This window comes from Paraburkholderia sp. 40, assembly GCF_050434105.1.
Taxonomy (GTDB): Bacteria; Pseudomonadota; Gammaproteobacteria; order Burkholderiales; family Burkholderiaceae; genus Paraburkholderia; species Paraburkholderia tuberum.
On the sequence record NZ_JBNPVY010000004.1, the window covers coordinates 3,317,920 to 3,547,436 of the forward strand.

The 229,517-nt window shown below is 64.3% G+C and carries 207 protein-coding genes, 1 tRNA gene, 5 pseudogenes and 1 riboswitch; of the genes and pseudogenes, 96 read left to right on the forward strand and 117 right to left on the reverse strand.

What is annotated here, in order from left to right:
- Positions 1-63: 63 nt before the first annotated feature.
- The 13 genes and pseudogenes from OKW28_RS37355 to OKW28_RS37415 all read right to left on the reverse strand — a co-directional run bounded on the left by OKW28_RS37355 (position 64) and on the right by OKW28_RS37415 (position 14,749).
- Positions 64-1,197: a glycosyltransferase gene (locus OKW28_RS37355; RefSeq protein WP_429452890.1), complete on the reverse strand. Its 1,134-nt coding sequence runs from the start codon at positions 1,195-1,197 to the stop codon at positions 64-66.
- The gene (locus OKW28_RS37360; protein WP_429452891.1) at positions 1,194-2,447 is read right to left on the reverse strand and encodes a glycosyltransferase; all 1,254 of its coding nucleotides are present in this window, start codon (positions 2,445-2,447) and stop codon (positions 1,194-1,196) included. Before OKW28_RS37360 ends, OKW28_RS37355 begins: the two co-directional genes overlap by 4 nt.
- Positions 2,440-3,560, reverse strand: a pseudogene (wecB, locus tag OKW28_RS37365) (non-hydrolyzing UDP-N-acetylglucosamine 2-epimerase). The gene OKW28_RS37360 and the pseudogene wecB overlap by 8 nt, the downstream one beginning before the upstream one ends.
- Positions 3,557-5,134, reverse strand: coding sequence for a polysaccharide deacetylase (locus OKW28_RS37370; RefSeq protein ID WP_429452893.1), 1,578 nt, complete (start codon positions 5,132-5,134; stop codon positions 3,557-3,559). Before OKW28_RS37370 ends, wecB begins: the two are co-directional and overlap by 4 nt.
- Positions 5,131-6,513: a phenylacetate--CoA ligase family protein gene (locus tag OKW28_RS37375; RefSeq protein WP_429452894.1), complete on the reverse strand. Its 1,383-nt coding sequence runs from the start codon at positions 6,511-6,513 to the stop codon at positions 5,131-5,133. The genes OKW28_RS37370 and OKW28_RS37375 overlap by 4 nt, the downstream gene beginning before the upstream one ends.
- A 190-nt stretch (positions 6,514-6,703) precedes the next feature.
- Positions 6,704-7,480 (reverse strand): ABC transporter ATP-binding protein, encoded by a 777-nt coding sequence (locus OKW28_RS37380; protein ID WP_429452896.1) that lies wholly within the window; start codon positions 7,478-7,480, stop codon positions 6,704-6,706.
- A gap of 4 nt (positions 7,481-7,484) precedes the next feature.
- Complete coding sequence (locus tag OKW28_RS37385; protein ID WP_429452898.1) at positions 7,485-8,303, reverse strand: ABC transporter permease; 819 nt, start codon at positions 8,301-8,303, stop codon at positions 7,485-7,487.
- Position 8,304: 1 nt separating this feature from the next.
- Positions 8,305-9,720, reverse strand: coding sequence for a mannose-1-phosphate guanylyltransferase/mannose-6-phosphate isomerase (locus tag OKW28_RS37390; RefSeq protein ID WP_429452900.1), 1,416 nt, complete (start codon positions 9,718-9,720; stop codon positions 8,305-8,307).
- A 286-nt stretch (positions 9,721-10,006) separates the two neighbouring features.
- Positions 10,007-10,933 carry a dTDP-4-dehydrorhamnose reductase gene (gene rfbD, locus OKW28_RS37395; RefSeq protein WP_429452902.1) on the reverse strand — a complete coding sequence of 309 codons (927 nt, stop codon included), beginning with the start codon at positions 10,931-10,933 and terminating at the stop codon, positions 10,007-10,009.
- Positions 10,934-10,942: 9 nt separating this feature from the next.
- A complete protein-coding gene (gene rfbC / locus OKW28_RS37400; protein WP_429335841.1) occupies positions 10,943-11,494 on the reverse strand; it encodes a dTDP-4-dehydrorhamnose 3,5-epimerase in 552 nt (183 codons plus the stop codon).
- A complete protein-coding gene (rfbA, locus tag OKW28_RS37405) occupies positions 11,479-12,372 on the reverse strand; it encodes a glucose-1-phosphate thymidylyltransferase RfbA (protein ID WP_184065112.1) in 894 nt (297 codons plus the stop codon). Before rfbA ends, rfbC begins: the two co-directional genes overlap by 16 nt.
- Before the next feature lie 10 nt (positions 12,373-12,382).
- Positions 12,383-13,444 carry a dTDP-glucose 4,6-dehydratase gene (gene rfbB / locus OKW28_RS37410; RefSeq protein ID WP_429452904.1) on the reverse strand — a complete coding sequence of 354 codons (1,062 nt, stop codon included), beginning with the start codon at positions 13,442-13,444 and terminating at the stop codon, positions 12,383-12,385.
- 393 nt (positions 13,445-13,837) lie between these two features.
- Positions 13,838-14,749: a GDP-mannose 4,6-dehydratase gene (locus OKW28_RS37415; protein ID WP_429452906.1), complete on the reverse strand. Its 912-nt coding sequence runs from the start codon at positions 14,747-14,749 to the stop codon at positions 13,838-13,840.
- A gap of 229 nt (positions 14,750-14,978) precedes the next feature.
- Here OKW28_RS37415 and OKW28_RS37420 point away from each other — a divergent pair, with 229 nt between their 5' ends.
- The gene (locus OKW28_RS37420) at positions 14,979-15,851 is read left to right on the forward strand and encodes a symmetrical bis(5'-nucleosyl)-tetraphosphatase (protein ID WP_429452908.1); all 873 of its coding nucleotides are present in this window, start codon (positions 14,979-14,981) and stop codon (positions 15,849-15,851) included.
- A gap of 36 nt (positions 15,852-15,887) precedes the next feature.
- On the opposite strand, the gene OKW28_RS37425 is transcribed toward OKW28_RS37420, so the two are convergent.
- The 9 genes from OKW28_RS37425 to OKW28_RS37465 form a co-directional block, all read right to left on the reverse strand.
- Entirely contained in the window at positions 15,888-16,745 is an 858-nt protein-coding gene (locus tag OKW28_RS37425) for a lysophospholipid acyltransferase family protein (RefSeq protein ID WP_429452910.1), read from the reverse strand.
- 38 nt (positions 16,746-16,783) lie between these two features.
- The gene (locus OKW28_RS37430; protein ID WP_429452912.1) at positions 16,784-18,064 is read right to left on the reverse strand and encodes a dihydroorotase; all 1,281 of its coding nucleotides are present in this window, start codon (positions 18,062-18,064) and stop codon (positions 16,784-16,786) included.
- Between the two features lie 60 nt (positions 18,065-18,124).
- A complete protein-coding gene (locus OKW28_RS37435) occupies positions 18,125-19,150 on the reverse strand; it encodes an aspartate carbamoyltransferase catalytic subunit (protein ID WP_429452913.1) in 1,026 nt (341 codons plus the stop codon).
- Between the two features lie 68 nt (positions 19,151-19,218).
- Positions 19,219-19,758: a bifunctional pyr operon transcriptional regulator/uracil phosphoribosyltransferase PyrR gene (gene pyrR / locus OKW28_RS37440; protein WP_429452914.1), complete on the reverse strand. Its 540-nt coding sequence runs from the start codon at positions 19,756-19,758 to the stop codon at positions 19,219-19,221.
- On the reverse strand, positions 19,745-20,185 hold the full coding sequence (gene ruvX, locus OKW28_RS37445) for a Holliday junction resolvase RuvX (RefSeq protein WP_429452916.1): 441 nt from the start codon (positions 20,183-20,185) through the stop codon (positions 19,745-19,747). The genes pyrR and ruvX overlap by 14 nt, the downstream gene beginning before the upstream one ends.
- Before the next feature lie 10 nt (positions 20,186-20,195).
- Positions 20,196-20,774, reverse strand: a complete 579-nt coding sequence (locus OKW28_RS37450) for a YqgE/AlgH family protein (RefSeq protein ID WP_090803272.1) — start codon at positions 20,772-20,774, stop codon at positions 20,196-20,198.
- Positions 20,775-20,886: 112 nt separating this feature from the next.
- A complete protein-coding gene (locus OKW28_RS37455) occupies positions 20,887-21,069 on the reverse strand; it encodes a hypothetical protein (protein WP_429452918.1) in 183 nt (60 codons plus the stop codon).
- Positions 21,070-21,082: 13 nt separating this feature from the next.
- A complete protein-coding gene (locus OKW28_RS37460; protein WP_429452919.1) occupies positions 21,083-22,489 on the reverse strand; it encodes a hypothetical protein in 1,407 nt (468 codons plus the stop codon).
- A gap of 375 nt (positions 22,490-22,864) precedes the next feature.
- On the reverse strand, positions 22,865-23,035 hold the full coding sequence (locus tag OKW28_RS37465) for a rubredoxin (RefSeq protein ID WP_006047743.1): 171 nt from the start codon (positions 23,033-23,035) through the stop codon (positions 22,865-22,867).
- A gap of 383 nt (positions 23,036-23,418) precedes the next feature.
- Here OKW28_RS37465 and OKW28_RS37470 point away from each other — a divergent pair, with 383 nt between their 5' ends.
- Positions 23,419-24,282: a hydroxymethylpyrimidine/phosphomethylpyrimidine kinase gene (locus OKW28_RS37470; RefSeq protein WP_429452921.1), complete on the forward strand. Its 864-nt coding sequence runs from the start codon at positions 23,419-23,421 to the stop codon at positions 24,280-24,282.
- A gap of 288 nt (positions 24,283-24,570) precedes the next feature.
- On the opposite strand, the gene OKW28_RS37475 is transcribed toward OKW28_RS37470, so the two are convergent.
- Positions 24,571-24,792, reverse strand: a complete 222-nt coding sequence (locus tag OKW28_RS37475) for a hypothetical protein (protein ID WP_429452922.1) — start codon at positions 24,790-24,792, stop codon at positions 24,571-24,573.
- Between OKW28_RS37475 and OKW28_RS37480 the strand changes: the two genes are divergently transcribed.
- Both OKW28_RS37480 and cysC read left to right on the forward strand, forming a co-directional pair.
- Complete coding sequence (locus tag OKW28_RS37480; protein ID WP_429452924.1) at positions 24,781-25,800, forward strand: chondroitin 4-O-sulfotransferase; 1,020 nt, start codon at positions 24,781-24,783, stop codon at positions 25,798-25,800. The two genes, OKW28_RS37475 and OKW28_RS37480, sit on opposite strands and share 12 nt — an antisense overlap.
- Before the next feature lie 26 nt (positions 25,801-25,826).
- Entirely contained in the window at positions 25,827-26,465 is a 639-nt protein-coding gene (gene cysC, locus OKW28_RS37485) for an adenylyl-sulfate kinase (protein ID WP_429452926.1), read from the forward strand.
- 204 nt (positions 26,466-26,669) lie between these two features.
- On the opposite strand, the gene groL is transcribed toward cysC, so the two are convergent.
- Both groL and groES read right to left on the reverse strand, forming a co-directional pair.
- On the reverse strand, positions 26,670-28,310 hold the full coding sequence (gene groL, locus OKW28_RS37490) for a chaperonin GroEL (protein ID WP_018419577.1): 1,641 nt from the start codon (positions 28,308-28,310) through the stop codon (positions 26,670-26,672).
- A 53-nt stretch (positions 28,311-28,363) separates the two neighbouring features.
- Positions 28,364-28,654 (reverse strand): co-chaperone GroES, encoded by a 291-nt coding sequence (groES, locus tag OKW28_RS37495; protein WP_008923887.1) that lies wholly within the window; start codon positions 28,652-28,654, stop codon positions 28,364-28,366.
- A gap of 628 nt (positions 28,655-29,282) precedes the next feature.
- On the opposite strand from groES, the gene OKW28_RS37500 reads away from it, so the two are divergent.
- From OKW28_RS37500 to OKW28_RS37515, 4 genes and pseudogenes are all read left to right on the forward strand, one after another.
- On the forward strand, positions 29,283-30,713 hold the full coding sequence (locus OKW28_RS37500) for an IS1182 family transposase (RefSeq protein ID WP_429449375.1): 1,431 nt from the start codon (positions 29,283-29,285) through the stop codon (positions 30,711-30,713).
- 263 nt (positions 30,714-30,976) lie between these two features.
- Positions 30,977-31,539: pseudogene (locus OKW28_RS37505) on the forward strand (RNA polymerase sigma factor).
- Between the two features lie 12 nt (positions 31,540-31,551).
- A complete protein-coding gene (locus OKW28_RS37510; protein WP_429452928.1) occupies positions 31,552-31,866 on the forward strand; it encodes a hypothetical protein in 315 nt (104 codons plus the stop codon).
- A 106-nt stretch (positions 31,867-31,972) separates the two neighbouring features.
- Entirely contained in the window at positions 31,973-32,233 is a 261-nt protein-coding gene (locus tag OKW28_RS37515) for a 4Fe-4S binding protein (protein ID WP_429454589.1), read from the forward strand.
- 55 nt (positions 32,234-32,288) lie between these two features.
- Here OKW28_RS37515 and OKW28_RS37520 read toward each other — a convergent pair whose 3' ends face one another.
- Positions 32,289-33,035, reverse strand: a complete 747-nt coding sequence (locus OKW28_RS37520) for a response regulator (protein ID WP_429452930.1) — start codon at positions 33,033-33,035, stop codon at positions 32,289-32,291.
- A gap of 88 nt (positions 33,036-33,123) precedes the next feature.
- Complete coding sequence (locus OKW28_RS37525) at positions 33,124-33,303, reverse strand: hypothetical protein (RefSeq protein WP_429452932.1); 180 nt, start codon at positions 33,301-33,303, stop codon at positions 33,124-33,126.
- A gap of 493 nt (positions 33,304-33,796) precedes the next feature.
- On the opposite strand from OKW28_RS37525, the gene OKW28_RS37530 reads away from it, so the two are divergent.
- Complete coding sequence (locus OKW28_RS37530; protein WP_429452934.1) at positions 33,797-34,543, forward strand: response regulator; 747 nt, start codon at positions 33,797-33,799, stop codon at positions 34,541-34,543.
- 870 nt (positions 34,544-35,413) lie between these two features.
- On the opposite strand, the gene OKW28_RS37535 is transcribed toward OKW28_RS37530, so the two are convergent.
- The 12 genes from OKW28_RS37535 to OKW28_RS37590 all read right to left on the reverse strand — a co-directional run bounded on the left by OKW28_RS37535 (position 35,414) and on the right by OKW28_RS37590 (position 50,760).
- On the reverse strand, positions 35,414-35,665 hold the full coding sequence (locus OKW28_RS37535) for an EF-hand domain-containing protein (protein WP_128595501.1): 252 nt from the start codon (positions 35,663-35,665) through the stop codon (positions 35,414-35,416).
- Positions 35,666-35,785: 120 nt separating this feature from the next.
- Entirely contained in the window at positions 35,786-36,340 is a 555-nt protein-coding gene (locus OKW28_RS37540) for a glycine zipper domain-containing protein (protein WP_429452936.1), read from the reverse strand.
- A gap of 39 nt (positions 36,341-36,379) precedes the next feature.
- Positions 36,380-37,180 (reverse strand): MipA/OmpV family protein, encoded by an 801-nt coding sequence (locus tag OKW28_RS37545; RefSeq protein WP_429452938.1) that lies wholly within the window; start codon positions 37,178-37,180, stop codon positions 36,380-36,382.
- 2 nt (positions 37,181-37,182) lie between these two features.
- Positions 37,183-37,323, reverse strand: coding sequence for a hypothetical protein (locus OKW28_RS37550; RefSeq protein WP_429292674.1), 141 nt, complete (start codon positions 37,321-37,323; stop codon positions 37,183-37,185).
- Positions 37,324-37,587: 264 nt separating this feature from the next.
- Positions 37,588-39,021 (reverse strand): efflux transporter outer membrane subunit, encoded by a 1,434-nt coding sequence (locus OKW28_RS37555; RefSeq protein WP_429452940.1) that lies wholly within the window; start codon positions 39,019-39,021, stop codon positions 37,588-37,590.
- Entirely contained in the window at positions 39,018-42,170 is a 3,153-nt protein-coding gene (locus OKW28_RS37560; protein ID WP_429452942.1) for an efflux RND transporter permease subunit, read from the reverse strand. Before OKW28_RS37560 ends, OKW28_RS37555 begins: the two co-directional genes overlap by 4 nt.
- The gene (locus OKW28_RS37565) at positions 42,167-45,241 is read right to left on the reverse strand and encodes an efflux RND transporter permease subunit (protein ID WP_429452944.1); all 3,075 of its coding nucleotides are present in this window, start codon (positions 45,239-45,241) and stop codon (positions 42,167-42,169) included. The genes OKW28_RS37560 and OKW28_RS37565 overlap by 4 nt, the downstream gene beginning before the upstream one ends.
- A gap of 13 nt (positions 45,242-45,254) precedes the next feature.
- Complete coding sequence (locus OKW28_RS37570; RefSeq protein ID WP_429452946.1) at positions 45,255-46,253, reverse strand: efflux RND transporter periplasmic adaptor subunit; 999 nt, start codon at positions 46,251-46,253, stop codon at positions 45,255-45,257.
- 265 nt (positions 46,254-46,518) lie between these two features.
- Positions 46,519-47,805 (reverse strand): ATP-binding protein, encoded by a 1,287-nt coding sequence (locus tag OKW28_RS37575; RefSeq protein ID WP_429452948.1) that lies wholly within the window; start codon positions 47,803-47,805, stop codon positions 46,519-46,521.
- 490 nt (positions 47,806-48,295) lie between these two features.
- Positions 48,296-48,643 (reverse strand): hypothetical protein, encoded by a 348-nt coding sequence (locus tag OKW28_RS37580; RefSeq protein WP_429452950.1) that lies wholly within the window; start codon positions 48,641-48,643, stop codon positions 48,296-48,298.
- Between the two features lie 603 nt (positions 48,644-49,246).
- Complete coding sequence (locus OKW28_RS37585; RefSeq protein ID WP_429452952.1) at positions 49,247-49,957, reverse strand: FkbM family methyltransferase; 711 nt, start codon at positions 49,955-49,957, stop codon at positions 49,247-49,249.
- A gap of 413 nt (positions 49,958-50,370) precedes the next feature.
- Positions 50,371-50,760: a hypothetical protein gene (locus OKW28_RS37590; RefSeq protein WP_429452954.1), complete on the reverse strand. Its 390-nt coding sequence runs from the start codon at positions 50,758-50,760 to the stop codon at positions 50,371-50,373.
- A 351-nt stretch (positions 50,761-51,111) separates the two neighbouring features.
- Between OKW28_RS37590 and OKW28_RS37595 the strand changes: the two genes are divergently transcribed.
- Together OKW28_RS37595 and OKW28_RS37600 are read left to right on the forward strand one after the other, a co-directional pair.
- Positions 51,112-51,735, forward strand: coding sequence for a hypothetical protein (locus OKW28_RS37595; RefSeq protein WP_429452956.1), 624 nt, complete (start codon positions 51,112-51,114; stop codon positions 51,733-51,735).
- A gap of 83 nt (positions 51,736-51,818) precedes the next feature.
- A complete protein-coding gene (locus tag OKW28_RS37600; protein ID WP_429452958.1) occupies positions 51,819-53,372 on the forward strand; it encodes a hypothetical protein in 1,554 nt (517 codons plus the stop codon).
- 96 nt (positions 53,373-53,468) lie between these two features.
- On the opposite strand, the gene OKW28_RS37605 is transcribed toward OKW28_RS37600, so the two are convergent.
- From OKW28_RS37605 to OKW28_RS37625, 5 genes are all read right to left on the reverse strand, one after another.
- Complete coding sequence (locus OKW28_RS37605) at positions 53,469-55,712, reverse strand: polysaccharide biosynthesis tyrosine autokinase (RefSeq protein WP_429452960.1); 2,244 nt, start codon at positions 55,710-55,712, stop codon at positions 53,469-53,471.
- A gap of 49 nt (positions 55,713-55,761) precedes the next feature.
- Positions 55,762-56,901 (reverse strand): polysaccharide biosynthesis/export family protein, encoded by a 1,140-nt coding sequence (locus OKW28_RS37610; RefSeq protein WP_429452962.1) that lies wholly within the window; start codon positions 56,899-56,901, stop codon positions 55,762-55,764.
- A 40-nt stretch (positions 56,902-56,941) separates the two neighbouring features.
- The gene (locus tag OKW28_RS37615) at positions 56,942-58,327 is read right to left on the reverse strand and encodes an undecaprenyl-phosphate glucose phosphotransferase (protein WP_429452963.1); all 1,386 of its coding nucleotides are present in this window, start codon (positions 58,325-58,327) and stop codon (positions 56,942-56,944) included.
- Between the two features lie 55 nt (positions 58,328-58,382).
- Positions 58,383-59,984 (reverse strand): sugar phosphate nucleotidyltransferase, encoded by a 1,602-nt coding sequence (locus OKW28_RS37620; RefSeq protein ID WP_429452965.1) that lies wholly within the window; start codon positions 59,982-59,984, stop codon positions 58,383-58,385.
- Positions 59,985-60,074: 90 nt separating this feature from the next.
- Entirely contained in the window at positions 60,075-61,070 is a 996-nt protein-coding gene (locus tag OKW28_RS37625) for a helix-turn-helix domain-containing protein (RefSeq protein ID WP_429454590.1), read from the reverse strand.
- An 878-nt stretch (positions 61,071-61,948) separates the two neighbouring features.
- Here OKW28_RS37625 and OKW28_RS37630 point away from each other — a divergent pair.
- Both OKW28_RS37630 and OKW28_RS37635 read left to right on the forward strand, forming a co-directional pair.
- A complete protein-coding gene (locus OKW28_RS37630; protein WP_176109418.1) occupies positions 61,949-62,098 on the forward strand; it encodes a hypothetical protein in 150 nt (49 codons plus the stop codon).
- A 59-nt stretch (positions 62,099-62,157) separates the two neighbouring features.
- Positions 62,158-62,924, forward strand: a protein-coding gene (locus OKW28_RS37635; RefSeq protein WP_429448108.1) for an IS5 family transposase whose coding sequence is annotated in 2 segments (ribosomal slippage) — positions 62,158-62,476 and positions 62,476-62,924 — 768 coding nt in all. Because the reading frame shifts where the segments join, the coding sequence is not laid out codon by codon here.
- A 29-nt stretch (positions 62,925-62,953) separates the two neighbouring features.
- Here OKW28_RS37635 and OKW28_RS37640 read toward each other — a convergent pair.
- The 9 genes from OKW28_RS37640 to OKW28_RS37680 form a co-directional block, all read right to left on the reverse strand.
- A complete protein-coding gene (locus OKW28_RS37640; RefSeq protein ID WP_429452967.1) occupies positions 62,954-64,456 on the reverse strand; it encodes an MFS transporter in 1,503 nt (500 codons plus the stop codon).
- A 61-nt stretch (positions 64,457-64,517) separates the two neighbouring features.
- Positions 64,518-65,765: a CaiB/BaiF CoA transferase family protein gene (locus tag OKW28_RS37645; protein WP_429452969.1), complete on the reverse strand. Its 1,248-nt coding sequence runs from the start codon at positions 65,763-65,765 to the stop codon at positions 64,518-64,520.
- Positions 65,762-66,778: a hydroxymethylglutaryl-CoA lyase gene (locus tag OKW28_RS37650; RefSeq protein ID WP_429452971.1), complete on the reverse strand. Its 1,017-nt coding sequence runs from the start codon at positions 66,776-66,778 to the stop codon at positions 65,762-65,764. The genes OKW28_RS37645 and OKW28_RS37650 overlap by 4 nt, the downstream gene beginning before the upstream one ends.
- Before the next feature lie 244 nt (positions 66,779-67,022).
- A complete protein-coding gene (locus OKW28_RS37655) occupies positions 67,023-67,916 on the reverse strand; it encodes a LysR family transcriptional regulator (protein WP_429452973.1) in 894 nt (297 codons plus the stop codon).
- A gap of 761 nt (positions 67,917-68,677) precedes the next feature.
- On the reverse strand, positions 68,678-69,160 hold the full coding sequence (locus OKW28_RS37660; RefSeq protein WP_187627369.1) for a hypothetical protein: 483 nt from the start codon (positions 69,158-69,160) through the stop codon (positions 68,678-68,680).
- Positions 69,161-69,397: a 3D domain-containing protein gene (locus tag OKW28_RS37665; RefSeq protein WP_429454592.1), complete on the reverse strand. Its 237-nt coding sequence runs from the start codon at positions 69,395-69,397 to the stop codon at positions 69,161-69,163. It abuts the gene before it with no gap.
- A 38-nt stretch (positions 69,398-69,435) separates the two neighbouring features.
- Entirely contained in the window at positions 69,436-69,657 is a 222-nt protein-coding gene (locus OKW28_RS37670) for a hypothetical protein (RefSeq protein ID WP_429454651.1), read from the reverse strand.
- Between the two features lie 455 nt (positions 69,658-70,112).
- Entirely contained in the window at positions 70,113-70,544 is a 432-nt protein-coding gene (locus tag OKW28_RS37675; protein WP_429452975.1) for a hypothetical protein, read from the reverse strand.
- Positions 70,545-70,589: 45 nt separating this feature from the next.
- Positions 70,590-70,847, reverse strand: coding sequence for a hypothetical protein (locus tag OKW28_RS37680; protein WP_429452977.1), 258 nt, complete (start codon positions 70,845-70,847; stop codon positions 70,590-70,592).
- Between the two features lie 121 nt (positions 70,848-70,968).
- Here OKW28_RS37680 and OKW28_RS37685 point away from each other — a divergent pair, with 121 nt between their 5' ends.
- The gene (locus OKW28_RS37685; RefSeq protein ID WP_184055495.1) at positions 70,969-71,628 is read left to right on the forward strand and encodes a LysE family translocator; all 660 of its coding nucleotides are present in this window, start codon (positions 70,969-70,971) and stop codon (positions 71,626-71,628) included.
- 255 nt (positions 71,629-71,883) lie between these two features.
- Positions 71,884-72,672 carry a sulfite exporter TauE/SafE family protein gene (locus OKW28_RS37690; RefSeq protein WP_429452979.1) on the forward strand — a complete coding sequence of 263 codons (789 nt, stop codon included), beginning with the start codon at positions 71,884-71,886 and terminating at the stop codon, positions 72,670-72,672.
- Between the two features lie 41 nt (positions 72,673-72,713).
- Here OKW28_RS37690 and OKW28_RS37695 read toward each other — a convergent pair whose 3' ends face one another.
- Together OKW28_RS37695 and OKW28_RS37700 are read right to left on the reverse strand one after the other, a co-directional pair.
- Positions 72,714-72,962: a hypothetical protein gene (locus OKW28_RS37695; RefSeq protein WP_184041125.1), complete on the reverse strand. Its 249-nt coding sequence runs from the start codon at positions 72,960-72,962 to the stop codon at positions 72,714-72,716.
- A 340-nt stretch (positions 72,963-73,302) separates the two neighbouring features.
- Positions 73,303-73,647, reverse strand: a complete 345-nt coding sequence (locus OKW28_RS37700; RefSeq protein ID WP_429452981.1) for a BON domain-containing protein — start codon at positions 73,645-73,647, stop codon at positions 73,303-73,305.
- Positions 73,648-74,032: 385 nt separating this feature from the next.
- Here OKW28_RS37700 and OKW28_RS37705 point away from each other — a divergent pair, with 385 nt between their 5' ends.
- The 4 genes from OKW28_RS37705 (at position 74,033) to OKW28_RS37720 (ending at position 77,589) form a co-directional block, all read left to right on the forward strand.
- Entirely contained in the window at positions 74,033-74,221 is a 189-nt protein-coding gene (locus tag OKW28_RS37705) for a hypothetical protein (RefSeq protein ID WP_429452983.1), read from the forward strand.
- Positions 74,218-75,621: a TAXI family TRAP transporter solute-binding subunit gene (locus OKW28_RS37710; RefSeq protein ID WP_429452984.1), complete on the forward strand. Its 1,404-nt coding sequence runs from the start codon at positions 74,218-74,220 to the stop codon at positions 75,619-75,621. Before OKW28_RS37705 ends, OKW28_RS37710 begins: the two co-directional genes overlap by 4 nt.
- Before the next feature lie 162 nt (positions 75,622-75,783).
- A complete protein-coding gene (locus OKW28_RS37715) occupies positions 75,784-76,440 on the forward strand; it encodes a 2-hydroxychromene-2-carboxylate isomerase (RefSeq protein WP_429452986.1) in 657 nt (218 codons plus the stop codon).
- Between the two features lie 198 nt (positions 76,441-76,638).
- Positions 76,639-77,589, forward strand: coding sequence for a LysR family transcriptional regulator (locus tag OKW28_RS37720; RefSeq protein WP_429452988.1), 951 nt, complete (start codon positions 76,639-76,641; stop codon positions 77,587-77,589).
- Here OKW28_RS37720 and xdhC read toward each other — a convergent pair.
- From xdhC to xdhA, 3 genes are read right to left on the reverse strand one after another with little or no spacing between them, the layout of a single operon-like run.
- Complete coding sequence (gene xdhC / locus OKW28_RS37725) at positions 77,586-78,176, reverse strand: xanthine dehydrogenase accessory protein XdhC (protein WP_429452990.1); 591 nt, start codon at positions 78,174-78,176, stop codon at positions 77,586-77,588. The two genes, OKW28_RS37720 and xdhC, sit on opposite strands and share 4 nt — an antisense overlap.
- 31 nt (positions 78,177-78,207) lie before the next feature.
- Entirely contained in the window at positions 78,208-80,577 is a 2,370-nt protein-coding gene (gene xdhB, locus OKW28_RS37730) for a xanthine dehydrogenase molybdopterin binding subunit (RefSeq protein WP_429452992.1), read from the reverse strand.
- A gap of 34 nt (positions 80,578-80,611) precedes the next feature.
- Positions 80,612-82,129, reverse strand: a complete 1,518-nt coding sequence (gene xdhA / locus OKW28_RS37735) for a xanthine dehydrogenase small subunit (RefSeq protein WP_429452993.1) — start codon at positions 82,127-82,129, stop codon at positions 80,612-80,614.
- A gap of 389 nt (positions 82,130-82,518) precedes the next feature.
- Between xdhA and OKW28_RS37740 the strand changes: the two genes are divergently transcribed.
- A complete protein-coding gene (locus tag OKW28_RS37740) occupies positions 82,519-83,730 on the forward strand; it encodes an MFS transporter (RefSeq protein WP_429452995.1) in 1,212 nt (403 codons plus the stop codon).
- A 115-nt stretch (positions 83,731-83,845) separates the two neighbouring features.
- Here the strand turns inward: OKW28_RS37740 and OKW28_RS37745 are convergent, their stop codons facing one another.
- From OKW28_RS37745 to OKW28_RS37770, 6 genes are all read right to left on the reverse strand, one after another.
- The gene (locus tag OKW28_RS37745) at positions 83,846-85,135 is read right to left on the reverse strand and encodes an oligosaccharide flippase family protein (protein ID WP_429452997.1); all 1,290 of its coding nucleotides are present in this window, start codon (positions 85,133-85,135) and stop codon (positions 83,846-83,848) included.
- A gap of 31 nt (positions 85,136-85,166) precedes the next feature.
- Positions 85,167-86,903, reverse strand: a complete 1,737-nt coding sequence (locus OKW28_RS37750) for a hypothetical protein (RefSeq protein WP_429452999.1) — start codon at positions 86,901-86,903, stop codon at positions 85,167-85,169.
- Positions 86,904-86,961: 58 nt separating this feature from the next.
- Positions 86,962-87,873, reverse strand: coding sequence for a glycosyltransferase family 2 protein (locus OKW28_RS37755; protein WP_429453001.1), 912 nt, complete (start codon positions 87,871-87,873; stop codon positions 86,962-86,964).
- Positions 87,874-88,030: 157 nt separating this feature from the next.
- Complete coding sequence (locus OKW28_RS37760; RefSeq protein WP_429453003.1) at positions 88,031-89,236, reverse strand: hypothetical protein; 1,206 nt, start codon at positions 89,234-89,236, stop codon at positions 88,031-88,033.
- Between the two features lie 4 nt (positions 89,237-89,240).
- Complete coding sequence (locus tag OKW28_RS37765) at positions 89,241-90,341, reverse strand: glycosyltransferase (RefSeq protein ID WP_429453005.1); 1,101 nt, start codon at positions 90,339-90,341, stop codon at positions 89,241-89,243.
- A 142-nt stretch (positions 90,342-90,483) separates the two neighbouring features.
- Positions 90,484-92,703, reverse strand: a complete 2,220-nt coding sequence (locus OKW28_RS37770) for a GNVR domain-containing protein (protein ID WP_429453007.1) — start codon at positions 92,701-92,703, stop codon at positions 90,484-90,486.
- Positions 92,704-92,923: 220 nt separating this feature from the next.
- On the opposite strand from OKW28_RS37770, the gene OKW28_RS37775 reads away from it, so the two are divergent.
- Positions 92,924-93,307, forward strand: coding sequence for a hypothetical protein (locus OKW28_RS37775; RefSeq protein ID WP_429453009.1), 384 nt, complete (start codon positions 92,924-92,926; stop codon positions 93,305-93,307).
- A gap of 464 nt (positions 93,308-93,771) precedes the next feature.
- Here the strand turns inward: OKW28_RS37775 and OKW28_RS37780 are convergent, their stop codons facing one another.
- From OKW28_RS37780 to OKW28_RS37800, 5 genes are all read right to left on the reverse strand, one after another.
- Entirely contained in the window at positions 93,772-95,016 is a 1,245-nt protein-coding gene (locus OKW28_RS37780) for a glycosyltransferase (protein WP_429453011.1), read from the reverse strand.
- A 92-nt stretch (positions 95,017-95,108) separates the two neighbouring features.
- On the reverse strand, positions 95,109-95,993 hold the full coding sequence (locus OKW28_RS37785; RefSeq protein ID WP_429454593.1) for a polysaccharide deacetylase family protein: 885 nt from the start codon (positions 95,991-95,993) through the stop codon (positions 95,109-95,111).
- A gap of 61 nt (positions 95,994-96,054) precedes the next feature.
- On the reverse strand, positions 96,055-97,308 hold the full coding sequence (locus tag OKW28_RS37790) for an NAD(P)-binding domain-containing protein (protein WP_429453013.1): 1,254 nt from the start codon (positions 97,306-97,308) through the stop codon (positions 96,055-96,057).
- Positions 97,309-97,345: 37 nt separating this feature from the next.
- On the reverse strand, positions 97,346-98,335 hold the full coding sequence (locus tag OKW28_RS37795) for a carboxylate--amine ligase (RefSeq protein ID WP_429453014.1): 990 nt from the start codon (positions 98,333-98,335) through the stop codon (positions 97,346-97,348).
- Positions 98,336-99,053: 718 nt separating this feature from the next.
- Positions 99,054-100,277, reverse strand: coding sequence for a pyridoxal-phosphate-dependent aminotransferase family protein (locus OKW28_RS37800; protein ID WP_429453016.1), 1,224 nt, complete (start codon positions 100,275-100,277; stop codon positions 99,054-99,056).
- A gap of 223 nt (positions 100,278-100,500) precedes the next feature.
- Between OKW28_RS37800 and OKW28_RS37805 the strand changes: the two genes are divergently transcribed.
- Positions 100,501-101,496 (forward strand): 2-hydroxyacid dehydrogenase, encoded by a 996-nt coding sequence (locus OKW28_RS37805; RefSeq protein WP_429453018.1) that lies wholly within the window; start codon positions 100,501-100,503, stop codon positions 101,494-101,496.
- 44 nt (positions 101,497-101,540) lie between these two features.
- On the opposite strand, the gene OKW28_RS37810 is transcribed toward OKW28_RS37805, so the two are convergent.
- On the reverse strand, positions 101,541-102,164 hold the full coding sequence (locus OKW28_RS37810) for a plasmid fertility inhibition factor family protein (RefSeq protein WP_429453020.1): 624 nt from the start codon (positions 102,162-102,164) through the stop codon (positions 101,541-101,543).
- Positions 102,165-102,264: 100 nt separating this feature from the next.
- On the opposite strand from OKW28_RS37810, the gene OKW28_RS37815 reads away from it, so the two are divergent.
- From OKW28_RS37815 to OKW28_RS37835, 5 genes and pseudogenes are all read left to right on the forward strand, one after another.
- Positions 102,265-103,083, forward strand: a complete 819-nt coding sequence (locus OKW28_RS37815; RefSeq protein ID WP_429453022.1) for a crotonase/enoyl-CoA hydratase family protein — start codon at positions 102,265-102,267, stop codon at positions 103,081-103,083.
- 99 nt (positions 103,084-103,182) lie between these two features.
- Positions 103,183-103,575: an SRPBCC family protein gene (locus OKW28_RS37820; protein WP_090803201.1), complete on the forward strand. Its 393-nt coding sequence runs from the start codon at positions 103,183-103,185 to the stop codon at positions 103,573-103,575.
- A 198-nt stretch (positions 103,576-103,773) separates the two neighbouring features.
- Entirely contained in the window at positions 103,774-104,931 is a 1,158-nt protein-coding gene (locus tag OKW28_RS37825) for an MFS transporter (protein WP_429453023.1), read from the forward strand.
- A 289-nt stretch (positions 104,932-105,220) separates the two neighbouring features.
- Positions 105,221-105,487: pseudogene (locus OKW28_RS37830) on the forward strand (MFS transporter); the annotation flags it as partial.
- Between the two features lie 126 nt (positions 105,488-105,613).
- Entirely contained in the window at positions 105,614-107,389 is a 1,776-nt protein-coding gene (locus OKW28_RS37835) for a PQQ-binding-like beta-propeller repeat protein (RefSeq protein ID WP_429453025.1), read from the forward strand.
- 106 nt (positions 107,390-107,495) lie between these two features.
- On the opposite strand, the gene fahA is transcribed toward OKW28_RS37835, so the two are convergent.
- The 3 genes from fahA to OKW28_RS37850 form a co-directional block, all read right to left on the reverse strand.
- The gene (gene fahA / locus OKW28_RS37840) at positions 107,496-108,794 is read right to left on the reverse strand and encodes a fumarylacetoacetase (RefSeq protein ID WP_429453027.1); all 1,299 of its coding nucleotides are present in this window, start codon (positions 108,792-108,794) and stop codon (positions 107,496-107,498) included.
- Positions 108,791-110,137 (reverse strand): homogentisate 1,2-dioxygenase, encoded by a 1,347-nt coding sequence (gene hmgA, locus OKW28_RS37845; RefSeq protein ID WP_429453029.1) that lies wholly within the window; start codon positions 110,135-110,137, stop codon positions 108,791-108,793. The genes fahA and hmgA overlap by 4 nt, the downstream gene beginning before the upstream one ends.
- 62 nt (positions 110,138-110,199) lie before the next feature.
- Complete coding sequence (locus tag OKW28_RS37850; RefSeq protein WP_429453031.1) at positions 110,200-111,555, reverse strand: MFS transporter; 1,356 nt, start codon at positions 111,553-111,555, stop codon at positions 110,200-110,202.
- 261 nt (positions 111,556-111,816) lie between these two features.
- Here OKW28_RS37850 and OKW28_RS37855 point away from each other — a divergent pair, with 261 nt between their 5' ends.
- On the forward strand, positions 111,817-112,650 hold the full coding sequence (locus OKW28_RS37855) for an EAL domain-containing protein (RefSeq protein ID WP_429453032.1): 834 nt from the start codon (positions 111,817-111,819) through the stop codon (positions 112,648-112,650).
- 41 nt (positions 112,651-112,691) lie between these two features.
- On the opposite strand, the gene OKW28_RS37860 is transcribed toward OKW28_RS37855, so the two are convergent.
- The gene (locus tag OKW28_RS37860; RefSeq protein ID WP_429453034.1) at positions 112,692-113,477 is read right to left on the reverse strand and encodes an IclR family transcriptional regulator; all 786 of its coding nucleotides are present in this window, start codon (positions 113,475-113,477) and stop codon (positions 112,692-112,694) included.
- Positions 113,478-113,571: 94 nt separating this feature from the next.
- Between OKW28_RS37860 and OKW28_RS37865 the strand changes: the two genes are divergently transcribed.
- On the forward strand, positions 113,572-114,762 hold the full coding sequence (locus OKW28_RS37865; protein ID WP_429453035.1) for an acyl-CoA dehydrogenase: 1,191 nt from the start codon (positions 113,572-113,574) through the stop codon (positions 114,760-114,762).
- A gap of 74 nt (positions 114,763-114,836) precedes the next feature.
- Here the strand turns inward: OKW28_RS37865 and OKW28_RS37870 are convergent, their stop codons facing one another.
- Complete coding sequence (locus OKW28_RS37870; RefSeq protein WP_429453037.1) at positions 114,837-115,475, reverse strand: peroxiredoxin; 639 nt, start codon at positions 115,473-115,475, stop codon at positions 114,837-114,839.
- A 347-nt stretch (positions 115,476-115,822) separates the two neighbouring features.
- Here OKW28_RS37870 and OKW28_RS37875 point away from each other — a divergent pair, with 347 nt between their 5' ends.
- The 3 genes from OKW28_RS37875 (at position 115,823) to OKW28_RS37885 (ending at position 117,219) form a co-directional block, all read left to right on the forward strand.
- Complete coding sequence (locus OKW28_RS37875; RefSeq protein WP_026225611.1) at positions 115,823-116,125, forward strand: DUF883 family protein; 303 nt, start codon at positions 115,823-115,825, stop codon at positions 116,123-116,125.
- 131 nt (positions 116,126-116,256) lie between these two features.
- Positions 116,257-116,646 (forward strand): phage holin family protein, encoded by a 390-nt coding sequence (locus OKW28_RS37880; RefSeq protein WP_429453039.1) that lies wholly within the window; start codon positions 116,257-116,259, stop codon positions 116,644-116,646.
- 57 nt (positions 116,647-116,703) lie between these two features.
- Positions 116,704-117,219, forward strand: coding sequence for a DUF3318 domain-containing protein (locus tag OKW28_RS37885; RefSeq protein WP_429453041.1), 516 nt, complete (start codon positions 116,704-116,706; stop codon positions 117,217-117,219).
- A gap of 79 nt (positions 117,220-117,298) precedes the next feature.
- Here the strand turns inward: OKW28_RS37885 and OKW28_RS37890 are convergent, their stop codons facing one another.
- The 7 genes from OKW28_RS37890 to glyA all read right to left on the reverse strand — a co-directional run bounded on the left by OKW28_RS37890 (position 117,299) and on the right by glyA (position 122,114).
- Positions 117,299-117,730, reverse strand: a complete 432-nt coding sequence (locus tag OKW28_RS37890; RefSeq protein ID WP_429453042.1) for a type IV pilin protein — start codon at positions 117,728-117,730, stop codon at positions 117,299-117,301.
- Positions 117,731-117,752: 22 nt separating this feature from the next.
- Positions 117,753-118,352 carry a pilus assembly PilX family protein gene (locus OKW28_RS37895; protein WP_429453044.1) on the reverse strand — a complete coding sequence of 200 codons (600 nt, stop codon included), beginning with the start codon at positions 118,350-118,352 and terminating at the stop codon, positions 117,753-117,755.
- The gene (locus OKW28_RS37900) at positions 118,352-119,158 is read right to left on the reverse strand and encodes a PilW family protein (RefSeq protein ID WP_429453046.1); all 807 of its coding nucleotides are present in this window, start codon (positions 119,156-119,158) and stop codon (positions 118,352-118,354) included. The genes OKW28_RS37895 and OKW28_RS37900 overlap by 1 nt, the downstream gene beginning before the upstream one ends.
- Positions 119,155-119,604 carry a type IV pilus modification PilV family protein gene (locus OKW28_RS37905; RefSeq protein WP_429453048.1) on the reverse strand — a complete coding sequence of 150 codons (450 nt, stop codon included), beginning with the start codon at positions 119,602-119,604 and terminating at the stop codon, positions 119,155-119,157. The genes OKW28_RS37900 and OKW28_RS37905 overlap by 4 nt, the downstream gene beginning before the upstream one ends.
- Positions 119,601-120,161 (reverse strand): GspH/FimT family pseudopilin, encoded by a 561-nt coding sequence (locus OKW28_RS37910; protein ID WP_429453049.1) that lies wholly within the window; start codon positions 120,159-120,161, stop codon positions 119,601-119,603. Before OKW28_RS37910 ends, OKW28_RS37905 begins: the two co-directional genes overlap by 4 nt.
- A gap of 219 nt (positions 120,162-120,380) precedes the next feature.
- Positions 120,381-120,863 (reverse strand): transcriptional regulator NrdR, encoded by a 483-nt coding sequence (nrdR, locus tag OKW28_RS37915; protein WP_008919734.1) that lies wholly within the window; start codon positions 120,861-120,863, stop codon positions 120,381-120,383.
- Between the two features lie 3 nt (positions 120,864-120,866).
- A complete protein-coding gene (gene glyA / locus OKW28_RS37920; protein ID WP_429453051.1) occupies positions 120,867-122,114 on the reverse strand; it encodes a serine hydroxymethyltransferase in 1,248 nt (415 codons plus the stop codon).
- Between the two features lie 178 nt (positions 122,115-122,292).
- Positions 122,293-122,419: riboswitch (ZMP/ZTP riboswitch) on the reverse strand.
- 247 nt (positions 122,420-122,666) lie between these two features.
- Between glyA and ydfG the strand changes: the two genes are divergently transcribed.
- The 11 genes from ydfG to OKW28_RS37975 all read left to right on the forward strand — a co-directional run bounded on the left by ydfG (position 122,667) and on the right by OKW28_RS37975 (position 131,502).
- Entirely contained in the window at positions 122,667-123,413 is a 747-nt protein-coding gene (ydfG, locus tag OKW28_RS37925; RefSeq protein ID WP_090803174.1) for a bifunctional NADP-dependent 3-hydroxy acid dehydrogenase/3-hydroxypropionate dehydrogenase YdfG, read from the forward strand.
- A gap of 199 nt (positions 123,414-123,612) precedes the next feature.
- The gene (gene ybgC, locus OKW28_RS37930; RefSeq protein WP_429453053.1) at positions 123,613-124,077 is read left to right on the forward strand and encodes a tol-pal system-associated acyl-CoA thioesterase; all 465 of its coding nucleotides are present in this window, start codon (positions 123,613-123,615) and stop codon (positions 124,075-124,077) included.
- Between the two features lie 187 nt (positions 124,078-124,264).
- Positions 124,265-124,942 carry a protein TolQ gene (tolQ, locus tag OKW28_RS37935; RefSeq protein ID WP_090803171.1) on the forward strand — a complete coding sequence of 226 codons (678 nt, stop codon included), beginning with the start codon at positions 124,265-124,267 and terminating at the stop codon, positions 124,940-124,942.
- Between the two features lie 10 nt (positions 124,943-124,952).
- Positions 124,953-125,399: a protein TolR gene (gene tolR, locus OKW28_RS37940; protein ID WP_090803169.1), complete on the forward strand. Its 447-nt coding sequence runs from the start codon at positions 124,953-124,955 to the stop codon at positions 125,397-125,399.
- The gene (gene tolA, locus OKW28_RS37945; protein WP_429453055.1) at positions 125,396-126,433 is read left to right on the forward strand and encodes a cell envelope integrity protein TolA; all 1,038 of its coding nucleotides are present in this window, start codon (positions 125,396-125,398) and stop codon (positions 126,431-126,433) included. Before tolR ends, tolA begins: the two co-directional genes overlap by 4 nt.
- Positions 126,434-126,571: 138 nt before the next feature.
- Positions 126,572-127,864: a Tol-Pal system beta propeller repeat protein TolB gene (gene tolB, locus OKW28_RS37950; RefSeq protein WP_184034369.1), complete on the forward strand. Its 1,293-nt coding sequence runs from the start codon at positions 126,572-126,574 to the stop codon at positions 127,862-127,864.
- A 32-nt stretch (positions 127,865-127,896) separates the two neighbouring features.
- A complete protein-coding gene (gene pal, locus OKW28_RS37955) occupies positions 127,897-128,403 on the forward strand; it encodes a peptidoglycan-associated lipoprotein Pal (RefSeq protein WP_018419502.1) in 507 nt (168 codons plus the stop codon).
- A 20-nt stretch (positions 128,404-128,423) separates the two neighbouring features.
- Entirely contained in the window at positions 128,424-129,173 is a 750-nt protein-coding gene (gene ybgF / locus OKW28_RS37960) for a tol-pal system protein YbgF (protein ID WP_184034372.1), read from the forward strand.
- A 183-nt stretch (positions 129,174-129,356) separates the two neighbouring features.
- Positions 129,357-129,432, forward strand: a tRNA-Lys gene (locus OKW28_RS37965).
- 326 nt (positions 129,433-129,758) lie between these two features.
- Complete coding sequence (locus OKW28_RS37970; protein WP_429453057.1) at positions 129,759-130,994, forward strand: hypothetical protein; 1,236 nt, start codon at positions 129,759-129,761, stop codon at positions 130,992-130,994.
- Complete coding sequence (locus OKW28_RS37975) at positions 130,930-131,502, forward strand: hypothetical protein (protein ID WP_429453059.1); 573 nt, start codon at positions 130,930-130,932, stop codon at positions 131,500-131,502. The genes OKW28_RS37970 and OKW28_RS37975 overlap by 65 nt, the downstream gene beginning before the upstream one ends.
- Positions 131,503-131,601: 99 nt before the next feature.
- On the opposite strand, the gene OKW28_RS37980 is transcribed toward OKW28_RS37975, so the two are convergent.
- From OKW28_RS37980 to OKW28_RS37990, 3 genes are all read right to left on the reverse strand, one after another.
- On the reverse strand, positions 131,602-132,984 hold the full coding sequence (locus OKW28_RS37980; protein WP_429453061.1) for a sensor histidine kinase: 1,383 nt from the start codon (positions 132,982-132,984) through the stop codon (positions 131,602-131,604).
- Complete coding sequence (locus tag OKW28_RS37985; RefSeq protein ID WP_429453063.1) at positions 132,962-133,684, reverse strand: response regulator transcription factor; 723 nt, start codon at positions 133,682-133,684, stop codon at positions 132,962-132,964. The genes OKW28_RS37980 and OKW28_RS37985 overlap by 23 nt, the downstream gene beginning before the upstream one ends.
- 148 nt (positions 133,685-133,832) lie before the next feature.
- Complete coding sequence (locus OKW28_RS37990) at positions 133,833-134,549, reverse strand: acid phosphatase (RefSeq protein ID WP_429453065.1); 717 nt, start codon at positions 134,547-134,549, stop codon at positions 133,833-133,835.
- 309 nt (positions 134,550-134,858) lie between these two features.
- On the opposite strand from OKW28_RS37990, the gene OKW28_RS37995 reads away from it, so the two are divergent.
- The 5 genes from OKW28_RS37995 to OKW28_RS38015 all read left to right on the forward strand — a co-directional run bounded on the left by OKW28_RS37995 (position 134,859) and on the right by OKW28_RS38015 (position 140,030).
- Positions 134,859-137,030 carry a TonB-dependent receptor gene (locus tag OKW28_RS37995; protein ID WP_429453067.1) on the forward strand — a complete coding sequence of 724 codons (2,172 nt, stop codon included), beginning with the start codon at positions 134,859-134,861 and terminating at the stop codon, positions 137,028-137,030.
- A gap of 14 nt (positions 137,031-137,044) precedes the next feature.
- Positions 137,045-137,734 carry a MotA/TolQ/ExbB proton channel family protein gene (locus OKW28_RS38000; RefSeq protein ID WP_187611102.1) on the forward strand — a complete coding sequence of 230 codons (690 nt, stop codon included), beginning with the start codon at positions 137,045-137,047 and terminating at the stop codon, positions 137,732-137,734.
- 2 nt (positions 137,735-137,736) lie between these two features.
- Positions 137,737-138,135, forward strand: a complete 399-nt coding sequence (locus tag OKW28_RS38005) for an ExbD/TolR family protein (RefSeq protein ID WP_090803146.1) — start codon at positions 137,737-137,739, stop codon at positions 138,133-138,135.
- A gap of 1 nt (position 138,136) precedes the next feature.
- Entirely contained in the window at positions 138,137-138,865 is a 729-nt protein-coding gene (locus OKW28_RS38010; RefSeq protein WP_429453069.1) for a TonB family protein, read from the forward strand.
- An 85-nt stretch (positions 138,866-138,950) separates the two neighbouring features.
- Positions 138,951-140,030 carry a hypothetical protein gene (locus tag OKW28_RS38015; RefSeq protein WP_429453071.1) on the forward strand — a complete coding sequence of 360 codons (1,080 nt, stop codon included), beginning with the start codon at positions 138,951-138,953 and terminating at the stop codon, positions 140,028-140,030.
- A 60-nt stretch (positions 140,031-140,090) separates the two neighbouring features.
- Here the strand turns inward: OKW28_RS38015 and OKW28_RS38020 are convergent, their stop codons facing one another.
- Entirely contained in the window at positions 140,091-140,414 is a 324-nt protein-coding gene (locus OKW28_RS38020) for a hypothetical protein (protein ID WP_429453072.1), read from the reverse strand.
- Positions 140,415-140,435: 21 nt separating this feature from the next.
- Positions 140,436-140,717 (reverse strand): hypothetical protein, encoded by a 282-nt coding sequence (locus tag OKW28_RS38025; protein ID WP_429453074.1) that lies wholly within the window; start codon positions 140,715-140,717, stop codon positions 140,436-140,438.
- A 452-nt stretch (positions 140,718-141,169) separates the two neighbouring features.
- Here OKW28_RS38025 and OKW28_RS38030 point away from each other — a divergent pair, with 452 nt between their 5' ends.
- From OKW28_RS38030 to OKW28_RS38040, 3 genes are all read left to right on the forward strand, one after another.
- The gene (locus OKW28_RS38030; protein WP_429453076.1) at positions 141,170-141,829 is read left to right on the forward strand and encodes a hypothetical protein; all 660 of its coding nucleotides are present in this window, start codon (positions 141,170-141,172) and stop codon (positions 141,827-141,829) included.
- A 235-nt stretch (positions 141,830-142,064) separates the two neighbouring features.
- Positions 142,065-142,439, forward strand: coding sequence for a hypothetical protein (locus OKW28_RS38035; RefSeq protein WP_429453078.1), 375 nt, complete (start codon positions 142,065-142,067; stop codon positions 142,437-142,439).
- Positions 142,440-142,632: 193 nt separating this feature from the next.
- Positions 142,633-143,451, forward strand: coding sequence for a mechanosensitive ion channel family protein (locus OKW28_RS38040; RefSeq protein WP_429453080.1), 819 nt, complete (start codon positions 142,633-142,635; stop codon positions 143,449-143,451).
- A gap of 91 nt (positions 143,452-143,542) precedes the next feature.
- On the opposite strand, the gene OKW28_RS38045 is transcribed toward OKW28_RS38040, so the two are convergent.
- Positions 143,543-144,247 carry a VTT domain-containing protein gene (locus OKW28_RS38045; protein WP_429453082.1) on the reverse strand — a complete coding sequence of 235 codons (705 nt, stop codon included), beginning with the start codon at positions 144,245-144,247 and terminating at the stop codon, positions 143,543-143,545.
- Between the two features lie 194 nt (positions 144,248-144,441).
- Between OKW28_RS38045 and mutL the strand changes: the two genes are divergently transcribed.
- Together mutL and miaA are read left to right on the forward strand one after the other, a co-directional pair.
- Entirely contained in the window at positions 144,442-146,556 is a 2,115-nt protein-coding gene (gene mutL / locus OKW28_RS38050; RefSeq protein ID WP_429453084.1) for a DNA mismatch repair endonuclease MutL, read from the forward strand.
- A 47-nt stretch (positions 146,557-146,603) separates the two neighbouring features.
- Positions 146,604-147,545 carry a tRNA (adenosine(37)-N6)-dimethylallyltransferase MiaA gene (gene miaA, locus OKW28_RS38055; protein WP_429453086.1) on the forward strand — a complete coding sequence of 314 codons (942 nt, stop codon included), beginning with the start codon at positions 146,604-146,606 and terminating at the stop codon, positions 147,543-147,545.
- Positions 147,546-147,666: 121 nt separating this feature from the next.
- Here miaA and purM read toward each other — a convergent pair whose 3' ends face one another.
- Positions 147,667-148,734, reverse strand: coding sequence for a phosphoribosylformylglycinamidine cyclo-ligase (gene purM / locus OKW28_RS38060; protein WP_429453088.1), 1,068 nt, complete (start codon positions 148,732-148,734; stop codon positions 147,667-147,669).
- A gap of 40 nt (positions 148,735-148,774) precedes the next feature.
- Between purM and OKW28_RS38065 the strand changes: the two genes are divergently transcribed.
- From OKW28_RS38065 to panB, 7 genes are all read left to right on the forward strand, one after another.
- Positions 148,775-148,936, forward strand: coding sequence for a hypothetical protein (locus OKW28_RS38065; RefSeq protein ID WP_429453089.1), 162 nt, complete (start codon positions 148,775-148,777; stop codon positions 148,934-148,936).
- 74 nt (positions 148,937-149,010) lie between these two features.
- Positions 149,011-149,763 carry a DnaA regulatory inactivator Hda gene (hda, locus tag OKW28_RS38070; RefSeq protein WP_429453091.1) on the forward strand — a complete coding sequence of 251 codons (753 nt, stop codon included), beginning with the start codon at positions 149,011-149,013 and terminating at the stop codon, positions 149,761-149,763.
- Positions 149,756-150,442 (forward strand): HAD family hydrolase, encoded by a 687-nt coding sequence (locus tag OKW28_RS38075; RefSeq protein ID WP_429453093.1) that lies wholly within the window; start codon positions 149,756-149,758, stop codon positions 150,440-150,442. Before hda ends, OKW28_RS38075 begins: the two co-directional genes overlap by 8 nt.
- The gene (gene pcnB, locus OKW28_RS38080; RefSeq protein WP_429453095.1) at positions 150,439-152,055 is read left to right on the forward strand and encodes a polynucleotide adenylyltransferase PcnB; all 1,617 of its coding nucleotides are present in this window, start codon (positions 150,439-150,441) and stop codon (positions 152,053-152,055) included. Before OKW28_RS38075 ends, pcnB begins: the two co-directional genes overlap by 4 nt.
- A 51-nt stretch (positions 152,056-152,106) precedes the next feature.
- Positions 152,107-152,649: a 2-amino-4-hydroxy-6-hydroxymethyldihydropteridine diphosphokinase gene (gene folK, locus OKW28_RS38085; RefSeq protein ID WP_090803125.1), complete on the forward strand. Its 543-nt coding sequence runs from the start codon at positions 152,107-152,109 to the stop codon at positions 152,647-152,649.
- Positions 152,646-153,326 (forward strand): deoxynucleoside kinase, encoded by a 681-nt coding sequence (locus tag OKW28_RS38090; RefSeq protein WP_090803123.1) that lies wholly within the window; start codon positions 152,646-152,648, stop codon positions 153,324-153,326. Before folK ends, OKW28_RS38090 begins: the two co-directional genes overlap by 4 nt.
- A 37-nt stretch (positions 153,327-153,363) precedes the next feature.
- Positions 153,364-154,179: a 3-methyl-2-oxobutanoate hydroxymethyltransferase gene (gene panB / locus OKW28_RS38095; RefSeq protein WP_184034424.1), complete on the forward strand. Its 816-nt coding sequence runs from the start codon at positions 153,364-153,366 to the stop codon at positions 154,177-154,179.
- 48 nt (positions 154,180-154,227) lie between these two features.
- On the opposite strand, the gene pabB is transcribed toward panB, so the two are convergent.
- The 4 genes from pabB to grpE form a co-directional block, all read right to left on the reverse strand.
- Positions 154,228-156,114: an aminodeoxychorismate synthase component I gene (pabB, locus tag OKW28_RS38100; RefSeq protein ID WP_429453097.1), complete on the reverse strand. Its 1,887-nt coding sequence runs from the start codon at positions 156,112-156,114 to the stop codon at positions 154,228-154,230.
- A gap of 18 nt (positions 156,115-156,132) precedes the next feature.
- Positions 156,133-157,272: a molecular chaperone DnaJ gene (gene dnaJ, locus OKW28_RS38105; protein WP_429453099.1), complete on the reverse strand. Its 1,140-nt coding sequence runs from the start codon at positions 157,270-157,272 to the stop codon at positions 156,133-156,135.
- Between the two features lie 269 nt (positions 157,273-157,541).
- The gene (gene dnaK, locus OKW28_RS38110; RefSeq protein WP_429453101.1) at positions 157,542-159,491 is read right to left on the reverse strand and encodes a molecular chaperone DnaK; all 1,950 of its coding nucleotides are present in this window, start codon (positions 159,489-159,491) and stop codon (positions 157,542-157,544) included.
- Between the two features lie 332 nt (positions 159,492-159,823).
- Positions 159,824-160,411 carry a nucleotide exchange factor GrpE gene (grpE, locus tag OKW28_RS38115; protein WP_429453103.1) on the reverse strand — a complete coding sequence of 196 codons (588 nt, stop codon included), beginning with the start codon at positions 160,409-160,411 and terminating at the stop codon, positions 159,824-159,826.
- Positions 160,412-160,777: 366 nt separating this feature from the next.
- Between grpE and OKW28_RS38120 the strand changes: the two genes are divergently transcribed.
- Entirely contained in the window at positions 160,778-160,939 is a 162-nt protein-coding gene (locus OKW28_RS38120) for a hypothetical protein (RefSeq protein ID WP_184002309.1), read from the forward strand.
- On the opposite strand, the gene OKW28_RS38125 is transcribed toward OKW28_RS38120, so the two are convergent.
- From OKW28_RS38125 to hrcA, 3 genes are all read right to left on the reverse strand, one after another.
- Positions 160,911-161,318 (reverse strand): RNA-binding S4 domain-containing protein, encoded by a 408-nt coding sequence (locus OKW28_RS38125; RefSeq protein WP_018419480.1) that lies wholly within the window; start codon positions 161,316-161,318, stop codon positions 160,911-160,913. The genes OKW28_RS38120 and OKW28_RS38125 overlap by 29 nt on opposite strands.
- A gap of 8 nt (positions 161,319-161,326) precedes the next feature.
- A complete protein-coding gene (gene hemH / locus OKW28_RS38130; RefSeq protein WP_429453106.1) occupies positions 161,327-162,397 on the reverse strand; it encodes a ferrochelatase in 1,071 nt (356 codons plus the stop codon).
- 181 nt (positions 162,398-162,578) lie between these two features.
- Positions 162,579-163,598, reverse strand: coding sequence for a heat-inducible transcriptional repressor HrcA (gene hrcA, locus OKW28_RS38135; protein WP_090803113.1), 1,020 nt, complete (start codon positions 163,596-163,598; stop codon positions 162,579-162,581).
- Positions 163,599-163,808: 210 nt separating this feature from the next.
- Between hrcA and OKW28_RS38140 the strand changes: the two genes are divergently transcribed.
- Together OKW28_RS38140 and recN are read left to right on the forward strand one after the other, a co-directional pair.
- Positions 163,809-164,711, forward strand: a complete 903-nt coding sequence (locus tag OKW28_RS38140; protein ID WP_184055543.1) for an NAD kinase — start codon at positions 163,809-163,811, stop codon at positions 164,709-164,711.
- A gap of 66 nt (positions 164,712-164,777) precedes the next feature.
- Positions 164,778-166,445, forward strand: coding sequence for a DNA repair protein RecN (gene recN, locus OKW28_RS38145; RefSeq protein WP_429453108.1), 1,668 nt, complete (start codon positions 164,778-164,780; stop codon positions 166,443-166,445).
- A 105-nt stretch (positions 166,446-166,550) separates the two neighbouring features.
- Here recN and glnE read toward each other — a convergent pair whose 3' ends face one another.
- On the reverse strand, positions 166,551-169,346 hold the full coding sequence (glnE, locus tag OKW28_RS38150) for a bifunctional [glutamate--ammonia ligase]-adenylyl-L-tyrosine phosphorylase/[glutamate--ammonia-ligase] adenylyltransferase (protein ID WP_429453110.1): 2,796 nt from the start codon (positions 169,344-169,346) through the stop codon (positions 166,551-166,553).
- Positions 169,347-169,610: 264 nt separating this feature from the next.
- Between glnE and OKW28_RS38155 the strand changes: the two genes are divergently transcribed.
- The 3 genes from OKW28_RS38155 to tldD all read left to right on the forward strand — a co-directional run bounded on the left by OKW28_RS38155 (position 169,611) and on the right by tldD (position 176,432).
- Complete coding sequence (locus tag OKW28_RS38155; protein ID WP_429453112.1) at positions 169,611-173,861, forward strand: YhdP family protein; 4,251 nt, start codon at positions 169,611-169,613, stop codon at positions 173,859-173,861.
- Positions 173,862-174,014: 153 nt separating this feature from the next.
- On the forward strand, positions 174,015-174,878 hold the full coding sequence (locus OKW28_RS38160; RefSeq protein WP_429453114.1) for a carbon-nitrogen hydrolase family protein: 864 nt from the start codon (positions 174,015-174,017) through the stop codon (positions 174,876-174,878).
- A gap of 87 nt (positions 174,879-174,965) precedes the next feature.
- Positions 174,966-176,432 (forward strand): metalloprotease TldD, encoded by a 1,467-nt coding sequence (tldD, locus tag OKW28_RS38165; RefSeq protein WP_429453115.1) that lies wholly within the window; start codon positions 174,966-174,968, stop codon positions 176,430-176,432.
- 106 nt (positions 176,433-176,538) lie between these two features.
- Here the strand turns inward: tldD and OKW28_RS38170 are convergent, their stop codons facing one another.
- Positions 176,539-176,790 (reverse strand): hypothetical protein, encoded by a 252-nt coding sequence (locus tag OKW28_RS38170; protein WP_221311849.1) that lies wholly within the window; start codon positions 176,788-176,790, stop codon positions 176,539-176,541.
- A 58-nt stretch (positions 176,791-176,848) separates the two neighbouring features.
- Between OKW28_RS38170 and aroG the strand changes: the two genes are divergently transcribed.
- The 3 genes from aroG to OKW28_RS38185 all read left to right on the forward strand — a co-directional run bounded on the left by aroG (position 176,849) and on the right by OKW28_RS38185 (position 178,800).
- A complete protein-coding gene (aroG, locus tag OKW28_RS38175) occupies positions 176,849-177,922 on the forward strand; it encodes a 3-deoxy-7-phosphoheptulonate synthase AroG (protein ID WP_429453116.1) in 1,074 nt (357 codons plus the stop codon).
- A 204-nt stretch (positions 177,923-178,126) separates the two neighbouring features.
- Positions 178,127-178,471 carry a type II toxin-antitoxin system RelE/ParE family toxin gene (locus OKW28_RS38180; RefSeq protein ID WP_429453118.1) on the forward strand — a complete coding sequence of 115 codons (345 nt, stop codon included), beginning with the start codon at positions 178,127-178,129 and terminating at the stop codon, positions 178,469-178,471.
- Positions 178,468-178,800: a helix-turn-helix domain-containing protein gene (locus tag OKW28_RS38185; RefSeq protein WP_429453120.1), complete on the forward strand. Its 333-nt coding sequence runs from the start codon at positions 178,468-178,470 to the stop codon at positions 178,798-178,800. Before OKW28_RS38180 ends, OKW28_RS38185 begins: the two co-directional genes overlap by 4 nt.
- A gap of 54 nt (positions 178,801-178,854) precedes the next feature.
- Here the strand turns inward: OKW28_RS38185 and OKW28_RS38190 are convergent, their stop codons facing one another.
- The gene (locus OKW28_RS38190; protein ID WP_429453122.1) at positions 178,855-179,409 is read right to left on the reverse strand and encodes a cob(I)yrinic acid a,c-diamide adenosyltransferase; all 555 of its coding nucleotides are present in this window, start codon (positions 179,407-179,409) and stop codon (positions 178,855-178,857) included.
- 271 nt (positions 179,410-179,680) lie between these two features.
- Here OKW28_RS38190 and OKW28_RS38195 point away from each other — a divergent pair, with 271 nt between their 5' ends.
- From OKW28_RS38195 to proC, 6 genes are all read left to right on the forward strand, one after another.
- On the forward strand, positions 179,681-181,099 hold the full coding sequence (locus OKW28_RS38195) for an FAD-linked oxidase C-terminal domain-containing protein (protein WP_429453124.1): 1,419 nt from the start codon (positions 179,681-179,683) through the stop codon (positions 181,097-181,099).
- Between the two features lie 153 nt (positions 181,100-181,252).
- Positions 181,253-182,746, forward strand: a complete 1,494-nt coding sequence (locus tag OKW28_RS38200) for an FAD-linked oxidase C-terminal domain-containing protein (RefSeq protein ID WP_429453126.1) — start codon at positions 181,253-181,255, stop codon at positions 182,744-182,746.
- A gap of 182 nt (positions 182,747-182,928) precedes the next feature.
- Positions 182,929-184,017, forward strand: a complete 1,089-nt coding sequence (gene glcE, locus OKW28_RS38205) for a glycolate oxidase subunit GlcE (protein WP_429453128.1) — start codon at positions 182,929-182,931, stop codon at positions 184,015-184,017.
- A gap of 8 nt (positions 184,018-184,025) precedes the next feature.
- Positions 184,026-185,252, forward strand: coding sequence for a glycolate oxidase subunit GlcF (glcF, locus tag OKW28_RS38210; protein ID WP_429453130.1), 1,227 nt, complete (start codon positions 184,026-184,028; stop codon positions 185,250-185,252).
- A 36-nt stretch (positions 185,253-185,288) separates the two neighbouring features.
- On the forward strand, positions 185,289-185,987 hold the full coding sequence (locus OKW28_RS38215) for a YggS family pyridoxal phosphate-dependent enzyme (protein WP_429453132.1): 699 nt from the start codon (positions 185,289-185,291) through the stop codon (positions 185,985-185,987).
- A 76-nt stretch (positions 185,988-186,063) separates the two neighbouring features.
- Positions 186,064-186,879, forward strand: coding sequence for a pyrroline-5-carboxylate reductase (proC, locus tag OKW28_RS38220; RefSeq protein ID WP_429453134.1), 816 nt, complete (start codon positions 186,064-186,066; stop codon positions 186,877-186,879).
- 131 nt (positions 186,880-187,010) lie between these two features.
- Here proC and ubiA read toward each other — a convergent pair whose 3' ends face one another.
- The 6 genes and pseudogenes from ubiA to recG form a co-directional block, all read right to left on the reverse strand.
- On the reverse strand, positions 187,011-187,874 hold the full coding sequence (gene ubiA, locus OKW28_RS38225) for a 4-hydroxybenzoate octaprenyltransferase (RefSeq protein ID WP_429453135.1): 864 nt from the start codon (positions 187,872-187,874) through the stop codon (positions 187,011-187,013).
- A gap of 234 nt (positions 187,875-188,108) precedes the next feature.
- Positions 188,109-188,606: a Dps family protein gene (locus OKW28_RS38230; protein WP_429453137.1), complete on the reverse strand. Its 498-nt coding sequence runs from the start codon at positions 188,604-188,606 to the stop codon at positions 188,109-188,111.
- A 153-nt stretch (positions 188,607-188,759) separates the two neighbouring features.
- Entirely contained in the window at positions 188,760-188,924 is a 165-nt protein-coding gene (locus OKW28_RS38235) for a hypothetical protein (RefSeq protein ID WP_429453139.1), read from the reverse strand.
- Between the two features lie 96 nt (positions 188,925-189,020).
- Positions 189,021-190,475, reverse strand: coding sequence for a catalase (locus OKW28_RS38240; protein WP_429453141.1), 1,455 nt, complete (start codon positions 190,473-190,475; stop codon positions 189,021-189,023).
- Positions 190,476-190,886: 411 nt separating this feature from the next.
- Positions 190,887-191,847: pseudogene (locus OKW28_RS38245) on the reverse strand (LysR substrate-binding domain-containing protein).
- Positions 191,848-191,949: 102 nt separating this feature from the next.
- Positions 191,950-194,286: an ATP-dependent DNA helicase RecG gene (recG, locus tag OKW28_RS38250; protein ID WP_429453142.1), complete on the reverse strand. Its 2,337-nt coding sequence runs from the start codon at positions 194,284-194,286 to the stop codon at positions 191,950-191,952.
- A gap of 189 nt (positions 194,287-194,475) precedes the next feature.
- On the opposite strand from recG, the gene queA reads away from it, so the two are divergent.
- The 5 genes and pseudogenes from queA (at position 194,476) to secF (ending at position 200,545) form a co-directional block, all read left to right on the forward strand.
- Positions 194,476-195,534, forward strand: coding sequence for a tRNA preQ1(34) S-adenosylmethionine ribosyltransferase-isomerase QueA (queA, locus tag OKW28_RS38255; RefSeq protein ID WP_429453144.1), 1,059 nt, complete (start codon positions 194,476-194,478; stop codon positions 195,532-195,534).
- Between the two features lie 114 nt (positions 195,535-195,648).
- Positions 195,649-196,840, forward strand: a pseudogene (gene tgt, locus OKW28_RS38260) (tRNA guanosine(34) transglycosylase Tgt).
- Positions 196,841-197,034: 194 nt separating this feature from the next.
- Positions 197,035-197,364, forward strand: a complete 330-nt coding sequence (yajC, locus tag OKW28_RS38265; protein ID WP_018419452.1) for a preprotein translocase subunit YajC — start codon at positions 197,035-197,037, stop codon at positions 197,362-197,364.
- A 116-nt stretch (positions 197,365-197,480) separates the two neighbouring features.
- Positions 197,481-199,577 carry a protein translocase subunit SecD gene (gene secD / locus OKW28_RS38270; protein WP_429453147.1) on the forward strand — a complete coding sequence of 699 codons (2,097 nt, stop codon included), beginning with the start codon at positions 197,481-197,483 and terminating at the stop codon, positions 199,575-199,577.
- Between the two features lie 17 nt (positions 199,578-199,594).
- Positions 199,595-200,545 carry a protein translocase subunit SecF gene (gene secF / locus OKW28_RS38275; protein ID WP_429453149.1) on the forward strand — a complete coding sequence of 317 codons (951 nt, stop codon included), beginning with the start codon at positions 199,595-199,597 and terminating at the stop codon, positions 200,543-200,545.
- A gap of 96 nt (positions 200,546-200,641) precedes the next feature.
- Here the strand turns inward: secF and OKW28_RS38280 are convergent, their stop codons facing one another.
- From OKW28_RS38280 to OKW28_RS38295, 4 genes are all read right to left on the reverse strand, one after another.
- On the reverse strand, positions 200,642-201,919 hold the full coding sequence (locus OKW28_RS38280) for an MFS transporter (protein ID WP_429453151.1): 1,278 nt from the start codon (positions 201,917-201,919) through the stop codon (positions 200,642-200,644).
- A gap of 296 nt (positions 201,920-202,215) precedes the next feature.
- A complete protein-coding gene (locus tag OKW28_RS38285; RefSeq protein WP_026225605.1) occupies positions 202,216-202,785 on the reverse strand; it encodes a YceI family protein in 570 nt (189 codons plus the stop codon).
- A gap of 111 nt (positions 202,786-202,896) precedes the next feature.
- Positions 202,897-203,460 carry a YceI family protein gene (locus OKW28_RS38290; protein ID WP_429453153.1) on the reverse strand — a complete coding sequence of 188 codons (564 nt, stop codon included), beginning with the start codon at positions 203,458-203,460 and terminating at the stop codon, positions 202,897-202,899.
- An 8-nt stretch (positions 203,461-203,468) separates the two neighbouring features.
- Positions 203,469-204,029 carry a cytochrome b gene (locus tag OKW28_RS38295; protein WP_429453155.1) on the reverse strand — a complete coding sequence of 187 codons (561 nt, stop codon included), beginning with the start codon at positions 204,027-204,029 and terminating at the stop codon, positions 203,469-203,471.
- A gap of 451 nt (positions 204,030-204,480) precedes the next feature.
- Between OKW28_RS38295 and OKW28_RS38300 the strand changes: the two genes are divergently transcribed.
- From OKW28_RS38300 to OKW28_RS38335, 8 genes are all read left to right on the forward strand, one after another.
- Positions 204,481-205,272, forward strand: a complete 792-nt coding sequence (locus OKW28_RS38300; protein WP_429453157.1) for a paraquat-inducible protein A — start codon at positions 204,481-204,483, stop codon at positions 205,270-205,272.
- A gap of 7 nt (positions 205,273-205,279) precedes the next feature.
- Entirely contained in the window at positions 205,280-205,930 is a 651-nt protein-coding gene (locus OKW28_RS38305) for a paraquat-inducible protein A (RefSeq protein ID WP_429453159.1), read from the forward strand.
- Entirely contained in the window at positions 205,923-207,584 is a 1,662-nt protein-coding gene (locus tag OKW28_RS38310) for an intermembrane transport protein PqiB (RefSeq protein ID WP_429453161.1), read from the forward strand. The genes OKW28_RS38305 and OKW28_RS38310 overlap by 8 nt, the downstream gene beginning before the upstream one ends.
- Complete coding sequence (locus tag OKW28_RS38315; RefSeq protein ID WP_429453163.1) at positions 207,581-208,354, forward strand: PqiC family protein; 774 nt, start codon at positions 207,581-207,583, stop codon at positions 208,352-208,354. Before OKW28_RS38310 ends, OKW28_RS38315 begins: the two co-directional genes overlap by 4 nt.
- Positions 208,355-208,537: 183 nt before the next feature.
- Entirely contained in the window at positions 208,538-209,821 is a 1,284-nt protein-coding gene (locus tag OKW28_RS38320; RefSeq protein ID WP_429453165.1) for a THUMP domain-containing class I SAM-dependent RNA methyltransferase, read from the forward strand.
- Between the two features lie 339 nt (positions 209,822-210,160).
- Positions 210,161-211,711 carry a methyl-accepting chemotaxis protein gene (locus tag OKW28_RS38325; RefSeq protein WP_429453167.1) on the forward strand — a complete coding sequence of 517 codons (1,551 nt, stop codon included), beginning with the start codon at positions 210,161-210,163 and terminating at the stop codon, positions 211,709-211,711.
- 113 nt (positions 211,712-211,824) lie between these two features.
- Positions 211,825-212,208 (forward strand): VOC family protein, encoded by a 384-nt coding sequence (locus OKW28_RS38330; protein WP_184034560.1) that lies wholly within the window; start codon positions 211,825-211,827, stop codon positions 212,206-212,208.
- 40 nt (positions 212,209-212,248) lie between these two features.
- Entirely contained in the window at positions 212,249-212,992 is a 744-nt protein-coding gene (locus tag OKW28_RS38335) for a helix-turn-helix transcriptional regulator (RefSeq protein WP_429453170.1), read from the forward strand.
- Between the two features lie 65 nt (positions 212,993-213,057).
- On the opposite strand, the gene OKW28_RS38340 is transcribed toward OKW28_RS38335, so the two are convergent.
- From OKW28_RS38340 to OKW28_RS38350, 3 genes are read right to left on the reverse strand one after another with little or no spacing between them, the layout of a single operon-like run.
- Positions 213,058-214,509, reverse strand: coding sequence for an NAD(P)(+) transhydrogenase (Re/Si-specific) subunit beta (locus OKW28_RS38340; protein WP_429453172.1), 1,452 nt, complete (start codon positions 214,507-214,509; stop codon positions 213,058-213,060).
- Entirely contained in the window at positions 214,510-214,836 is a 327-nt protein-coding gene (locus OKW28_RS38345) for an NAD(P) transhydrogenase subunit alpha (RefSeq protein WP_018419437.1), read from the reverse strand.
- Positions 214,837-214,846: 10 nt separating this feature from the next.
- Positions 214,847-215,989 (reverse strand): Re/Si-specific NAD(P)(+) transhydrogenase subunit alpha, encoded by a 1,143-nt coding sequence (locus OKW28_RS38350; RefSeq protein WP_429453174.1) that lies wholly within the window; start codon positions 215,987-215,989, stop codon positions 214,847-214,849.
- A gap of 284 nt (positions 215,990-216,273) precedes the next feature.
- Here OKW28_RS38350 and OKW28_RS38355 point away from each other — a divergent pair, with 284 nt between their 5' ends.
- The 8 genes from OKW28_RS38355 (at position 216,274) to OKW28_RS38390 (ending at position 225,546) form a co-directional block, all read left to right on the forward strand.
- A complete protein-coding gene (locus OKW28_RS38355; protein ID WP_429453176.1) occupies positions 216,274-216,753 on the forward strand; it encodes an NUDIX hydrolase in 480 nt (159 codons plus the stop codon).
- Positions 216,754-216,811: 58 nt separating this feature from the next.
- Complete coding sequence (mnmA, locus tag OKW28_RS38360) at positions 216,812-218,065, forward strand: tRNA 2-thiouridine(34) synthase MnmA (protein WP_429453178.1); 1,254 nt, start codon at positions 216,812-216,814, stop codon at positions 218,063-218,065.
- A 262-nt stretch (positions 218,066-218,327) separates the two neighbouring features.
- Entirely contained in the window at positions 218,328-219,938 is a 1,611-nt protein-coding gene (locus tag OKW28_RS38365) for an FMN-binding glutamate synthase family protein (protein WP_429453180.1), read from the forward strand.
- Positions 219,939-220,118: 180 nt separating this feature from the next.
- A complete protein-coding gene (gene glyQ / locus OKW28_RS38370; protein WP_008921090.1) occupies positions 220,119-221,126 on the forward strand; it encodes a glycine--tRNA ligase subunit alpha in 1,008 nt (335 codons plus the stop codon).
- Between the two features lie 15 nt (positions 221,127-221,141).
- Positions 221,142-223,241: a glycine--tRNA ligase subunit beta gene (glyS, locus tag OKW28_RS38375; protein ID WP_429453182.1), complete on the forward strand. Its 2,100-nt coding sequence runs from the start codon at positions 221,142-221,144 to the stop codon at positions 223,239-223,241.
- Positions 223,242-223,251: 10 nt separating this feature from the next.
- Entirely contained in the window at positions 223,252-223,806 is a 555-nt protein-coding gene (gene gmhB, locus OKW28_RS38380; RefSeq protein WP_429294495.1) for a D-glycero-beta-D-manno-heptose 1,7-bisphosphate 7-phosphatase, read from the forward strand.
- A 39-nt stretch (positions 223,807-223,845) separates the two neighbouring features.
- The gene (locus OKW28_RS38385) at positions 223,846-224,604 is read left to right on the forward strand and encodes a lysophospholipid acyltransferase family protein (RefSeq protein WP_429453184.1); all 759 of its coding nucleotides are present in this window, start codon (positions 223,846-223,848) and stop codon (positions 224,602-224,604) included.
- Between the two features lie 48 nt (positions 224,605-224,652).
- The gene (locus OKW28_RS38390) at positions 224,653-225,546 is read left to right on the forward strand and encodes a M48 family metallopeptidase (RefSeq protein WP_429453186.1); all 894 of its coding nucleotides are present in this window, start codon (positions 224,653-224,655) and stop codon (positions 225,544-225,546) included.
- 9 nt (positions 225,547-225,555) lie between these two features.
- Here the strand turns inward: OKW28_RS38390 and OKW28_RS38395 are convergent, their stop codons facing one another.
- The 5 genes from OKW28_RS38395 to OKW28_RS38415 all read right to left on the reverse strand — a co-directional run bounded on the left by OKW28_RS38395 (position 225,556) and on the right by OKW28_RS38415 (position 229,425).
- Entirely contained in the window at positions 225,556-226,305 is a 750-nt protein-coding gene (locus OKW28_RS38395) for an IclR family transcriptional regulator (protein ID WP_184067183.1), read from the reverse strand.
- Between the two features lie 100 nt (positions 226,306-226,405).
- On the reverse strand, positions 226,406-227,158 hold the full coding sequence (locus tag OKW28_RS38400; protein WP_429453188.1) for an amino acid ABC transporter ATP-binding protein: 753 nt from the start codon (positions 227,156-227,158) through the stop codon (positions 226,406-226,408).
- Positions 227,155-227,799: an amino acid ABC transporter permease gene (locus tag OKW28_RS38405; RefSeq protein ID WP_187618948.1), complete on the reverse strand. Its 645-nt coding sequence runs from the start codon at positions 227,797-227,799 to the stop codon at positions 227,155-227,157. Before OKW28_RS38405 ends, OKW28_RS38400 begins: the two co-directional genes overlap by 4 nt.
- 21 nt (positions 227,800-227,820) lie before the next feature.
- On the reverse strand, positions 227,821-228,537 hold the full coding sequence (locus tag OKW28_RS38410; RefSeq protein WP_429453190.1) for an amino acid ABC transporter permease: 717 nt from the start codon (positions 228,535-228,537) through the stop codon (positions 227,821-227,823).
- 51 nt (positions 228,538-228,588) lie between these two features.
- Positions 228,589-229,425, reverse strand: coding sequence for a transporter substrate-binding domain-containing protein (locus OKW28_RS38415; RefSeq protein WP_429453192.1), 837 nt, complete (start codon positions 229,423-229,425; stop codon positions 228,589-228,591).
- Positions 229,426-229,517 lie beyond the last annotated feature (92 nt).

Sequence of the window (229,517 nt, forward strand, 5' to 3'; positions counted from 1 at the left end):
AACAAAGGTGAATTAAACACTTTCGCAAGCTTTTCGGCGATATAGAGAGAAAGAAATAACGACTCAGGAAAACAATACGTGTTCATACAGCGATTTATATGCGTTTCCCAACGCTGCCCCAGAAAATAGCCGCTCATATCGCTGCCGCGCCGCCGCTCCCATGCCGCGCGCCAGTGCTTCATCCAGCGTCAGCCGGTTAATCGCGGCGATCAGCGGTTCGGGCGCCTCGGGCGGCACGACAAACCCCGTCACCCCATCCTCGTTGACGAACGACGTCCCGGACCCCACCTCGCAGCACACCATCGGTTTGCCGAACATCGCGGCTTCGACCAGCACCATCCCGAACGCTTCGGAGCGCAAATGCGAGGGCAGCACCATCGCGCGACAGCCCTCGAGCAGCGCAACCTTTTCCTCATGCGTGACCTGCCCGGCAAACACGACGTTGGTCGCGCCATGCTGCCGCGCCAAGGCGGCGAGCCGCTCGCGCTCCGGCCCCGAGCCAGCGATGACGATTTTCGCCTGCACATGCCGGGCGGCCTCGACGAGCGTATGCAGTCCCTTGTAGTAGCGCAACACGCCGAGCGCCAGAAAATACGGTTCGCCCGGCGCCAGGCCGAGCCGGCTCTCGAGCTTGCGCCGCGCGTCGAGCGGCTGCGGCTCGTCGCGATAGTCGATGATGCCGAGCGGAATCGTCTTCAAACGCTCCTTCGACACGCACGCGGCAAGCGTCTCACTGGTCCGCGCATAGGCCGCCGACGTCGCGACCACCGCGGACATGCTGCGCAGCGTGCGCCGCATCAGCGGCCCATAGACGGCGCCGAGCAGCTTCTGCCGCACGATGTCGGAGTGGTAAGTCATCACCGTCGGTTTGCTGGTGCGTCCGAGCAGATGCAATACGTCGGCGAACGGCCACGGAAAGTGGAAATGCACGACGTCGGCCCAGTCGGCCAGCTCGCGATACCTGATCACCGAGCACGGCCCGCCGAGATCGCACGATGCCGGCGCCGCCCACGATTTCTCGCGGATCACCTGCCCTTCCGGGCGTTCGACGACGGTCGGCGTCGGGCTCGGCGACAGCGTCAGAATGCGCGGTTCGACGCCGCGCTCGCGCGTCGATAGCGCAATCTGGCGGATCGCTTCCTGCAGGCCGCCGGGCGGGTCCGGAAAGTACGTGCGGTACACATGAACGACCCTCACGTGCGCACCTCCGCGCCGTGTGGCCGCGCGCTGCTGCCGCCCGCCTGCGGGAAGTGGAAGGTGATCGCCAGCATCTTGTCCAGCCGCGCTTCCCACGTGTTCTCGCAAACCGTCGCGCGCGCTTCCTCCGCGCTCAGCTTGCCGCGTGCAAGCTGCTTCTCGATCGCCGCGATGAACGCGTCGGCATCGCCGCCCACTTCGAGCCCCGCGCGCGGTTCCTTCGCGAAATCGAGCGGCGTCGATACGACCGGCAGACCGGCCGCGAGATATTCGTAGAACTTCATCGGAAACATCGAGTGCGTGTATTCGTTGATCAGCGTCGGCAACACACCGACCCGCATGCCGCGCAAATACTGCGGCAGCACGCGATACGGCCGGTAGCCGAGCAGATGCACGTTCGGCAGACGCTTGAGCTGCGCGAGCAGGTCGCTGCGCTGCCCTTCGCGCTCCTCGCCGATGATCACCCATTGCCACTGCGGCCGCGCCTGCGCGGTTTGCAGCAGCAACGGCAGATCGACCTTGAAGTCCGACAGCACGCCGTGATACACGAGCCGCGGCTCGTCGATCGCGGCGAGCTCGGCGGGCAGCGGGCCGTCCGCGCGCGCCGCGCCGAAGTGCGCTTCATCGACGACGTTGCCGAAGAAATGCGTATTGCGGTTAAACGGCAGGCACACGTCCTTGAGCGACTGCGCAGTCGTGAATACCGCCTCGCAGCGCCCGAGCAGGTCCTGCTGGGCATTGCGGAACGCGTCGACGTCGACGCCCGGAATCGCCGCGATATCGTCGACGCAGTGGTAGACCAGAGGCCCGCGCGGCAGCGTCGCGATCGCATCGAGCATGTACGGGTGGTACGTCCACACGACCGGCTTGACGTAGCGATGCGACCTCGCGAAGCGGTTCACCGAAAAACGCAGCATCGCCTGATTCAGCGAGCGCACGAACGGCAGATGATGCCCGGCCGGCACCATCAGCGGCGACAGCACCCAGATGTTGTCGGCGCGGCGCGGCGGGCCGAGCACGAGCGACTGCACGCCGCGCCACAGGCGTCGCCACAGGCGCGACCAGTCGCGGCCGCTGGCCACTTTCGGCGAGCGGAAGCCAACGCTTTCCACATACAGAATCCGCCAGCCGCGCGCGGCGAGGATGCTCGCCGTGTGCTGCTTGTTGGTCCAGTACGGCTCGTCCCAGTCGGCGGTCGAAAACAGCACGCAGTCTTGCGGGGCAAGCACGGGGTTCTTGCCGTCAGCCAACGAACACCTCGACCGGTCGGCCGCGCAGGCTGTCGACGATGCGTCGTGAGGCCAGTCCGTCGCCGTACGGATTCGCGCGATCGCGCAGCGCCGCGCGCCGCGCGGGATCGTCGAGCCAGCCGATCACCGCGCTTTCGATGCTCGCCGCGCTCTGGCCCGCGAGCGTCGCGAAACCGGCGTCGACGCCTTCGCGGCGCTCGGTGTGATTGCGCATCACGACGACCGGCACGCCGAAGGTCGGCGCTTCTTCCTGGATGCCGCCCGAATCGCTGACCACGACGGCGCTGCCGCTGATCAGATAAAGGCTCGTCGGATAGTCGACCGGCTCGATCAGCGCGAGGTTCGGGATGCCATCGAGCTCGCGATGCACGGGCTCGCGCACGGCCGGGTTCAGATGCACGGGGAACACCCAGCGGTAATCGCTATAGCGCTGACACAGATCGCGCAGCACGCGGCAGATGTCCTGCAGCACGTCACCGAAGTTCTCGCGCCGATGGCACGTGACGAGCACGTGCTGTTGCGCGCCGTGCCATGCGGGCAGCGGGCTCGCCGGCGGCGTGACGCTCCAGCTCGCGCGCACTTCGTCGATCGCATCGACGACCGTGTTGCCGGTCACGACGATCTTCTCTGGCGCGACGCCTTCGCTGAGCAGGCTGTCGCGCGCGCGCGCGAGGTCGGCGCGAAATGCAGCGTCGCGATGCGGCCGAGCAGGTTGCGGTTCGCTTCCTCGGGAAACGGACTCGCCAGATCGCCGGTGCGCAGCCCCGCCTCGACGTGACCGACGCGGATGCCGCGCTGGAACGCCGCGAAGCCCGCGCAGAACGCGGTCGTCGTGTCGCCCTGCACGATCACCCAATCGGGACGTGTTTCGTCGAGCGCGCGATCGAGCGCGGCGATCAGGCGCGACGCGAGCGCGTTCAGCGATTGACCCGGGTGCATCGTTTCGAGCGTGATGTCCGGTTCGATGCCGAAGAATTCGAGCGCCTGCGCGGCCATGTCCCTGTGCTGCCCGCTCGCGCAGACGATCGTGTCGAACTCGCTGCGCAGCGCTCGCACGAGCGGTGCGAGCTTGATGACCTCGGGCCGCGTGCCCATCACCACCATGACTTTCATTGCAGTGCTTTCCCCGCCTCGACCTTGGTATGAGCGCCCCGGAACTCGACGCCGAGCGCGAGCGGCGTCGTGTCGGTGAAGGGCGTGACGACGCGAAAGATGCCGTCTTGTTCGACGATCTGCGCGAGCGAGCGCAAGCGCAGGAAATCGAGCGCGGCTTCCTCGTGCAGGAACAGCGGCCGTTGGGCCTTGCCGCGCATGTAGGCGATCAACTGCTCGTGCGCGTCGATGCGCGCCGCCTCGTCGGTCCAGCCGTACGCGTAGCGCTCGGAGAACGGATGGTCGAGATAGCCGAACAGCGTGTTGGTCGCGTACGCGGTGTCGAAGGCCTGCTTGAAGATCGCGAGCGGATCGCCCTCTTTCAGCATGCAGTCGCCGTGCAGCATGCACTGTTGGCTGTGACCGACGAAGCCCGCCGGCAAACCGGCCAACGCGCCGCCGCGTGCGCTCAGAAACTCCGGATCGTTGCGGATGATGCCGCCGATGCAGCCCGCGTAGCCCGCGTCGATCAGGCCGCGCATCGCGTACGGCGGCGACTGGTGAAACGGCGACACCGCGTAGCGCACCGGCACGCCGGTCGCGCGTTCGAGCAGTTCGGCCGATTGCACGCCTTCCGCGATCGCGGTGTCGTAGCTGCCGCCCCAGTTCGGCGAGTGCGTCGCCGTGTGCGACAGCACCGCGCCCTGCTGCCGGTCGGCAAGCAGTTCGCGCAGGATGTCGTGCTGGCCGCCGCGTTGCAGGTTCTGCGTATGCACGGCGAGCGTGAACGGCACGCCGAGACGCCGGTACGCGTGCCACAACGGGCGCGCCGATTCGACGTCCTCGTCGCAATCGAGCCGCGACGTGATCGCCGCGTCGTAACCCCACGGGAGTTCGCTCAGCACCGGCTGACACGGCAGCGCATCGGCCCGGTAGCCCGACAGAAACTGCTCGACGAGGCGCCATTCGAACGAATCGCACGGGCCGACCGGCCGGTTGAACCACAGCACGGCCGATGCACCCGCATCCCACAGCGCCGCGTACGCGAACTGTCGCTCGCCGTTCACGACGACCGCGGCCAGCTCCGCTTCGGCCGCAACTTCGGGCGCCTCCGCGAGCGCCCAGATCGAGCCGTCGGCGCGAATCGCGCCGTAGCCGAGGTTGTTCCATTCGTCGGTGAAATCGAAGCGCTCGAACGGGCGATGCCATGGCGCGCCGCCGAGTGTCTGCGCGAGCGCGCCGTAGCGCACCGCCGCCGCGCTTTCGCGCGACTCGCCCGAAGGCGCCGTTGCACTGCGGCTCGCTTGCGAGAGGTCGGCGGGTAACGCCGCGGGCCGATAACGCAGATAGTCCGCGAGCGCGATCGGCATATGGCCGAACACGATCAGCTTGCGCGGCCACGCCTGCACGAACGCGATCAGGTCGGCGCTCCACGCATCGGGCGCGTCGACCGCGACCACGACGTCGGGCGCGATCTCGCGCAGCATGTTGCGCGCGATCGCCTGGGCCTGGGTCGCGCTGACCGAGCGCCGCAGCGCCGCCAGCACGTATTGGCCGGCGTCGGCGCGCGCATCGGGATACGCGACGCCGATCATGCGCTCACCACGTGTCGGAATTTGGCGCGACTGCCCACGCGCACGAAATCGTCGTGACCGACGTAGGCGATCGTGAACGCGTCCTGCCAGAAGTGGCGCAGCTTCGCAGTGGTGTCCTCCGCGTTCGCGTGCGGTTCGAGCACGATACGCAAAGTGGGCGGCGTCGTGCGCAGATCGATCTGGAATTCCTGGATGCCGCCGACGCGGTGATCGAGCATGTCCTGGATGTGGTGCGTCGGATGCGCGACGCCGTTGATCGGCACGACGTCGTGAATCCGGCCGACCACGTCGGTCAGGAAGAAGCCCTTCTCCGTCTCCTGCACGCGCGCGAGGTCGCCGGTCGTGTAGCGGATCAACGGCATCAGCCGGTTGCGGAACCCGGTGAACACGAGCTCGTGCGCGCCGTCGGGGTTGTCCGGCTCGACGCGGCTTTCCGGCCAGCCTTCCGATTCGAGGATCTGGAAGCCGCCTTCGTGACCGTCGAGCTCATAGGCCATCACACCGAGCTCGGCGAGGCCGTAGCGGTCGATCACGCGGCAGCGCAACGCCTTCGCGATCATCTCGCGCGCATGCGGCTCGAGCAGCTCGCCGCTCGACTCGAACACCTGGAACGCGTTGCCGCCGCCGTACTTGCGCTCGACATAGCAGGCGAGCGCGTACATCGTCGACGGATGCGAGTGCGCGAGATACGGGCGGCGGCGCTTCAGCGTGCGCCACATTTCCTCGAGGCCGTGATCGTCGATGCGGTCGAAGAAGACATTGCTGCGATTCATTGCGAAGCATTTGAAGTCTTCGCGCGACGGCCACTCGGGCACGACCTGATCCGGGAAACGGCAGGCGAAGTGCAACTCCGAGCGATGGCGCAGCTTGCCGATCCGCTCGCGGCAATAGTTGGTGACCGCCGACGAATAATCGGCGCCTTCCTGGTCGTAGTAAATCGTCGTGGAGAGGCCGGTCGAGCCGCCGGTCTTGCACGCGTGGTGCTTGCCAGCCTCGAGCGGTCCCGACAGGAGACCCGGACCCTGCTCGCGGATGATGTCCTTGGTCAGATACGGCAGTTCTTCGAGGTAGCGCGGGTCGTTCCTGACCTTGGCGGGATCGAACTGCTTCGCCTGGAACAGGTCGCGATAGTAAGGCACCTTCGCGCCGGCGAATTCGAGCGTGGCGACGAGCCGTTCGAGCGCGATGCGGCGGCGATGCGGCATCGGCAGCGAATAGTGCTCGCGCAGCTCGCGGATTTTCGGGCGCACGTTGCGCTTTTCGGCGTTCTCCGCAATCGGATACGCGATATAGCCGCCCGCGAAACCCTTCAGCGTGCGAAACGGCTGACGCACCAGCAGGGATTCGGAGTAGCGCAGAAACGGGTGATTAGCTCGCATCAAATTCGAACCTTGTTACGCCTCGGGATTGGCCACGAGGGTGTTGCTGAACTGCGGGACTGGCTTGCGCCGGGGCGCGGTTTAGCCGATGAGCCGATGGATTTGCCTGCCGCCGTCGCGCTCGCAGCTCGCGCGTCGGCGCGCATGCGGCAGGCGCAGCATGCGCCGCGCCGGTCGCGCGCCGCCGTGCTCAGTGCGGCAACTGCGCGGTGTGGCTGATGAGCGGCTCGTCGGATTTTTCCGACGGCAGCACGGGTTCGTCGGCGACCATCTTGCCGTGCTCCATCGAGATCTTGCGGCTGCACACGCGTGCGACCAGCGACGGATCGTGCGACGCCACCACCAGCAGCGCCGCCTTGCCGACGAGACCTTCCAGACGCCCGGCCGCCTTCACGCTGAACTCGGCGTCGCCGACGCTCAGCCATTCGTCCATGATCAGGATGTCGGCTTCGACGCTCGTCGAGATCGCGAACGCGAGGCGCAGCATCATCCCGCTCGAATAGGTGCGCACCGGCAGATTCAGGTAATCGCCCAGTTCGCTGAAGTCGGCGATCTCGTCGATCTTGCTGCGGATGCGCGCGGGCTTCAGCCCGTCGAGAATGCCGCGCAGATAGATGTTTTCGAAGCCGGTCGCGTCGGGGTCGAGGCCCATCGACACGTCGAGCAGCGACGCGATCTTGCCCCGCACCTTCAGCTCGCCGCGCACCGGCGCATAGACGCCCGACAGCGTGCGCAACAGCGTCGTCTTGCCCGAGCCGTTGTGGCCGATCAGGCCGATGCGCTCGCCTTCGCTGAAGGTGAAGCTCAGGTCGTCGATCGCGCGGACGATCGCATGGCGACCCGCGTCCTGGCCGATCCGGCCGCCCGTCGTCAGATTGAGCACCGCCTTTTTCAGCGAGCGATGCGAGTTCTCGTAGATCGGAAATTCGACGGAGATGTTACGAGCGACAATCGATGTAGAACTCACAATATCAAAGCCAGTAAGGAACGCGATTACGGAAACGCTTCATCAGGATCTGCGCGAACGCAAAGCCGACGATCAAGAGACCAATCGACCACGCCCACGACTCCCAGTGGGTCGGGCGGCCGGTGAGCGGCGCGCGCACCGTTTCGATCAGGTGATAGAGCGGGTTGTATTCGGCGACCCACGCGCGGTCCTTCAGGATTTCCGGCGACCACATGACCGGCGTGAAGAAGAATACGACCTGGATCAGGTTCGTGACGATCGGCGGAATGTCGCGAAAGCGTGCGCACAGCACGCCGAGCGTGACGCCGAGCCACACGCCGTGCAGCAGCAGGATCACGAGCGCGAACGGCACCAGCACGATTTCCCAGCCCGGCCAGTGACCGAACACGAGCAGCAGCACGACGACGACCGGCAGGCTATGCAGCAGGATCACGAAGTTGCGCCACGCGATGCGGCATACGTGGACCGTCAGCGGCAGCCTGATCTGCTTGATCAGATAGGCCGAGCCGATAAAGGCCATGCAGCCCTCGTTGGCAACCGACGCCAGATACGCCCACACGACGAGACCCACCGCGAGATACGGTAGATAGTCCGAGATTTCCTGGTGCAGCAGCGTCGAGTACAACGCGCCGAGCACGACCACCATGATGATCGTGCTGAGCGTGAACCAGAACGGCCCGAGCACCGAGCGGCGATAACGCTGCCGGATGTCGTGCCAGCCGAGCGTGCCCCAGACCCGCACCGCTTTCATGCCGACCAGCAGGTCGTCGCGCTCGTTGTGACGTGTCAGGTCTTCCGAGTCGTTGGTAAAACTGATATCCATCTCAAGTACGTCCGTAAATGTCTTCGAAGCGAACGATATCGTCTTCGCCCAGATATTCGCCACTTTGCACTTCGATCATCACGAGCTCGACGACGCCCGGATTTTCGAGGCGATGTTTGTGACCCGCCGGGATATAGGTCGACTCGTTGGTCGACACGAAGAACTCTTTTTCGCCGTTGACGACCTTCGCCATGCCGCTCACCACGACCCAATGCTCGTTGCGGTGATGATGCATCTGCAGGCTCAGGCTCGCGCCCGGCTTCACCTCGATGCGCTTGATCTTGAAGCGCGGCCCCTCTTCGAGCACCGAGTACGTGCCCCACGGCCGATGCACGGTGCGATGCACCTTGTACGTCTCATGGCCGCGCGACTTCAGCTCCGCGAAAATCTGCTTCACGTCCTGCGCGCGATCCCGGTGCGCGACGAGCAGCGCATCGGGCGTGTCGATCACGATCAGGTTGTCGACGCCGACCGCGCCGATCAGGCGCCCGTCGCTGCGCAGATACGAGTTCTTCACGTCGACGAGCAGCGCCTCGCCTTCGACGCGGTTGCCGCTCGCATCGGCCGGCGACAGGTCGGACAGCGCGGTCCAAGAGCCGACGTCGGTCCAGCCGAGGTTGCAGCACACGACCGCCGCGTGCTCGCACTTCTCCATTACCGCGTAGTCGAACGACTGCTCCGGCACCGCGCCGAAGCAGCCCGGCTCGAGACGCACCTGCGCGCCGCTCTTGCCTTCGGCGGACGGCGACTTGTCCATGCATTCGGCCGCGGCATCGAGAATGTCGGGACAATGCTCGTGCATTTCCTTCAGGATCGTGCCCGCGGTGAAGCAGAACATGCCTGAGTTCCACACGAACTTGCCCGACCCCAGATACTCGCGGGCCTTCTCCAGTGACGGCTTCTCGACGAAGCGAACGACCCGCTCGCCATCGGCTTCGATATAGCCGTAGCCGGTTTCGGGCGTATCCGGATGCATGCCGAAGGTGACCACTTTGCCGGCCTGCGCAAGCGTCTGCGCACGCGCGACCGCCGCGGCGAACGCGGTTTGATCCGCGATCAGGTGATCCGCGGCGAGCACCAGCATCACGGTGTCTGCGCCATGCGCCTTCGCCGTGTGCAAGGCCGCCGTGGCAACCGCCGCGGCCGTGTTGCGGCCGAACGGTTCGAGAATGAACGAGGTCGCGACGTTCTTGCCGTTCACCTCGCGGAAATCGTCTTCGGTCTTGAAGAACAGCTCACGGTTGGTTACCGTGAGCACTTCCTTCACGCCGGGCAACGCGACCGCGCGCAGGAACGCTTTCTGCAGCAGGCTTTCGCCGTCCGCGAGACGGATGAACGGCTTCGGGTGCGATTCCCGCGAGACCGGCCAGAGCCGCGATCCCGCTCCGCCGCACAGAATGATCGGTAACAAACTCACAGCTCCCTCTCGATACCGTATTTTTTACGTGGCCATACTGGCTTGCGCACGGTTGACGCACACGTTTGCAATCTAATGCGCATAGAACGTTAAATCCGCGCCTGGAACGCCCTCGCGTCGAGCGACATTCTACCGCTGCACCCTTTCACCATTGTCAGGCAACAATCGTTTCGATCGGTCCCGGACCACGACGGCATCATGGCGAGCGGCGTGCGCGGCAGGACATCCGATGCGAGTGTTTCCTTCGCCGCACCGGCGCTCGCGAGCCCTGCGTCGAAACCGCGACTCAGGTGCGCGCCGCCGGCGACTTTGGAAAACCGTCCGTCAGACACAGCTTCAACGCGTCGCGCCAATGCGGCGCGACGAGCCCGAACACGCGCGCCAGCTTGTCGTTCGACATTCTGGAATTGGCTGGGCGCTTCGCGGGCGTCGGGTAATCCGCGGCCGGAATCGGCAGCGTGTTCGGCCTGTTCGGCAAATCCGCGAGTTCGAAGATCGCCGACGCGAAACCGTGCCACGACGTCGAGTCGCCCGCGCACAGGTGATAGATGCCCGAACGCTCGTCCCACCACTTCGCGCCGTCTTCGGCGGCGAAGGACTGCGCGCACAGATGCGCGCTCAGCGTCGCGATCGTGTTGCACCAGGTGGGCGCGCCGAACTGGTCGGCCACCACCTTCAGCTCCGGACGATCGGCGCCGAGCCGCAACATCGTCAGCAGAAAGTTCTTGCCGCGCGTGCCGTACACCCAGCTCGTGCGCAAAACGAGGTGATTCACGCCGCTCGCCGCGATTGCCTGCTCGCCCGCGAGCTTGCTGCGGCCGTAGACGTTCTGCGGATCGGTTGGATCGTCTTCGACGTACGCGCCTTCTTTCGTGCCGTTGAACACGTAGTCGGTCGAATAGTGGATCAGCGCGGCGCCGAGCTTTTTCGCTTCCTCGGCGAGCACGCCCGGTGCTTCGCCGTTGATGCACATTGCCAGGTCGCGTTCTTCTTCGGCCTTGTCCACCGCCGTATAAGCGGCCGGATTGACGATCAGCGCGGGACGCAGGTCGCGCACCACCGCGCGAATCTGATCGGGGTTCGACAGATCGAGCCGCGAGCGGTCGACCGCGACCACGTTGCCGAGCCCTTGCAGCGTGCGCGCGAGCTCATAGCCGACCTGGCCATTTACGCCGGTGACGAGAATCGTCCGTTTCGCGTCGTGTGCGCTCATGCGATCCCCTTATGCGTAGACTTCGGCGTCGGCGAGACGCTTGCCCGCCGCATCCTTGGCCGCGAGCAGCGGCTCGAAGTCGACTGGCCATTCGATCCCGATCGCCGGATCGTTCCACACGATGCTGCGCTCGTGCTCGGGGAACCAATAATCCGTGGTCTTGTAGAGGAACTGCGCGGACTCCGACAGCACGACGAAGCCGTGCGCGAAACCGGGCGGCACCCACAGCTGCCGATGGTTCTCGACCGACAGCGTCACGCCGACCCACTTGCCGAAGTTCGGCGAGCTCTTGCGGATGTCGACGGCGACGTCGAACACCTCGCCCTCGACCACGCGCACGAGCTTGCCCTGCGCATGCTGGATCTGATAGTGCAGACCGCGCAGCACGCCTCTCGCCGAACGCGAATGATTGTCCTGCACGAACTCGACGCCCGGCTCGACCTTCTCGGCGAATTCGAGCGCATTGAAGCTTTCGAAAAAGAAGCCGCGCGCATCGCCGAACACCTTCGGCTCGATGATCTTGACTTCGGGCAGCGAGGTTGCGGTTACCTGGATGGCCATGCGACGTGATCCGTGAGAATGTTTTGCAGGTATTGCCCGTAGGCATTCTTCGCGAGCGGCTTGGCGAGCGCGAGCAGCTGCTCGCCGTCGATCCACTGACGCCGGTACGCGATCTCTTCCGGACACGCGACCACCAGACCCTGGCGCTTCTGCAGCGTTGCGATGAAGGTCGCGGCTTCGATCAACGAATCGTGCGTGCCGGTGTCGAGCCACGCATAACCGCGGCCCATGATCTCGACGTTGAGCGCCGCGTTCGCGAGGTAGCGCGAGTTCACGTCGGTGATTTCGAGCTCGCCGCGCGGCGACGGCTTGATGTCCGCGGCGATGTCGCAGACCTGCTTGTCGTAGAAGTACAGACCCGTGACCGCGTAGTTCGAACGCGGCCTGGCGGGCTTTTCCTCGATCGACAACGCGCGGAACTGCTTGTCGAATTCGACCACGCCGTAGCGTTCCGGATCCTGCACGTGATACGCGAACACGGTGGCGCCGTCGGTCTGATCGTCGGCGCGTTCGAGTTGCTTCGCGAGATCGTGGCCGTAGAAGATGTTGTCGCCGAGAATCAACGCCGACGGATCATTGTTCACGAACTCGCGGCCGATGATGAACGCCTGCGCGAGCCCATCCGGCGACGGCTGCACCGCGTACTGGATGTTCATGCCCCACTGGCTGCCGTCACCGAGCATCGCCTCGAAGCGCGGCGTGTCCTGCGGCGTGGAGATGATCAGCACGTCGCGAATACCCGCCACCATCAGCGTGGACAGCGGGTAGTAGATCATCGGCTTGTCGTACACCGGCAGCAGTTGCTTGGAGACGACGTGCGTGATCGGATACAGGCGGGTGCCCGAGCCGCCCGCGAGAATAATGCCTTTGCGCGCCATTGCCGTGCCTTTACGCGCGCTGCGCGTAGTTGGTCTCGACCCACTTCCGGTATTCGCCCGAAGCGACTTCGTCGGCCCATTGCTGGTTGTCGAGATACCACTGGACCGTTTTGGCGAGCCCCGTCTCGAACGTTTCCGCCGGCTTCCAGCCGAGTTCACGCTCGAGCTTGCGGGCGTCGATCGCGTAACGGCGGTCGTGACCCGGACGATCTTTCACATAGGTGATCTGGTCGCGATACGAGCCGGCCGCCTTCGGGCGCTGCTGGTCGAGCAGGTCGCACAGCGTGTGCACGACCTCGAGATTCTTCTTCTCGTTCCAGCCGCCGACGTTGTACGTCTCGCCCGGCGTGCCGCGCGCGAGCACTTCACGGATCGCGCTGCAGTGGTCGCCGACGTACAACCAGTCGCGCACGTTCTGCCCGTCGCCATACACGGGCAGCGGCTTGCCGCCGAGCGCGTTGGCGATCATCAGCGGAATCAGCTTTTCGGGGAACTGGTACGGGCCGTAGTTGTTCGAGCAGTTGGTGGTCAGCACCGGCAGGCCGTACGTGTGGTGGTAGGCGCGCACGAGGTGATCCGAACCGGCCTTGGTCGCCGAATAGGGGCTATTCGGCGCATAAGGCGTAGTTTCGGAGAACTGCGGATCGGTTGCCGACAGCGAGCCGAACACTTCGTCGGTCGATACATGCAGGAAGCGGAACGCGGCGCGCTCCGCAACGCCCAGCGTGTTCCAGTAGCTGCGCGTGGCTTCGAGCAGCGTGAAGGTGCCGACCACGTTGGTTTGCACGAAATCGGCCGGACCGTGAATCGAGCGATCCACATGGCTCTCGGCCGCGAAATGCAGCACGGCGCGCGGCTTGTGCTCGGCCAATAGCGAATCGAGCGCGGCGCGATCGCAAATGTCGATGCGCGCGAAAATGTGTCTGGGATTGCCCTGTAGCGACTTCAGCGTGCCCAGGTTGCCGGCGTAGGTCAGTTTGTCTACGTTGAGCACCGCTTCGTCCGACGCATTCAGCCAGTCGAGCACGAAATTAGCGCCGATAAAGCCGGCACCGCCCGTTACCAGGATCATGTAATTCCCTTGTCGATGTTAGTGACAGGCGGCGAAGAGCTTGCGACCTGTTCACCCCGCGTGGTGTCCGTTTCTCTGGTCGTCCGTCGCGTTCTCCGGAGAGTGGACACTCAGACGCCAATTTTATGAACCCCAATTATAAAGCCGCCCGGTGCAAAAACTAGAACCCTAACAACTTGAAACAGCTTGACAGAATTCGTTGCCGTTGGTCTGTGAAAAGGGGCTTTTCGGTGCGATTAAGCGCATTTTGGCGCCTGTAATGATGTGCGCCACATACTGTGCGGCGCGGCGCGGAAAGAGTGGGAAACGAAGAAGAACGGCGAAAGCGTCATGAAAGGCCGCAAACGCGGCCCTTCGGTGCAGACCGTCAGGCGGTTGCTCGCGCGAGCGCGCTCAGGCCGCGAGCATCCAGCGCAGCGTATCGATGAAAGGGATCGACTCGACCGCCGCCACCAGCGAGTGCAATTTGGCGGGCGAACCGGCAAGCATCTTGACGTCCGTTTGCCGGACAAAGGCGGGATTGATCTGGACTTCGATGTTATGACCGGTGAGTTCGCCCGCGGTCGTGAGGATTTCACGCAACGAATACGGCGTGCCGGTGCAGACGTTGACGATTTCGGCGGCGACATTGGAGTCGAGCAACGCCTCGTACGCGCTCGCCACATAACGCACGTCAGAGAAGTCGCGCGCGATGTCGATATTGCCGAGTTCGATCGATGCCGCGCGCCGCGCGAAGTGGCTGACGATCTTCGGCACTAGGAAGTTCACCGCCTGGCCGCGGCCGGTGTAGTTGAACGGCCGCACGATCAGGATCGGCAGGCGGTCGAACCATGTGCGCACCAGCGCTTCCATGGCCGCTTTGCTGGCCGCGTAATGATTGACCGGCGTAAGCGGGAAGCTCTCGTCGATCGCGGCGCTGCTGACGTTGCCGTACACGTTCGCGCTGCTTGCGATCAGCAGCTTGCGCGGCACATGGCCGATCGCGGCACAGGCTTCGAGCAGGTTCTGCGTGCCGATCACGTTGACGCGATAAAAGTCGAGCGGATCGTTGTGCCCCACGAAGCTGATCGCGGCCAGATGCACGATGAAATCGGGCCGCACGGTTTCGAGCACGCGCCGGCAGTCTTCCGGTGAGGTGATGTCGAGTTTGACGCGTGTCGGCGTGTCGGGCTCGTCGCGGCCGGACACCGCTTCGATCACGGTATGGCCGCGCCCGGTCAGCTTCTCGACCAGATAGCGGCCGGTAAAACCGTTCGCACCGGTGACGAGCGTGCGAAATGATTGCTTCGCCGCGGAAGACGACATGCTGGCTTCGTTCACGAGAGAGTCATCCTGTTGTTGTATTGGAATCGCGCGCGGTCCATGCGTGGTTGCCGCCGTGCCGTGTTACGGCGGTGTTCCACCCGCGTCCCGTAACGTGATCGCACGATACCCGAACCCCAAACGGGCTATTATGTCACGCTATCTTGCTGCCCTGCCCAGCGTGGCACGCGTCGTGCAGCACCGCGCGTATCGAATCGCCTTGATTTCCTCGATGACACCCCTCAACGCTTCCAGTGCCTCCGCTCCCCTCGTCCCTCTTGCTTTCGGCGATCTGCAAGGCTGCCGCGCGCCGTTTCAGCAACTGCTGGCCAAAGCCGCGCCGCCGGACGGGACACCGCTGTGGTTCGCCGGCGATCTGATCAACCGCGGCCCCGACTCGCTCGACACCTTGCGCGACGTGATCGCGTTTGGCGAGCGCGCGGTGCCGGTGCTCGGCAATCACGATCTGCATCTGCTGTCGGTGTCGGCGGGGATTCGGAAGTCGAAGAAAGGCGACACGATCGAAGAGATCCTCGCCGCGCCCGATGCCGCCGATCTGCTCGAGTGGATACGCCACCGCCCGCTCGCGCATTTCGACAACGGCATGCTGATGGTGCATGCGGGCGTGCTGCCGCAATGGGATGCGACGCTGACGCTCGAACTCGCCGACGAGTTGCAACGCGCGCTGCGTGCGCCGAACTGGAAAGAGACGCTTGCCGGCTTGTACGGCAATGAACCGAACCGCTGGAAGCCGGGCCTGAAGGGTATCGAGCGTCTGCGCGTCACGTGCAGCGCGTTGACGCGCATGCGCTTTTGCAGCGCCGATGGCGTGATGGATTTCAGCAGCAGCGGCACGCTCGCATCCACGCCGAACGGCTGCATGCCGTGGTTCGACGTGCCGTCGCGCCAGACCGCCGACGTGACCGTCGTGTTCGGTCATTGGGCCGCGCTCGGCCTGATGTTGCGCGACAACCTGATCGGCCTCGACTCGGGTTGCGTGTGGGGGCAGAAGCTGTCGGCGGTACGGCTCGCGAAAAACCCGGCTGAGCGGACGTTGACGCAAGTCGATTGCGATTCGTGCGGCGTGCCGCGCGGGGGCAACTAAACGGAAGACGGCGACGCTGCCCGGCAGCGCCGCCGCTCAGACCGAGCGGCGCGGCTGATCGACGGGCTCGATCAGCGTTTCCGCCGTCTCAGCGTCGTCGCTCGACGACGCAGCATCTACAACGTCACCCTCTTGCGCGACCGTCCCCGCTACTGCGTTGCCGGCCTGCATGTCCCGCAACGCGTTCGCCACCACCTGCTGAGCCTGCGCCGCGAGCACCCGCCGGTCCGCGTCCGGCGCGAGCGGTGCGCCAACATATACGTGGGCGGTCAGCGGACCACCACGCAACAGCATGTCGAGCGAGTCGGACAACGACACGTCGTCGATATATGCGGGTGCCGCCGACTGCCGGCCCTGCGCGTCCTCGTACATGATGCACAGCGGCTGCACCGGCACACCGGCCGACACCGCGGCCTGGAACATGTTCGCGTGAAACGGCAGCAACTCGAGTCCGTTCGACGTCGTGCCTTCGGGGAACACGCACATCAGTTCACCCGCGCTGAGCCGTGCGGCGAGTTCATGCATGATGCGCTTCGCGTCACTGCGCTTCTCGCGCTGGATGAACACCGTATCGAGCTGCTGTGCGAGCCATCCGACCACCGGCCATTGCCGGATCTCCGCCTTCGACACGAACGGCGTCGGCCGCCACGCGTTGATTACGTAGATGTCGATCCACGAGATGTGATTGGCGACGACGAGCACGCCACGATCGAGCCGCACCGCGTCGTTATGCACGACGAGGCGCATGCCGCACAGCCGCAGCATCTTCAGCGACCACGCGCGATTGAGCGCGTGACGCCGCTCGGCGCTCGCGTTCGGAAAGCGCGTCGCGACGGTCCACATGCCGTGCAGCAGATGCGTGATGAGACGGACCTTGCGTAACGCGAGCTTCATGGCCGGAGCTTTCCTTGAATGGACCGAAACGATACCGCTCAGCGCTGTTCGTAGGCGAGCTGACCGGACACGACGGTCGCGCGCACCTGTGCCGGCAGCTCGTAGCCGAGGAACGGCGTGTTGTGCCCCTGGCTCTTCAGCGCACGCGGCTCGACGCGCCAGTGAGCGTGACGGTCGAACACGCAGAGGTCGGCCACCGCGCCGACCGCGATGCGGCCAGCCGCTTCGAGGCCGAGCACCTGCGCCGGCGCCGCGGTGATGCGATTTAGCGCGGTCGCGAGCGGCACGCCCGCTTCGTCGGCCCACTTCACCGTCAGCGACAGGAACAATTCGAGGCCGGTTGCGCCCGGCGTCGCTTCGGCGAACGGCAGCAGCTTTTCGTCGTCGTCGACCGGCGTGTGCGCGGAGCAGATCGCATCGATCGTACCGTCGACGAGGCCCGCGCGGATCGCTTCGCGATCGCGCTGCTGGCGCAGCGGCGGATCGAGCCGGAACTGCGCGTCAAAGTAACCGATGTCGAGGTCGATCAGATGCACGTGGTTCACGGTGACGTCGCACGACACCGGCAGGCCCTCGCCCTTCGCCGCGCGCACGAGCGCCACGCCCGCCGACGACGACACATGCGACACATGCACGCGCGCACCGGTTACGCGCACGAGTTCGAAGATCGTATGCAGCGCGATCGTTTCGGCCGCCACCGGGACACCCGACAGCCCGAGCCGCGACGCCAGCGCGCCGCTCGCGGCGACGCCGCCCTTGCCCAGATACGCATCGACGGGGCGCAGGCACACGGTGAAATCATAGGTCTTCGCGTATTGCAGCGCGCGCATCAGCACCTGGGTATCGACGATCGGCGTGTCGGCCTGCGAGAAGCCGACGCAGCCCGCCTCGGTCAGCTGGACCATCTCGGTGATGACCTGCCCCTTGAGACCGACCGTCAGCGCGCCGAGCGGATACACGTGCGCCTTGTTCTGATTGCGCGCGCGGAACTTCAGCATTTCGACGAGGCCCGGTTCGTCGAGCGTCGGATCGGTATCCGGCGGACATACGAGGCTCGTCACGCCGCCCGCGAGCGCCGCGGCCATTTCCGAGCCTAGCGTCGCCTTGTGCTCGTACCCCGGCTCGCGCAAACGCGCGCACAGGTCGACGAGACCCGGCGCGATCGACAGACCGCGCGCGTCGAGCGTACGCTCCGCCTGGAAGCCGGCCGGCGCGTTGCCCAAGGCAGCGATCTTGCCCGCCTCGATAAAGACGTCCTGCTGCTGTTCGGTGCCCGCTACCGGATCGATCAGCGTGCCGCCTTGAATATGAATCTTCATGCGCTGCCTTTGTTAAACCTGTGGTTCAGCCTATCGTTCGGCTTCCCGATCAGTCGTTGCTTAGTCGTTATTGCCCGCGACGATCCCCATCACCGCCATGCGCACCGCGATACCGAACGTGACCTGATTCAGGATCACCGATTGGGGACCGTCCGCGACCTGCGAGTCGATCTCGACGCCGCGGTTCATCGGGCCGGGGTGCATCACGATCGCATCGGGGGCGGCGAGCGCGAGACGCTCGGCCGTGAGCCCCCAGCTCTTGAAGTACTCCTGCGACGACGGCAGCAGCGCGCCGCTCATGCGTTCGTTCTGCAGGCGCAGCATGATGATCACGTCGACATCCTTGAGACCTTCGTCGAGGTTGTAGAACACGCGCACGCCCATCTGTTCGAGGCCGCCCGGCAGCAGCGTGCGCGGACCGATCGCGCGCACTTCGGGCACGCCGAGCGTGGTCAGCGCATGAATGTCCGAGCGCGCGACGCGCGAATGCAGGATGTCGCCGACGATCGCCACGCGCAGCTTCGTGAAGTCCTTCTTGTAGTGGCGGATCGTGTACATGTCGAGCAGACCCTGCGTCGGGTGCGCGTGACGGCCGTCGCCGGCGTTGATCACGTGCACGTGCGGCGCGCAGTGCTGCGCGATCAGGAACGGCGCGCCGCTCGACGCATGACGCACGACGAACAGATCCGCGTGCATCGCCGACAGGTTGTTGATCGTGTCGAGCAGCGATTCGCCCTTGCTCGTCGACGACGCGTTGATGTTCAGATTCAGCACGTCGGCCGACAGCCGCGTGGCCGCGATCTCGAACGTGGTACGCGTGCGCGTCGAGTTTTCGAAGAACAGGTTGAACACCGACTTGCCGCGCAACAGCGGCACCTTCTTCACTTCGCGATCGGTCACGCTGACGAACTGGTCGGCGGTCTCGAGAATGTGATTGACGATGGCCTTCGGCAACCCCTCGATCGACAGCAGATGTTTGAGCTCGCCGCTCTTCGTGAGCTGCGGGTTGCCATTCAGGAAGCCGTAGCGGAAGCGCTCGGATGCGCTAGCGGAGGAATCTTGCGGAGCCGGGGTGGCGGTGTTCATGATGTACCTGCTTCAAATACGGGCTTCAACGTGATCGAGGTCGCGTCGACACGCCGCTCACGCGCGTTTCAATCGACGCGTGCTTCAGTGTGAAAAGAAAACCGCTGGCCGCCCGCGCCGTCGTCTTCACGGGCCAGCACGAGCGTCGCGTCGGCGGGTACGTCGACCACGCCGCCGACGAAGCGCGCCGCCACCGGCAACTCGCGTCCGCCCCGATCGGCGAGCACCGCGAGTTCGACCGATGCCGGCCGGCCATAGTCATACAGCTCGTTCACCGCCGCGCGAATCGTGCGGCCGGTGTACAGCACGTCGTCTACCAGCACGATGCGGCGGCCATCGACCTCGAACGGTAGCGAGGTCGGGCTTGCTTGCGCGTGCAGCCCTTTCTTCGCGTAGTCGTCGCGATGCAGCGCGACGTTCACCACGCCGAAGCTCGGCAGTTTCAGGTCGCGCGCGAGCCGCTCGGCGAGCCACGCGCCGCCGCTATGGATACCCACCAGAACCGCCGCTTCGGCACCGTGCCTGGCAACGGCGAGCTGGTCGCCATACGCCGCTCGAATCTGGTCGAGCAACGCGCGATACAGCGCTTCGGCGTCAATGGAACTCATGATCGTCGGAAAGTCCGTCTAGATATTGCTGGAGGATGATGCTCGCGGCTTCGGCGTCGAGCATGTCGGCGCGGGCATTGCCGGCGCGGATTTGCGCCTCGGCCTCGACTGACGAGTAGCGCTCGTCGACCCACGTGACCGGCAGATTGAAGCGGCCGTTCAGCTGGTTGCCGAAGCGCTTCGCGAGTTGCGTGCGCTCGTGCGGTGTGCCGTCGGGGTGCATCGGCAGGCCGACCACCAGCGCATCGGGCTTCCATTCGGCGATCAGCTTGCCGAGCGCTTCGAAGCGGTACCCCTTGCTGCGGTTTTGCACGACGACGAGCGGCCGCGCGCGGCGCGTCAGCGAATTGCCGACTGCCACGCCGATGCGTTTCTCTCCGTAGTCGAACGCAAGCAGCGTCGCCTCACGTCCGGCCGGCAGATTCATGCGCGGCCCCTCATGCGTGCCCGGCCTCGCCCGACAGCATCGACAACGACACGCCGAGCAGCGCGAGCGCCGCTTCGAGACGATCTTCGGCGGGCACGTCGAAAACGATCTTCGGATCGGCCTCGACCGTGAGCCAGCCGTTCTTGGAGATTTCGTCTTCGAGCTGACCCGCGCCCCAGCCGGCGTGGCCGAGCGTCAGCAGGAAACGCTCCGGACCGTTGCCGCTCGCGACGGCCTCGAGCACGTCTTTCGACGTGGTCATTTCGAGCCCGCCCGGCACCGACATCGACGAGGTGTATGCGCTGCCGCCTTTCGGATCGTGCAGCACGAAGCCGCGCTCGGTTTGCACCGGGCCGCCGAAATACACGGGGACATGGAGAAGCGGTTCGATCTCGAGCTTCAGATCGATGCGATTGAAGAGCGCCTGCAGGTCGATATCGGTCGGCCGGTTGATCACGAGGCCGAGCGCGCCGCGCTCACTGTGATCGCAAAGGTAGACCACCGTTCCTGAAAACGTCGGATCGGCCATGTTCGGCATGGCGATCAGGAACTGGTTGGTCAGATTGATGCGATCGGTACTCTTGGACATAGTTCGGATTTTAGCAAAGACGATGCGCGATGGCGGGCTGCTTTGAGCATTGCAACGCGTTGGGTTGCACGCTACGCGACGCGCCATCGACGCTGGATCAAGTTGCACTCTATCACGCGCGCGACTTGCGCCATGCCGCGATCAGGCGCCGAAACACCGCGTAGAACGGCACGTTCGGCGCGCGTCGCGAAGTTGCGGGATTGTGACTTGTCACAATGGGTTTCAGCGGATTCGGCGCGCGTCGGTCGAAGCGTTGCGGACGCAATTCGCGCGCCACGTCGCGCGTTTGGTTCAACCCGGCTTGCGCTTCACGCGCCGCCCTGCTCGATCGCACGCGTGAGCGCGGCGAGCGCCGCCTGCGTGAAGCTGCCGCCGGCCGGCCCAACACCCGCGGCGACCTTGTGCAGCGACGCACGCAAGGCCTCGGCGGCCTGCTCGAGCGTGTCGGCCGGCGGCGCGCCGACGATCACGTGCGCGCGCACCGCCGGCGTTGCGACGCCCGCATGCGCACGACGCCGCCATGCGAGACCGAGTGCGTCGGCGAGCAGCGCCACGTGACCGAGACCGAGCGCGCAGGCGGCCGAGCCGAGCCGGTAGGCGGCGTCGCCCGCCTGCAGCGCTTCGCTCGGGTCGGCTTTTTCCGGCTGATCGGCCGCGCGCGCATGGGCGGCGAGCGCCTCGATGGACGCGTCGGCGGTCTGCAGGAAGTCTTCGTACGCGTTCGCGTTGACGCTCAGCACGCCGAGATCGCGCGTGTGCGGCAGCGACTGCGCCTCGAGCGTGCCCGCCTCCCACAGTGCTTCCGACGACTGCGTGCCGGCGACGTGCCAGTCGACGGTCAAGCCATAATCGTGCAGCACCTCGACCTGGTCGGCGTCTTGCGCGGCCGCTCCGAACAGCGCGTAGTCGCGCCACAGCAGCGCGAGCGTCGCGCGCACCAGCGAACGCGGCGCGCGCTCGATGCCGCGCGCGTGATCGGCGAGCGCCAGGTTGCAGCGCGCGTAGAAGCGCCGCGCCTCGATATCGCGGATTGCGTGGCCGCGCGCGCGCAGCGCCTTCGCGCAGGCGCGCGCGAGCCGCCAGAAGTCATAGGGATCGGGGCCGGCGAGTTCGGTGAACACGGCGTCGAGCTCGTCGAGCGCGGCGTTCGTGACCGCAAGCGCCACCGCGCTGCCTGTGTCGGCCTGCGAGCGCAGCACCGGCAGCAACGCGCGCTCGTAGCGCGCCCGCAGATGGACAAGCTGATCGGCCGATTGCGCGTGCAGCGAAGCCGGCGGCACTGGCCGCGCGCACAGCGCGAGGTCTTCGAACGCGACAGCGGAGCCCGGCGTGGGTTCGATGAGTTGCGCGCACAGCTCGCGGTAGTGGTTGAACAGCGTCGGCGAGCAACTGAGCTCGCGCAGATTGTGACGCTCGAGCGCCGCGCGGAAGTCGCGCAGTGCCGCGCCGAACACTGGCCGCGCGCTTTCCGCTTCGGCTGGCTCGCCGCTCGCGAGCGGCGAGAGCCGCACGAGGGCGTCGGTGAAACGCTGCGCGCTGAGCCAACCCGCCGTGCGCAATGCATGCGACGCGCGCAGCAGCGCGGCACCGCTCTCGTCGCGCTGCTCGAACGCGAGCGACACCTCGGCGAGCGCGAGTTCCGCAGGGCGGACCGCGCCGCCGCGGGGGTTCGGCAGTGCATCGATGGAAACGGGTGCTGCGGATCGAAGAGTCATGGGCAGGCGACACGAAGCTGACGGGGCCGTCGCTTCGCGCCGCATGCTGAGTGAGCGGCCACCGCGCGAACCGGCGACAGGACAATGACAGACTACCGTTGCGACACGACGCGACCGGCGATGTTCCGCGCCGGCGCGCTCAGACAGGCGCCGGGCGTGCCGGACGCATCAAGCGATTGCAGCAATTGCGCGGCGGACGACGCCGCTGACTTTTCGGGATCGAAGCTCAGGGTTCAGGTTCGGGACCGAATCTCGGGACCCGGTTTGGGGGCCGAAGCTTCCGGCGTGTCGCACTAACCCCTCAAACCGCGACGCCGGAACAACGATCAAGCGACGCGAACGACCGACCGGCTGACGCCGGTGGCTTGCCGAACTTCAGATCTGGACCATTTCGAAGTCTTCCTTGCGCGCTCCGCACTCCGGACACGTCCAGTTGATGGGCACGTCTTCCCAGCGCGTGCCCGGCGCAATGCCTTCGTCGGGCAAGCCGGCCTCTTCGTCGTAAATCCAGCCGCAAATCAGGCACATCCAGCTTTGATATTCCATTCTTTTGTCGCGTCGTTGAGTCCGTGGAAGCGGGAGCCATGATGGTACCGTGTTGCCGCCCCCATGCCTAGCAATCGAAAACTCGCAATCGTAGCGTGGACCGGGCTTCGGCGGTGTGCCCGCGCGCCGTGCGGACGACGCTCGCGGCGTCATGCCCCATGGCGGTGGGGACACCCGGCAGCGCGATAGAGGGCGCCCTCGGCAAGCTCGCGGCGCTAGCGTGGCAACCTCAAAGCAATCCCCGCCGGCCGCGCGTCAGCGGGCCGCGAGCCAGCCTCTGGCGATCCCCGCCGCGCGAAAAAACGCCCTCTCCTCGGTTTAGGCCGCATAATTGAGCCAATTGCGCATTGCGCGCCGAAATCCCGCTTTCCTTATCCATTTTCATGCCCAGCGACACACCTCCGATCGTCCTCACCTTCGGTCTCTCAGACCCCACCGGCGGCTCCGGCCTGCAGGCGGACCTGTTGACACTTGCCAGCATGGGCTGCCACGGCGTTTCCGTGCTCACGGGCTATACCGTGCGCGACTCGGCGAACTGCGACGAAGTCACCGGGCTCGACCCGGACATCGTCGCGACGCAGGCGCGCATGCTGCTCGAGGACATGCCGATCGCCGCATTCAAGGTCGGCGCGTGCACGCGCGCCGAAGTGGTCAGCGCGATCGCGGAAGTTGTCGCCGACTACGACGACGTCCCGCTGATCCTCGCCCCGGACTTCACGCTCGACGACGAGCACGTGCTCGCCGCCGACGAACTGCGCGAAGCGATCGCCGATCTGCTCGCGCCGCAAACCACGCTGCTGATCGCCGACTCGGCGACCCTGCTCGCGCTCGCGCAGCCCGACGGCGACGCGGAGGCGCCGAGCCTCGACGCGGCGATCTCGCATCTGCTGTCGCAGGGCTGCGAGTACATTCTGTCGACCGAAACCGGCACGCATCGGCTCGTCAACACACTCTTCAGCGAGGACGGCCAGTTGCGTCAGGACATGTGGGACCGCGCGCCGCATCGGTTGACGGGCCTGACCGATACGCTCGGCGCGGCGATCGCCGCGCTTCTCGCCAACGGCCAGGAGCCCGCGGAAGCGGTGCGCGAAAGCCAGGAGTATCTGTATCAGGCAGTGCGCAATGCGTTCCGGCCCGGCATGGGGGCATACATGCCCGATCGCTTCTTCTGGGCGCGCAGCAGCGATGAAGACGAAACGCCGCCCGCGCAAGGCAAGGGCGCGGCGCCGGGGGAAGCGCGGCACTGACCTCGCCATTCGTCGGCATCGACTAAAAACCCGCTGTCAGCCGGTTTTTTTCACTAATGCGACTTTCGCGATTGGTGCGACTTTCCATTCGATTTATCCAAATTGAATAATGTAAATAGCGCGTAGCTATCGATACTGCCGCGCCCAGTTCGTCTCGTGAGCATCTTAGTCAATTTATTTTGCATCGCCGCATGAATCCTGCTGTCGGCGATGCAAGCAGACGTTTTACCGCGTAATTAAACGTTACAACGCCAATGACGTCTTTTGTCTAGACTTTACGCATCACGATCAGTCATATGTCCCCACATGTCGTTTCCTACCTTTTTCATCCATCCACCGAAATGCGGCGGTTCGACCGTTATTTCGTTTTTTGATTTGAATAAAGGTAATGACCAATTCATTAGCTTTGTCTGGGATCAGGATGGATGGGGAAACTGTCGCGCAAAGCCGCTCGAGACGCAGGTAGGCGGCGGTCATCTCCCGTATGGCATTCATCGGATGATCAAACATCCGGTCAACTACTGCACGATCCTGCGCGATCCGCTCGCGCGCCAGATCTCGCACTACTGGTACGCGGCGAACGGCAAGAACGGCCAGATCACGCGCGGCGTCAGCGTGTCGGCGACCGAGGCTCTGGCGCTGCAAGGCGTACTGTCGCTCGACGAGTGGGTCAGCGAATCGCTCGGCGGCAGGAACCTGTTCGTGCAGATGCTGAGCGGCGAGCCGGCGGTCAACGAAGCGAGCCTCGCCGTCGCGCAAATCCATTTGCGCGAACAGATCGGTACCGTCGGCGTCTGCGAGGACATGAGCGAATTCTTATTGCGGCTGTGCGGTTCGACAGGGATGAAATTCCCGTTCTGTTTCGAAGCGAATCGCACCAATGGCGCGCCGAAAGGCAAAGCTCACATCAGCGAAGCAGCCAGACAAAAGTTCATCGACGACAATAGCCTCGATTACGAACTGTTCCGCGACGCGAATCGAATCGTCGAAGCCTATGCGAATGAAACGGGCAGCGTCTTTTCGAATGCGCTCGAATTGGTCCGCGTGATTCAGTCCGAAATAAATCAGCTCGAGAATCCGCACGTCTATAGCGCGACGGTTTTCGGCATCGATGGCTCATTCCTGTCGCGCGTGCATGAGGTGATCGGCCGCTTCGATCTCGCGCCGATCGACACCTATCTGGAGTTCGCGCGAAGCCGGCAGCGTCCGCCGGTCGACCTGTTCGACGGTTTTGTCGACACGGTGCGCGACGGCGTAGTGTGCGGCTGGGCCGTCAACCTGAGCGAGCCGCAGCGGCAGGTACCGCTCGAGGTGCGGGTCGGCACGCAGATCGTCGCGGCCGGCTGCAGCGGCGAGCCGCGGCCCGATGTGGCGAGCGCCGGCTATCCGAGCGCATACAGCGGATTTTCGATTCCACTGCCGAACGATATTCCGGAAGGCTTTCGCGTTACCATTGCCAATTCCACCGAAAGCCTGCACAACGCCGGCACGTGGCGGCAAGGCTGGCACTGCGAATGAGCCAGAAAAGCCAAGAGAACCTATCCATGAAAGAGCCGCCCCAATTCGTGCAACGCTTCCACGGCAAGATCGCGGTGCGGGACCGCATACGCATGTTCGATCAGATGCCCACCACGATCTGGCTGACCGGCCTGTCCGGCGCCGGCAAATCGACGCTCGCGTTCGCGCTCGAGGAGCAGCTGATCGCGCTCGGTCACGCCTGCTATGTGCTCGACGGCGACAACATCCGCCACGGTCTGGCGAGCGACCTTGGATTCGAGCCCGACGACCGGCGCGAAAACATCCGCCGGGTCGCGCACGTCGCCCAATTGATGAACGACGCGGGTCTGATCGTGATTTCCGCGCTGATTTCGCCGCTACGCGAAGATCGGGCAATGGCGCGCGCGATCATCGGAGCCGACAAGTTCGTCGAAACCTATGTGTCCGCCTCGCTCGCCACCTGCGCGAGCCGCGATCCCAAAGGTCTTTACGCGAAAGCGAGGTCTGGCGAGATCAGCTCGTTCACCGGCGTATCAGCGCCCTATGAAGCGCCGATCGATCCCGACCTGCACGTCGACACGGGAACGCTGAGCCCCGCGCAAAGCGTTGCGCAGATCTTCCACTACCTGCGCGAACAGTGCCTCGGAAGGTCCTCTCATCGCACGGCTCACGCCGCGGGCGCCTGATCCGGACAAAAGGGCGTCCGGAGGCGCTCGCCAGCAAGCACATCAACGCCGGCCCCAAACGAAAAAAACCCGCATAAGCGGGTTTTTTCGTTTGGGGAAACGCCTCGCGGCGCGCTCCCCACTTGGACTTCCAGCCGGGCCTCGTCCGTGATCCAGACGCGCGGCAGTTCAACCACGCGGCCGGACCACGAGACCCGAGCGGAATTACATGTCCATGCCCATGCCGCCCATGCCGCCGGGCATGCCGCCAGGCATCGGAGCATCTTCCTTCGGCAGTTCGCAGACAGCTGCGTCGGTCGTCAGCAGCAGGCCAGCAACCGAAGCTGCGTTTTGCAGCGCCGTGCGCGTCACCTTCGTCGGGTCCACGACACCTGCGTCGACCAGGTCGACGTACTCGCCGGTCGCTGCGTTGTAGCCGTAGTTGCCCTTGCCAGCAGCAACCGCTGCCACGACGACGCTCGCTTCTTCGCCACCGTTGGCGACGATCTGGCGCAGCGGCTCTTCCATGGCGCGCAGAACGATCTTGATACCTGCGTCCTGATCGGCGTTAGCGCCCTTCAGGCCAGCGATTGCCGTACGTGCACGGATCAGCGCGACGCCGCCGCCAGCCACGATGCCTTCTTCCACAGCTGCGCGCGTTGCGTGCAGTGCGTCTTCGACACGTGCCTTCTTTTCCTTCATTTCGACTTCGGTCGCAGCACCGACCTTGATCACCGCAACACCGCCTGCCAGCTTGGCAACGCGTTCTTGCAGCTTTTCACGGTCGTAGTCCGAGGTCGCTTCTTCGATCTGCGTGCGCACTTGCTTGACGCGAGCTTCGATGTTCGCTGCTTCGCCAGCGCCGTCGATGATCGTGGTGTTTTCCTTGCCCACTTCGATGCGCTTCGCCTGGCCCAGTTCAGCCAGCGTTGCCTTCTCGAGCGTGAGGCCGGTTTCTTCAGCGATGACCTGACCGCCGGTCAGGATCGCGATGTCTTCCAGCATCGCCTTACGACGATCGCCGAAGCCCGGAGCCTTGACGGCAACGGTCTTCAGGATGCCGCGGATGTTGTTGACGACCAGCGTTGCGAGCGCTTCGCCTTCGACGTCTTCAGCGATGATCAGCAGCGGACGGCCAGCCTTCGCGACTTGCTCGAGCACCGGCAGCAGATCACGGATGTTCGACACCTTCTTGTCGTGCAGCAGCACGAACGGGTTCTCGAGCACGGCGACTTGCTTGTCCGGGTTGTTGATGAAATACGGCGACAGGTAGCCGCGGTCGAATTGCATACCTTCGACGACGTCCAGCTCGTCTTGCAGCGACTTGCCGTCTTCGACGGTGATCACGCCTTCCTTGCCGACCTTGTCCATTGCTTCAGCGATGCGCTCGCCGATCGACGAATCGCTGTTCGCCGAGATCGCGCCAACCTGGGCGATTTCCTTGTTGGTCGTGCACGGCTTGCTGATCTTGCGCAGTTCTTCGATTGCAGCTGCAACAGCCTTGTCGATACCGCGCTTCAGGTCCATCGGGTTCATGCCCGATGCGACGTACTTCATGCCTTCGCGGACGATCGATTGCGCGAGAACCGTAGCGGTCGTCGTGCCGTCGCCTGCGTTGTCGCTGGTCTTGGAAGCGACTTCCTTGACCATTTGCGCGCCCATGTTCTGGAGCTTGTCTTTCAGTTCGATCTCTTTCGCGACCGACACACCGTCCTTGGTGACCGTCGGGCCGCCGAAGCTGCGCTCGAGAACCACGTTGCGGCCCTTCGGACCCAGCGTGACCTTCACGGCGTTGGCGAGAATATTCACGCCTTCGACCATCTTGGCACGGGCGGAATCACCGAATACGACGTCTTTAGCTGCCATCTTCTAACTCCTTGAATACTTTGGATATAACCGGTGAAGTAGCGACCTTGCGCTTACTTCTGCACCACGGCCATGATGTCTTCTTCGCGCATCACGAGCAGTTCGTTGCCGTCGACCTTGACGGTCTGGCCTGCGTACTTGCCGAACAGGACGCGGTCGCCTACCTTCACGTCGAGCGCAATGGCTGCGCCCTTGTCGTCGCGCTTGCCCGGGCCGACTGCGAGGATTTCACCTTGATCCGGCTTTTCCGCTGCGGCTTCGGGGATCACGATGCCCGACGCGGTCTTGGTTTCCTGATCCAGACGCTTGACGATCACGCGATCATGCAAAGGACGAAGGTTCATACATACTCCTCTCTGATTGAGACTGAAGAACGCTGAGAAAAACCCGGCTGGCCGAGCCAACCGGAGATGTTGTTAGCACTCTCGTGCAGCGAGTGCTAATTATATGGACGGGCAGTGACAAATTCAAGAAGGGGGAACGCGGTCGAAGTTCACTGATGTCGAGATTCATTCAACCTGGAACTTTGTTCACTAAGTTGGAACTCCCGAGCACGCAAAAAAAACCGGCGCATCGCACCGTTTTCCCCAACAAAAACAGTCATCTACCCAATCCCCACCTAGCAAACCAACTGCGCTACCTCATACGCTGGAGACACCTGCGACGCAGATTTCAACGCGGCGCGGCGCCTGCCGCGCGTCGTCGCCCAGGGAAATCCCCGAACTGAGGAACGGGATAGCCCCGCCGACCATTCCACGGGCCTCCAGCGTGGCGCTCAAGGGGATCCGCTCGCTCACTGGAAGCACAGCACAGAGAAGATCTGTCTCGACCAAGCGTGCCTGGCGTGTCACAGGTCGACCCCGCTCCGGATGGAGTACGGCCGACCGCCTCGGGCAGCAGTCGGCCCAGACTGTGTCAAAACGCCATTTTGACAGGTTAAAATGGCTCATCCGATAGCGGAGGATGGGCGAGATGAAGCGGTTCGTTCAAGGCGACAGTCGTACACAAAGCTTTCTCCTCCCTGAAGCACTTGACGACTACGTGACGGACACCAATCCCGTGCGTGTAGTCGATGTTTTTGTAGATGAGCTTGATCTTCAGAAGCTTGGGTTTGAAGGTGTTGAGCCAGCGCTGACAGGGCGGCCTTCGTATCATCCGGAGGTGATGCTCAAGATCTACATCTACGGTTACCTGAACCGTATTCAATCCAGCCGTCGCCTTGAACGCGAGGCTCAGCGCAACGTCGAACTGATGTGGCTCACGGGCCGCTTGGCGCCGGACTTCAAGACCATTGCTCGGTTCCGTAAAGACAACGGCAAAGCAATCCGCAGCGTCTGTCGTCAGTTCGTCATGCTATGCCAGCGTCTGGACCTTTTCGCTGAAGCGTTCGTTGCGATCGACGGCAGCAAGTTCAAGGCGGTGAACCATCGTGATCGCAACTTCACAAGCGCCAAGCTCGAACGACGCATGCGCGACATCGAGTCAAGTATCGCTCGCTATCTCGAGGCGATGGACACAGCCGATCGTCAGGAGCCTGCAATCGCGAAGGCCAGAACAGAGCGACTGCAAGACAAGATCGCGGCCTTGAAGGAACAGATGCGAAGCCTCAAGGAAATCGAGGTTAAGCTGAACGAAGCACCGGACCGACAGGTGTCGCTCACGGATCCCGATGCCCGTTCGATGAAGACACGAGGAACGGGAGTCGTCGGCTACAACGTCCAGACGGCGGTTGACACGAAGCACCATCTGATCGTCGCGCACGTCGTTACGAATGATGGCATTGATCGTGATCAGTTGACGTCGATGGCGAAGCTGGCGCGTGATGAGATGGCCGTCGACAAGCTCACCGCAGTTGCGGATCGCGGCTACTACAAGAGCGAGGAGATACTCGCATGTCATGAGGCTGGAATAAGCGTGCTCGTTCCCAAACCGGTGACATCGAGCGCAACGGCTAATGGCCGCTTCGGCAAGGATGACTTCATTTACAACGCACAGACGGACGAATATCGGTGCCCGGCGGGCCAGCGGCTCATCTGGCGATTCTCAACTGTTGAGCGCGGTCTGAAGATCAGTAAATACTGGAGTTCAAATTGCCAGCAATGCTCACTAAAGGGGGATTGCACGCCGGGTCCTCAACGTCGCGTGACACGCTGGGAGCACGAGGCTGTTCTCGATGAGATGCAGGCGCGACTTGATCATGCGCCTGAGATGATGTGCATCCGGCGACAGACTGTCGAGCACCCGTTCGGCACGATCAAGGCATGGATGGGCGCCACTCATTTCCTGACACGGACCATCGAGCGGGTGAGTACGGAGATGAGCTTGCACGTGCTGGCGTACAACATGAAGCGAGTGATCAAGCTACTCGGTTCAGAAGCGGTTATGAAGGCGATGCGGGCGTGATGCCCGTACGGGGTTGTTGAGCCTTTGCGATATGTTCGGTTGTGGTTTGCGTTCAGATTGCCGCAAACGACAAGCCGCGACATGCGCCGGAACAGGTTTCGTCAATTCCCAGTGGCCACGCGTTTTGACACAGTCTGGGCCATGAAGCGTCGTTCGCCTTCGCCGACGAGCGGACGTTCATCCGTGCCTTGCTCACGGCTGGCGACGACACAGGTTTTTTCTGTCGATCACAATATCCGTGGTTGTGAATCGTCTTCAGCCGTATGGAACCGCCACCCACCACGAGTCCAATGAACGAACGCGATACCGCCATCACTGCAACCGTCTTGCGTGAGCGTATGAGACTCGGGAATTTCATCCGGCGTCGCGTACTTGATCCGAGTGAGGCGGAGGACATCTTGCAGGATGTGCTTTACGAGTTCGTCCGAGCCTATTGAACAGGTTAGCGCGTGGTTGTTTCGCGTGGCGCGAAGCCGCATCATCGACCGCTTTCGCAAGAAGAAGGAGCAACCGCTAGTCGAAACGGTCGACGAGACCGACGACTCCGGCGACGAGTATCGGCTCGATCTCCTGCTGCCTGCAAACGATGCCGGACTGGAATCCGCTTATGCAAGGTCGGTGTTATTGGAGGAATTGCAACGCGCGCTTGACGGATTGCCAAAAATCAGCGTGAGATTTTCATCGCTCACGAACTCGAGGGGCGCAGCTTTAAAGATTTGTCGTCCGAGAGCGGGTGAGCGTGAATACGCTGCTAGCGCGCAAGCGTTATGCGGTGCTACATCTGCGAACCCGCTTGCGAGCCGTGTATGACGAACTGGATATTTGAAGGTGAGAGCAAATGGGTTTCGCATTTAAATTCTTCAGGAAAGCGTTGTTGGTTCTTTTGGGCATTACGGTGCTGGGATGGATGGTGATGGCATTGTGGAATTGGGTTATCCCGGCACTGTTCGTTGGCGGCCGCCCGATTGACTACACGCACGCCATGGGTCTGTTGATCCTGAGTCGTATCCTGTTTGGTGGATTTCGAGGTCATGGCGGTTGGGGCGGACGCCGGCATTGGCGTTGGTGGGAACAGATGACACCTGAAGAGCGTGAAAAATTTCAGAAAGGCATGTTTTCCGTTCGCGACAAGCACCCAGGAGACTGCACATGAGCGACGCGTCGAAATCCACTTGCAAGAAAGCCCCAGGTGTCATTGCCCCCGTGGTCAATTTAAAACGGTGCGAGGGTAAAGCCGATTGTGCCGTCGTGTGCCCTGAATCCGTTTTCGAAGTCCGCCGGATCGATACAGCAGACTATCAGCGGCTAGGGACACTGCAGAAACTCAAGCTGCGCGTGCATGGAATGAACTTTACGCCGATGCGTGCCGGGCGTGTGGCTTATGCGTGACGGCATGTCCCGAACGCGCCATCACATGGCCAGGCTCGAATGACCCAGGTTCAGTTCATATTGAGTTGCGGGAGTTCCAGCGCAAGAGACCCGATGAACGCTGTGACCGAGGCCTTGCTCGCGGTGTATAAGGAAAGCAGAGGAAGCGGCTTGAATGTCACACTCGAGCGTCCAACAGGTAACGCTTTAGTTTGGGGTTGCAACGAGCATGTAGCCGAGGCCCCACACTGTGCGGATATGTCGCGGCGAGGTTGCCTCTGTCTCAATCACCTGTCGTAAGCGAAGAACTTGCACGTCAACGCTGCGGGCGCTCGCCTCATATTGCGACCCGCGCGCGCGCTCGATCAGATTTGCGCGGCTCACAGGACGGTTTGGCGTCTCCGCAAGCGCACACAGGAGACGCATTTCAGCTGGGCCGAGTTCAACGACGCCTGCTTCGTCCGACATCAATTCTCTACGCCGAACGTCCAGCCTGAAGGCGCCGAACCGCAAGCATTGCGACTCGCCTGCGAGCAGCATCTCGCCCCGCACGTTTTGCAGGCGCACCTGAAACTGCTGCCGACGTAACATCGCCCGAACCCGCGCTATCAGCTCGCTTGGCAGAAACGGTTTCGCGAGATAGTCGTCGGCGCCAATCTCCAAACCTACGACCTTGTCCACGGGATCGCCACGCGCTGTTAGCATGAGGATGGGGATTGTCTCTCTCCGAGCACGCAACCGACGGCAGATGGACAGGCCGTCTTCGCCTGGCATCATGATATCGAGAATCAACAGGTCGAACGGGTAGCGCTCGATCAAGACGTCCAACTCAATGCCTGTCTTCACCGCGCGCACCGAGAAACCTTGTGCCGTCAGAAAGCGTTGCAGCATATTGCGGATTTCAACATCATCGTCAAGCACGACGATGCGACCGGTTGGCAGATCATCTGACATATGATTAAGCAGACACCTCTAATAAAGCCTGTCTTTTAGTTCCTGTTTCCGATGCTACGCGCCGAACCGCTTAGCTTTGCTGCAGCCGTCACGTGCCTCGGTGGTCGGCGACAATCGCGTCGAAGCGAGCTGCGCCCGGCGGCTTGCCCGCCTGGTTGCGCCTGCGCTGCTTACCAATCCGCTTGATGTCTGCGGCGATACGTTTCACCTCCGACAGTGCCAGTGCGGCACGCAGTTCCGTAGCGATGTCCAATACCTTCTTTATCAAGAAAACCGACCTGCAACTCGCTCACGCCTAACGCCTTCGCGTGCATCTGCATGCCACAAGAAGTTCCGTATGGTTCGACGAACGGAATATACAAGGATCTCCGCACTGGATGTGTTGGAAAGGTATGTCAAAAGATGTCATCGGATTGTGCTTGTCACAGCACCGACTGGCAAAAGTCGACGACCGTCCGGCGCCACTCGTACGTACCGGGCATGCCATCCTGGCTGCTCATATTACATCTGTCGATCGTGGTCAGCCAGGAAACACGTGCACCCGTGCGTTTGCGGACAGAAAAAAATAGGCGCGGCACCGCTCTGGGGAGCGGAACGAGCCCCTCGATGACATTTCCTGACATCATTTGCTAACACCTGACGTTATGAAATTCGCCTACATTTCTTTGATCGATCGTCTGCTGCAACTTCTGCGGTGCGGCTCACATTGCTGTTAGTCGCGGCCCCGGTCATCACTCGTTTGTGAGCGTTATTTTCTTCCTATGTCAGCTCAGATTCTTCTAATCGACGACGACGCCGAATTGTGCGATGCGACTCGCCGCTACCTGGTAAGGTGGGGTTTCGACGTGTCAGTGCTACATGACGCGCGTTCGCTCGAACACCGGCTCAAACACGAACGCCCCGACCTGATAGTGCTCGATCTTATGATGCCGGGCGTCGACGGCTTGACGGCACTACGTAGGTTGCGCGCATCAGGCGACGACATTCCAGTCTTGATGCTCACCGCCCGCGCCAACGAAGAGGACCGCATCGCTGGCCTTGAATTGGGTGCCGATGACTATCTCCGCAAACCGTTTAACCCGCGCGAGCTGGTAGCACGGATTCAGTCAGTGCTGCGGCGCCAGCGCGCCGTACCCGATGCCGGCATTCCCCAACGACGGCAACCTTACACATTCGGCGCGTTCACGCTGGACTTTCAGTCGCGCACTCTGAATACGGGAGAGACGTCTCTTACCTTATCTGCCAGCGAGTTTGCGCTGCTGCAGATTTTCGTTAATTCTCCCATGTGCACACTCACCCGCCGGCGTCTGCTCAAGTCACTTCACGGCCCGGACTCCGAGACCGCCGATCGCGGCATCGACGTTCAGGTCTGGCGTCTGCGCCGCATCGTGGAAACTGACCCGTCGACACCCCGATTCATCCAGACCGTTCGCGGCTGCGGATACGTCTTCGTGCCTGACCTCGAAGAGCATGCTGCCGGTACAGCGGCGCACCATTCGCATAACTGAGGTCTCTGGTTGGCCTCATGCTGCTGTTGCGCCTTTCACGGAATATGCGCTGATCGTTTCGAGCGCGACCAGTTACAAAATTGCTATTCGGTCGCAGCGGCCAAGTGGCGAACACCGCGAACGCCACTGCACGTGGTAATTGAACATCCGTCGAGGGTCGGCCAACTGCCTCACCCAGATATAAGCGATTTTTGAGCGGCTGTTGTCTTGGCCGCTATCCGTGAACTGGATGCAGTTGCGCATCGTCCGTGCGGCGAGCTTCGGATAGATGCAAAGTGGCCGCTATGCATCCCGCCCGCGAGGCGGACACGCATAGACTCAGGTCAATAGTACGCGGGAGCGACGATCAGTGGCGGTCGAGGAACTACAACCAATGGCCGGGCCACTATTGGACGACCTACCGGAACGACTACACAGCCGCCAAGCACCACGGCACTCATGCAAAAACCGGCAGCAAGCGCAAAGCGACAAAGAACGCGCGCATTAAGCATTATTTCAACTCCTTTCAAATGAGAATAAGCGACTGGCAGTAGGGATGCGCTCAGGCGTTACCGCGGGGTGCGACGCCCCGCTCGTGTCCCAGACATGTAGTCCGCTTTTTTTTTGGGGGCCAAGATTCGCGGTGGTGGTCTCCCTATCCAGGTCCGCCCTCGACCGGAGCGCCGGGCGCGACGAGCACGCGGGGATTGATTTCGGTGCGCCAGGCGCGCAGAACTTCTAGCTATCGGCTTGCGCATGGCGGGTTGATAGCGTCGGGGGTTGCCGAAGCGCGCAGCAGCCCCATCGTTCGACGTGATGAGGCGACCCGATGGGACATATTCAATACACGGTTAAACCAGCCGAGGGTATTGAAGCTTGCCTTACAAGCGCTTACTGCTGATGCTGCGCGGCGAACTGTTCGATCTGCTCAAGCGTCACGTACCCTTGATGCGTCGTATCGATCTCATCGAAATGGGCTGCGACGCGCGGCATACCTGCCTCCGCCTGTTCTTTCGTGAGCTTACCGTCATGAGTTGCGTTCGCGGCAGTAAAGCGCGCTTCCAACATCTGCTGCATGCTGCTCTGCGCGAACGCAGACGACACAGCGAACATTGCAGCCAGAATAATGAATAAACGTTTCATCAAAGACTCCTTTACGAAAATGAATGACGTGCACGGAATAGCTAAGGGGACAAAGCTCGACCCAAGATTTCCAGCCGGCAGAATTCCAGGTCAGGCCATGGCACGACCATATGAGCGAAATCAGTACGGCGCGTAGTAGTACGGTGGGGGCGCACCATAGATTACGGCGCGGGGCGGCACGGGGCGTACGGGCACGATGATCGCTGCCGGACGAGGTGTTTCGATCGTATCGCCCTTCGCCGTGATGCATTGTGCGTACGCGTTATCGTATTGCTGCTGCGACGACGCTTCGGTCTGATTGTGCTGCGCAGAGCCCATCATGCTGCCGAGCAGCAGTCCGGCACCCGCGCCGATTGCGGCGCCGGCACCAGCGTTGCCCGCCCCGGCGCCGATCAGAGCCCCGGCGGCGGCGCCTCCAGCCGTGCCGACCGCGGTAGCAGCAAGTCCGGAGGTTGCCGCCTGATGCGAGGCCGCCGCCGGATTCACGACCTGAGTCGCGTACGTGCGGCAGCTATAGTCGTCCTGCTGGAACTGATTGAGGGTCTTGCCGTTCGCTGGGACCGCCATGACGGTAGGAGCACTCGGCGGTGTAACCGCACACCCCGCCATGCCCAACCCAACAGCGAGGCTGACAAGCAGTAGCGCGGTACGAGTCGATGTCAGATTCTGGTTCATTGATAATCCTCTCACGATGATGCAGCGCGAAGTAAGTGCTCAGAAGTGGTAAGCAGCGCCCACCGATCCAAATACAGCCGCGCGTCGTTCAACGATCGGACTGTTCGCAGCATCGCCGAGCAAGGAACCGACGCCTAAGGCGCTTTGCAGTGACCACTGCTGGTTCAGCCGATGATCCCAGTCGACCTTGAGGTCGACTCGCGAAAAGCCAGCTGAGGGGTGATACGGCGAGAGGCCGGCCGTGCTGGACGCAGCCTGCTCGCTGTCGATTCCGAACCGCGTCTGCTGCGAAGGTCCGTTGGACCACACGGTGTCGGCGGACACCTTCACCCGGTCAACGGGCTTCTGGACCAGCGCATACGACGCGTTCAGCGTGACACGATTGCCATAGCCGGCATGCGCGGACTGAAGGAAGCGGAGACTCGCGCTCGCTGGACCATAATGCCAGCGCGCGAACGCACCGAAGTCGAAGGACGTTGCGATATCTCCGATGCCGTTGAGCACCGCCGCATCGTCCTGGTTGCGGCCCAGCTGAACGCCGATCAGCGGGCCCACGGCAACACTCGGCCCCAACGGGTAGGCGACGCCGCCCGTGAGCCCCTGCACGAAGATTGCCCCCTTCGACAGCGACAGTATGGGCAACGGCAGCACACGATAGGACTTGCCGCCTTCATAGTGGGGCAATGCGGTCACGTCGATGCCCACGTTGTTGTCCGGCGACGACTGCGCCAACGCCGGTGACTTATGCAGGCACGCGCTGGCGATGACAGCGAGCGCGCCCAGCCACCGTCGTGCGCGGCCTCGCTTGAAAACTGCGGTGACAAAGCGATAGTCAAGCATGTTCAAGCCCATCCATCGATGGTTGTCGGGCGAACCGCAACGCCCACGCTGATATCAATCGCCAGGGACCCAGCAGGCGCCTTGCCGACAGCCATAGAAATTGCCGCACTGGCAGCAGACACGAGAACGATTTGAAATTTCACTGCACACTCTCCATGTGATGGATTCGCCCCACTGGCGAACCCCGCATGACACAGCCGCCAATGTAGAGAACCTGTGCGCTACATGTTGTTAGAAATGTGTTGCATGCCATGTCAAGTCACGTCGCGACGAAGCGATACCGCACCAGTGGACGTAACAGGGCCTTGCACGCAGTTCGAGATGCGGACTTTGAAAAACGGTCGTGGGCGCTACCGGACTCTGGACTGCGCAGATCGGCAGACGACGTTACAACGGCGCGCCCGCCATCATGGGATCGGGGCCTGGCTCTTCGACGACATCCAGCCGCCGCCGAGGTTCTTCACCAGCCCAACGCCGCTTTTCGCCAGTGCCCCCTGCGTGTCGTTCAGGTTCTGTCTGGCCGTCAGTAGCGTCACTTGCTGCGTCAAATCGGACTGCTCGCTCGCGGTTCCGGCCGTCAGTTGCGCGGCGACGCTCTCCAGCAACTGCCGGTTGCGCTGGTAAATGTCGGCAAACGCGTGCTCCTGCTGGCGCAGATGGTTCAGCGACGACAGGCTGTCCTCCACGTTCTGGAACGCCGTGAGCACGGCTTCGCGATAAGATGCGACGTCTTCGTCATAGGTCGCCTGCGCCTTGTGCACGGCGGCCACGCGGGCACCACCGTCAAACAGCGTGGCGGCAAGTGAGGGACCGAGCGACCACATCCGGGTCGGCAATGAGAACAGCGTCGCGAAGGTGTTGTGCTGCACGAGACCCTGTGCCGATAGATCGAGGTCCGGAAAGAATGCGGCCTTCTCTACCCCGATGAGCGCGTTCGCAGCAGCAGCGGTGCGTTCCGCGCTGACCACGTCAGGCCGTCTTTCCAGCAACGCAGACGGCAGCACGGATGGCACCTCGGGCTCGCGAAACACATAGTCGAGGCGCGGTGCAATCGACAACGAAGCCGGCGGCACACCCGTGAGCGCCGCGATTGCGTGCTCGTCCTGCTCGCGCGAGGTCTGTGAAATTTGCAGGTTCGCGACAACCGCCTCCTGCGTGTCCTGCGCATACAGCAGATCGACTTGCGACGCAGTCCCCTGTGCCAGCGCTGCGCGCGTGATCGCGAGAATCCGCCCGTTGACCGCCTCCTGCTGCCGCAACAGGTCGATGTCGATATCAAGCTGGCGGATGTCGAAATAGTCGGTCGCCAGCGTCGCGGCAATCGACAAGCGCTCGCCGGCAAGCGTCGCATCCGCGCTCTGCGCGTTCGCCTTGCCGGACTCGATCTGCCGGCGCACGGCGCCCCACAGATCGACTTCCCAACTCGCGTAGGCCTTCGCGTATTCCGTCGTCGTGCCCGAGTTGTGCGAGGCCGACGCGTCGACACCGAGCGTCGGAAACAGGCTCGCCCGGTCTGCAGCGACGGTGGCCTGCGCGAGCCGATAGGCGGCCGCCGCGCCTGCAATCGACTGATTCGACTGCAGCGCTGCGTCGACGAGCCGGGACAGCTCGGGATCGTCGTACGCGTCCCACCACCGTGTTGAGAGCGATGCCTGCGGGTTGGGCGCCGCAAGTCGCCACTGTGTGCCCGCTTCCTTGAACTGCGTTGGAATCGCTACGGCCGGCTGGTGATAGTCCGGGCCAACTGCGCAGCCCGAAAGCCAAAGCGTGGCGCCGAGCGCACAGGCGCAGCAGCGCATGCCGACCGATACGGCCGACAGGAATCCGATGGGCGATTTCATGCGTGTTTCCTTCGGCGCCGCAACCACTGCGACGCCCGATCGAGCCAGAGATAGATGACAGGGGTGGTATAGAGCGTGATGACCTGGCTGAACACCAGACCGCCGATGATCGAGATGCCAAGCGGCTTGCGGAATTCGGACCCATAGCCCGAGCCCAGCACGAGCGGCAGCGCGCCGAAAATTGCGGCGACCGTCGTCATCATGATCGGACGGAAGCGGATCAGGCCCGCGCGCACGATCGCCTCCTCCGGCGGCAGTGCATGCTGACGCCCTTCGGCAATCGCGAAGTCGATCATCATGATCGCGTTCTTCTTCACGATGCCGATCAGCATCAGCACGCCGATCAACGCGATGATCGACAGCTCCGTGTGAGTGAGCAGCAGCGCGATCAAAGCGCCGACGCCCGCGGAAGGCAGCGTCGAGAGAATCGTCAAAGGATGAACCAGGTTCTCGTACAGCATGCCGAGCACGACGTACACTGACAACAGCGCGGCGAGGATCAGCAGCGGCTCGCTCGCCATCGACTCACGAAACGCTGCTGCCGTGCCGGCGAACGCGCCGGAGATACTCGCCGGCATTCTGAGCGCAGCGACGGCCTGACTGATCTGCTGTGTCACGGGTCCGATCGATGCACCGGGGCGCAGGTTGAACGATACGGTAATGGCGGGGAACGTAGCCTGGTGATTGATCGAAATGGCGCTGGGGTCGGTCGAGAACCGGGCCATCGCGGCGAGCGAGACCAGCGCTGAACCGTTCGCCTGGGCCGCGGCCGACGGCGTGGCGGCGCTTGCGCCGGTTGCCCCGCCGGCGGCGGTCGTTGACGCGCCGCTCGTGGCGAGCGCCGGGCTCGCCGGAACATGGATGTCCTTCAGTACCGAAGGACTTGTCCAGTACTCGGGCGCCACCTCCATCACGACGTGATACTGATTCGCGCTCCCGTAGATGGCCGAGACCTGCCGTTCGCCGAACGCGTCATAAAGCGCCTCGTCGATATCTTTGAAGCTCACGCCCATTCGCGCGGCGGAGTCGCGGTCGACGTCGATGCCGACCTGCATGCTCTTGTCCTGCTGGTCGGTGTTGATGTCGGCAAGCGCCGGCATTTTGTGCATCTGCTCGACTAACTTCGGCACCCATTGATCGAGTGTCGCCTGGTCGTCCGCGGTAAGGGTGTACTGGTACTGCGCGGCGCTCTGTCGGCCACCGGCCGCGAGGTCCTGCAACGACTGCAGATAGAGCTGTGTCCCCGGCATATCGGCAAGCCGTCGGCGCACCTGAGCGATCACCTGATCGGCCGTCGCGCGACGCTCACCCAGGGGCTTGAGCGTGACGAACAGCAGTGCGTTGTTGAGCGCGTTCGCTCCACCCACGAAGCCGCCCACGAACGCGACGTTCGGATTCTCTTGCACCGCCTTGTTGACCATCTGGAACTGATGCTGCATCTCATGCCAGGAGATGCTTTGCGACGCCTGCAGCGTGCCAAGCAGCAGCCCCGTATCTTCCTCCGGGAAGAAGCCTTTCGGAACCACGGTGAACAGCCAGAGGTTCAGCACGAACACCAGCACCGTCACGCCACCCATCGATAGCGGATGCCGGATGACCCAGCGCAACGACGTGCCGTACAGGCGAGAAAATCCGCTCTCGTGATGGTTGTCGCCGTTCCCGGCTTGCTGTCCTCCGCGCAAGAAAATGCTCGTCAGCATCGGCGTGACCGTGAGCGAAATCAGCATCGACATCACGATCGCAACGGAAAGCGACACCGAGAATTCACGCAGCAGCCGGCCCATCAGGCCACCCATGAACAGCAGCGGGACGAATACCGCGATCAGCGAAACGCTGATCGAAAACACCGTGAAGCCCACTTCCTGCGCTCCTGCGAGTGCTGCCTCGATGGGGTTCTTGCCGCGCGCCAGATGCCGCATGATGTTTTCGACGACGACGATTGCATCGTCGACCACGAAACCGGTCGAAATGGTCAAGGCCATCAGCGAGAGGTTGTTCAAGCTGTAGCCAAGGAAATACATGACCCCGAATGTACCCAGCAGCGACAGCGGTACGACGATCGCCGGAATGAGCGTCGCGCGCCAGCTGCGGAAGAACGCGAACGTGACGGCCGTCACGAGCACGATCGATACCAGCAGGGTGATTTCGACGTCGAGCAGCGAGCCGCGAATCGTCTTCGTGCGGTCCACCGAAATCGCCAGCTTGATGGTCGACGGGATCGCCGCTTCGAGCGCCGGCAGTTCGGCCTTCACGTTGTCGACGGCGTCGATCACGTTCGCGCCCGGTTCCTTATAGAGGACCAGCAACACGGCCGGCTTGCCGTTCGACAGGCCGTAGTTCTCAAGCTGCTCGACATCCTGACGTACATAGCCGAGGTCCGACACACGCACGATGTTGCCGTTGTTCTGCCTGACGATCAGCCGTCCGTAGTCGCCGGGCGAATACAGCATGTCGTTCGCGCCGATCGAATAGTTCTGCCCGCTCGCCGACATCGATCCCTTGGGCAAATCGACATTCGCATTCCCGATCGTGCTGCGGATCTGCTCCAGACTGATGCCGTAGTGGCTGACCCGATCTGGATTCAGTTCAACCCGCACCGCCGGCAGCGCGGCGCCCCCCACCACCACGTTGCCCACGCCGGTTGTCTGCATCAGCTTCTGTTGCAGCACCGTCGACGCCGCGTCGTAAAGCTGGGCTGGCGTGGCCGTGTCGGAGGTCAGACTGATCACGAGGATGGGCGAATCCGCGGGATTGTCCTTGCGATACGTCGGGCTGCCGTCCATATTGGGCGACAGGTTGGCTTTCGCCGCGTTGATCGCGGCCCGCACGTCGCGTGCCGCGCCGTCGATATTCCTGCTCAGGTCGAACTGCAACGTGATCTGCGTTTGCCCGCGCGAGCTGACCGACGTCATCTGGGCCAGGCCCGCAATATGGCCGAACTGCCGCTCGAGCGGCGTTGTGACCGAGGTGGCCACCGTCCTCGGATCGGCGCCGGGCAGTTGCCCCTGCACCAGGATCGTAGGAAAGTCGATTTCGGGCAGCGGCGCAACCGGCAGTAGCCTGAATGCCAGGATACCGAACAACGCAAGGGCGACCGCCAGCAACGTCGTCGCGATGGGCCGCCTGACGAATGGGCCAGACAGGTTCATTGCACATACTCCGTTACGATCGGCTCGTCCGCGGCAAAGCGTCTTTCCAGACGATGCATCGCCAGATAGATCACCGGCGTCGAAAACAAGGTCAGCAACTGGCTGACGCACAGGCCGCCGATAATCGCGATGCCAAGTGGATGCCTCAACTCGGAGCCCATGCCGGAGCCGAACGCGAGCGGCAGTGCGCCGAACAGCGACGCCATCGTCGTCATCAGGATGGGACGGAAGCGCTGTTCAGCCGCACGCCGGATCGCATCGTGTGCGGACAGGCCGCGGTTGCGCTGCCCGTCCAGCGCGAAGTCGATCATCATGATCGCGTTTTTCATCACGATGCCGATCAGCAGCACGATACCGATCAGGCCCATGATGTCGAACTGTGTTCCGGTCATCAGTAGCGCCAGCAGTGCGCCAAGCGCCGCCGAAGGGAGCGTGGACAGGATCGTGACCGGATGAATGAAGCTCTCATACAGGATGCCGAGCATCAGATAGACCACGATCACGGCAGCGGCGACCAGGTACCCTTCACTCGCCAGCGACGACTGAAAGGTCGCGGCCGATCCTTCCATCGACACCTGCACGGACTGCGGCAACGCTATCTGTTCCTTGACCCGGTCAATACGGGCGATCGCAGTGCCGAGGCTGTACCCGGAAGCGAGATTGAACGACACGTCCGCATACGGGAACTGGCCCTTACGATCGATCCTCAACGGCGCGGGCATCACCTTCATCGTCGCCATCGACGCGAGCGGCGCGAGGCTGCCCGACGACGTATCGACATAGAGTCCTGAAAGCAGATGCGCAAGGTCGTCGGCGTTGTTTCTCGCGACCAGCACCACGTGATACTGGTTCAGCTGCGTGTAGATCGTCGACACCTGGCGCTGACCAAACGCGTCGTACAGCACGTCGTCGATCGCCTGCGGCGTGATGCCAAGGCGCGACGCGGTATCGCGGTCGAACGTGAGTTGCACCTGATTGCCTGACTGCATCGCCTCGCTCTGCACGTCGGCGAACGCCGGGTCGCCGCGCAACGCGCCTACCAGCACGCCCGTCCAGTGCGTGAGCAGCGCCGGATCGGTCGACTGCACGCCGAGCCGGTAGCTCGTCGTCGAGACGGTGTCGTCGAGCGTCAGATCCTGCACCGGACGCAGAAACAGCCTCACGCCCGCGAGGCCTGCGGTGTCATCGGTCAGGTGGCGGATCACCTCGTCGATGCGCGCTCGCTCGCCCTTGTCCTTCAGATTGATCAACAGCGTGCCCTGATTGATCGTCGGCCTCGTCTGGTCGATGCCGACAAACGACGAGAGACTTGCGACTGCCGGATCGCGTGCGATCCGGTCGACGACCTGCTGCTCTTGGCCGATCATGCGCTGGAACGAAATCGTCGGTGCGGCCTGCACGACACCTTCGATCAGACCTGTGTCCTGCTCGGGAAAGAAGCCCTTTGGCATCAGCATCAGCACGACGAACGTCAGCGTGGCCGTCAACACCACCGATGCGATCGTCAGGTGCCGATGCGATAACACCCAGTCGAGACTGCGTATGTACCTGCTGTTGAGCCGGTCGAAGAAATCGACCCGATGCGAGTGCGGCTGCGCTTTTAACATGCGCGAGCACATCATCGGCGTAAGCGTCAGCGACACGAACGCCGACAGGACGATCGCCACGGACAGCGTCAGCGCGAACTCACGGAACAGGCGTCCAACCACGTCGCCCATGAACAGCAACGGGATCATCACCGCAATCAGGGACACTGACAACGAGACAATTGTGAAGCCAATTTCCTTTGCCCCCTTGATCGCAGCGGCCATGGGGGTGTCCCCAGCCTCGATGTAGCGCGTAACGTTCTCGATCATTACGATCGCGTCGTCAACGACAAAGCCTGTCGCGACGGTCAGCGACATCAACGTCAAGTTATTCAGCGAAAATCCGAGCCCGTACGCGACCGCGAGTGCGCCGGCCAGCGAAAGCGGCACGGTGACTGCGGGAATCACGGTAGCGGGCACATTGCGCAGGAATACGAAGATCACCATCACGACGAGCGCCACGGCAATTGCCAGCTCCGTTTCGACGTCGGCAACCGAGGCGCGGATCGTCTTCGTTCGATCCGTCAGCACCGCGACCTTCACCGATGCGGGCAAGCTCGCCCGCAGTTGCGGCAAAATCTTCTGCAGGCTCTCGACCACATCGATCACGTTGGCGCCTGGCTGCCGCTGAATATTCAGCACGATAGACGGCGTGCTGTTGGTCCACGCCGCCTGTTGCAAATTCTCGGCGCCGTCGATCGATCTGGCGATCTGCGCCAGCCGAACCGGTGCGCCTTGCCGGTACGCGATGATCAGGTCGCGATAGTCCGCCGCCGATTGCAGCTGGTCGTTCGCGCCGATGGAATACGACTGGTATTTTCCGTCGAGACTGCCCTTCGCCTGGTCAACATTGGCATTGCCGAGCGCGGTGCGCACGTCGTCGATCGACATGCCGAGTGCGTTCAGCGCGCCGGTATCGGCCTGCACCCGCACGGCCGGCCGCTGGCCGCCGCTGATTGTGACGAGGCCCACGCCTGAAATCTGCGAGATCTTCTGGGCAAGCCGGGTATCGGCCAGATCCTCGATCTTCGTCAGCGGCAGTACGTCGGATGTCAGCGACAGCGTGAGCACCGGGGCGTCGGCAGGGTTGACCTTGCTGTAGACAGGCGGATACGGAAGATTAGCCGGCAGAAAGCTCGAGGACGCGTTGATCGCGGCCTGCACTTCCTGCTCGGCGACGTCGAGCGAAAACGACAGATCGAACCGCAACGTGATCACCGACGTGCCGCCCGAACTCGTCGAGTTCATCGCCTTCAGCCCCGACATCTGGCCGAGCTGTCTTTCGAGCGGCGAGGTGATCGACGAACTGACCACATCCGGGCTTGCGCCGGGATACTGCGTGTAGACCTGGATCGTCGGATAGTCGATTTCCGGTAGTGCCGAAACAGGCAGCAGGATGTATCCCAGCACCCCGGCCAGAAACAACGCGATCATCAACAGCGCAGTCGCAATCGGTCGCTCGATAAAGATTCGTGAGGCGTTCATCGTCGGCTTCCGGTCAGTGCGCCACGACTTTCACGAGCGAGCCGGTATCAAGCCTGTCGGCACCGTCGGTCGCAACCCGCTCTCCTGCCTTCACACCGCCATCGAGAATCGCCGTGTCGTCGCCTTTTACCGGCCCGGTCTTCACGTTGCGCAACACCACTGCGCCTGCGCCGCCGATCACGAAAACGAAATCGCCGTTCGCGCCATGCTGGATTGCCGTAGTCGGCACAACCGGAATCCGCTGCAGAGCGTCGACCTGCATCCTGACATTGACGAATTCGTTCGGGAACAGCGCGTTGCCGGAATCGGGGAAGACTGCTTTGACGTTGATCGTGCCGGCGCTCGTATTGACGAGGTTGTCGACCGCAAGCAGCGAGCCCTTCGCGAGCAACGATCTCCCGTCGCGGTCATAGGCCAGCACCTGAACCTCCCCGTGCGACATCGCTCGCCGGATCCGTCCCAGGTAGTCTTCCGGCACCGAGTAGATCACGGTCGCCGGCTGCAGCTGCGTGATGACCGCGATACCGGTCGTGCTGGTGCTGCTCACGTAGTTGCCGGGGTCGACCTGGCGCAGACCCACCACGCCGTCCACGGGAGACGTGATGGTGCAATAGCCGACCTGAACCTGCAGATTGTTCACGTTGCCCGTGTCCGCCAGCACGGTGCCTTCGTCCTCCTGGACGGCAGCAACTTGCGTATCGAGCGTCTGCTGCGTAATCGAGCCCGCTTTGATCAGCTGCTGATAACGTTGCAGGTCCAGTTTCGCGTTTGCGAGTACAGCCTGGTCATGGCGCAGCGTACCCTGTGCCTGCAGCAACTGCGCTTCGAGCGCCCGCGAATCGATGCGTGCAATCACCTGTCCTTTCCTGACCGTCTGCCCCTCGCTGAAGTCGACGGAACGCAGTATCCCGTTGACCTGCGTGATGACCGTGACGGTACGTGTCGGTGTCACGGTGCCGAGCGAATCGATGTAGACAGGAACATCGGTAACCGAAGCCGCAACCGCGCTCACGGGGATCGGATCTGGTGCGACAGCCGTCTGACGGTGACCGTGAGCCTGGTGGAACCACCCAATAGCCACGACGGCGGCCATAAATGTACTTAGTACTACAAGGTACTTTGTAAGGTCTTTCATCACACAACCTGAAAAAAATGGCCATCTCATCAAATACTCACGCTGCCCTGCCGGACCTTTGGGCGGGGCTCGAGCATCACATTAAGTCGTAGTCCGTGCGACACCACGAGGACGGCGCAGTCATCGCGCCGACAAGCGCCCGTTAAGGAATGGGAATGTGCACCACGGCCTTGAGTCCGGACGGCGAATTCTGGAAGAGATCGAGCGTGCCGCCATGCTGCTGTGCGACGTGCTCCGCTATCGCGAGACCGAGGCCGCTTCCGCCCTTTCGATCCGCCTCAGAGCCGCGCCTGAATGGTTGCTTTATCAACGACAGAAGCTCTTGAGGCAGGCCCGGTCCCCGATCCTCAACCGCAATCGTGACACTTCGCGCGTCCATGGTAGTCCGGACTGCGAGCCCGACCTGACCGTGCACGACCGCGTTCTGCATCAGGTTCATCAACAGACGCTGCATGCCGACCGGTCGGAACGCAATAGGTGGCAATTCCGCGAGCGACAATTCGAACGTGCGACCGAGACCTGCATAGTCGGCGGCGAGTTGTTCGATCAGCGCGTTCAGATCGCCGTGCGTCGCCGGTTCGCTATCCCACCCACGGGCGAAATCGATAAACTGCTGGACGATCGTGTCGATCTCCTCGACAAAGCGTTCCGCACTGGCGGCCGGTGCCTCGAATGACTCCGGTGCGAAGATGGCCATGCGCAGCTTGGTCAGCGGCGTGCGGATATCGTGCGATATGCCCGCAAGCATTTCGGCGCGCGTCGCTTCGAGATCTTCGAGCGTCGACGCCATCCGGTTGAACGCCTCCGCTACTGTTGCCAGCTCGCGCGGGCCGCTCACGGGAACCGCTTCGGGCCAAACGCCACGCTCGATGGTGCTGGCAGCGCGCGCCAGCCGGCGCAGCGCCTGTTCGACTGGCCTGTGGATCAGATAGGCCCCAAGAGCAGGAAGGGTAGCCGCACTTAACAACAGGCCGATCAGCGCCCAAGGCAGCGTACTGCTCATGGCCGAGGTTCCACGCAACCCCACCCAGTAGTGCATGTCCTGCACATGTAGACGCACCCAGATCCGGTGCCCGTCGCGCTCCCAGCGAAGCTGTTCGTCCGGGGCAAGTTCCGATGCCAGTCGACCGAAGAAGCGGTGCGCCATGTAGTCGGGAGGCAACCCGTCGTGAGCCTGTGGCGGCGGCAGTTCACCCTGGGGCGCTCGATTCATTTCAAGCAGTTGCCGGTTTCGCTCGTCGTCCGGCAGGACTGACAACAGCCGGTCCAGGATCCGGATCTGCGATGCCACGAGCGCTGCCCCATCGTCAACTCTTGGCTTCTGGATAAAGTTCAGATAGACGGCAAAGACCAGGATCTGACTTGTCAGCATCAGTACAATCAACAGCAATACGTTGCGCGCGAAAAGGGAACCCCGCCATACCGACATACCGCTTCCATTCATCTCGCTCTCTCGATGACCTGCTACGCAGGTATACATAAAACAGTCAGATGCCTTTTGCATTCGATTGACCAGTCCCGGGATCGCAGCGGGTCCTCTGCATCCTTGCCCGGGAAAGGCACTCATCCACTTGCGCGGTCGTGCCGTACAGCGCGTCCAAAAAGATGGCGGACGAATTGCCATAGCGTCGTGCGAGCGCCGCCAGGTTCATTAGTGCCGCATACGGCACTGTGCACTGCGATGCCAAGCTATTAAACGATGGTGGATTATCGCTGCGGGGGACAATCGTTTGGGTGCACGTCCGTTCAGGCTCACACACCCTCCAACCGCAAGTGCACCCAGGATGCCCCGCAGCACGAAGTCGGCAAGCCGCAGACCGCGGCGAGCAGCCCTGGCGCCGAAGCGATGTGCGACATGGCTTTGCTGCTTTGATGGACAGGAGTGATGGGTCGCACGAGACGGGTTCGGCGCCGACATTTCACGACCAGTGACCGGCCACCCAGACCCCACCTACCCAGTGACCAGGCATCCAGACGCGACGCGGCATCCTAACTACATACATCACAGGACGACGTGGCATGACGACGACCGCCATTGGAGGTGGGGGCGCTGGCGCAACCGTCACAACCGGTGCGACTGCCGCTGGCACGGCTGCTGCATAACCGTTTTGCACGACCACGGTCGACGGCGCATAGACAGGTGCCGCAGGAACGACCGCGACGGGAGCCGGCACGGCGACACCGACGACCACGCCGGCGAATGCCGAAGCAGTCATGGATGTGAGCACAGCCGCACCCACCAGCATGGCAAACGTTCGAGTTTTCATGAGCATCTTCCTTAACAAGGGCACGACGTGTATCGCGCGCCGAGAAGGGAATGTACAGAAATCGCGACCTCAAATCTGTTGGAAAGGTGTGTCAAAAAATGTCACTTTGGCACCGGCGCGGGAACGACGATGCTTGATTGCTCGTGTAACACTACGACACCTAAGCGCTTCTTCCGACAAAGCCGCGTCTTACCGTGGGCAGGCGTTCAAAGTTGAGTGAATCTCGACAACTGACCCTGAAACGTGATCCGCTCGGGCTTGAACCCGCCCCGTGCGGAACGTCTGCCGTTGGGCATTTTCTCTAAGAAAACAATAATTCACCGACGTGTTGCGTTGAGATTCGGCCCTACGTGAAAGAACAGGCGAGCCATGACGAGGCAGCGACTTGGGAGCGGAGCGCCCACTCGAAACGTCAAACCCAGGGAAATCCCATAAGCGCGGGCCGTTACGATAGTCAGCCTTCAGGCAAGTCGAGGGGGCTCATGAATGTGCTTCACGGCTGAGGCACCAGTCGGTCCAGGTATATCTGGACCGTTGCAGCGGCCATAGTGGGATTGTGAAATTGATAGCAGCTGCAAGGACGATACTTGCAGAACCGTAACGCTATAACTGAGTGCGAAAGATTTGAGATCTTTCCACTCTGAAGATCAGCGACAAATATGTCCAACTGACCAGTCGGTAATTGCGCTCCTCCAGATAGCGAAATATGGCGGAATCTATTACTTCCCTTATCGAAGTCAGCGTAGACTCCACAATAATGATCTTTGGTTTATACCTGCTGATATCAATCGATCGCAAGACTTCGTAATCGTGACCTTCCACGTCGATGGAAAGCAGATCGATTTCCTGACCGGCGTACGGGGTGTGCCCGAGAACGTCGTTCAATGTGGTGGTTTCAACGGTCCGGACGGAGATTGGTTTCTGGACTTCGGCCGCAGCCACTATGGGATCTATGGTCGAAGTCAACCCATAATTTGAAAAATTATAGATTTCCTTGAGCTGTATGTCGTTCGAGACGGCCGCACATACATTGACATCCTCAGACCGCGCAAGAGAAAACGCTTCAATTTTCACTGGATCCATGTCTATGTTGATGCCGCGCCAACCACGCTTGTAAAGCGCATGTGTGTTCGAGAACTTGACAGGGTGGTATGCACCAACGTCGACATAAACACCCTTATTGCACCGGGGACTGATTATCTCGCGCAACACCGCGTCCTCTCCAAACTGCGAGTAGTACAAACGCGGCCCGCGTGTTATCCACGTTTTGCGGACGAGCCAAAGGAAGTGTCCGAACGTCTTCAGGTTCAACATAATCGCTCCCCACTTCGAAACGATAACGGCAAAAGGTCAAACAGCGTTTGACCTGGAAGCTTGCCGAGCAGAAGGTCGGTCCGGCATTACGTTAGCTAATAGTCACATAGCAGGCCTCATTACCGCCGCAAATGTACCGCAGTACGGACCCAAACGATATTCGCGAATTAGTTACATGCTCGGAAAGTCGTTGAGCGTTACATCTACAGACTATTCGACGGTTAGCAGAACATTAAGCGAAAGTCATAATATTGTGTATTTTTGGCCGAAACTGTCGGGTATGCAAAAAGCTTCCGGTTCCAGTCGGTTCGCGTGTGGTCGACTACAGCCGCGGCAGATTCAGACCGGCGAAGCCTTCTGCATGAGGCCACGATCCGCCAGTTTCGGTCGCCCGACAGCGCGCTCGTTTCACTTCACTTCTGCGCAGGCCGGTGCAACGCATTACCCGCCATCCACTTGAGCCGTTCGCAATTGAACTTGATGCGAGCCGCGAATTCCTTCGGATCGCGCTCGTGCAGCGCATTCATTTGGCTATTGGTGCTCTCCGCGCGATGCCAGCCCGTATCCCAGTGCTGATCGAAATCGGTCGCACCGGTCAGGACCTTTCGGAGCCGCTCCTTATAGGCACCGATCCGCTCGGGCGACACGTCGCAAAACGCCTGCGCGAAGCTTGCGCGCTCGCCCGCCGTCTCCGCGCTCATGTTGGCGTCGCTCGCGCCGCTCGCGAGCGGCGCGGCGAGCGACAGCACCGACAGACAGAGCGCTGCGCAAAGCGGCCAATAGCGATACGATAGGTTCTTCATCTTCGACTCCTGACGATCCTTCGTGGCGACCAGGGATTGTCCCGATCTTCAACGCCGCCTCGCCGATTGTGTCCTGATTGCACTGCACGATGGCGTTTTCGCGCGCTATCCGATGCATCGCGTGGCCAAACCGCAGTGCTACGCTCGTTAACGCGGCATTCGCGACGTGCCCGTTCCGGGGAGCCGTGGCGCAAGCACCGCAACGCCACGGCCTATCGGCAGGCCGCGACAGAAGCACGAGCGCCAGGCATGAGAACGAGCTCGACAACACGACGCGCAACGAGCACAGAACGAAAGCACGACACGAAATCAAACACAAAAAGGCGAGACATCGCTGCGGGAGTGACTGCGATGGCATTTAGAACATATACCGTACTGACGCTGTTGGTGACGAGCACTGCCGCGTTCGCGTGGCGGCCTGTCACCTATCCGATCCGAAGTCAGAGCCCTTACGAGCGCAGCATCGACAACGCGATGTGCTACGCCGAGGCGAACCGCGTGACCGGGGTCAACATGGCCCACGAGTCGCAGATTCCGCCGCGTCAGCCGCCCGCGGCCAAAGGTGCGTCGACCGGCGTACCGTCGAGGCCGCCGCTTCCGCCTAGTTCCTTCTCAGCCACGCCGCTGCCGTGGAGCGCGAGCGCGCCCGAAGCCGCGAGCGCGCCGTTGGCTGGCGCGCAAGCGCCTGGCGGCGCATCGTCGGCGAAACCGGTGAACGAAGCCGCGGCCGGCGCCAGCGTGCCAGGCGCGCCAGCCACCGCGGCGGCGAATGCACCGCCGAACGCATCGGCGGCGGCACCGGGCGAGAGCGCGAACGCGGCACCCGGCGCGTCGGATGGGGCGGCCGCTTCGCTGCAGGCCAACGCGGCGTCGAACGTGAAGCTGCCGCCGCTGCCCGCGCCCGAGCCGCCGATGACCCGCTATTGGGCCGCCTTCGGCGCGTGCATGCAAGCGCGCGGTTACGTCGTCCAGTAGTCCGGCCGACGCCGCTGGCGGGCGTCGTTGCATACATTCTTTTTGATGGCGCCGCCCTTCGGCGCCAGTGGAGCGACACGGCCATGCCGCGCGACACGACCTCCGACCAGCCATTTTTCCATCACTGCGCATACTGCGGCGTGCCGCTGTCGGGCCGCTTTTCGCCGTGTCCCGCATGCCATGCACTGCCGATCGATTCGTTCGATACGGACGACAAGCCCGGCGAGCGCTCCGCGCGATCCCGGGCGCTGAGCGCATCGCGCACGCAACTCGAACCGCTGCCAGCGGCCGCGAGCTTGCCCGCGGACCGTTCGTCGCGACGCTCCGCGCAAACGAAGATGAGCCCCTACGATCTGATCGACGAAGCGACGTTCGAGCCGGGCGGGCGTCGACGGCGGCATCCGCTCGCGCTTGCCGCAGCCGTGCTCGCGACGCTCGGCGTCGTGTACGTCGGCTTCGTTCTACTCAACGACGACGATGCGAGCGTCGACACGCCGGTCACGGTCTTCGGCACGGTGCGCCCGGACAACCCTAGCCAAGCCCCTGCACAGAACATTGCGCAGAACGCGGCGCCGTCGGTTGCCGCGGCGCCGAAGCCGGCGTCGATCGTCGCGCAATCGCCGCGTCCCGTTGTCGTCGCGCGGCAGCAACCGGCGAACGTGCACGCGGCCCCCGTCGCGCCACCGGCACCGCCCGTCGTTGCGACCGCGTCCACCGTAGCGCGATCGTCACCGCCTGTCGTGGCGAGCGCGCCGACCGTCGCGCCATCGTCAACGCAGGTCGTTGTGACCGTGCCCGCCGTTGCGCCATCGTCAACGCCCATCGTGGCGACCACGCCGACCGTTGCGCCGTCGTCACCGCCCGTCCTTGCGAGCGCGCCTGCCGTACCGCGATCGAGCCCGCCCATCGTGGCGACCGCACCAACCGTTGCGCCATCGTCACCGCCCGTCCTTGCGACCGCGTCTGCCGTTGCGCGATCGGCTCCACCCGTCGTGGCGACCGCGCCCGTTCCAGCGCGACCGTCAACGCGCGTCGTAGCGACCACGCCGACCGCAGCGCGACCGACACCGCCCGTCGTAGCGACCACGCCGACCGCAGCGCGACCGGCACCGCCCGTCGTCACGACCGCGCGCGCCGTAGCGTCAACGAAGACATCGAGCGCGGCCATCTCCGCGCCCACGCCGCGTGGCACGGCGGTCGCGTCGACCAGCACCAACACCAACACCGACACGATGGCCGCCCCGCTCACGCAAGCCGACAAACAGCGCGCCGACGCCGAGCGCAATCTGAAAGCCGCGCACGGCTATCTGCAACAAGGCAATGTGGCGGCGACCAGAGCACGCCTCGCCGCCGTAATCACCGCGCAGCCCGACAATCGCGACGCGCGCAGCATGCGCGCCCAGATGAGCACGCTAGAGCAGCAACGCGACGCGTTGCTGAGCCTCGCGAGCGGCTGCAGCAACGTGGGACATTGGGAGTGCGCGTCGCACAACGCCAATGAAGCATTGCGGATCGATTCGAGCAGCAAGGCCGCGCAGCGTCTCGTCGCGCTCGCGTCGCACGAGTCGGCGTGGCAGACCACGCAGCCGACGGCGGAAGAGTCGCGCGCATTGCGCGATCTGCTGCGTCATCACTAAGGATTGCGAGGTATCTCGCGGGACGGCGGCACGGGCACGCCGTCGATCACGCCCGCCCGCGCGGCGCCCCGAAAGACGCGCGCGCGGGCAGCAGTGTCAGCCGGCGATGCTGTCGTAGCCGTAATAGCCGCCCTGATACCCTGAGCCGAGGAACGCCGCTTCCTGCGGCACGTCGGTGAGCAGCACGCCGCGCAGGCCGACGCCACCGTTACGCAGCCGTTTGGTGGTTTCGATGATCTCGTGCAGCGGTTGACGCCCATGCCGCACGACGAGCAGCGTCGTCGCCGCGTATTTGCCGATCAGCGTCGAGTCGGTCACGGCGAGCACCGGCGGGGTGTCGATGATCACGACGTCGTATTGCGGCTTCAGCACCTCGAGCATCGCTTCGAAGCGTTTGCTCATCAGCAGCTCGGCCGGGTGCGACGGCAGCGTGCCTTTCGCGAGCACGTCGAGGTTGGGCAGCACGTCGCGCTGGATCATCGCGTCGAGATCGCCGCCGCACAGCACGTCGGACAGTCCCGGCCGATGGCTGACGCCGAAATGCGAATGCACGTCGCCGCGTCGCATGTCGCCGTCGATGATCAGCACGCGCTTGTTCGCCGACGCGACCAGCGTCGCCAGATTCACCGACAGGAACGACTTGCCCGCATCGGGCCGCGAGCCGGTGATCATCACGACGTTGTTGGCCGCATGATCGAGCGACAACTGCAACGAGGTGCGCAGGTTGCGCACGCCTTCCACCGCGATATCTTCGGGCGCCTGCTGCGCGAGCACATGCTGCCCGCGCTGGCGCAGCGACACCTTTTCCTGCAGGCGCAATTGCGTCTGGCTGCGCGGCACCACCGCGAATACCGGCACGCCGAGCATCCCCTCGAGTTCGTCCGGGCGCTCCACGCCGCCGCGCATCGCGCGCCGCAAGAAGACCAGCAGCAAGCCGAGCGCGAGGCCGCCGCCGAGCGAGATCAGGATCACCAGCATGCGCTTCGGCCACACCGGATCGTCGGGCGTTTCGGCGAAGTCCACCACGCGCACGCCGCCCACCTGCCCCGCCTGCGCGACCCGCAGTCGCTGCACGCTGTTGAGCAGGTTCGTGTACAGATCGGTGTTCACGTGCACGTCGCGCTGCAGACGCAGCGCGGTCTGCTCGGTGTCGGGCATCGTCGAGACGCTGTGGTTCATTGTGCTCTGCGCGCCCTGCAACGCGGCGATCTGCGCATCGAGCGCGGCGACCATCGGATGATTCGGCGTAAAACGCTGCAACAGCTCCGCGCGCTGCTGCTGCAGATCGAGCAGCTTCGTCTTGTTGTCGACGATCTGCTGCAGCAGCAGCTTGCTTTCTTCACCGAGATCGACGGTGCCATGTGTATTGCGGAACTTGCCGTAGCGCTCTTCCGCGTCGTCGAGCGCCTTGCGCGCGTCGGGCAGTTGCTGTTCGAGATACGCGAGCGTGTGGTCGGATTCGGTCGAACGGCTCGCGAGATCCTGCCGCACGAACTGGCGCGCCACGTTGTTGACGATCGCCGCGGTCAGCGCCGGATCGGCGCCTTCGAGACTCACGCGGATCACGCCGGAGTCCTCCGCCGTTTCCTGCACGACCATCGTCTTCGCCAGACGCTCCACCGTGCCGAGCGTCGACGCGCGCGTCAGCTCGAAACGCGAGCCGGGCGCGCCGACCAGTGTGTCGACGTGCAGCGTGACCGGGCCGACCGCGGTATCGGTTTGCACGGTCTCGCCGACGCGCCCCGACAGGATCGCGCTGCCGTGAGGATCGCGCAGCATGAAGGTGTCGCCGGCGCCCGCGACCAGCGTGAAGGTCTCGCCATACAAGTCCTTCGACGTGTCGAAGCGCGACACCGCGATGCTCTCGTTGCCCCACGCGAACCCGCGCAGGTTGACGAACGACGGCAGCCGGAACCACCAGTGCCCGTTCACGAGTCCGGCGATCTTGCTGCCGATCACAGGCAGATAACGCGGCTTCGCCGTGATGTCGAGGTGCAGCGCGCGGACCGCCTCCTCGGTGACGAGACGCGACTTCAAAAGCTCGATCTGCGCCGCGGTCGACGGCTTCGAATCGTACGCGCCGGGAAGCGGCGCCGCCGCGTCCCGGCCGTTCGCATTGACGTTCACCGCGTTCGCCGTCCTGTCCTGGACGTGAAACAGCACGTCCGAACGATAGACCGGCGGCGTGAGGAACGCGTACGCGCAACCGAGCGCGAGCGCGATCAGCGTCACGGTGAGGATCGTGCGCCAACCGCGCACGATCGTGCGCACGTAGTCAGACAGATGCAACTGCCCCGGTTCATACACGCCGGCGTAACGGTTTTCGTAATTGATTGCCATGTTTTCACCCAACAAGGCCTGCCGGTTCAGATGTCGCGTCACGCATTCGTCACTTCGACACGACGACTCCCGTCACCGCCGCGTTGATCGCAGGCAACAGCAGGTTCAACACACGGTTGAAGCGAACCAGACCGCCCTGACCGACGTACACGATGTCCTTCGGCTGCAGCTCGAACTGGTTCGCAAGCAGCATCGCCACCGGCGAGGTCGCATCGAGGTGATAGATCTGCGGCGAGTCGCTGGTCGAATTGCGGATCACGAACAGCTGCTGCCCCGAGGCCGTATTCGAGTCGAAGCTGCCGCCGTCGGAGACTGCCTGCGACAGCGTCAGCGAGCCGTTGCGCAACGGCAGCACCGTGGCCGGCTTGTTGACTTCGCCCATCACGTAGACGCCGCTGTCTTCGCGCCCGTTCACGCGCACGGTATCGCCCGGCTGCAGATAGATATCCGACGGATTGCGGCCGCGCTTGACGAGGTCGTCGATGTTCAGCCTATAGGTCGTGCCGTTGCGGATCAGATCGACCCGGCTGCGATCCGCGGTCGTGTTGAAGCCGCCGCTCAGGCCGATCGCGTTCGTCAGCGACATCGGAACGTCGTTGATCGATTGCGTGCCCGGTGTGCGCACTTCGCCGTCGATATACACCGTCGCGTTACGGAACGACGCGACGCGCACCGTCACCTCGGGCTTCTGATAGACCTTGCTCAGCCGCGAATGCAGCTCGCGCTGGATCGTCGCGACGTCCTTGCCGGCGACGTGCAGGTTGCCCGCGTACGGAAACTGGATGTCGCCGTTCTCGTCGATCAGGAAGCCCGGACTTGCATCGGAAGGGCGCGAGGTCGTCGGCGGCTGTCCCAGCGCGGCCGCGAGTTCCGGGTGATCCCACACGACGATCTGCAGCACGTCTCCGGGGCCGACCCTGTAGACGGCCGGCTTGCCGAACAGACCCGTCGTCGTCGGCGGCAACGCCGAGGCAGTCTGGTCGGCATTCATCTTCTTCAGCAGTTCCAGATTGATATCGGTGATCGGAATCTGCTTCTGCTGCGAGGCTTCGGTACTGAATTCGCCACCCGTGTCCTGAATCGCGGCCGGCGTGATCATCCGTTGTCCCGGTACGATCTGACATCCGGAAAGCAATGCTGCGCTTGCGAAAACCACAAGACTTCCTGTGCGAAAACCAAGTGAGCTCATGATCTTTACTCCTTCGCCCCGAGGCGTTGTTATCGACTTTCTAGTAAGCGTTTCGATGCACCAGTCCGGCGACAATCGTCGCGCCGATGATCCGCATGTCGAGTGCGAACGACCAGTGACCCAGGTAGTACAGGTCATGTTCGACGCGACGCTCCATCTTCTCAATGCGGTCGGTTTCGCCACGGAAGCCGTTGATTTGCGCCCAGCCCGTGATTCCCGGTTTGATCCGGTAGCGATTGATATAGCCCGCGACCACCTTCTGATAGAGGTCGTCGTGCTCGAGCGCATGGGGACGCGGTCCTACGACCGACATGTCGCCACGCAACACGTTGAAAAATTGCGGCAGCTCGTCGAGGCTCGTGCGGCGCAGAAACGCGCCCACTTTCGTCACGCGCTTGTCGTTGCGCGTCGCCTGGCTCAAGGTGCCCTTCGCTTCGGTATGCACGCGCATCGAGCGGAACTTGTAGATCGTAAACACACGGCCGTCCGCGCCCTTGCGCTTCTGTTTGAACAGCACCGGTCCGCGCGAGGACAGCTTGATCGCGATCGCGATGCCCAGCAGCAGCGGCGCGAGGGCAACGATCGCGGCCGCGGCGAACAGCCGGTCAAAGATTTCCTTTTTCAGCATCGCGTTGGCCGACAGCGGCGAGGCGACCAGATTGATCGCCGGCACGCCGAGCAGATCGACCACGCCACTGCCTTCGAACAGCGCATGGCTGCGCACGTCCGGCATGAAGCGGATATTCACGAGGTCGTCGCGGAACTCGTCGATCAGCGCGCAGATCAGCGGTTCCTCGGACAGCGACAGCATCAGCCATAACTCGTGCACGTCGTTGGTGCGAATGTAGTCGGCCAGCAGATCCACGCGATCGAACACCGGCACGCGCGGATTCGTCACGCCGGAGTCGTCCGGGCGTGTGTTGTAGACGGCGGTCGCGCGAAAGCCCGCAGTCGGCGCCGACTCGATGCGGCGCAGGAGTGCATCGCACTGCGAACCGCTGCCGACGATCGCCACCTGATGCAGGTTCATGCCCGCGCCGCGCGCCCGCGCGAGCACCGCGTGCGCGATCACCCGATTCGCGATCAGCAGGCCACCCGTGGTCGCGGTCCAGTACGAGAACCACAGCCGCGACACGATATCGATGCGATGCAGCGAGTACATCAACACGAGCGCGCAGGCCTGCACGATCAGCCACGCGAGCGACACCTGACCGGCAAGCCCGAGCTTCGAGCGGCCGCGCCATGATTCGTAGACGCCGAACGCGGGGAAGATCGCGAGCGCGAACGCAGCCGAAAACATCACCAGCGCCCAGTAGAAACCCGACTGGCCGAGATAATCAAAGCGGATCCGCGACGCCGCGGTCGCACCCGCCAATACCAGAGCGACATCGAAAATCCGCGCGAGCAGATCCTGAAACTTGCGCATTTTACTTACCTCGTTCTGCCGTTCCTGTACGCAAAAAGGGGCGTGCATGGGCTGCCTACGGGCAGCGGCCGTAGTTGTCGTCAAACCTCACGATGTCGTCTTCGCCGAGATAGGTACCCGACTGGATTTCGATGATTTCGAGCGGCACCCTGCCGGGGTTTTCGAGCCGGTGACGCGTGCCGAGCGGAATGTAGGTCGATTCGTTTTCGCTGAGCAGGAACTGCTCTTCGCCGCGCGTGACGAGCGCGGTGCCGCGCACGACCACCCAATGCTCAGCGCGATGATGATGGAGTTGCAGCGACAGCTTTGCGCCGGGCGTCACGACGATGCGCTTGACCTGGAAGCGCTCGCCGCGATCGATCGAGTCGTAGAAGCCCCACGGGCGCCGCACCTTGCGATGCGCGTCGGCCTCCGGCGCGTGCTGCGCCTTGATGCGCGACACGAGCCCCTTGACGTCCTGCACATGCGAGCGATCCACCACGAGCACCGCGTCGGCGGTCTCGACCACGACGACGTTCGCGGTGCCGACGCACGCGACGAGCCGCCCTTCCGAATGCGCATAGCAGGACACCGCGCCTTCGAACGCCACGCGGCCGCGCCCGGCGTTGCCGTTCGGGTCCTTCTCCATCGCGGCCCATACCGCGTCCCATGAGCCGAGGTCGGACCAGCCGGCTTCGAGCGGGATCACGACGCCGGGGGGAATGATCGCGGCTCGACTTTGAGCTTGCAAAGCGTTCTGTGCCGCGCCTTGCGCTTCGACGTTGCTCGCGCTGTCGTCTTGCGCCGGCGCCGGTTCGGTCAAACGCTCCATCACCGCGTAGTCGATCGAATCGGCGGGCACGTCGAGGAACGCGTCGTGCGATGGCCGGAATACGTCGCCGTCCTGCTTGCCGCTCGCGAACGCGGTTGCGCACGGCGCATGCATGTCGGGCCGCAGCGCCGCGAGCGTGTCGAGCCACACGCGCGCACGCACGATGAAGATGCCGCTATTCCACCAGTAGGTGCCGGCCGCCAGGTATTGCCTCGCGATTTCCTCGGCGGGCTTCTCGACGAAACCGTCGATCGCGTGGCCGCCAGCGGCCAATGCCGGGCCGATCCGGATATAGCCGAAGCCGGTGTCGGGACGCGTCGGCGGCACACCGAGCGTCGCAATCGCGCCCTCGCTCGCGTGGTGCGCCGCGCACGCCAGCGCGCGCTGCAGGGCAGGCACGTCCGCGATCGCGTGGTCGGCCGGCATCACGATCAGGATCGCGTCGTCGCCGGCCGCGCACGCGAGCGATGCCGCGAGCGTCAGCGCGGGCGCCGTGTCGCGGCGCGCGGGCTCGACGATCAGACGCGCGTCGACGCCGTTTTCATGCAACTGTTCGGCGATCACGAAGCGATGCTCCTCGCCGCACACGACGATCGGCGAAGCGTCGACGCTCCAGCCCGCCGGGAAGCCCTCGAGCCGCCGCGCGGTCGCCTGCAGCAGCGAGTCGGAGCCGACCACGTCGATCAGCTGCTTCGGAAAGTTTTCGCGCGACACCGGCCAAAGCCGCGTGCCCGAGCCGCCCGCGAGAATGACCGGGACGATGTGCGCGCAGCGCGCGCCAGCAACCCCGGCGCTTGCGCCGTTCGGCTCGACGGATCGGGCGCTCACACCTGCCTGCGTCAACATATCGGGAATCCTTTTCGATCTGCAAGGTACGGCGAACAACGGACCGGTCCCCGCCTGTCATGCGCGGTTACCGGGCTGGCTCCGTCGGTGCTACTCGCCTGCCATGCGGCGGCTTTGAATCCTGAACTCGGTCGGCGAAATCCTCATCCGCTTGCGAAACACTTTCGCGAGCCGGTCGCCGTTGCCCATCCCGGTGCGCCGGGCGATCTTGTCGACCGGCAATTCCGATTCGGTCAACAGACTGCACGTCACCGCGAGGCGCTCGTGCAACAGGAAACTCGACGGCGTGATACCCATTTCCATCTTGAAGCGGCGCAGAAAGTTGCGCTCGCTCATCGCCGCGAACTGCGCGGCATCCGCAATCGAAATCGACTGCTGGCAGTTTTCCTGCAGCCAGCGCGCCGCCGCGCGAACCTTGTCGCCGGGACTCATGCCGCCGTCCTCGCCGAGCAGCGGCGCGAGGTTCGCGCACGAGTCGGACAGCAGCCGCTCGGCAGCCGAGCGCGCGGTCGCGTTGCCCAGATCGCGCTTGATCATCGCGAGCGCGCTGCGCATCGATTCCAGCCGGTCGGTAAGGTCGACGACGCCCTGCTCCACCGAGCCCACGCCATTTCTGGCCAAGGCCGGCTCGCGCGGGTCGCTCCCGTCCTTGTCCTCGGGCAGGGCCGCCGCGTCGAGCACCGCGCGCCCTTCGGCGATCGGCCGGATCATCGCGGTGTTGCGCCGCACGCGCCGCAGCCATCCAAGCAGACGCTCATCGCACGCCGCCGCCGCCGCACCCTTGCCGCCCGCCACATAGAGCGCGTCGAAGCCGCCGTAATGGCGCGCGTCGAGTCCGTCGGTCCAGACGCGCAAACCCGACGACGAAGTCACCATGCCGCCGCCGGCGGACAAGAACGATACGTCGTACAGCCACGCGCCCGAACCGGAAGTGGCAAGTTCGTTGGCAGCCTGGAACACCTCGGCGATAACTCCCGCCCCTTGCAGCGAGCAGTCGTTGAACAACAGAATCGCGACACGACGCACGCCCTTATTCGGAGCATGCACCCAGCGCAGCATTGCAGACTCGAGACTCGCGCAGGTCATAGTCATCCTCTCGACAGAAAACGATCTACTACACCTTTTACGATCACGCACAATGCGAACTCCGCGCAGTGCATCATAGCGACGGCCTCCGGCGCTCTGCCGTCATGTCCGAAAGTGCAGACATATTGGCACTATGAATACGTGATCGGCCAGTGCAATTCGGCACAATACCGAAACGATCGTCTTTTCACTGGATTAATCGTCTAACCGCATATGGTTGAATATGTACTCGCAAATCTTAATGCAATTTAAAGAATGAACGTGTACGCCAGCGCACACTGCGCGGCTACTCGAAAAACGGCGTGTCCCCTGCCTTATGTACCCACCGAGGCGTATTTTAAAAGAGATTTTTTGCCGGAATTGGCTATTGATGAGTGGAACACCCCCGCCCCCACCAAGCGGGCCCGACTCCATCGACAACGTCCCCTGACGATCCGCGCAAGCGCCCGCGCAACCGACCCTTCCGCCGCCAAATGCAAGCACTCAACGCGCCAGAAAAGATTATTTAATCCATTTTTCTTGATGGCGGGAATATAAACGTGGCGATTAACGTTTCAAACCTGAAACACGGATATCGGACGACTTTAGCGCCCCGCAATAGGCGGGCCAATGGCGGAATAAGTCGGGTGCGAGCGGGTGCATTTCCGCCAACCGGTTGCGAAAATGGACTACGGGGTTTCCGCAAGGGGGGTCGGGGACAGCGAACGAAGTCCGCCATCCCTACGCAATGACTGTGACACCCGTGCAAAACGCGCCGCGAAATGGCACGACGCGACGATAGTTCGGCGTCGCCTGACAGGTTTACGGCGGGCAAGCGCACATAGAAGTGGTTCTGAACGGGTTACGATGCCCCCGACAAACGCGCTGGAACCGCACACATGAACGGCATTTCATGGATCACGCTGATACTTGCCACGATGATCGGCGGGTTCCTGTTCGCGATGATCGGCGTGGTGCTGCTCGCGCTGCTGCTCGGCAACGTATCGGACCGGCTGTCGAGCAACGACGAGACTCGCCAGGACTCCTAGGGTCTGTTTACATTTGACGAAATGTGTTTACATCTTGTTTTTTGCAATTGCAAGACGGGATGATTCGCACGTTACTAAGCGACAAGGTATGGGAAAAGATCGAACCCATCCTGCCGGGCAAGGAAGGCGATCGGGGTCGCACGGCGGCCGACAATCGCTGGTTTGTCGAAGCGGTGCTGTGGATTGCCCGCACTGGCAGTCCATGGCGCGATCTTCCCTCGGAATTCGGCCGATGGCATACGGTGTACATGCGCTTCTCACGCTGGCGGCGAACAGGTGTCTGGCAACGGGTGGTGAATGCACTGGCAGGCGAGACGGAAATCGACCGCGTCCTGATCGATTCGACCGTCGTGCGAGCGCACCAGCATTCGGCCGGAGCCTCAAAAAAAGTGGGCCGCAAGCGCTCGGGCGTTCCCGGGGCGGATTGAGTACCAAACTGCATCTGGCCGTGGACTCGGCAGGTCGTCCGTTGCGACTGATCATCACTGAAGGACAGGTTGCCGACATCTCGTGCGCCGCAGAACTGGTCGAGCATCTGCGCACCGAAGCAGTCATCGCGGACAAGGGCTACGATTCCGATGCCTTCGTGAATCAGATTCGGGCCGCTCGTGCAAAGGCTGTCATTCCTCCGCGCTCGAATCGCAAGACAAAGCGCCGCTACAGTCGAGCGCTGTACCGCACACGCAACCTGGTCGAGCGTTTCTTCAACCGTATCAAGCATTTTCGCCGTGTCTCCACTCGGTATGACAAGCTCGCTGACAGCTATCTCGTGTTCGCGTCCCTTGCCTGCTCGTTCGGGCCGCTTTCAAATGTGAACACGGCCTAGGGCCCGTTCACGCCAATAACGGGCCCTAGCTACTTCGAAAGATCCTCGAGCGCGACATCGCGCGTCTTCGGTCCCAGCGTACCGATCGCGACCATGACGATCGCCATTGCCCCCGAGATGAACACGAACACGCCGTTCACGCCGAAGCGACCGAGGCAGGCGGCGATCACGAACGCCGAGAACATCGCCGAAATCCGGCTCCACGAGTAAACGAAGCCGACCGCGCGCGCGCGGATGCCGGTCGGAAACAGTTCGGCCTGGTACGCGTGATAGCTGTATGAAATGATGTTGCCCGCGAGCACGAGGCACACGCCGAGACTCACGAGCAGCGCCGTCTCGCGCGCCTGGCTGAACGCGAGTCCGCACACGACGTTGACCGCCGCCATGCAGATGATGACGGTCTTGCGCTCGAAGCGATCGGCGATCAGCAGCCCCAGCAACGGCCCGAGCGGCGCCGCGATCGCGATGATGCTCGCGTACATCAGACTCGTCGTCACCGTGATGCCCTGCCTGATCAGCAGCGTCGGAATCCAGTTCGCGAAGCCGTAGTAGCCCATCGTCTGGAACACGTGAAAGATGATCAGCATCAGCGTGCGCTTACGATACGGCGGCACCAGCAGATCGCGAAACGCCGCGCGCGCGCGCACCGGTTCGGGCAGCGCCGGCTCGGGCAACGGCAGGCCGCATTGGCGCCGATACTCGCGCGCGACGCGTGCTTCGAGACGCGTCATCACCGCGTCGGCTTCGTCGAGGCGGCCTTTTTGCGCGAGCCACCGCGGGCTCTCCGGCAAGCCGCGGCGAATCCACCACACCACAATCGCGCCAATCGCGCCGATCAGCACGACCACACGCCACCCGTCGAGACCGAACAGGCGTTGCGGCACCAGCAGATACGACAGGAACGCGACGATCGGCACCGCGCAGAAGCCGACCGCCTGCGAGCACGCCGAAGCGCGCCCGCGAATGTGCTTCGGCACGAGTTCGGAAATATACGTGCCGATCGTGACGATCTCGACGCCGATGCCAATCCCCGCGATAAAGCGCCAGCAGTTCAATCCGAGCGCCGAGTGCTGGAACGCCATCACGACGTTGGCCGCCGTGTACCACAGCAGCGACCAGGTGAAGATCGCGCGCCGGCCGAAGCGGTCGGCGAGAAAGCCGCAGGCCGCCGTGCCGATGAACAGGCCCGCGAACAGCGCGGCGATGAAACTCGCGACGCCGCTCGTGCCGAACAGGCCGCGCGTCGTGGCCGTCAGCAGGCCGCTGTGCACGAGTCCCGGCGCGATATAGCCGGAGTACATCAGGTCGTAGAGTTCGAAGAACATGCCGAAGCTCAGCAGCATCACGAGCTGCCAGATCGTGCGAGTCGCGGGTAGCCGGTCGAGCCGCGCGGAAATGCGCGCGCCGTCGAGCGCGATCGCGCCGGCGCGGTCCGAGCCCGCCGCATCCGCGCCCGCGTCCGTGGGTGAGTCGCCCAGCGCGCCGGCATCGCCGAGCGCCGTTGCGTACATCGCCTGATTCGACGATTTCATCGTCTGTCTCCAGAATTATTGGTCTATTGCCCGCTGCACCGGGTCAAGCGCGGCACGACGCTCACGCAGCCGCGCGCGGCGCCCGCGATTCCACGCCACCGCCGAGCTCCGCGATCCGCGCGTCGTCGAACCCGAGTTCGCGCAGCACCTCGACGGTGTGCTCGCCGATCTTCGCGATCGGCCGACGCGGCCCGAGACGCGCACCGTCGAGAGAAATCGGCAGCAACGGCATCGCGGTTTCGCTGCCGTCGTCGAGCTTCAGCGGTACGAGGCCGCCGCTCGCGTTCAGGTGCGGATCGTCGAACAACTCCTCGGGCTTCGTGATCGACGCGAACGGAATGTGATTGCGCTCGAACAGCGGCAAGAGCGTCGCGCCGTCGAGACGGCTCAGGCTTTCGCCGAGCGTCTGCAGCAGCCAGCCGCGCGCGAGCACGCGGTCGTTGTTGGTCGCGAGGCGCGCATCGGCGAGCAGATCGTCGCGTTCGAGAATCGCGCACAGCGCGCGCCACTGCGCGTCGCCGGTCGCGGCGATGAACATCTGCTCGCCGTGCGCGAGCGTAAACACGTCGTAGACGGCCCAGGCGCTGATGCGCTCGGGCATCGGCGCGGCGGCCACGCCGGTCGCCGCGAACTGCTGCATGTGCTGCGCCGAGAGCAGCACGCAGTTCTCGAACAGCGCGCTCTGCACCTCCTTGCCGCGGCCGCTCGCGTGCCGTTCGTGCAGCGCCGCCAGCACGCCGATCGCGCCGAACATGCCGCCCATGATGTCGTTGACCGAGCTGCCCGCGCGTAGCGGACGGCCCACCGGACCGGTCATGTACGCGAGGCCCGCCATCATCTGCACGACTTCGTCGAGTGCCAGACGATGTTCGTACGGACCATTGAGAAAGCCCTTGTGGGACACGTAAATCAGCCTGGGATTGCGCTCGCGCAGCGTCGCGTAATCGAGGCCGAGACTCGCCATGCGGCCGGGCTTGAAGTTTTCGACGAAGACGTCGGCGCTATCGACGAGTTGCTTCAGCGCGGCGAGACCGGCTTCAGTGTCGAGATCGAGCGCGACGCTCTTCTTGTTGCGATTGAAGGTGCGGAAAAAGCCCGCTCCGGTGCCGAGCAGCCGGCGCGTGCTGTCGCCGCGCGGCGGCTCGACCTTGATCACTTCGGCGCCGAGGTCGGCGAGAATCATGCCGCAGGTCGGACCCATCACCATATGCGACAACTCGATCACGCGGATGCCCGCGAGCGGCAAGGTACCCGGCTGCGGCGAAGACGTCGACGACGAAGCTGAAGCAGCGGAGGAGAGCGGAGTCATTGCGGCACCTGCGGAAGGGAAGAATGGGGACAACGCAAAGATTCGGCGTAGCTGGCGGAGTCGCGCGCGACCGCTTGCGCGTGCGCGAACTGTTTCGGCAATCCCGCTCGCGCGAGATAGCCGTACAGCGGCTCGCCCGGCAGCGCTTGCGCCAGCACCGCGCGCGATGCGAGTAGCCGCGCGATGTCGATGCCGGTGTCGTAGCCCATGTTGTGGAGCATGAACACGAGGTCTTCGGTATTGACGTTGCCGGTTGCGCCCGGCGCATGCGGACAGCCGCCGAGACCAGCCAGCGACGCATCGAACTCGCGGATCCCGTGCTGCAGCGCGACCAGCGTGTTGGCGAGCCCGAGACCGCGCGTGTCGTGGAAATGCAGCGAGCGCAGCCTGTCGCCCGCGACGTCGCGCACCAGCTCGATGACCTCGCCGACCTGACGCGGCGTCGCTTCGCCGGTCGTATCGCCGAGCGCGATTACGTCGGCGCCGGCCTGCACCGCGGCGCGCGCGATCGCGGCGATATCCGCGTACGGCACGGCGCCCTGCAGCGTGCAGCCGAACACCGTCGACAAACCGGCGATCAACTCGACGCGGCGCCCACCTGCCGGGGACGCGCCATCGATCAGCTCGCGCATCGCGGCGAACGCGTCGATCATCTCGGCGGGTGTCTTGCGCACGTTCGCGGCGCTATGCGCGGCGCTCACCGAAATCGGCACGACGATGCGCTCTACGCCAGCCGCGAGCGCGTGCTGCGCGCCCTTCAGGTTCGGCACGAGCGCGCTCACGCTGAGATCGTCGTAGCTACGGGCGTGGGCGACCACGTCGGCGGCGTCCGCCATTTGCGGCAGTAGCTTCGCCGGCACGAACGACGCGACTTCCATGTGGCGCACGCCGGCCGCGTAGGCGGCGTCGATCCAACGCCGCTTGTCGTCGGTGGACATGATGCGGGCAATGCTTTGCAGACCGTCGCGCAGACCGACTTCGGTCACGACGACGCGCTCGCGGGTTTCATTCATTGGTTGGAATCCTGGTCGTGGACGCGGGCTTCAGGGCCCGTTGGATGGAAGTGATGCGCTGACTGGGTCACAGCGTGCCCGCGTGACGACGCGCGGCAAAGTCTGCTTTGACGAAGCACACCATCGCCGCTCGCGATGGCCGCTCAGGCCGATGGGGCGGGCTTTGGCGCTCGCCTGGGTGAAATGCTTAGGGGTTTGTCTGGGGTGGTGGCGAAGGCGCGGGTGACGAGGTGCGTCGCCCGTCTTATCTGGCGCCCAGCAGATGCTCGAGCAATCGCGCGGCCGCCAGCGTCAACGCCGCGCGATCGCGCATGCAGATCACGAAGCGCCGCGCGGCCCAAGCCTCGCGCAACGGCACGGCGACGATGCCGTACTCGTCGGCCGCATGGCGCGGCAGCGCCTCGCGCGGCAGGATCGCGACCGCGAGACCCGCCTGGATGAAGCGATAGGCGGCGTCGAACGTCGATACATAGGTGCGGTAAGTCAACTCGCTGCCCTTCTCCAGCGCGATGCGCTGCATCAGCGCGTTGACCGACGCATTCGATGCGAGCCCCAGATGATCGAGCCCGAGCGTCTGCTCGAAGCCGATCTGCGTCTCGCCCGCGAGCGGATGCGCGCGCGGCACGATCAGCGCGAGATGGTCGGCGCGATATGGCAACGTGTCGAGACTGCCGAGCGGCACGGTGTCGCGGCAGATGCCCAGATCGGCCACACCCTCTTCGAGTCCGCGCACGATGTCCGCGCTGACGCGCTCCTCGACGTCGACGCGAATCGCCGGATTCGCCTGCAGAAACGCCGACAACGCCTCGGGCAAAAACTCCACCATCGACGACACGTTGGCCAGCACGCGCACATGCCCACGCGCGCCGGCCGCGTACTCGCTGAGCTCGGCCTGCAGGCGTTCGTGGCCGCGCATGATGAGCCGCGCGTGGCGCAACAGCGCTTCGCCGGCGGCGGTGGCGCGCACGCCGCGCTGGCTGCGCGACAGCAACGCGACATCGACGAGCGCTTCGAGATCGGCGAGCCGCTTGCTGACCGCCGACGGCGCGATGAACTCACGCTCGGCCGCGCGCGCGATCGTGCCTTCCTCGCACACGGCGATGAACAAGCGCAGCGTCACCTGATCGATTTGCCACATCGGCGCAGCGGATTTGTGGGTTTGGGGTTGGGGGAAATTATGGTTGATCGTTGAAAACTGTGGAGTGATTTCGGTCGCTTGCGTAAGCTGGCACCTGGATTCTGGGGAGTTGGGAGGAAATTGCTGGATCGTCCAACTGAAGGAGGTGCTCGCGGCCACGCATCAACGAACCACACCTTCGGTGCGTTCACGCTTCCCACGCTTGACGCTCGAATGGAAAGCCCCGCAAAGCGAGGCGATTATTGCAGCCGTACCGTTCGGAAGCTATTGGGCTTCGGGTGGCTCGCCTCCGATAGAGTCCAGCGTTTCCGTAATTGAGGTGGTTTCGCGTAGATCGCTGCCGGTTATTTGCCGACGGTGGCTATCAAAAAACTCCGTCTTAGTATCGATTACAAGCGTAATAGGAGTGCCGCCATGCGGACTATGCCAGATAGCCTGGAACCTGTATGGCCCCATTCGCGCGCCGCTCATATGGGGCATTGTCGGACTATCTATTCGGACTCCCCATCCCGTATCTGTAACCGAAAACGATTGCAATATAAATTCCTTGAATTGCGGGTGATCCTTCAGCATTGGCACGATGTTATCGTTGAAGCTAACCGACCCTCCTGCGTAGGCAGTCGGGACAAGCAACGTACAGAACAACCAGGCGCTGAGTGCCCGTGCTAAACGTTGTTTATCCATAACCCTATTGCTCAATGGTGGTGCCGGTTTGCGTGACCCGGCTGTATGGAGCCCCGCCTGAACGAGGCAGCATCGCGCTATCTGCCGCGTTGGCCATTTTTTTCCGAGCACGTCTGTGGCTCGATACTGTGCTTCAGTCCACCGGGGACAGATTCCGGCTGGTCTTTTTCCGGCGGCTCTATCGTTACACTCTCGATGTATTCTTGAATGCGAATCGCCTTTTTCAAATCGCCTCCCACCTTCTTCCCGCGCGCGTCGATAAAATCAGTGTGCGTATTTATAGTGAGAATCACTGGCTTTACACCTGAATTCCCGTGCCAATTTGCCCACATTGAGTAAGGCCCGATTCTATCCCCTCCTAGAGCCTTCGATTGAATGTCGCCGATTCGCGTCCCCATCGGATCGCCAACGATATCGAAATTACACAGCACGAGTTCTCTCAAAACGGAGTTTTTATTCAATAGCGGAATTATTGTCGAATCAAAATCGACCGATCCCGTCCCATCTAGCGCGAAAGAGACAAATGGAAAAAACAACAGGAGAGGAAAAGCTTTTTTCATTTAATAATCCAGGAATTTGACACGGGCGTTTTGGAGATCCCCTCCCGATGCTTGCCATGCGCGCGTCGCCGCGCTTCCGGGACCACTGAAGTGGTCGATATGTGCGCCGCGAATGCCACCGCCCGTATCATCGGCAGACCGCTCGCCGACTATTCGCCTACCATCGCTAGAGGCAATATAAACCCGCGAACGCCCGGGAATAACGGTAGGATCAGTAGCTATCGAACGATTCGCCACTACATCAGCAAACCGACCATGTGCGGCGTCAGTTTCACTCAGGCGCGCTTGTGCAGGCTTGTTGAGGATATCCGGATTTCCGGCTGCATTTTTATGCCACCCGCCGCCGCCGCCATTCCACCGGACGAAACGATGATCCAACGTCTCGCCTGTTCCCTGCATTGGTACGCCGGCTGCACCATATAGGAAGTCTTGCCGATGACTTCCAGACACGCCAGGCGCCTGAACCATTGGGCCGTGCGCATCACGTTCGTCTGCAATGATGTAATGCGTAACCTGAAAGCCAGCTTCGTACCATGCTTCCTTCAGTTTATCCGCAGAGGGACCGTCGTTATATCTTCGTCGGCGACCGCAAGTGTCAAGTCTCCTGATTCGCGCGATTCGAGAATAACTGTCGCGCAACCGTCTAAATCGGTCGGGCCCGAGACCTGTACTGTGTCGTTGGGACGGCTACTGCTGATAGATACGGTGCGACCGAAAACAGAATTTCGTCGACGACTTTTCATTGTGACTTTGATAGCCAGACGGTACAGAATCTTTCCGTGCATCACACGCGAGGATGAGGGAATGATAGGCAACTTGTCCCCGTAACTGTTGTCTGGAATATTCCACGACAACAGGTTCACTGCAATCCGAACTTCAACGCATGAGTTCGGGTTCGTGTTTGTACACGCGGTGTCGTGAACCGTTAGCCAATCCGGACTTTCCGGCATTCCTATTTCTCCAATTGAAGTTTGAGGTTTGCTATTCCGCGAGTAACTACGCGCACAGTGTGTCCGCTCTGGCTTGTGGTTCCCGTTATCACCCGTTTACCGTCAACGACAATTCTGTAACGCACGTTGGCGAGGGGTTGGCCATCGCTTTTTTTGAGCACGTAATACTCGTCGTGAGTGCGAATTTTCGACGTCAGCGCTGAGGCTGCCGTGCGACCGCGGCAATCGCACGCCCATGCATAACCCAGGGCGTCGGCCATTTCGTAACCGGTCGAATACGACCGAAGCCTATCCTGCGGAAACCATTCGCCGGTTTCGACGTTCATCGCCATTGCAGACGGCATTGGCGGGAAGTTTGAGTATATTGAATAGGTGACACGACAAACCTGGCACTCTTCCTCGCCCACGGCACCTTCCTTTTTCTGTTGTCCCATTTGACCTCTTTTGATTTTCCAGAAAACACCCGGCGAATTAAGCATCTAAACGGGGGCACGGTCAATGATTTTAATTTGAGACAAAACTTCTTTGACAGATATTAACGATTGCTCTGGCCATCTCATTTTTAGGCAAATTTTTCCCGATATCACGGCCAAACAAAAAAGCGGCATTGAGCCGCAATGCCGTTCAGTTAAGCAACTGAGCGGCATTTTGGTTTTTCTGACAAAAAAGCCGTTGTAAGCGAGCATGGCGATGTTAGCTTTCATCGCCATGCTGGCCGATGCGCTGAAGCGAGTCATCGCGCGTCGAGTCTCACCCATCCCCGCCCTTGCCCGCGATTTTCGGTCTGGCTATGCTGGCGGGTGCGCCGGCTGCCCGCAGGCGACCGCCCCAACCAGAACAACGCTCGAGAACCTGCCCATGTCCACCACCAGTCTGTTTTTCACGGCCGCCGGCGTCGGCCTCGCGATCGCCGCGCCGGTCGGCCCGATGGGCATGCTGTGCATCCGCCGAACGCTGAGCGGCGGTCCGCGAGCGGGACTCGCGATCGGCTTCGGCATCGCCAGCGGCGACGCGGCCTACGGGCTGATCGCGGCGCTCGGCCTCGTCGGCATTTCGCAGTTCATGCTCGCGTACGACCGCCCGCTGCATCTGCTCGCGGGCCTGTTCCTGCTGTATCTCGGCGTGCGCGCGCTGCTGCAGAAGCCGCCCGCTGAAACCGCCGACGGCAATGGCAATGGCAATGGCAATGGCAACGGCAAGCTCGCGCAGATCGGCCGCGCCGGCGCGCTGCGTGCGTACGCGAGCGCGCTGCTGTTGACGCTGACCAATCCGCAGACCGTCATCATGTTCGCGGCGCTATTCACGACGCTCGCGCCACGCGGCGCGTTCTCGCCGGCCATCGCGCTGACGACGGTCGGCGGTGTGTTCGCCGGCTCGATCGCGTGGTGGTGCTGTCTGGTGACCATGGTGTCGCTCGCGCGTCATGCGATCGGCAGCAGGCTACGCGTCGCGATCGATCGCGTGGTCGGCTTCACGCTCGCGGCGTTCGGCGTCGTCGAAATCCGCCGCGCGCTCTGAGCGGCACCTCACACGCCATGCGGCACATCAGCGCCGTACACGCCGAACGCGGCCCGCTGCCAGCCGCGACGCGCTCCCCCTGAACAAGTGCCGCACGCTGGCGCGGCAGTTTTGCGACAATAGCGCCTTTCGCCGCTGAGGCGCCGGCCGACGCGGCCGTGCAGCGCACCGCACGCCGCCGCACCCACCCGCCCGGCGCGTACGCCGGCCTTGCCGCCCCAACCCTTCACCCGCGCTGCGTCAGCTGTCCGTTCAATGGCTCTACCCCACATCGATCTGCTGTACTCCGTCTCCGGCCTGTTCGTCGGCTTTCTGGTCGGGCTGACGGGCGTCGGCGGCGGCTCGCTGATGACGCCGATCCTCGTCCTGCTGTTCAAGGTGCACCCTGCCACCGCGGTCGGTACCGACCTGCTGTACGCGGCCGCCACCAAGGCGACCGGCACGCTGGTGCACGGGCTGAAGGGCTCGGTCGACTGGCAGGTCACGCTGCGCCTCGCGGCCGGCAGCGTGCCCGCGGCGACCGTCACGCTGATCCTGCTGCATCGCTATGGAATGGATACGCCCGGCGCGGGCCGGCTGATCCAGGTCGTGCTCGGCGCGGCGCTGCTGATTACCGCGATCGCGCTGGTGTTCCGTCCGCAGCTCGCGGCGCTCGGCGCGCGCAAGCAACGCGCGCCGAGCCAGGCACGCACGCTCGCGCTGACCATGCTGACCGGCGCGACCCTCGGCGTGCTGGTGTCGTTGACGTCGGTGGGCGCGGGTGCGATCGGCGTCACGGTGTTGTTGCTGCTGTATCCGATGCTGCCGACGACGCGCATCGTCGGCTCCGACATCGCGCACGCGGTGCCGCTGACCTTGCTCGCGGGCGCCGGACATTGGCTGCTCGGCTCGATCGACTGGTCGATGCTGCTGTCGCTGCTGGTGGGATCGCTGCCCGGCATCGCGATCGGCAGCTATCTGGCCTCGCGCGCGCCGGACGCGCTGCTGCGCAATCTGCTCGCCGCGACGCTGACGCTGGTCGGCGTGCGGCTGGTGTTGTCGTGAGGCGCTGAAGACGCGTCAAGCGCGCACACCGCAACCCGTGTCTATTTGAAAAACCGGCAGGTCAGATCCGCCTCGAACTGCCTGACCCACTGACCGTGGCGGTCGTAATACGACTGTGACCAGCTGCCGCGCCGCACGGTGACGACCCGCTCGTGCGCCGGCTCACCGGGTGCCGCGCTCGCGCTGATGTCGAAATGCGCGGGCGCGAAACCGTGTCGCGCGCACACCAGTTCGAATGCCGCGCGATCGCCGATCGGCAGATCGATATAGCGAAACAGCGTGGTTTCCATGACCTTGGCTCCCTCTTCCCTCTTGGTCACAGTACGCCTCGCGATGCGTCGGTAATGTGTCGCAGCGCACGAATCCGCGACGGCCGCGCCTCCATCAGGACCTGTGCGTGCGGCAAGCCGCATTGCTGCGGTCCCGCAAACCTCGCGAGTGCCACGCCTTAAAACCGGCTGCGAAAAAAAAGCTCCGGCGATCATGCCGGAGCCTCCAGGTTGATAGATAGACCTCGCGCCGCGATGCAAGCGCGGCGTCAAACCGTCTACGCGACGCCGGTGACGGCGCCCATGCACCAAGCCGCGGCGCGACGCGGCCCTTGCGGCGCCGCGCGCGCACGCGCATCGCTTACTGCTGCATCACGGTCAGCTTGTTCGACACCGACGTCACTCCCGCGACACCCTTGGCGGCTTCGCCGGCCGAATCGATCTGACCCTGGTCCGGCACCGTGCCGGTCAGCGTCACCGCGCCGCCGCGCGCGCGCACGGCGATGCTCGATACGTCGAGACCTTGGGTCTTGGCCAGCGCGGCGCGCACCTTGCGGCCGAGTTCGTGATTCGCGTGCTTGCCGGCCTTGACTGCGGCTGCCGCCGACGCCGTATCGGTTGCCGGAGCGTTTTGGGCGTAGACGTTGCACGCCACCACCATCGCCACAACCGGACCCAGTGCTTTCAGAAAACCGACCGTCTTCATAGCTCTCTTCTCCTTGGTTTCACATTGGACCGCATGAACAAGCGGCATCGTTACGACTACGGGCGGCCGTCATCGCGCGAACGCGCGCGTGAGCGACGGCCATCAACGGCTGTGACACGATGTGCAAGAGGCGAGAGAGGCTGATTACCGGTAACCGGCAAACCGCGACGTCCGCCGACGCACCCGGTTCTTGTCCGTCTTGCCGGGGTCGCGCGCAAACGTTGGATCGCGGTAGCGATGCACAATTTAATCTAGCCGGCACAGAAGCGCAAAGGGTTTAGCGTGCGGCGTGGCGCGCCGACAGCGGATGCATCATGCGTGCCGGATAGAAGCAGACACTCTCCGCGGTCGCGCAAGCATTTGCACGGCCGTCATGCCAGCGCTCATGCTGGCGTTCACCGCGGCGCTCACCATTTGTTACGCGTTTGTCGGCGTGACGGGCGGCTACGCGTTTCGCGGCCGCGCCAATCTCAGGTACCATCGGCGCGACGCGTGCTGGCGCGCCGCCCAAGCCCCCCAAGCCGCCTTCGCGCATTCGAGCCCGATCGACTGCCGCTTTCAGATGATCCGATGAAGCCTGACACCGGCCGCACCCGCCCTACCCATCTCGTTGCCCGTTTTGTCGCGATCTCGTGGCGCGACCTGGCGGTCTCGTTCGGCCCGCTCGTGCTGCTCGTGATCGTCGCAATCTGGGCCGCCGTGCGGCTGATCCAGCCCGCCCCGCCGAATACGCTGACGATTAGCGCCGGTCCCGTCGGCAGCACATTCTGGATCGCCGCGCAGAAGTACAAGACGATCCTCGAGCGCAACCGCATCACGCTGAACGTGCTGGCCTCGCAGGGCTCGCAGGAAAATCTGAAGCGGCTGTTGGACCCGAACGCAAACGTCGACGTCGGCTTCGTGCAGAGCGGCATCGCGCCCGCCGGGCTCGACAAGGACAAAAGCCTGATGTCGCTCGGCAGCGTCGCTTACGTGCCGCTCGCGATCTTCTACCGCGGCGCCCCCGTCGACTGGCTGTCCGGGTTCAAGGGCGAACGCCTCGCGATCGGCCCCGAAGGCAGCGGCACGCGCGAGCTCGCGCTCGCGCTGCTGAAGGCCAACGGCATCGTGCCGGGCGGTCCGACCCAACTGCTGCCGCTGACGGGCGACGCAGCCGCCGACGCGCTGATCGACGGCACGATCGACGCGACCTTCCTTGCGGGCGACTCGGCGCAGCCGGCCGTGATGGGCAAGCTCTACCGCACGCAGAACGTGCGCTTCTACGATTTTTCGCAGGCCGACGCGTACACGCGCCGCTTTCCGTACCTGACGCAGCTGAAGGTGCCGATGGGCGCCTTCGACCTCGGCAAGAACCTGCCGGCGAACTCAATCAGCATCGTCGCGCCGACCGCCGAGCTGATCGCGCGCGATTCGCTGCATCCGGCGCTGTCCGATCTGCTGGTCGAAGCCGCGCGCGAGGTGCATGGCGGCGCGACGACGATGCAGCGCGCCGGCGAATTTCCCGCCCCGCTCGCGCACGACTTCCCGCTTTCCGACGACGCCGCGCGCTACTACAAGTCGGGCAAGAGCTTCCTTTACCGGACGCTGCCGTTCTGGATCGCGAGTCTCGCGGACCGCCTGCTGGTGATCGTCGTGCCGCTGATCGTGCTGCTGGTGCCGGCGCTGCGCGTCGTGCCCGGGTTGTACGCGTGGCGCGTCAAATCGCGCATCTATCGCTGGTACGGCGCGCTGATCGCGATCGAACGCAGCGCGCTCAGCGAACATTCGTCGGCCGAACGCGCGTCGCTGATCGAGCGGCTCGACGCGATCGAAGACTCGGTCAACGGCATGAAGATGCCGCTCGCGTACGCGGACCAGTTCTACGTGCTGCGCGAGCACATCGGCTTCGTGCGGCGGCGGCTCACGGAAAGCCGCGACACGCGGGGTGGGCTGGACGAGGCCGACGAGCAGGTGGCCGATAAAGTCAAAGGCTGAGCGCCTCTGACGATACCGCCGGAACTACGCCCACCTGCCGCCACCAGGGGATATCGACCGGTGCAAGCCGGGACCGCACCGCGTAAGATCGCTACAATTTTGATGAGATAACGGACGCACCGTCCGCATCGTCCGACACAGGCACCCTCCCGGGAGACATTTATGACCGTTGGCATCGACGCCCAACAGCGGCAGTGGTTTTACGATTTCGTCTCGCCGTTCACCTACCTGTTGCTCGAGCAATACGACAAATGGCCCGGCTTCGACTTCGCGTTCACGCCGGTCGTGCTGAACGATCTGTATCGCCACTGGGGCCAGCGCTCCGCGTACAGCGTGCCCGCCAAGCGCACCTTCATGTACCGGCACGCGCTGTTTCGCGCGGAGCAGCTCGGTATCCCGTACAAAATGCCGCCCGCCCATCCGTTCGATTCGATCAAACCGCTGCTGCTCGCGACCGCCGCGAACGGCGACGTGCAATTCGTGCGCGAGATTTTCCGCTTCATCTGGCGCGAGGGGCGCGATCCGTCGAGCGACGAAGCGTTCGCCGAGCTGTGCGAGCGCGTCGGCAAGCCGGACGGCCCGGAACTGATCCAGGACGAAGCCGTGCAGGCGCAATTGCAGCGCAATACCGCCGATGCGATCGAACTCGGCGTATATGGCGTGCCGACGTTTCGTCTGAACGATCAGCTGTTCTGGGGCGAGGACGCGCTGCCGATGGTGCTGTACTGCGCGCGCACGCCGAACTGGCTCGAATCGCGCGAGGTGAAGCGGATCAGTTCGCTGCCATGGGGGCTGCCGGACAAACCAACACCGGCATAACACGGTGGCCGCTGCGGACCGCGTCCTGGTTGCGGCTTCGGCCCGAACGAATCGATGCCGGCAGGCGTCGCGCTGATGCCGGCCATACCGTGCCCACTATGCCGCCGAAGCGCAAACGGGCCTAAGGTTAAGCTTTCGCATCCCCCGCTCGCCGCGCGGCGAGCTCATCGGCAGCGCCCGCGCCGCCACGCTTCGATCATGGACGACACCGCCGCCTCCCTCGATATCTGGCTCGTGCGCGTGCTGCGCACGCTGCTCGTCGAGCGCAGCGTCACGCAGACCGCGTTGCGGCTGAACCAGACCCAGCCCGCGATCAGCACCGCGCTGCGCAAGCTGCGCGAAACGCTCGGCGATCCGATTCTGGTGCGCGGCAAGTCGGGCATGGTGCCGACCGAATACGGCGAGTCGCTGCTCGCGGCCGCGCAGCGCGTGCTGCGCGATGTCGATTTCGTCGCGACGCCGCATGGCGATTTCGACCCGGGCCGCTCGCGCCGCACTTTTCGCGTCGCCGCGCCCGACTATCTGAACGACTTCTTCATGCCGACCGTGATCGCGCGTTTTCGCGAAGCGGCGCCGCATGCGCGGCTCGAAATCGAATCGCTGGGGCCGCTGCTCGATCATTCGGCCGCGCTCGACGCCGGCGAACTCGATCTGGTGATCGGCAACTGGCCGAAGCCCGATCCGCGCTTCGAGCGCAGCGACCTGTTCGCCGATACCGTCGTGTGCATGATGCGCGCGGACCATCCGCTGACACACGAGCCGCTCAGCCGCGAAGCCTATCTGGCCGCGCCGCATCTCGCGCCGACACCCTACAGCGGCGCGCGCGGCGGCGCGATCGATACCGGCTTCGCTCGGGCGAAGGCGAGCCGGCGCATCGTCGCGACGCTGCCCTACTTCGGCCTCGTCGCGCAGACGCTACTGCAATCGGATCTGATCTTCACGACGACGCGGCGTTTCGCGATGCACTACGCGAGCATGTTGCCGCTCGCGGTCGTCGACGTGCCGATCGCGTTTCCGCGCATCCGCTGCTATCAGTTGTGGCATCCGCAGCCGGATCGGCCGAGCGATATCGGCTGGCTGAGGACGTTGATGTCCGAGGTGTCGGGTGAGCTGGTCGCGCGCAAGCCCCCGTTGCGCCGTATGGCCTAAACCGTGATCTGCTCCGTTGCGCGGACGTGGTTCGCGGCCTGCCCCAACGCATGAACCGTCGCGGCCTGCCGTGTCCTCAGTCGCAGTAGTTGCGCGCACACCGCAATCGCGATCGCGGCGGGCGCCTTGTCGATGATCCCTTCGACGCCGATCGGGCAGGTCATCTCCGCGAGCCGCTCCAACTCCACGCCTCGTTCGAGCAGTCGCCGCTCGAACTTCACGCGCTTCGTGTTCGAGCCGATCATGCCGAAGTAGCTGAAATCACGCCGTCGCATGATGCGCAAGGCCAGCGAAAAATCGAGCGCATGGTTGTGCGTCATCACCAGAAACCACGCGCCGGGCGGCGCCGCGTCGACGATCGCCTCGGGCGTGTCGGTCGCTTCGATCTGCACGTTGGGCGGCGTTTCGTCGGGGAACAGCTCGTCGCGTTCGTCGACCCACTGGACCACGCACGGCAGGCTGCCAAGCAGGTGCACGAGCGCATGACCGACGTGTCCCGCGCCGAACAGCACGATGTGCATCGGCGCCGGCCGCGGTGCAAGCTCGGACCCGGTACCGCCCGGACAATAATTCAGGCGTGCTTCCATATTGCGCTCCCAACTCGTTTGCCACTTGCCATCACGCCTGCCGCGCGGCCGCCGTCGCGGCCCGCACCGCGCCGACCGCTTTCAGGATTTCCTCGTTGGTCGCGGGCGCATTGAGCGGCGGATTGACCTGATGGCCGCCGACCGCAGACACCGCGTCGCGCACCGCGAAAAACACCGAGAACGGCAGCAGCAGCGGCGGCTCGCCGGTCGCTTTCGAACGATGGATGCTGTCCTCCGCGTTACGGTTCCTGAACAGCCTGACATTAAAAACCGGCGGCACGTCGTTGACGGTCGGGATCTTGTACGTCGAGGGCGCGTGCGTCATTAGCTTGCCGCCGGCGTCCCACCACAGCTCCTCGGTGGTGAGCCAGCCCATGCCCTGAATGAACGCGCCTTCCACCTGGCCGACGTCGAGCGCCGGATTCAGCGATGCGCCGACGTCGTGCAGCGCATCGGCGCGCAGCACGCGCATTTCGCCGGTCAGCGTGTCGATCACGACTTCCGATACCGCCGCGCCATACGAGTAGTAGTAGAACGGCCGTCCTTGCAGCTTCGACTGGTCCCAGTAGAGCTTCGGTGTCGCGTAGAAGCCGTCGGACCACAACTGGATGCGCGCGAGATAAGCCTTCGCGACCACTTCCTCGAACCGCACGGCGACCTCGCCGACCATCACGCGATCATGCGCGAAGCGCACGTCCCGCGGCTTCACGCTGCCCGCGCCGAAGCGCTCGGCCGCGAACGCGGCGAGCCGCTCGCGCAACTGGCGCGCGGCGTCCTGCGCGGCTTTGCCGTTCAGGTCGGACCCAGTCGACGCGGCCGTCGCCGACGTATTGGCGACCTTGCTGGTATCGGTCGCGGTCACCCGAATCCGGTTGAAACCGACGCCGAGTTCATGCGCGACGACCTGCGCGACCTTCGTGTTCAGCCCCTGGCCCATTTCGGTGCCGCCGTGGTTCACGAGCACCGAGCCGTCGGTGTAGATATGCACGAGCGCGCCGGCCTGGTTGAAGTGCGTGACGTTGAACGCGATGCCGAACTTGACCGGCGTGAGTGCCAGGCCCTTCTTCAGGATCTCGTTGTTCGCGTTGAATGCGTCGATCTCCTTGCGGCGCGCGCGATAGTGGCTGGTCGCTTCGAGCTCGTCGATCAGCTCGTGAATCACGTTGTCTTCGACCACCTGGCCGTACGGCGTCTGGTTGCGTTCGGTCTTGCCGTAGAGATTGCGGCGGCGCACGTCGAGCGCATCGATGCCGCACGAGCGCGCGACGTTGTCGAGAATGTACTCGATCGCGAACGCGCCCTGCGGGCCGCCGAAGCCGCGAAACGCCGTGTTCGACTGCGTGTTGGTCTTGCCGCAGAAGCCGTCGATCGAGACGTCCGACAGCCAGTACGCGTTGTCGAAGTGGCACAGCGCGCGCGTCATCACCGGGCCCGACAGGTCGGCGGAAAAGCCGCAGCGCGAGGTCATGTCGACCGCGACGCCTTCGATCACGCCCTCTGCGTCGTAGCCGACTTCGTACGTGTAGTGGAAATCGTGGCGCTTGCCGGTCACCATCATGTCGTCGTCGCGATCCGGGCGCAGCTTGACCGGGCACAGCAGCTTCCACGCGGCGAGCGCGGCGCAGCACGCGAACAGCGCCGACTGCGATTCCTTGCCGCCGAAGCCGCCGCCCATGCGCCGGCATTCGATCACTACGTTATGCGAAGCCACGCCCAACGTGTGCGCGACGAGCTGCTGCATTTCGGTCGGATGCTGGGTCGAGCAGTAGACGTGCATGCCGTCGTCGTCCTTCGGCACCGCGTACGAGATCTGCCCTTCCAGATAGAACTGCTCCTGGCCGCCGAGCAACATCTCACCGGCCTCGCGATGCGCGGCACGCGCGATCTTCGTGCCAGCGTCGCCGCGCGCGAGCTTCATCGGCGGCAGCACGAACTGGTTCGCGGCGCGCGCCTGCTGCGCGCTCAGCACCGCCGGCAGTTCTTCGTAGACCACGTCGGCGCGCCGCGCGCCGAGACGCGCCGCCTCGTGCGACGTCGCGACCACGATGAACATCGGCTGGCCGACGTATTGCACGACGCCGTCGGCGAGGATCGGATCGCCGCCATGGACGATCGGGCCGACGTCGTTGACGCCGGGGATGTCGTCGGCGGTGAAGACCGCGACGACGCCGGGCGTCGCGCGCACCCTGTCGAGCGCGATCGAGACGATCTTCGCGTGCGCCTTCGACGACTGCCCCAGCGCCGCGTGCAGCGTGCCGGCCAGCTCGGGAATGTCGTCGGTGTAGGTCGCGCGGCCGCTTACGTGCAGATGCGCGGACTCGTGCGGACGCGAAACGTGCACCTGGGTGAAGTCGTCGAGTTCCTGAACCTCTTTCAGGAACGGTTCGGCTTGCTGGTTCATGGTTGTGTTCTCCGTATCCTTGAACGCGCGGCGCTCAGGCGCTCGCGCCGGCCGGCGCGACCGCGCGCACGTCGAGCGCGCTCTTCGGCAGCGGCTGCCGCGCGCGCGTTTCGAGCCAGAAGCGGTACAGCGTGTTCTTCGCCGCTTCGAGGCGGTAGTCGCTGCTCGCGCGCATGTCGGTGAGCGGCGCGTAGTCGTTGCCGAGCGCGAGCATCGCGGCCTGTGCGGTCGCCTCGTGCCATTCGGCGTCGCGCAGCACGGCTTCGGCATTGAGCGCGCGCTTCGGCGTCGCGGCCATGCCGCCGAACGCGATGCGCGGCTCGCGGATCGCGTCGCCGTCGGCGATGAACGAGAACGCCGCACAGACGGCCGAGATGTCCGAATCGAAGCGCTTCGACAGCTTGTAGGTACGAAAGCGCAGGTTCGCGCGCGCACCGCCCCGCGCGGGCACCTTCAGGCCGACGACGAACTCGTGCCCGGCCATGTCCGTCTTCTGATACGCGAGGTACAGGTCTTCGAGCGGCATCTCGCGCTCGATGTCGCCACCACGCACGATCACGCGCGCGCCGAGCGCGATCAGCCCCGGCATCGAATCGCCGATCGGCGAGCCGTTCGCGATGTTGCCGCCGAGCGTGCCGGCGTTGCGGATCGGCAGCGACGCGAAGCGCTGCCACATTTCGGTCAGCTCCGGGTACTGCTTCGCGATCTCGGCATACGCTTTTTCGACGCTGACGCCGGCGCCGATCTCGATCCAGTCGTCATTGGTTTCGAGCTTTTGCAGCTCGGCGATCTGTCCGACGTAGACGAGGTTGCCGAGCTCGCGCATCTGCTTGGTGACCCACAGGCCGATGTCGGTGCTGCCCGCGAGCAGGCGCGCGGCCGGTTCCTGGTGTTTGATCCGCGCGAGCGCCGCGACCGTGCGCGGCGCGGCGAAGCGCTGGCCCGCGTGCTCGTACTGAAACGTGTCGCGGCGTTCGAGCGTCGCCAGCGTGTCGGCGAGCGCCTTTACGTCGACTGGCGCTCGCGGCGCGGGCGCGTCGAACATGCGCTCGGCCGCGTCGACGATCGGCCGGTAGCCGGTGCAGCGGCACAGGTTTCCGGTCAGCGCATTGCCGATCGCCTCGCGCGACGGCACCGTGCGGTTCGCGCAGCCATGCTCGTGGCCGTGCTTCTCGTAGAGCGCCCACATCGACATGATGAAGCCCGGCGTGCAGAAGCCGCACTGCGAGCCGTGGCAGTCGACCATTGCCTGCTGCACCGGATGCAGCGAGCCGTCCGGCTGGCGCAGGTCTTCGACCGTGAAGAGCGCGCGGCCGTCGAGGGTCGGCACGAACTGGATGCAGGCGTTGACCGCCTTGAAGTCGACGCCGCCCGCCGGATCGCGCTCGCCGATCACGACGGTGCAGGCGCCGCAGTCGCCCTCGGCGCAGCCCTCCTTGGTGCCGGTGCAATGCGCGTCCTCGCGCAGATACTGCAGCACCGTGCGGGTGACGGGCGCGTCCTCGATTTCGCGGATCGCGTTGCGGTGATAGAAACGAATCGGCTCGGTCATGTCTCTGTGCTCTCGTCTGTTCCGTGTTCGCGCGGACACGCCGCGTCGATGGTCTGAAAGCTATCACCGTCAATAAAGGCAACCCATAGCTCGAACCGCATGGGGGACATATTCGTCGCGCGATATCGAAGTGGATTTGCGCACGGCAGCGCTTATGTTGCTCTGACGATTTTGCCGTTTTTATCGACTCTTAACGGTTTAACGGACATTCCAGATTTTGGCATGCCCTCTCGCCTCGCCGAACAATCGCGCGCTAGTGGCGTGAAAACGGACCTTTATCACGTCACAACCCGCCATTGATTCGCCCCATTTTTTAAGCAAACCCTGCAAGGGAATCGGTTCCATGGGACAATCACGCCTTCCCGCCGAATTCAAGTCTCGTTTTCCCGATGTCCACCGACTCCGCGTCCGCCCGCAGCGAATTTGCGACGACCCTGCAGATCATTCCGGTCGTCTTTTTCACCTTTCTTTGCTACCTCGCGATCGGTATTCCGCTCGCGGTGCTGCCCGGCTATGTGCACGCCGACCTCGGCTACAGCGCGGTGCTGGCCGGCGCGGCGATCAGCGTGCAGTACCTCGCGACGCTCGCGTCGCGGCCGCTCGCGGGCCGCTCGGCCGATACGCTCGGGCCGAAGCGCACGGTGTCGATCGGTCTGCTCGGCTGCGGCGCGAGCGGCGTGCTGCTGTTGCTCGCCGCGCTGACCGGTCGCTGGCCGGGGCTGAGCCTCGCACTGCTCGTGTGCAGCCGGCTCGTGCTCGGCTTCGGCGAGAGCCTGTGCGGCACCGGCGCGATTCTGTGGGGAATCGGCCGGGTCGGCACCTCCAACAACGCCCGCGTGATTTCGTGGAACGGCATCGCGACCTACGGCGCACTCGCGATCGGCGCACCGCTCGGCGTGATGATCTCGCGCTCGATCGGCTTTACCGCGCTCGGCATTCTGGTGATCGCGCTCGCGGGGCTCGGCTATTACCTCGCGCGTCTGATCGCGCCGGTGCCGGTCGTGCACGGCGAGCGGATGTCGTATCGCAGCGTGTTGACGCGCGTGCTGCCGCACGGTATGGGTCTCGCGCTCGGCTCGGCCGGCTTCGGTTCGATCGCGACCTTCATCACGCTGTTCTATGCGGCGAAGCACTGGCCGAATGCGGCGCTGTCGCTGACGCTGTTCGGCACGCTGTTCATCGGCGCGCGCCTGCTGTTCGCGAACACGATCAAGACCTACGGCGGCTTTCGTGTGGCAATCGCGTCGTTCTCGTTCGAATGCGCGGGTCTGTTGATGCTGTGGCTCGCGCCCGAGCCGCATATCGCGCTCGCGGGCGCCGCGCTGACCGGCTTTGGCTTCGCGCTGGTGTTTCCGGCGCTCGGCGTCGAGGCGGTCGGGCTCGTGCCGCCGGCGAGCCGCGGCGCGGCGCTGTCCGCGTACTCGGTGTTTCTCGATCTGTCGCTCGGCATTACCGGGCCGCTGGCGGGGTATATCGCCGGCGAGTTCGGTTACGGCTCGGTGTTCCTGTTTGCCGCGATCGCGGCTGCCGCGGCGGTCGTGCTGTCGACGGTGCTGTATCTGCGCAACGCGAAAGTAACCAGTCTGTCTACCGCGCAGTAAGCACTCGCAGTGAACGCGCGCAACGACCGCGCGGCGCAGACGCAACAAGGCCGCGACGCGCAAAGTCTTCACGACGCGCGCCGCGGCCATTCGATCCCGCTGTCCATCCTCGCGGCTAATCTCTCTCCGCCGCCATCTCCTGCTCGATCGTCGTCTGCGCGCGCACCGCGATCTGGCCGTGATTGATTCGGCTCGACACGTTGTACACGCCGATCAGCATGAACAGCTCGGTGGCGGCCACCGAGCATGCGGTGCCGACACCGCCCCAGAAGTAGATGCTGATCGGTGCCTGCACCAGATGGAACAGCGCGCCGTAGACATAGATCCGCTTCAGCAACGACTGATTGCCCGACGCGATGATCGTCAGCATCACCTGGGTCGTCGTCATGCCGACGATCGCCGGCACGAACACGAGAATGCGCAAAATGCGGAACGTCTCGCCGAACGCCTCGCCGAGAAAACGTCCGACGAACCATTCGCCGAGCACCGTAAAGCCAACCAGAATCAGCACCGCCGACGCCGCGAACGCGACCATGAAGCCGCGGTTGACCTTGTGGATATAGGCGATGTCGTTGCGCTCGTAAGCGACGCAGATCTTCGGAAAGAACGCCTGGATGGCCGGCGCCGTGCACGCGCGTAGCGCGTTGGTGAGTCGCTCGGCCGCCACGTAATAGCCGACCGCGCCCGGGCCGCTGATCATGCGCAGCATGATCACGTTCGCGTACATGTACACGGACGTCAGCGCCGAACCGAGAAAGATGTGATACGCCTCTTTCGCCTCGGCCATCACGTCGGCCCAACTGACCCGCACGGTCAGCAGGATCTCGCGCTTCCAGATCAGCGCGCCCATCAGGATCACGCCGCACACGAAGGTCGGCGCATATTGCAGAGCGGCCGCGAGCATCACGTCGTCGCGAGTCCTCACGAACAGGAACAGCGGAATCAGCAGACCCACGCGCGTCGCGAGCAGCGTGCCCGCGAGCACCGGCAAGCGCTGCGTGCCTTCGTAGAAGCAGCCGGGCGTGAGCACGCCGCCCCAGATCACGAGCGAGCCCAGCAGCGTCGCACCGCGCTCCTGCGGCGACATGTGCGCGGCGAAGGCCCAGCCGACCAGCACCAGCGAGCACAGCAACGCGAGAATCGCGCGGCCGATCGTGGTCGACCAGTAGATGCGGTTCACGACCTCCGGGTTATCGATGTGCACCGCCACCTTGCGCGCGCTCGACAGGCCGAAGCCGAAGTCGACGATGACGAGAAGAATCTGCGAAATCGATTGCGCGTAACCGATCACGCCCAACCCGGCCGGCCCAAGTACGTGCGACAGATACGGCAACGTAACGAGCGGCAGCACGTAGTTCAGTGCGTACACCGAATACAGCGCGATGATGACGTTTCTCGTCGACACAATCGTCCTGTTTGCAGTAGACGGTTAAAACTCAGGTCGAAAAAACAGAATACGACACGAAAGCAGGTTCACTTAGTGCGATATCGATCTTGTTGTAGCGATCGTCTTCGCCGTTTGCGTTCAACACCGCGCTCTTCACCGCATTGCCGATCAGATTGCTTACCACGGTCTTGTAGTTGGCGTCGCTTGCGTCGGTTGCGAACAGGATTTCGGCGAGTAGAGCATGGCCGCGTGTGGCCGCGCGCAATACCACGCGGCCCGAGGTCGAGCGCAGCACGTTGATCGCGATGCGCGTCGTCTCCTGCGACACGGTCTGGTTTCCGCAATGCAGCGCCGCCGCGACGCCGCCGCGTTCGTAGCCGACGCCGAGATTCAGCGCATGCACGAGGCTCGCGTCCTTGCCGCCCGCGATCGCGCCGCCGCCCGGATACGCCTTGGCGTAACCGACGATCGTGTCACCCGCGCGATCGCCGAAATTGCCCTGAATCGTGATGCCGTCGAGCGGTGTGCTGCCCGGCGCGGTCGAACTGCCGTACACGAACTGCGGGCCGTCGCAGCCGGCGTTCTCGTCGTCCTGGCCGGGACGGTAGCGATTGCCGACGATCGTCGCCCCTTGCTGGTAATCGATCTGGATGTGGCAACTCTGACCGGCCGGAACATCGAGGTACGACGGATGGCCGCGCGTCGAGAATTTCCAGCGGCCGATCTTGCCGTCGCCGCCGCAACCGTTGCGCGAGAAGTAATTGCCGTTCACCACCTTGCCCCAGTTGCCGCTCTTCATATAGACGCCGGCAAAGCCATTGCGATCGAACACCGCGCCGACGATCAGCGACTCCGCGCCGAGAATCACGCCGTGTCGCGCGTTCCATTCCCAGCGTCCGCCGATCACCTGCCAGAAGTTGTCGACGATATCGGCGCCGGCCGTATGGCAGAACATGCCGATGCAATTGATCAGCGAGCCGTCGGTGTGCTCGGTCGCGTAGAAGCCGCGCTCGCACATGTACGCATAACAGCGCTCGAGCGTCGAGGTGACGCCGAGTTCGTAGCCCGCGCGCGAAAAACCGATCGCCGTGCAACGACTAGCCCCGGCCGACGTACCGAAGTGGATGCCGATCGCCGTGTTGCCGGTGTGCGCCGGATAGTTGGCGAGGTAGTAGATGACCTTGTCGTAATGCGCGGGCCGTACCTGCACATGCTCGACGAACGCCGAGTCGCCCAGCGTCAGCGCCGCCGACCTCGGGCCGCCCGAGTCCTGTCTCTCCAGCACGGTTGCCCCCATCGCGATGTCGGTGATCACCACGTATTCGCCGCCGCCGTCGCCGCGCAGTCTCGAGCCGTTCGCGGTGGCCAGGTCGCCGGTGTAACGCCAGATGCCGCGCGGCAGATACAACCCGCGCGCACCGCTCGCGAACGCTTCCCTGAGTTCAGCGCCGCAGTCGTAACCGGACGCGCCGCGCTGGATCGCCGCCAGCCGGTGCGGATCGACGAAGCGCGCGACGCTGACCTCGAGTCCCGCGACGATATCGCTGAGCGTCTTCAGATAGCTCGGCGCAACCGGTTCCGATGCGGCACGCTCGGGCACGGACGCGGCGACGCGCAGGATGCCGCCGGCGCCGTCGCCCGCGCCGTTACCCATACTCGCGAACGCGCCGCGCTCGCGCGGCGCGTGCCCCGTCGCGCGCGCGACGCCCAAATCGGCTGTGCTTGCACTGGCCCCGGCCAGGCCGCCGAGCAGGAACGTCTTGAGCGCCTGTCGCCGGGTTTTCATCTAGCCTTCCCCCATTGCGTTACTCCGTTCTTTTTTCACGTCGAGACATCGACAGGCATCAGTCCACCGTGATGCTTTGCCCCTGCTCGGCGGCCGGACGCGCGCTCACGGTCATGGGGACCGGCACCGCACGCGCCTTCGCGCTGCGACTCAGGCCCTGCACGCCTGGCGGTCTGAACAGCGGCACACGATACTTGCGGCTGAAACGCCACAAGCTGTTCATATGCCGGCGCCCCGCCTTGCTCAGGAAGCCCGCTGCCGACGCACGCTGATGCTCGTGCGTGAGTCGCGCGCCCGGCACGCACAGCACGCGGTAGCCCGCCTGCCAGATGCGCGCGCAAAAATCGACGTCCTCCATATAGAGAAAGAAGTGCTCGTCCATGCCGCCGAGTTCGCCGAACAACGCGCGCCGCACGATAAAGCCCGTGCCCAGCACCCACTCGGCCTCGAACGGCGTGCCCGCGGCCCACGCTTCGCGCATCATGTGGTTGTCGATGCGGCGCTTGAACGCGCCGAGCCGCCCGAGCGGCGAACGCCGGCCGAGTATGTCGAGCACCGAATAAAAGCGCCGCGCGGAAAACTGCCGCTCGCCATCCGGATAGATCAGATCGAGACCGACGAGGCCGACATCCTTCTCCGTTCTGAACAACTGCACCGCGTTTTCGAGCGATGTATCGACGAAATAGGTGTCCGGGTTCAGCACGAGCACGAGTTCGCGCAGACAACCGACCATGCCGAAATTGACGCCGGCTCCGAAGCCGCGATTGATCGACGTTTTGACGAGCCTCACTCCCGTCGGAAGCGTCTCCCTCAGATAGGAAAACGAATTGTCGGGTGAAGCGTTGTCCACCACGACGATGTCCTCCTTATCCGCAATCGAAAGTTCTAGCACGGAGCGCACGCAATTTCCGACCAGTTTTGGCGTGTTGTAATTGACGATCACCACGCTAAACATTCCCTTCAGGTTCATCCCCACCTCCTGCTTTACATCAGGTGTTTGTGGAATTACCCCCAAACACGGCTTTCTGGTTCTTGCACCTTGCTTCGCGCTGTTCGCGCGCACTACCGACTACCCACTGCTCGTCCGCGCGATGCAGACGATCTGGAGCGCACTGCCTTCTCGTTCGCTACGTGCTGTTTGCACGCGGTCCGCCCACGTAATCGAACACTGGCAATGTCATCAGGATGAAGACAAACGGAATCACTTCGATCGATTGATAGAAGATCGTTTGAAATAAAGCGGCCCACACGCACAACGAAATCCGGCTCGCGCTGCTCGCGAGTTTCGTCACCGATATCAGCACGCCGTAATAGAAGATCGCGCCCATCAGGCCGATATTCAGAATCTGCTGCAGCACGCTCGATTCGACGATGCCGAACTCCTGTTTCACCGGCTCGGGTGCCGAGTTCGTGACGAGCCCAAAGTACGTGCCGGCGATCACGTTGACCGGCAATACGAGCGACTTGGCCTTTTCCCATGCTTCGGTGCGGCCGTCGTTGCCGTCCGATTGCAGATCGGTCGCGCCTATGATCCGTTCGGTGCCGACGTTGACGACACTATCGTTCTGACTGCTCACCGCGACGCCGAAGATCATGATCGCCATCGTCGCGAACACGGTGGCAACGATCAGTTTCGCGTTTCTCGTGATGAACTGGATCGGCGCCTGCACGAACGCGAGCCCGAACGTGCCGAGAATGATCAGCATGCCGCTGCGCGACAGCGCCGAGAAAATCGCGAAGCTGAGCACCACGCACGCGAGGCCCGACAGCACGTTCTTGCGCACCAGATAGTCGACGCCGCACAGCGACGCGGCAATCGCGACGAACAGCGGGTAGTGCAGATAGCTGCCGGTCAGCGACGGCGCGCGCAGATTGTCGAAGCCGTACGTCGCGCCGGGCAGATCGATCGGGAAGACGTTCTGCTGCTGCGCGAGCGCGACGCCCGCCTCGATCAGCGCGATCAGCACGAGCCCCGCATAGGCGACGCGCGGCTGCACGAAGCGCCTCTGATAGTTCGAGATCGCGTAGAAGTAGATGAACAGCGTGAAGATGAAGACGAACAGATAGGACGGCCCGAACTCACCGGTGAGCGCGAGCGTCGCGACGATCGACAGCCCGGTCGAGAACAGCATGCCCACGAGGAAGCCGAACGACAGGCGTCCTTCGTCGCGGAAGTAAGCGGCGATCGCCGTCGGCGAGATGTACCACACGAGCAGCCCGACGATACCGCCGACCTGGATCAGATAGGCGGCGTCCTTGCCGATCAGATACTCGAGCACGCCGCGCGAGGCACACAGCAAGACGGCCAGCAGATAGGCGATGGTTGCGATCATGGCGTCAGGCCTGATACGCCACGGAGGCGTTGAGGTTGACCGGATCACCGTGGTAGATGCGCTCGATCACGTCCTGGAACTCATCGATTTCGCAGACGTTGAGCAAGGTACCGTCGTGCTCGACGCCTTCCGCGCCGAGCGGCGTCGAGACGACCGGCAGTTTCGCCGCGAGCATTTCGAGCGTCTTCAGCTTGACGCCGGCGCCCGACAGCAGCGGCACCACGCCGATATCGGCGGACTCGAAGTACTTGCCCGGATTTTCGACGAAGCCGGTCACGCAAATATCGTCGCTATTCAGGCGCTTTACGCGGTCGCTCGGATCGGAGCCGACCACGAACAGCTTCAGTTGCAGGCCGCGCCGGCGCAGCGGCAGAAAAATCGTGTCGATGAAATTGAGCAGCGCCTCTTCGTTTTCACGGCGTTGCATCGCCCCCCAGAACAGGATGTTGCCTTTCTCGACCGTGTCTTTCGAGCGCCGCACTTCCTTCAGAAACGCCGGCAGTGAGATCGGCACGACCTGCAACGTGCCGACCCCGGGGTACAGGCCGTTGATCAGCTGCGCGTCCTTGCTGGACAGCACGAGCACCTTGTCGGCCAGCTTCAGCAGACGCTGCTCGAGCATGAACGTCTGCCGGGTGAACAGCCATCCTTCGATGGACTTGACCCGCAACATGACCTGGATCTGCACGTCATGCGCGCACATCACGATCTTCACGCGGTCGTGGAAACGGTCGCGCAGATTCTGGGCATACGCAAAGCATTGCGAAAACTCGAGCCGCACGGTGTCGTATCGGTTCCGGTCGACGAGCTCGCAGAGGTACTTGCCGATCGCGGGCTTATAGCGCGAGAACAGGCGCGGTGAAAAAGTCAGCGGATTCGCGAGGAACGACGGAATCAGGTCGAACCGGCTCACGTACTGGATGTACACGTTGCGCACGTTCGCGCGGAACTCGATGGCTTTTTCGTCGACCGGCACGCGCGACACGATCAGCACGTCGAGCTCCGATTCCGCGCTCAGTTTGATCAGGTAGTCGTAGGCCAAACGGTGGCCAGCTTGCGGCGCGTTTTTCTGAGGCAGAAAAGGCGTGACGAATAGCTGTTTCATCCGAGTAGTCCCTTGCCTGTACGGTACGCGCTCGGCGAGCGCGGCCGTAAGATCCCTTCGCATTGCCATGTTGGTGTTCTGATCGGTCCAGTCGGGCGCGACGCCCCGCACTGCGGGCGCGTCGCGAACCAGGCGCCCGTGCTTATCTGTCGTACGGTTTGTAGATGTAGGCCGCGTAGCGATAGCGTCCGTAGCCGTAGCTGTAGCGTCCCGGCCGCATCCGCAGTCCGTTCATGATCACGCCGCGCACCGGCAGGCCGACCTTCTGCATCTGGCGGACCGACTCCCGCAGCTCGCCGATGCCCGTGACACCCTGACGCGCGACGAAGAACGTCGTACCTGCCACGCAGGCGAGCCGGACCGCATCCGCGGCGAGCAGCACCGGCGGTCCGTCGAGCAGCACGACGTCGTAGCCGGTCGCGACCTGGCGCAGCACCGCTTCGAGCCGTGTGTTCGACAGCACGTCGCTCGGGCTCGCAACCTGGCGGCCGCTCGCGATGAAGTCGACACCCTGGAAACGGGTCGCGCGAATCAGCTCTTCGGGACGGTACGCGCCCTGGATCAGATCGGTGAGGCCAGGGCCGCGATCGCCGCCGAGATGCCGATGCAGGAAGCCGCGACGCAGGTCGCCGTCGATCAGCAGGACGCGCTTGCCGGTCGCACCGATTACCGCGGCGAGATTCAGCGACACGAACGACTTGCCGATGCCCGGCGTCGGGCCCGTGATCAGCACGATATGGTTGCGCGCCTTGGTCATCGTGAATTCGAGCGCGGTGCGAAAGCCACGCAGACTTTCGATGGCCGGATCGATCACCGCTTCGCCCGCGAGCACGAGCGCCTTCGATTCCGGACGGCGACGGCTATGCGCGAACCGCTCTTCCTGACGGCTGAACGGCACGCTCGCGTAGACCGGCAAACCGGTGCGCAGCTCGACTTCGTACGGATCGTCGATCGCGTCGAACAGACGCTGACGCACGAGCGCGATCACCGCGCCGACGAACACGCCCAGCATCAGCGCGCCGATGATGATCAGCAGCGGCTTGGGCCGCACCGGCGTATCGGGCGCGACGGCGCCGTCGACGATGCGCACGTTGCCGGACTTACCCGCCTTGATCAGCTTCAGCTGTTCGAGCGTATTGCGCAGCGACGTATCGAGCTCGGTGCCGACCTGCACGTCGCGCTGCAGGCGCAGCACGTTCTGTTCGAGCGGCGGCAGCGATTGCGTCCGGCTCGCGAGATCTTTCGCTTCCTGTTGCGCCGCATGCAACTGCGCGTTGACCGACTGCACGGCCGGATGCTGGTCGGTGAAGCGCGACAGCAGTTCATTGCGCTTCTGTTGAAGTTCCGCGAGCCGCGTCTGCGCCTGAACCGACAGCTGCAGCAAGTTGGTCGCTTCCTCGCCGAGATCGACGGTGCCATGCTTCGCGCGGAAGTCGTTGAAGCGCGTTTCCGAATCGGAAAGCTGCTGGCGCATTTCCGGAAGCTGTATTTCGAGGAAACGGATCGAACGCTCCGCTTCCTCGGATTTGCGCTTCAGGTTCTGGCTCACGTATTCGCCAGCGATGGTCGCGAGAATCGCGCTGATCCTCTTAGGATCGCTGCCTTCGAGCGACACGCCGAGGATGTCCGATTCCTTGCCTTTTTCCGAGATCGTCAGTTCCTTGCGCAGCTTTTCGGTCGTCGTCAGCGCGGACTGGCGCCGCACTTCGAAGGTCGCGCCGGGATTCGCCTCGATCCGGTCGACGACGAGCGTGAGCGGCCCGTAGTTGGTCGTCGCGCTCAGCGGTTGGCCGACCGTGCCTTCGAGCTTCAGCTTGCCGTATTGCAGCTCGTAGCTCGATCCCTCGCCCATCTTCAGCACGAACGGACGGTCGAATAGCTCTTCGGGGACGTCGAATTTCGACACCGTGATGCGCTCGTTGCCGTACACGTAGCCGTGCGGTCCCGGCGTCGACAGATGATCGGAATGACGGCCGAGCCAGCGGCCGAACAGCGGGAAGTAGCGCGGCGCCGCTTCGATGTCGAGATTGAGCTTGTCGACCGCGCGGCCCACCACCATGCGCGAGCCGATCACCTGTGCCTCGCCTGACGTCGCGGTCTTCACGTCGAACATCGCGGACACGTCGCCGATCACGCTCTTGGACGAGGTACCCGCGTTCTCCTCGACCTGCACCAGAATGTCCGCGCGATACACGGGTTGGGAGAACACCGAATAAGCGATGCCGAGCGCGACCGCGATGGCCGTCGTGATGGCAATCAGCTTGCGATTGTCGTACAGCGCATCCAGATAATTCGCGAAGCCTGCCGGCGCATGTTCGCTGTTGTTGTTCCGGCTATCGAACGGTGTACTGCTTTGGTTCATGCGAGTTCTCCCAAAGTCTCGACGGTTTGCCACTTATTCTCAGCGCCGGGACCGGCACGTCGCCGCATACAGTCATGCCTGTGTCCATCGAGCTGACCGCCTCGATCGGACGGGGGTAGCCGATTTACGCCACATCGGCTACCTTTGTGTGTAACAGCGCCTATGCGAGGTCGGCTCTTTTCCCTAACATCGCACCACATGCTTTCTTACGGACCCCGAAATGAACAAACTTCTTGCCGCCGTATTGCCGGTATTGCTGACCGCCCAGGTGGGTTACGCCCAGAGCATCGTGTCCGCCGCCTCTTCCGCTTATGCGCCGCGTTATGTGGCCAATCACTCGCAACTCGACGCGATGACGCCTCATGCGGCCAGTTCCACCACGCTCTACGGCTCCTCGTCGGATTTCGCGTACGCTAAAAAGAACCGCTATGTCGCGCCCAACGTGTACACCCAAACGAAAAACAGCCTTCCGAAGCAGAAACGTACAAGCGTTGCACAGCCTGTCCGCGGCAAGAACTCAGCGGACCCCTACGGCAGCGATTTGTGGAATTCAGACCAGACCTACGCGTCTCCCGAGACCTCCGATCCATACAGCGTGCGCTGAGCTGTAGCGCATCACCGTCTGGATACCCCCGTATCGCCGATGTGGCCGCTTGCGGCCACATTCCTGTTTGGTTGAACTGACTGCCGGGCCCGGTAGCGAAGGTTCCCCGATTAGCCGCGTCTCGTCCGCCGTTTTTCCACGCAAACGCTCACGACATACACATGCTTTTGTTCTAATGAGTCTGGCTTTTTCGCCGACCCATTGAGTCGATCATCGCCAACTCCGCGCCGTCACCGCGGCCTCGTTTACTCTGTCGAGCCACGCGCTTCAGCGCTCGATAAAATGCCTTTCCTTGACGATCATAATATTCAGAGAGCCCGTCCTTACAACGTTCGGCAGCGCACACAAAAGCCGATTGCTACAGGATTGCTTCAGACCAATCACGCGATAAAAAAACACGTGTTCAAAACGACGATAACGGCACGGATATACACGCCGTTTGCCACAATCAGCGCCGACTATTTTCAGGGCGCCGGACGCGGATTATCCGCATAGCGCGCGCGAAGGCGCGACGGCGCGACGTGCGTCGAACTTTCGCCGATGTGCATGATTTCAGCCAGACGCCGCGCGTAATGCTCGGGAAGATATTCTTCGACGTCGTACTTTCTGTGCTCATCGGCCAGATGAATGGCGAGTTCGCCGAGCGCCTGTTTCAGACTGCCCGGATCGAACTTGAACTTGATCTTGTTGCCGACCGATTCCGCGGTCACCGCCATGCTGCCGCCATCGCGAACCAGCACCGGCAGACCGAGCATCGCCGCCTCGATCACGACAAGGGGCGCGTTCTCCGCGCCCACCGACGGCACGACCACCGCATCGGCGAACTCGCGCATGGCGGGAAACAAGTGCTGCTGCGGCATCGTGCCGAACAGGATCAGCTTGCGCTGTGCGATCAGCGACGCGTAGCGCTGCTCGATCGCCGCGCGGTCCGGGCCGTCGCCGTACACGCCGATGCAATTGATGCGCTCGAAGCCCGTCGCCTCGCAGAGCGTCAGAAATTGCGGCAGGCCTTTCTCCGGCGAGATCCGTCCGACGAACGCGATGTTGAAGCGCTCCTTGTCACGCACCGTGACGATTGGCATCGCGCTCGGCACCGCCGACGGATTGTGCACGATGACCGTATTCTCGATGCCGACGCGATGCAGCGCCTGCTGCATGAACAGGCTCGGGCACAAGATCCTGTCGAACACGCGCGCGGGCTGATAGGCCGTGCGCACCGCGTGCCACCACGCCTTCGTCATCAGATCGTGCACGAGGCCCTTCGGCGTCGGCCGCAACGTGAAGACCGCGCGTGTGCGCAGCACGTCGAGCGGCAGAATGATCGGACGCCTATCCTTGTCGAAGTACTGCAGCGACGGGTTGTAGTAGACGAGGTGATAGTCGTGGCAGGTGTGATACGCGCGATAACCGAACTGACGCTCGTGCCGCGCGATCACGCTGAGAATCGAAGGCGACAGCACGTTGTGGTAGTTGTGCACCATCAGCCGATGCGGCCGGAAACGATGCAGCGCCCTTTCGAGCGCGCGCGCGGCGGTCGTGTTCCAGGAGCGCGACAGCATCGTCGAGCGCGCGGAAAACTGGCTATCGTCGAAACGCTCGACCTCGACGCCGGGCAGCGTGCCCAACAGCTCGGCCGATTGTTGATAGACCACTTCCGCGCCGCCCATGTGCGCGTAATCGTTGATCACCAGTACCCTGCAGCGCTGCATGTCCCCTCCTGTCGTATGCCCCTCGTGCCGTCTCGCGAAAAACCCGGACGGCGTTGCCCGGACGAATCGCTTCGTCCAGGCGCTCCCTCTGTTCAAAACTGCGGAAACTTGCCGCGCCAGCCTCCACCCTCGCGCAGATAGCGCAGAAACAGCGCAATGCCGCTCAATTGCGCCGCGAAGCGCAGCGTCGATGCCGCATCGTCGATGATGATCGTGCGCAGCCGGTACGGATCGGTGTGCTGATCGTTCCAGCCGATGTCGCAGGTGCGCGCGGTTTTGAAGCCGGCGGCCCGCACGAACTCCACTTCGCGTTCGCCGTAATTGCCGTTCGGATACGCGAAGTGCTCGCACGGTTGTTGCAGCAGCGCCGCGATCTCATGGCGGCTGTCGCGGATTTCGGCCTCGCTTTCAGCGTCGCTGCAATGCGTGAGGATCGGATGGAAGCGTGTATGCGCCTGGAAGTCGATGTGCTCGCGCATCGCCTGCATCGCTTCGATCGACAGGCCGGTTGGCCGGTCATCGCCGTCCTGCTGGTAGCCTTGGGCCGCCAGCGCGGCGAGGCGCTCGTCGTTCGTCATCCGCTTCAGACGTTCATGGCCGACGCGCAGCGAGCCCGGATGCAGCCACCAGTGACTGCGCGGCCGTCCGACGATGCGGCTGCACAGGAAGATCGTCGGGCGCACGTTGTGCCTGATGAACACCGGCAACAGCTTCGCGTTGCCCGCGTGGCCGTCGTCGAGCGTGATCGCCACGCGTGGCCGGCCGCGGCCGCGCGCGCTGACGTCGGTCAACGGCACGAACTCGCACAGCTTGCCGAGATAAGTCAGGTGACGGTCGAGCGTGTCCGGATCGGGATCGTGATAAAGCAGCACGGCCACGCGATCGCGCCACAGCACCTTGCGCGTGAACCACGCGAGACCCGAAATCAGGACGAAGCCCGCAAGCATCTCCTTCACGAGCATCTTGTAGCGCTTCATGCGGCGCCCGCGGTAGCTGTCGGACAGGTGCGAGCGCGCAGGCGCGCCAGTTGCCTGGGTTTTATTCACCTGAGCGCTCCGGCATGGGTGCATGGGCGACGGGCCACGTGCGTTGCCGCGCACCCGCTTTCAACGAACCGATAATGTGCCGCGCCACGGTCGGCGACGCGTGCTTGGTTCCATAGACGAAGCGCATCACGGGCCCGAAGCTGTGCGCGCACGCGGGCCCGATCACATAGAGGCCGCGCACGCGCGTTTCGTAGTGCGACGTCAGGTCGGGCATGCCGCCCTGATTCGAAATCGTGTCGGCCAGATCTTTGGACAGGAACGCGTGCTGCCGCATGTCGGTTTTGAAACCGGTCGCGGCGATCACGTGATCGGCGCTCACCCGCGCTTCCTTGCCATCGCTCAGCACGTTCAGTACGACGCGGTCGTTTTCGATCGCCGCGGAGCGCACCACGGTGCGATGCGAGATCTGCACCTTGCCGACCACGCGATCGTGCAGCCACCACGCGCCGGACGCGCCGTACGTGTGCTCCATGATCTGCTTGCGGCGTCGCGGGTCGAGCATGTGGAACACGCCCGGAAACTCGGACAGGAACAGCGAGCGCCAGCCGCGCCCCAGTCCCGCGTCGGGTCCCTTGATGCGCGACAGGATGTTGCGACCGCCCTGCGGCCGCTCGTGCCACACCACGCTGCTCTCGCGCATCAGCACGTGCGCGCGCGCGCCGAGTTCATTGAGCAGCGCGGACAGCCCGAGCGCCGACTGCCCGCCGCCGACGATCGCAATGTCCTTGCCGCGCGCCCACTCGAGGTTCCCATACAGCTCCGAATGCGACGCATATTGCGCCGGCAAGTCCCGCAGCGCCGGCGGGGTTTGCGCGAAGCCCTTCAGGCCGAGCGCGATCACGACTCTGCGCGCGCCGAGCGAGCGGCCGTCGCTGAGCGACAGCTGGAACTGATCGCCGACGCGGCGCAATGCGAGCACGTCGACCGGCCGGATTTCGCCGACCAGATTCGACTGGAACCACAGCCCGTACTCGACGAAGGTTTCGAGCGTCAGCGCCATGCCGAGCGGTTGGTAAGGCAGTCCTTTCAGGCGGCAGTAGTCTTCGACGGTAAAGCCGCTGCGCGGCGCGTGCAGGCTCGACGCGAAAGCCTCGGAGCGCAGCAGCATGCCGGGCGGCATGTAGTTGCGCCACGCTCCCATCGGTTCCCCGAGGATCTGGTGATCCACGCCGGCGGCCTTCAGATGCGCGGCTAGAGAAGACCCGTAGGGCCCCGCGCCAATGATGATGGTATCGGTCAAAGACATTGCTGGTCTCCAGGGGGAACGGCTTGCGTCGCCAGCGTCAGGCTTTGGCCTGACGCGACTCGGGCGCCCTGATCGCTTTTTTCCAGCTGCGCTTCATGCGTCGCAGCGGATTCATCACGACATAGTGCTGCAACGCTGGGAACGGATCGTTCCAGCGGAAATAGCCATCGAAAATCTTTGTGCGCTCGCTCAGCAATTCGGGCGGCGGCCGGTCGGAAAACGTCGCGCGCCACGCAACCGGTTGCCGGCTCAGGCGCTCGACGGGCAATGGCAGGCCGAGTTCATGGCGGTACGCGGCAAGCGGAATGTTGACGCCGCACAGCGTCGCGATCTCCTCCTGCCAGTCCGTGCGGCCGACCGTCGGCTCGACCATCACGAACTCGTTGTAGTTGTCGTCCCACTTGTACTCGATGCTGCCCATGCCGTCGAAACCGGCCAGCTCGGCGAAGCGCCGCGTCAGCGGTTCGAGCGTCCCGCGCGCTTCGGGCGCGGCCACGCAGATCGCGGTATTGCCAACGCCCGGCGGCGAGCTCAACACCTTGCGGCCGGTGAACATGCTGACCATGTTGCCGTCGGCGCCGCGATAGAACAGCGTGAAGTGGATGTTGCTGTCAGGCCCCTCGATCCACTCCTGCGCGATGATGCCGCCCGGCGTCGCGAGCATCGCGATAGCGCGATCGCGTGCATGCTGCAGCGTGTCGACGCGCACTGCGCGTTCTTTCTCGCCGCGCAGCACGTTGCGCTTGTCGTCCGGTTTCAGCACGCACGGGTAGCGCAATTCGGCCAGCCGTTCGATGTCGGCAAGCTTGTCGAGCACGACCGAGCGCGGCACCGGAAAGCCATGCTGCTGCGCGAATTCGTGAAAGCGCGCCTTGCTCGACAACATCTTGACGGTGTCGTCGGCCGGCAGGCGGAACCGATACCAGTGCGACAAAGCCGCCCGATTTTCCGACACCGCATGCACCGCGTCTTCGTCGGTCAGAATCAGAACTGGCAGACGATCGAACCGCTTGCCGAGTTCGATCATTTCATCAACGAATATTTTCCCGACAAAACTCTTTACCTGATGCGCATGAACGTGTCGGCACCACGTCGCCGCGCGGGTCCTCGTATCGACTGCGATAACCGGAACGCGGGCCTGCGCGAGCGATCGCGCCACCCCCAGTCCGTTCAACTCTGCTCCAACGATAACCCCTGCCGATTGACCTGAGTCGTATGCGCTCGCCATAGTGTCGATATCCTTGCTTCGTACGTGCGCGGACCCTCGAAGACAGACTTCGAGACTCCACGCAATCGAATTATCGAATCGGATAGAAATCCTTTTTTGTTGCCTCGCGGGGGCGCTTTGGCGTTAAAGCTTGGTTCCGGCGGCATGCATGCATGAGCGCGGCAGGCACGTCCTGGCACGCGCCGTGTGTCGAATCATGGTCTTGCGATTTACCGCAGCGTGAGCATTGCGCTGCTCTCGCCGTGACCTACTTTACGTTTCGGCCTGATCTCGATACGTGCGCCGGCGCACAGAGAACAATAGAAAGCAAGAAAGGAAGAAAACCTTTTAGAAAGGCGCAGAGCCTTATTCCGTAAGGGTTTCGAAGATTTCGCCATTGTTATGTAAAAACGTTGCGAAGCATTAATTTATTGCAACGCGATAACGGCGGGAAAGACTTTCTAATGGAACTATAAAGTGCTGGATCGCACAAAAGATATGCGCTGCGAATGCTATTCGTAGCGCATCGGAAAAATGCTTATTTACCTTCGCTCAAGCCGCGCTCGAGCGCCGCGACACCCGCCGGCAGATCGACCTTGACGCCGAGATCGACCATCGTGCGGCCCAGCGCATGCACGGTGCGAAACAGGTTGTGCTCGCGGCACTGTTCGCCCATCTGGCCGATACGCACGATCGGCAGACCGAACGAGCCGGAGATTTCCACCTGATGCTGCCGCGAGATATGCGCGCAGACGTCGGCGGGACTGAGGCCGTCCGGCACTTCGATGCCGACCACCGAATTCAGGCGGCAATTCTCCGGCGCATACAGTTGCAGGCCCATCGCGGTGACGCCTTGTTGCAACGCGAGCGAACATTTCAGATGGCGCGCGAAGCGCTTCTCCAGCGTCTCCGCGCAGACGAGCCGCAGCGCCTCGTGCAGCGCGAGCACGCCCGACACCGGCGCCGTGTAGTGATACCCGGCGTTGTGCCAGAAGTTTTCCGCCAGCGACGCATCGAGGCACCAGTGCGTATTGGGCGCCGTGCGGCCTTTGACGCGCGCCCAGGCGGCGTCTGAAAACGCAATCAGCGACACGCCCGGAATCGATGACAAGCCCTTCTGGCCGCCGGTGATCACCGCGTCGATGCCCCAGGTATCCATTTCGAGCGGCATCGTGCTCAGCGTGCAGACAGCGTCGACGATCACGAGCGCGCCCGCTTCCTTCGCAAGCGCGGCGATGTCTTTCAGATGATGATTCCACACGGTGTTCGAGGTCTCGCCCTGCACGACCGTGACGACCTCGGGACGCTCGCGGCGCAGCGCGTCGGCGATCTGGTCGAGACTCGCGACCGTGCGGTCCGCGACTTCGAGCATGCTCACGCGCGCGCCGACGCGCCGGCCCATTTCGCCCATGCGGTCGCTGAAGAAGCCGTTCTTGATGCACAGCATGCGCGTGCCTTCCCACGCGAGATTGGAGATCGCCATCTCCATCGCGCCCGATCCCGGTCCCGCGACGCCGAGCACCCACTTCGACTGCGTCTGGAACACGTAGCGCGCCATCGTTTTCACCTGGTTCACCACCTTCGCCATCGTGCCGCCCAGATGGTTGATCACGATCGCATTGGCCTTCGCGACCGCGGCGGGAATCGGCACGGGGCCGGCGCCCATCATCAGCAGCGGTTCTTCGGGAAGGATGGCGTCGAGTGATTCGACTATCGGACAGGGGACGGACGAAGCAATGGTAGTGGAGGTTGAAGTCGGCATGATCGGTGTATGAATGTGAAGCGCAAAGGAACGAACGGCCTCGCGGCAGGCACGCCGCTCGAGGCCGTTCGTCCGATCATTCACTGAACCGTGTGATTGCGCAAGTTTTTTGGCCAAGGTAGCCAGCCGTCATGCGCAAGCGGTACCCGCGTTCACCACATCACCCTACTCTTTCATTCGCGAAGTCGCCTAACATCGAGAAACAGCTTCTTCGGAGCCCGATATGCGCACGATCCTGTTCAGCAGTCGTCAATACGACGTCGATACATTCACCGAGGCCAATGCCGCGCATGGCTATGAACTGCATTTCCAGGAATCCCCTCTCGACAGCGAGACCGCGATCCTCGCGCATGGCTACGACGTGGTCTGCCCGTTCGTCAACGACAGCGTCGACGCCGCCACGCTCGAACGGCTTCATGCGGGCGGCACGCGCATGATCGCGCTGCGCTCGGCGGGCTTCAATCACGTCGACCTCGCGGCGGCCGAGCGGCTCGGCATGCCGGTCGCACGCGTGCCGGCCTACTCGCCGTATGCGGTCGCCGAACATGCGGTCGGGCTGATTCTCGCGCTGAACCGGCGCCTGCCGCGTGCGGTCGCGCGCACGCGCGAAGGCGACTTCTCGCTGCATGGGCTGCTCGGCTTCGACCTGCATGGCAAGACGGTCGGCGTGATCGGCACGGGCATCATCGGCCGGGTGTTCGCGCGCATCATGGCGGGCTTCGGCATGCAGGTGCTCGCCTACGATCCGGGGCCGCCCGCCGACGAACTGCTCGCGCTCGGCACGCGCTACGTGCCGCTCGATACCTTGCTCGCCGAATCGGACGTCGTCAGTCTGCATTGCCCGCTGTTGCCCGACACCTATCACCTGATCGACCGCGCCGCGCTGGCGAAGATGAAGCGCGGCGCGATGCTGATCAACACCGGGCGCGGCGGGCTCGTCGAGGCGAACGCACTGATCGGCGCGTTGAAGGACGGCCAGCTCGGCCATCTCGGGCTCGACGTGTACGAGGAAGAAGGCGGCATCTTCTTCGAGGATCATTCGAATCTGCCGCTACAGGACGACGTGCTCGCGCGTCTGTTGATGTTTCCGAACGTGATCGTCACCGCGCACCAGGCGTTCTTCACGCGCGAGGCGATGACCGAGATCGCGCAGACCACGCTCGCGAACATCGCGGCGTGGCAGGCGGGCACGCCGCGCAACGTCGTGCAGACGGGGTAGCCGTGATAACCGTGGCGTACGCGAATTGCCGCGGACCGCGAAAGTTAGACGTCGCTGTCGCTGCCCGACTGGGTCGCGCGAATCGCGGTGCGGGCATCATCGGCCGCGCCGCACAGCTCACGCAGCAATCCCGCCTCGCGCTCGTGCACTTCGACCGGACACCAGCGCGCGCCCGCCTCGGCCAGATAGCGCGCGCGATGCTGGCCGTTGCGAAACGCCACCACCCCCTCGCGCTCGATGCCGACCCAGCCGAGCAATCCCGGCGCGCGACGCGTGGAGATCGTCACATAGGGCATCTGCGGAATCCGTGGGCTGTCGGGATCGAGAAACTCGCGAATGCCGCGGACCTTGCCCGCGTGCCATTCGGCGACCGGCTTCAGCACGTAATCGGTGTTGTCGCGATTCGCGCACACGAGCAGCTTGCGCAGATCGACGAGCACGACCTGATGACGTGTGCCGTCGGTGACGAAGACGCGCTTCAGACGCACATGGTCGTACCACGAATGCTCGTGCAACGGCACGATCCAGACAGTTTCGGCGCAGCTCGGGGCGGGGGCCGGCGATGAATTGGGCAAAGGCAGGGACAAAGGCAGGCTCGGCAAGCTGGCCGCAGGACGCCAGCGAATTAATAGAGCGCTAACGCTACGAGTCGGATGTGACGGAAACATGACAGCCTACCGGATTAATTACGCTGCATGAGCGCATGGCAACACTGCCTGATCGACAGGCAAACACGGAGCTTCAGATACCCTTCAGGTATACATAACGATGATAGCCACCGAACATTTCAATAACCATGTGCGAATCGAGTCGAATGACGGCAACGGCGTCGCTACGATCGTGCTGGAGAGGCCCGCGCGGCGCAACGCGGTCGATCGGCAGGTGGCCGAGGCGTTGAGCGCTGCGTTCAGCCGCTTCGAGGCCGAGCCGGCGTGGCACGCGGCCGTGCTGTTCGGCGCGGGCGGCACGTTTTGCGCGGGCGCGGACCTGGGCGCGCTCGCCGACGCGACGCGCCGCAATGAGCTGCACGCGGACGGCAGCGGCTCGGGGCCGATGGGACCGACACGCACATGCTTCAGCAAGCCGGTGATCGCCGCGATCGCCGGCTATGCGGTGGCGGGTGGGCTCGAGCTTGCCGCGATGTGCGACCTGCGCGTCGTCGAGGAAGATGCGGTGCTCGGCGTGTTCTGCCGGCGTGTTGGCATTCCGCTGATCGACGGCGGCACGATCCGGCTACCGCGACTGATCGGTCTGTCGCGTGCGCTCGATCTGATCCTGACCGGCCGCGCGGTCGATGCGCGCGAGGCGCTTTCGTTCGGGCTCGCCAACCGCGTGGTGCCGAAGGGCGAAGCGCGCGCGGCCGCCGAGCAACTGGCCGCGGAGCTCGCCGCGTTTCCGCAGGCGGCGCTGCTCGCCGATCGTCGCTCCACGCTCGAGAACAGCACGCTGGACGATCTCGCCGAGGCATTGCGGCGCGAAGGCGCGGGCGGCTACGCGGCAGTCTTCGCCGAGGGCGTGGCGGGCGCGGCGCGCTTTGTGTCCGGCGCGGGCCGTCATGGCGACACGTTCGACGCGGATCGCGGATAAGACGGCGCCGCGCGATCGGTGACAGGTTTGCAATCGCTGATCGCGACACTCCCGCGCGCACGAGACCTGGGTTACCCGAAACGAACAGGAGGAAATGCGATGGCTACGATCTACCGGGAAATCGCCGTGGCAACCACCGCGGCCGATGCATGGGCCGCGCTGCGCGATCCCGCCGGGGTCGCCCGCGTATTCGCGGGCGTGCTGATCGCGGCGCGCATGGAAGGCGACCTGCGCTGGGTTACCTTCGCCGACGGTACCGTGGTGGAGGAACGCGTGATTGCCGTCGACGATGCCCACATGCGGCTCGCCTACTCGGTGGGCGGCGGGCGCTTCGAGCATCATCATGCGACGCTGCAGGTCGTGGCCGACACGTCCGCACATTGCCGCGTGATCTGGATCGCCGACTTCAAGCCCGACGATCGCAGCAACGTGGTCGAAGCGCTGACGGATGCGGGCTGCGCGGCACTCGGGCGCAACCTCGCGCGGCGCTGAACGCCGCTCGGCGGCTCGGGCTCCCGCCGCCGCGTTCCACAAAAAACAACAGCTTTCCGGACAGCCTGCAAGCCAGATTTGACTTAGGTAGAATCCCCTACTGTTTTCCCCTGGCCGGCGACAGCGTTTCCGCCTTCGGAATCGCCCGCCCGGCGGCCGTTTTTCGCGCCGCTTCACGCGTCACACCCCATCATCGCCATGCCATTGCCTCTGCTTGCCCTTGCCGTTGCCGCGTTTGGAATCGGTACCACCGAGTTCGTCATCATGGGCCTGTTGCCCGATGTCGCGCGCGATCTGTCCGTGTCGATTCCGGCGGCTGGCATGCTGGTGTCCGCGTATGCGCTCGGCGTCACGATCGGCGCGCCGATCGTCGCGATCGCGGTTGCCAACATGCCGCGCAAAAAGGCCCTGATGAGCCTGATCGGCGTGTTCATCGTCGGCAATCTGCTGTGCGCGATCGCGCCGGGCTACGCGGTGCTGATGGCCGCGCGCATCGTCACCGCGTTCTGCCACGGCGCGTTTTTCGGCATTGGCTCGGTGGTCGCGGCCGGGCTCGTCGCGCCGAATCGCCGCGCGCAGGCAATCGCGCTGATGTTCACCGGCCTCACGCTCGCCAACGTGCTCGGCGTGCCGCTCGGCACCGCGCTCGGCCAGGCGGTCGGCTGGCGCGCTACTTTCTGGGCCGTGACCGGCATCGGCGTGCTGGCGGCGGCCGCGCTCGCGGTGTGCCTGCCCGCGAAGATCGAGATGCACAAGGCGAGCCTCGTGCGCGAATTCAGCGTGCTGAAGAACCCGCAGGTGCTGATGGTGCTCGGTATCAGCGTGCTCGCGTCGGCGAGCCTGTTTTCGACCTTCACCTACATCACGCCGATTCTCGAAGACGTGACCGGCTTCACGCCGCACGCGGTCACCCTGGTGCTGCTCTTGTTCGGCCTCGGCCTGACGGTCGGCAGCACGCTCGGCGGTAAACTCGCGGACTGGCGGCTGATGCCCTCGCTGGTCGCGTTCCTGATGGCGATCGTCGTGATCCTGTGCGTGTTCGCGGGCACGATGCACGCGCGCACTCCGGCGATGCTGACCGTGTTCGTGTGGGGGGTGCTCGCATTCGCGATCGTGCCGCCGCTGCAGATGCTGATCGTCGATCGGGCGAGCCACGCGCCGAATCTGGCGTCGACGCTGAATCAGGGGGCGTTCAACCTCGGCAACGCGACCGGCGCATGGCTCGGCGGCATGGCGATCGGCGCCGGCGCGCCGCTGACGACACTGCCGTGGGTCGGCGTCGCGACCGCGCTCGGCGCGCTGTTGTTGACGTTGTGGTCGGTGTCGATCGAGCGGCGGGTGGCGGTGGCGGGGTGAGCTTGCCAGGCATTTTGACGATGCGCGAAATGGGGTATTCCATTCCGGCGCGCGACAGCCGCTGTTCCGCGCCGATGCACCAGTGCTCGATGTCCGCCAGCAACGACGAGCGGCTCTGAGGGTAAGGCCTCGTTCGACAGCATTTCAGCCAGCGAGTGGAAACGATCTGCAACAGATCTTGAGCCGGGCGCCGAGACCAATACCCGCTTCCACTCACGCTTTTCCGCGAACGCAGTTTTTGCGACGTGCAGTGACGGGCGCGGCGTGCGGACCATCGTGCCAGGTTGTCGTGCTCGGCGCGGCCGCGGGCGCGATCTACACGCTGTCGGTGGTGGCCTGCGGCGAGCGCTTTCGCGGCGTCGCGCTGGTGTCGGCGAGTTCGCTGGTCGGCGCGTCGTGGATCGCGGCGAGCTTTGGCGGTCCGCTCGTCGCCGGCGCGTTGATGAAAACGGTCGGCCACGATGCGGTGGTCGGCGTGCTGTTGTGCGCGGCGCTCGCGTTTCTGACGGCGGCGTGGTGGGAGCGTCCGCGGATCGCGCTGCGGGCGCCGAGTTGACGATTAGACGCTAATTGCTGGCTTTTACGATCTATACGCAGGGTGATAATCTCAACCCACGTTGCGCGGACACTCGACGAACGGCCCATATTTCGTGGCGCCGCCGCAAGCAACGGGGAGTCCGCCATGGTCTCGATGCGCCTGTTGCTCCGTGCCAGCCTGTTGGGCACGGCGATCGCGGTAGCCGCGATCCTCGCGGCGAACTGTGGAGGCGGCGGAGGCGGAAACAGCAGTGCCCCGACGGGCGCGAGCGTCGGCGCCGGCGGCAGCGGCGCATCGGCCCCGGCCGCAGCGAGCGGCGGCAGCACCACCAGCGGTGGCACCACGAGCGGCGGCACCACCACCGGTAGCACCGGCGGCTCGGGCACCCCGATGGGCGGCACATCGGCGGCAGCCGTGCGCGACGTGCTCACCTATCACGACGACATCGCGCGCACCGGCCAGAACCTCGGCGAAACCACGCTGACGCCCGCCAACGTGGCGGCTTCGACGTTCGGCAAGGTCGGCTTCTTTAGCGTCGACGGCAAGGTCGACGCGCAGCCGCTGTTCGTCGCTGCGCTGGCGATCGCGGGCGGCACGCACAACGTGCTGTACGTCGCGACCGAGAACGACAGTGTGTACGCATTCGATGCCGACACCGGCGCGACCCTGTGGCAGGTGCGCACACTCGGCACCGGCGAAACCCCGAGCGACAACCTCGGCTGCAGCCAGATCGTGAACACCATCGGCATCACCTCGACACCGGTGATCGACCGTTCGCGCGGCACGCACGGCACGATCTACGTGGTCGCGATGTCGAAGGACGCGGCCGGCGGCTACCATCATCGCATTCACGCGCTCGACCTCGCGACCGGCGCCGAGCTGCTGAACGGTCCCACCGAAGTCGCCGCCTCTTACCCGGGCAGCGGCGCGGGCAATACGAACGGCGTCTTGCCGTTCACCACGTCGTTGTACGCGGAGCGCGCGGGGCTGCTGTTGCTCGGCAACACGGTCTACACGTCATGGACCTCGCACTGCGACCACGGCGGCTATACGGGCTGGATCATGGGCTACGGCGCCGACACGTTGCAGCAGACCACCTTGCTCAACCTGGCGCCTAACGGCATCGGCGGCGCGATCTGGATGAGCGGCGCGGGACCGGCGTCGGACGGCTCGTCGATCTATCTGCTCGATGCCAACGGCACGTTCGACACGACGATGACGTCGAGCGGCTTCCCCGCCAGCAAGGATTTCGGCAATACGTTCCTGAAGCTCGGCACGGCGGGAGGCCTGTCGGTGGCGGACTACTTCGCGATGACGAACGTCGTGCAGGAGTCCAACGACGACATCGACCTCGGCTCCGGCGGCGCACTGGTGCTGCCGGACCTGACCGACGCGAGCGGCACCGTACAGCATCTGACGCTCGGCGCGGGCAAGGACAGCACCATCTACGTGCTGAATCGCGACTCGATGGGCAAGTTCAACCCGATGGCCGACAACATCTATCAGGAGATTCCCGCGCAGCTGGCCGGCGGCGAGTTCGGCATGCCCGCCTATTTCAACGGGCGCGTGTATTTCGGCTCGGTCGGCGATCATCTGAAGGCGTTCACCGTGACCAACGCGAAGCTGTCGATCACACCGACCGCGCAAAGCGCGATGACGTTCGCCTATCCCGGGACGACGCCGAGCATCTCGGCGAACGGCACCACGAACGGCATCGTGTGGGCCGCCGAAAACGGCACCATCGCGGCCTTGCATGCGTTCGACCCGATCGCGCTCAACGAGCTGTACAACAGCAACCAGATGGGCACGCGCGATCAGTTCGGCACGGGCAACAAGTTCATCACACCATTGATCGCAAACGGCAAGGTGTATGTCGGCACGACGAATGGGGTGGCCGTATTCGGGTTGCTGGGTGGGTGAAGCGGACGACGCGCCGATTCATTTCGACCCGTACGCCCAAGGTCTCGCACAAACGACGAGGGCCGGCATTGCGCGCCGGCCCTCGCTCATCGTGACTGCCGCGCGCTCACCCTCGCGCCGGCAGAATCTCTGCGGCACACGCGCCGAACCCCACGCGATACCCGTCGCCCTGGCACCAGCCGACGAGCGTCAACTCATCGCCGTCCTCGATGAATGTGCGCGTGCCGCCCTCTTTCAACGCCAGCGGCTTCTTGCCGTTCCACGTCAGCTCCAGCAGGCTGCCGTACGAATCCTCGGTCGGCCCGCTGATCGTCCCCGAGCCCATCAGGTCGCCCACCCGCGTATTGCAGCCCGCCACCGTGTGATGCGCGAGCTGCTGCGCCATCGTCCAGTACATGTATTTGAAGTTGGTCCGCGCGATCGTGCTCGCTTGCCGCGCGGGTTGCGCACGCAATGTCACTTCGAGGTGAATGTCGAACGCATGCTTTCCTCGATGCCGCAGATAGGCGAGCGGCTCTGGCTCCTGCACCGGTTGCGCGACGCGGAAGGGTTCGAGCGCATCGAGCGTGACGACCCACGGTGAGATCGTCGTCGCGAAGGTCTTCGCATTGAATGGGCCGAGCGGCACGTATTCCCATTGCTGGATGTCGCGCGCGCTCCAGTCGTTCAGCAGCACCATGCCGAAAATGTGCGCCTCCGCGTCCTCGCACGCGATCGGCTCGCCCAGCGCATTGCCGCCGCCGATGATGAAACCCGTCTCCAGTTCGATATCGAGCTTGCGGCTCGCGCCGAACACCGGACGCTCCTCGTCGGGCAACTTCAGCTGACCATTGGGACGACGCACCGGCGTCCCGCTCACGACCACCGACGATGCCCGTCCGTTGTAGCCGATCGGCATCTCCGACCAGTTCGGCAGCAGCGCATTCTTCGGATCGCGGAACATCGCGCCGACATTGGTCGCGTGTTCCTTCGATGAATAGAAATCCGTGTAGCCCGGAATCTGCACCGGCAGATGCAGACGCGCATCGGCCGCGCGCACGAGCACCTTCGCGCGCAACGCGGCATCGTCGCGCAGCGTCGCGGTGTCGCGCGCGAGCAGTTGGCTCAACTGGATACGCACGCTGCGCCACACGTCGCGGCCAAGCGCGATGAAATCGTTCAGCGCATCGCGCGCGAACACGTTGTGCGCCGGCACGTTCAGCAGACCCGCGGCCTGCAATCCGGCGAGATCGACGATCTGATCGCCGAGCGCGACGCCCACGCGACGCGCGTCGTTGCCACGGTCGCTGAAAATGCCGAACGGCAGGTTCTGGATCGGGAAGTCGCCAGCCGGGTCGTTGGCCGACTCGATCCAGCTCTTGCGCGACGCATCGAGCGTCGCCTGGAGATCGTTCACCGCGTTCATCGTTGCTCCGGATTGAAGTGTTTCTCGAGGCCTTGCCAGCACTCGTAGTAATGCGCCTGCAGTTGCGCGGTTTCGAGCGCGAAGCGCGTCGGCTTGATCAGCGTGCGGGTCTCGAACATGAAGGCCATCGTGTCGTCGACCTTCTTCGGCACCGAGGTATCGATATGCGACGCCTTCTCGAACGTGTCCGCGTCCGGGCCGTGGCCCGTCATGCAGTTGTGCAGGCTCGCGCCGCCGGGCACGAAGCCCTCGGCCTTCGCGTCGTAGACGCCATGCACGAGGCCCATGAACTCGCTCGCGACGTTGCGATGGAACCAGGGCGGCCGGAACGTATCTTCGGCGGCGAGCCAGCGCGGCGGGAAGATCACGAAGTCGATCGTATCGACGCCCGGCGTGTCGCTTTGCGATTGCAGCACGAGGAAGATCGACGGATCCGGATGGTCGAAGCTGATCGAGCCGATCGTGTTGAAGCGGCGCAGGTCGTATTTGTACGGCGCGTAGTTGCCGTGCCATGCGACCACGTCGAGCGGCGAATGGCCGATGTCCGCGCGCCACAGATTGCCGTTCATCTTCGCGACGAGTTCGAATGCGCCTTCGCGGTCGTCGTATGCGGCGTGCGGCGTCAGGAAATCGCGCGGATTCGCGAGACCGTTGGAGCCGATCGGCCCCAGTTCCGGCAGACGCAGCAGCGCGCCGAAGTTCTCGCAGATATACCCGCGCGCGCTGCCGTCCGGCAGGCTGACCGCGAAGCGCACGCCGCGTGGAATCACCGCGATCTCGAACGGCTCGACATCGACTCGGCCCATTTCGGTCGCGATATGCAGGCGCCCCTGTTGCGGCACGATCAGCAGTTCGCCGTCGGCGCTGTAGAAGAAGCGATCGTGCATCGAGCGGTTCGCCGCATACAGATGGATCGCGCAACCGCTCATCGCTTCGGCCGAGCCGTTGCCCGCCATCGTGACCCAGCCGTCGATGAAATCGGTCGGTTCGCCGGGCATCGGCAGGGGGTCCCAGCGCAGTTGGTTCGGCGGCGTCGGCGGCACCTCGGCGAAGTTCGCGACGAGCCGCTCCGACGGCATCGAAGTGAACGGCTTGTGCATGGCCGCCGGACGAATCCGGTACAGCCACGAGCGACGGTTGTGACCGCGTGGCGCCGTAAACGCCGTGCCCGAAATCTGTTCGGCATACAAACCATAGGCCGCGCGTTGCGGCGAATTGCGGCCGGTCGGCAGCGCGCCCGGCAATGCCTCGGTCGCGAATTCATTCGCGAAACCCGACTGATAGCCGGGCTCGATTTCAGGACGCAGGCGTTCGTCGGCCGGCGTACGTGTTGAGGTATCCATACAAGGTTCTCCGCGAGTTGCCCGATTCTTTCCCGGTTGATACGTGATCTTTGCTGTCAGGCTCAGGCCGGCTCCGCTTCGGACGCGCGGTTGGGTTGCCGCGTCGCACCGGCGAGCACGACCACCAGCAGCGCCGAGCACAGCACCGGCAGCGCCGCTGCATGAAACAGCGCGGCATTCGACCAGTTCAACGCGATCAGGTGTCCGCCGACGAGCGGCCCGATCACCGAACCGATCCGGCCAATGCCGAGACTCCAGCCGATGCCGGTCGAGCGCAGCGCGGTCGGATAGAAATGCCCGGCAAGCGCATTGACGGCCGGCTGTCCGCCGACCACACAGAAGCCCCCCGCGAAAACGACGACGAGCAGCCACGGCAGCGCATGCGCGACCGCGCCGATCGTGCCGACCGCGAACGCGGCGAGCGCGAAGCACGCGAACAGCACGCGCACGAAACCCACGCGCTCGATGAACCAGCCGAGCAGCAGCGTGCCGATCACACCGCCCGTCTGCAGCACCGTGCCGACGATCACGGCCGTGCCCGGCGTGTAGCCGGCGTCGCGCATGACGGTGGGCAGCCAGTTCGACAGGAAGTACAGCACGATCAGGTTCATGAAGCTGATCGCCCACAGAATCAGCGTGACCGGACCGCGGCCCGCTCGGAACAACTCGGCGACCGGCGCGCCGTCGCTGCGCTTTTCGCTGACGACGAGCCGCGTGTTCGCGTCGATCCGCAGAGCCGGGTTGAACCTTGCCAGCCACCTCACCGCGCGCTCGCTGCGGCCCTTCAGCACCAGGAACTGCAGCGACTCCGGCAGCATCGCCAGCATCGCGAACGCGAGCAGCAACGGCACGGCGCCACCGACCCAGAACACCCCGCGCCAGCCATAGGCCGGAATCAGCGCAGCGCTGACGAAGCCGCCGACCGCCGCGCCGAGCGTGAAGCCGCACGACACCAACATCATGCGCTTGACGCGATGCGCGGGCGTCGAGAATTCGCCGACCAGCGCCATCGCGTTCGGCATGATGCAGCCGAGCCCGAGACCCGTGATGAAACGCAGCGTGATCAGCGCGGGAATCGTCGCTACGAACGGCGTGACGAGCATCGACAGCGAGAAGAAGAACGTCGCGCCGATCAGCACCGGCCGGCGACCGATGCGGTCGGCCAGCACCGACAGCCCGAGCGCGCCCAACAGCATGCCGAACAGGCTCGCGCTGAAGACCGGGCCAAGCGCGGTTTTCGCGACGCGCCATTCGGCGATCACGCTGGGCGCGACATAGCCCATCGCCTGCGCGTCGAAACCGTCGATCAGCAGACACAGCCCGCACAGCGCAAGCAGCATCGCCTGAAAAGTCGGGCGATCGGTTTCGGCGAGCACGCGCTCGACTTCGATCACATTGGCGGCGGGTTGGTCACTCATTGGGTCGTTCCCTCTAAAATTGCGTTTTACGAATAGTAAAACGAATTACGAATAGTGAAACTAACGTATACCCTTGGAAACACGCCCGCGAACCTCGTCATTCCGCGCTCATCCCCGGCCGATAAGCGTGAGGCCAATAACGATATGAGCATTTTTTGTTAATCTGCGCAGGGCGCGTACTGCTACCATCAATGAATGCGGCCATCGCGTCGCGCTGCCACGCGCCCGGTGCGCGTTCATCGTCGCCTTTCATCTGCCTTCATGATTTCGCCGACCATCCCCGATCTGATCGCCCGCGCCGCTCATCACCCGTTTCTCGGCGAGCATCTGGCAATGGGACAAGGCGGGCACGCCGGCATCGCGCTCGCACATTTCGATGGCATCGAGCTCACGAGTGCCTACGAGCCGATCTTCGACATCAGCGTGCACGGGCTTGCGCAGTCGCTGTCATGCGGCGCGGAAGGGGTCGACCGCTTCGGTGATGAACTCGGCTTTCAGGCGGTCACGCACCGGCTCGACGCGCCGCCATTCGAGGTGTTCGATCCGTTCGACAACATCGCCGACGATCAGCAGCTGGTCGCGCTAGACCGCATGTCGCGCGCGCTGCACGCAATCAACTTCTTCGGCCCGCAGCGACATGGATTGCTGTTTCTGCGGGTGCACGAGAGGCTGTTGAAGAGCGTGAAGTACGACCACGGCCGGCATTTTTCGAGCGTGCTGACCTCGTTCAATTTGAGTCCGACGCGCATCGTGATCGAGTTGCCGGCGGCGGCGGTCGCACACAAGACGTTCCTGGGCTATCTGACGCGCAGCTATCAGCACTACGGGTTCAAGGTGGCGGGCAATCTGTCGAACGCGGGGCAGATCCTGTCGGTATCCGAAACCGCGCGGCTCGACTTCATCAAGATGGATGCGGCAGCCGCATTGCGCGACGCGACCGTGAAGCCGCTCGTGGGTTACGCGGGCCGGCTGCGGGTGCCGCTGATTTTCAATCGCGTGACGGATGAGGCGCAATTCTCCGCGCTACAGCAGTACGACGTGCGGTTCGTGCAAGGGCCATTATTCAACGCGCATTATCACGACCGGGCGGCGTGACACAGTGTGGGCCCGGTTAGCCGGGGCGCTGCGGCATTACCTCAGCCCGGCTCCCCCAGCCGCGCCGCGAGCGCCTTCAGGCGCGGCGCGACATTCTCGCGAAACACTTCCTCCCCCATTGACGACGCCGGCCCGCTGCAACTGAGCACGAGCCAGCGCTTTTCGCGCGGCTCGCGAAACGGCACCGCGACTGCGTTCACGTCGTCATGCCACGCACGAAACGAGTAGCAGCATCGCTCGGTCGCGAATGCGGCGATCTCCTGTTCGGCTTCGGCGACGAGCATCGCCCCCACTCTGCCAGCCGCTTTTTTCAGTTCCGCGAGTAACGCGGTACGCGCGTCGGGCGACTGCACGGCGAGATAGGCGCGGCCCATCGAACTCGTCAGCATCGACAGTTTCGAGCCGGATGCGAGGCCGAGCGTCAATGCGGTTTCGCTGCGAATCGTCTCCAGATACACCATGTCGAGCCCGTCCCGGCACCCGAGCGAGACCGCCGCGCCGACCTCGCGCGCCAGGCTGCGCAGGTGCGGGCGTGCCAGTTCGAGCATGTCGGTGCCCGACAGCAGCGCGAAACCGAGCGACAGCACGCCCGCGTCGAGCGCATATTTGCCGTGTCTTTCGTCCAGCCGCAGATAGCCGAGCACGGTCAGCGTGTAGGCGAGCCGGTTCACGGTTGCCTTCGGCAGACCCGTGCGTTCGACGAAATCTCGATTGCCGAGCATCGTCTCGCCTGGCCGGAACGCGCGCAACAGGTCCAGCCCGCGAGCAAGGGCGACGACGAATTTGCGTTCGTCGAGCGGAGCGGAGAAAGTGGATGGCAGCGTCATAGGGTGATACACTCGAACGATATTTGCAAAACATTGTTTCGCAAAGCGGAACTCTAGTCAAGCTGGTTCTGAGCGAGAAATCAGGAGATACGTCATGGCCGTAGCCGCGCAGTTTCACTGGGAAGACCCGTTGCTGCTGGATCAGCAACTCACCGAAGACGAACGTATGGTGCGCGATGCCGCTGCGGCTTACTCGCAGGACAAGCTGCTGCCGCGCGTGCTGGAGGCGTTCCGCCACGAAAAGACCGATATCGGGATCTTTCGCGAAATGGGCGAGCTTGGCCTGCTCGGTCCGACGATTCCCGAACAGTACGGGGGCCCCGGTCTGAACTATGTCGCGTACGGGCTGATCGCGCGTGAAGTGGAACGCGTCGACTCCGGCTATCGCTCGATGATGTCGGTGCAGTCGTCACTGGTGATGGTGCCGATCTACGAATTCGGCTCGGACGCGCAGAAGGAAAAATATCTGCCGAAGCTCGCGCGCGGCGAGTGGATCGGCTGCTTCGGCCTGACCGAGCCGAACCACGGCTCCGATCCAGGCAGCATGGTCACGCGCGCGAAGAAAGTCGATGGCGGCTACTCGTTGTCGGGCTCGAAGATGTGGATCACCAATTCGCCGATCGCCGACGTCTTCGTTGTATGGGCGAAGCTCGAGGAAGACGGCAAGGACAACATCCGCGGCTTCATTCTCGAGAAGGGCTGGAAGGGTCTGTCGGCACCGGCGATCCACGGCAAGGTGGGTCTGCGCGCGTCGATCACCGGCGAAATCGTGCTCGACGAAGCGTTCGTGCCGGAAGAGAACATCATGCCGGATGTCAGCGGCCTGCGCGGTCCGTTCACGTGTCTGAACTCGGCGCGCTACGGCATCGCCTGGGGCGCGCTCGGCGCGGCCGAAGCATGCTGGCACATCGCGCGTCAGTACGTGCTCGATCGCAAGCAATTTGGCCGGCCGCTCGCCGCGAACCAGCTGATCCAGAAGAAGCTCGCCGACATGCAGACCGAAATCACGCTCGGGCTGCAAGGCGTACTGCGCCTCGGCCGCATGAAGGACGAAGGCACGGCCGCGGTCGAAATCACCTCGATCATGAAGCGCAATTCGTGCGGCAAAGCGCTCGACATCGCCCGCCTCGCGCGCGACATGCTCGGCGGCAACGGCATTTCGGACGAGTTCGGCGTCGCGCGTCATCTGGTGAACCTCGAGGTCGTCAACACCTACGAAGGCACCCACGACGTTCACGCGCTGATTCTCGGCCGTGCGCAGACCGGTATTCAGGCGTTCTTCTGATTCCGATGCTGGTGTATCGATAATGCAAAAAAGCCGGTTCCTTCGAACCGGCTTTTTGGTTCATGCCGCGCCGCTTACCGGTTCGGCTGCGGCGTCAGGCGCAGGTACGGACGCAACGCCTTGTAGCCCTTCGGGAATTTCTGCCTGATGACTTCCTCGTCCTTCAGCGACGGCACGATCACGACGTCATCGCCATGCGTCCAGTTGCCCGGCGTCGCGACCGAGTGACTGTCGGTCAGTTGCAGCGAATCGATCACGCGCAGCACTTCGTCGAAGTTGCGGCCGGTGCTCGCCGGGTACGTGATGATCAGACGCACCTTCCGGTTCGGATCGATGACGAACAGCGAGCGCACCGTGAACGTTTCGTTCGCGTTCGGGTGAATCATGTCGTACAGCCCGGAGACCTTGCGATCGCCGTCCGCGAGAATCGGAAAACCGATGTTGGCGGCCTGCGTCTCGTTGATGTCCTTGATCCACTCCTTGTGCGACTCCGCGCTGTCGACCGACAACGCGATCGTCTTCACGTTGCGCTTTTCGAACTCGCCCGCGAGCTTCGCGGTCAGGCCCAGCTCGGTCGTGCAGACCGGCGTGAAGTCGGCCGGATGCGAGAACAGCACGCCCCAGCTAGTGCCGAGCCACTCGTGAAACCTGATGCGGCCAATGCTCGACTCCTGTTCGAAATCCGGCGCAATGTCGCCAAGACGTAGACTCATAGTGCATCTCCTGTAGGTATTCGGAAGGTATCCGGATAAGGTCGCGGGCGTGTGCCCGCGGCGGCCAGTCACGATAAAGCATAAGGCCGCGGTGGTACATGGCGAACCAACATCGCGTCAGTACTTTATGTGTTTTTGTAATTTTCTCCCGTTTGACGGAAACTTTGCGGGACAGATCAACTCAATCCAGATACCGGTCTGGAGCAGAGTGCCCTCAAACGGGTGTCTGGCGCCACGCGCTGGCGGGAACGGATCGTGCAGCGGCGGCATGCAACCGGCACTATGCTCGCCAGCGACCGTTTCTTTGGTTACGATTTACGCGTAGCGTGAGACAAAGGGAGCTGTCAATGTCGGAAGTCAACAAGGAGAGATTGATGTCGGATATCAAAACCGTCCTCGCGGACGCTGAAGACCTGCTGAAACAGGCCGCGAGCGCTACCGGCGAACGCGCGTCGGAACTGCGCGAAACCGCGCTGACGCGCCTGAAGCAGGCGAAAGAAAAGGCAGCCGACGTTCAGGTCGTGGTCGTCGAAAAAGGCAAGAAGGCCGCCCGCGCCACCGACGACTACGTGCACGAGCATCCGTGGGCGTCGATCGGCATCGCCGCGGGCATCGGCGTGGTGGTCGGTCTGCTGATCAATCGCAAGTAAAGGCCGGTGAGGCCGCCGGAGCAGGCAGGTCCGGCGCACCGGCGACACGGGCGGACCGGCGCGAGCCTCGCCGGTCCCCTTCTGCTGGCGCGCGCGCGCCGGCTAGGCCCTCACGCGCAACGCCCACAGCCATGACGACCGAAACACACTCGCAGCGCGCAGAACACAGCCCGTTGCGCCGTATTCTCAGTTCCGTGTTTGCGATCCTGCAGACGCGGCTCGAACTGGTGGGCATCGAACTCGCCGAGGAAAAAGACCGCCTGCTCGGCGTCCTGTTTCTCGGTCTTGCCGCGATGATGCTCGCCACGATGGCCTTGATCGCGTTGACCGCACTCGTCGCCATTGCCTTCTGGGACACCTACCGATGGCAGGCGCTTGCCGGCATCACCGCGGTCTACGCGATTGCCGGGCTCGCCTGTGCGCTGAAGGCGCGCAGCGGTTTGCGCAACGCGCCGATGGTATTCGAAGCGACCCTCGCGGAGTTCGAAAAGGATCGCGAAGCGTTTCGCAGCCGCGACTGATGGGAAAGTTCGTCTGCATCCGATCCATCACCTCACCTTCACCGCCGCCGACACGCCATGAGCCCTTCCCGTCCTGATACCGCCTTTCGTAACAAGCGCCATCCGTCGAAGGATCTGAGCGCGCCGCATCTGCGGGCGCTGCGCAAGGAATTGCTGCTCGTGCGCGCCGACGTCGAGCGCGTCGAGCTCGCACAGGCCGCCTTCGAACTGCGCCAGGCCGTCACGCATTTCAGCTGGCTCAGGTTCGTGATCCCCGGCTTCGGCGGCGTGCGCGTCGGTAAAGGGCCAAAGGCGAGCGTGCTCAACGCGGGCACGATCGGCGCGTTGCTCAAGCAGTACCCGCTCATCAGCTCGATCGCTTCGCTGTTGCTCGCCAAACCGCTGCGCGCGAGGGTCGTCGCGAGCGCGAAGCCCGCGCTCAAGTGGGGCAGCCTTGCGCTCGGCGCGTGGGAAGCGTTCCGGATCTGGCAACAGATGAAGAACGAGTCGGCGGCGGCGCGGGCGGCCGCGGCGGCTTCCGCTACGGCGCGGTCGCCGGCTGCGCGGGACGATTCGTTGCGAAGCGGCTATTGACGTCGTGGCCGCTGCGAGTGGCAGCGATCTGGCGGACCTCCCGCTCGCAAGGTTGCGTGTGTCGGACTTCAATCACCCGCTAACTGGTATTCCAGCATTCGCTGCTTGTGGGCGTCGCGCCGCTCGCATCGTTTCTATTGCCTCGCTGACCCGTCGCATCTAGCGTGAACGTGCCGCACGGGTCGTCGCGCATCGGGCCCGCTTCCGCGGGCGCCGCTTCGATCGAATAGCCGCCGTTCGTATCGTCCGCGGGCAGCACGCGCACTCGATACACCGGGGCGCCGAACTGCGGCGCCTGATCGATACCCGGTGGCAAGGCCGGCGCCCCATCGCTCGCCGCGGTCTCGACGAATTGCGCAGCCCGATATAACGCCGACGCCGCATCGATGCGATGCGTGCGCGCAATGTGGCTGCGATACGAAGGGATCGCAAACGCGGCGAGCGTGGCGGCAATCGCGAGCGCGATCACGAGTTCGAGCAGCGTGAATGCGGATGTGTTCGGCCTTTTCATACGTGTCCAGTCGGTGCGTTCCTCAGAATGGTCTTGCTGCAACGCGCCGCCAATGACGTTCGATCGCGCCATCTTCGGTCACGACCTCCATCTGCAACCAGATCTGCGACTCGCTGCTCCGCCCGAAGCCGCGCGCTGTCAGCAGATAAGCGCTGGCGTTGGGTCGACTCGCGAGACGCCAAGGCTCGATCAGGCATTGCGGCGCGCGCGATGATCCCGGCCATTGCGCGACAGGCGTGATGGCGCCTGCGTCGAACGCGGTTTCAAGCCTCCATTGAGTCGGCTCGCCGGATGTGAGCGGTGCATCGCGCGCGTCGCCACTTGCCGATAGCACGTTGCGCTCGCACCAGCTCAGCGCCGAATCCGCCGCGTGGAAAGCCTGCAGATAGTCGCGCACATTGGTCGCCGCGCGAGCGGCCGCGAGCGATGTTTCGAACCATATCGCGGACGTGGCGAGCATCATGGCCGAGATCAACAGCACGATGGCTAGCACGACGCCGCGTTGATGTGCCCCTCGGGCACCGCCCTGACAATTTCGCCTACCTAAGTGTTTCGCTGTTGCGCCTGGCCCGCCGCATATGTCGTACGCGCGGCCGCGTTGCGTTGCTGTGCCGCGATCCATCACGACGGCACCTCCGCGCGATTACGCAGCGCAACGCGGCGGGAAAACACCTGTCGAGGCCGCAGGTCGGTACCGAGTGTACTCACGCCATCGCAGTCGATGTACTTCGAACGCTGTCCTTGCGGCGCGCCGCGCACCAGCACGCAGACATCGACCGCAACGACGTTCGCCCATTGATCCGCCGCCACGGCTGACGCATTCACCGCATCCGCCGCGCCGTCCAGCCAGTAGCGCAACCGCACGCGCTCGACGCCTTCGATCAGCGGCTGCGCGGACCCCGCATTGCCGCTGCCGACGCAGTAAAGCTCCGGCTCGCCGGTCGAGCCGCTGACGTTGGCGAAGTAGCGATTGACCACCGGCGCGCCCTCATCGCCAAGGACCGCGTCGCTGCTTTTGACGGCCTGTCCGACACAGTCGGTGACCTGACCGCTCGACGATGGCCATGTCGATACGACGTCTGCGACGTAACGGATCGCGACACCATCCGAGCCGGTGCTCAACGTGGTGCAAGCGAGGCTGTCGTCGGCGCCGGTCGGACGACCGCCCGAGCAGCCGAATAGCGCAGGCGCCGCGTTGTAGCCAATGACATTGGCAGGGACGAAGCCGGCCATCTGCAATTGCTGGCCGATCAGCATCAGCGCGGTCAAGCCCGCTTCGCGAATCCGGGTCGCGTTGCTCGCCTGCACGAACGCGTTGCGCTGCGCCGTGTAAAGGGACACGGCGCCCGCGATCACGAGCAACCCGAGCGCCATCGCGATCAGGAATTCGATTAGCGTATGACCGAGTGGGCAATGCGGCCGCTTCATTTCGCGAACGCCAACGCGACACACGACGATCCAGCCGGTGCATCGACGTCGCCGCAAGGCTCCGCCGGCTGGGCGCTCGCATCGCCCAAAGCGGGCCGGTCCCGCACGGACGCCCACGTCACGCGCGCCGCCGCGACCGCGCCGCTCTCGCCAATCGATGCGTCGCCGTGCGGCAGCAGAACGCTCGCCCAGGTGCGCCATTGATTGAGCGCGACATCGCCCGTGGAAGGCGTGCGCGTCGCTTCGGCAATCGAGTCGGCTATCCACGCGGCGCTCTCGCGCAGCGTCATCGCGCGCGCTTCGCGTGCGGTCCACACCTGAACCGCGATCAAACCCAGCGCGCTCACCGCGACCAACGCGACCGCCAGCATCACCTCGATCAACGAGCTGCCATCACAAGCCGATGCGTGCGCACGCAAACCGGTCTTGAATGCGGGCTGTCTCACGACGTCGCTCCGCACGCGCCCTCCGAGATCCGCGCGCGACCTCCTGCCGCGACACTGATGCAGCGCCGCCACGGGTTCCCCTGCATCGATTTCGATGGGCTTCGCGGCGCGATATCAAAACTTCGAAACGCGCCGATCACCTGCCCAGCCGGCGGCGTGAACGTCATATCCGTCTGCACGCCGGTGATGCTCACCGCCGCGAGCGCCGGCTGCGCGCGCAACAAGGACGGCTTGCCGCCACGTTCGGCGAATACGGCCCAGCCGCAGGCCCAGTCGGCGATGCCGCCGGCGCAAGGTTGGCCCGACGCGAGACAGACGCGCGCCGCATCGACGCGGCACACCGTGATGCGCGCACCGCGCCGCAGCGCCTCGCTGCGTGCGTAGGCGAACGTGGACAGCAGCGCCTTCGAGCGCGCGTCGACCTGATCGCGCATATGCCATGCGGCGAACGACGGCACCGCCATCACGGCCATCAGCATCACGAGCGCTATCACCGCCAGCGTTTCGACGAGTGTGAAACCGGCGCGCGATGGCCCGTAAATCCCCTTGAATTTCATCTGCACCCCTGAGCGTTACGAAAGGATGCAGCCAATCTAGCGATTTGCGAGCGCGCCGACCATCGTCCGAATGGCCAGGTGGCATTCAGACGTTAGCGCGCGCAACAATGCACGTGACGATCGATCACGGAGGCGGGAGAAGCGATGCGGGAAAAAAAGCGCGAAATGCGCGAGGCGATGAATGCGAATGACCGCAGCTCAGCTGCGACACGCGTGCGCTCAGCGCTTGCGGGAAGGCTTGGGCGGGGAAGAGGCGCGGCGGAATTCCTCGATCACGTCCTCGAATTCGGAGACGTCTTCGAAGCGCCGGTACACGGAAGCAAAACGGACGTAAGCGATCGTGTCGAGCGCGCGCAACTCGTTCATCACGAGTTCGCCGAGGCGCTCGCTACGCACCTCGCGCTCGCCGCTGCCGAGCAGCTGATACTCGATACGGGCGACAGCCGCTTCGATCGCGTCCACCGCAACCGGGCGCTTGCGCAGCGCCAGTTGCATGCTCGCGACAATCTTGCGGCGATCGAATTCCGTGCGCGTGCCGTCCTTCTTGACGACCGACGGCAACGCCAGCTCGACCCGCTCATACGTCGTGAAACGCTTGTCGCAGGCCGGGCAGCGGCGGCGCCGGCGGATCGTCGCGCCGTCTTCGGATACGCGCGAGTCGACGACTTGCGTATCGGCATGGCGGCAGAAGGGGCAATGCATGGTTTAGCCGTAAACCGGAAAGCGCCTGGTCAGATCGGCGACCTGAACCTTCACGCGCTCGATCGTCGCGGCATCTTCCGGGTTGTCCAGCACGTCGGCGATCAGGTTGCCGACCTGCTCGGCTTCCTTCACGCCGAAGCCGCGCGTGGTCATGGCCGGAGAACCGAGGCGGATACCCGAGGTCACGAACGGCTTTTCCGGATCGTTCGGGATCGCGTTCTTGTTGACCGTGATGTGTGCCGCGCCGAGTGCCGCTTCCGCAGCCTTGCCGGTGATCTTCTTCGCGCGCAGGTCGACCAGCATCACGTGGCTTTCGGTGCGACCCGACACGATGCGCAGACCGCGCTTGACCAGCGTTTCAGCAAGCACACGCGCGTTCTCGACGACCTGCTGCTGATACGCCTTGAATTCCGGCGAAAGCGCTTCCTTGAACGCGACGGCCTTCGCGGCGATCACGTGCATCAACGGACCGCCCTGGATGCCCGGGAAAATCGCCGAGTTGATCGCCTTCTCGAACTCGGCCTTCATCAGGATCACGCCGCCGCGCGGGCCGCGCAGGCTCTTGTGCGTAGTGGTGGTGACGAAATCGGCGTGCGGCACCGGATTCGGATAAACGCCCGCGGCGACGAGACCGGCGTAGTGCGCCATGTCGACCATGAAGTACGCGCCGACCGACTTCGCGATCTTCGACATGCGTTCGAAATCAATGCGCAGCGCGAACGCGGACGCGCCCGCTACGATCAGCTTCGGCTTGTGTTCTTGCGCGAGCTTCTCGGCGGCGTCGTAGTCGATGTCTTCGGCTTCGTTCAAGCCGTAGCTGACCACGTTGAACCACTTGCCCGACATGTTGACCGGCGAGCCGTGCGTGAGGTGGCCGCCGTGCGCGAGGCTCATGCCCATGATCGTGTCGCCCGGCTTGAGCATCGCGAAGAACACGCCCTGGTTCGCCTGCGAGCCCGAGTTCGGCTGCACGTTCGCGGCTTCGGCGCCGAACAGCTGCTTCACGCGGTCGATCGCCAGCTGCTCGGCAACGTCGACGTATTCACAGCCGCCGTAATAGCGCTTGCCCGGATACCCTTCGGCGTACTTGTTCGTGAGTTGCGAGCCTTGCGCGGCCATCACGGCCGGGCTCGTGTAGTTTTCCGACGCGATCAGTTCGATGTGCTCTTCCTGACGGCGGTTTTCCTGCTCGATGACCTTCCAGAGTTCAGGATCGACGTTGGCGATGGTGCTTTGGGCTCTGTCAAACATACGGGTTCCGTTGAGTGTTTTCAGGTTGACCGGATCGTGCGCCGAATCCTGCGTAGAGGGTACACAGCGGGGTACGCAGCGCTTTGGGCGGCGAGGCTTGCCCTGACGCGGCGAGTGGAGAGTCGCCGCACACGCGAGGCGGGCCAGCCACCGTCAGCGCAGATCAACGCGCGCGGTTCACGGCTGCCCAGGCGAACGGCAAAACGGCACCCTGCGCTTCACGGTGGGTTGTTCCACCTTGAACCCGATTGGTTGAATCGGCTGAGTCGGACGACTCGGTTCTATCGCCAGTCACGCAGGGTCGAGCGCGTTAGTGTATTGGAAGAGGCCCGAATAGGCAACCGACTTGCGGGCGCTCCGGCGGCCGCTGGCGGGGCCTCCGGACGGTTTGGCGGCCCCGCTGCGCAACCATCTGAGGAAAGCGCGCCGGTCGCACCGCGCACCCGTTGCGCGCCGCCGCGGCGGCCGCCGATCCGGCTCGTGCATCCTTGCCGCAGCGTGCCATTGGAAGTAGGCTTTGGGCCTTTGTCTCTTACCGACCAGGGAACTGCAATGATCGTGTTTGTCACAGGAGCGTCGGCCGGATTCGGCGCCGCCATCGCCCGCTCGTTCGTCAAGGGCGGCCATCGTGTCGTCGCCACTGCACGCCGCAAGGACCGTCTGCAAGCACTCGCCGACGAGCTCGGCGACGCGCTGCTGCCGTACGAGCTCGACGTGCGCGATCGCGCCGCCGTCGAAGCCGTGCCCGCCTCGCTGCCGGCGGACTTCGCCGCGATCGACGTGCTCGTCAACAACGCCGGCCTCGCGCTCGGCACCGAGCCGGCTCACAAGGCAAGTCTCGATGAATGGAACACCATGATCGAGACCAATTGCACGGGCCTCGCGCAGGTCACGCATGCGCTGTTGCCCGGCATGGTCGAGCGCAACCGCGGGCATATCTTCAATCTGGGTTCGGTGGCGGGCCGCTGGCCGTACGCGGGCGGCAACGTGTACGGCGCGACCAAGGCGTTCGTGCGCCAGTTCAGCCTGAACCTGCGCGCCGACCTCGCCGGCACGGCGCTGCGCGTGACCGACATCGAACCGGGACTGTGCGGCGGCACCGAATTCTCGAACGTGCGTTATCGCGGCGACGACGACAAGGCCGCCAAGGTGTACGAAAACGTGCAGCCGCTGACGGCCGAAGACATCGCCGATTCCATCTACTGGATCGCCACGCGCCCAGCCCACGTCAACATCAACACGATCGAGCTGATGCCGGTCGCGCAGTCGTTCGCCGGTCTGTCCGTGCATCGCGGCTGAGTTTGAAGGCGGGCGACGGCGGCCGCCGCTACCACTGGTCGCGCCACCGCCCATCATCGTGCTGGCTTTTCCTGCGGCACGTCGATAGCCCGCTCCGCCAGTCCCGGCCCGGCCGGCAAAGCCAGCTCCTATCGCCGCCGACGCCCGCCACAAGCAACTCACACTTCGAAACAGACCCCGGGTTGTGCGTTCCGGTAGAATGCGCCGCATGAATATGTCGACCAGCCAGCCAGGCACGGAAATCGGCTATACGTGGCCCATCCGCGTGTACTACGAAGATACCGACGCCGGCGGCATCGTGTTTTACGCCAATTACCTGAAGTTTTTCGAACGCGCTCGCACCGAATGGCTGCGCGCGTGCGGCGTCGACCAGCACCGGCTTGCGGAAGAAAACGACGCGATTTTCATCGTGCGCAGTACCGCGGTCGATTACCGGGCTCCGGCCCGACTCGACGACATCGTGAAAATTATCAGCCGGATCGAGCGTCTTGGCCGAGCTTCGGTAGACTTCGTGCAGGAAGCATGGCGCGAAGGCACGCTGCTTGCGGCCGGTTCGGTCCGGATTGGCTGTGTGGACCGCGCGACGCTGCGGCCAGCCGCGATCCCGCCGTCGGTTCTCGCCGCGCTGCGGCACGGGCCGGGCACTAGCGAGAGCGCTGACTGAACGACGGCGGCATGTCAACGGACGATCCCTGAGCCTCGTTGTTACGGGGCCAGTGAACTCACACCGGTCAGGTAATACAAAGCATGGTTCGGCTTCGATATCGCCGAAGCTTCCGTTTTGCCCACGGCAAGCTTGAAGCGGCCTTGCAGCCGGACGCCCCCTTCCCGGGACGTTAAAACGAACCTTTATGAACACTACACAAGATCTGTCGATCGTTTCACTCGTACTCAACGCGAGCCTGCTGGCCCAGGCCGTCATGGCTCTGCTGCTGTTGCTGTCGCTACTCTCCTGGACTTTCATCTTCCGCAAGTGGTTTGCGATTCGCCGGGCGCGCGCGCAAACTGAACGCTTCGAGCGTGATTTCTGGTCGGGCGGCGACCTACAGGCGCTGTATCAGAGCGCCGCGAACAACCGTCACAGGATCGGCGCTCTCGAGCGGATTTTCGAGTCCGGCATGCGGGAATTCCTGAAGGGCAAAGAGAAGCGCCTGAACGATTCGGGCGCGATTCTCGACGGCGCCCGGCGCGCGATGCGCGCGGCGTTCCAACGCGAAATGGACGTGCTCGAAGCGAATCTGGCGTTCCTCGCGTCGGTCGGTTCGGTCAGCCCGTATATCGGTCTGTTCGGCACGGTGTGGGGGATCATGAATGCGTTCCGCGGCCTCGCCAACGTGCAGCAGGCCACGCTCGCGAACGTCGCGCCGGGCATCGCCGAGGCCCTGACCGCCACCGCGATCGGCCTGTTCGCCGCAATTCCGGCCGTGGTCGCCTACAACCGCTACGCGCACGACATCGATCGTCTGGCGATCCGTTTCGAAACCTTCATCGAAGAGTTCTCGAACATCCTGCAGCGCCAGGCACACTGAGGAGGCCATGATGGCAGGCTCCCGTTCCTCCAGCATGCGCGGCTCGCGCTCGCGTCGCGCAATGGCCGACATCAACGTCGTGCCGTACATCGACGTGATGCTCGTGCTGCTAGTGATCTTCATGGTCACGGCGCCGCTCGTCGCGCCGTCGATCGTCAATCTGCCGACCGTCGGCGGCGCGGCGCCCCAACAGCAGACGCCGCCCGTCATCGTCAACATCCGCGCGGACGGCAATATGAGCGTCAAGTACAAGGACGACTCCGGCGCGCAGCAGCAGGAAGACATGACGAAGGCTGGCCTCAACGGTTTCATCGCCGATCGGGCACAATCGCACCCCGATCAGCCCGTCGTGATCGCCGCCGACAAAACCGTGAAATACGAAGTCGTGATGAACGTGATGTCCGAGCTGAAGGCTCGGGGCGTCAAGCGCGTCGGATTGCTCGTCAAATCGCAATGATCCGCAAGAACTCCGAATACCCGCTTCAGCCGCCGCGTGAACGCGGCACCGGGCGAGCTTTTCTGTTCGCGCTGGTGATGCATGCGCTGCTCGGATTCTTCCTCTATCACGGCATCCAATGGCAGAACAGCACGCCCGAGGGCGAGCAAGCGGAACTGTGGACAGAGGTGCCGGATTCAGCGATTCCGCGTCCCGTCGTCACGCCGCCGCCCACGCCTGTCGCCCCTGCTCCGCCCGTGCGCGACGAACAGGCCGACATCGCGCTGCAGGAAAAGAAGCGCCAGCAGCAGGAAGCGGCTCGCGCGGCCCAACTGGCCGAACAGCAGCGCCAGCTGAAGCTGAAAGAGCAGCAGGAAGCGGAAGCGAAGCGTCAGCAACAGCTGGCGGCCGAACAGGCGGCCCAGCTCGCGGCGCAGAAGGCCGCGAAGCTCAAGCAGCAGCAGGCGCAACAGCAGCAACAGCAGCAGGCCGAGAAGCTCAAGCAACAGCAGCTCGCCGAGCAGCAGAAGCAACAGCAACTGAGAGAACAGCAGGAGCAGCAGCAAAAGCAGGCTCAGGCAGAAGCGCAGAAGAAGGCTGAGGCGGAGAAAGCGGCGAAGGCCAAGGCGCAAGCCGATGCGGCCGCGCAGGCGAAAAAGCAGCTCGACAACGAACGTCGCGCGCGGCTTGCGCAGATGCAGGGTCTGGCTGGCGGCGTGGGCGGCAGCAGTTCGAGCAGCAACGGACTGGGCAAGAGCGGAACGGGTAGCGGCTCGGGCGGCACGGCGGCATCGCCGGGTTACGCGGACAAGGTACGACGGCTGGTGCTTCAGCATGTGAACTGGGGCGGCGAAACGGAAGGTCTCGAGACCGTGATCGCCGTGCGTTGTTCGCCGGACGGCAATCAGCTGAGCGCAAACATTACCCACAGCAGCGGCAACGCCGGGTGGGACGCCGCCGCGTTGCGGGCGGTGAAAGCCTCCGATCCGATGCCTCGGGACGTCAATGGCAAGACGCCGGACTACTTCACTATCACGCTGCGTCCGGCGGCTTGATGCGCAGGCTGACAGCCGACCAGCGGCCAACGCCGCGCCCCACCCGGCGCGGCGTTGCGCGGGAACGAAATAGCCGTTTTCCGGTCTGTCTGCTGTCTTCGAGTATTAAGTAAAACCGTTTTGAGGAACCCATACAGCATGAGTTTGATGACCAAGCTAGGCCTGCGAACACTCGTGGCAACGTGCCTGATCGCCGTCGGCGGCGCCGCCAACGCACAACTCAACGTCCTCGTGACGGGCGTCGGATCCACTCAGTTTCCGATCGCAACGGCGAATTTCGCCAATGAAGCGAACTCCCCGCAGCAGGTCAGCACGATCGTGCGTCAGGATCTGCAACGCAGCGGCAAATTCACGAATATCGACGCAGGCTCGACGCCGGTGTCCGAGACCGATTCCGTCGACCTCGGCGCATGGAAGGCGAAGGGCGCCAACGCGTTCGTCGCGGGCAGCGTGAACCGCCTGCCGAACGGCCAGTACGAAGTGCGCTTCAAGCTGTACGACACGGTCAAGGGCGAAAGCCTCGGCGGCCTCGTGCTGGTGAGCCCGGAAAGCGGTCTGCGCATGAGCGCGCACAAGGTCGCGGACTACATTTACGCCAAGCTGATGGGCAATCGCGGCGTGTTCGCCACGCGCCTGTCGTATGTGATCAAGTCGGGCAACCGCTATCAGCTGCAGATCTCGGATTCGGACGGTCAGGACGCGCACATCGCGCTGTCGAGCCCCGAGCCGATCATCTCGCCGGCCTGGTCGCCCGACGGCACCAAGGTCGCTTACGTGTCGTTCGAGAAGAAGAAGCCGATCGTCTATATCCACGACCTGCCCACGGGCCGGCGCATCGTCGTATCGGACCAGAAGGGCAACAACAGTGCGCCGGCGTGGTCGCCGGATGGCCGCACGCTCGCCGTCGCGCTGTCGCGTACCGGCAATACGCAGATTTTCGCGGTCAACGCGGACGGCAGCGGTCTGCGTCGTCTGACGCAAGGCAGCTCGATCGACACTGAGCCGACCTACTCTCCTGACGGTCAATGGATCTATTTCACGAGCGACCGCGGCGGCGCACCGCAGATCTACAAGATGCCGGCGCAAGGTGAAAGCGCGGGCGGCGCGCAACGCGTCACGTTTACGGGCAGCTACAACACCAGCCCGCGTGTGAGTCCTGACGGCAAGGAGCTTGCCTACATCTCGCGCGTCGGCGGTGCATTCAAGCTGTACATCCAGGACCTGCAAGGCGGATCCGCCACGGGCCTGACGGACACGACACATGACGAATCGCCGAGCTTCGCGGCGAACGGTCAGTACATTCTTTACGCCACTCAGGTGAACGGCCGTGGCGTGTTGGCCGCAGTATCGACCGACGGTCGCACTCGGCAGGTCCTGTCCGTTCAGGGGGGCAGCGTACGCGAGCCGTCCTGGGGCCCGTTTATGCAATAACGTTGATGCAATAACACAAGGAGAGTAATCAAATGATGTCCAAACTTCGTTTCGCATTCGCCGTCGTGATGGTCGGTGCACTGGCCGCATGTCACTCGGGCGTCAAGCTCGACGAAAACGCCAACAAGGGCGCAGGCTCGGCCCAACCGAATCCGAACGACGTCGCGACGGTCAACGTCGACCCGCTGAACGATCCGAACAGCCCGCTCGCGAAGCGCAGCATCTACTTCGACTTCGACAGCTACTCGGTGAAGGATGACTATCAACCGCTGCTGCAACAACACGCGCAATATCTGAAGAGCCACCCGCAGCGTCACGTGCTGATCCAGGGCAACACCGACGAGCGCGGCACCAGCGAATACAACCTCGCACTCGGCCAGAAGCGTGCTGAAGCCGTGCGTCGTTCGCTGTCGCTGATGGGCGTGTCGGATTCGCAAATGGAGGCCGTGAGCCTCGGCAAGGAAAAGCCGCTGGCAACGGGTCATGACGAAGCGTCGTGGGCACAGAACCGCCGCGCCGACCTCGCGTATCAACAGTAAGTCAACGGGTGATGAGCCGAATGACGCATCGTTTCTCCTGGCTGCGGTTTGCCGCAGCGGCCTGCGTCGCAGGCACGGCCCTCACGGCCGTGCCCGCCCATGCGGGCATGTTCGACGACGATCAGGCCCGCCAGGCCATTCTCGATCTGCGCTCGAAGACCGATAGTCTGTCGAGCCAGCTATCGGCGGCGCAACGCACGATCCTCGATCAGTCCAACCGTCTCGACCAGCTCAACCAGCAGGTCGCGACGCTGCGCGGACAGAACGAGGACATGGCAAACCAGCTCACGACGCTGCAAAAGCAGCAGAAGGACTACTACACCGATCTCGACACGCGCCTGAAGAAATTCGAGCCGCAGCAACAGACGGTGGACGGCGTCCAGGGCGAGGTGCAGCCGGGTGAAACCGATGCGTTCAACGCGGCTTCACAGCAATTCCGCAGCGGCGACTTCAAGAACGCGGCGGCATCGTTCCGCAGCTTCATCTCCAAATATCCGAACAGCCCCTATCAGCCGACCGCGCAATACTGGCTCGGCAACGCGCTGTATGCACTGCGCGACTACAAGGGTTCGACGACTGTCTGGCAAGGTGTCGTGAAGAACTATCCGCAGCATCCGCGTGCACCGGAAGCGCTGCTCGCGATCGCGAACAATCAGCTCGAACAAGGCCAGAAGGCCGCGGCGAAAAAGACGCTCGAGCAGATCGTCGCGCAATACGCCGGCTCGGACGTCGCGCAGTCGGCGCAGAACAAGCTGTCGCAGATCAAGTAGATCGTGGTGTTGGATTGATCACGTTTTGATGTAGTTGGCAGTAACGCGCAGTGTCCGAAGTGATAGCCACGCGCGCCTCTCGCTGGAAAGCCCGGGTAGTGATGCCCGGGCTTTTCATTTTGGGCGACGGTCTTGCAGAGTTGACAGGGCATTGGTGCGCCGATATAATTTCGCTTCTCTTTTGGGTCGTTAGCTCAGCTGGTAGAGCAGCGGACTTTTAATCCGTTGGTCACAGGTTCGAATCCCGTACGGCCTACCAAAAGATTCGAGGGCTGACATGCGAAAGCATGTCAGCCCTTTTCTTTTTCCTTTGCCCGCGTGTGCAAACAGGTACGCGCGGCAAACGAGCCGCCTCTTCCCGTCCGCCTCAACGTAGCCTTCCGTTCAGGCACTGCCCTCCGCCCTCCAACGCCGCCCCAAAAAACCATGCATCCCCCAACGAAATCGCGCCAACGCGCCAGCGCATTCTTATCTTTTTAGTAATTTTCGATTCATGTTTGTGCCACGGGTGGTTTGTAGCCTCGCGACTTGCAATACCGGCTGCAACTTTCAAAAAATTTCACCCACCCTACTCAAACACACAGAATGCAAACCACCCTGAAGGCGCTTCCGATCGCGGTTCTGATCTCCGCCATCTACGGCTGCGGCGGCGGCACCCAAAACACGAGCACAACGGCGCCGCAAGGCACCACGAGCAGCACCCCGGCCACGACGACGACGCCCTCGACTTCCGCCAGCAACTACACGGCTGGCAACCTGCTGGTCTCGCGCACAGCCTATGACCCGGCGTTCGCTCTGAGCGGCACACTGCCTTATAACGCGACGCCCACGACCACCAATGCAGCCCCCGTGACCGCAGTCACGCCGGGCACCTTTCCGAATGTGTTCACCAACGACGCGAACGACGCCAACTTCGGCGTGACGTCGGAAGCGTATCTGGATCAGTGGGCACCGAACGCGACGAGCCCGTCGCAAACGCTGGACATCACCGCGCAGGCCGCGAAAAGCAACGTGAATTTCGCCACCAGCTTCGCCTCGAAGTCGGAGCTCGCGCTGAACGTGTCGCTGGATCAGAAATCGCTAACCTTCACCGGCTACAACACGTCGATCGACCAGGCCGATATCTCGAACTCGAACACGCCGGGCGTGGTCGACACGACGAATACCGACGTCGCAACGCCGACCTACCGTACCGTCGCGCAGCTGAATTTCGCCGATAACAGCCTGTCGTTCACGAACACCAACGCGTACGCCGGCAACAACAGCCGCGCGGCCGTGCTCGCCAACGGCATGTACTACATCGTCGGCAATGCCGGCAATTCGGGCAAGAATCCGAAGCCGACGACGGCCCAGCTCGACATGCTGACGATGAACACCGGCGTGCAAAGCATCGCTCCGGGCAGCCAATGCGCGTTCACGCAAGTGATCGGCGGCATTCCAGTCCGGCACGGGCACCGGCACGTACGCGGTCGCACCGGCGGGAACGGCGTGCTCGCTGGCATCGATGGGTTCGATCACGGGCGGCGGCAGCTCGACCGGCGACCAGTTCGGCTTCTCGATCGCGAGCCTGCCAACGACCCCCGCGACCGCCGCCGACAAAACCGGCAAGGACGTCAACCTGCGCGGCCTCTTCGTCGGCCCGGACGGCACGATGTATGTCTCCAAGGGCAGCGGCGGCAACGGCGTGAACACCGTGTACCAGGTCGGCGCGACCGCTGCGCTCGCCAACGGCGGCAAGTTGCCGCAAAACGCCGCGATGGCGATCGTGCCGGGCTTCACGACGGCCCTCGCGACCAACCTGACGGCGCTCACGTCGCCTAGCCAGGTGACCGGCACGGTCTATCCGTTCGGCATGTGGATCCCCGCGTCGAATCCGTCGATCATGTTCGTCGCCGACGAAGGCGACGGCACGCCGGGCGACCAGGTGAGCGGCAGCGGCGGCCTGTGGGTCTATCAGAACCAGAACGGCACGTGGAAGCCGCTCTCCAACCTGACGACCGGCCTGAACCTCGGCACGGCCTACACGGTGACGGACACGACCGGCGCGTACGGTACGAAGGGCGCGAGCTATACGACGACGCCTGACGGCTTGCGCAACATCACGGGCCAGGTCAACAGCGACGGTTCGTTCACGATCTACGCGGTGACCTCGACGATCGGCAACAGCCTCGGCACCGTGTTCGATGCAGGTGCCGACTCGAACCAACTCGTCAAGATCACGGTCAGCATCAGCGGTTCGACGGTGACCTCGACGCAGGGCTTCACCGTGATGCAGACCGCGCCGTATGGCCAGGCGCTGCGCGGCGTCGCCCTCGTGCCGAAGTCCTGAGCGGGTTAGTAGATTCAAAGAAACGACCTGCCATCCGGCCGGTCGTTTTTTCTTGCATGCTCCAACGTAAAATCCGCCGCGAGCAATCGCCGTCTCGCCTCAACGCGCCGGCAGTCCCGCATTGAACCGCAACGCGATCCTGCAGCCTGGCGTGTTGTCGTGAATCTCCACGACGGCCTCGTGCACCCGCGCGATCGCGGCCACGAGACTCAAGCCGACGCCATGCCCCGAAGTCGCCGCCTCCTGCCCGTTCCTGCTGCGATAGAACGGACGCAAGACTGCGTCGCGCTCACCTGCTTCGATACCGGGTCCAGTATCCGCGACCTGCACGACGGGCCTTCCCGCTTCGAGCGTTGCTTGCAGCGTCACCGCGCCGCCACCGGGCGTGAACTTCAGCGCGTTATCGAGCAGATTCTCGATAGCGCCGAACAGCAGATCCACGTCGCCGCGCGCGAAAACTGGTTCGGACGCAAGCACCGCGACCGACAAACGACGGCTTTCCGCGACCGGCTCGTACAACTCCGCGACGTCGCGCAGGATGGTGTCCAGCGACACGTCGCAGAAGCTCGCGCGTCTGACATCCGCTTCGACCTCCGCGATCCTCAATAGCGCGGTGAAACGGTTCAGCATGACGTCCGACTGCGCGATCGCGGTGTCGACGGCGCTCGTGTAGTCGTCGACGGTATGCGAGCGCCGCCGCGCGCGTTCGAGGCCCGCGCGCAGATGCGTCATCGGCGTGCGCAGATCGTGCGCGATGCCCGCGCACACGCAGCGGACTTCGGCCACGAGCCGCTCGATTTCATCGAGCATCAGGTTGACGATTTCCGCGAGACGATCGAGATCGTGATGCGTGCCGCGACTCGGCAGACGCCGGTTCAGTTGGCCCGCCATGATCTCGCGCGCCGTCAGACTCATCGAGCGGATGCGCCGGTTCGACAGCGCGTGCAGCGCGGCGCCGCAGCCCACGGCGAGCAGAATCGTCAGCGTGAGCCCGAGGCACAGGATCTTCACGAGCGTATGGTCGAAATAAATGATCTCGTCGATCGAGTGGCCGACGACGATCCGCAAACCGTTACGCGTCGGCACGATGATGCCGCGGAAATGACTGTCCAGCGACGGCGGTCCGTCGTCCATCGACTGCGTGTAGTAGAACGGCCGGCGTTCGCGCTCGGTCGGCAACGCATGGATATTGCCGGCGAGCCAGCGGCCGTCCTCATCGAACACACCATAGGGTCGGCTGCTCGCGACGTCGCGCCGGCTGAGCGCCGCGATATCGGCAATCGCCTCGGCGCGGCCGATCGAACTGAACTCGGCCACTTCTCCTCGCAGCCGTTCATCGACCTCGTGCAGCAGATACGTGTGCATCATCCAGTAGAGCATGGCGAACAGCACGACCGCGCAACTGACGAACACCATCAGCGGCCAGGTGACGTTGTTGGCCGGCAGCCGCGGCCAGCGCCTATTCGCTGGCACGGAGGACATAGCCGACATTTCGAACCGTGTGGATCATGAGCGAAAACCGTCCGTTCATACTGATCTTGCGGCGCAGCTGACCGATGTGCATATCGATCACGTTGGTCTGCACATTGAAGTGGTAATTCCAGACTGACTCGAACAGCATCGCGCGCGTCACCGGCTGCTCCGTATGCAGCATCAGGTATTTGAGCAACTGGTACTCGCGGGGCTTCAACTCGATCGACTCGCCCGCGCGCCGGACCTGATGCGTGCCCATATCGAGCACGAGATCGCCGACGCTCAGCACCAGCGGTTGCTCAGAAGAAGAGCGGCGGCGCAGCAGCGCATTGAGGCGCGCGGTCAACTCGAGACTGTCGAATGGTTTGGTCAGGTAATCATCGCCGCCGGCGCGCAGGCCGCGTACGCGTTCGTCGACCGCCGAAAGCGCGCTCAGTATCAGCACCGGGGTCTCTTTGCCGACGTTGCGCAACGTGGAGAGGATCGACAGACCATCCACGTCGGGCAGCATCCGGTCGAGCACGACTGCGTCGAAATCGCCGTTGAGCGCGCGCAGCAGGCCGGCATGGCCGCTCGGCACGCTTTCCACGGCGAATTCGTAGTCCTCGAGCGCGGTGGAGACTTCGAGCCTCACACGCTCGTCATCTTCGACGACGAGAATGCGGGGTCTGCGCCCCGCGGGGTAGTTGATCGCTGCTCTGCTTTCCAAGAGGACGTCGTTTCCTGTGGTCGTGCGTCGCCGCATGAACGGCGACGTCAATAGCGGGGGCCGCCTATGCGGGCGCGGAGTATGACATGGCCATGTTGCTGCCTCATGACGCGTCCCGCGCGGAGCCGAAAACCGTTCACACGTGCAACTAGTCGAGCTTCAGTGCCGCGCGCACTTCCGCCTTCGCATCGGCAAAGTCGCGCTGAAAATCCGGATTGGCCATCAGCGCCGCCGCGACGAGCGTTCCGTCGATGCGACCCGCTTCGACATCGCTCGGATAGTGGACGCCGTCGACGACGCGGTTCATGCCGAATTCGCGCCCACGCGCGAATAGCGCATCGCGCTTCTCGGGGACCATCTGCGCGAGCAGGATCGCGCACAGATAGCCGAAGGTCGCATGACCGCTCGGGTACGAGTTGTAGTCGTCGCCGGGCCGCTTCGGCACGATCGGTTGCACGTCGCGGCTCGCGATGAAGGGCCGCGCGCGGCTAAAGACATGCTTGCCGCCTTTTGCGACCCGCTCGGCATCGTGATCGACGGCTTCGAACAGCGCAGTGGTTTTCGGCAGACCGGCTTCTTTGAAGTCCGGTCCGAGCACATCCGCGAAACGGAACACGGACTTGGTGGCGTCCGCCTTCGCGCGCGCCACCTGCTCCGGCGTGCGGCTGCGCTGCGCGTTCAGCACGGCATCGAGATCGGCTTGCTGACGCTCGGAACCATCGGCGGCAGGTGGCGCGAGCAGCACGCCAAGCGGAATTTGACGAGCGTCGAGATAGCTCGCCTCCGCGGACGGTGCGGCGTAACTCGCCGCGCTTGCAGCGACGAGTAGGGAAGCCGCGAGCGGCAAGTAGGTAAAGCGTTTCATCGTGTGCGAGAAATGAAGAGAGATTGCAGCGAAGTGGCACGGCGCTATCGCCGCCAGGAAAAAAGGCGTGATTCACCGCCTGAACAGTGCTGCCGATGCTAGTGCGCACGTATGAATGCGCGGTGTCCACAAACTTACAAACCTGAGCGCGTCGCGTAGCGTCAGTGAGGATCGCGCTGTTGTGGGGCATCCGTAATAGCAACTTTAGATTCGTAAGATACCGATCACTTCGCATTAACGGACGGTTGATAGCATCCCGCCTCGTTCGACTCCCAGTTCATCGCCCCACTCGCGAAAGGATGCAGCAACATGCAACGGGTTAGTTTTCCCCTTAGAAAGAAGCCGCTGACGCAATTCGTTCTTGCCACACTGTGCGCGGCCGGCGCACAGATCTCGCATGCCCAGACCTCGGGCGATCTCGGCTCCGTGCAAAGCACGGCCGTCTCGTCATCGAACAGCGGCACGGCCACCAGCACCAACGCGCAGTCGGCACCGGCGCAGGCGCCTTCGCAAGGCTCGCTCACCGCAACCCAACCGCAGTCGGTGATCAGCCGGCGTTACATCGAAAACAGTACCGCTCCGACCGCGAACTACAGCGAGATCGTGCAGATCGCGCCAAGCGTGTCGAATGTTTCCCCGAACGGCTCCGGCCTGATGGAATCGCAGAGCCTGTCCATTCGCGGCTTTCAGGACGGTCAGTACAACGTGACATTCGACGGCATCCCGTTTGGCGATACCAACGACTTCACCCATCATTCGACGTCGTTTTTCTCGAACCGGGTGCTCGGCAATATCGTCGTCGACCGCGGTCCCGGCGACGCTTCGCAGATCGGCTTCGCCACCTTCGGCGGAACGATCAGCCTGCAGTCGAGGGATCCGTCGGCATCGCCGGCATTCTCGGTGCTCGGCTCGTACGGCAGCTTCGACACATGGCAGGCCGGCGCCGAGTTCAATACCGGCTATCTGCAGCAATGGGGCGATGCGCGCGCGATGGTCGGCTATGCGCAGAGCAGCAGCGACGGTTATCTGACCAACGCGGACCAGCGCCGTCAGAACGTCTACTTCAAGCTCGACAAGCCGATCGGCGACAACACGCTGCTCACGCTGTTCGCGACTTACAACAACATCCACCAGAACGTGCCGCTCGGCGCGACGGCCGCGCAGATCCAGCAGTTCGGTCCCAACTTCGGTCTTAGCGCCGATCCGACGAGCCAGGCCTATGCCGGCTACAACTTCGACAAGATCAATACGGACTTCGAATACATCGGCGTGAAGACCAAGGTCGCCGAGTGGGTGATCGACAACAAGCTCTATACGTACGGCTACTACCACAACGGCTTCAACGGGCTCGACCCGAACGGTGAAACGCCGAACGGCACGATCTTCGGGCCGAACAACGTGCCCGGCCAGGAGATGAACAACAACTACCGCGCGTTCGGCGACGTCCTCGCGCTCGAGCGCCAACTCGGTCCCGGCAAGCTGCAGACCGGCATGTGGATCGCGCACCAGTCCAACTTCCGCGACAACTTCAATGTCGATTCGTCGCTGAACTTCGCGTTCATCTCGCAAAACTTCACGATGAACGACACGATGCTGACGTTTCAGCCGTATCTGCAATACGCCTGGCAACTGCAGAACGGTTTGACGATCACGCCGGGACTCAAGTACGTGTCGTTCAACCGCAGCATCGATACGCCGATGAACCAGAAGACCGGTGAGCCGCTCGATTTCAGCCACACGTGGGACAAGGTGCTGCCGTCGTTGACGCTGCACCAGCAGATCACCCCGCAATGGAGCGCGTATGCGCAGTACGCGCAGGGCTTTCTCGCGCCGAACCTGAACGTGTTCTATGTCAACGATCCGACCGTCTCGGGACAACCCGATCCGGAACAGACCGACAACTACCAGATCGGCACGACGTACAAAACGGGGCGTCTGACCGTCGCCGCCGATCTGTACTACATCAACTTCCGCAACGCGGTAACGAGCCGCACGGTCGGCAACAACGTGATCTTCTCGAATGCGGGTGGTGCGACCTACAAGGGCGTCGAAACCGAAGCGACCTTGTCGGTCGGCGACGGCTTCAGCCTGTACGGCAATCTGACCTTCAATTCGGCCAAACAGAAGAGCACCAATACGTGGATGCCCAACGCGCCGCAATCGACGGCCGCCGCCGGCGTGCTCTACGAACGCGGGCCGCTCAACGGTTCGTTGCTGATGAAGTTCGTCGGCCATCAGTATGGCGATACCGGCAACACCCAGCCGATCGGCGGCTATGCGATCACCAACTTCGCCAGCTCGTACACTTTTGCCCGACTCGCACCGTGGACGCATAACACGCGCCTCGGTTTCCAGATCGACAACCTTTTCAACCGCACCAGCATCAATGCGCTGGCCGGCTACACCGCCGCGGACAACACACCGCTTTACTGGACCATCCCGGGCCGCGCGTTCGTCGCGACGCTGTCCACCGATTTCTGAACGGAGCTTCTTTCATGACTGTCGATAACCTGCTGCACCTCGCGAACAATTCCGGAGGCGTGTTGTATGTGATTGCCGCCATGCTGTTCGTTGCCCTGACGATCATCATCGAGCGCTCGTGGTTCCTGCAGCGCGCATCGAGCGGCAGCCGCGCGGTGCTCGACCAGGTCGACCGCCTCGAACAACTGAACGCCGCCTCGCTGACGGCATGCGCCGAACAGTTTCAGGCGCTGCCGATGGCGAGCCTGCTGAAGGTCGCCGGCCGGCTTGCCGGTCAGACGTCGCGCGATGAGCTCGATGCGTGTCTCGACGAAGCGATCATGCGCGAAGCACCGAACATCGACCGCTTCCTGTGGGTGCTCGACACGATCGTCACGCTCGCGCCGTTGCTCGGTCTGTTCGGCACGATCGTCGGTATGTTCAACGCGTTCCAGGTGCTGTCGAATCCGGGCAACGCACCGACCCAGGTCACGGGCGGCGTGGCCGAGGCACTCATCGCTACGGCGTCGGGTCTGTTCGTCGCGATGATCGGCCTCGTGTTCTTCAACGGTCTGCACAACCGCGTAAGAGGCGTCGTCCATCAGCTCGAAACCCTGAAGGCGGCGCTCGTGAACCGGCTTGCGGCCAGAACGCATGAGTCGGTCAAGCCGGTGCATGAAGTGCCGCGCCCGGTGGTCGGCAAATTCGCTTCGCAGGGAGTCTGACGATGAAGTATTTCGAGGCGCGAAAGGCGCGCATCGAGATCATCCCGATGATCGACATCATGTTCTTTCTACTGGTGTTCTTCATCATGATCACGCTGCACATGATCCCGAACGCGGGGCTGCGCTCGCAGCTGCCGTCGAGCGCCACGGCGCAAGCGCTGCCGCCGCCGCAGGTCACGGTAACGCTCGCGACCGACGGCAGTCTGTCGGTCGACGGCCGCACGCTGAGCCTTGCGCAATTGACCACCCTGCTCGCCGCCCGCACGGACGTCGCGCATACGGTCGTGACGATTGCCGGCTCGAAGCAGGCGCAGATCCAGCACCTCGTCTCGGTGATGGACGCGTGCCGCGCCGCGGGCGTATCGCAAATCGCGCTCGCCGCGCAGCCCGTGGCGAACTGATATGGCAACCGTACCCGCCTCCGGGATCGTGCAGGAACGAACGCGCCTATTGCCGGCCGCCGCCATCGCGCTCGTCGCGGAAGCGCTGGTGCTCGGCGCGACGATTGCGCTGCTCACGCATACGACCCGGGTGTCTTCCGTGTCGCATGAAGCGCCGCCAACGCTGCTGACGCTGGCGGCACCGGCTCCCGCGCCGCAACCGCCGCGGCCGCCTGCGAAGCCCGTGCCGCCTCCCGCGCGGCCGGTCGTACCCGTGCGCCATGCTGCGCACTCGCCCGCGAAGCCCGTGACGGCCGCGGTGCCGAAGCGCCTGCCGACTCCGGTGCCGGTGCAGCCCGCGGCGACACCGACCGAGCCGCCATCCGCGCCCGCGCCGCAACCGCCAGCTCAGCCCGCGCGGCAACCGCCCGCACCCGCTGCGGCGCCGGTTGCAGCCGCGCCTACGCCAAGCTTCGAGGGTGCGCTGCGCGCGGCGATTCAGGCCGCGCTGCGCTATCCCGAGTCGGCCCGCATGGCTGGCATGACGGGCCGCACACGCGTCGCGTTCCGGTATCGCGACGGCGTCGTGTCCGACCTCAGCGTCGTGGTGTCGAGCGGTATCGGACTGCTGGACCGCGCAGCGCTCGCAGCCGTGCGCGACGGCGCTTACCCGAAACCCGAGTCCGCATTCGTGGGCAAAACGCTCTCGGAGCAATTGTGGGTCGACTTCAAACTCGACGACCACGAATGATGATCCGCTAACGCCCAACCGCACGAGGGACGTCATCCGCCCACCGGAATGGCGTTCCTCTTCCCAATCTATACGCAGTACTAATATGAATCTACTCAACGTGAAACTGAAAAATATCCTGTCCGCCTTGATCGCCGGCGGCCTCGCTTCCCTGCTCGCGCTGTCGAACGTCCATGCGGCGACGGGCGCCAACGCCAATCAATTCGAAATCACGAAACGCTATGGCCTCGAAGGCGGCGAGCGTTGGGATTACGTGGCGTACGACGCTGTTCGCCAGCACCTCTTCATCAGCCGCGACACGCACGTGCAGGTGATCGATACGCGCACCGGCAAACGGGTGGGCGAGATCGCCAACACCGACGGCGTGCACGGCTTCGCGTTCGTGGAGGACCTCAAGCTCGGCTTCGTCACCAACGGCCGCGCCAATACGGTGAGCGTCGTCGATCTCGACACACTCAAGGTCGTCGACAGCATCAAGGCCGCGGGCCCCGACCCGGACGGCATCCTCTACGTGCCGGCCTTGCGGCGCATCTTCGTGAGCAATGGCCACGACGGCAGCGTCAGCGCAATCGACGTCGCGACGCGCAAGGTGGTCGCCACGATGAGCGTCGGCGGCAAGCCGGAGGCGCTCGCGGCGGACAGCCACGGGCACGTGTTCGTCAACGTGGAAGATCGCGCCGAGATCGTCGAGATGGACGGTCGGTCCGCGACGGTGCTGGCGCATTGGCCGCTCGCACGGTGCGAGTCGCCGACCGGACTCGCGATCGATCCGGCGAGCGAGCGCCTGTTTTCGGTTTGCGCCAATCACCGCATGATGATCGTCGATGCGACGTCGGGCCGTCGCGTGGCCGAGGTGCTGATAGGGGGTCACCCCGACGCGGCGGCTTTCGATCCGGCCTTGAAGCTCGCGTTCAGTTCGAACGGCGCGGACGGCACGCTGACGATCGTGCATGAAGACGATGCGGACCATTACACGGTCGCGCAGAACATGCCAACGCTGGAAGGCGCGAAAACGATGGCGCTCGATGAACAGCAGCACCGGATCTATCTGGTGTCGTCGAAGTTCGGCGCGGCCGACCCGGCCACGGCTGCCAATTCTCATCCGCGCGCGACGGTGATCCCCGGCACGTTCGAAGTGCTCGAGGCGCAGCTCAAGGCACCCTGACGCGCGGCATCGACGCACGGCCGCCCGTTGATCGCGGCGGTGCATCAAACATCGGTTCGCCTAGATGAGGCCGTGCGCGACGCCGCTCGGCGTCGCCCAGCGCTCGCTGTCGTTCGACACGCCGAAATCGGCGGCCCGTAGTGAAACGGTGGCCGAGCAGGCCGTCGCACGCTTTGCGCTAGCGCGCGCGAGGATGCGCTGCTCGTGCATATAGAAGAATTCGAGTTGGCGCGCGTCGGACGCTTTTCGTTCGAGTTCGAACACATCCTCGAGCACGCGCCGCGACACATGAAAACGCTGAAGTCCGCGGCCAAGCCGGATCTGAAAGACAACACCATCGCTGTTGTGCGGCACCGCTGCCCAGATAAGCGGAATGCTACTCATGGAGCCCCCGTAACTGGATCTTCATGTCAGGAACATTGACAATTTCATCGTCGCACGGATAAACGCACGGCGCGACTTGTCAAAATTAAACAAGGTTGATTTGTCGTTTTCACCACAGTGGCAGGTGTTGCGACGCAACGCCCCATTGATCGACGACGCACCAATCTGGAGCGAATCCTTACTCGACAGCAGCCCGTCGCTTGCGCCGCGCGGTCGTTCGTCGGGTACGAATGCAATGCGGCCCGATTTAATTTGCCACGCTTCTCGCTGACTTTTCGGTGGCCGGCCATGCAGAAGAATCATTCGCTTTTGCGTCGGGAATCCACACGCAAGGAATATGCGTTGGCTCGTTTGCTTCTTGCCACGAGCCGCCTTATGCGCGCTGAGTCGGAAGCTGAAAAGACACTCGCCACCTGCTGGATGAAGGCGTGGGCAAGCGTCATCGGCGATGCGCAGTTCCCTAAGCTTCCTTACCGACCGGCCACATCCAAAGCGAGGCGGCGCTCCTCGCCAATGCCCCGCGATTGACATCTGCCGTCGCTCGAACTGAACGGCGACGCGGCGACATCGTCGCGCACTCCGACCCCATTCATTTGACCGTATGGTTCGCCACCTCACAGACCGTCTACGCCCTCTGCTCGCATGATCGCTTCACGACGCCTTAGAGCGTTCGCGACAAAGAGAGCAAAAGAAGAGACGACAAAACGGCGAGCGCGTCCCGCAACGATCGGGCTGCCCGCCGCGCAGGGGTACCCATGAAAGCTGGAAAGGTAATCTGGGTAGTGGCTTTGCCGTGTCTGATCGAAACGTCGCATGCGCAGGAGGTCTATCTGCAAGGCGGCACGCTGGGCATCGGGGTTGGCGCGGCGTGGAGCGTCACGTCGTGGTTCGGCGTGCACGCGGACTTCAACGCGATCAATCTGTCGCACAACTTCGAGGTCGGCGGCAATCGCTACGAAGACGGCATACGGCTGCGCCAGGGCGGTCTCTACGGCGATTTCTTTCCGTGGGCCGGCACCGGCTTTCGCGTGACAGCGGGCCTGCGTCTGACCGACAACGAAGTCAGCGGCAACTCGGTTCCGACCAACGGCATGTACGTATTCGAGGGCAAAGCCTCGCCGGCCTTTCCTGACGAGTACGCGACGGCGACCGCCCGATACCCGACCGCGATGCCCTACCTTGGCGTCGGCTATGGCTTGCACGCGAGAGCCAAAGGCTGGGGGCTCGTGGTCGATCTCGGTGTCGCCTACGGCATTCCGAAGACCTCGTACACACTGTCGCCGGCACTGTCGCAGGCCGCGGGACCGGAGATGAGTCAGCAGATCATCAACACCGGATTGCAGCAACTGCGCGATAAGGTCTCGCCTTATCGATGGTATCCGACGTTGCAGATCGGCATTTCTTATCGCTTCTGAGGCGCAGCGCACGGAATCCGTCGCAGTACTATAAATTTGCAAAGGACTTTTCGCATCCCGATTGCCTATAAAAACAAACGAAAGAAAGAGCGATACGACCTTCGCTTTTTCTGGTTATTTATCGAGATGAAAAGATATGCAATGATCGCCGCCGAATTAGCGGAGCATGTCTGAACCTTGCGCGAGCATACGTTCCGGCAACCCCACGGCCCATTGCTTTTTCATTGAACCGATAATGACCACCTTCCTGTTCGATCTGCTGTCGAACCTCGCCTTGTTCGCCATCGTATCGATGGCCTGTCGACTGTATAACCGGTTCGGGTCGGGTGCCGCGCTGAGCGGCCCTGCGATTTTCATCGTGATCGCGCTGGCCACGTGCATGCTCGACGGCTTGTTGACGTTTGTCGTGTTCGCCGACGCGCAGAACCGCTATGGACAATTCGCCCTGCCGACGTCGTTTCTTCGGCGTGCTGGCGCGTATGCGCTCGCGATCGTGATCGCGTTCTCGTGGCATCGGATGTCGAGGCGCCGGTGCGCCGTGAAAAGCGCCCCGGACGACGCGGTTGTCATCCAGACGTCACCGTATTCCGAATCGCGGCTGCGCATGTGAGCCCGGCACGCCCCGACCGGCTTTTCACGTACGCCCCGCCATGTTTCATCTCTGTATTGCCGCCGCGAGCAGGGCAGGAACGGTCCTTGCGCATGCGGGCGCCGTCGGCTATAACTCCCGAAGACCGCGCGTTGTGGGTCATGGCACCACCGTCGTTCAATCCGTTGATGGCAACCTATAACGAGGAAACATCTTGGATATCGAAACCGTACGTGCATTCATCATGACCCGTGGCATCGACATCGGCACCAAGGTCATCGGCGCAATCGTGCTGTGGATCGTCGGCCGCTGGGTCATCGGGCTGATCTCCCGCCTGTTGCGCAAGATGCTCGCACGCAACGGCCGGGTCGACCCGACGCTCGCCCACTACCTCGCGTCGATTCTCGCCGGGTTGCTGAACCTGCTGCTCGTCCTCGCGATCCTGCAAATCTTCGGTGTGCAGACGACGTCGTTCGCAGCGTTGCTCGCCGGCCTCGGCCTCGCGATCGGTACTGCGTGGGGCGGCCTGCTCGCGCACTTCGCGGCCGGCGTGTTCATGCAGGTGCTGCGGCCGTTCAAGGTCGGCGATTTCGTCATGGCCGCGGGCGTCACCGGCACCGTCACGGAATTGGGCCTGTTTGGCACCACGATCGTGACGCCGGACAACGTGACGACCATCATCGGCAACAACAAGATCTTCTCCGACACGATCTCGAACTACAGCGTGCTGCCGTTCCGGCGCGTCGAGCTGACCGCGAAGATCGCCAATGGCGTCGATCCGACCGATGCGATCGCGCGTTTGAAAGCCGCCGTCGCGAAGATTCCGAACGTGGCCGAAAACCCCGCGCCGGATATCGAGGTCTTGAGCTTCACGCCAGAAGGACCGCTGCTGTGCGTGCGCCCTTACTCGTCCAACCAGAACTACTGGCAGGTCTACTTCGACACCAATCGCGCGATCGTTCAGACCTTCAAGGAAGCCGGCTATCCGACGCCGGAAACGCCACTCGCACCGCGCGCGATCACGCGCGATTGATCTGATCGAACCTCCGCGCGCACCCGACCCGGGTCGTCGGCATGGCGGCATGAAAAAAGGCGTCGCGAGATTCGCGACGCCCTTCGTGTTTTCAAGGCCCGAAATACAGCAAACAACTCGTCATCAACGCGTACTCGCGTTCGCGCCATTCTTGGCGCAGCATCTTCCACAGCGCGCCGAGCACGATCGGTACGATCGCCGCGCCGATACCGACAAGCACGATCACGTTCAGATACTGACGGATGAACGGGATGTTGCCGAAGAAATAGCCGAGCAGTGTCAGCAGCAGCACCCACAACAGCGCGCCGACGACGTTGAACATCTGGAAGCGGCTCCACGTCATCGACGACGCGCCCGCGACGAATGGCGCAAACGTCCGCACGACAGGGATGAAACGCGCGAGCACGATCGTCTTGCCGCCGTGTTTCTCATAGAAGTTGTGAGTCTTCTGCAGCGCGGCGCGATCGAGAAAACGCTCGAGCACCGGAATGTGCGTATTGAACACGCGCGGTCCGATCGCGCGGCCGATCAGATAGTTGGTCGTATTGCCCGAGACCGCCGCCACCAGCAGCAACAGGATCAGCAGCCCGAGATGCATCTGCCCGGTCGCGCAGAACGCGCCGCCGATGAACAGCAGCGAATCGCCCGGCAGAAACGGCAGCACCACGAGCCCGGTTTCGGCGAACACGATCGCGAACAGCACCGCGTAGACCCAGGCGCCGTAGACCTGAATGAAGTCCCCGAGAAACTTGTCGATGTGCAGGACAAGGTTGGCGAAATGTAGCAACGTATCCAAGGGACGTCCTTTTAAACCAGTATGTGCGTAGAGGGAAAACGGCCGCCGCGCGACCCGGCAACAGGGGCAGCAAGCGGCGAGCCGACCGCTGCGAATTGACCGCGACATGATACCGAAAGTGCCTCGGGTCGAATGAAAATCTGCTGGTTGGGCGTCTGCGCGGGCGGCGTGCGCCAAGTCGCTATAATTTCGCCATGTCCGAATTCTCCGAAACGCCTGCGGGCACCGCGGCCGCGGCCGCACCTTCCGACGCCTCTCGCGCGGCGCCCGCGCCGCGTCCGTTGCGCGCCATCCAGCCGCTCCCCGATCAATTGATCAGCCAGATCGCCGCCGGCGAAGTGGTCGAGCGGCCGGCGTCGGTAGTCAAGGAGCTGCTCGAGAATGCGCTCGACGCGGGCGCGCAGACGCTGCGCATCCTGCTCGACGAAGGCGGCGTCAAACGCATCTCGATCACCGACGACGGCTGCGGCATCCCCGAGAACGAACTCGTGCTCGCCCTGACGCGCCATGCGACCAGCAAGATCCGCTCGCTCGCCGAGCTCGAAGCGGTCGCGACGCTCGGGTTCCGCGGCGAAGCGCTGGCGTCGATCGCGTCGGTCGCGCAGATGAGCATCACGAGCCGCACCGCAGACGTGCCGCACGCGGTGCGCATCGACGCGGAAACCGGCGTGCTGAGTCCCGCCGCCGGCACACAGGGCACGACGATCGAAGTCCGCGAGCTGTACTTCAACACCCCGGCACGCCGCAAATTCCTGAAAAGCGAACAGACCGAACTCGGCCACTGTCTTGAACAGATCCGCCGCGCCGCGCTCGCGCGGCCGGACGTCGCGATCTCGGTGCTGCACAACGGCAAGGCCGTCGAGCACTGGAACGCGAGCGAGCCGCCCGCGCGGGTTGCGAAGATTCTCGGCGAGACGTTCGCGACCGCTCATCTGCCGCTCAACGAATCCGCCGGTCCGCTTGCGATCTACGGCTGCGCCGGTCTGCCGACCGCGAGCCGCGGTCGCGCCGATCAACAGTATTTCTTCGTCAACGGCCGCTTCGTGCGTGACAAGCTGCTCACGCACGCGGTGCGCGCCGCGTATGAAGACGTGCTGCACGGTGAGCGTTATCCGTCGTACGTGCTGTTCCTCGATTTGCCGCCAGAAGGCGTCGACGTGAACGTACATCCGTCGAAAATCGAGGTGCGTTTCCGCGATTCGCGCTCGATCCACCAGTTCGTGTTCCATGCGGTGCAGCGCGCGCTCGCTCGGCACGCGGGCGCGTCGCCTGACACGACGGCGGGCGGGCATGCGGCGCGTCTGGAACCGTCGGCCGGTGGACCGGCTTCATCTGGTTCGACGCCGCCGGGTGTCACAAGCGGCGTAGGCGACGGCATTGGCGCGGGCGCCGGTCTTTCGAGCGGCGCGGGCTTCGGCGCGGGAAGCCGCGGCGGCCTTGGCGGCGGCAGCAGCTTCGGCGCCCCGGGCGCCTCGCAGCCTGGCAACACGTGGATGCGCCAGGCACGCATGACGCAAGGCACGCTGCCGGTCGCGCAACCGCTCGCCGGTTACGACGCGCTGTTCGGCCGCAAGGATCCGCTTGCCGGCCGGGTCGAAGGCGCGTCGCTGTTCGAAGCGCGCGACTCCGCAACCGACACGACGTCGCCATACGACGCGGCGCCGTTCGCGCCGCGCCCCGCTTCCCCCGCTTCACCCGCTTCCCCCGCATTCGACACCACCGACGACCAGCCGCTCGGCTTCGCGCTCGGCCAGGTCCACGGCATCTACGTGCTCGCGCAGAACCGCCACGGGCTCGTAATCGTCGACATGCATGCCGCGCACGAGCGCATCCTGTACGAGCAGTTCAAGAACGCGCTCGCCGACCGCACGATCGCCGTGCAGCCGCTGCTGATCCCGCAGACGATGCAGGCCGATCCGGTCGAAATCGGCACGGTCGAGGAAGAGCGCGATACGCTCGATGCGCTCGGCTTCGACCTCGCGGTGTTGTCGCCGACCACGCTCGCGATCCGCGCAGTCCCCGCGTTGCTGAAGGACGCCGACCTGCAAGCGCTTGCGCGCGCGGTGCTGTCCGACCTGCATGCATTCGGCGGCTCGCGCGTGCTGACCGAGCGTCAGCACGAACTGCTCGGCACGCTCGCGTGCCATCACGCGGTGCGCGCGAACCGGCGTCTGACGCTCGACGAAATGAACGCGCTGCTGCGCCAGATGGAAGCGACCGAGCGCGCCGATCAGTGCAACCACGGCCGGCCGACCTGGTATCAGCTGACGCTGGCCGATCTCGATCGGCTGTTCATGCGCGGGCAGTAACGCCGCTGCGTTTCGATCACACCGTTGCGCCGCGCGCCCGCTTGCCCATGACGTCACGCCCTACTCCCATCCCGTGCCTGCTCGGCCCGACCGCGTCCGGCAAGACCGCCGCCGCGCTCGCGCTCGCCGCGCGGCGGCCGGTCGAAATCATCAGCGTCGACTCGGCGCTCGTCTATCGCGAGATGGACATCGGCACCGCGAAGCCGACCGCGGAAGAACGCGCGGTTGCGCCGCATCATCTGATCGATATCGTCGATCCGGCCGACTCGTACTCGGCCGCGCAGTTTCGCGCGGATACGCTGCGGCTCGTCGGAGAAATTCATGCACGCGGCCGGCTGCCGCTGCTGGTCGGCGGCACGATGCTGTACTACAAGGCGCTCACGCAGGGGCTCAATGACCTGCCCGCCGCCGATGCCGAAGTACGCGCGAGGCTCGACGCCGACGCCGCCCGCGACGGCTGGCCGGCGCTTCACGCGCGGCTCGCCGCGCTCGATCCGGTCACGGCCGCGCGTCTCGCGCCGAACGATTCGCAGCGCATCCAGCGCGCGCTGGAAGTGTTCATGCTGACCGGCCAGCCGATGTCGACGCTGCTCGCCGCGCCCGCGCGCACCGACGACGCCGCATTGGCAAGCTTCGTGCCGATCGCGCTGGAGCCGTCCGAGCGTGGCGTGCTGCACGCGCGCATCGAGCAGCGCTTCGATTCGATGCTCGCGCACGGTTTCGTCGATGAAGTGGTGAAGCTGCGCGCGCGCGACGACCTGCTGCCCGAGATGCCGTCGATGCGCTGCGTCGGGTATCGGCAGGTGTGGGAATACCTCGATGGCGCGGTCGACTATCGGACCATGCGCGATAAGGGCGTCTTTGCGACGCGGCAACTCTGCAAGCGGCAGCTCACGTGGCTGCGCAGCATGCCGGAAAGACAGGTGGTGGATTGCTGCGATCCGCACGCGACGGCGCGGGTGGTGGAGTTGATCGAAACGCTGGTTTGAGGCGCCGATCAGCGTGGGGGAATCGGAGGGACGTAAAGCGGGAATTTGAAGCGGGAAATGTGAAGCAAAGGATTTGAAGCCCGCGCGGCGCACCATTGCGGCACGCCGCCCTCGTCAACCTTTAGACCACGACTGTCTGCGCTTCACCCGCTGCGCTCTCACGGACCGTGCCGATCTTCCAGACCTGCTCGCCCGCCGCGGACAGCAGACCAATCGCCGCTTCGGCATCCGCGGCCGACACGATTACCGCCATACCGATACCGCAGTTGAACACGCGATGCATCTCCGCATCGGCGACGCCGCCGTGCTTCTGCAGCCACGAGAACAGCGGCGGCAGCGGCCACGCGCGATGGTCGAGCTCGGCCGTCAGGCCTTCGCGCAGCACGCGCGGAATGTTCTCGACCAGGCCGCCCCCCGTGATGTGCGCCATACCCTTGACCTCGATCTGCTGCATCAGCGCGAGCAGCGGCTTCACATAGATGCGCGTCGGCGCCATCAGCGCGTCGGCGAGCGGGCGGCCGTCGAAGTCCGCGTTCAGATCGGGATTGGCACGCTCGATGATCTTGCGCACGAGCGAAAAGCCGTTCGAATGGATGCCGCTCGACGCGAGCCCGAGCACCACGTCGCCCGACGCGATCTTGCTGCCGTCGATAATCTTGCTCTTTTCCACCGCGCCGACCGCGAAACCAGCCAGGTCGTATTCGCCGTCCGGGTACATGCCCGGCATTTCCGCGGTTTCGCCGCCGATCAGCGCGCAGCCCGACAGCTCGCAGCCGTGCGCAATGCCCTTCACGACGGTCGCCGCCGTGCCGACGTCGAGCTTGCCGCAGGCGAAATAGTCGAGGAAGAACAGCGGCTCGGCGCCCTGCACGAGGATGTCGTTGACGCTCATCGCGACCAGATCCTGGCCGACCGTGTCGTGCTTGTTCAGCTGGAACGCCAGACGCAGCTTGGTGCCGACGCCGTCAGTGCCGGACACGAGCACCGGTTCCTTGTACTTCTTCGGCACTTCGAACAACGCGCCGAATCCACCGATGCCGCCCAGCACGCCGTCGCGCAGGGTTTTCTTGGCAAAGGGCTTGATGGCGTCGACGAGGGCGTCACCCGCATCGATGTCCACGCCGGCGTCGCGATACGACAAACCTTGGGCCGAATCGGTTGAATGCTCGGCGGATTTCGGTTGATTCATGGGGAAAAGCTCGAAGGTCGGTAAAATACGATTTTACCCGATGCTGGCCGCCTGGCTGGAATTCACGCGTTCCGACGATATCCTGGAAACGACATTGCAACACGACACCCCGATTCCGGCGCCGCCGACCCGCGCAATTGCGCCAGCCGTGCTTCGCGACGCGCGGCCTCACGACCCGGCGAGCACGCTTCACGACAACTGAGCGCCTGGCAACCTTCCAGGCCCCGAGGTCCGGGCCACTCGCGGCCTGAGCCTCATTTTCGGCATTAACCTACTGTGCTTCGTCAACTGACGCTCGATCTCGGCACCCCGCCGCCATCGACATTCGACAATTTCTTCGCCGGCGCGAACGCCGAGCTGGTCACGCGCCTGCGTGAGCTCGACGACGCGCTCGCCTCCGGACCGGTCGCCGATCGCACCTTCTACATCTGGGGCGAAGCCGGCAGCGGCCGCACGCACCTGCTGCAGGCGCTCGTGCACGAAGCGCCGCCGGGGCATGCGCGCTTCGCCGGGCCGCAAAGCAGCCTCGCCGCCTTCGGCTTCGATCCGCGCGTCGCGCTCTATGCAATCGACGACTGCGACGCGCTGTCGGCCGCGCAGCAGATCGCCGTGTTCAACCTGTTCAACGAGGTGCGCGCGCATCCGACCAGCGCGCTCGTCGCCGCGGGCAACGCGGCGCCGATCGGCATGACGGTGCGCGAAGATTTGCGCACGCGCCTCGGCTGGGGACTGGTGTTTCACCTTGCGCCGTTGCCCGACGACGCGAAGGCCGTGGTGTTGAAACGCGCGGCGCGCGAGCGCGGCATCATGCTCGCCGACGACGTGCCGGCCTACCTGCTCACGCACTTTCGCCGCGACATGCCGAGCCTGATGGCGCTGCTCGACGCGCTCGACCGCTTCTCGCTCGAACAGAAACGCGCGGTCACGCTGCCGCTGTTGCGCACGATGCTCGCGTCGCCGGACCCCGCCGCCGCGCCGGGTTCACACGCCGCTCTTCCCGCTTCAAGTAAAATAGGCGCCCATGGCTAACCTTGCACTCTTCGATCTCGACCACACGCTCATTCCCACCGACAGCGACCACGAATGGGGCCGCTTCATGGTGAAAAAAGGCATGGTCGACGCCGAAAATTTCGCCCGTGAAAACGATCGCTTTTACGCCGACTACAAGGCCGGCAAGCTCGACATTCACGCTTATCTGATCGCCATGCTGACGCCGCTCGCGAAGTACACACGCGCGCAGCTCGCTGACTTTCACGCGCAGTACATGCACGAGGTCATCACGCCGGCCATCCAGCCGGTGGCGCTCGAGCTCGTGAAACAGCATCGTGAAGCGGGCGACCTGTGCTGCGTCGTCACCGCGACCAACGAGTTCATCACGCGGCCGATCGCGCAGGCGTTCGGCGTCGACACGCTGATCGCGTGCGAGGCCGAGACCGTCGGCGGGGAGCCGCACGGCGCCTACACCGGTCGTCCGACCGGCACGCCGAGCTACAAAGAAGGCAAGATCGTGCGCACCGAAATGTGGCTCACGTCGCTCGGCAAGAGCTGGAGCGACTTCGAGCACAGCTATTTCTATAGCGATTCGCACAACGACATCCCGCTGCTCGAAAAAGTCACCGATCCCATCGCGACCAATCCGGACGACACGTTGCGCGCCCATGCGCAGGCCAAAGGCTGGCGCATCCTCGAACTCTTCCAACCCTCGTGATCAAGAAACTCATCCGCAAGCTATTCGGCCAGGACACGGCGACCGCTGACAACACGCTCTCCGCCGCCGCCAGCGTCGACGTCAATGCCAATGGCAAGCCGCCGGCGCGCGGCAAGTCCGTATCCGGCACGACCGCTTCCGGCACGGCCGCGCGGCCGCGCCGCAAGTCCGCAGGTGCCGCTGCTGCCGCGCAAGCGCCGCGCGAGCCGGACGTACCCGTCATCATTCCGCACGACGTGCACGGCATCGACCCCACGCTGATCTCGCGCAATGCGATCCGCGTGACCGAGGGCCTGCAACAGGCGGGCTTCCGTGCGTTCATCGTCGGCGGCGCGGTGCGCGACCTGCTGCTCGGCGTCAAGCCGAAAGACTTCGACGTCGCGACCGACGCGACTCCCGAACAGGTGCAGAAGCTGTTCCGCCGCGCGCGCATCATCGGCCGGCGCTTCCAGATCGTGCACGTGCAGTTCGGCCAGGAAATCATCGAAACCTCGACGTTCCGCGCGCTGGTCGATCCGCCCGCGGCCGACGCGCCGCCGCCGAAGCGTCTGAAGCGCGACGAGCTCGACCGCCGCACCCACGCGGTCGATGCGAGCGGCCGCGTGCTGCGCGACAACGTGTGGGGCGAGCAGCACGAGGACGCCACGCGCCGCGACTTCACGATCAACGCGATGTACTACGATCCGGCCACACAAACAGTGCTGGACTACCACAACGGCATGGCCGACATGCGCGCGCGCCTGTTGCGCATGATCGGCGACCCGGCCACGCGCTATCGCGAGGATCCGGTGCGCATGCTGCGCGTCGTGCGCTTCGCCGCCAAGCTCGACTTCGACATCGACGACGCCACGCGCGCGCCGATCGAGAAGATGGCCGATCTGATCAACAACGTGCCCGCCGCGCGTCTGTTCGACGAAATGCTAAAGCTGATGCTGTCGGGTCACGCGCTCGCGTGCCTGACGCGGCTGCGCCAGGAAGGCCTGCATCACGGGCTGTTGCCGCTGCTCGACGTCGTGCTCGAGCAGCCGACCGGCGAAAAATTCATTTCTCTGGCACTCTCTAACACAGATGCACGCGTGCTCGCCGGCAAGCCGGTGTCGCCGGGCTTCCTGTTCGCGACGCTGTTGTGGCACGACGTGCAGCAGCGCTGGCAGAAGTTCGAGGCCGAAGGCGAGTATCCGGTGCCCGCGCTGCATCGCGCGATGGACGAAGTGCTCGACATGCAGACCGAAAAGCTCGCGATCCACAAGCGCTTCTCGGCCGACATGCGCGAGATCTGGGGCCTGCAGCTGCGCCTCGAAAAACGCTCGGGGCGCAGCGCGCTGAAGCTGCTCGAACACCAAAGATTTAGAGCGGGGTATGATTTCCTCCTGTTGCGCTGCGCATCGGGCGAACTCGACGAGTCGGTCGGTGCGTGGTGGACGGAGTTCATCGAAGGTGACGTCGCCGCGCGCGAGACATTGCTCACGCAAGGCGGGAAGGACCGGAGCCCAAGAAAACGACGGCGGCGCGGTGGCGCCAGAAGCCGCAAATCAGGTGACGGAGTGGAGGGCGGCTCGTCCGCCGAACGCACGGACAACGACGCGGGCCTCGAAGGCTCGCACGAAGACTGACGCGGCGTTCGCGGAAAAGCCGTCAAAACGATAGTTGCAGGAAGTTATGCCATGACGGTTGCTTATCTCGGCCTCGGCGCGAATCTCGGGGACGCGCGCCAGACCCTGAAAGACGCGGTGGTGTGCCTCGCACAACAGCACACCATCACCGTGCTCGCCAAATCGAGCCTGTATCGTACTGCCCCGATCGACGCGGGCGGCGACGACTATTTCAACTGCGTCGTGAAGCTGGAAACGACGCTCCCCGTGCGGCATCTGCTCGCGCTGTGCCACAAGATCGAGCATCAGTTCGGCCGTGAGCGGCCGTTCCGCAATGCGCCGCGCACGCTCGATCTCGACATCCTGCTGTATGGCGATCAATCGATCGACGAAGCCGATCTGATCGTGCCGCATCCACGCCTCGTCGAGCGCGCGTTTGCGCTGGTGCCGCTCGTCGAGATCGACGCGGCGATCGTCATTCCGCTGCATGGCCGGGCCGCCGCGCTGCTCGACAGCGTCAGCGATCAGCGCATCGAGAAGGTGAAGTCGCCCTGCCAGTGCCCGATGCTCAATGCGCTGACCGGCAATTCCGCCGAGAAAGGCCGCTGCGAATGAGTTCGCCGCCGCTCACGGTCACCGCGCCGCAACTGCGCCCGCCGTTCGGCTATATCGCGATCGAAGGGCCGATCGGCGTCGGCAAAACCTCACTCGCGCGGCGCCTCGCGCAACGCTGGTCGATGCACGAACTGTTCGAACGCTCGCAAGACAATCCGTTTCTTGAACGCTTCTATCGCGACACCACGCGCTATGCGCTACCGGTGCAGTTGCACTTCGCACTGCAACGCGCGCAGCAGGCGCAGGAAGTCAGCGCCGCGCAGGCGAGCGGCACGCCGCTGATCGCCGACTTCATCACGCAGCGAAACGACATCTTCGCGCGTCTGACCTTGCAGGAAGACGAGTGGCAGTTGTACCGCGCGCTTGCCGTGCGGCTCGACGTCAGCGCGCCGGAGCCGGACTTCGTCGTTTATCTGCAGGCGAGCCCAGAGGTGCTGTTCGCGCGCATCCAGAAGCGCGCGGTGCCGATGGAGCTGCAGATTTCCGATGCCTATCTGCGCGCGCTGTGCGACGCGTACAACGAATTCTTCTACCACTACGACCGCACGCCCGTGCTGACGGTCAACGCCGAACACCTGAATCCGCTCGACTCCGACGCGGACCTTGCGCTGCTCGCCGAACGCATCGAGACGATGCGCGGCCGCAAGGAATTCTTTGTCAAAGCCACGTCGCTGTGAGCGGCGCGGCTAGTTCATTTTTTTCACTGGATTGACCATGACTTATTTGCAGGAAGCGAGCCGGAGCGCGATCACCGTGCCGAAACTGCAGGCAATGCGCGACGCTGGCGAAAAGATCGCCATGCTCACCTGTTACGACGCGAGCTTCGCCGCGCTGCTCGATCGCGCGGGCGTCGACGTGCTGCTGATCGGCGACTCGCTCGGCAACGTCCTGCAAGGCCAGGCGACCACGCTGCCGGTGTCGCTTGCCGACATCGCGTATCACACGGCGAGCGTCGCGCGCGCGCGGCCGTCGGCGCTGATCGTCGCGGACCTGCCGTTCGGCACCTACGGCACGCGCGAAGACGCATTCAGGAGCTCGGTCGAACTGATGCGCGCGGGCGCGCAGATGGTCAAGCTCGAAGGCGGCGAATGGCTCGCCGACACGGTGCGGTTTCTGGTCGAGCGCTCGATTCCGGTGTGCGCGCATGTGGGTCTCACGCCGCAGTCGGTGCATGCGTTCGGCGGCTTCAAGGTGCAGGCCAAGACCGAAGCGGGCGCGAGCCAGCTGCTGCGCGATTCGCTCGCCGTGCAGGAAGCCGGCGCGCAATTGATCGTGATGGAAGCGATCCCGTCGCAACTCGCGGGCGAGGTCACGCAGCAGTTGCGCATTCCGACGATTGGTATCGGCGCGGGCCTCGGCTGCTCGGGTCAGGTGCTGGTGCTGCACGACATGCTCGGGATTTTTCCTGGCAAGCGACCGCGCTTCGTGAAGGATTTCATGCAGGGACAGCCGAATATTCAGGCGGCCGTCGAGGCGTATGTGCGGGCGGTAAAGGACGGCACGTTTCCCGGCGCCGAGCACACGTTCTGATGTTTCATTGCCGCGCGAGCGCGCGGCATTCCCGTATTTTTCAGTGCTCTAACCAACAAGCCGTGCCGGCACCGCGCCGCGCAACGCGTTGCACACGAGCAGCGCTTCGGCGTTCAGCACATCCGCCCGCGTCAGCACTTTTTCACCTGCCCGCAAGCCCGACGCGTCGTCGAGCAACACGCTTCGCATTACACCTGGCAGCACGCCTGACGCGAGCGGCGGCGTCCACCATTGTCCCGCGAGCTTCACGAACACGTTCGACCTGCCGCCTTCGGTCAGTTCGCCCCGTTCGTTGAAAAACAGCGTATCGAAGGCGCCCTTCGCTTCGGCTTCGCGCCAGCCGCGGTCGTAGTCTGCTCGGCGCGTGGTCTTGTGGCGCAGCAGCGGATCGGCGGCGTGGGTCGGCGCGAACTGCGCTTCGGGGCCGAGCAGAACACCAACGATCGCATCCGCCAACGGCGCAAGTATCGCGGCCGAGATCTGGGTCACCCCGCTCTTGCTCAAAGCAAGCCGCATCCGATGCGGCATCTGCGCCGGGAGCGTGGCGCACCGCGCTGAAATCTCCTCACGAATGCGCGCTTCGTCGAACCCGAAGCCAAGCGTCGCGGCGCTCGACGACAAGCGCCGCAGATGCCGCTCGACGTGCCGCACGCCGTCTTCCCGCGTCGCGTACATCGTTTCGAACAGTTCGAAACCCGGCTCGGCGCCCATCAGAAAACGTGCTTTCAATCGACACTCCTCGTGCTCGTCGGCGGCCACGCTGTCGAGCACGATGCCCGCGCCGATGCCCATGCTGCCGCGCAGACCGTTCGTGCCACCGTCTGACGCCGACGACGCAGTCAACGTCAACGTGCGAATCGCGACCGACATGCAAAAGTCGCCGCAATCGTGATCATCGCCCGGCGCATCGAGCCAGCCGATCGCGCCGGTATAGAGCCCGCGCGGCGTGCTTTCCAGTTCGTCGATCAACTGCATCGTGCGATGCTTCGGCGCACCGGTAATCGAGCCGCAGGGAAACAGCGCGCGCAAGATCGTCGCGAACGAGGTGCCATCGAGCAACGTCGCCTCGACAGTCGACGTCATCTGCCACACCGACGCATACGGCTCGACCGAAAACAACGCCGGCACGCTGACCGAGCCGATCCGCGCGACTCGCGACAGATCGTTGCGCAACAGATCGACGATCATGACGTTCTCGGCGCGGTTCTTCAGATCGGTCGCGAGGAACTCGGCGTTACCCCGGTCGACGGCGGGATCTTGCGAGCGCGGCGCCGTGCCCTTCATCGGCCGCGCGCGCAACGTCGGGCCGTGCTTTTCGACGAATAGTTCGGGCGAACACGACAGCACCCACGCATCGTCCGGCAACGCGATCAGCGCGCCGAACGACACGGGCTGGCGCGCGCGCAACCGCCGATAGAACGCGAGCGGCGAGCCGAACACGTCGAAGCCGAGGCGGTACGTGTAGTTGACCTGATAGGAATCGCCCGCGCACAGGGCGGCGTGAATCGCGTCGATCGCCGCGTCGAACTCGGCGCGATCGACGCTCTCGCGCACGTTCGCGGTGCCCGCGACCGACGGCTCGAGAGCGCCGTTGTCCCGCGCCGTCAGCCACGCGTCGACCTCGTCGCGCGAAAGCTTCGCACAACGCTCGAACAATAAAAAACGCAGCGTGGCATTGCCACGCTGCGTTTCAGAAGACCGGCGCGCATCGAAACCCATCAGCGCGCGGCCAAATTCATAATCGGCGAGCACGACGGCGTGCAAACCGCTCCGGGTATCCGCCGCGACGCTGTCGCACACGGCTTCGAGCTGCGCCGCCTCCGTGCAGACCCGCTCGCGCACGAAACCCGTGTACAAGCGGCTCGACGGAAGCGCCGCCGTTGCACCGCAATCGTCGAGCAGCGCGAACGCCGCGCCGCGACTGTCCACCGTCATACTGACCGCCGAATCAAATCAATCGAAAAAGCTCTTTACGCGATCGAACCAGCTCTTGCTTTGCGGACTATGCCGCGAACCGCCTTCCACGAGCGCCTTTTCGAACTGCTTGAGCAGATCGCGCTGCGCTTCGGTGAGCTTGACCGGCGTTTCAACCTGCACGTGTACGTACAGATCGCCGGCGATGCTCGAACGCAGCCCCTTGATGCCCTTGCCGCGCAAACGGAACGTTTTGCCGGACTGCGTGCCTTCCGGCACCGTGAAGCTGGCGCGACCGGCGAGCGTCGGCACCTCGATATCGCCGCCGAGCGCCGCGGTAGTGAACGGGATCGGCATCTGGCAATGCAGATCGTCGCCGTCACGCTCGAACACCGAGTGCTGCTTGATATGAATCTCGACGTACAGATCGCCCGACGGACCGCCGTTGATGCCCGGCTCGCCGTTGCCGGCCGAGCGGATGCGCATGCCGTCGTCGATACCGGCCGGGATCTTCACTTCGAGCGTCTTGGTTTCCTTCACCTTGCCCGCGCCGTGGCAGTGATTACACGGCTCAGGGATGTAGGTGCCGGTGCCGTGGCACTTCGGGCAAGTCTGCTGGATGCTGAAGAAGCCCTGCGACATGCGCACCGAACCCGAGCCGCTACAGGTCGGGCAGGTTTCCGGCTTGGTGCCCGGCTTCGCGCCCGAGCCATGGCAGACTTCGCACGAAACCCAGCTCGGCACGCGAATCTGCGTGTCGTAGCCGTGTGCGGCCTGCTCGAGCGTGATTTCCATGCTGTAGCGCAGATCGGCGCCGCGATACACCTGCGGGCCCGCGCGGCCGCCTGCGCGGGCGCCGCCGCCGGCCGCCTGGCCGAAAATGTCGCCGAAGATGTCGCCGAATGCATCGGCAAAGCCGCCGAAACCTTGCGCGCCGGCCCCACCCATGTTCGGATCGACGCCCGCGTGACCGTACTGATCGTACGCGGCGCGCTTTTGCGAATCCGACAGCATTTCATAGGCTTCCTTTACCTCCTTGAAATGCTCTTCCGCATCCTTGTGGCCCGGATTGCGGTCGGGGTGGTGCTTCATCGCGAGCTTGCGATAAGCCTTCTTGATTTCGTCGTCGCTCGCGTTCTTTGCGACGCCCAGAACCTCGTAGTAATCCCGTTTCGCCATATCGGTTCAACGCCGCCGCGCAAAGCGACGCGGTAGCTCCTTGTGAATGCTGTGGAGTCTCACGACTCGTCCGGCCGCTGTCTGCGCCGCGCCAGGGCACGGTTCAAAACAACGCCCTCCATAAAACGAACGTGCCCGGAGAGCCCCAAAAAGGCTCGCCAGGCGCGAAAACCGCTCTTGCACTTTGGGCGCCCCGGGGGCGCCGTTCTCGTGCAGCCGGGCCGCGCACATTGCTGTGCACGGCTTTACGGTCGGATGCCGACCTGGCTTTAGTCTTTCTTCACTTCCTTGAAGTCAGCGTCGACCACATCGTCGGCCTGCTGGCTCGCACCCGCCGATGCACCGGCACCGCCCGCCGCGCCCGCCGCCGCTTCGGCACCTTGCGCAGCCTGCATGTCGGCGTACATCTTCTCGCCCATCTTCTGCGACGCCGTGGCCACCGCTTCGATCTTCGCTTCGATCGCGGCCTTGTCGCTCGAGTTGCTCTTCAGCGTGTCTTCGAGGTCCTTCAACGCGGCTTCGATCTTGTCCTTCTCGCCAGCTTCGAGCTTGTCGCCGTACTCGGTCAGCGCCTTCTTCGTGCTGTGGACGAGCGCATCACCCTGGTTGCGGGCGTCGGCCAGCTCACGCAGCTTGTGATCTTCTTCCGCGTTCGCTTCGGCGTCCTTCACCATCTTCTCGATTTCGGCTTCGGACAGACCCGAGTTCGCCTTGATCGTGATGCGGTTCTCCTTGCCGGTCGCCTTGTCCTTCGCGCCGACGTGCAGAATGCCGTTCGCGTCGATGTCGAAGCTCACTTCGATCTGCGGCACGCCGCGCGGTGCCGGCGGAATGCCTTCGAGGTTGAACTCGCCGAGCAGCTTGTTGCCCGCTGCCATTTCGCGTTCGCCCTGGAACACCTTGATCGTCACGGCGCCTTGATTGTCGTCAGCCGTCGAGTAGACCTGCGCGTGCTTGGTCGGGATCGTGGTGTTCTTGTTGATCATCTTCGTCATCACGCCGCCGAGCGTTTCGATGCCGAGCGACAGCGGGGTCACGTCGAGCAGCAGCACGTCCTTGCGGTCGCCCGAAAGAACCTGGCCCTGGATCGCGGCACCAACGGCCACGGCTTCGTCCGGGTTCACGTCACGGCGCGGATCCTTGCCGAAGAATTCCTTCACCTTTTCCTGCACCTTCGGCATACGGGTCATACCGCCGACCAGGATCACGTCGTCGATTTCGCCGACCTTCACGCCTGCGTCCTTGATCGCGACGCGGCACGGCTCGATCGTGCGTTCGATCAGCTCTTCAACCAGCGCTTCGAGCTTGGCGCGCGTGATCTTCAGGTTCAGGTGCTTCGGACCCGATGCGTCGGCCGTGATGTACGGCAGGTTGATTTCGGTCTGCTGGCTCGACGACAGCTCGATCTTCGCCTTTTCAGCCGATTCCTTCAGGCGCTGCAGCGCGAGCACGTCTTTCGACAGATCGACGCCCTGCTCCTTCTTGAACTCGCCGATGATGTAGTCGATGATGCGCTGGTCGAAGTCCTCGCCGCCGAGGAACGTGTCGCCGTTCGTGGACAGCACTTCGAACTGCATTTCACCGTCAACGTCCGCGATTTCGATGATCGAGATGTCGAACGTGCCGCCGCCGAGGTCGAACACGGCGATCTTGCGGTCACCCTTTTCAGCCTTGTCCAGGCCGAATGCCAATGCGGCTGCGGTCGGTTCGTTGATGATCCGCTTGACTTCCAGACCGGCGATGCGGCCGGCGTCCTTGGTTGCCTGACGCTGGCTGTCGTTGAAGTACGCCGGCACCGTGATCACGGCTTCCGTGACGGTCTCGCCGAGGTAGTCCTCAGCGGTCTTCTTCATCTTGCGCAGCACTTCGGCGGAGATTTGCGGCGGCGCGAGCTTCTGGTCGCGCACTTCGATCCATGCGTCACCGTTGTCGGCCTTGATGATCTTGTAGGGCATCAGGCCGATGTCCTTCTGCACTTCCTTCTCTTCGAAGCGGCGGCCGATCAGGCGCTTGACCGCGAACAGCGTGTTCTTCGGGTTCGTGACCGACTGACGCTTGGCCGGCGCGCCGACCAGGATCTCGCTGTCATCCATGTAAGCGATGATCGACGGCGTGGTGCGCGCGCCTTCCGAGTTCTCGATGACCTTGACCGAGTTGCCTTCCATGATCGCCACGCACGAGTTGGTCGTGCCGAGGTCGATACCGATGATTTTGCCCATTTTTACAAATCTCCTGACTTTGATCGCTGCGGAAAGCGCCCGGTTGGCCCATCTGGCGGCGGGACGATCCGCTCTCAACTCATACCTGCACTCAAAATAAGTGCGGCCGCATCGTTTTCAAGACCTCTTTTGCGATGCGGTCTTTAATTTTTTTCAATCACGGGGCGAGGCGCCTGAATCTTCGCTGCGAGCCCGCTCCGTCAGTCTGCGCGGCGCCCCCGGCGTGGTTCGCCGGAAGTGCCTGAATCGATGGGATCTTTGCGGCACGTAGCGATGCGAAGCGACGCAGCAGACGCCACCGGTGCAAACTCCCGGAGCGAGTGTCGACGTGATTACTTCGGCGCCGCGACGGTCACGAGCGCGGGACGCAGCACGCGATCCGCGATCACAAAGCCCTTTTGCAGCACCGCGACGACGGTGTTCGGCTCCTGGTCGGCCGGCACCATCGAAATGGCCTGATGGCGATGCGGATCGAACTTTTCGCCGACCGGATTGATCGCCACGACGCGCCCCTTCTCGAGCGCGCCGCTCAACTGCCGCAGCGTGAGCTCGACGCCTTCGCGGACCTTCTGCAAGTCGTCGGACGAATGGGCGATGGCCGCTTCGAGACTGTCGACCACCGGCAGCAGATGCTCGGCGAAGCTCTCGATCGCAAACTTGTGCGCCTTGGCGACGTCTTCCTGAGCGCGACGGCGCACATTTTCGGTTTCGGCCTTCGCGCGCAGGAAGCTTTCCTGCAACTCGGCGATCTTCGCCTGAGCGTCGGCCAGCGCCTGCTCGGCGGCACTCTGGGCCGGTTCCGCGGGGGCGCCGGTGTCCGGCTGTTGAACAGCGGCCTCGCCCGCCTCGGCGGCCTGGCGCGCGGCTTCGTCGGCGGGCGTGGGATTCTGGCTCGTCGGGTTCTCTTGCGTGTTTTCCATGTCGCTGAAAGTCGTTAAAAAGTAAAAGCCAAAGGCGGTGCAAGCCATTCCGACACAGTACGATTCATGCTTTGCAAAATCGCGACACGCGTCTTCGCGCCGATCCGCCAGACCGCACCCCAGATGGGGCCTGAAAAAGCCGTTTCAAGCGGCTCCGAGAATTTTTTCGCACCACCGACGTGCAGGCGAAATGCGCCGTAACAAGCCTCAACGTGGCGCAATCAGATAGAGATTGAGTGCAGCCCGCAACTGACCTATTCTCCAGTCATGGAGCGGCAACGCCACGTTAACCCTAATCTGACGTAAGCGTTACCGACACCTGACAGTCGTTCCGATAGCCTGTTTCAGCCCATCAAGGGGAGTACCGTGAAACTGACCTTTGCAATCGGGGTGGTCGCACTGGTACTGATCGCGGGCACCACGACCATCTGCATGTCCGGTGCGGTCAACGACCACACCACTGAGTACGGCGGCGCACACGCCACCGTGGAGCAGTTTTTCAATCCCCACCTGAAAATCTGTCGATAGTGCGCCGGTCGCGTTTGGTCGGTCGGCCGTGCAGCGCGGCGGCCGGCTCGTGGTACACCTTGCGCCGCTCCTGCTCGACCTGCCGCTTCGCCTTGCTCTGCGCGGTTTCCACATAGAGCGTCTGCGCGACGCTCGCGGGACCGCGTACGTCGCATACGCCCAGCACCTCCACCTGCCACACGTAGCGCTCGATCTCGATTTCGACCAGATCGCCGACACGCACGTCCTTCGCCGGCTTCACAGCCACGCCGCCGATACGCACCCGCCCCTTGTCGACCGCCTCCGCGGCCAGCGAACGCGTCTTGAAGAAGCGCGCGGCCCACAGCCATTTATCGATGCGCAGTTTCGCGCCCGGTTCGGTTGAAATGCGGTAGTTCATCTGCGTATTCAAGCTCCTGTCGTGTGCGGCACCGGCACCGCCTGCACGGGCCAGCCCTGCAGATGCTGCGCAACGATTTCGCCAAGCGCGGCAACCCACGGCTGCGACGCGTTCAGACAGGCGATCCGGTGAAACTCCTTGCCACCCGCCTGCAGAAATTCGCGGCGCACTTCCATGCCGATTTCCTCGATCGTTTCGAGGCAGTCGGCGGTGAAACCCGGGCAAAACACGTCAGCACGCCGCACGCCTGCCGCGCCGAGTTCCTTCAACGTCGGCGCCGTATAGGGCTGCAGCCATTCGGCCTTGCCGAAGCGCGACTGGAACGTGATGCGGCATTCGACCGACGTCAAATCGAGCGCCTGCATCAGCAGCGCGCCGGTCTGCTGGCATTGCTCGTGGTACGGGTCACCGAGGTCGAGCGTGCGCTTGGGCACGCCGTGGAAACTGAGCACGAGCTTGTCGCCCGCCGCGAAATCGGGGCGGCCGTGCAGATGCCAGTAGTGGTGCACCTGTGCGGCGAGCGCCGCGATGTACGCCGGGTGATCGGCGTACTGGCGCACGGTGCGGACTTCCGGCTGGTTGCGCATGCGCTCGAGCGCGGAAAAGGCTTCGTCGAACGCGGTCGCGGTGGTCGACGCCGAATACTGCGGATACATCGGCATCAGCAACACGCGCTCGGCGCCCGCGAGCTTCAGCTGGTTCAGCATTGCCGGAATGCCGGGCGTGCCGTAGCGCATCGCGTAGTCGACCAGCACCGTGTAGTCGTTCAGTTGCAGCAGATGGCGCAGGCCCTCGACCTGCTTTTCGGTGTGGACGCGCAGCGGTGAGCCCTCGGGCATCCACACCGCCGCATACTTCTTCGCAGAGCTGCGGCCGCGAAACGGCAGAATCAGCAGACGCAGAATCAGCTGCCACAGCAGCGCCGGAATTTCGACCACGCGAGGATCGGACAGGAACTGCGCGAGGTAGCGGCGCACCGCGCGCGGCGTCGGCGCGTCGGGCGTGCCGAGATTGATCAGCAACACGGCGACGCGATGCGACGTGGCGTTCTGTGAAGGCCGCTCGAGGTCGAAGCGCATAGGTAGCAGAAATCACCGCATCATGCGGCGAGTCGATTCAATGGAGATTCATTATAGCGGCGCAGGTTCTGCCCGGCGCCGCCAGAGACCCCTGGCCATTCGGACGATTGGCAGACGCCGGTTGTTCGCGCATCATGGTCGCCACGGACTGCGATGACGCCAGTTCCGCGGAGCCCGAGGACTACTGCTGGCTGAGCGTCATGGACAACAGCCGAGCGGTTATGTCCACGATCGGAATCACGCGGTTGTAGGCCATGCGGGTCGGTCCGATCACCCCGAGCGTGCCGACGATCTTGCCGTTCACCTCGTACGGCGCGGTGACGACGCTCATTTCCTCGATCGGTACCAGATTCGATTCGCCGCCAATGAATATTTGCACGCCCGCCGCGTGACTCGACACGTCGAGCAACTGAAGGAGGCTGGTCTTCTGGTCGAACACATCGAACAGTTTGCGCAGGCGCGCCATGTCCGACGAAAGATCGGCGACTTCGAGCAGATTGCGCTCGCCCGAGATCAACACGGTCTCGCCGGTGTCGGATTCGTCGGTGCTCGCGGTGACGGCCGCGTGCATCAGCGAGGTCATGTCGCCACGCAGCTCGTCGATTTCCTCCCGCAGGCGGCGGCGCACCTCGTCGAACGAGAGGCCCGCGAAGTGCGCATTGATGTAATTGGAGGCTTCCACCAGCTGCGAAGGCGAAAAGTCGCGCTGGGTGGCGAGGATGCGGTTTTGCACGTCGCCTTCGGGCGTCACGATGATCAGCAGAATGCGCTGGTCGGACAGGCGCATGAATTCGATCTGCTTGAACACGTGGCTGCGACGCGGCGTGAGCACGACGCCGGCGAACTGCGACAGATTTGACAGCACGCTCGCCGCTGCGGCGACGATCTTCTGCGGCTCGCCCACCTGCAGCGTGGTCTTGACGGTGCGCGTCACCGCCTCCTCGTCGGCGGCGGATTCGACGGTCAGCATCGTGTCGACGAACAGGCGGTAGCCGCGTGGCGTCGGAATGCGCCCTGCCGACGTATGCGGACTGATCACGAGCCCCAGATCCTCGAGGTCCGACATCACGTTGCGGATCGTGGCCGGACTCAGTTCGAGGCCCGAATAACGTGACAGCGTGCGCGAGCCGACCGGCTGACCTTCGGCGATGTAGCGCTCAATCAGCGTTTTGAGGAGGGTTTGTGCGCGAGGATCTAGCATGAAGAAAAATTTTAGCTCAATGGCATCGCAGCCGGGAGCGCCCGCGGCGCCCGCTCCCGGCGAATGCGCCGCCGTCGGCGGGCTCGCATGTCATCGGGTCTTCACCATTCTAACGATAATCGCGACATACGCAGACGCCCTGCGTGCGCCGCCCCACAACCGGGTTGGTCTGCGGTTCTTTTCAGGCCCTACCTATGGTGTAATGCCGGCATGCAAGTGACCAGCCAGTTCAAGACCGTCGCGCTCGTCGGGCGCAGCAATACGCCAGGCATCGGCGAGCCGCTGACCGCGCTCGCCGCGTGCATCGCGAAGCTCGGCCTCGAAGTCGTGTTCGAAGCCGACACCGCCGCCGAAATCGGCGTGACCGACTATCCGGCGCTGCGTCTCGCCGAGATCGGCGCGCGCGCCGACGTCGCCGTGGTGCTCGGCGGCGACGGCACGATGCTCGGCATCGGCCGCCAGCTCGCGCCGTATCGCACGCCCTTGATCGGCATCAACCACGGGCGGCTCGGCTTCATCACGGACATTCCGATCTCCGACATGCGCGAGATCGTGCCGCAGATGCTGTCCGGCAATTTCGAGCGCGAGGAGCGCGTGCTGCTCGAAGCGCGCATCGTGCGCGACGGCACGCCGATCTACCACGCGCTCGCGTTCAACGACGTGGTGGTCAACCGCAGCGGCTTCTCGGGCATGGCGGAGTTGCGCGTGTCGGTCGACGGCCGCTTCATGTACAACCAGCGCTCGGACGGCCTGATCGTCGCGACGCCGACCGGCTCGACCGCGTACGCGCTGTCTTCGCAGGGGCCGATCCTGCATCCGCAACTACAGGGCATCGTGCTCGTGCCGATCGCGCCGCACGCGCTGTCGAACCGGCCGATCGTGCTGCCGGACGAATCGAAGGTCAGCATCCAGATCGTTTCCGGGCGCGAGGTGAACGTCAATTTCGACATGCAGTCGTTCACGTCGCTGGAGCTCGGCGACACGATCGAGGTGCGCCGTTCGCGCCACACGGTGCCGATGCTGCATCCGGTCGGCTACAGCTACTACGCGACGCTACGCAAGAAGCTGCACTGGCACGAGTACCCGTCGCACGAAGAAGACCCGAGGCCGTAAGCGGCACTTTGATTTCGCACGCCGCCGCGGCCGCCACCCGAATCCCAAGCTCACCCGACGACCTCCATGCTTCGCCACCTCTCGATACGCGACTTCGTCATCGTCGCCGCGCTCGACCTCGAATTCGACAGCGGCTTTACCGTTTTCTCGGGCGAAACCGGCGCCGGCAAATCGATCCTGATCGACGCGCTCGCGCTGGCACTAGGCGCGCGCGCCGAGGCGAGCGTCGTGCGCACCGGCGAGAGCCGCGCCGACATCACCGCGGAGTTCGAGACGCACGCACAGGTCGATCAATGGCTCGACACGCAGGCGCTCGGCGCGGCCGACGACAGCCAGCACGGCGGCACCGTGATGCTGCGGCGGGTGGTCGACGCGAACGGCCGCTCGCGCGCGTTCATCAACGGTACGGCGGCCACGCTCGCGCAGCTGCGCGAGGTCGGCGAGATGCTCGTCGATATTCACGGCCAGCACGCGCACCAGTTGCTGATGCGCCCGGACGCGCAGCGCGAGCTGTTCGACACGCACGCGGGCCTGTCCGACCTGGCCGCCGCCGTCACGCGCGCGTGGCGCACGTGGCGCGACAAGGCGCAGGTCGTCGAGCACGCGCAAACGCGCGATCGCGAGCTGCAACTCGAACGCGAGCGACTCGCGTGGCAACTCACCGAACTCGACAAGCTCGCGCCACAGCCGGGCGAATGGGAAGAAGTCAACACCGAGCATCGGCGGCTGTCGCATTCCGCGAATCTGATCGACGGCGTGCAGGGAGCGCTCGGCGCGCTGTCCGAATCGGACGACGCGATGATCACGCATCTCGGCTCGATCGTGTCGAAGGTGCGCGACCTCGCGGAGATCGACCCCGCGCTGAACGACGTGCTCGCCGCGCTCGAACCGGCCGAAATCCAGTTGCAGGAAGCCGCGTATTCGCTGAGCCACTACGCGCAGAAGCTCGAGCTCGATCCGGAGCGGCTCGCGCAGGTCGAAAAGCGCCTCGACACGCTGCACTCGGCTGCGCGCAAGTTCCGCCTGCAGCCTGAGACGCTGCCGGAAGAACACGCAGAGCGGCGCAAGCAATTGGCCGCGCTCGACGCCGCCGCCGACCTCGACGGCCTGCGCGCCGCCGAAGCGCAAGCGAAGGAAGTGTTCGTCGCCGAGGCGAAAAAGCTGTCGAAGGCACGCGCGAAAGCAGGCAAGGCGCTCGGCCAGGCGGTCACGACCGGCATGCAGGAACTGTCGATGAAAGGCGGCAGCTTCGAGGTCGCGCTGGTGCCGCTGCCCGAAGGCGGCGCGCACGGGCTCGAGCAGATCGAGTTCCGCGTCGCCGGTCATGCCGGCGTGCCGCTGCGGCCGCTCGCGAAGGTCGCGTCGGGCGGCGAACTCGCGCGTATCAGTCTCGCGCTCGCAGTGATCGCGAGCACGGCCAGCCCGACACCGACGCTGATCTTCGACGAAGTGGATACGGGCATCGGCGGCGGCGTGGCCGAAGTGGTCGGACGGCTATTGCATCAGCTCGGCGAGGCGCGCCAGGTGCTGTGCGTGACCCATCTGCCGCAGGTCGCCGCGCGCGGCGATCATCATTTCCAGGTCGCAAAGATGAGCAACGGCACCGGCGGCACGCTCAGCAGCGTGAGCTCGCTCGACAAGGCGAGCCGCATCGAGGAAGTCGCACGCATGCTCGGTGGCCTCGAAATCACGGCGACCACGCGCAAGCACGCGAAGGAAATGCTGGCCGCCTGAAATTGCGCCGCGCATAGGCGGCCGCACACGGCTGAGTCGGCTTGGCCGGGACGTCACACCGATCCCGGCCGCGCATGATGCGCTACGCGAAGTGCGTGAGCGCCCTTACCCAAACACCCTCTTCCACAACGCCAGCACCGCCTCGCGCTCGGCTGCGACCAGCGCCGGATCGACCCGCGCCTTCTCCATCCCATCGAGCCGCAGCGTGTGCTGCAGCTTGCGATAGCGCCGATAGGCGGCGCCGACCGTCTCCGCTTCCGCTTCGCTCATCAGCCCGAAACGCGACACCTCACGCAGCAGCGCGATATTGCCGGTATTGCGGATCAGCTCGGGATCGCGCGCCGCATGCAGCAGCACCCAGTACTGCACGGTGAACTCGATATCGACCATGCCGCCGCGGTCGTGCTTCAGGTCGAACAGCGCCGGCGTATGGTTCGGGTGTCCCGCCTCGACACGCGCGCGCATCTCGACGATCTCTTTCGCGAGCGGCGCCGCTTCGCGCGGCGTCGTCAGCACCTGTTCGCGGATCGCCTCGAACTTCGCGCCGATCTCCGGATCGCCCGCGCAGTAGCGCGCACGCGTCAGCGCCTGATGCTCCCACACCCACGCGGTATTCGCCGCGTCGCCCTCGCGCAGCTGGTAGCGGCGGAACGCATCGAGGTCGGTGACGAGCAGGCCCGACTCGCCGTTGGGTCGCAGCCGCAGGTCGATGTCGAACAATGTGCCGGCGCCGGTCGCGGTGGTCAGCCATGTGATCAGACGCCGTGTGTAGGTTGCGTAGACGTCGGCGGCGGCATCGCCGGGATCGTCGTACAGGAAGATCAGGTCGAGGTCCGACGCGTAGCCGAGCTCCTTGCCGCCGAGCTTGCCGTAGGCGATCACCGCGAAGCGCGGCACGTCGCGATGACGTTTGGCCAACTGCTTCCACACGGCTTCGATCGTCACGTCGAGCACTGCGTCGGCGAGCTCGGACAGCCGGTCGCTGACGTGCTCGACGGACAGCTTGCCGGCAAGATCGATCAGCAGAATGCGGAACACCTCGGCCTGATGCGCGTGACGCAGCAGATCCATCTGCTGCTCGACGCCATCGGCGGCGGCGAGCCGCAAACGCAACGTACGCTTGAATTCAGCCCAGTCGAACGGACTGTTGATCGCCTCGGCGTCGAGCAGCTCGTCGAGCAGCTGCGGATGGCGGATCAGATAGCCGGCCGCCCAGCGCGAGCCGCCCAGCACCGACAGCACCTGGTGCAGCGCCTGCGGATACTCGGTCAGAAGCGCCAGATACGCGCCGCGCCGGCTCACCGCTTCGAGCAGATCGAACAGGCGCGCGACCGTATCGCCGCGCCGCCCGGCAGGCTCCAGCGTGCGCGCGGCTTCGAGCGCGCGCTGCGCGACGATGTCGAAACGCTGCCGGCTGCGCTCGTTCAGGCCCGTGTAGCGCGACGAGCGCCACACCGCCTGCAGCCGGGCGAGCAGCTCACCGGGCTCGGCCACCCCCAGTTCGACGAGGCGCGCGCGCAGTGCGTCGTCGGCGCTATCGTCGGCGAGCGCGCTGCTCCATACCCACGCGGCCGCGCCGTCCTCGGGCGCGCCGCAACCGTCGCGGCCGCCCACCTTGTCGGCGAAAATCTGGTCGAACTGCCGTTCGACGAACTCGCGATGCGCGTCGAGCTTCGTCATCAATTGCGGGTAGTCGTCGCAGCCCATCGCGCGCGCGAGCGCCATGCGGTCTTCGGCATCGACGGGCATCGCGTGGGTCTGCGCGTCGTTGCGATATTGCAAACGATGCTCGAGCTCCCGCAGAAAGCGATACGCCTGCGACAGCTTCACGCACACCGACGGGTCCATCAACCCATGCGTGGCCGCGTGGCGCAGCACGGCGAGCGTCGGCCGCACGCGAAAGCCGGCGTCCTGGCCGCCGCGGATCAGTTGGAACACCTGCGCGCTGAATTCGATTTCACGGATGCCGCCACGGCCGAGCTTGATGTCGTCGGCCTTGTCGGGGCGCATCGACGCGCGGCGCTGCGCCTCCTGGCGGATCTGCAGATGCAGCGCGCGAATCGCGCTGATCACGCCGAAATCCAGATAGCGTCGATAGACGAACGGCGTGACGATCGCCCCGAGCTGCTTCTGCAGCCGCTGCGCCGAGGCGCTCGCGCCCTCGGACACGAGCCGGCCCTTGATCCACGCGTAGCGCTCCCACTCGCGGCCCTGCACGTAGAAATACTCTTCGAGCATGCCGAGGCTGCATACGAGCGGCCCCGAATCGCCGTTCGGCCGCAGACGCATATCGACGCGAAACACGTAGCCGTCGGCGGTGACTTCGGCGAGCGCGCCGATCAGCCGCTTGCCGAGCCGCGTGAAGAACTCCTGGGTCGCGAGCGGCGAGCGCTGGCCGCCGGCGGTCTCGCCGTCGTCCTCATAGACGAAGATCAGGTCGATATCCGACGACACGTTCAGCTCGCGCCCGCCGAGCTTGCCCATACCGACCACGCCGAGCGTGAGCCGTTCGCCCTGCTGGTCGCGCGGCTCGCCATACAGCGCTTCGAGCTCGGCGCTCAGCACCGTCAGCGCGCGCTGGATCGTGGTTTCCGCGAGATCGGTCATCGCGCCGGTGACTTCGGCGATATCGGCCTCGCCGGCCAGGTCGCGCTCCATCACCGCGCAGAATACTTCGGTGCGCAGCTGGCGCAGCGCGCGCTTCAGCGCATCTTCGTTGACCGGCGCACCGGCTGGGGCCGCCGCCTCGGCGCACAGTTCGTCGAGACGCGCGTCGATGCGCTCGCGCGTCAGCGGTTCGTCGGCCAGCGCGCCGACATGCGCGACCAGTTGCGGGCGGGCCGCGGCGGCGCGCGCGGCATAGTGCGAATAGCTGGAACTCAGGAGGGTGGCGTCAGTCATCAAAAATCTGGCTCGCTCGTTGCTTGATCGAATTTGTCCGGCGGTATCCTGACGGTGTCCGGGTGTCGTTCCGGGGTCGTTGTCGTGTCGTTCCGTCGTCCCATCGGCATGCGGCGACAAGCGTGCCGGACCCCGTGCCGGATGGTCTCGCCAATCGCCGTCACGGGCCGTCGGACAGGGTTTGCAGGAGGTCCGCCGACGCTTTCCCGTGTGTTACATTTCGTCGTTAACACGCAAAACTACCATACGCCCAGCCGCCGCAGCATGTCCGAGCGAAACGAATCCGCCGACCCGCAAGCCCCACCGCAGGTCCGGCATGTGAGCGGAAGCGACCACATCGTGCTGCGTCGGACGTTGCGCGTGCTCACCGCGCTCGCGCTCGTCCTCTATTTCATCGCGGGCGGACTGTTTCTGGGTTTGCGCTACTTGGTGCTGCCGCGCGCCGACATGTTCCGGCCGCGCATCGAAGCCGCGGTCTCCGACAAGCTGCGCACCCAATTCACGATCGGCCGGCTCGCGCCGCACTGGAGCGGCTTCCAGCCAGGGCTCGATGTCACGAATCTCGTCATCCGCGATCACGACGGCCAACCCGCGCTGACGATTCCGCACGCCACCGCGTCGGTGTCCTGGCGCTCGCTGTGGGAGTTTCATCTGGCGCTGTCGAGCCTGATCGTCGATGAGCCGGACGTGCTGGTGTCGCGCAGCGAGGACGGCGTGCTGTCGGTCGCGGGCGTGCCGGTGCCGACGCGCCACAGCGGCAACGACGCGCTGTCCACCTGGTTGTTGCGTCAGCAGGCGATCGTCGTGCGCGGCGGCGTGCTGCGCTGGCGCGACGCGACGCGCAACGAACCCGAACTGGCGCTGCGCGACATCCGCATCGCGATCCTCAATGACGGCCGCGACCACCGCATGGCGCTGCAGGCGCCACCCGACGGCCAGGTGCTGAAAGGCCCGCTCGACTTCCGCACACACTTCCGCCACGCGCCGCTCTCGGCGCTCGGCAAGCCGATCAACTGGAGCGGGCAGGTGTACATGTCGACGGGCCCGGTCGATCTGCCGACGCTCGCGCGCTACATCCAGTTCCCGATCGAGACGTTCGCCGGCCGCATCGACAATGCAATCTGGATCGACTTCAGCGAAGGCCGCATGACCGAGGCGACCGGCCAGTTGAGCGGTTACGACGTCGCGATGCGCGTGCGCCCGACCCAGCCAAGGCTGCTCGTGCCGATCACCCACTTTCTGTGGCGCGTCGAGGCAAACGAAGGCGAGTACCGGCTGCAGCTGTCGGACCTGCGTGCCGAGCTCGGCCAGCCGCCGCTCGAAGACGGCACGCCGCTCACGCGCATCCTGCGCTTCCGGACCCTCGACAGCCGCTACCGGATGGCGTCGCAGCAGCATGGGCAGCTTTTGAGCATCAGCGGCGATCGCGTCGATCTCGGCATCCTCGCCGAATTCAGCCGCGCGCTGCCGCTGCCGCGGCACTTTCTCAATGAACTCGTGCGCATCAATCCGCGCGGGCTCGTCGCGAACTACGTGATCGAGGTCGAGCGCGGCAAGCCGGAATCCGGAGAAGTGGGCAGCGACCGTCGGCCGACGGGTGCTGAACCGATCGAGCGTTATCGCTTCAAGGGCGATTTGCAGGGCATCAGCTTTGCCGCCCAGGAGCCGGGGCCGGGCCTGACGCCGCGCGGCCACCCGCGCGCCGGCGTTCCCGGCATCGAAAACCTGTGGGGCAACGTCGACGCCGATGAAAAAGGCGGCCACGCGAACCTCGATACGACCAACGTGGCGATCACGCTGCCGGGCGTGTTCGACGATCCGCGTCTCACGCTTGCGCGTCTGCACGGCCGCGCCGACTGGACGATGGGCACGAAGGCACCGGGCGACACGCGTCCCGCGTTCGCGGTCAAGCTCAACGATTTCAGCGTATCGAACCCTGACGTCGAGGCGAGCGCGACTGCGAGCTACAGCAATCCCGGCCACGGCCGCGGCTCGCTCGACCTGAAAGCCGACTTCCAGCGCGCGCAGGTGACGCGCATCGCCCGCTATCTGCCGACCGCGGTCAGCGAAAAGCTGCGCATTTACCTCGGCCACGGCTTGCAGGCTGGCGTGTCGCATGGCGGCACGATCGAAGTGCACGGCGACCTGACCAGGTTCCCCTACGCGCGCGACCCCGACGCCGGCATCTTCCGCATCGTCGCGCCGTTCACCGGCGGCAAGTTCGATCCGACGCCGTTCCCGCCGCGCAACATGCGCAACGGCACGCCAAACGTTTGGCCGCCGCTCGACGGCATCGACGGCGTGTTCGAGCTCAAGCAGAACGTGCTGCGCTTCGACATCGACCGCGGCCGTTACAAGCGCGTCGCGCTGACCGGCGTGAACGGCCGCATCGACGACCTCGGCACCAAAGGCTCGAACCTCACCATAGAGGGCAACGGCCGCGGCCCGCTCGCCGATATGCTCGACTACGTGAACGGCAGCTCGCTCGGCATCATGGCGCGGCACCAGACCGAAAAGATTCGCGCGGAAGGGCCCGCGTCGCTCGCGCTGAAGCTGACGATCCCGCGTACGCCGAAGCCGCATATCGGCGTGGAAGGTGCGCTCGGCTTCCAGAACAATCGCCTGAGCGTGAGCAATGCGCCGTCGCTGTCGCAGCTGAACGGCCGGGTGCGCTTCACCGAACGCACGGCCGAGGTCGAGCGGCTCTCAGGCCAGTTTCTCGGTGGCGACGTGCATGCGAACGGCGGCTTGCGGCAAGACGGCACGTACGCGCTCGGGCTCAACGGCCACATCGCCGTCGATGCCGCGCGCGAACTGCATCTGCATGGCCCGGCCGCACAGGTGCTCACGCATATGAGCGGCAGCGCGCCTTATGCATTGCGCGTCACCGGCGCGAAGGGCCGCCTGCCGGAGGTCAGCGCCAACTCTGATCTGAGCGGCCTCGGGCTCGATTTTCCAGCGCCATTCAAAAAGACGGCCGGCACGCCGATGCCGCTGCACTTCTCGGTCAATCCGTCGACGGTGCCGGGCGAAGCCGGCCTCGAACGCGCCGATCTGACGTTGGGGCCGGTCGCCGCCGCGTATCTGCTGCGCTATCGGCCGAACGCGCAGCCGCGTACGTCACCGACCGTCGTGCGCGGCGCGATCGGCGTGAACCGGCCGGTCGACCTGTCGTCCGAGGGCGTGGTCGCCGCGGTGGACATCAAGGAGTTCGATGCCGACGCCTGGCGCGCGCTCGCCGCGCAGCTGCGCGCGGGCGTGAGCGCGGGCGGGGCGAATGGCGTGAACGGCGGTGCGAACGGCGGCAATACCGCCAGCAGCGCGGCCACACCCGCGGCCCCGCCGAATCCCATGCTCACGCAGTTCCTGCCGAACCGCTTCGCGCTGCACATCGACATGCTTACGCTGCTCAAGCGTCACTGGGACAACGTGATCGTCGGCGCGTCGCACACGGACCGCACGTGGCAGGCGAACGTCGCGTCAAATCAGGTGTCAGGCCACGTGTCGTGGCTGCCGGGAGCGACCCGCGAATCGCCGGGCGAACTGCAGGCGCGCTTCGCGCGCGTCGTGATTCCGTCGGTCGCGGACAAGGACCTGCTCGGTCCGGCGATGTCGGCGCCCGCGCTGAACATGCCGTCGATCGATCTGGTCGTCGACGAGCTGATCGTGCACGATCGCAACGTCGGCCGGCTCGAGGTCGACGCGCACAACTTCAAAGAAAACGGCGTGCCGGTCTGGCAGCTCGACAAGCTCGACGTGACGAACCCCACCGCGACGCTGACCGCGACCGCGAACTGGCGCACCTCGACCGAACTGCCCACCTCGGCCGACGAAGCCATGCCGCGCCGCACCGTGTTCGATTTCAAGCTCGACATCAAGGATGCCGGCGCGATGCTCGAGCGCTTCGGTCTGCCGAGGACGCTCAGGGGCGGCACCGGCTCGATTCAGGGCAAGGCCGTGTGGCAGGGCGGCCCGACCACGATCGACTATTCGACGCTGAACGGCAACCTCGCGCTGGATCTGCGCCACGGTCAGATCCTGAAGGTCGATCCGGGCGTCGCGACGCTGCTCGGCGTGCTGAGCCTGCAAAGCCTCGCGCGCATCGCCACACTCGATTTCCGCGATGTGATCGGCGAGGGCCTGCCGTTCTCGAGCGTGACGGGTACCGCGCAGATTCATGACGGCATCGCCCGCACCGACAACTTCAGGATGGTGACCGCGCCGGCCCGCGCCGAGATGGTGGGCTCGGTCGACATCGCGCAGAAGAGCCAGGACCTGCACCTGCACGTAGTGCCGACCGTCAGCGCCGGCTCCGCGGTGATCGCCGCGACGGTCATCAATCCGCTGATCGGCCTCGGCGCGCTGATCGCCGATATCGCGTTCACGCATGGGGTGTCGCACGTATTCGCGCGCGACTACGCGATCACCGGCTCGTGGTCGAAACCGCACGTCGAGCGGGTGACGGGCGAACGGGGTAAGATTGACGCTCCGGCTTCGACCGTGGAAGCGCACTGAGCTCCGGTTTCCCTGGCGCCGCCGTCTCGAACCACGCGGCCGCTCGTGCCGCTCTATCGACTCAATGCGCCAACGGGGCCGAGCCAGCCCAGAACCATGCATGCGGCGCCCGCGCTTCACACCGCCGCCCGCCGGGAGTCTTTCGACACGCTCATGAGCGAAACACACCTCACTTCATCCGCATCCGCCGCAACGTCCAGCGGCCTTGTAGCCAGCCCCTTCCGGGTCGCCGCGCTGCAGATGGTCAGCTCGCCGGATCGCGATCGCAATCTCGCCGACGCAGAGCGCCTGATCGCCGAAGCCGCCGCCGACGGCGCGCAACTCGTGCTGCTTCCCGAGTATTTCTGTTTCATGGGCTTCAAGGACACCGACAAGCTCGCCGTGCGCGAGCCACATCAGGACGGCCCGATCCAACGCTTTCTCGCCGACGCCGCGCGCCGTCACCAGATCTGGGTGATCGGCGGCACCCTGCCGCTGAACGCACCGGAGCCGTCGCGCGTACTGAACACGACGCTGGTGTTCGACCCGAACGGCAACGAGGCCGCGCGCTACGACAAGATCCACCTGTTCAACTTCGAAAAGGGCGAAGAATCGTTCGACGAAGCGCGCACGATTCGACCCGGCACCTCGGTGCAAAGCTTCGAGGCGCCATTCGGCCGGGTCGGCCTGTCGGTCTGCTACGATCTGCGCTTTCCCGAACTGTACCGGCGCATGGGCGACTGCGCGCTGATCGTGGTGCCGTCCGCGTTTACCTACACGACCGGCCGCGCGCATTGGGAACTGCTGCTGCGCACTCGCGCGATCGAAAACCAGTGCTACGTGCTCGCCGCGGCGCAAGGCGGCAAACATGAAAACGGCCGCCGCACCTGGGGCCACAGCATGCTGATCGACCCGTGGGGCGAGATCGTCGCGGTGCGCGACGAGGGCGCCGGCGTGGTCGCGGGCAACCTCGAACGCGCGCGCATCGACGAAGTGCGGCAGAGCCTGCCGGCATGGCGTCATCGCGTGCTGACCTGAAACCGACATTGAAACTGCGGCGCCTGCCACGCATATAGCGACGCAGGCGCTCCCCGACCCCTTCGTATCGAGCAGAACATACTTCGCATGAACATCATCGAACCCGGTATCCGTAATCTCGCCGCCGCCAAGGACATCCTCCTCACGCCCTATGGTCTCGACGAATCGCTGCTCACGCGCACGCTCGCCGAGATCTTCACGCACCGCGTCGACTACGCGGACCTGTACTTCCAGACCACCCGCAGCGAAGCGTGGAGTCTCGAGGAAGGCATCGTGAAGTCGGGCAGCTTCAGCATCGATCAGGGTGTCGGCGTGCGCGCCGTGTCGGGCGACCGCACCGCGTTCGCCTACTCGGACGACCTGTCGCCCGAAGCGATCCGCCAGGCGGCCACCGCCACGCGCGCGATCGCCAAGGCAGGCGGCGGCAAGCAGAAGATCAAGGTGGCGTCGTCGCTGACCGGCATCGCTGGGCGCGATCTGTACCTGCCGTCCGACCCGCTGCATTCGCTCGACGCCACCGCCAAGGTCAAGCTGCTCGAGCGCATCGAGCAGATGGCGCGCGGCCGCGACCCGCGCATCCAGCAGGTGATGGCGGGCCTCGCCGGCGAATACGACGTGGTGCTGGTCGCGCGCAGCGACGGCGGCTTCGCGGCCGACATCCGGCCCCTCGTGCGTGTGTCGGTGACGGTGATCGCCGAGCAGAACGGCCGCCGCGAAATCGGCAGCGGCGGCGGCGGCGGCCGTTTCGACTACGGCTATTTCACCGATGAAGTGCTGTCGCGCTATGTCGACGATGCGGTGCACGCCGCTCTCGTCAATCTCGACGCGCGTCCGGCACCGGCCGGCGCGATGACCGTCGTGCTCGGGCCGGGCTGGCCCGGCGTGCTGCTGCACGAGGCGATCGGCCACGGGCTCGAGGGCGACTTCAACCGCAAAGGGTCGTCGGCATTCGCGGGACGCATCGGCGAGCAGGTCGCCGCGAAGGGCGTCACCGTGGTCGACGACGGCACGCTGCCGAATCGTCGCGGCTCGCTCAATATCGACGACGAAGGTAATCCGACCCAGTGCACGACGCTGATCGAGGACGGCATCCTGAAGGGCTACATCCAGGACACGCTGAACGCGCGTCTGATGAAGATGCCGGTCACCGGCAACGCTCGACGCGAATCGTACGCGGCGCTGCCGATGCCGCGCATGACCAACACGTACATGCTGAACGGCGACAAGGACCCGCAAGAAATCCTCGCGTCCGTGAAGAACGGCCTGTATGCGGTGAACTTCGGCGGCGGTCAGGTCGACATCACGAACGGCAAATTCGTGTTCTCGGCCTCCGAGGCGTACATGATCGAGAACGGCAAGATCACGTATCCGGTCAAGGGCGCGACGCTGATCGGCAGCGGACCGGAATCGCTGAAGTACGTCACGATGATCGGCAACGACATGAAGCTCGATTCGGGCGTGGGCGTGTGCGGCAAGGAAGGCCAGAGCGTGCCGGTGGGCGTCGGTCAACCGACGCTGCGCATCGAGCGGATGACGGTCGGCGGCACGGCCTGATTTCGTCACGGATGCACGCTTCGCGCACGCAAGGCGCAAAGTGTGCGGATTTTTCGCATTTTTCGACGCTCCAGCTTGTCAACCGAGCCTGTACCGGGTTATAAAGTCACTCACCCTTTTTGACCAGCGACGCATTCACTTCGCCATGTCCGCCAAGTTTTATTTTTACTTTTTTTGGTATCTCAGACCGCTGGCGGATCGAGAGGGGTGTTAGTGCACGCAGGACACCGAGAATTCCCGAAAAACCGCCAGCCAGCCTGGCGGTTTTTTTTCGTCTCACGCTTTTCGATACCTGACTGACATTTTGTCGTTGACCATTTTTTGATCGTCGTCCGCTCTGGCCTCGCTGTTTGATCACTGACTGATCGCCCCCGTTGCCCGCGCGAACACGCTACGAACCGATTCAGGAGAACAACATGCCCCCGCACAATACCGATGATGTCCGCATTCGCGAATTGAAGGAACTCACGCCGCCCGCTCACCTGATCCGCGAATTTGCCTGCGACGAGACGGTTTCCAACGTGATCTACGACTCGCGCACCGCGATGCATCGCATTCTGCACGGCATGGACGATCGTCTGATCGTCGTGATCGGCCCGTGCTCGATTCACGATCCGAAGGCCGCGATCGAATACGCGGGGCGTCTGATCGAGCAGCGCAAGCGCTTTGCCGGCGAACTCGAAGTCGTGATGCGCGTGTACTTCGAAAAGCCGCGTACGACGGTGGGCTGGAAGGGTCTCATCAACGACCCGCATATGGACAACAGCTTCAAGATCAACGAAGGTCTGCGCACCGCGCGCGAGCTGCTTCTGCGGATCAACGAACTCGGCCTGCCGGCCGGCACCGAGTACCTCGACATGATCAGCCCGCAGTACATCGCGGATCTGATCTCCTGGGGTGCCATCGGCGCGCGCACGACCGAATCGCAGGTGCACCGGGAGCTGGCTTCGGGACTGTCTTGCCCGGTCGGCTTCAAGAACGGCACGGACGGCAACGTGAAGATCGCCGTCGACGCGATCAAGGCCGCCTCGCAGCCGCACCATTTCCTGTCGGTCACGAAGGGCGGCCACTCGGCGATCGTATCGACCGCGGGCAACGAGGACTGCCACGTGATTCTGCGCGGCGGCAAAACGCCGAACTACGACGCCGACAGCGTCAACGCGGCCTGCGCGGACATCGGCAAGGCGGGCCTCGCCGCGCGTCTGATGATCGATGCGAGCCACGCGAACAGTTCGAAGAAGCACGAAAACCAGATTCCGGTGTGCGCGGACATCGGCCGTCAGATCGCCGCGGGTGACGAGCGGATCGTCGGCGTGATGGTGGAGTCGCACCTCGTCGCGGGTCGCCAGGATCTGCAGGAAGGCTGCGAGCTCACGTACGGGCAGAGCATTACCGATGCGTGTATCGGCTGGGACGAAAGCGTCGCGGTGCTCGAAGGCCTTGCCGAAGCGGTCAGGCAGCGCCGCGTCGCGCGCGGCAGCGGCAACTGAACGCCTGCCCCGCCACCACGGCGGGGGCTTGTCAGCCGTCCGTAGAAAAAACCTCGGTTCAATTTCGAACCGGGGTTTTTTATTGGCCATTCGGACGAATGGTACTCAGCCTGCCGCCTCGATATCGTCATAGCTCGTTGCCTGGTCGCTTACACGCTTGACCAGGTTGGAGAATGCGTATAAGATTTTATACATGAGGTGGCGATGGAGCAGGAAAAGGAAATTCGCTGGTTAGGCTCCAGCTACCGTGATCTGCTCGCTTTTCCCAACGAAGCGCGTCGTCTCGCAGGGTTTCAGCTTCACAAGATTCAGTCAGGACTCGACCCCGACGACTGGAAACCGTTCGAGTCTATCGGCGCGGGAACGCGCGAAATTCGCATCAGAGACCAGGACGGCATTTTTCGCGTGATGTACGTGACCAAATACGCCGAAGCGCTGTACGTGCTGCATTGCTTTCAGAAGAAAACGCAGAGGCTCGGACCGTGCGACAGAAAAATTGCCGAAACGCGCTACCGCGCCATCACCCATTACAGGACCACCCAGCCATGACGATCGACACCAACATTCGTCACGTAACGCGAGCCGGCGCGAACGTGTTCCTCGAACTCGGTTTTTCCACCGAGGAAGCGAAGCGCCTTCACAATGCGTCGCAAAAGCAGATCAACGACACGCGGCTGCTCAAGGAACAGCTGATGACCGAACTGTCCACGTGGATCGAACAGCATCATCTGAAGCAGGCCGAGGCGGCCGAAATTCTGATGGTGTCGCGCCCGCGCGTGTCCGACGTCGTCAACAAGAAAACCACCAAGTTCACGATCGACACGCTCGTGGAAATGCTGAGCCGCATCGGCAAGCCGGTCACGCTCGCCGTCGGTTGAGCGTCGGCTCGTGCGAAGCACCGTGCGTGTCCATGCGCACATGTGCGTCGCCATTCACGGCGCGCCGCGATCGTGCTGCCACAGTACGTCGGTGCCGCCGTCCGCGCGATTGAGCACGCGCGCCAGCACGAACAGCAGATCCGACAGCCGGTTCACGTACTGACGTGGCGCCGCGTTCAGCGCCTCGTGTTCGCCAAGCGCGACGATCGCCCGCTCCGCGCGGCGGCAAACGGTACGGCACACATGCGAGAGCGCGGCCGCGCGCGAACCGCCCGGCAGAATGAATTCCTTCAGCGGCGGCAGCGTGGCGTTGTAGTCGGCGAGCCAGCCGTCGAGCTGCGCGAGATGCTGTTCGGTAATCATCGTGTGACCGGGAATGCACAGCTCGCCGCCCAGATCGAACAGGTCGTGCTGGATTGCGACCAGCGCCGCGCGTACGTTCTCGGGCAGGTTCTCGCACAACAGCACGCCGAGATTCGAATTGAGTTCGTCGACGTCGCCAATCGCGGCGATACGCGCGCTGTCCTTGCGCACGCGGCGGCCGTCGCCGAGACCGGTGGTGCCGTCGTCGCCGGTGCGAGTGGCGATCTTGCTGAGGCGATTGCCCATGACGTCTCCCATGCATTAGTGACGATGCTGTCAGCTGGTTTGTCCATATTGCACGCATCGCGAAATCGCCGCCATTATATGAGCGGAAGCCGACCCGGCGCTGCCTGGCGGGCGAACGGCGTAAAATGAAATACTTGCTGCAAACAGACCGTTATTTAAAGAAACTTTCATGGGACCGGAGCACGCGTTGAAGCGCCAACTCCGATCGAGCTAAAGCATGGGACCGGAGTAAGCGCTGTAGCGCTAACTCCGGTCGACACAGGAGACATGCGTGAACCATCCCGTGCCGCCGGCGCCGCTACGCCGGCCGTTTCCCGCCGAATTGCTGAACCAGCTCAAAGCCGCTTTCGGCGATCGGGTTTCCGTTGCCGAAGCCGTGCGTGCGCACCACGGTCGCGACGAATCGCCGTTCGATCCGCAACTGCCTGACGCCGTCGTGTTCGCGCGTACAACCGAAGACGTGCAAACCGCCGTCAAGCTGTGCGGCCAGTACGACGTGCCGATCATTCCGTACGGCAATGGCTCGTCGCTCGAAGGACATCTGCTTGCCGTGCAAGGCGGCGTGTCGATCGATCTGTCGGAAATGAACCGGGTGTTGTCGATCAACGCCGAAGACCTGACCGTCACCGTCGAGCCCGGCATCTCGCGCAAGCAACTGAACGAAGCGCTGCGCGACACCGGCCTGTTCTTCCCGATCGACCCCGGCGCGGACGCGAGCATCGGCGGGATGTCGGCAACCCGCGCGTCGGGTACCAACGCCGTGCGCTACGGCACGATGCGCGAGAACGTGCTCGGCCTGACGGTCGTGCTCGCCGATGGCCGCGTGATCAAGACCGGCTCGCGCGCACGCAAATCGTCGGCGGGGTACGACCTCACGCGCCTGTTCGTCGGCTCGGAAGGCACGCTCGGCGTGATAGCGGAAATCACGCTGCGCCTCTATCCGCAGCCGGAGGCGGTGTCGGCCGCGGTGTGCACGTTCCCGTCGATGGGCGATGCGGTGCGCGCGGTCATCGAGACGATTCAGATCGGCGTGCCGATCGCGCGTGTCGAGTTCGTCGATTCACTTGCGATCCGCTCGATCAATCGCCATTCGAATCTGACACTGCGCGAAGCGCCCACATTGTTCTTCGAATTTCACGGCACCGAGGCCGGCGTCAAGGAACAGGCCGAACTCGTGCAGGAAATCGCCGCACAGAATGCCGGTGAAGGCTTCGAATGGGCGACCCGCCCCGAAGACCGCAGCCGTCTGTGGAACGCGCGTCACAACGCCTATTTCGCGATGCTGCAACTGAAGCCCGGCTCGCGCGCGGTCACCACCGACGTCTGCGTGCCGATCTCGCGTCTCGCGGAGTGTGTGGTCGAAACGGAGCAGGATCTGTTGGCGTCGCCGCTGCCCTGCCCGATCGTCGGCCATGTCGGCGACGGAAACTTTCACGTCGCGATCCTGATCGACCCGGAAAAGCCCGAAGAGCTCGAGGAAGCCGAGCGCCTGAACCATCGCATCGTGCAGCGCGCGCTGCGGATGGACGGCACCTGCACCGGCGAGCATGGCATTGGCCTGCACAAGATGGGCTTTCTGCTCGAGGAGCACGGCGACGGCGCGGTCGACACGATGCGCTCCATCAAGCACGCGCTAGACCCTCGCAATCTGATGAACCCGGGCAAGATTTTCGCCTGGGCGGCGGCCTGATCGACACTGCGCATGCCGGCCGCGGCAAACCGCTGACACGCCCAGTGGCAACCGCGCCAGGCTGAACACGCAAGTGATGCGAAGCAGGCAGCACGAAACAGCCGGCTCGAACCAGGAAGCCGGACCGGCGCAAGCCACGAGGAGACAACTCACATGAACGCACCCGCTGAACTGTCGGCCGAAGTCCTCGCGAAGCGTCAGCGCGAAGTCGTGCAGGCGCTGATGGCCGTGTTGCCGACCCACTGTCTGCTGTATCGCGAAGAAGACACCGTCGCGTACGAATGCGACGGACTCGCCGCGTACCGGCGTTTGCCGCTCGCGGTCGTGTTGCCGGAAACCGAATCGCAGGTGCAGCGCATCGTGCAGATCTGCCATCGCCTCGAGGTGCCCATCGTGCCGCGCGGCGCGGGCACCGGGCTGTCCGGCGGCGCGATGCCGATTCGGCACGGCGTGGTGGTATCGCTCGCGCGCTTTCGCAAGATCGTCGAAGTCGACTCGTACGCGCGCATCGCGACCGTGCAGCCGGGCGTGCGCAATCTGGCGATCTCCGAAGCCGCGGCGCCGTATGGTCTTTACTATGCGCCGGATCCGTCGTCGCAGATTGCCTGCACGATCGGTGGCAACGTGTCAGAGAATTCGGGCGGCGTGCATTGTCTGAAGTACGGCCTCACCGTGCACAACGTGCTGCGCGTGCGCGCGGTCACGATGGAAGGCGAGATCGTCGAATTCGGCTCGCTCGCGCCTGACGCGCCGGGGCTCGATCTGCTCGCGGTGCTGATTGGCAGCGAAGGCATGTTCGCGATCGTCACCGAGGTCACCGTCAAGCTGATCCCGAAGCCGCAAACCGCGCAGGTCATCATGGCCAGCTTCGACGACGTCGTCAAAGGCGGCGACGCCGTTGCGGGCATCATCGCGGCGGGCATCATTCCGGCCGGCCTCGAGATGATGGACAAGCCCGCCACGCGCGCGGTCGAGGAGTTCGTCAACGCGGGCTACGACCTCGACGCGGCGGCGATCCTGCTGTGCGAATCGGACGGCACGCCCGAGGAAGTCGCGGCCGAGATCGTGCGCATGACCGCGGTGCTGCGCGAGCACGGCGCGACCCGTATCCAGATTTCACGCACGGAAGCCGAGCGCCTGCGCTTCTGGTCCGGGCGCAAGAACGCGTTTCCGGCCGCCGGCCGCATTTCGCCGGACTACTACTGCATGGACGGTACCGTGCCGCGCCGCAGTATCGGGCCGCTGCTCGCGCGCATCGAGGAGATGGAGAAGACCTACCAGTTGCGCTGCATCAACGTATTCCATGCCGGCGACGGCAACATGCACCCGCTGATCCTGTTCAACGGCAACGACCAGGACGAGTGGCATCGCGCCGAGTTGTTCGGTTGCGACATCCTCGAAGCTTGCGTCGAGCTGGGCGGCACGGTGACGGGCGAGCATGGCGTCGGCATCGAGAAGATCAATTCGATGTGCGTGCAGTTCTCGCCCGAAGAGCGCGACACGTTCCACGCGGTCAAGCGAGCATTCGACGCGCCCGGCCTGTTGAATCCCGACAAGGGCATCCCGACGCGGGCGCGCTGTGCCGAATACGGCAAGATGCACGTGCGCGGCGGCCTGCTGCCTCATCCCGAGCTGCCGCGCTTCTAGCGGCTGGCGTTTGTAGCGCGCATCCACCGTTCGCCGCGCCCGCGCTGATGCTGGCGCGGCCTGCGCGGCGCTTTGCGCCCTCCCCTCCAGACCGATGCCGCGCCCCGTCATGCGGGTGCGCTCCGGCTTGCCAGCGAGCCGCCGCCCGGTACAATCAAACGAAACACAACGAGCAGGACACCATGGAAGAGGACGACATCGTCGCCGTATGGTCCGAACGCGTGCGGTCGGCCAGCGCCGAGGGACGCGCGGTGCGCATCCGCGGCGGCGGCACCAAAGACTGGTATGGCCAGACGCTGGAAGGTGAGATCCTCGACACGCGCGCTTATCGCGGCATCATCGCGTACGATCCGGCCGAACTCGTGATTACCGCGCGCGCGGGAACACCGCTGCTGGAAATCGAAGCCGCGCTCGCCGAGCACGACCAGATGCTGCCGTTCGAGCCGCCGCACTTCGGGTCGCAGGCCACCTTCGGCGGCTGCATCGCCGCTGGCATTTCGGGGCCGCGCAGGCCGGCCGTCGGCGCCGCGCGCGACTTCGTGCTCGGCGCCGTCGTGATGAACGGCCAGGGGCAGGTGCTGCACTTCGGCGGCCAGGTCGTCAAGAACGTCGCGGGTTACGACGTGTCGCGGCTGCTCGCGGGCTCGCTCGGCACGCTCGGGCTGATCCTCGAGCTGTCGGTCAAAGTGCTGCCGCGGCCGCAGGTCGAAGCCACGCTGAAGTTCGACATGAACGGCACCGACGCGGTACGCAAGCTCAACGAATGGGGCGGCCGGCCCCTGCCGATCACCGCGAGCGCATGGCGCAACGGCACGCTCGCGGTGCGCCTGGGCGGCGCGGAAGCCGCGGTCAAGGCAGCGCGCACCGGGCTCGGCGGCGAAGTCGTCGATGCGGTCGAAGCTGAACGCTTCTGGGCCGGCCTGCGCGAACAGACCGATTCGTTTTTCGCGGGCATTCCACCGAAGGCCGCGCTGTGGCGTCTCGCGCTACCGTCGATCACCGAGCCGCTGCAGTTGCCCGGCGCGCAACTGATGGAATGGGGCGGCGGCCAGCGCTGGTGGATCACCGACACCGACGCGCAAACCGTGCGCATCAGCGCGAAACAGGCCGGCGGCCACGCGACCATCTTCCGCAGCGGCCAAGGCTACGACCGCAGCGCCGGCGTATTCACACCGCTGCCCGCGCCGCTGATGAAAATCCATCGCGGCCTCAAACATGCATTCGACCCGGCCCGCATCTTCAACCCCGGCCGTCTCTACTCCGACTTCTGAGCGACGCGATGCAAACCAACCTCGCGGACTTCATTCGTAATACGCCCGATGGCAACGAAGCGGACGCCATCCTGCGCAAATGCGTGCATTGCGGTTTTTGCACCGCCACCTGCCCAACCTACCAACTGCTTGGCGACGAACTCGACGGCCCGCGCGGGCGCATCTATCTGATCAAGCAGATGGTCGAAGGCGCGCCGGTCACGCGCAGTACGCAGGTTCACCTCGACCGCTGCCTGACCTGCCGCAATTGCGAGTCGACCTGCCCGTCGGGCGTGCAATATGGGCGGCTCGTCGAAATCGGCCGCAAGCTCACCGAAGAGAAAGTCACGCGTCCGCTCAATCAGCGGCTGATGCGGCGCCTGCTCGCGAGCGTGCTGCCGAACAGCGCGTTCTTCACGCCGGCGATGCGACTGGGTCAGCACGTGCGTGGCCTGCTGCCGAAGAAGCTGCGCGACAAGGTGCCCGCGCGCCAACGCCCGCTCGAATGGCCGAGCGCAAAACACGAACGCAAGGTGCTGATGCTGGCGGGCTGCGTGCAACCGTCGATGATGCCGAACGTCAACATCGCGACCGCGCGCGTGTTCGATGCGCTCGGCATCGAAACGCTGATCGCGCCCGACGCCGGCTGCTGCGGCGCGATCCGCCTGCACCTCGGCTACCACGACGAAGCGCTCGACGACCTGCGCGCGAACATCGACGCATGGTGGCCCTACGTCGAACAGGGCGTTGAAGCGATCGTGATGAACGCGTCGGGCTGCGGCGCGACGGTCAAGGAATACGCGCATCTGCTGCGCCTCGATCCGAACTATGCCGAGAAGGCGCGCCGCATCGTCGAATTGACGCGCGACGTCTCGGAGATCCTGCCCGAGTTCGAAGAAAAGCTCGTCGCCATCACGCGCCGCCGCTCGGTACACACGGTCGCATTTCATCCACCCTGCACGCTGCAGCATGGCCAGCAGATCCGCGGCAAGGTCGAGCAACTGCTCAGCGCGCTCGGCGTCGAAGTGCGCCTGCCCGCCGACAGCCATCTGTGCTGCGGCTCGGCCGGCACCTACTCGCTGCTGCAGCCGCGCCTGTCGTACGCGCTGCGCGACCAGAAGCTCGAGCGTTTGCAGGCGCAGGAGCCGCAGGTGATCGTGTCGGCGAACGTCGGTTGCATCGCGCATCTGCAAAGCGGTACGTCGACGCCGGTCGCGCACTGGATAGAATTGGTCGAGCACATGCTGTCCGTATAATCGGGGCATCGTCTTCGCTGAACACCGGTTCGTTCCATGTCCTATCTGCCTCACAATCTCGCCGACGTGCACGAGCGCATCGCCAGGGCCGCGCAAGCGGCCCACCGCGACGCGCAGTCCGTGACGCTGCTCGCGGTCTCCAAGACGTTTCCCGCCGATGCCGTGCGCGCCGCTCATGCGGCCGGTCAACGCGCATTCGGCGAGAACTACGTGCAGGAAGCGCTCGACAAGATCCAGGCACTTGCCGATCTGCGTGCGTCGCTCGAATGGCATTTCATCGGGCCGCTGCAATCGAACAAGACGCGGCCCGTCGCCGAGCATTTCGACTGGGTACATTCGGTCGATCGGCTGAAGATCGCGCAGCGGCTGTCGGAGCAGCGCCCGGACAACCTGCCGCCGCTCAACGTGTGCCTGCAGGTCAACGTCAGCGGTGAAGCGTCGAAGAGTGGCGTCGCCATCGCCGAGGCGGCCGCTATCGCGCAGCAGATCGCCGCGCTGCCGAAGCTGAAGCTGCGCGGACTGATGTCGATTCCCGAACCGGGCGGCGATCTCGCAGAACAACGCGCGCCGCATCGCCAATTGCGCGAGCTGTTCGAGCGCTTGCGTAACGACGGGCTCGCGCTCGATACGCTGTCGATGGGCATGTCGGCCGATCTCGAAGCAGCCGTGCTCGAAGGCGCGACGATCGTGCGCGTCGGCACCGCGATCTTCGGCGCCCGCGATTATTCGCGCTGAGCATTTCCACGGGCCTTGCGCGAACGTGGCTGCGCGAAGACCTCACCGCATCTCATCTGAACCTACCCGGACCATCATGAAAATTGCGTTTATAGGCGGCGGCAACATGGCCGCGGCGTTGATCGGCGGCCTCATCAAGCGGGGCGTCGCGCCCGCGGACCTGTACGCGGTCGATCCGAACGAAGACGCGCGCCAGCGCAACGAGCAGCAATTCGGCATCCGCACCGGCGCGGCCGCCGACGCCACGCTCGCCGACTACGACGCGGTCGTGCTCGCGGTGAAACCGCAGATCCTGAAGAGCGTCGCCGGGACGCTGGCGCCGCATCTGCGCGCGTCGCAACTCGTCGTCAGCATCGTCGCGGGCATTCGCATCGGCGACATGTCGCGCTGGCTCGCTGGCCACAACCGCGTCGTGCGCGTGATGCCGAATACGCCGGCGCTGATCGGCATGGGCGTCACGGGTCTCGTCGCCAGCGGCAGCGTCGACGAAGCGGGCCGCGCGCTCGCGTCACAGGTGCTCGGCGCGGTCGGCGAAACCGTCTGGTTCGACGACGAAGCGAAGATCGACGCGGTCACCGCGATCTCGGGCAGCGGGCCGGCCTACGTGTTCTATTTCATCGAAGCGCTGCAGGAAGCCGCGCGCCAACTCGGTATGGACGAAGCGCAGGGCCGCGCGCTGGCGGTCGCGACCTTCACGGGCGCCGCGCAACTCGCGGCCAATTCCGACGAGCCGCCGAGCGTGCTGCGCGAGCGCGTGACATCTAAAGGCGGCACGACCGCGGCAGCGCTCGCCTCGTTCGAAGCGAGCGGCATCAAGGACGCGATCGTGCGCGGCGCACTGGCCGCCGACGCGCGGGCGCGCGAGATGGGCGACGAATTCGGCAAGCAGTAACGCGAACCGGCGTCGAAAAGAAACAACGGAAACAGACACGCCGTAGCGCGACTGTCCTTCTTCTCATCAGGGCAGGCGCCTACGGCGTGTAGAAATGCAGCGGTCTGAAGCCCGAAAAGCGCTGACGCGAATTAAAACGAAGCCACCACGTAATGCGCGGCGATCCCCGCGAACAACGCGCCGCCGAGCCAGTTGTTGTGACGGAACGCGGCAAAGCACGCCATGCGCTCGCGATGGCGGATCAGCGTGTAGTGATAGATCGCGCAACCCACCGCGACCGCCCAGCCGAGCCAGTACAGCGGACCAAACCCGAGCGTCACGCCGATGCCGACGTAAATCGCGAGCGTCACCGCATAGCACAGCATGACCGCGGCCACGTCGAAACGGCCGAATGTGAGCGCCGACGTCCGGATGCCGATCTTGATGTCGTCGTCGCGATCGACCATCGCGTATTCGGTGTCGTACGCAACGGCCCAGAAGATATTCGCGACCAGCATCACCCACGCGAGCAGCGGCACGTGATCCTGCACCGCGGCGAACGCCATCGGAATACCGAAGCCGAACGCGATGCCCAGATACGCCTGCGGAATCGCGAAGAAGCGCTTCATGAACGGATACGTGCCGGCGACGAACAGCGCGACCACCGACAACTCCTTGGTCAATGCATTGAGCGGCTGAATCAGCAGAAACGCGATCAGCGACAGCACGGTTGCCAACACGACCGCTTCCCACGCATTGATCTTGCCGGACGTGATCGGCCGGTTCTCGGTGCGCTTCACGTGACGGTCGAAATCGCGGTCCGCGTAGTCGTTGATCGCGCAGCCGGCCGAGCGCATCAGCACCGTGCCGAGCGTGAAGATCACCAGCAATTGCCACGACGGATGACCGCCGGACGCGATCCACAGTGCGTTGAGCGTCGGCCACAGCAGCAGCAGGCTGCCGATCGGCTTGTCCATGCGCACGAGGCGCAGATACAGGGGAAATCGGGCGAACATGGGACGAATTCGGTGAAGTGCGAACACGGTGCGCCTATTTTACGGGAAGCGCACGGCGGCCCAGGATTCGCGCGGCCGCGTATTGAAGTGCCACGCGCTCGAATCTGCGCGTCACGCGGCAGCGGCGCAAAAAACAAAGCCTCCCGTGCAGAGAGGCTTGTGCGTTTTTTAGCACGGCGCGGGCGATGCCGGCGCCGGCATCGGACTCGACTCGACCGGCTCAGCTGCGCCAAATCAGGCGAGCAGCGAGCGCAGCATCCATGCGGTCTTTTCGTGTGTCTGCATGCGTTGCGTGAGCAGGTCGGCGGTCGGCTCGTCGTTGGCGGCTTCCGTCGACGGGAAAATCGCGCGCGCGGTGCGCACCACCGCTTCCTGACCTTCGACCAGCTGACGGATCATGTCTTCCGCGGGCGGCACGCCGTCCGCTTCGGGGATCGACGACAGCTTCGCGAAATCCTTGTAGCTGCCCGGCGCATGCACGCCCAATGCACGGATGCGTTCGGCGATCGAGTCGACCGCGAGCGCGAGTTCGCTGTACTGCGTTTCGAACATCAGGTGCAGCGTATTGAACATCGGACCCGTGACGTTCCAGTGGAAGTTGTGGGTCTTCAGGTACAGCGTGTAGGTGTCGGCGAGCAGACGCGACAGCCCTTCGGCGATCTTCTTGCGATCCTTGTCGCTGATCCCGATGTTGACGTGCTGTACTGCTGCGGCGGCTTCTTTCTTGGCCATGATGACTCCTTTGAAGAGTGATACGAACCGGTCGGCAGATGACGGTCAGCGAAAACACGAATAAAACGTTCGACAGTGTAGCGTGAATGCCGCAAGGTTCGCGCTACACGTGCCCGCGAGCCTTGCTGCGCAGCCATTCTGGCGGTACTGCGCTCAGCCTCCCAGCGCGCGTTGCAACGCCTGCGCGGCGATTACCGCAAAGCCGCTCGCGACGATCGCAAAGCCCACCGCCTTGCGAAACATCAACGCCTGCCATTGCGCCTGCATGCTCGGCGCGGCGGCCGGACCGCCGATGCTTGCCATTATCATCCGAATCATGATCGTACTCCGGGTTCGTCTCGTGACGGACCGCAGCAATGCGCCGCGCCGTCGATTACTTTGCCACTGCTTTACCATCCGCCGCGTATATGACGCCTAGCGGTTCCCGCCTTCCCGCAACGCGGCGAGCGCCGCGATCACACCTTCCGCGTAAGCCGGATCGGCGCGGCGGAAATGCTCGATCTGACGCGCGACGATCTCCTGCGGCACGCCGTCGATATGTCGCGCGATATTGCCGAACAGACGCTGACGCTGCGCGTCGTCGAACAGCGCGAACAACATGCGCGGCTGCGTGTAGTAGTCGTCGTCCTCGCGATGCTCGTAACGCGCGACCGCGCCCGCCGCGAGCGGCGGCTCGGACGCGTTCTCGTCCTGCACGAAGTCGCCGAAGCGATTCGGCTCGTAATTCACGTTGCCGCCGCGATTGCCGTCGGTGCGCATCGCGCCATCGCGATGAAACGAATGCGGGTTCGGCACGCGCGGCGCATTCACCGGAATCTGGTGATGATTGATGCCGAGCCGGTAACGCTGCGTATCGCCGTACGAGAACAGCCGCCCCTGCAACAGACGGTCCGGCGAAAATCCGATGCCCGGCACCACGTTCGCCGGCGTGAACGCCGCCTGCTCGACGTCCGCGAAATAGTTCGCCGCGTTGCGATTCAGTTCGAGCGTGCCGACGTCGATCAACGGATAGTCCTTCTGCGACCACACCTTCGTGATGTCGAACGGATTGAAGCGGTAGTTCGCCGCATCCGCTTCCGGCATCACCTGAATTGCGAAGCGCCACTTCGGAAAGTTGCCCGCGTCGATGCTGTTCACCAGATCGCGCTGCGCGCTTTCGCGGTCATTGGCGACTACCTGCGCGGCATCGGCGTCGGTGAAGTTCTCGATGCCTTGCAGCGACTTGAAATGGAACTTGACCCAGAAACGCTCGTTGCTCGCGTTGATGAACGAGTACGTGTGCGAGCCGAAGCCGTGCATCTGCCGGTAGTTCTTCGGAATGCCGCGATCGCTCATCAGAATCGTCACCTGATGCAGCGACTCCGGATGACTCGACCAGAAGTCCCACGCGGCGACGTTGCTGCGCAGATTCGTGTACGGATCACGCTTCTGCGTATGAATGAAGTCCGGAAACTTGAGCGGATCGCGAATGAAGAACACCGGCGTGTTGTTGCCGACCACGTCCCAGTTGCCTTCCTCGGTGTAGAACTTGATCGAGAAGCCGCGCACGTCGCGCTCGGCGTCGGCCGCGCCACGCTCGCCGGCCACCGTCGAAAAGCGCATGAAGAGCGGCGTTTCCTGGCCGACCTGCGCGAATACCTTCGCCTTCGTGTAGCGCGAAATGTCGTGCGTCACCGTCAGCGTTCCGAACGCGCCCGAACCCTTCGCGTGAACGCGCCGCTCGGGAATCACTTCGCGATCGAAGTGCGCGAGCTTTTCGAGCAGCCAGACGTCCTGCAGCACCACGGGGCCACGCGGACCGGCGGTCATCGAGTTCTGGTTATCGGCGACGGGCGCGCCGGCGGCATTGGTGAGCTTACGTTCGGACATGGGCACTCCTGCATGGTTTCTATCGAATCGGGGGAAAAGCGTGCGGCATCCGTGCGCGACGGACGCCGTCACGGGTAGGCACGTCAGGCGGCCAGCACCCGGTCGGCCAGCAACGACACGGCGACCGTACGGATACTCGGCGCGGCGGCCGTCGTGGCCGGTTGCGCGGGAAAAGCGTGGATGGGCTGTGAAAGCGCTTGCATGGTGTTTTCCTCCTGGCTTGTCTCGCGCCCCGACTCGGAGTCTGGGCGCTGAGCCTTATCGAATAAGGGGATCGGGCGATCCGTGGAGGAAACTATAGCAACATCTATCGAATATTCGTATTTGATTAATTTCATCTATTCGATAGGGCTTGCGCCCTTTTTGCGGTAGGCCGCACCGGTGTCCGGCGCGGCTGCGGATGATGGCGAGTCAGTTGACGGCGGCGGGCAGATCGAGCTTTTTGACGCCCGGCAGGTCGCACGCGGCGATTGCTTCGCAGATCGCGTCGATCGCGGGCATGCGCGTGAAGCTCTTGCGCCATGCCAGCACGACGCGGCGATCGGGCACCGGCTCGTCGAATGCGACATAGCTGAGCAGGCCCGCGTCGATACCGCCCGCATGTGGCTTGACCTCGTGCACCGACATGCGCGGGCAGCACGGTAATGCCCACGCCGCTTGCGACCATATGACGAATCGTTTCGAGCGACGAGCCCTCGAAGGTCTTCTGGATGCCGTCGGCGTTCTGCGAAAAGCGCATCAGCTCGGGACACACGCCGAGCACGTGATCGCGGAAGCAGTGGCCGCTGCCGAGCAGCAGCATGGTTTCCTGCTTCAGGTCGTCGGGGTCGATCTTCGGGCGGCTTTCCCATGCGTGGCCGGACGGCAGCGCGACGACGAACGGCTCGTCGTACAGCGGACGCAGCATCAGCCCGGTTTCGGGAAACGGCAGCGCCATGATCGCCACGTCGATTTCGCCCTGCTTGAGCAGCTCGATCAGCTTCAGCGTGAAGTTTTCCTGCAGCATCAGCGGCATTTGCGGCACGCGCTGGATCATCTGCTTGACGAGCGTCGGCAGCAGGTACGGTCCGATCGTGTAGATCACGCCGAGGCGCAGCGGACCGAGCAGCGGGTCCTTGCCCTGCTTGGCGATTTCCTTGATCGCGAGCGTCTGCTCGAGCACGCGTTGCGCCTGCGTAACGATCTGTTCGCCGATCGGCGTCACGCTGACCTCGCTGGTTCCGCGCTCGAAAATCTGCACGTTCAGCTCGTCTTCGAGCTTCTTGATGGCGACGGACAGCGTGGGCTGGCTGACGAAACACGCTTCGGCGGCCCGGCCGAAGTGCCGCTCGCGGGCCACCGCCACGATGTATTTCAATTCGGTGAGCGTCATTCGGGGATCAATCAGTCCGATGGATTCGATAGGTTCTAGTTATACACCTATAGGGTCGGTTCGCCAACTTTTTAGCCGTTGTGCTTGCGGCGGGGACGGCGGTCAGGCTTTCAGATACTGCTCGCGCGCGCCGAGCCAGCGCGCCAGATGCTGAATGACCACGTCCGGATATTGGTCGAGCAGCGTCGCGGCGGCTTCGCGTGCCGGCTCGATCAGGTGCTGATCGTTCTGCAGGTCGGCGAAACGCAGCATCGCGGCGCCTGACTGCCGCGCGCCGAGGAACTCGCCAGGTCCGCGGATTTCGAGGTCGCGGCGGGCGATCTCGAAGCCGTCTGTGGTTTCGCGCATCGTTTGCAGGCGCGCGCGCGCGGTCATCGACAGCGGTCCGGTGTAGAGCAGCACGCAGACCGACGCGGCGCTGCCGCGCCCCACGCGTCCGCGCAACTGATGCAGCTGCGCGAGACCGAAGCGCTCCGCATGCTCGATCACCATCAACGATGCGTTCGGCACGTCGACGCCGACTTCGATCACCGTGGTCGCAACCAGCAGCTGGATCTCGTTGCGCGAGAACGCGTCCATCACCGTGGTCTTTTCGGCGGGCGCGAGGCGCCCGTGCACCAGCCCGACCTTCAGCTCGGGCAGCGCGGCCACCAGCGTCTCGTAGGTCTCGACCGCGGTTTGCAACTGCAGGGTCTCGCTTTCCTCGATCAGCGGACACACCCAGTACACCTGGCGCCCCGTCAACGCCGCCTCGCGCACGCGGCCGATCACCTCTTCGCGGCGCGCATCGGACACGAGCTTCGTGAGGATCGGGGTGCGGCCGGGCGGCAGTTCGTCGATCGTGGAGACGTCGAGGTCCGCGTAGTAGGTCATGGCGAGTGTGCGCGGAATCGGCGTCGCGGACATCATGAGTTGATGCGGCTGGAAGTCGGCCGCGCCGTCGGCGGCGCCCTGCGCCTTCGCGCGCAACGCGAGCCGTTGCGCGACGCCGAAGCGATGCTGCTCGTCGACGATCACGAGTCCGAGGCGCGCGAACTCGACTGCGTCCTGAATGATCGCGTGCGTGCCGATCACGAGCTGCGCGGTGCCGAGCGCGGCCGCTTCGATCGCGGCGCGCTTCTCCTTCGTCTTCAGACTGCCCGCGAGCCACGCGACATTCACGCCGAGCGGCTCGAGCCAGCCGCGCAATTTGCGCGCGTGCTGCTCGGCGAGAATTTCGGTCGGCGCCATCAGCGCGGCCTGGTAGCCGGCGTCGATCGCCTGCGCGGCGGCGAGCGCCGCGACGATCGTCTTGCCGCTGCCGACGTCGCCCTGCAACAGCCGCTGCATCGGATGCGGCTGCGTCAGATCGAGTGCAATCTCGCCGCCGACGCGCTGCTGCGCGGCCGTCAGCGAAAATGGCAGCGCCTTCAGCAGCCGCGCGACCAGCGCCGATTCGTCGCCGAGCTTGCGGCGCGGCATGGCCGGCGCGGCGCGCGTGCGCCGCTCGTCGTGCGCGCGCTTCAGCGACATCTGCTGCGCGAGCAGCTCCTCGAACTTGATGCGCACCCAGGCCGGATGCGTGCCGTCGATCAGCGCCGTTTCGTCCGACTGCGGGTCCGGATGATGCAGCGTGCGCACCGCGTCCATCAGCGCCGGCACCCCGAGCGGTTCGAGAAACGCGCGCGCGACCGGCGCGGGCAGCAGCTCCGGCAGCGACGTGCGCGCGAGCGCGTTGTCGATCGCCTTGCGCAGATACGCCTGCGATACGCCCGCCGTGCTCGGATAGACCGGCGTCAGCGCCTGCGGCAGCGGCGTGTCTTCATCGACGACGCGCACGCTCGGATGCACCATCTCCATGCCGAAGAAGCCGCCCCGCACGTCGCCGCGCACGCGCAGGCGCGCGCCGGGCGCCATCTGCTTGACCTGCGAGCCGTAGAAATTCAGAAAGCGCAGCATGAGCTCGTCGCCGTCGGCGTCGCGCAGCTTCACGAGCAGCTGCCGGCGCGGGCGATAGGCGATCTCATTGTCGAACACCACGCCTTCGGTTTGCGCGATGCCGCCGGGCAGCAAGTGACCGATCGGTGTCAGGGAGGTTTCGTCTTCGTAGCGCATCGGCAGATGCAGCACGAGGTCGATGTCGCGCGTGAGGCCGAGTTTGGCGAGCTTGTCGGCGGTTTTGACCGGGGCTTTGGCGGCGGCTTTTGCCACGCCTTTGGTTTTGGCGGCGGGTTTGTCGTCGCTCGCGTGGTCGGCGGCGAATTGATCCGGCGGGTCGCCCGCGTTGCCGCCGGGCTTGTCGCCGTCGCGCCCGGCATCGTGGCCAGCGGACATCATGCCACCTTGCGCGCCATCTTCCGCCGCATCCAGCTCCCCCGCCTCCGCCCGCGCACCGCGGCGCCGCGGTTCGGCGCCCGCTTCGAGGGTGGCAACGGACGATCGGCGGTCGGACAAAGGCATAGGCTGCTTCGCAAGTACAATATCGGGTGCTGTCGAAAAGAGGTCGTGCCGCCCTTCGCGCGTCCAGCGTAGGCAGGATGCGGCACAAAGCGCGCGGGCCGCTTCGGCGTCCCGCCATCATAGCCGCCCGGCTCCGGCTTCGGCTCAATTCAGTCCCAAATCAGTCCCAACCCGCTTCCAGTCGTTCGCATGTTTACGCTTTCCGATTTCGATTTCGATCTGCCGCCCGATCTGATCGCGCAAGCCGCGCTGCCCGAGCGCAGCGCAAGCCGTCTGCTCGACGTGGACGCCGCAGGCGCCGCCGACGGCGCCGCGCGCCTGATCGACCGCCGCTTCACCGAACTGCCCGAGTGCCTCGCGCCGGGCGATCTGCTCGTCTTCAACGATACCAAAGTGCTGAAGGCGCGCTTCTTCGGCCAGAAGTCAAGCGGTGGCAAGATCGAAGTGCTGGTCGAGCGCCTGACTGGCGAGCGCAGCGCGCTCGCGCAGATCCGGGCGAGCAAGAGCCCGCAGGCGGGCACGACGATCCGTCTCGCGGATGCGTTCGACGTCACCGTCGGCGAGCGCGTCGATCAGTTCTACACGCTGCATTTCCCCGACGACTGCCTGACGCTGATCGAGCAGTACGGCCGTCTGCCGCTGCCGCCGTACATCGAGCACGACCCCGACGCGACCGACGAAACCCGCTATCAGACCGTATTCGCGCAGAACCCGGGCGCGGTCGCCGCGCCGACCGCCGGCCTGCACTTCGACGACACGCTGCTCGCCCGCCTCGACGCCCTCGGCATCGACCGCGCGACGCTGACGCTGCACGTCGGCGCGGGCACGTTTCAGCCGGTGCGCGTCGAAAACATCGCCGAGCACAAGATGCACAGCGAGTGGTATCACCTGCCGCAAGCGCTCGCGGACAAGATCGCCGCGACCAAAGCGCGCGGCAACCGCGTGATCGCGGTCGGCACGACGTCGATGCGCGCGCTCGAAGCCGCCGCGCGCGACGCCGAAGCCGCCGGCCATCCGCTCGGCGCGGCGAGCGCGGAAACCGACATCTTCATCACGCCGGGCTACCGGTTCCGCGTGGTCGACCGGCTGGTCACGAACTTCCATTTGCCAAAATCTACGCTGCTGATGCTGGTGTCGGCGTTCGCGGGCGTCGAGACGATTCGCGCCGCGTACCGTCATGCGATCGACGAGCGCTATCGTTTTTTCAGCTACGGTGACGCGATGCTGCTCACGCGGCGCGATGCATGAGCCGGTTCGAGCACTGCTTCAGCGTATTGGCAGTCTTCCTAGCCGCCGCGATCCCTCGTGGCGGTTTTCATTGATTGCGCCGGACTGTTTTCCGGTAGCCCAGGAGTGATCCCCATGACCCTTGGTCATCTCTCGCAACATCCTGCCCATGAGCGCCCGGAGAACGGCCTCAAATTCGAACTGCTCGGCACCGACGGCCTCGCGCGCCGCGGCCGCGTCACGCTCAATCACGGCGTGGTGGAGACGCCGATCTTCATGCCGGTCGGCACCTACGGCACCGTGAAGGCGGTCCAGCCGCGCGAGCTCGACGAAATGCACGCGCAGATCATCCTCGGCAATACGTTTCACCTGTGGCTGCGACCCGGCCTCGAAACCATCGAGGCGCACGGCGGCCTGCACGGCTTCATGGGCTGGAAGAAGCCGATCCTGACCGACTCGGGCGGCTTCCAGGTGTTCTCGCTCGGCGATCTGCGCAAGATCACCGAGGACGGCGTCACGTTCGCGTCGCCGATCAACGGCGACCGGCTGTTCCTGTCGCCGGAAGTGTCGATGCAGATCCAGAAGGTGTTGAACTCGGACATCGTGATGCAATTCGACGAATGCACGCCATACGCGACCAACAACATCCCGACCTCGCACAAGGAAGCCGCCGGATCGATGCGCATGTCGATGCGCTGGGCGCAACGCTCGATCGACGAATTCGAGCGCCTCGGCAATCCGAATGCACTGTTCGGCATCGTGCAGGGCGGCATGTTCGAGGATCTGCGCGACGAGTCGCTCGCCGGCCTCGCGGAGAAGACCTTCCACGGCCTCGCGATCGGCGGTCTGTCGGTCGGCGAGCCGAAGGAAGACATGATGCGGATCCTGAACCACATCGGCCCGAAGCTGCCGGCCGACAAGCCGCACTACCTGATGGGCGTCGGCACGCCGGAAGACCTGGTGGCCGGCGTCGCGGCCGGCGTCGACATGTTCGACTGCGTGATGCCCACGCGCAACGCGCGCAACGGCTGGCTCTTCACGCGTTTCGGCGACATCAAGATCCGCAACGCGACGCACAGGAACTCGCTGCGCCCGGCTCGACGAGCAATGCGGCTGCTACACCTGCCGCAACTTCACGCGCGGCTATCTGCACCACCTGCATCGCGTCGGCGAAATTCTCGGCGCGCAGCTGAACACGATCCACAACCTGCATTACTACCTGGAACTGATGCAGGAAATGCGCGATGCGATCGAGGCGAAACTGTTCGACACATTCCGCAAGCGTTTCCACGAAGACCGCGCGCGCGGCGTCGAACCGTCGTCCTGACGGCCCGCCACATGGATTGCGCATACCGCACGCGGACAACTTACAATTTACTTTCGCCGGCCGCTGAATTTGCCCCGATTCGGACCTTTAAACGGTTGATCGCAAAGCGATTCGCCGCGCCGGCGCGCGTGTGGCCGGTGGTAGAATAATCGGCTGATTTTTTTGATCGTTTGACTGATAACGGAGAGACCAACGTGTCGTTCATTTCCAATGCCTTCGCGCAAGGCGCAGCAGCAGGTGGTATCGAATCGAACCTGATGAGCTTCCTGCCGCTGATCCTGATGTTCGGCGTGCTGTACTTCATCATGATTCGCCCGCAAATGAAGCGTCAGAAGGAACATCGCAACATGCTCGCAGCGATGGCCAGGGGCGATGAAGTCGTGACGAACGGTGGCATCGTCGGCAAGGTGACGAAGGTGGGCGAAGCCTACGTCGGCATCGAAATCTCGGAAGGCACGGAAATCACCGTGCAAAAGGCGTCGGTCACGACAATTCTCCCGAAGGGCACGATCAAGTCGCTGTAAGGCCTGCACTCCCCGCGTCCGGTGCGGCCTCGCCGGCGGTTCCGTCACTTCGCTGAACGGCCCGCGCTCATCGCCGGACGCATCGCATCCAAGCCAACCTTCCCGTTGGACCACTCATGAATCGCTACCCCCTCTGGAAATACGCCGTGATGCTGGTGGCTCTGGTCATCGGCCTCGTGTACACGCTGCCCAATCTGTACGGCGAAGCGCCGGCGGTGCAGGTGTCGAGCGGCAAGGCCACGGTCAGACTCGACGCCACCACGCTGGCGTCGATCGAAGCCGCGCTCGCGGGCAATCAGATCAAGCCGACCGCGGTCACGTTCGACAACTCGCAGAACAACGCGAACATCCGCGTGCGCCTGACGGACACGGACACGCAGTTGCGCGTGAAAGACCTGCTGCAGAAGTCGCTCAATAGCGACCCGAACGATCCGCAGTACATCGTCGCACTGAACCTGCAAAGCGCGTCGCCGACCTGGATGACCGCGTTGCGCGCACTGCCGATGTACCTCGGTCTCGACCTGCGCGGCGGCGTGCACTTCCTGCTGCAGGTCGACATGGCCGGCGCGCTAAACAAGAAGCTCGATTCGGACGCCTCGGACGTGCGCACGCTGCTGCGCGACAACAACGTCCGCGACGGCGGCGTGAATCGCGTGAACCAGTCGGTGGTCGTGAATCTGGCCGACCAGGCCACGGCGGACGCAGCGCTCAAGCTGCTCGGCCGCAGCGTCAGCGAACTGCAGTGGGTGTCGCAGCCGAACACCGGCGCGGACGGCGGCGTGCAGCTCGTCGGCACCTTTACGCCGGCCGTGCAGCGCGCGGTGCAGGACGCCGCGCTCAAGCAGAACATCACGACGCTGCATAACCGCGTGAACGAACTCGGCGTGGCCGAGCCGGTGATCCAGCAACAGGGCGCGGACCGCATCGTGGTCGAGCTGCCGGGCGTGCAGGACACCGCGAAGGCGAAGGACATCATCGGCCGCACGGCGACGCTCGAAGCGCGCCTCGCCGACCCGGTCAACACGCATCCGAACCCGAACGACCCGGTGCCGCCGGGCGATGAACTCTTCACGCAAGGCAACCAGGCGCCGGTGCTGCTGCGCAAGCAGGTGATCTTCACCGGCGACCGCATCATCGACGCATCGGCGGGCTTCGACGAGCATCAGCGTCCGTCGGTCAACATCCGTCTCGATTCGGCCGGCGGCCGCGCGGTGCGCGCAGTGTCGCGCGACAACATCGGCAAGCCGATGGCGATGGTGCTGTTCGAACGCGGCAAGGGCGAAGTGCTGACGGTCGCGACCATTCAGTCGGAACTGGGCGACCGCTTCCAGATCACCGGCCAGCCGACCCCGCAAGCGGCCGCCGACCTCGCGCTGCTGCTGCGCGCCGGTTCGCTCGCCGCGCCGATGGAAATCATCGAGGAACGCACGATCGGCCCGAGCCTCGGCGCCGACAACATCAAGAAGGGCTTCCACTCGGTCGTGTGGGGCTTCGCGGCGATCGCCGTGTTCATGATCGCGTACTACATGCTGTTCGGCGTGATCTCGATGATCGGCCTGTCCGTGAACCTGTTGCTGCTGGTCGCGGTGCTGTCGATGCTGCAGGCCACGCTCACGCTGCCGGGTATCGCCGCTATCGCGCTCGCGCTCGGTATGGCGATCGACGCGAACGTGCTGATCAACGAGCGAGTGCGCGAGGAACTGCGCCACGGCGCGCCGCCGCAACTGGCCATCCAGAACGGCTACGCGCATGCATGGGCGACGATTCTCGACTCGAACGTGACCACGCTGATCGCCGGCCTCGCGCTGCTCGCGTTCGGCTCCGGTCCGGTGCGCGGCTTCGCGATCGTCCACTGTATCGGCATACTGACGTCGATGTTCTCGGCGGTGTTCTTCTCGCGCGGCCTGGTCAACTTCTGGTACGGCGGCAAGAAGAAGCTGAAGTCGCTGTCCATCGGCCAGGTGTGGCGTCCGCAAGCGGCGGCCGCCGGATCGGCTGCGTACGCCGGCGGCAACAGCCTCGGCAGCAGCGACGCCGCGACCGACACCGCGCAGGCCATCGCCACGGCGAAGGCGAGCGCGAAGGCAAGCTCGAAGGCACCGGCCGCGGCCGGCGCAAAGGGTCGCGCGAAGCCGACCGTGCGCCGCCGCAATGCGCCGGGCACGTCGACGTCGAATGACTCGACGCCGCAGAAACCGGGTTCATCCCGCTGAGTCCCGGAGAAAAGACCATGGAATTTTTCCGTTTCCGTAAAGACATTCCGTTCATGCAGCGCGCGTTGATCTTCAACGCGATCTCGCTGATCACCTTCCTCGCCGCCGTGTTCTTCCTCGTGCATCGCGGGCTGCATCTGTCGGTGGAATTCACCGGCGGTACCGTGATCGAGGTGCAGTATCCGGGCGCGGTGCCGCTCGACCCGGTGCGTAACACGCTCGGCAAGCTCGGCTATGCCGACGCGCAGGTGCAGAACTTCGGCTCCTCGCGCGACGTGCTGATCCGTCTGCCGCTGAAGTCGGGCTACACGTCCGCGCAGCAGAGCGAGCAGGTGATGGGCGCGCTGAAAGCCGACACGCCGGAAGTGCAGTTGCAGCGCGTCGAGTTCGTCGGTCCGCAGGTCGGCAAGGAACTCGCCACCGACGGTCTGCTCGCGCTCGCCTGCGTGGTGGCCGGCATCGTGATCTACCTGTCGTTCCGCTTCGAATGGAAGTACGCGGTCGCCGGCGTGATCGCCAACCTGCACGACGTCGTCATCATTCTCGGCTTCTTCGCGTTCTTCCAGTGGGAGTTCTCGCTGTCGGTGCTGGCCGCGGTGCTCGCGGTGCTCGGCTATTCGGTCAACGAGTCGGTCGTTATCTTCGACCGGATTCGCGAAACCTTCCGCCGCGAACGCAAGATGACCGTGATCGAAGTGATCAACCACGCAATCACCAGCACGATGTCGCGAACCATCATCACGCACGGTTGTACGCAGATGATGGTGCTGTCGATGTTCCTGTTCGGCGGCCCGACGCTGCACTACTTCGCGCTCGCGCTGACGGTCGGTATTCTGTTCGGTATCTACTCGTCGGTGTTCGTCGCCGCGGCTCTTGCCATGTGGTTCGGCGTCAAGCGCGAAGACCTGATCAAGGACAAGAAGGAACGCGTCGATCCGGACGATCCGAACGCGGGCGCCCAGGTTTGACGCGCGCGTAACCGCTGAGGATGCGCGGAATAAAAAAGGCCGGTTCTGTCGAACCGGCCTTTTGCATTTACGTACGCCGTCGTTACCGCCTCGTTCCTAGCGGAACCCCAGCTTGCGCCGTGCGCCGATCAGCGCCGCGATGCTCAGCAGCGCGGCAAACATCACGTAGTAGCTCGGCGCTGCCTTCGAACCGGTCGCGCTGATCAGCCACGCGATGATGAACGGCCCGAAGCCGCCGAAGATCGTCACCGCGATGTTATACGCGAGCGACATGCCGGTCGTGCGCGTCTGCACCGGGAATATCTCCGACAGCAGTCCCGGCGTCGCGCCGAAGTAGCCGCTGACGAGAAAACCGAACACGATCTGCCACACGATCAGCGTGCCGAAGCTCGGATGCGCGATCAGAAACGCGAACGCCGGATAGACGAGCACGAACAGCAGCACGGCCGCGCCCAGCATGATGCGTGTGCGTCCATGCAGGTCCGACCAATGCCCGGCCACCGGCGAGAACACCATCTGGATCAGACCCGTCAGCGCGATCGCCGAGAACGCGACCGACGGCGCGAGCCCCAGTTGCCGCACGCCATAGGTCGGCATGAACAGCATCAGATACGCGGACACGGTCCCGAGGATCACCACGCCCATCGCGATCACGAGCCGCAGCTTCTGCGTCGCGAACGTATCGCGCAGCGGCGTCTGCGTCGTTTCGGCGGCGAGGAATTCGGGCGTCTCGTCGAGCCTGGTGCGGATGTAGAACGCAACGGGCCCAATCAGCAGACCGAAGAAGAACGGCACGCGCCAGCCCCACGATGCCATCTGTTCCGGCGACAGCTGGCCGGTCAGCAACGCGCCGAAACCGGCCGCGAGCAGCGTCGTCAGACCCTGGCTCGCCATCTGCCAGCTCGCGTAGAAGCCGCGCCGGCCCGGCACGTGCTCGGCGAGAAACGCAGTCGCGCTGCCGAATTCGCCGCCGGCCGAGAAGCCTTGCATCAGCCGCGCGAGCACGAGGATCAGCGGCGCGGCGAGACCGATGCTCTGGTAGGTCGGCAAAATCGCGATGATCAGCGTGCCGCTCATCATCAGCAGGATGGAAAGCGTGAGCGCCCCCTTGCGCCCGGCGCGGTCCGAGTACGCGCCGATCACGATCGCGCCGAGCGGCCGCATGAAGAATGACACGCCGAACGTGCCGAGCGTGAGCAGCAGCGATACGGTCTCGTTGCCGGCCGGAAAAAACAGTTTGGAGATGGTCACGGCGAAAAAACCGTACACCACGAGGTCGAACCATTCGAGCGCGTTGCCGATCGAGGCGGCCACCACCGCGCGCCACGAATTCTGCCGGCTTCCCGCGACGCTTGCTGCTGTCGTTGCATTCATCCAGATCTCCTGTACGGCGCGAAATATTTATCGACACGAACGCATAACGTCCGCCCAGGCCATCCCGGCAACGCGCAGCACCGGCATGACTGCTTGCACTCTATTTAACTGAAAAATAAAAGTGATGCGAGCGACAGATGGCCGAGGCGCGCCACCATGGCCGAGGCGTTCGCTACGGGCGACAAAAAACCGCTTCGTCGGTGAACGACCGAAGCGGTTTTCGTATTGCGACGCAGCGCGGATCGAATCGCAACAGCGGCCCGCGCGCGGCGCCGGCCGCGAAGCTGCCGGCGCCCCTACTGCTGCTTGATACCTTCCGACTGGATATGCAGGCGCGTCTGCATGCTGAAGCCGTACTTCGCGCCGAACTCCATGCCGTAATCGGCGCGATTGAATTCGGTGCTTGCCTCGACGCCGCATACTTCGCGCTTGAGGACCGGGTGTTGCATGCACTTGAACGAATCGATCTTCAGATTCACCGGCTTCGTGATGCCGCGAATCGTCAGCGCGCCGATCACCTCGACGGGCTTGTCGCCGTCGAACTTGATCTCGGTGCCCTTGTAGGTCACGGTCGGATACTTCTCGACGTCGAAGAACTCGGCGGCCCTCAGGTGATCGTCGAGCTTCGGGTTGCCGGTCTGCACCGAAGCGGGATCGACGGTGACGTCGATGGTGCCGGTTTTGGCCGCGCGATCGAGCGTCACCGTTCCCGTGGTCTTCGTGAATTTGCCGCGCCAGATCGACAGACCGCCGAAGTGGTCGGCCTCGAAGCTCGGAAACGTATGCATCGGATCAAGCAGATAGGTATCGGCGGCGAAGGCGCCGAGCGACAGCGACGAAGCCAGCGCGCCAACAGCGATCAACATGGACGTTTTCAATTCGTGCTCCTGTTTTGCGTTGAAAATCGCGGTGCAACCTGCGGTGGGAAAGCGGCCGCGCCCCACGTGGCGCGGCGGACCTCGCGAGCGCCGTGCGCGTTACCTGCGCGCGGCGACGATATGAAACCTGATCACGACCTCGTCGGCGACGACCGATGCGTCCTTCCATTCGCCGGTGCCGATGTCGAACTGCGAGCGCTTGATCGGCAGCGCGCCGTCGAAGGTCTGCATCGCGCCCTGCTGGCCGACCGTGACCGGCACCACGACCGTCTCCGACTTGCCCTTGATGGTCAGATTACCGGTCACCTTGAACTGGTTGCCGCCGGCCGGCGCGATCGCGCTCGACACGAACGTCGCGCTCGGAAAGGTCTTCGCGTCGAACCATTCCTTGCCGCGCACCTGCTCGTTGTAGCTCTCGTCGCCGAGATCGTAGCTGGCGACGTCGATGTTGAGCAGCGCGCTGCCGGCCGTCGGTTTGGCCGGATCGAAGCTGACTTGCGCCGTGAACTTATTGAACTTGCCTTCGACCGGCACGTTCATCTGCTTCGAGGTAGCCGTCACCGAACTCTTCGCGACGTCGACCTGCGCGAGCGCCGCGCCCGCGGCGCTCAGCGACGCCGCCGCGAACGCGGCCAGCATGTAGCGATAAAACGAAACCTTCATGGATGTCCTTATTTGAGGAAAGGGAGCATGCGAGACAGCAGGCCGTCGCGATCGAACCATTGATGCTTGAGCGCCGCCGCGGTGTGTAGCGCGACCAGCACGAGCAACGTGTAATTCAACGCGATGTGCAGGTTCTTCAGCAGTTCCTTCAGGTGCGGATCGGGCGCGATGATTCGCGGCAGCGGAATCAGCCCGAGGTAGACGACCGGCACGTTCGCCGCCGAGCTATACAGATAGCCGGACACGGGAATCACGATCATCAGCACGTACAGCAACAGATGTGTGACATGCGCGGCGCCACGCTGCCAGGTGGGCATGCGGCGCGGCATCGGCGGCGAGGCGTGGGTCGCGCGCCACAGGATGCGCACGATCGCGAGCGCGAACACGGTCACACCGATCCATTTGTGCCACGAGAAATAGCGCAGCTTGGTGGGCGTGAAGCCCGGGATGTCGGTCATCACCCAGCCGAGCGCAAAGCCGCAGACGATCAGCAGTGCGATCAGCCAGTGAAACGCGATGGCGGTCCGCGTGTACGACTCCCGGGTACCGAACGATGGATTGAGTGTCATGACAGATCAACGCAGGCAGTTAGAAGTTAACGGCGCGCCGCGGCCAGCTATTCCGCGATCGCCGCCGCGCATCGGCGCGGCGCGCGCGGCCGATGCGGCGGACATCATCGCCACAAAAGGCCGCCGGGCATGCCACGGGCGCCATGCTACCCCAAGCGCGAAAAGCTGGCCGGAGCGCGTCGGCGGAACGGGCCCGAATTTTGCGCTGCAATGGCCCCACGGCGTCGCGTCACCGCCCTTGCGTTGAACGATTCGGGGACGGAAAGCCCCGAAGCGACGCCATCTCAGGCCCGGACCAGCGCGCGGGGGGACGGCGTCACGCCCCGCGCCGCGCGCGCGGCTCGCGTCGGTCGCGAGGCCGCGTTTGGTACTATTGCTGCTCACCGCCGCCCGACCCCTCGTAAAGAGCAGGCCTTGCACGCCGCTACTACGTCGTTAGCCCATCTGCCGCATGGAACATGACAACCTGATCGCGTGCCATGAATGCGATACGCTGTTCCGCAAGCCACGGCTTGTCGGGCGCGTCGCCGCGCGTTGTCCGCGCTGCGGCGCGACGCTCTATCGCGGCGTCTCGCGCAAGCTCGACGCGATCTGCGCACTGACGCTCGCCGCGCTGATCACGTTCGTGATCGCGCAGGGCTTTCCGATCGTCGAACTCGAAACCAACGGCATCACGTCACAAACTACGCTGTTCGGCGCGCTCGTCGCGCTGTGGGGCGAGGACATGGAGATCGTCGCCGTGATGGTGTTCTGCTCGACGATCCTCTTTCCGTTCACCGAACTCGTCGCGCTGCTGTACGTGCTGGTGCCGCTACGCGCCGGCTACGTGCCCGCGCACTTCAATCGCGTGCTGCGCGCGATCCAGTTCGTGCGGCCGTGGGGCATGATCGAAGTGTTCATGCTCGGCGTGCTGATCACGATCGTGAAGATGGTGAGCCTCGCGCGCGTGATTCCCGAGGCGGCGCTGTTCGCGTTCGGCGCGCTGACGCTGATGTTCGCGGTCGTCGTCACATTCGATCCGCGCGTGCTGTGGGATGTCGCCGACGAGATCGACGCGAGCGGCGATCGGCCGTTGCCGCGCACGTCGGCCGACAGCGCGGCGGTCGCGGTCGGCTCGCTCGCCGGTCCGCCGGCGCCGTCCGCGCGCGTCGCGGGCTCGACCAGCGGCAGCGCTGGTGGCACAACCAACAGTACGGCGGACGGCACCCCGCCCGGCTTGCCGCCCACGTCGCGCGAAGGATGAGCCCGCGATGAAATACGTCACCGCGAAACGCGCGGGCCTGCTGTCCTGCCATTCGTGCGGGCGCGTCGAACCGCGCATCCGCTCGGTCACGCCGCAGCACTGCGGCCGCTGCGGCGCGCATCTGCACTCGCGCAACCCCGACAGCCTGATGCGCACATGGGCACTGCTGATCGCCGCGGCGCTGCTGTATATCCCGGCGAACCTGCTGCCGGTGATGCACACGTCGTCGCTGCTCGGCTCCGAGGACGACACCATCATGAGCGGCGTCGTCTATTTCTGGACCTCCGGCGACTGGCCGCTCGCGATGATCGTGTTCATCGCCAGCATCCTGGTGCCGATGCTGAAGCTCTCGGTGCTCGTGCTGCTCACCGTCACCGCGCAGCGCCGCTCGCGCTGGCGTCCGCAACAGCGCACGACGCTGTACCGGATGGTCGAGCGGATCGGCCGCTGGTCGATGCTCGACGTGTTCGTCGTCACGCTCACCGTGGCGCTCGTGCGTTTCAAATCGCTAGCCGTGATCACGGCCGGGCCGGGCGCGATCGCGTTCGGCTCGGTCGTGATCCTGACGATGCTGGCCTCCATGCAATTCGATCCACGCCTCATCTGGGACCCCGTGGAAAGCAGTACCTCAACGCCTCAGGATCTCGACCATGACTAGCCCGCAAGGACCGACGCCCGCTTCCGATGACGCGCCGCGCAACGATTCGAACGGACCCAGACTGCCGCCCCAACTGCCCGAACCCGACATCGAACCACGCAGCCGCTGGCTGCCGTCGCTCGTCTGGGTGATTCCGCTGATCGCCGCGTTGATCGGCATCGCGCTCGTGATCAGGTCGGTGACCGAGCGCGGACCCGTGATCACGATCAGCTTCATCAGCGCGGAAGGGCTCGAGCCGGGCAAGACCAAGGTCAAGTACAAGGACGTCGACGTTGGTGCGGTGAAGACGATCACGCTGTCGCCGGATCTGTCGCACGTGCTCGTGCAGGTGCAGCTCACCAAGGAAGGCGGAAAGTTCGCGGTCAAGGACTCGCGCTTCTGGGTGGTGCGTCCGCGCGTCGGCGCGAGCGGCGTGTCGGGTCTGACGACGCTGCTGTCGGGCCCGTACATCGGCGCCGACGCGGGCCGTTCGTCCGATAGCGAGAGCAACTTCGTCGGCCTCGAAACGCCCCCGCCCATCACCGGCGACCAGAAAGGCCATCAGTACACGCTGCACGGCGATTCGCTCGGTTCGATCGACATCGGCTCGCCGATCTTCTATCGGCGCGTACAGGTCGGCCAGGTGGTCGGCTTTTCGCTCGACAAGAGCGGCACCGGCGTGACGATGCAGGTGTTCGTGTCGGCGCCGTTCGACCAGTACGTCGGCACCAACACGCGCTGGTGGCATGCGAGCGGCGTCGATCTGCGGCTCGATTCGAGCGGCTTCAAGCTGAACACGCAGTCGCTCGCGACGGTGATCGTCGGCGGTCTGTCTTTCCAGTCGCCGCCCGGCCAGAACATGGGCCCGCAGGCGCCGAACAACCAGACCTTCCACCTCGGCTCGGACGAAGCGGACGCGATGCGCGAACCGGACGGCGTGCCCTTGCGCGTCGTGATGAACTTCAACCAGTCGCTGCGCGGGCTGTCGATCGGCGCGCCGATCGATTTCCGCGGCATCGTGCTCGGCCAGGTGACCAATATCGGCATCGACTACGATCCGAAGACTCAGAGCTTCACGATGCCGGTCACGATGAACCTGTACCCGGACCGCCTCGGCAAGCGCTTCCGCGAGAGCTCGCCGCAGCCGGGCACGCTCGCCGGCGAGAACCTGCTGCAGGAACTCGTCAGGCACGGCCTGCGCGGCCAGTTGCGCACCGGCAACCTGATCACGAGCCAGCTGTACGTGGCGCTCGATATCTTCCCGAAAGCGCCGCCGGCCAAGGTCGACGTGACGACCGATCCGCTCGAGCTGCCGACCATTCCGAACACGCTCGACGAATTGCAGCTGCAGGTCGCCGACATCGCGAAGAAGCTCGACAAGGTGCCGTTCGACCAGATCGGCGCAAATCTGAACACCGCGCTGAAGAACGCCGACCAGCTGTTCTCGCGTCTCGACAAGGAAGTCGTGCCGCAAGCGCGCGACACGCTGACGGCCGCGAAGCAGACCTTCAGTTCGGCCCAGGCAACCTTGCAGCAGGATTCGCCGATGCAGTCCGACGTTCATCAGGCGTTGCAGGAACTGACGCGCACGTTGCAGTCGCTGAACGCGCTGTCGGACTACCTCGAGCGTCATCCCGAATCGCTGTTGCGCGGTAAATCAGGAGATAAACCATGATGTTTGCCCGGCTCCCCCGTCCGCCGCGCGCGCTCGTGCGCGGTGCCGTACGCGGCGTCGCGTACGGCACCGCACTGGCTGCGGCTCTCGCCATCGCGGCGTGCTCGTCGCCGTCGAGCCGTTTCTATACGCTGGGTGGCGCGGATAGCGCAAGCACCGCCGCGAATGGCGCCGCGCCGGCCGTCGCGCGCACGAGCGCCGCGCCTGCCTGGCTGATCGAAGTCGCGCCGGTCAACGTGCCGCCGCAGGTGGCGAGAAATCAGCTGGTCGTGCAGACCGGGCCGACTCAGGTGCAGTTGCTCGAACAGGAGCGTTGGGCGTCGCTGCCCGGCGATGAAATCCGCCGCGCGCTGTCGACGAATCTGACGCAACAGCTCGGCACCATCGATACGTTCGGCACCGCGCACCCCGACGACGCGGCCGTCTACCGGATCGCCATGAACGTGCAGCGCTTCGAGTCGTGGCCCGGCTCGCATGCGTTGATCGATGCGGTGTGGAGCGTGCGGGCCGTGCGCAGCAATGCGGTGATGACGTGTCGCAGCGTGGTCAGCGAGACGGTTGGCGGCGGGTACGACGCGCTCGTCGATGGACATCGGCGCGCGCTCGCGGAAGTGTCGACACAGATCGCGATGGGCGTGCGCGCGATGGCGGCAACGGCCGTCGCTTCCACGAACACGACGGGCCGGCCTTTGTCTTCGGCCAAACCGGCCGCGGCGCCGGCCGTGCCGCCCTGTCCTTCGGCGGGAACGGCCGCGGGAGCCGGCGCCTGACAGGCCCGGCTGGCGCGGCGAGCTCAACGGTGTCGGCATGCCGGCGGGCGTCGCGGGCCAAAGCGGGACGCGAGGCGAGATGACGCGACGACAGACGACGGGCCGCCGGCGCGCCAATCGCGCCGGCCCGCCGATCTCGACCGCGTACAATAGCGCCTTATCCAACGCCTTGCGGCAACCTCAATGTCCTTCGATTTCTTCCTTCCTTGCCCGCGCGGGCTCGAAGCTCCGCTCGCGGCCGAACTCGCCGAAATTGCCGCCAAACATCTGAACGGCGCCGCCTTCACGGCCGGGGCCCAGGTACCGGGCGGCGTGCATTTTCGCGGCGGCTGGGCCGCCGGCATGGCCGCCAATCTGCACTCGCGTCTCGCGAGCCGCGTGCTGCTGAAAATCGCGGAGCGGCCCTACCGCAGCGAGCAGGACATCTACGCGCTCGCGCTCGAGCAGCGCTGGGAGCAGTGGTTCTCCGCGGACGAGACGCTGCGCGTCGACGTCACCGCGATCAAGTCGCCACTGCGCAGTCTCGAGTTCGCGACGCTGCGCGTGAAGGACGCGATCTGCGATCGTCTGCGCGAAAAAAGCGGCGCGCGGCCGAGCATCGACACCGCGATGCCCGACGTGCGCGTGTTCGCGTTCCTGAGCGCGACCGACTGCACGCTGTACCTCGACACTTCCGGCGATCCGCTATTCAAGCGCGGCTGGCGTCTCGACAAGGGCGCGGCGCCGCTGCGCGAAAACCTCGCGGCTGGCATTTTGCGTCTGACTGGCTGGCAGGCCGGCACGCCGCTCTACGATCCGATGTGCGGCAGCGGCACGTTCCTCGCGGAAGCGGCGCAGGTCGCGTTGAACATCGCGCCGGGCGTCGAGCGGCGTTTCGGCTTCGAGAAGCTCAAACAGTTCGACTCGCGGAGCTGGCAAGCGCTGAAGGGCGCCGCGCTCGAAGCGAAAAACGCGGCGCGCGGCTCGCGCGGCGCGGATCTGCAGATTTTCGGCAGCGACATCTCCGGCGACATGCTCGAAAAAGCGCGCGCCAACTTCGAGCGCGCCGGCTTGCCGCCCATTTCGCTCAAGCAGCTCGATGCGCGCGACATGACGCCGCCTGGCTCGGCGCCGGGCATCCTCGTCGCGAATCCGCCGTATGGCGAGCGGATCGAAGTGCGCGGCCGCAATGCGCGCGGCGAGCTTCGCGAAGGCCGCGGCAATCGCGACGACGGCTTCCGCCGCATTCAGGAAGAAGCGCCCGACAGCGAGTTTTTCCAGTTGCTCGGCAATGCGTTGAAGCAGCGCTTTGCCGGATGGCATGCGTTCATCCTGACGTCGGATCGCAAGCTTCCGGGGCAACTGCGGCTGCGCGAATCGACCAAGACGCCGCTGTTCAACGGTGCGCTCGAATGCCGGCTGTTCCGCTTCGATCTGATCGCGGGCAGCGTGCGGCAGCGTCCGCAGGGCGATACGCAGGCGGGCTGAGGCTGCGTCGGTTGGGCGGCGCGCTGTCGTCGTAGTCGACATGAAAACCGCGGACCTCGTGCCGCGGTTTTTTATTGCGCGACGGCGCCGAGTCGCCTGGCGAGACTGAGCGATAGCAGCAACGCGCACTGCGTTCACCTCGTCGTCCGTCGCGGGACCGACTTTCTGTCGGTCCCGCAACACCCCTCCGCCGCACCTCTATCCCACTGCTTCCCTTCCTTCGAAAGCGCCCGCATTCGATCCCGCCCCTTCATATTTGCAAACGTTTGCCGTAAACCCTAACGACCCCGCGTACTTTCCCGGTGCGCCGCTTTCCCGTTCCGTTGTTTCGAGGCATCCATGTTTTCGAACCTCACGATTCGTACGCGTCTGGCCCTCGCGATGGGCTTCCTCGGCTTGCTGATGGCGATCGGCGCGGCGCTCGGCGTCACCGGCATCGCGTTGAGCAACGCCGACCAGAAGGAGCTGTACACCGACGAGCTCGCGTCGGCGAGTGCGCTCGGCAAGTTCAACTTCTTCTACGCGCGCGGCAGGCTCGTGCTCGATCGCATCGCTGCGCAGCCGGATCGCGCGGACATCGCGAGCCTCGAACAGCATGCGCGCGAGCAGTTCGCGATCGGCGACAAGGCCTGGCAGGCTTATCGCGCGCTGCCCTCCGATGCGCAGGAGCGGCAACTCGCCGACGCGGTGGAGGCCAAACGCGCCCTGGCGATCAACGGTCCGGTTGCACAGGCGTTCGCCGCGATCGAACGGCGCGACACCACGCCGCTTGCCGACCTGATCTCGAACAGGATGACGGACCCGTTCAACGAAATCACGGACCGCTCCGCGAAGCTCGAGAAGATCCAGAGTGACAACGCGCGCAGCCGCTACGAAGCGGCGCAGGACCGCTTCCACGCGATTCTCGCGATCGCCGGGGTCGGCCTTCTGATTGGACTGGCGACGGCCGCGTTCGCATGGCATGCGCTGCGCAAGTCGATCGCCGGTCCTCTCGAAGAAGCCACCGGGCACTTCCGCGCGATCGCCAATGGCGATCTGGGCCGACGTATCGACGTGCGTTCGCGCGACGAAATGGGGCGCATGATGGAACACCTGCGCATGATGCAGACGCGCCTCAGGCAGGCGCTGCTGTCGGTGCGCGACGGCACGCAGTCCATTTCGACGACGACCGCCCAGATTTCGGCGGGCAACACCGATCTGTCGCAACGCACCGAAGAACAGGCCGCGTCGCTCGAAGAAACCGCATCGAGCATGGCCGAGCTGACCACGACGGTTCGTCAGAACGCCGACAACGCGCGTCAGGCGAGCGAACTCGCGCGGGCCGCGGTCGGTGTGACCACCGAAGGCAGCGACGTCGTCTCGCGGGTCGTGATGACGATGGGCGAGATCGACGCAAGCTCGAAGCAGATCGCCGAGATCATCGGCGTGATCGAGGGCATCGCTTTCCAGACCAACATCCTCGCGTTGAACGCCGCCGTCGAAGCCGCGCGCGCCGGCGAACAGGGCCGCGGCTTCGCGGTGGTGGCGGGCGAAGTGCGCACGCTCGCGCAACGCAGCGCCTCGGCGGCGAAGGAAATAAAGACACTGATCAGCGAATCGGTGGACCGCGTCGGCAACGGCACCGAACTCGTTGGCCGGGCCGGCAAAACCATGACGGAGATCAACGACGCGGTGCGCCGCGTGACCGAGCTGATGACCGAGATCGCGGCCGCATCGGAAGAACAGAGCGACGGCATCGAGCAGGTCAACCGCACCGTCTCGCAGATGGACGAAGTCACGCAGCGCAACGCGGCGCTCGTCGAGCAGGCCGCGGCCGCGGCGGCGTCGCTCGAAGAACAGGCCACGCGCATGAGCGATGTGGTGGGGATGTTTCAGTTGCCGGCGGAGTGAGGCTGTCGCCTTTCCCAACCCTGCTGCCACCACGCTGTCAGCAGCACCCCCGCACACTCCTTCTCACGCCATCCGGCGCTTGAACGGCCTACTGCCAACCGAAGGAGAGTGTCATGTCCGCATTGCCCAAACTCGTTGCCTGGTTCGAAATCCCGTCCGTCGATTTCGATCGCGCGGTGCGCTTTTACGAAGCCGCGCTCGACGCCCCGTTGAATCGACAGGAGATCGGCGGCCAGCCGATCGCCGTGTTCAGCTACGAGGAGCCCGCGACTGGCGGCGCGATCGTTCACAATCCGTCGATGACCCCCGGCGTCGACGGCGTCACTGTCTACCTGAACGCGCTGCCCACCGTCGACGCGGCGCTTGCGCGCATCGAACGGGCGGGCGGCAAGACCGACGGCCCGGTGATCAAGCTGCCGCAGGACATCGGCTATATCGCGTTCTTCACCGATACCGAAGGCAACCGCCTCGGCCTGCATTCGCGCACCAACGGCTAAGCGCGCACCTGAAGCCGCCGCGCCCCGACCGAAGGCCGCCATGCGGCGCTATCATCGCGGGACCGTCCCCCTCCTCCTCTACCCGACGCCCACGATGACGCGCCGCGCCGACCGCCTGTTCCAGATCGCCGAACTGCTGCGCGGCCGGCGCCTGACCACCGCTCAGCAACTGGCCGACTGGCTGAACATCTCGCCGCGCACGGTCTATCGCGACGTGCGCGATCTGCAATTGTCAGGGGTGCCGATCGAAGGCGAAGCGGGCATCGGTTATCGGCTGTCGCGCTCGGCGAGTCTGCCGCCGCTCACCTTCACCGCCGACGAACTCGCCGCGCTCGCCGCCGGCGCGCGCATGCTCGAATCATGGGGTGGCGCGGGCTTCGCGAGCGGCGCGCGGGGCGCGCTGGCCAAAATCGCATCGGCGATGCCCGCCGACAAGCGCGCGACGCTCGAACGGCTTGCAATCTTCGCGCCGTCGTTTCACATCAAGGGGGATTTTTCGACGCAGCTCGACACGCTGCATCGCGCAATCGATGCGCGCCAGGTGGTGCGCTTCGCGTACACCGACGCCAACGGCGCCGACACCGAGCGCCGCGTCTGGCCGCTCGCGCTCGCGTACTGGGGCGCGCGCTGGACGCTCGGCGCATGGTGCGAGCTGCGTGCTGATTTCCGCAACTTCGGACTGGAGAAGATGCGCGATCTCGAAGCGCTCGAGACGTATCCGGATCAGGAAGGCAGGCGGCTCGCGGATCTGCTGCGGCATCTGAACGCGAAGCCGAACAGATGAAAAGGATCGCGGCAAAGGATCGCGGTGACCCACCGCGATCCTGACGCCTATTCACCGCTAGCGATCTAGTCGACCGCCTTCACCATATCCTCGATCACCTTCTTCGCGTCGCCGAACACCATCATCGTCTTGTCCATGTAGAACAGGTCGTTGTCGAGCCCGGCGTAGCCCGCCGCCATCGAGCGCTTGTTGACGATCACGGTGCGCGCCTTGTACGCCTCGATGATCGGCATGCCCGCGATCGGCGACTTCGGATCGTTCTTCGCCGCCGGATTCACCACGTCGTTCGCGCCGAGCACGAGCACCACGTCGACCTGGCCGAACTCGCCGTTGATGTCCTCCATCTCGTACACCATGTCGTACGGCACTTCGGCCTCGGCGAGCAGCACGTTCATGTGACCCGGCATGCGGCCGGCCACCGGGTGAATGGCGTACTTCACCTCGATGCCCTTCTCGACCAGCTTGTCGGTCAGCTCCTTCAACGCATGCTGCGCGCGCGCGACGGCCAGCCCGTAGCCCGGCACGATCACGACCGTTTCCGCGTTGCCCATCATGAACGACGCGTCATCGGCCGAACCCGATTTCACCGGACGCTGCTCCGCCGCGCCGCCCGCGGCCGCGCCCGGCTCGTTGCCGAAGCCGCCGAGGATCACGTTGAAGAACGAGCGGTTCATCGCGCGGCACATGATGTACGACAGGATCGCACCCGACGACCCCACCAGCGAGCCGGCAATGATCAGCATCGGATTGTTCAGCGAGAAGCCGATGCCCGCCGCGGCCCAGCCCGAGTACGAGTTCAGCATCGACACGACGACCGGCATGTCCGCGCCGCCGATCGGAATGATGATCAGCACGCCGAGCACGAACGCGATGATCGTCATGATGATGAACGGCAGCCACGACTGCGTGAGGAAGAAGAGGACGCCGAAGCCGAGCATCGCGAGCGCGAGCATCAGGTTGATCAGATGCTGGCCGCCGTAGACGACCGGCGCACCCTGAAACAACCGGAACTTGTACTTGCCCGACAGCTTGCCGAACGCGATCACCGAGCCGCTAAAAGTAATCGCACCGACGAACGTGCCGATGAACAGCTCGATGCGGTTGCCGTACGGCAGGAAGCCCTCGATCGGCACGTCGGGATCGACGAGGCCGAACGCGGCCGGCTCCGACACCACCCCATACGCGATGCACACAGCCGCGAGACCGATCAGCGAGTGCATCGCCGCGACCAGTTCAGGCATCCTGGTCATCTCGACGCGCGCGGCGACGAACGCGCCGATCGCGCCGCCGATCACGAGCCCGAACAGCAGCAGGCCGAGCCCGAGACCGAGATTGGAGCCAAGTGCTTCGGCCTGCCGCGAGATCAGCGCGATGGTCGTCAGAATCGCGATCGCCATGCCGACCATGCCGAAGGTATTGCCGACGCGCGCGGTCTTCGGATTCGACAGCCCCTTGAGCGCCTGGATGAAGCAGACCGACGCGACCAGATACAGCAGCGTGACGACGTTCAGGCTCATTTACGTACCCTCCTTGCCGCCAGCCGGTAGTTTCCTGGGTTCCTTCTTCTTGAACATCTCGAGCATTCGCCGCGTGACGAGGAATCCGCCGAACACGTTGACGGCCGCGAGCGCGACCGCGATCGTGCCGAAGAACTTCCCGGCGCTGCCGACGGTGAGACCCGCCGCGAGCATCGCGCCGACGATCACGATCGCCGAGATCGCATTGGTCACCGCCATCAGCGGCGTATGCAGCGCGGGCGTGACGTTCCAGACCACGTGATAGCCGACGTAGATCGCCAGCACGAAGATGATCAGGTTGATCACCGTGTGATTGATGACTTCCATCTTCGGCCTCCTATGCGTTGCGCGTGACCTGGCCATCGCGAGCCAGCAGCGTGGCCGCGACGATGTCGTCCGCGAGATCGATGTTCAGCGTGCCTTCCTTGGCGATAATCAGCTTCAGGAAGTCGAGCACGTTGCGCGCGTATAGCGACGACGCGTCGGCGGGCACCATCGCGGCGAGATTCGTATAGCCGACGATCTGCACGCCATAGCGCACCACCACCTGGTCCGCCTCGGTCAGCGGACAATTGCCGCCGCGCCGGCCGTCGACTTCGGGGCCGCGGCCGGCCGCGAGGTCGACGAGCACCGAGCCCGGTTTCATCGCCTGCACGGTTTCGACCGACAGCAGCGTCGGCGCGGGGCGGCCTGGAATCAATGCGGTCGAGATCACCACGTCGGCCTGCCTCGCGCGCTCGTGCACGAGCGCCGACTGGCGCGCGAGCCACGACGGCGGCATCGGCCGTGCATAGCCGCCCACGCCTTGCGCGGCCTCGCGCTCCTCGTCGGTCTCGTAGGGCACGTCGAGAAACTTCGCACCGAGCGATTCGATCTGCTCCTTGACGGCCGGGCGCACGTCGGACGCCTCCAGCACGGCGCCGAGGCGCTTCGCGGTGGCGATCGCCTGCAGGCCAGCCACGCCCGCGCCGAGAATCAGCACGCGCGCGGCCTTCACGGTGCCGGCCGCGGTCATCAGCATCGGCATGAAGCGCGGATAGAGCGTCGCCGCGAGCAGCACCGCCTTGTAGCCGGCGATATTGGCCTGCGACGACAGCACGTCGAGGCTCTGCGCGCGCGTCGTGCGAGGCGCGGCTTCGAGCGCGAACGCGGTGACGCCGGCCGCGGCGAGCTTGCCCGCGTTGTCGGCGTTGAACGGATCGAGCATGCCGACGAGCGTCGCGCCGCGCTTGAGCAGCGGCAATTCGGAATCGATAGGGGATTGGACTTTGAGGACGAGATCTGCGCCGAAGGCAGTGACGGCATCGACGATTTCCGCGCCCACGGCCGTATAGGCGTCATCGGGAAAGCTCGCGCCGGCGCCGGCACCGCTCTGGAGCGTGACCCGGTGGCCTTGCGCCACGTACTTCCTGACCGTCTCGGGCGTCGCGGCAACGCGGGTTTCATGCGCGCGCGTCTCGGCTGGCACTCCGATGTGCATCGTTGTTCCTCCTCGACTTCCTGTTTGACGACAGATCTGCCGACGAGGCTCGCCGGCTTGCACATGCAACGGCTAACGCAGGCCCCACTTTAACCGGAAACCGCCACATCACAAATATCGGGGTCGATGCGAATGCGCGGCAGACCGCCAAACTGTTACGGATCGGTCGCGATTCCACCTCGAACATGCTGCGAACCGGCTGCCAGCGGTCACCGGCCGTAGCCCGGCCCAGCGCCCGTCCGCCGTCCGGCAGCCGGCGCGCATAACCGGTAAAATGCGCACCCATGAAACCGGAAACCTGGCTGCCGCACGTGACCGTCGCGGCGATCGTCGAGCGTGACGGGCGCTTCCTGCTAGTCGAGGAACACACGGCCGCCGGCCTGCGCCTGAACCAGCCCGCCGGCCACCTCGAGGCGGGCGAAACGCTGCTGGAAGCGGTGGTCCGCGAAACGTTCGAGGAAACCGCGCATCCGTTCGCGCCCGAGGCGCTCGTCGGCATGTACATGACCCACTTCGAGCGGCCGAACCGCGCGGGCACCACGTACCTGCGCTTCACCTATTGCGGCGCGGGCGGCGAACCGGACCCGGCGAATTCGCTCGATCCCGACATCGTCCGCGCGCTGTGGATGAGCGCCGATGAGTTGCGCGCGTGCCCCGAGCGGCATCGCACGCCGCTCGTGATGCAGTGCATCGACGATTACCTGGCCGGCCGGCGTTTCCCGCTCGACTTCGTCCATACGCATTCGGTTGGGCCGAAGCAATAGGGCCGTCACGAGCGGCCCCATAGATCCATGCAGTCATGCAGCACCCAGTGAGTACCTTATGAGCAAGCGTAAAGTCGTAGTAGGCATGTCGGGCGGCGTCGATTCGTCGGTCACCGCGTGGCTGCTAAAGGAACAGGGCTACGACGTGGTCGGCCTGTTCATGAAGAACTGGGAAGACGACGACGACAGCGAATACTGCTCGACGCGCCAGGACTGGATCGACGTGGTGTCGGTGGCGGACCTGATCGGCATCGACGTCGAGGCGGTCAACTTCGCGGCCGCGTACAAGGACCGCGTGTTCGCCGAATTCCTGCGCGAATATTCGGCCGGCCGCACGCCGAACCCGGACGTGCTGTGCAACGCCGAGATCAAGTTCAAGGCCTTCCTCGATCACGCGATGTCGCTCGGCGCGGAAACGATCGCGACCGGCCACTACGCGCGCGTGCGCGAGAACGATGGCCGCTTCGAGCTGCTGAAGGCGCTCGACCATACGAAGGACCAGTCGTACTTCCTGCATCGGCTGAACCAGGCGCAGCTGTCGAAAACACTGTTCCCGCTCGGCGAAATTCCCAAGACGAAGGTCCGCGAGATCGCCGCGCAGATCGGCCTGCCGAACGCGAAGAAGAAGGATTCGACCGGCATCTGCTTCATCGGCGAGCGGCCTTTCCGCGACTTCCTGAACCGCTATCTGCCGACCAGGCCGGGCCCGATGAAGACCACCGACGGCAAGATCGTCGGCGAGCACATCGGCCTCGCGTTCTACACGTTCGGCCAGCGCAAGGGCATCGGTCTCGGCGGCAGCAAGGACGGCAGCGGCGAGCCCTGGTTCGCCGCCGGCAAGGATATTCCGACGAATACGCTGTACGTCGCGCAGGGACACGACCATCCGTGGCTGCTGTGCCATACGCTGTCGGCGGGCAACACGAGCTGGGTCGCGGGCGAGCCGCCGGCCGACGGCTTCGCGTGCGGCGCGAAGACGCGCTACCGGCAGGCCGACGCGGCGTGCACGTTCAACGCCTCGGCGGGAGGCGGTTCGGGCGAAGGCATCTTCGAACTGACCTTCGACGCCGCGCAATGGGCCGTCACGCCGGGCCAATCGGCGGTGCTGTATGATGGCGACGTGTGCCTCGGCGGCGGCATCATCGAACGCGCGATGACCGGGCAACCGGCCGAGCTGCCGCAGGATCAGGCGCCGAAGCAAACTCGCGCGCAGCGTCGCAAGCAAGCGCACAGGCCAAAGCAGCCGCAAGGCCAGGCGCAGGACGAGCCGCAAACTCCGCGGCAAAAAGCGGCTCTGCTCGGCGCGCGTTGAGCGATGCATAACGGCGGGCGCGGCGGGTCGTACCATTCCGACAGGTTCGCGCCGTTCACCATATTTCCCCCGCCTGGCGAATTCACACACACTTCACCTTCGCGTGCGACGCCTGGCTTCCATTCGCAGGCCTTATCTTCGGGCTTCGCCGGTCCGCGTCGCACCGAGACCCGCAACCGCCAGTTTTCCTTCGCGACCGATACCGCCCGCGCTCCCGTGCGGACGATGCCGCCGCAATGATCTTCACTGCACTGGAGTCCCCATGTTTTCTCGACGCTATCTGGCCATGTGGTGCGCAATCGCCCTCACCGCGGTATGTGCCGCGCTCGCCGCGACGCATCGCCTGTCGTGGTTCTGGATCCTCGTGCCGGCCGCGCTCGTCGCGCTCGGCGTGTTCGACCTGAGCCAACAGCGCCATGCAATCCTGCGCAATTACCCGCTGTGGGGCCATCTGCGTTTCATTTTCGAATCCATCCGCCCGGAGATCCGTCAGTATTTCGTCGAAGACGATACCGACGAGCAGCCGTTCTCGCGCGCGCAACGCAGCATCGTCTATCAGCGCTCGAAGAACGATGTCGACAGCCGCCCATACGGCACGCGGATCGACGTGAAGGCGGTCGCGCACGAATGGATCAGCCACTCGCTCGCGCCGACCACGCTCGACGGTCACGACTTTCGCATCGTCGTCGGCCCCGATCGCGCGCGGCCGTATTCGATGTCGATCTTCAACGTGTCGGCGATGAGCTTCGGCTCGCTATCGGCCAATGCGATCATGGCGCTGAACCTCGGCGCGAAGAAAGGCAACTTCGCGCACGACACCGGCGAAGGTTCGATGTCGAAATATCATCGCGAACATGGCGGCGACATCATCTGGGAAATCGGGTCCGGCTATTTTGGATGCCGTAACGACGACGGCACCTTCAACGCCGGGAAGTTCGCGAAGCAGGCCGCCGAACCGCAGGTGAAGATGATCGAGGTGAAGCTGTCGCAAGGCGCGAAGCCCGGTCACGGCGGCGTGCTGCCGGGCGCGAAGATCACGCCCGAAATCGCCGAGACGCGCGGCGTGCCGATGGGCCGCGACTGCATCTCGCCGGCGACGCACTCCGAGTTCTCGACACCGCGCGAGCTGCTCGAATTCGTCGAGCGGCTGCGCACGCTGTCGGGCGGCAAGCCGACCGGCTTCAAGCTGTGCATCGGGCATCCGTGGGAATTCTTCGGTATCGCGAAGGCGATGCTGGAAACGGGCATTCTGCCGGACTTCATCGTCGTGGACGGCGCGGAAGGCGGCACCGGCGCGGCACCGCTCGAATTCACCGATCACGTCGGCGTGCCGTTGCAGGAGGGGCTGCTGCTCGTGCACAACACGCTGGTCGGCATCGGTCTGCGGCAACGCATCCGCATCGGCGCGAGCGGCAAGATGATCACCGCGTTCGATATCGCGAAGACGCTCGCGATCGGCGCGGACTGGGTCAACGCGGCGCGCGGCTTCATGTTCGCGGTCGGCTGCATCCAGGCGCAGACCTGCCATACCGGCCGCTGCCCGACCGGCGTCGCGACCCAGGACCCGGTGCGCCAGCGCGCGCTGGTGGTGCCGGACAAGGCCGATCGCGTGTTCAACTTCCACCACAACACGCTGCACGCGTTGCAGGAAATCATCCAGGCCGCCGGGCTCCGGCATCCGGCTGAGTTGCGCGCGCATCACATCGTGCGGCGCGTGTCCTCGCATGAGGTGCGGCTGATGTCGGATCTGCTCAAATATCTCGAACCGAACGACCTACTCAACGGCAACTATCGCTATACGCTGTTCGAGACGTACTGGCCGATCGCGCAAAGCGATTCGTTCTCGCCGAAGGCGGAGCTGGCGGCGAGCTGAACGTACGCGCGGCCCTTGCCGCGTCGCCCGTCGCCCAAAAACCGCATCGCGGCCCGTCCGACCCGCAAAACGGGCCGCCCCCCTTCCTTTCCGTTAAAATCTCGGGTTTAGCACTTCGCTCCACGGCCCCCTCGCGCGCTTAGGCGCACGCGGCATGGCCCCATGCCCGAAAGGCACTTCATGCTCACGTTTCAGCAAATCATCCTGACCTTGCAGTCCTACTGGGACAAGCAGGGCTGCGCGTTGCTCCAGCCGATCGACATGGAAGTCGGCGCGGGCACGTCCCACGTCCATACGTTCCTGCGCGCGATCGGCCCCGAGCCGTGGCGCGCCGCCTACGTGCAGCCGTCGCGCCGCCCGAAAGATGGCCGCTACGGCGAGAACCCGAACCGTCTGCAGCACTACTACCAATATCAGGTGGTGCTCAAGCCCGCGCCGGAAAACATTCTCGACCTGTACCTCGGCTCGCTCGAAGCGCTCGGCTTCGACCTGAAGCAGAACGACGTGCGTTTCGTCGAGGACGACTGGGAAAACCCGACGCTCGGCGCATGGGGGCTGGGCTGGGAAGTGTGGCTGAACGGCATGGAAGTGACGCAGTTCACGTACTTCCAGCAGGTCGGCGGTCTCGACTGCAAGCCGGTGCTCGGCGAAATCACCTACGGACTCGAGCGCCTCGCGATGTATCTGCAGAAGGTCGAGAACGTCTACGACCTCGTCTGGACCGAGTGGGAAGAACAAGGCCCGAACGGCCCCGAATTGCGCCGCCTGACCTACGGCGACGTGTATCACCAGAACGAGGTCGAGCAGTCCACCTACAACTTCGAGCACGCGAACGTCGATCTGCTGTTCACTTTCTTCAACAGCTACGAAGCGGAAGCGAAGCGCATGATCGACGCGCAGATCGCACTGCCCGCCTATGAGCTCGTGCTGAAGGCCGGCCACACGTTCAACCTGCTCGACGCGCGCGGCGCGATTTCGGTCACGGAACGCGCGGCGTACATCGGCCGGATTCGCGCGCTGTCGCGTCTGGTCGCGCAGGCCTACTACGACTCGCGCGAAAAGCTCGGCTTCCCGATGCTCGGCAATCCGGTGCACGGCGTGCCCGGCCTCACCACCGACGAGCAGGAAGCCGCGATGCCCGCGTGGGCGCCGCCGCTGAAAGTCGAACGCAAGATCGACCAGGACTGACGAGAACTTCAACCAATGACTCAATCTCAACACGCTACCCTGCTCGTCGAGCTGCTGACCGAAGAACTGCCGCCGAAGGCGCTCGCCCGTCTCGGCGACGCCTTCGCCGAAGGTATTGCGCAGCGCCTCGCGGCGCGCGACCTGATCGAAGGCGAGCCGTCGTTCGAACGCTTTGCTACGCCGCGTCGTCTCGCGGTGACGATTCACAACGTGCGCGCGGTCGCGCCGGAAAAACACGTGCGCGAAAAAGTGCTGCCGGTTTCCGTCGCGCTCGATAAAGACGGCCAGCCCACCGCGCCGCTCGCGAAGAAACTCGCCGCGCTCGGCTTCCCCGACTTCACGGTGAACGACCTCGAACGCGCCCAGGACGGTAAAGCCGAAGCGTTCTTCCTGCGCTACGCGGCGCCGGGCGCGACGCTCGCCGACGGCTTGCAGGGCGCGCTCGACGAAACGCTCGCGAAGCTGCCGATTCCGAATCCGATGACGTATCAGCGCCCCGACGGTTCGAGCGTGAAGTTCGTGCGCCCGGTGCATCGTCTGACCGCGCTGCACGGCGAGGAAATCGTGCCGGTCAGCGCGCTCGGCATCGACGCCGACGACACCACGCTCGGCCACCGCTTCCTGTCCGAAGGCTTCGTGCAGATCCAGCACGCGCAGTCGTATGCCGAAACGCTCGAACACAGAGGCCGCGTGGTCGCGAGCTTCGCGAAGCGCAAGGAAGCAATCCGCTCGCAACTGCTCGCGCAAGCCGGTGACGACAAGGTCGTGATGCCCGAAGCGCTGCTCGACGAAGTGACGTCGCTGGTCGAATGGCCGGTCGTCTATGAGTGCCGCTTCGAGGACGAATTCCTGCAAGTGCCGCAGGAATGCCTGATCCTGACGATGCAGACGAACCAGAAGTACTTCGCGCTGACCGATGCGAACGGCAAGCTGCGCTCGCGCTTCCTGATCGTGTCGAACATCGAGACGGCGACGCCGGTCGAGATCGTCGAAGGCAATGAGCGCGTGGTGCGTCCGCGTCTCGCCGATGCGAAGTTCTTCTTCACGCAAGACAAGAAGAAGCCGCTCGCGGATCGCGTGCCACTGCTCGCGAACGTCGTTTATCACAACAAGCTCGGCTCGGCGCTGCAACGCGTGGAGCGGCTCGAAGGGCTGGCCGGCGCGATCGCCGCACTGACCGGCGCCAACGTCGCGCTCGCGACGCGCGCCGCGCGCCTCGCGAAGGCCGACCTGATCACCGACATGGTCGGCGAATTCCCCGAGCTGCAAGGCACTATGGGCACGTACTACGCGCGCCACGACGGCGAGCCGGAAGAAGTCGCGCTCGCATGCTCGGAACACTACCAGCCGCGCTTCTCGGGCGACGCCTTGCCCACCACTGCGACCGGCACCGTCGTCGCGCTCGCCGACAAGCTCGAAACGCTGGTCGGCATCTGGGGCATCGGCCTGCAGCCCACCGGCGAGAAAGACCCGTTCGCGCTGCGCCGTCATGCGCTCGGCGTGCTGCGCATTCTGGTCGAGAAACAGTTGAACGTCGACTTCGTCGAGCTGCTGCGCATCGCTTATGCGCAATTCGCCGGCGTGCCGAACGTTGCCGATTCGACCGACGCGATCTACGAATTCAGCATGGACCGCCTGCGCGGCCTGCTGCGCGAACGCGGATACGCGGCTGGAGAAATCGACGCGGTGCTCGCGCTGAACCCGACGCGGCTCGACGACCTCGTCGCGCGCCTCGACGCGGTGCGCGAGTTCGCGTCACTCGCCGAAGCGGCGTCGCTCGCGGCGGCCAACAAGCGTATCTCGAACATCCTGAAGAAGTCGGAAGGCGTGACGAATGGCGGCGTGCAGCCCAGCTTGCTCACCGAGGCAGCGGAGAAGGCGCTCAACGCGCAGCTCGAACAGGTCACGCCGCGCGTGCAATCGCAACTGGCCGTGCGCGACTACACCGGCGCGCTGACGGCGCTGGCCGCGCTGCGCGAACCGGTGGACACGTTCTTCAACGACGTGATGGTCAACGCCGAAGACCCCGCGTTGCGCGCGAACCGTCTGGCTCTGCTTGGCGCGCTGCATCAGCAGATGAACTGCGTCGCCGATATTTCCCGACTCGCCGCCTGAGCACCGCGCCATGCCGATCAAGAAAGTGGTGATCCTCGACCGCGACGGTGTGATCAACGTCGACTCCGACGCGTTCATCAAGTCGCCGGACGAATGGGTCGCGCTGCCCGGCTCGCTGGAAGCGATCGCACGCCTGAACCAGGCCGGCTATCGCGTCGCAATAGCGACGAACCAGTCGGGCATCGGCCGCGGTCTGTTCGACATGGATGCGTTGAACGCGATGCATCTGAAGATGCACCGGATGGCGGCAGCGGTCGGCGCGCGCATCGAAGCGGTGTTCTTCTGCCCGCACACGGCGGAAGATCAATGCGAATGCCGCAAGCCGAAGCCCGGCATGCTGAAGATGATCACCGAGCGATTCGAGGTCGATCCGGCGCATACGCCGACGGTCGGCGATTCTCTGCGCGATCTGCAGGCGGGCGCTGCGCTCGGTCACCCGGTGCATCTGGTGCTGACCGGCAAGGGCCGCAAGACCCTCGCCGCGGGCGGCTTGCCCGAAGGCACGATCGTGCACGACGACCTGCGCGCGTTCGCGCTCGACTTTCTCGCCGACGCTCAGGAATAAACGCGCGCACCGCGCTCCCACCCCCCACCGACCACGCCGATGCGCTTTATCCGTTCCCTGCTGCTGCTGATTTATTTCGTTGTGTTCACGGTGCCGTACGCGACCGCGTGCTTCATCGCGTTTCCGTTCCTGCGCGCGGAAAACCGCTACTGGATGGCGGCCGGCTGGTGTCGTCTGACGCTGTGGACGGTGCGCTACCTGAACGGCATCCGCTACCGCATCGAAGGTTTCGAGAATCTGCCCAACGGCCCGGCCGTGCTGCTGTCGAAGCATCAGTCGGCGTGGGAAACGCTCGCGTTTCCGGCGATCATGCCGCGCCCGCTGTGCTACGTGTTCAAGCGCGAGCTCTTGTATGTGCCGTTCTTCGGCTGGGCGCTCGGCATGCTGAAGATGGTTCACATCAACCGCAAGGAAGGCAAATACGCGTTCGTATCGGTCACGAACCAGGGCAAGGCCCGCATGGCCGAAGGCGCATGGGTCATCATGTTTCCGGAAGGCACGCGCACGCCGACCGGCAAGCAGGGCAAGTACAAGACCGGCGGCGCGCGCTTCGCGATCGCGACCGGTGCGCCCGTCGTGCCGATCGCGCACAACGCGGGCCGCGTGTGGCCGCGCAACTCGTTTCTTAAATATCCGGGTATAGTCACGGTGTCGATTGGCAAGCCGATCGACACGACGGGGCTCACGCCCGACGAAGTGAACACGCGCGTCGAGCAGTGGATCGAAGCCGAGATGCGCCGCATCGATCCGACTGCCTACAGCGCGGCGGCTAACGATTCCGCCGCCGCTCCCATCTGACGCGCCACGCCCTCGAACTCCGAAGGCGTATTGCGCGAAGCGAAGCCGATGCAGAAGTCTCCTACGCCGCAGTCCGCCGCGGCGCTCGAAAACCGGCAGCTCGATCTCCCGCTCTTCGCCGAGCCGGGGTCGACGTCGTCGTCTCCGTCACCTTCCGCGCCGGGTTCATTGGGCTCAACGCCGGTCAGGCCGCCCGTCGCGCCGCTCGCGCCGGACGGCAGCAAGCTGCGCAGTCTCACCATCGGTTCACGCACGCTGCATTACGCGCTCAAGCGTTCCGCGCGCCGCTCGATCGGCTTTGCGATCGACAGCACCGGCCTCACGATCACCGCGCCGCGCTGGGTCACGCTCGCCGATATCGAAACCGCGATCACCGAAAAACAGCGTTGGATTTTTACGAAGCTGATCGAATGGCAAACGCGCGTCGAGCAGCGTGCATTGCCGAAGATCGACTGGAAAGACGGCGCCGAAGTGCCCTACCTCGGTCAGCCGGTGCGCGTGACGCTCGGCGCGCCGCAAGGCATGCTCGCGTTCAGCGCCGAACATGGGTCGCTGCAATTGCCGCTGCCGTTGCAAGCCGACCCGCAGCAGATCAAGGATCGCGTGCAGGGCTGGCTGCAAGGCGAAGCGAAGCGGCTGTTCGGCGAGCGTCTGGCGATCTACGCGCAGAAGCTGGACGTCAACTATCGCGCGTATGCCTTGTCTTCGGCGGCGACGCGCTGGGGCAGTTGTTCGAGCGACGGCAAGATCCGCCTGAACTGGCGGCTCATCCACTTTCCGCTGTCGATCATCGACTACGTCGTCGCGCACGAGCTGTCGCATCTGCGCGAGATGAATCACAGTCCGCGCTTCTGGCAGACGGTCGAATCGATTTTTCCGGAGTTCCGCGAGGCGCGGCAGACATTGAAGTCGCATCCGCCGGAGCTGTTGCCGACGCTTTGAGGCTGGGCGCTATCTATGCGAGAGCGCTTTCGCGGACTGCAACAGATCGTCGAGCATCACGCCGCGCCTGTCCGGGCTCGTGTCGCGGCCGGTCATGAAACACAGCGCCGCAATCGGCAGTCCCGCACGGTCGCGAATCGGCGCTGCCATACAAAGCCTGAACGCATTCGAGAGTCCTTCGGTGCAGCAGTAGCCTCGTTCTTTTGCGGCCTGCACGTCGTTCAGGAATTCGTCGAATTCGATATTCACCCCGTTGTCGAGGATGAAATCTTCGGCCGGAATGAGCGCGCGAATCTCGTCGGCATTCAGGTGACCTAGCAGCAGACGTCCCGTGGCGGTCCACGGAATCGGCACTCTCACGCCGATGTCCGAACTGATGTTGAATGGCCGGGCACTGTTCTCGGATAACACGACCGTGTACTTGTTGCCTTCCAGCATGCACAGCTGCGTGGTCTCATCGTACTTCCGTACCAATGCCAGAATGGATTGATGCGCGCGGCTAATCAGATCGTTGTGCGTTGCATAGTCGGACCCGTAGTAGTGCATCTCGCGCCCGAAGAACACGCTCCCATCCGCGGCCGTCTCGAGCCAGCCCACTTCCGCGAGAATCGCGACCAGCTCGTAAATGCTCGAACGCGGCGCGCCAGTCGCCTCGATTAATTCGCGCATGGTCAGCGGGCGTTGGGCGACGTGCAATTGCCGGAACATCGCGATGACGCGATCCACGCCTCTCGCCCGAGACGATTCTGTTACAGCCATGCGTTCACTCCGTAAAGCGTTCATCCGAGCGGTTGTCTTTCAAGCGACGTGAGTTTATCGCGCGGCAGACCCGCGAAAGCGACTTTCAGGCCGCGACAGGTCAATGGTCGAGAACTCTGTGCAGAAATTGCCGCGTGCGTTCGTTCGCGGGATTGACGAAGATCTGTTCCGGATCGCCCTGCTCGGCGATGACGCCCTTGTCCATGAAGACCACGCGGTCGGCGGTCTTGCGGGCAAAGCCCATTTCATGCGTGACGACGACCATCGTCATGCCGTCGCGCGCGAGCCCACGCATCACCTCGGTGACCTCGCCGACCAGCTCCGGATCCAGCGCGGACGTCGCCTCGTCGAAGAACATGATGCCGGGCTCGACCGCGAGCGCTCGCGCAATCGCCACGCGTTGCTGCTGACCGCCCGACAACTGGCTTGGATAGTGTGCCGCGCGGTCCGCGAGCCCGACGCGGTCAAGTGTGTCCATGGCGCGCTTGCGCGCGTCGTCCAGACTCATGCGGCGTGCCTTGATAAGCGCGAGCGTGACATTGCCGAGCGCGGTCTTGTGAGGAAACAGATTGAACTGCTGGAAGACCATGCCGACATGGCCACGAATCTCTCGCGCTCGGCGCGGATCATGCATGGGCACATCGTTGACCCAGACCTCGCCGGAATCGGTGGTCTCCAATCCCGCCATGATTCGCAAGACGGTGCTCTTACCCGAGCCGGACGCGCCAATGAGCACCAGCACCTCGCCCGAGCGAACCTCGAGATTGATTTCGTTCAACACCCGAGTCGAACCGAATGCTTTGCTGACGCCCGTCAGTGAAATGATGGGTCTGGTTTGGCTTTGGTTACTCACGACAATCTCCTTCGGTCATGGTGGCGCACCCATTGCGAGAGCGGGAAGCACACGGCGAAGTAAATGAGGGCGACGAGTCCGTAGATTTCCACGGGCTTTCCGACCCGGTCGACGATGGCCTGGCCACCATGCATCAACTCGGACATTCCGATCATGCTGACGATCGACGTGTCCTTGATGAGCGACAGATACTGACCGACGAGAGGCGGCAACACGATCTTTCCCGTCTGAGGCAGCACGACGAACGAGAACGACTGAGCCCGCGTGAGGCCGAGGATCTGAGATACCTCCCATTGACCTTTGGGTACCGCCTCGATCCCTGAGCGGAAGATTTCGGCGATGTAGGCGCCCTGATAAACGCTCAAGCCGATGACGCCGGCTGCGAAGACGTCGATCGCGTAACCGAAGTACGACACGCCGAAATAGATGAACATCAGCGTGATGAGTACCGGCGTGCCGCGAAACAGCTCCGTATAGAGTCTGGCAATGCGGGCTGTGCCCCACGGTCCGAACGACCGCAAGACCGCGGCGAAAAGGCCGATCAGCGTGCTGCCCACGATGGACGCAATGGAAAGCAACAGCGTCGTCACCAGACCCTGCAGCAGGATTGAGAAACTGGTTTTCAGCAATTCGACTGACATGATCCAACTCCAATCCGGGAATCAGGCCCGTTTCGTCCGGCGCATAATGCCGGTCCCGAAACCGGTGCGCGCCGGCATGACGAGGGGAGGATGAAAGATCCGCGCTCCGAGCTGGCCCGCAAGCCAGGACAGTACGTTACTGAGCACGAGATACGCGACGAGCGTCACGCTGAACGTCTGAAGGTAGAGAAGCGTCCGCGAGTTGATCACGGTCGCAGTGCCGGTCAACTCCGGCAACGCAATGGCGGATAGCAGCGACGTACCGAGCAGCAACTGGATCAGGTAGTTGACGATGGCCGGATAGACCGCGCGCGTCGCCTGCGGTAGCACGACCTCGACGAAGATCTGCGCGCGTTCGAGACCGAGAATGCCGGCGGCCTCGAGTTGGCCGCGCGGCACCGACTGTATGCCGGCGCGGAACACTTCCGATAGATAAGCACCGACGTTGACGCCGAGCGCAATGACGCCCGCCCAGTATGCGTCGAGCGAAATACCCGCCGACGGCAGACCGAAGAAAACGATGAAAATCTGCAGGAGAACAGGCGTGTTGCGGATGATTTCAACGTAGCCACGAGCAATCAACCGAAATGGCGCGAGCGGAGAAGCGCTGGCAAGCGCGGTCAACAAACCGAGGACTAGCGCCAGTACGAATGCCAGCACGGTCACTTGCAACGTTAGCCAGCTCGCGCTCAAAAACTCGGGCACGTAGCCCCACAGAGTGAGCCACTCGTAACTCATCTCACCCTCCGCATCGTTCGGGTTTCAATGGATATCGGCATCTCCCGCTCCTCAAAACTGCGGATTGAGCGGGTAGCGCGGATCGGTGCCGAACCACTTGTTGTAGAGCTGCGCGTTGAGCTTCGACGCATTGACGTTGAAGAGGAACAGATTCAGGTAGGTGAGCCATTCCTGATCGCCGGCCTTGACACCGAACGCGTTGTATTCGAGCGGGACCAGCGCTTCGTTCGTGACGGCAAGTTCAGGATCGAGCTTGGCCTGATACGCGAGAAAGTTGTTGTCCTCGATCATCGCGTCGGCCTGCCCCTGCTTGACGGCAAGAATCGCAGCCTGCGAGCTGTCGTATTCCTGGATCTTGATCGGGATATTCAGCGAGCGCACTTCGTCGCCATTGGTCGAGCCCTTGACCGTCGCAATCGTGCGACCGCCCATGTCCTTGATCGACTGAACGCCACTATTTTTTCTGACCAGCAGTGCTTCGCTGGCAACCACGTAGGGGGTCGTGAATTCGATTACCTTCGCGCGCTCCAGATTACGCGTGAAGTTGCAGAACACGACATCCACTTTGCTGGTCTGCAGATTCGGAATCCGATTCGCGCTCGTCGTATTCACGACCTCGAGCTTCACGCCCATCTGCTTCGCGAGTTCCTTCGCGAGATCCACGTCATAGCCGTCTGGTTGGCCGTCCTTGTTATAGAACCCGAACGGCGCGAACGTCAGGCAGTCGCCGACGCGCAGCGTGCCTCGCTGCAGCACGGCCTGAAGCGTCGAGGGGGATGCCGCCGCGCTCTGCCCTGGCGTGGCAACCTTGGTGCAGCCGGTGATTGCGAGCAATCCAGCAACAGCGAACAGAAAGGCGGCTTGGGCGCCTCGTTTGGCAAGCTTCATGGCAGGGTCCTAAGCGGAGAAGAGTGGTCCGGAGCGGACGAATCGGCTTCAGCGCCTGTGTGCACGCTCAACGAATCGCCGGGTCACGCATC

What these genes read in the sequence shown, in the direction of transcription:
- aroG (WP_429453116.1), top strand. Translation starts at nt 176,849, where the DNA reads ATGCCCCCGCACAATACCGATGATGTCCGCATTCGCGAATTGAAGGAA.
- OKW28_RS37855 (WP_429453032.1), top strand. Translation starts at nt 111,817, where the DNA reads ATGATTTCGCCGACCATCCCCGATCTGATCGCCCGCGCCGCTCATCAC.
- OKW28_RS38000 (WP_187611102.1), top strand. Translation starts at nt 137,045, where the DNA reads ATGACTGTCGATAACCTGCTGCACCTCGCGAACAATTCCGGAGGCGTG.
- OKW28_RS38300 (WP_429453157.1), top strand. Translation starts at nt 204,481, where the DNA reads ATGGAACATGACAACCTGATCGCGTGCCATGAATGCGATACGCTGTTC.
- OKW28_RS37420 (WP_429452908.1), top strand. Translation starts at nt 14,979, where the DNA reads ATGACACCCCTCAACGCTTCCAGTGCCTCCGCTCCCCTCGTCCCTCTT.
- OKW28_RS37675 (WP_429452975.1), bottom strand. Translation starts at nt 70,544, where the DNA reads ATGGGACAACAGAAAAAGGAAGGTGCCGTGGGCGAGGAAGAGTGCCAG.
- OKW28_RS37975 (WP_429453059.1), top strand. Translation starts at nt 130,930, where the DNA reads ATGGCGATCGTGCCGGGCTTCACGACGGCCCTCGCGACCAACCTGACG.
- glyA (WP_429453051.1), bottom strand. Translation starts at nt 122,114, where the DNA reads ATGTTTGACAGAGCCCAAAGCACCATCGCCAACGTCGATCCTGAACTC.
- OKW28_RS37680 (WP_429452977.1), bottom strand. Translation starts at nt 70,847, where the DNA reads ATGACTCGCTTCAGCGCATCGGCCAGCATGGCGATGAAAGCTAACATC.
- OKW28_RS38285 (WP_026225605.1), bottom strand. Translation starts at nt 202,785, where the DNA reads ATGTTGATCGCTGTTGGCGCGCTGGCTTCGTCGCTGTCGCTCGGCGCC.
- OKW28_RS37800 (WP_429453016.1), bottom strand. Translation starts at nt 100,277, where the DNA reads ATGCCGACTTCAACCTCCACTACCATTGCTTCGTCCGTCCCCTGTCCG.
- OKW28_RS37370 (WP_429452893.1), bottom strand. Translation starts at nt 5,134, where the DNA reads ATGATCGGCGTCGCGTATCCCGATGCGCGCGCCGACGCCGGCCAATAC.
- OKW28_RS37415 (WP_429452906.1), bottom strand. Translation starts at nt 14,749, where the DNA reads ATGTCGTCTTCCGCGGCGAAGCAATCATTTCGCACGCTCGTCACCGGT.
- OKW28_RS38065 (WP_429453089.1), top strand. Translation starts at nt 148,775, where the DNA reads ATGCTGGCCGCCTGGCTGGAATTCACGCGTTCCGACGATATCCTGGAA.
- purM (WP_429453088.1), bottom strand. Translation starts at nt 148,734, where the DNA reads ATGAATCAACCGAAATCCGCCGAGCATTCAACCGATTCGGCCCAAGGT.
- OKW28_RS37900 (WP_429453046.1), bottom strand. Translation starts at nt 119,158, where the DNA reads ATGAAGCGGCCGCATTGCCCACTCGGTCATACGCTAATCGAATTCCTG.
- OKW28_RS38415 (WP_429453192.1), bottom strand. Translation starts at nt 229,425, where the DNA reads ATGAAGCTTGCCAAACGAGGCGCCCAAGCCGCCTTTCTGTTCGCTGTT.
- OKW28_RS38410 (WP_429453190.1), bottom strand. Translation starts at nt 228,537, where the DNA reads ATGAGTTACGAGTGGCTCACTCTGTGGGGCTACGTGCCCGAGTTTTTG.
- OKW28_RS37875 (WP_026225611.1), top strand. Translation starts at nt 115,823, where the DNA reads ATGTCGGAAGTCAACAAGGAGAGATTGATGTCGGATATCAAAACCGTC.
- OKW28_RS38325 (WP_429453167.1), top strand. Translation starts at nt 210,161, where the DNA reads ATGTTTTCGAACCTCACGATTCGTACGCGTCTGGCCCTCGCGATGGGC.
- pyrR (WP_429452914.1), bottom strand. Translation starts at nt 19,758, where the DNA reads ATGAGTTCCATTGACGCCGAAGCGCTGTATCGCGCGTTGCTCGACCAG.
- OKW28_RS37690 (WP_429452979.1), top strand. Translation starts at nt 71,884, where the DNA reads ATGGCTCTACCCCACATCGATCTGCTGTACTCCGTCTCCGGCCTGTTC.
- OKW28_RS38240 (WP_429453141.1), bottom strand. Translation starts at nt 190,475, where the DNA reads ATGTCCGAACGTAAGCTCACCAATGCCGCCGGCGCGCCCGTCGCCGAT.
- OKW28_RS37660 (WP_187627369.1), bottom strand. Translation starts at nt 69,160, where the DNA reads ATGAAAAAAGCTTTTCCTCTCCTGTTGTTTTTTCCATTTGTCTCTTTC.
- OKW28_RS37620 (WP_429452965.1), bottom strand. Translation starts at nt 59,984, where the DNA reads ATGTTGACGCAGGCAGGTGTGAGCGCCCGATCCGTCGAGCCGAACGGC.
- ruvX (WP_429452916.1), bottom strand. Translation starts at nt 20,185, where the DNA reads ATGAATCTGCCGGCCGGACGTGAGGCGACGCTGCTTGCGTTCGACTAC.
- tolA (WP_429453055.1), top strand. Translation starts at nt 125,396, where the DNA reads ATGATCCGCAAGAACTCCGAATACCCGCTTCAGCCGCCGCGTGAACGC.
- OKW28_RS37705 (WP_429452983.1), top strand. Translation starts at nt 74,033, where the DNA reads ATGCTGGCGTTCACCGCGGCGCTCACCATTTGTTACGCGTTTGTCGGC.
- OKW28_RS38030 (WP_429453076.1), top strand. Translation starts at nt 141,170, where the DNA reads ATGAAAGCTGGAAAGGTAATCTGGGTAGTGGCTTTGCCGTGTCTGATC.
- dnaJ (WP_429453099.1), bottom strand. Translation starts at nt 157,272, where the DNA reads ATGGCGAAACGGGATTACTACGAGGTTCTGGGCGTCGCAAAGAACGCG.
- OKW28_RS37605 (WP_429452960.1), bottom strand. Translation starts at nt 55,712, where the DNA reads ATGGCAATCAATTACGAAAACCGTTACGCCGGCGTGTATGAACCGGGG.
- hmgA (WP_429453029.1), bottom strand. Translation starts at nt 110,137, where the DNA reads ATGGATACCTCAACACGTACGCCGGCCGACGAACGCCTGCGTCCTGAA.
- glyS (WP_429453182.1), top strand. Translation starts at nt 221,142, where the DNA reads ATGACTCAATCTCAACACGCTACCCTGCTCGTCGAGCTGCTGACCGAA.
- pabB (WP_429453097.1), bottom strand. Translation starts at nt 156,114, where the DNA reads ATGACGGTGGACAGTCGCGGCGCGGCGTTCGCGCTGCTCGACGATTGC.
- OKW28_RS37890 (WP_429453042.1), bottom strand. Translation starts at nt 117,730, where the DNA reads ATGAAAAGGCCGAACACATCCGCATTCACGCTGCTCGAACTCGTGATC.
- OKW28_RS37760 (WP_429453003.1), bottom strand. Translation starts at nt 89,236, where the DNA reads ATGATCGCAACCATCGCCTATCTGCTGGCCGTCTTGCTGTGTGCCTCG.
- OKW28_RS37810 (WP_429453020.1), bottom strand. Translation starts at nt 102,164, where the DNA reads ATGTTTCCGTCACATCCGACTCGTAGCGTTAGCGCTCTATTAATTCGC.
- OKW28_RS37820 (WP_090803201.1), top strand. Translation starts at nt 103,183, where the DNA reads ATGGCTACGATCTACCGGGAAATCGCCGTGGCAACCACCGCGGCCGAT.
- cysC (WP_429452926.1), top strand. Translation starts at nt 25,827, where the DNA reads ATGAAAGAGCCGCCCCAATTCGTGCAACGCTTCCACGGCAAGATCGCG.
- OKW28_RS37475 (WP_429452922.1), bottom strand. Translation starts at nt 24,792, where the DNA reads ATGTTTGATCATCCGATGAATGCCATACGGGAGATGACCGCCGCCTAC.
- mutL (WP_429453084.1), top strand. Translation starts at nt 144,442, where the DNA reads ATGTCCGAATTCTCCGAAACGCCTGCGGGCACCGCGGCCGCGGCCGCA.
- OKW28_RS38340 (WP_429453172.1), bottom strand. Translation starts at nt 214,509, where the DNA reads ATGAGCCTGAACGTCGTCACGCTGCTGTATCTGGTCGCGTCGGTCTGC.
- OKW28_RS37655 (WP_429452973.1), bottom strand. Translation starts at nt 67,916, where the DNA reads ATGTGGCAAATCGATCAGGTGACGCTGCGCTTGTTCATCGCCGTGTGC.
- OKW28_RS38280 (WP_429453151.1), bottom strand. Translation starts at nt 201,919, where the DNA reads ATGAATGCAACGACAGCAGCAAGCGTCGCGGGAAGCCGGCAGAATTCG.
- OKW28_RS37595 (WP_429452956.1), top strand. Translation starts at nt 51,112, where the DNA reads ATGGCATTTAGAACATATACCGTACTGACGCTGTTGGTGACGAGCACT.
- OKW28_RS37385 (WP_429452898.1), bottom strand. Translation starts at nt 8,303, where the DNA reads ATGGATATCAGTTTTACCAACGACTCGGAAGACCTGACACGTCACAAC.
- OKW28_RS37470 (WP_429452921.1), top strand. Translation starts at nt 23,419, where the DNA reads ATGCCCAGCGACACACCTCCGATCGTCCTCACCTTCGGTCTCTCAGAC.
- xdhB (WP_429452992.1), bottom strand. Translation starts at nt 80,577, where the DNA reads ATGAACCAGCAAGCCGAACCGTTCCTGAAAGAGGTTCAGGAACTCGAC.
- rfbB (WP_429452904.1), bottom strand. Translation starts at nt 13,444, where the DNA reads ATGATCCTGGTAACGGGCGGTGCCGGCTTTATCGGCGCTAATTTCGTG.
- tolB (WP_184034369.1), top strand. Translation starts at nt 126,572, where the DNA reads ATGAGTTTGATGACCAAGCTAGGCCTGCGAACACTCGTGGCAACGTGC.
- glcE (WP_429453128.1), top strand. Translation starts at nt 182,929, where the DNA reads ATGGAAGAGGACGACATCGTCGCCGTATGGTCCGAACGCGTGCGGTCG.
- OKW28_RS38320 (WP_429453165.1), top strand. Translation starts at nt 208,538, where the DNA reads ATGTCCTTCGATTTCTTCCTTCCTTGCCCGCGCGGGCTCGAAGCTCCG.
- OKW28_RS37540 (WP_429452936.1), bottom strand. Translation starts at nt 36,340, where the DNA reads ATGAACCAGAATCTGACATCGACTCGTACCGCGCTACTGCTTGTCAGC.
- OKW28_RS38385 (WP_429453184.1), top strand. Translation starts at nt 223,846, where the DNA reads ATGCGCTTTATCCGTTCCCTGCTGCTGCTGATTTATTTCGTTGTGTTC.
- OKW28_RS38405 (WP_187618948.1), bottom strand. Translation starts at nt 227,799, where the DNA reads ATGTCAGTCGAATTGCTGAAAACCAGTTTCTCAATCCTGCTGCAGGGT.
- OKW28_RS37650 (WP_429452971.1), bottom strand. Translation starts at nt 66,778, where the DNA reads ATGAATGAAACCCGCGAGCGCGTCGTCGTGACCGAAGTCGGTCTGCGC.
- OKW28_RS38190 (WP_429453122.1), bottom strand. Translation starts at nt 179,409, where the DNA reads ATGGGCAATCGCCTCAGCAAGATCGCCACTCGCACCGGCGACGACGGC.
- OKW28_RS37780 (WP_429453011.1), bottom strand. Translation starts at nt 95,016, where the DNA reads ATGCAGCGCTGCAGGGTACTGGTGATCAACGATTACGCGCACATGGGC.
- OKW28_RS37770 (WP_429453007.1), bottom strand. Translation starts at nt 92,703, where the DNA reads ATGAACCAAAGCAGTACACCGTTCGATAGCCGGAACAACAACAGCGAA.
- panB (WP_184034424.1), top strand. Translation starts at nt 153,364, where the DNA reads ATGACTTATTTGCAGGAAGCGAGCCGGAGCGCGATCACCGTGCCGAAA.
- ubiA (WP_429453135.1), bottom strand. Translation starts at nt 187,874, where the DNA reads ATGTTCGCCCGATTTCCCCTGTATCTGCGCCTCGTGCGCATGGACAAG.
- tolQ (WP_090803171.1), top strand. Translation starts at nt 124,265, where the DNA reads ATGAACACTACACAAGATCTGTCGATCGTTTCACTCGTACTCAACGCG.
- OKW28_RS37825 (WP_429453023.1), top strand. Translation starts at nt 103,774, where the DNA reads ATGCCATTGCCTCTGCTTGCCCTTGCCGTTGCCGCGTTTGGAATCGGT.
- OKW28_RS37530 (WP_429452934.1), top strand. Translation starts at nt 33,797, where the DNA reads ATGTCAGCTCAGATTCTTCTAATCGACGACGACGCCGAATTGTGCGAT.
- OKW28_RS38295 (WP_429453155.1), bottom strand. Translation starts at nt 204,029, where the DNA reads ATGACACTCAATCCATCGTTCGGTACCCGGGAGTCGTACACGCGGACC.
- OKW28_RS38310 (WP_429453161.1), top strand. Translation starts at nt 205,923, where the DNA reads ATGACTAGCCCGCAAGGACCGACGCCCGCTTCCGATGACGCGCCGCGC.
- secF (WP_429453149.1), top strand. Translation starts at nt 199,595, where the DNA reads ATGGAATTTTTCCGTTTCCGTAAAGACATTCCGTTCATGCAGCGCGCG.
- recG (WP_429453142.1), bottom strand. Translation starts at nt 194,286, where the DNA reads ATGCCTTTGTCCGACCGCCGATCGTCCGTTGCCACCCTCGAAGCGGGC.
- xdhC (WP_429452990.1), bottom strand. Translation starts at nt 78,176, where the DNA reads ATGGAAGCACGCCTGAATTATTGTCCGGGCGGTACCGGGTCCGAGCTT.
- OKW28_RS37610 (WP_429452962.1), bottom strand. Translation starts at nt 56,901, where the DNA reads ATGAGCTCACTTGGTTTTCGCACAGGAAGTCTTGTGGTTTTCGCAAGC.
- OKW28_RS38020 (WP_429453072.1), bottom strand. Translation starts at nt 140,414, where the DNA reads ATGAGTAGCATTCCGCTTATCTGGGCAGCGGTGCCGCACAACAGCGAT.
- folK (WP_090803125.1), top strand. Translation starts at nt 152,107, where the DNA reads ATGACGGTTGCTTATCTCGGCCTCGGCGCGAATCTCGGGGACGCGCGC.
- OKW28_RS37895 (WP_429453044.1), bottom strand. Translation starts at nt 118,352, where the DNA reads ATGGATCGCGGCACAGCAACGCAACGCGGCCGCGCGTACGACATATGC.
- OKW28_RS38215 (WP_429453132.1), top strand. Translation starts at nt 185,289, where the DNA reads ATGTCCTATCTGCCTCACAATCTCGCCGACGTGCACGAGCGCATCGCC.
- OKW28_RS37850 (WP_429453031.1), bottom strand. Translation starts at nt 111,555, where the DNA reads ATGAGTGACCAACCCGCCGCCAATGTGATCGAAGTCGAGCGCGTGCTC.
- mnmA (WP_429453178.1), top strand. Translation starts at nt 216,812, where the DNA reads ATGAGCAAGCGTAAAGTCGTAGTAGGCATGTCGGGCGGCGTCGATTCG.
- OKW28_RS38015 (WP_429453071.1), top strand. Translation starts at nt 138,951, where the DNA reads ATGAATCTACTCAACGTGAAACTGAAAAATATCCTGTCCGCCTTGATC.
- gmhB (WP_429294495.1), top strand. Translation starts at nt 223,252, where the DNA reads ATGCCGATCAAGAAAGTGGTGATCCTCGACCGCGACGGTGTGATCAAC.
- OKW28_RS38010 (WP_429453069.1), top strand. Translation starts at nt 138,137, where the DNA reads ATGGCAACCGTACCCGCCTCCGGGATCGTGCAGGAACGAACGCGCCTA.
- groL (WP_018419577.1), bottom strand. Translation starts at nt 28,310, where the DNA reads ATGGCAGCTAAAGACGTCGTATTCGGTGATTCCGCCCGTGCCAAGATG.
- secD (WP_429453147.1), top strand. Translation starts at nt 197,481, where the DNA reads ATGAATCGCTACCCCCTCTGGAAATACGCCGTGATGCTGGTGGCTCTG.
- tldD (WP_429453115.1), top strand. Translation starts at nt 174,966, where the DNA reads ATGAACATCATCGAACCCGGTATCCGTAATCTCGCCGCCGCCAAGGAC.
- OKW28_RS37980 (WP_429453061.1), bottom strand. Translation starts at nt 132,984, where the DNA reads ATGTCCTCCGTGCCAGCGAATAGGCGCTGGCCGCGGCTGCCGGCCAAC.
- OKW28_RS37795 (WP_429453014.1), bottom strand. Translation starts at nt 98,335, where the DNA reads ATGATCGAACTCGGCAAGCGGTTCGATCGTCTGCCAGTTCTGATTCTG.
- OKW28_RS38230 (WP_429453137.1), bottom strand. Translation starts at nt 188,606, where the DNA reads ATGGCCAAGAAAGAAGCCGCCGCAGCAGTACAGCACGTCAACATCGGG.
- glyQ (WP_008921090.1), top strand. Translation starts at nt 220,119, where the DNA reads ATGCTCACGTTTCAGCAAATCATCCTGACCTTGCAGTCCTACTGGGAC.
- recN (WP_429453108.1), top strand. Translation starts at nt 164,778, where the DNA reads ATGCTTCGCCACCTCTCGATACGCGACTTCGTCATCGTCGCCGCGCTC.
- OKW28_RS37910 (WP_429453049.1), bottom strand. Translation starts at nt 120,161, where the DNA reads ATGAAATTCAAGGGGATTTACGGGCCATCGCGCGCCGGTTTCACACTC.
- OKW28_RS37425 (WP_429452910.1), bottom strand. Translation starts at nt 16,745, where the DNA reads ATGAAGCTCGCGTTACGCAAGGTCCGTCTCATCACGCATCTGCTGCAC.
- pal (WP_018419502.1), top strand. Translation starts at nt 127,897, where the DNA reads ATGATGTCCAAACTTCGTTTCGCATTCGCCGTCGTGATGGTCGGTGCA.
- OKW28_RS37885 (WP_429453041.1), top strand. Translation starts at nt 116,704, where the DNA reads ATGAGCCCTTCCCGTCCTGATACCGCCTTTCGTAACAAGCGCCATCCG.
- ydfG (WP_090803174.1), top strand. Translation starts at nt 122,667, where the DNA reads ATGATCGTGTTTGTCACAGGAGCGTCGGCCGGATTCGGCGCCGCCATC.
- rfbA (WP_184065112.1), bottom strand. Translation starts at nt 12,372, where the DNA reads ATGGCGCGCAAAGGCATTATTCTCGCGGGCGGCTCGGGCACCCGCCTG.
- OKW28_RS37510 (WP_429452928.1), top strand. Translation starts at nt 31,552, where the DNA reads ATGGGTTTCGCATTTAAATTCTTCAGGAAAGCGTTGTTGGTTCTTTTG.
- OKW28_RS37870 (WP_429453037.1), bottom strand. Translation starts at nt 115,475, where the DNA reads ATGAGTCTACGTCTTGGCGACATTGCGCCGGATTTCGAACAGGAGTCG.
- OKW28_RS37555 (WP_429452940.1), bottom strand. Translation starts at nt 39,021, where the DNA reads ATGAAATCGCCCATCGGATTCCTGTCGGCCGTATCGGTCGGCATGCGC.
- OKW28_RS38335 (WP_429453170.1), top strand. Translation starts at nt 212,249, where the DNA reads ATGCGGCGCTATCATCGCGGGACCGTCCCCCTCCTCCTCTACCCGACG.
- OKW28_RS38005 (WP_090803146.1), top strand. Translation starts at nt 137,737, where the DNA reads ATGAAGTATTTCGAGGCGCGAAAGGCGCGCATCGAGATCATCCCGATG.
- OKW28_RS37480 (WP_429452924.1), top strand. Translation starts at nt 24,781, where the DNA reads ATGATCAAACATCCGGTCAACTACTGCACGATCCTGCGCGATCCGCTC.
- OKW28_RS37645 (WP_429452969.1), bottom strand. Translation starts at nt 65,765, where the DNA reads ATGACTCCGCTCTCCTCCGCTGCTTCAGCTTCGTCGTCGACGTCTTCG.
- OKW28_RS37535 (WP_128595501.1), bottom strand. Translation starts at nt 35,665, where the DNA reads ATGAAACGTTTATTCATTATTCTGGCTGCAATGTTCGCTGTGTCGTCT.
- groES (WP_008923887.1), bottom strand. Translation starts at nt 28,654, where the DNA reads ATGAACCTTCGTCCTTTGCATGATCGCGTGATCGTCAAGCGTCTGGAT.
- OKW28_RS38025 (WP_429453074.1), bottom strand. Translation starts at nt 140,717, where the DNA reads ATGATTCTTCTGCATGGCCGGCCACCGAAAAGTCAGCGAGAAGCGTGG.
- OKW28_RS37625 (WP_429454590.1), bottom strand. Translation starts at nt 61,070, where the DNA reads ATGACCTGCGCGAGTCTCGAGTCTGCAATGCTGCGCTGGGTGCATGCT.
- OKW28_RS37520 (WP_429452930.1), bottom strand. Translation starts at nt 33,035, where the DNA reads ATGTCAGATGATCTGCCAACCGGTCGCATCGTCGTGCTTGACGATGAT.
- fahA (WP_429453027.1), bottom strand. Translation starts at nt 108,794, where the DNA reads ATGAACGCGGTGAACGATCTCCAGGCGACGCTCGATGCGTCGCGCAAG.
- OKW28_RS37860 (WP_429453034.1), bottom strand. Translation starts at nt 113,477, where the DNA reads ATGACGCTGCCATCCACTTTCTCCGCTCCGCTCGACGAACGCAAATTC.
- dnaK (WP_429453101.1), bottom strand. Translation starts at nt 159,491, where the DNA reads ATGGGCAAAATCATCGGTATCGACCTCGGCACGACCAACTCGTGCGTG.
- rfbC (WP_429335841.1), bottom strand. Translation starts at nt 11,494, where the DNA reads ATGGCCATCCAGGTAACCGCAACCTCGCTGCCCGAAGTCAAGATCATC.
- OKW28_RS37695 (WP_184041125.1), bottom strand. Translation starts at nt 72,962, where the DNA reads ATGGAAACCACGCTGTTTCGCTATATCGATCTGCCGATCGGCGATCGC.
- OKW28_RS37785 (WP_429454593.1), bottom strand. Translation starts at nt 95,993, where the DNA reads ATGAAGCGCTACAAGATGCTCGTGAAGGAGATGCTTGCGGGCTTCGTC.
- glnE (WP_429453110.1), bottom strand. Translation starts at nt 169,346, where the DNA reads ATGACTGACGCCACCCTCCTGAGTTCCAGCTATTCGCACTATGCCGCG.
- OKW28_RS37565 (WP_429452944.1), bottom strand. Translation starts at nt 45,241, where the DNA reads ATGAACGCCTCACGAATCTTTATCGAGCGACCGATTGCGACTGCGCTG.
- OKW28_RS38395 (WP_184067183.1), bottom strand. Translation starts at nt 226,305, where the DNA reads ATGGCTGTAACAGAATCGTCTCGGGCGAGAGGCGTGGATCGCGTCATC.
- OKW28_RS37430 (WP_429452912.1), bottom strand. Translation starts at nt 18,064, where the DNA reads ATGAAGATTCATATTCAAGGCGGCACGCTGATCGATCCGGTAGCGGGC.
- glcF (WP_429453130.1), top strand. Translation starts at nt 184,026, where the DNA reads ATGCAAACCAACCTCGCGGACTTCATTCGTAATACGCCCGATGGCAAC.
- OKW28_RS38355 (WP_429453176.1), top strand. Translation starts at nt 216,274, where the DNA reads ATGAAACCGGAAACCTGGCTGCCGCACGTGACCGTCGCGGCGATCGTC.
- OKW28_RS37805 (WP_429453018.1), top strand. Translation starts at nt 100,501, where the DNA reads ATGCGCACGATCCTGTTCAGCAGTCGTCAATACGACGTCGATACATTC.
- OKW28_RS37700 (WP_429452981.1), bottom strand. Translation starts at nt 73,647, where the DNA reads ATGAAGACGGTCGGTTTTCTGAAAGCACTGGGTCCGGTTGTGGCGATG.
- OKW28_RS37450 (WP_090803272.1), bottom strand. Translation starts at nt 20,774, where the DNA reads ATGTCCAAGAGTACCGATCGCATCAATCTGACCAACCAGTTCCTGATC.
- OKW28_RS38315 (WP_429453163.1), top strand. Translation starts at nt 207,581, where the DNA reads ATGATGTTTGCCCGGCTCCCCCGTCCGCCGCGCGCGCTCGTGCGCGGT.
- OKW28_RS37865 (WP_429453035.1), top strand. Translation starts at nt 113,572, where the DNA reads ATGGCCGTAGCCGCGCAGTTTCACTGGGAAGACCCGTTGCTGCTGGAT.
- OKW28_RS38180 (WP_429453118.1), top strand. Translation starts at nt 178,127, where the DNA reads ATGGAGCAGGAAAAGGAAATTCGCTGGTTAGGCTCCAGCTACCGTGAT.
- OKW28_RS37815 (WP_429453022.1), top strand. Translation starts at nt 102,265, where the DNA reads ATGATAGCCACCGAACATTTCAATAACCATGTGCGAATCGAGTCGAAT.
- OKW28_RS37585 (WP_429452952.1), bottom strand. Translation starts at nt 49,957, where the DNA reads ATGTTGAACCTGAAGACGTTCGGACACTTCCTTTGGCTCGTCCGCAAA.
- OKW28_RS38345 (WP_018419437.1), bottom strand. Translation starts at nt 214,836, where the DNA reads ATGGAAGTCATCAATCACACGGTGATCAACCTGATCATCTTCGTGCTG.
- OKW28_RS37640 (WP_429452967.1), bottom strand. Translation starts at nt 64,456, where the DNA reads ATGAAATCGTCGAATCAGGCGATGTACGCAACGGCGCTCGGCGATGCC.
- OKW28_RS37775 (WP_429453009.1), top strand. Translation starts at nt 92,924, where the DNA reads ATGAACAAACTTCTTGCCGCCGTATTGCCGGTATTGCTGACCGCCCAG.
- OKW28_RS38035 (WP_429453078.1), top strand. Translation starts at nt 142,065, where the DNA reads ATGACCACCTTCCTGTTCGATCTGCTGTCGAACCTCGCCTTGTTCGCC.
- OKW28_RS38350 (WP_429453174.1), bottom strand. Translation starts at nt 215,989, where the DNA reads ATGCACATCGGAGTGCCAGCCGAGACGCGCGCGCATGAAACCCGCGTT.
- OKW28_RS37765 (WP_429453005.1), bottom strand. Translation starts at nt 90,341, where the DNA reads ATGAAACAGCTATTCGTCACGCCTTTTCTGCCTCAGAAAAACGCGCCG.
- OKW28_RS37375 (WP_429452894.1), bottom strand. Translation starts at nt 6,513, where the DNA reads ATGCGAGCTAATCACCCGTTTCTGCGCTACTCCGAATCCCTGCTGGTG.
- queA (WP_429453144.1), top strand. Translation starts at nt 194,476, where the DNA reads ATGTTTACGCTTTCCGATTTCGATTTCGATCTGCCGCCCGATCTGATC.
- xdhA (WP_429452993.1), bottom strand. Translation starts at nt 82,129, where the DNA reads ATGACCGAGCCGATTCGTTTCTATCACCGCAACGCGATCCGCGAAATC.
- ybgF (WP_184034372.1), top strand. Translation starts at nt 128,424, where the DNA reads ATGACGCATCGTTTCTCCTGGCTGCGGTTTGCCGCAGCGGCCTGCGTC.
- OKW28_RS37545 (WP_429452938.1), bottom strand. Translation starts at nt 37,180, where the DNA reads ATGCTTGACTATCGCTTTGTCACCGCAGTTTTCAAGCGAGGCCGCGCA.
- OKW28_RS37740 (WP_429452995.1), top strand. Translation starts at nt 82,519, where the DNA reads ATGTCCACCGACTCCGCGTCCGCCCGCAGCGAATTTGCGACGACCCTG.
- OKW28_RS37750 (WP_429452999.1), bottom strand. Translation starts at nt 86,903, where the DNA reads ATGAAAACCCGGCGACAGGCGCTCAAGACGTTCCTGCTCGGCGGCCTG.
- miaA (WP_429453086.1), top strand. Translation starts at nt 146,604, where the DNA reads ATGACGTCACGCCCTACTCCCATCCCGTGCCTGCTCGGCCCGACCGCG.
- OKW28_RS38160 (WP_429453114.1), top strand. Translation starts at nt 174,015, where the DNA reads ATGAGCGAAACACACCTCACTTCATCCGCATCCGCCGCAACGTCCAGC.
- OKW28_RS37465 (WP_006047743.1), bottom strand. Translation starts at nt 23,035, where the DNA reads ATGGAATATCAAAGCTGGATGTGCCTGATTTGCGGCTGGATTTACGAC.
- OKW28_RS37710 (WP_429452984.1), top strand. Translation starts at nt 74,218, where the DNA reads ATGAAGCCTGACACCGGCCGCACCCGCCCTACCCATCTCGTTGCCCGT.
- OKW28_RS37715 (WP_429452986.1), top strand. Translation starts at nt 75,784, where the DNA reads ATGACCGTTGGCATCGACGCCCAACAGCGGCAGTGGTTTTACGATTTC.
- OKW28_RS38330 (WP_184034560.1), top strand. Translation starts at nt 211,825, where the DNA reads ATGTCCGCATTGCCCAAACTCGTTGCCTGGTTCGAAATCCCGTCCGTC.
- tolR (WP_090803169.1), top strand. Translation starts at nt 124,953, where the DNA reads ATGGCAGGCTCCCGTTCCTCCAGCATGCGCGGCTCGCGCTCGCGTCGC.
- OKW28_RS38140 (WP_184055543.1), top strand. Translation starts at nt 163,809, where the DNA reads ATGCAAGTGACCAGCCAGTTCAAGACCGTCGCGCTCGTCGGGCGCAGC.
- ybgC (WP_429453053.1), top strand. Translation starts at nt 123,613, where the DNA reads ATGCGCCGCATGAATATGTCGACCAGCCAGCCAGGCACGGAAATCGGC.
- OKW28_RS37615 (WP_429452963.1), bottom strand. Translation starts at nt 58,327, where the DNA reads ATGCGCAAGTTTCAGGATCTGCTCGCGCGGATTTTCGATGTCGCTCTG.
- OKW28_RS38200 (WP_429453126.1), top strand. Translation starts at nt 181,253, where the DNA reads ATGAACGCACCCGCTGAACTGTCGGCCGAAGTCCTCGCGAAGCGTCAG.
- OKW28_RS37500 (WP_429449375.1), top strand. Translation starts at nt 29,283, where the DNA reads ATGAAGCGGTTCGTTCAAGGCGACAGTCGTACACAAAGCTTTCTCCTC.
- OKW28_RS38090 (WP_090803123.1), top strand. Translation starts at nt 152,646, where the DNA reads ATGAGTTCGCCGCCGCTCACGGTCACCGCGCCGCAACTGCGCCCGCCG.
- OKW28_RS37790 (WP_429453013.1), bottom strand. Translation starts at nt 97,308, where the DNA reads ATGTCTTTGACCGATACCATCATCATTGGCGCGGGGCCCTACGGGTCT.
- OKW28_RS37600 (WP_429452958.1), top strand. Translation starts at nt 51,819, where the DNA reads ATGCCGCGCGACACGACCTCCGACCAGCCATTTTTCCATCACTGCGCA.
- OKW28_RS37630 (WP_176109418.1), top strand. Translation starts at nt 61,949, where the DNA reads ATGAACGGCATTTCATGGATCACGCTGATACTTGCCACGATGATCGGC.
- OKW28_RS37970 (WP_429453057.1), top strand. Translation starts at nt 129,759, where the DNA reads ATGCAAACCACCCTGAAGGCGCTTCCGATCGCGGTTCTGATCTCCGCC.
- OKW28_RS37580 (WP_429452950.1), bottom strand. Translation starts at nt 48,643, where the DNA reads ATGAAAACTCGAACGTTTGCCATGCTGGTGGGTGCGGCTGTGCTCACA.
- OKW28_RS37995 (WP_429453067.1), top strand. Translation starts at nt 134,859, where the DNA reads ATGCAACGGGTTAGTTTTCCCCTTAGAAAGAAGCCGCTGACGCAATTC.
- OKW28_RS38125 (WP_018419480.1), bottom strand. Translation starts at nt 161,318, where the DNA reads ATGAACTACCGCATTTCAACCGAACCGGGCGCGAAACTGCGCATCGAT.
- nrdR (WP_008919734.1), bottom strand. Translation starts at nt 120,863, where the DNA reads ATGCATTGCCCCTTCTGCCGCCATGCCGATACGCAAGTCGTCGACTCG.
- OKW28_RS37435 (WP_429452913.1), bottom strand. Translation starts at nt 19,150, where the DNA reads ATGAACACCGCCACCCCGGCTCCGCAAGATTCCTCCGCTAGCGCATCC.
- OKW28_RS38390 (WP_429453186.1), top strand. Translation starts at nt 224,653, where the DNA reads ATGCAGAAGTCTCCTACGCCGCAGTCCGCCGCGGCGCTCGAAAACCGG.
- OKW28_RS38365 (WP_429453180.1), top strand. Translation starts at nt 218,328, where the DNA reads ATGTTTTCTCGACGCTATCTGGCCATGTGGTGCGCAATCGCCCTCACC.
- grpE (WP_429453103.1), bottom strand. Translation starts at nt 160,411, where the DNA reads ATGGAAAACACGCAAGAGAACCCGACGAGCCAGAATCCCACGCCCGCC.
- OKW28_RS38235 (WP_429453139.1), bottom strand. Translation starts at nt 188,924, where the DNA reads ATGATTCGGATGATAATGGCAAGCATCGGCGGTCCGGCCGCCGCGCCG.
- OKW28_RS37460 (WP_429452919.1), bottom strand. Translation starts at nt 22,489, where the DNA reads ATGACTCTTCGATCCGCAGCACCCGTTTCCATCGATGCACTGCCGAAC.
- OKW28_RS38185 (WP_429453120.1), top strand. Translation starts at nt 178,468, where the DNA reads ATGACGATCGACACCAACATTCGTCACGTAACGCGAGCCGGCGCGAAC.
- OKW28_RS37990 (WP_429453065.1), bottom strand. Translation starts at nt 134,549, where the DNA reads ATGAAACGCTTTACCTACTTGCCGCTCGCGGCTTCCCTACTCGTCGCT.
- OKW28_RS38305 (WP_429453159.1), top strand. Translation starts at nt 205,280, where the DNA reads ATGAAATACGTCACCGCGAAACGCGCGGGCCTGCTGTCCTGCCATTCG.
- OKW28_RS38075 (WP_429453093.1), top strand. Translation starts at nt 149,756, where the DNA reads ATGGCTAACCTTGCACTCTTCGATCTCGACCACACGCTCATTCCCACC.
- hrcA (WP_090803113.1), bottom strand. Translation starts at nt 163,598, where the DNA reads ATGCTAGATCCTCGCGCACAAACCCTCCTCAAAACGCTGATTGAGCGC.
- OKW28_RS37685 (WP_184055495.1), top strand. Translation starts at nt 70,969, where the DNA reads ATGTCCACCACCAGTCTGTTTTTCACGGCCGCCGGCGTCGGCCTCGCG.
- OKW28_RS37590 (WP_429452954.1), bottom strand. Translation starts at nt 50,760, where the DNA reads ATGAAGAACCTATCGTATCGCTATTGGCCGCTTTGCGCAGCGCTCTGT.
- proC (WP_429453134.1), top strand. Translation starts at nt 186,064, where the DNA reads ATGAAAATTGCGTTTATAGGCGGCGGCAACATGGCCGCGGCGTTGATC.
- OKW28_RS37880 (WP_429453039.1), top strand. Translation starts at nt 116,257, where the DNA reads ATGACGACCGAAACACACTCGCAGCGCGCAGAACACAGCCCGTTGCGC.
- OKW28_RS37755 (WP_429453001.1), bottom strand. Translation starts at nt 87,873, where the DNA reads ATGAACCTGAAGGGAATGTTTAGCGTGGTGATCGTCAATTACAACACG.
- OKW28_RS37720 (WP_429452988.1), top strand. Translation starts at nt 76,639, where the DNA reads ATGGACGACACCGCCGCCTCCCTCGATATCTGGCTCGTGCGCGTGCTG.
- OKW28_RS38155 (WP_429453112.1), top strand. Translation starts at nt 169,611, where the DNA reads ATGTCCGAGCGAAACGAATCCGCCGACCCGCAAGCCCCACCGCAGGTC.
- hemH (WP_429453106.1), bottom strand. Translation starts at nt 162,397, where the DNA reads ATGCGCTTCGACCTCGAGCGGCCTTCACAGAACGCCACGTCGCATCGC.
- OKW28_RS37560 (WP_429452942.1), bottom strand. Translation starts at nt 42,170, where the DNA reads ATGAACCTGTCTGGCCCATTCGTCAGGCGGCCCATCGCGACGACGTTG.
- OKW28_RS37835 (WP_429453025.1), top strand. Translation starts at nt 105,614, where the DNA reads ATGGTCTCGATGCGCCTGTTGCTCCGTGCCAGCCTGTTGGGCACGGCG.
- rfbD (WP_429452902.1), bottom strand. Translation starts at nt 10,933, where the DNA reads ATGAGCGCACACGACGCGAAACGGACGATTCTCGTCACCGGCGTAAAT.
- OKW28_RS38290 (WP_429453153.1), bottom strand. Translation starts at nt 203,460, where the DNA reads ATGAAGGTTTCGTTTTATCGCTACATGCTGGCCGCGTTCGCGGCGGCG.
- OKW28_RS37575 (WP_429452948.1), bottom strand. Translation starts at nt 47,805, where the DNA reads ATGTCGGTATGGCGGGGTTCCCTTTTCGCGCGCAACGTATTGCTGTTG.